At 72.3% G+C, this 230,686-nt stretch carries 178 protein-coding genes, 2 pseudogenes and 1 riboswitch (2 of these 181 cut by a window edge); of the genes and pseudogenes, 112 read left to right on the top strand and 68 right to left on the bottom strand.

Annotation, left to right across the window (positions count from 1 at the left end; translation table 11 throughout):
* Together J8403_RS12910 and J8403_RS12905 are read left to right on the top strand one after the other, a co-directional pair.
* On the top strand, nt 1-182 hold the 3' portion of the coding sequence (locus tag J8403_RS12910) for a DUF485 domain-containing protein (protein WP_211128221.1). 265 nt of this gene lie to the left of the window's left edge; 182 of the gene's 447 nt are visible here — the last part of the coding sequence; the start codon falls outside the window, past its left edge; it ends in the stop codon at nt 180-182.
* On the top strand, nt 179-1,786 hold the full coding sequence (locus J8403_RS12905) for a solute symporter family protein (RefSeq protein ID WP_211123328.1): 1,608 nt from the start codon (nt 179-181) through the stop codon (nt 1,784-1,786). Before J8403_RS12910 ends, J8403_RS12905 begins: the two co-directional genes overlap by 4 nt.
* 36 nt (nt 1,787-1,822) lie before the next feature.
* Here J8403_RS12905 and J8403_RS12900 read toward each other — a convergent pair whose 3' ends face one another.
* The 3 genes from J8403_RS12900 to J8403_RS12890 all read right to left on the bottom strand — a co-directional run bounded on the left by J8403_RS12900 (nt 1,823) and on the right by J8403_RS12890 (nt 5,350).
* Complete coding sequence (locus J8403_RS12900; protein ID WP_211123327.1) at nt 1,823-2,524, bottom strand: response regulator; 702 nt, start codon at nt 2,522-2,524, stop codon at nt 1,823-1,825.
* A complete protein-coding gene (locus tag J8403_RS12895) occupies nt 2,521-4,191 on the bottom strand; it encodes an ATP-binding protein (RefSeq protein WP_211123326.1) in 1,671 nt (556 codons plus the stop codon). The genes J8403_RS12900 and J8403_RS12895 overlap by 4 nt, the downstream gene beginning before the upstream one ends.
* 184 nt (nt 4,192-4,375) lie before the next feature.
* The gene (locus J8403_RS12890) at nt 4,376-5,350 is read right to left on the bottom strand and encodes a ferredoxin family protein (protein WP_211123325.1); all 975 of its coding nucleotides are present in this window, start codon (nt 5,348-5,350) and stop codon (nt 4,376-4,378) included.
* A 293-nt stretch (nt 5,351-5,643) separates the two neighbouring features.
* Between J8403_RS12890 and J8403_RS12885 the strand changes: the two genes are divergently transcribed.
* Complete coding sequence (locus tag J8403_RS12885) at nt 5,644-5,967, top strand: tetratricopeptide repeat protein (RefSeq protein WP_246585825.1); 324 nt, start codon at nt 5,644-5,646, stop codon at nt 5,965-5,967.
* Between the two features lie 376 nt (nt 5,968-6,343).
* Here the strand turns inward: J8403_RS12885 and J8403_RS12880 are convergent, their stop codons facing one another.
* Nucleotides 6,344-8,797 (bottom strand): DNA gyrase/topoisomerase IV subunit A, encoded by a 2,454-nt coding sequence (locus J8403_RS12880; protein WP_211123323.1) that lies wholly within the window; start codon nt 8,795-8,797, stop codon nt 6,344-6,346.
* Nucleotides 8,798-9,110: 313 nt separating this feature from the next.
* Between J8403_RS12880 and J8403_RS12875 the strand changes: the two genes are divergently transcribed.
* The 4 genes from J8403_RS12875 to J8403_RS12860 all read left to right on the top strand — a co-directional run bounded on the left by J8403_RS12875 (nt 9,111) and on the right by J8403_RS12860 (nt 14,153).
* The gene (locus tag J8403_RS12875; RefSeq protein ID WP_211123322.1) at nt 9,111-10,472 is read left to right on the top strand and encodes a M16 family metallopeptidase; all 1,362 of its coding nucleotides are present in this window, start codon (nt 9,111-9,113) and stop codon (nt 10,470-10,472) included.
* A gap of 20 nt (nt 10,473-10,492) precedes the next feature.
* On the top strand, nt 10,493-11,875 hold the full coding sequence (locus J8403_RS12870; RefSeq protein ID WP_211128220.1) for a M16 family metallopeptidase: 1,383 nt from the start codon (nt 10,493-10,495) through the stop codon (nt 11,873-11,875).
* Between the two features lie 313 nt (nt 11,876-12,188).
* Nucleotides 12,189-12,352: riboswitch (cyclic di-AMP (ydaO/yuaA leader) on the top strand.
* A 14-nt stretch (nt 12,353-12,366) separates the two neighbouring features.
* On the top strand, nt 12,367-13,161 hold the full coding sequence (locus J8403_RS12865; protein ID WP_211123321.1) for a M23 family metallopeptidase: 795 nt from the start codon (nt 12,367-12,369) through the stop codon (nt 13,159-13,161).
* A 224-nt stretch (nt 13,162-13,385) separates the two neighbouring features.
* Nucleotides 13,386-14,153, top strand: a complete 768-nt coding sequence (locus tag J8403_RS12860; protein ID WP_246585824.1) for a GntR family transcriptional regulator — start codon at nt 13,386-13,388, stop codon at nt 14,151-14,153.
* Nucleotides 14,154-14,348: 195 nt separating this feature from the next.
* On the opposite strand, the gene J8403_RS12855 is transcribed toward J8403_RS12860, so the two are convergent.
* Nucleotides 14,349-14,630 carry an HPr family phosphocarrier protein gene (locus J8403_RS12855; RefSeq protein WP_020867963.1) on the bottom strand — a complete coding sequence of 94 codons (282 nt, stop codon included), beginning with the start codon at nt 14,628-14,630 and terminating at the stop codon, nt 14,349-14,351.
* Nucleotides 14,631-14,820: 190 nt separating this feature from the next.
* On the opposite strand from J8403_RS12855, the gene J8403_RS12850 reads away from it, so the two are divergent.
* The 4 genes from J8403_RS12850 (at nt 14,821) to J8403_RS12835 (ending at nt 20,351) form a co-directional block, all read left to right on the top strand.
* Entirely contained in the window at nt 14,821-17,763 is a 2,943-nt protein-coding gene (locus J8403_RS12850; protein WP_211123319.1) for a bifunctional acetate--CoA ligase family protein/GNAT family N-acetyltransferase, read from the top strand.
* A 62-nt stretch (nt 17,764-17,825) separates the two neighbouring features.
* Complete coding sequence (locus J8403_RS12845) at nt 17,826-18,422, top strand: DUF5998 family protein (protein ID WP_211123318.1); 597 nt, start codon at nt 17,826-17,828, stop codon at nt 18,420-18,422.
* Nucleotides 18,422-19,663: an alkaline phosphatase family protein gene (locus J8403_RS12840; RefSeq protein ID WP_211123317.1), complete on the top strand. Its 1,242-nt coding sequence runs from the start codon at nt 18,422-18,424 to the stop codon at nt 19,661-19,663. The genes J8403_RS12845 and J8403_RS12840 overlap by 1 nt, the downstream gene beginning before the upstream one ends.
* A 43-nt stretch (nt 19,664-19,706) precedes the next feature.
* The gene (locus J8403_RS12835; RefSeq protein ID WP_211123316.1) at nt 19,707-20,351 is read left to right on the top strand and encodes a thymidine kinase; all 645 of its coding nucleotides are present in this window, start codon (nt 19,707-19,709) and stop codon (nt 20,349-20,351) included.
* Nucleotides 20,352-20,406: 55 nt separating this feature from the next.
* On the opposite strand, the gene J8403_RS12830 is transcribed toward J8403_RS12835, so the two are convergent.
* Nucleotides 20,407-21,180 carry a VOC family protein gene (locus J8403_RS12830; RefSeq protein ID WP_211123315.1) on the bottom strand — a complete coding sequence of 258 codons (774 nt, stop codon included), beginning with the start codon at nt 21,178-21,180 and terminating at the stop codon, nt 20,407-20,409.
* 287 nt (nt 21,181-21,467) lie between these two features.
* Between J8403_RS12830 and J8403_RS12825 the strand changes: the two genes are divergently transcribed.
* Entirely contained in the window at nt 21,468-22,304 is an 837-nt protein-coding gene (locus tag J8403_RS12825; protein WP_211123314.1) for a sulfurtransferase, read from the top strand.
* A 90-nt stretch (nt 22,305-22,394) separates the two neighbouring features.
* Here J8403_RS12825 and sepH read toward each other — a convergent pair whose 3' ends face one another.
* The gene (gene sepH / locus J8403_RS12820; RefSeq protein WP_211123313.1) at nt 22,395-23,477 is read right to left on the bottom strand and encodes a septation protein SepH; all 1,083 of its coding nucleotides are present in this window, start codon (nt 23,475-23,477) and stop codon (nt 22,395-22,397) included.
* Between the two features lie 356 nt (nt 23,478-23,833).
* Between sepH and J8403_RS12815 the strand changes: the two genes are divergently transcribed.
* Nucleotides 23,834-24,655: a hypothetical protein gene (locus tag J8403_RS12815; protein ID WP_211123312.1), complete on the top strand. Its 822-nt coding sequence runs from the start codon at nt 23,834-23,836 to the stop codon at nt 24,653-24,655.
* Between the two features lie 4 nt (nt 24,656-24,659).
* On the opposite strand, the gene J8403_RS12810 is transcribed toward J8403_RS12815, so the two are convergent.
* Nucleotides 24,660-25,985, bottom strand: coding sequence for a D-arabinono-1,4-lactone oxidase (locus J8403_RS12810; protein ID WP_211123311.1), 1,326 nt, complete (start codon nt 25,983-25,985; stop codon nt 24,660-24,662).
* Entirely contained in the window at nt 25,939-27,195 is a 1,257-nt protein-coding gene (locus J8403_RS12805) for an MFS transporter (RefSeq protein WP_211123310.1), read from the bottom strand. Before J8403_RS12805 ends, J8403_RS12810 begins: the two co-directional genes overlap by 47 nt.
* Nucleotides 27,196-27,313: 118 nt before the next feature.
* On the opposite strand from J8403_RS12805, the gene J8403_RS12800 reads away from it, so the two are divergent.
* Together J8403_RS12800 and J8403_RS12795 are read left to right on the top strand one after the other, a co-directional pair.
* Entirely contained in the window at nt 27,314-28,465 is a 1,152-nt protein-coding gene (locus J8403_RS12800) for a ferrochelatase (protein ID WP_211123309.1), read from the top strand.
* A gap of 55 nt (nt 28,466-28,520) precedes the next feature.
* Nucleotides 28,521-29,321: an inositol monophosphatase family protein gene (locus J8403_RS12795; protein ID WP_211123308.1), complete on the top strand. Its 801-nt coding sequence runs from the start codon at nt 28,521-28,523 to the stop codon at nt 29,319-29,321.
* Between the two features lie 191 nt (nt 29,322-29,512).
* Here the strand turns inward: J8403_RS12795 and J8403_RS12790 are convergent, their stop codons facing one another.
* Nucleotides 29,513-29,686: a hypothetical protein gene (locus J8403_RS12790; protein WP_014055412.1), complete on the bottom strand. Its 174-nt coding sequence runs from the start codon at nt 29,684-29,686 to the stop codon at nt 29,513-29,515.
* Nucleotides 29,687-30,044: 358 nt separating this feature from the next.
* Between J8403_RS12790 and J8403_RS12785 the strand changes: the two genes are divergently transcribed.
* The 4 genes from J8403_RS12785 (at nt 30,045) to J8403_RS12770 (ending at nt 33,376) form a co-directional block, all read left to right on the top strand.
* Nucleotides 30,045-30,698, top strand: a complete 654-nt coding sequence (locus tag J8403_RS12785) for a response regulator transcription factor (protein ID WP_014055413.1) — start codon at nt 30,045-30,047, stop codon at nt 30,696-30,698.
* 6 nt (nt 30,699-30,704) lie between these two features.
* Nucleotides 30,705-31,952: a sensor histidine kinase gene (locus J8403_RS12780; RefSeq protein WP_093465211.1), complete on the top strand. Its 1,248-nt coding sequence runs from the start codon at nt 30,705-30,707 to the stop codon at nt 31,950-31,952.
* 405 nt (nt 31,953-32,357) lie between these two features.
* Nucleotides 32,358-32,660 (top strand): DUF4193 domain-containing protein, encoded by a 303-nt coding sequence (locus tag J8403_RS12775; RefSeq protein ID WP_009714537.1) that lies wholly within the window; start codon nt 32,358-32,360, stop codon nt 32,658-32,660.
* Nucleotides 32,661-32,674: 14 nt separating this feature from the next.
* The gene (locus J8403_RS12770) at nt 32,675-33,376 is read left to right on the top strand and encodes a hypothetical protein (RefSeq protein ID WP_211123307.1); all 702 of its coding nucleotides are present in this window, start codon (nt 32,675-32,677) and stop codon (nt 33,374-33,376) included.
* 18 nt (nt 33,377-33,394) lie between these two features.
* On the opposite strand, the gene J8403_RS12765 is transcribed toward J8403_RS12770, so the two are convergent.
* The gene (locus tag J8403_RS12765; RefSeq protein ID WP_211123306.1) at nt 33,395-33,841 is read right to left on the bottom strand and encodes a DUF3093 domain-containing protein; all 447 of its coding nucleotides are present in this window, start codon (nt 33,839-33,841) and stop codon (nt 33,395-33,397) included.
* A 59-nt stretch (nt 33,842-33,900) separates the two neighbouring features.
* Between J8403_RS12765 and J8403_RS12760 the strand changes: the two genes are divergently transcribed.
* The 8 genes from J8403_RS12760 (at nt 33,901) to J8403_RS12725 (ending at nt 41,826) form a co-directional block, all read left to right on the top strand.
* A complete protein-coding gene (locus J8403_RS12760; RefSeq protein ID WP_211123305.1) occupies nt 33,901-34,482 on the top strand; it encodes a PaaI family thioesterase in 582 nt (193 codons plus the stop codon).
* A complete protein-coding gene (dut, locus tag J8403_RS12755; protein WP_059141651.1) occupies nt 34,479-35,006 on the top strand; it encodes a dUTP diphosphatase in 528 nt (175 codons plus the stop codon). Before J8403_RS12760 ends, dut begins: the two co-directional genes overlap by 4 nt.
* 1 nt (nt 35,007) lies before the next feature.
* Complete coding sequence (locus J8403_RS12750; RefSeq protein WP_093465219.1) at nt 35,008-35,793, top strand: DUF3710 domain-containing protein; 786 nt, start codon at nt 35,008-35,010, stop codon at nt 35,791-35,793.
* Between the two features lie 229 nt (nt 35,794-36,022).
* Nucleotides 36,023-36,943, top strand: coding sequence for a hypothetical protein (locus J8403_RS12745; RefSeq protein ID WP_211123304.1), 921 nt, complete (start codon nt 36,023-36,025; stop codon nt 36,941-36,943).
* A 263-nt stretch (nt 36,944-37,206) separates the two neighbouring features.
* A complete protein-coding gene (locus tag J8403_RS12740; protein ID WP_211123303.1) occupies nt 37,207-39,819 on the top strand; it encodes a sensor histidine kinase in 2,613 nt (870 codons plus the stop codon).
* Complete coding sequence (locus J8403_RS12735) at nt 39,816-40,499, top strand: response regulator (RefSeq protein WP_211123302.1); 684 nt, start codon at nt 39,816-39,818, stop codon at nt 40,497-40,499. Before J8403_RS12740 ends, J8403_RS12735 begins: the two co-directional genes overlap by 4 nt.
* 64 nt (nt 40,500-40,563) lie before the next feature.
* Nucleotides 40,564-40,992 (top strand): OB-fold nucleic acid binding domain-containing protein, encoded by a 429-nt coding sequence (locus J8403_RS12730; RefSeq protein ID WP_211123301.1) that lies wholly within the window; start codon nt 40,564-40,566, stop codon nt 40,990-40,992.
* Nucleotides 40,993-40,995: 3 nt separating this feature from the next.
* On the top strand, nt 40,996-41,826 hold the full coding sequence (locus tag J8403_RS12725) for a DUF3159 domain-containing protein (protein WP_211123300.1): 831 nt from the start codon (nt 40,996-40,998) through the stop codon (nt 41,824-41,826).
* 82 nt (nt 41,827-41,908) lie between these two features.
* On the opposite strand, the gene J8403_RS12720 is transcribed toward J8403_RS12725, so the two are convergent.
* On the bottom strand, nt 41,909-42,586 hold the full coding sequence (locus J8403_RS12720; protein WP_059141661.1) for a potassium channel family protein: 678 nt from the start codon (nt 42,584-42,586) through the stop codon (nt 41,909-41,911).
* The gene (locus tag J8403_RS12715; RefSeq protein WP_059141662.1) at nt 42,583-43,251 is read right to left on the bottom strand and encodes a potassium channel family protein; all 669 of its coding nucleotides are present in this window, start codon (nt 43,249-43,251) and stop codon (nt 42,583-42,585) included. The genes J8403_RS12720 and J8403_RS12715 overlap by 4 nt, the downstream gene beginning before the upstream one ends.
* 623 nt (nt 43,252-43,874) lie before the next feature.
* Between J8403_RS12715 and J8403_RS12710 the strand changes: the two genes are divergently transcribed.
* The 8 genes from J8403_RS12710 to J8403_RS12680 all read left to right on the top strand — a co-directional run bounded on the left by J8403_RS12710 (nt 43,875) and on the right by J8403_RS12680 (nt 52,936).
* The gene (locus J8403_RS12710) at nt 43,875-45,368 is read left to right on the top strand and encodes an ATP-binding protein (protein WP_211123299.1); all 1,494 of its coding nucleotides are present in this window, start codon (nt 43,875-43,877) and stop codon (nt 45,366-45,368) included.
* Entirely contained in the window at nt 45,365-45,793 is a 429-nt protein-coding gene (locus J8403_RS12705; RefSeq protein ID WP_211123298.1) for a roadblock/LC7 domain-containing protein, read from the top strand. The genes J8403_RS12710 and J8403_RS12705 overlap by 4 nt, the downstream gene beginning before the upstream one ends.
* Complete coding sequence (locus tag J8403_RS12700) at nt 45,790-46,146, top strand: DUF742 domain-containing protein (RefSeq protein ID WP_059141665.1); 357 nt, start codon at nt 45,790-45,792, stop codon at nt 46,144-46,146. Before J8403_RS12705 ends, J8403_RS12700 begins: the two co-directional genes overlap by 4 nt.
* On the top strand, nt 46,124-46,738 hold the full coding sequence (locus J8403_RS12695) for a GTP-binding protein (protein ID WP_211123297.1): 615 nt from the start codon (nt 46,124-46,126) through the stop codon (nt 46,736-46,738). The genes J8403_RS12700 and J8403_RS12695 overlap by 23 nt, the downstream gene beginning before the upstream one ends.
* Nucleotides 46,735-48,207, top strand: a complete 1,473-nt coding sequence (locus tag J8403_RS43590; RefSeq protein ID WP_246585823.1) for a cytochrome P450 — start codon at nt 46,735-46,737, stop codon at nt 48,205-48,207. The genes J8403_RS12695 and J8403_RS43590 overlap by 4 nt, the downstream gene beginning before the upstream one ends.
* The gene (locus J8403_RS12690; protein ID WP_246585822.1) at nt 48,189-49,304 is read left to right on the top strand and encodes a cytochrome P450 family protein; all 1,116 of its coding nucleotides are present in this window, start codon (nt 48,189-48,191) and stop codon (nt 49,302-49,304) included. The genes J8403_RS43590 and J8403_RS12690 overlap by 19 nt, the downstream gene beginning before the upstream one ends.
* Nucleotides 49,305-49,392: 88 nt before the next feature.
* A complete protein-coding gene (locus J8403_RS12685) occupies nt 49,393-51,483 on the top strand; it encodes an APC family permease (protein ID WP_211123295.1) in 2,091 nt (696 codons plus the stop codon).
* A 109-nt stretch (nt 51,484-51,592) separates the two neighbouring features.
* The gene (locus J8403_RS12680; RefSeq protein WP_211123294.1) at nt 51,593-52,936 is read left to right on the top strand and encodes a class I SAM-dependent RNA methyltransferase; all 1,344 of its coding nucleotides are present in this window, start codon (nt 51,593-51,595) and stop codon (nt 52,934-52,936) included.
* 36 nt (nt 52,937-52,972) lie between these two features.
* On the opposite strand, the gene J8403_RS12675 is transcribed toward J8403_RS12680, so the two are convergent.
* Nucleotides 52,973-53,914: a hypothetical protein gene (locus J8403_RS12675; protein WP_211123293.1), complete on the bottom strand. Its 942-nt coding sequence runs from the start codon at nt 53,912-53,914 to the stop codon at nt 52,973-52,975.
* A 676-nt stretch (nt 53,915-54,590) separates the two neighbouring features.
* Here J8403_RS12675 and J8403_RS12670 point away from each other — a divergent pair.
* Together J8403_RS12670 and J8403_RS12665 are read left to right on the top strand one after the other, a co-directional pair.
* Entirely contained in the window at nt 54,591-55,382 is a 792-nt protein-coding gene (locus J8403_RS12670; RefSeq protein ID WP_237511853.1) for a helix-turn-helix domain-containing protein, read from the top strand.
* Between the two features lie 87 nt (nt 55,383-55,469).
* The gene (locus J8403_RS12665) at nt 55,470-56,258 is read left to right on the top strand and encodes a helix-turn-helix domain-containing protein (RefSeq protein WP_211123292.1); all 789 of its coding nucleotides are present in this window, start codon (nt 55,470-55,472) and stop codon (nt 56,256-56,258) included.
* A gap of 81 nt (nt 56,259-56,339) precedes the next feature.
* On the opposite strand, the gene J8403_RS12660 is transcribed toward J8403_RS12665, so the two are convergent.
* Complete coding sequence (locus J8403_RS12660) at nt 56,340-56,498, bottom strand: hypothetical protein (protein ID WP_159037864.1); 159 nt, start codon at nt 56,496-56,498, stop codon at nt 56,340-56,342.
* Between J8403_RS12660 and J8403_RS12655 the strand changes: the two genes are divergently transcribed.
* Nucleotides 56,490-57,350: an IclR family transcriptional regulator gene (locus J8403_RS12655; protein ID WP_425519781.1), complete on the top strand. Its 861-nt coding sequence runs from the start codon at nt 56,490-56,492 to the stop codon at nt 57,348-57,350. The genes J8403_RS12660 and J8403_RS12655 overlap by 9 nt on opposite strands.
* Before the next feature lie 32 nt (nt 57,351-57,382).
* Here J8403_RS12655 and J8403_RS12650 read toward each other — a convergent pair whose 3' ends face one another.
* Nucleotides 57,383-57,832, bottom strand: a complete 450-nt coding sequence (locus J8403_RS12650; protein ID WP_211123291.1) for a DUF6269 family protein — start codon at nt 57,830-57,832, stop codon at nt 57,383-57,385.
* A 420-nt stretch (nt 57,833-58,252) separates the two neighbouring features.
* Here J8403_RS12650 and J8403_RS12645 point away from each other — a divergent pair, with 420 nt between their 5' ends.
* From J8403_RS12645 to J8403_RS12500, 30 genes and pseudogenes are all read left to right on the top strand, one after another.
* The gene (locus tag J8403_RS12645) at nt 58,253-59,026 is read left to right on the top strand and encodes a thioesterase II family protein (protein ID WP_211123290.1); all 774 of its coding nucleotides are present in this window, start codon (nt 58,253-58,255) and stop codon (nt 59,024-59,026) included.
* Between the two features lie 116 nt (nt 59,027-59,142).
* A complete protein-coding gene (locus tag J8403_RS12640) occupies nt 59,143-59,394 on the top strand; it encodes an acyl carrier protein (RefSeq protein WP_211123289.1) in 252 nt (83 codons plus the stop codon).
* A gap of 40 nt (nt 59,395-59,434) precedes the next feature.
* Nucleotides 59,435-60,685, top strand: coding sequence for a beta-ketoacyl-[acyl-carrier-protein] synthase family protein (locus J8403_RS12635; RefSeq protein ID WP_078644277.1), 1,251 nt, complete (start codon nt 59,435-59,437; stop codon nt 60,683-60,685).
* Complete coding sequence (locus J8403_RS12630; protein WP_211123288.1) at nt 60,682-61,815, top strand: beta-ketoacyl synthase N-terminal-like domain-containing protein; 1,134 nt, start codon at nt 60,682-60,684, stop codon at nt 61,813-61,815. The genes J8403_RS12635 and J8403_RS12630 overlap by 4 nt, the downstream gene beginning before the upstream one ends.
* Complete coding sequence (locus J8403_RS12625; RefSeq protein ID WP_211123287.1) at nt 61,812-62,762, top strand: beta-ketoacyl synthase N-terminal-like domain-containing protein; 951 nt, start codon at nt 61,812-61,814, stop codon at nt 62,760-62,762. Before J8403_RS12630 ends, J8403_RS12625 begins: the two co-directional genes overlap by 4 nt.
* Complete coding sequence (locus J8403_RS12620; RefSeq protein ID WP_211123286.1) at nt 62,762-63,613, top strand: alpha/beta fold hydrolase; 852 nt, start codon at nt 62,762-62,764, stop codon at nt 63,611-63,613. The genes J8403_RS12625 and J8403_RS12620 overlap by 1 nt, the downstream gene beginning before the upstream one ends.
* The gene (locus J8403_RS12615) at nt 63,613-64,608 is read left to right on the top strand and encodes an acyl-CoA thioesterase family protein (RefSeq protein ID WP_211123285.1); all 996 of its coding nucleotides are present in this window, start codon (nt 63,613-63,615) and stop codon (nt 64,606-64,608) included. The genes J8403_RS12620 and J8403_RS12615 overlap by 1 nt, the downstream gene beginning before the upstream one ends.
* A 5-nt stretch (nt 64,609-64,613) precedes the next feature.
* The gene (locus J8403_RS12610; RefSeq protein ID WP_211128217.1) at nt 64,614-65,699 is read left to right on the top strand and encodes a beta-ketoacyl synthase N-terminal-like domain-containing protein; all 1,086 of its coding nucleotides are present in this window, start codon (nt 64,614-64,616) and stop codon (nt 65,697-65,699) included.
* 30 nt (nt 65,700-65,729) lie between these two features.
* Nucleotides 65,730-66,005, top strand: coding sequence for an acyl carrier protein (locus J8403_RS12605; protein WP_211123284.1), 276 nt, complete (start codon nt 65,730-65,732; stop codon nt 66,003-66,005).
* A complete protein-coding gene (locus J8403_RS12600) occupies nt 66,002-66,412 on the top strand; it encodes a 3-hydroxyacyl-ACP dehydratase FabZ family protein (protein WP_211123283.1) in 411 nt (136 codons plus the stop codon). Before J8403_RS12605 ends, J8403_RS12600 begins: the two co-directional genes overlap by 4 nt.
* Nucleotides 66,409-66,918 (top strand): 3-hydroxyacyl-ACP dehydratase FabZ family protein, encoded by a 510-nt coding sequence (locus J8403_RS12595; protein WP_211123282.1) that lies wholly within the window; start codon nt 66,409-66,411, stop codon nt 66,916-66,918. Before J8403_RS12600 ends, J8403_RS12595 begins: the two co-directional genes overlap by 4 nt.
* A 55-nt stretch (nt 66,919-66,973) precedes the next feature.
* Entirely contained in the window at nt 66,974-67,720 is a 747-nt protein-coding gene (gene fabG / locus J8403_RS12590; protein ID WP_211123281.1) for a 3-oxoacyl-[acyl-carrier-protein] reductase, read from the top strand.
* A gap of 60 nt (nt 67,721-67,780) precedes the next feature.
* Nucleotides 67,781-68,497 (top strand): 2-hydroxychromene-2-carboxylate isomerase, encoded by a 717-nt coding sequence (locus tag J8403_RS12585; protein WP_211123280.1) that lies wholly within the window; start codon nt 67,781-67,783, stop codon nt 68,495-68,497.
* A gap of 201 nt (nt 68,498-68,698) precedes the next feature.
* Nucleotides 68,699-75,157, top strand: a pseudogene (locus J8403_RS12580) (amino acid adenylation domain-containing protein); the annotation flags it as partial.
* Nucleotides 75,154-83,040, top strand: coding sequence for a non-ribosomal peptide synthetase (locus tag J8403_RS12575; RefSeq protein ID WP_211123278.1), 7,887 nt, complete (start codon nt 75,154-75,156; stop codon nt 83,038-83,040). The pseudogene J8403_RS12580 and the gene J8403_RS12575, both read left to right, overlap by 4 nt.
* Complete coding sequence (locus tag J8403_RS12570; protein WP_211123277.1) at nt 83,037-90,149, top strand: amino acid adenylation domain-containing protein; 7,113 nt, start codon at nt 83,037-83,039, stop codon at nt 90,147-90,149. Before J8403_RS12575 ends, J8403_RS12570 begins: the two co-directional genes overlap by 4 nt.
* A gap of 75 nt (nt 90,150-90,224) precedes the next feature.
* Nucleotides 90,225-90,437 carry an MbtH family protein gene (locus J8403_RS12565; protein WP_211123276.1) on the top strand — a complete coding sequence of 71 codons (213 nt, stop codon included), beginning with the start codon at nt 90,225-90,227 and terminating at the stop codon, nt 90,435-90,437.
* Between the two features lie 150 nt (nt 90,438-90,587).
* Nucleotides 90,588-94,562 (top strand): non-ribosomal peptide synthetase, encoded by a 3,975-nt coding sequence (locus tag J8403_RS12560; protein ID WP_211123275.1) that lies wholly within the window; start codon nt 90,588-90,590, stop codon nt 94,560-94,562.
* Nucleotides 94,563-94,602: 40 nt separating this feature from the next.
* Complete coding sequence (locus J8403_RS12555) at nt 94,603-95,793, top strand: cytochrome P450 (protein ID WP_211123274.1); 1,191 nt, start codon at nt 94,603-94,605, stop codon at nt 95,791-95,793.
* Between the two features lie 13 nt (nt 95,794-95,806).
* Nucleotides 95,807-96,997, top strand: a pseudogene (locus tag J8403_RS12550) (macrolide family glycosyltransferase); the annotation flags it as partial.
* Nucleotides 96,998-97,112: 115 nt separating this feature from the next.
* On the top strand, nt 97,113-97,475 hold the full coding sequence (locus J8403_RS12545) for a DsrE family protein (RefSeq protein ID WP_211123272.1): 363 nt from the start codon (nt 97,113-97,115) through the stop codon (nt 97,473-97,475).
* A 1-nt stretch (nt 97,476) separates the two neighbouring features.
* Nucleotides 97,477-97,890 carry a hypothetical protein gene (locus tag J8403_RS12540; protein WP_211123271.1) on the top strand — a complete coding sequence of 138 codons (414 nt, stop codon included), beginning with the start codon at nt 97,477-97,479 and terminating at the stop codon, nt 97,888-97,890.
* A complete protein-coding gene (locus tag J8403_RS12535; RefSeq protein ID WP_119991761.1) occupies nt 97,887-98,291 on the top strand; it encodes a hypothetical protein in 405 nt (134 codons plus the stop codon). Before J8403_RS12540 ends, J8403_RS12535 begins: the two co-directional genes overlap by 4 nt.
* 69 nt (nt 98,292-98,360) lie before the next feature.
* On the top strand, nt 98,361-99,464 hold the full coding sequence (locus J8403_RS12530; protein ID WP_211128216.1) for a beta-ketoacyl synthase N-terminal-like domain-containing protein: 1,104 nt from the start codon (nt 98,361-98,363) through the stop codon (nt 99,462-99,464).
* A gap of 148 nt (nt 99,465-99,612) precedes the next feature.
* Nucleotides 99,613-101,292 carry a phytoene desaturase family protein gene (locus J8403_RS12525; protein WP_211123270.1) on the top strand — a complete coding sequence of 560 codons (1,680 nt, stop codon included), beginning with the start codon at nt 99,613-99,615 and terminating at the stop codon, nt 101,290-101,292.
* Nucleotides 101,293-101,341: 49 nt separating this feature from the next.
* Complete coding sequence (locus tag J8403_RS12520; RefSeq protein WP_211123269.1) at nt 101,342-102,319, top strand: ATP-binding cassette domain-containing protein; 978 nt, start codon at nt 101,342-101,344, stop codon at nt 102,317-102,319.
* Nucleotides 102,316-103,104 carry an ABC transporter permease gene (locus J8403_RS12515; protein ID WP_211123268.1) on the top strand — a complete coding sequence of 263 codons (789 nt, stop codon included), beginning with the start codon at nt 102,316-102,318 and terminating at the stop codon, nt 103,102-103,104. Before J8403_RS12520 ends, J8403_RS12515 begins: the two co-directional genes overlap by 4 nt.
* Nucleotides 103,105-103,125: 21 nt before the next feature.
* Nucleotides 103,126-105,081: an ABC1 kinase family protein gene (locus tag J8403_RS12510; RefSeq protein ID WP_211123267.1), complete on the top strand. Its 1,956-nt coding sequence runs from the start codon at nt 103,126-103,128 to the stop codon at nt 105,079-105,081.
* 143 nt (nt 105,082-105,224) lie between these two features.
* Entirely contained in the window at nt 105,225-106,955 is a 1,731-nt protein-coding gene (locus tag J8403_RS12505) for a fatty acyl-AMP ligase (RefSeq protein WP_246585820.1), read from the top strand.
* The gene (locus J8403_RS12500) at nt 106,952-107,941 is read left to right on the top strand and encodes a beta-ketoacyl-ACP synthase 3 (RefSeq protein ID WP_211123265.1); all 990 of its coding nucleotides are present in this window, start codon (nt 106,952-106,954) and stop codon (nt 107,939-107,941) included. The genes J8403_RS12505 and J8403_RS12500 overlap by 4 nt, the downstream gene beginning before the upstream one ends.
* Here J8403_RS12500 and J8403_RS12495 read toward each other — a convergent pair.
* Together J8403_RS12495 and J8403_RS12490 are read right to left on the bottom strand one after the other, a co-directional pair.
* Nucleotides 107,928-108,482, bottom strand: coding sequence for a DUF3995 domain-containing protein (locus J8403_RS12495; RefSeq protein ID WP_211123264.1), 555 nt, complete (start codon nt 108,480-108,482; stop codon nt 107,928-107,930). The genes J8403_RS12500 and J8403_RS12495 overlap by 14 nt on opposite strands.
* The gene (locus tag J8403_RS12490; RefSeq protein ID WP_211123263.1) at nt 108,479-109,735 is read right to left on the bottom strand and encodes a macrolide family glycosyltransferase; all 1,257 of its coding nucleotides are present in this window, start codon (nt 109,733-109,735) and stop codon (nt 108,479-108,481) included. The genes J8403_RS12495 and J8403_RS12490 overlap by 4 nt, the downstream gene beginning before the upstream one ends.
* A 230-nt stretch (nt 109,736-109,965) precedes the next feature.
* Between J8403_RS12490 and J8403_RS12485 the strand changes: the two genes are divergently transcribed.
* Together J8403_RS12485 and J8403_RS12480 are read left to right on the top strand one after the other, a co-directional pair.
* A complete protein-coding gene (locus tag J8403_RS12485) occupies nt 109,966-111,711 on the top strand; it encodes a bifunctional UDP-N-acetylglucosamine diphosphorylase/glucosamine-1-phosphate N-acetyltransferase GlmU (protein WP_211123262.1) in 1,746 nt (581 codons plus the stop codon).
* Entirely contained in the window at nt 111,711-112,478 is a 768-nt protein-coding gene (locus J8403_RS12480) for a PIG-L deacetylase family protein (RefSeq protein ID WP_211123261.1), read from the top strand. The genes J8403_RS12485 and J8403_RS12480 overlap by 1 nt, the downstream gene beginning before the upstream one ends.
* Nucleotides 112,479-112,563: 85 nt before the next feature.
* Here the strand turns inward: J8403_RS12480 and J8403_RS12475 are convergent, their stop codons facing one another.
* Nucleotides 112,564-114,732, bottom strand: coding sequence for an MMPL family transporter (locus J8403_RS12475; protein ID WP_211123260.1), 2,169 nt, complete (start codon nt 114,730-114,732; stop codon nt 112,564-112,566).
* A gap of 346 nt (nt 114,733-115,078) precedes the next feature.
* Nucleotides 115,079-115,612 (bottom strand): hypothetical protein, encoded by a 534-nt coding sequence (locus tag J8403_RS12470; RefSeq protein WP_211123259.1) that lies wholly within the window; start codon nt 115,610-115,612, stop codon nt 115,079-115,081.
* 146 nt (nt 115,613-115,758) lie between these two features.
* Between J8403_RS12470 and J8403_RS12465 the strand changes: the two genes are divergently transcribed.
* The 7 genes from J8403_RS12465 to J8403_RS12435 all read left to right on the top strand — a co-directional run bounded on the left by J8403_RS12465 (nt 115,759) and on the right by J8403_RS12435 (nt 124,363).
* Nucleotides 115,759-116,916, top strand: a complete 1,158-nt coding sequence (locus tag J8403_RS12465) for an AAA family ATPase (protein WP_211123258.1) — start codon at nt 115,759-115,761, stop codon at nt 116,914-116,916.
* A 46-nt stretch (nt 116,917-116,962) separates the two neighbouring features.
* Nucleotides 116,963-117,286: a nucleotide pyrophosphohydrolase gene (locus J8403_RS12460; RefSeq protein WP_228054172.1), complete on the top strand. Its 324-nt coding sequence runs from the start codon at nt 116,963-116,965 to the stop codon at nt 117,284-117,286.
* 359 nt (nt 117,287-117,645) lie between these two features.
* Nucleotides 117,646-118,131 (top strand): DUF6099 family protein, encoded by a 486-nt coding sequence (locus tag J8403_RS12455; RefSeq protein ID WP_211123257.1) that lies wholly within the window; start codon nt 117,646-117,648, stop codon nt 118,129-118,131.
* A gap of 18 nt (nt 118,132-118,149) precedes the next feature.
* A complete protein-coding gene (locus tag J8403_RS12450) occupies nt 118,150-119,073 on the top strand; it encodes an LLM class F420-dependent oxidoreductase (RefSeq protein WP_059141674.1) in 924 nt (307 codons plus the stop codon).
* Nucleotides 119,074-119,096: 23 nt separating this feature from the next.
* Complete coding sequence (gene mmuM / locus J8403_RS12445) at nt 119,097-120,056, top strand: homocysteine S-methyltransferase (RefSeq protein WP_211123256.1); 960 nt, start codon at nt 119,097-119,099, stop codon at nt 120,054-120,056.
* Between the two features lie 33 nt (nt 120,057-120,089).
* Nucleotides 120,090-121,742: a 3' terminal RNA ribose 2'-O-methyltransferase Hen1 gene (locus tag J8403_RS12440; protein ID WP_211123255.1), complete on the top strand. Its 1,653-nt coding sequence runs from the start codon at nt 120,090-120,092 to the stop codon at nt 121,740-121,742.
* Nucleotides 121,739-124,363, top strand: a complete 2,625-nt coding sequence (locus J8403_RS12435) for a polynucleotide kinase-phosphatase (RefSeq protein WP_211123254.1) — start codon at nt 121,739-121,741, stop codon at nt 124,361-124,363. The genes J8403_RS12440 and J8403_RS12435 overlap by 4 nt, the downstream gene beginning before the upstream one ends.
* 182 nt (nt 124,364-124,545) lie before the next feature.
* Here J8403_RS12435 and J8403_RS12430 read toward each other — a convergent pair whose 3' ends face one another.
* Nucleotides 124,546-125,628 carry a GlxA family transcriptional regulator gene (locus tag J8403_RS12430; RefSeq protein WP_246585819.1) on the bottom strand — a complete coding sequence of 361 codons (1,083 nt, stop codon included), beginning with the start codon at nt 125,626-125,628 and terminating at the stop codon, nt 124,546-124,548.
* 54 nt (nt 125,629-125,682) lie between these two features.
* Here J8403_RS12430 and J8403_RS12425 point away from each other — a divergent pair, with 54 nt between their 5' ends.
* The 6 genes from J8403_RS12425 (at nt 125,683) to argF (ending at nt 134,303) form a co-directional block, all read left to right on the top strand.
* Nucleotides 125,683-127,212, top strand: a complete 1,530-nt coding sequence (locus J8403_RS12425; protein WP_211123253.1) for an MFS transporter — start codon at nt 125,683-125,685, stop codon at nt 127,210-127,212.
* Nucleotides 127,213-127,297: 85 nt separating this feature from the next.
* A complete protein-coding gene (locus J8403_RS12420; RefSeq protein ID WP_211123252.1) occupies nt 127,298-128,029 on the top strand; it encodes a Crp/Fnr family transcriptional regulator in 732 nt (243 codons plus the stop codon).
* Nucleotides 128,030-128,454: 425 nt separating this feature from the next.
* The gene (locus J8403_RS12415) at nt 128,455-130,761 is read left to right on the top strand and encodes a hypothetical protein (RefSeq protein WP_211123251.1); all 2,307 of its coding nucleotides are present in this window, start codon (nt 128,455-128,457) and stop codon (nt 130,759-130,761) included.
* Between the two features lie 14 nt (nt 130,762-130,775).
* Nucleotides 130,776-131,564, top strand: a complete 789-nt coding sequence (locus J8403_RS12410) for a hypothetical protein (protein ID WP_211123250.1) — start codon at nt 130,776-130,778, stop codon at nt 131,562-131,564.
* Nucleotides 131,565-131,808: 244 nt separating this feature from the next.
* On the top strand, nt 131,809-133,038 hold the full coding sequence (locus tag J8403_RS12405) for an arginine deiminase (RefSeq protein WP_211123249.1): 1,230 nt from the start codon (nt 131,809-131,811) through the stop codon (nt 133,036-133,038).
* Nucleotides 133,039-133,298: 260 nt separating this feature from the next.
* On the top strand, nt 133,299-134,303 hold the full coding sequence (gene argF, locus J8403_RS12400; protein ID WP_211123248.1) for an ornithine carbamoyltransferase: 1,005 nt from the start codon (nt 133,299-133,301) through the stop codon (nt 134,301-134,303).
* Here argF and J8403_RS12395 read toward each other — a convergent pair.
* On the bottom strand, nt 134,290-134,766 hold the full coding sequence (locus J8403_RS12395; RefSeq protein WP_211123247.1) for an ATP-binding protein: 477 nt from the start codon (nt 134,764-134,766) through the stop codon (nt 134,290-134,292). The genes argF and J8403_RS12395 overlap by 14 nt on opposite strands.
* Nucleotides 134,767-135,070: 304 nt before the next feature.
* Here J8403_RS12395 and J8403_RS12390 point away from each other — a divergent pair, with 304 nt between their 5' ends.
* The gene (locus tag J8403_RS12390; protein WP_211123246.1) at nt 135,071-136,510 is read left to right on the top strand and encodes a hypothetical protein; all 1,440 of its coding nucleotides are present in this window, start codon (nt 135,071-135,073) and stop codon (nt 136,508-136,510) included.
* Here the strand turns inward: J8403_RS12390 and J8403_RS12385 are convergent.
* The 13 genes from J8403_RS12385 to J8403_RS12325 all read right to left on the bottom strand — a co-directional run bounded on the left by J8403_RS12385 (nt 136,500) and on the right by J8403_RS12325 (nt 151,350).
* Nucleotides 136,500-137,525: a sugar kinase gene (locus J8403_RS12385; protein WP_211123245.1), complete on the bottom strand. Its 1,026-nt coding sequence runs from the start codon at nt 137,523-137,525 to the stop codon at nt 136,500-136,502. The two genes, J8403_RS12390 and J8403_RS12385, sit on opposite strands and share 11 nt — an antisense overlap.
* A complete protein-coding gene (locus J8403_RS12380) occupies nt 137,522-138,424 on the bottom strand; it encodes an SMP-30/gluconolactonase/LRE family protein (RefSeq protein WP_211128215.1) in 903 nt (300 codons plus the stop codon). The genes J8403_RS12385 and J8403_RS12380 overlap by 4 nt, the downstream gene beginning before the upstream one ends.
* A gap of 26 nt (nt 138,425-138,450) precedes the next feature.
* On the bottom strand, nt 138,451-139,083 hold the full coding sequence (locus J8403_RS12375; RefSeq protein WP_211123244.1) for a bifunctional 4-hydroxy-2-oxoglutarate aldolase/2-dehydro-3-deoxy-phosphogluconate aldolase: 633 nt from the start codon (nt 139,081-139,083) through the stop codon (nt 138,451-138,453).
* A 66-nt stretch (nt 139,084-139,149) separates the two neighbouring features.
* Nucleotides 139,150-139,968 (bottom strand): hypothetical protein, encoded by an 819-nt coding sequence (locus J8403_RS12370; RefSeq protein WP_211123243.1) that lies wholly within the window; start codon nt 139,966-139,968, stop codon nt 139,150-139,152.
* Nucleotides 139,965-141,110, bottom strand: coding sequence for a galactonate dehydratase (gene dgoD / locus J8403_RS12365; RefSeq protein ID WP_211123242.1), 1,146 nt, complete (start codon nt 141,108-141,110; stop codon nt 139,965-139,967). The genes J8403_RS12370 and dgoD overlap by 4 nt, the downstream gene beginning before the upstream one ends.
* Nucleotides 141,107-141,847 (bottom strand): FadR/GntR family transcriptional regulator, encoded by a 741-nt coding sequence (locus J8403_RS12360; protein WP_211123241.1) that lies wholly within the window; start codon nt 141,845-141,847, stop codon nt 141,107-141,109. The genes dgoD and J8403_RS12360 overlap by 4 nt, the downstream gene beginning before the upstream one ends.
* A gap of 37 nt (nt 141,848-141,884) precedes the next feature.
* The gene (locus J8403_RS12355) at nt 141,885-142,655 is read right to left on the bottom strand and encodes an SDR family NAD(P)-dependent oxidoreductase (protein WP_211123240.1); all 771 of its coding nucleotides are present in this window, start codon (nt 142,653-142,655) and stop codon (nt 141,885-141,887) included.
* 60 nt (nt 142,656-142,715) lie between these two features.
* Nucleotides 142,716-144,806, bottom strand: coding sequence for an alpha-galactosidase (locus tag J8403_RS12350; protein WP_211123239.1), 2,091 nt, complete (start codon nt 144,804-144,806; stop codon nt 142,716-142,718).
* Complete coding sequence (locus J8403_RS12345; protein ID WP_211123238.1) at nt 144,803-145,651, bottom strand: carbohydrate ABC transporter permease; 849 nt, start codon at nt 145,649-145,651, stop codon at nt 144,803-144,805. Before J8403_RS12345 ends, J8403_RS12350 begins: the two co-directional genes overlap by 4 nt.
* Nucleotides 145,651-146,586 (bottom strand): carbohydrate ABC transporter permease, encoded by a 936-nt coding sequence (locus J8403_RS12340; protein WP_211123237.1) that lies wholly within the window; start codon nt 146,584-146,586, stop codon nt 145,651-145,653. Before J8403_RS12340 ends, J8403_RS12345 begins: the two co-directional genes overlap by 1 nt.
* Before the next feature lies 1 nt (nt 146,587).
* A complete protein-coding gene (locus tag J8403_RS12335; RefSeq protein WP_211123236.1) occupies nt 146,588-147,877 on the bottom strand; it encodes an ABC transporter substrate-binding protein in 1,290 nt (429 codons plus the stop codon).
* Nucleotides 147,878-147,994: 117 nt separating this feature from the next.
* A complete protein-coding gene (locus J8403_RS12330; protein WP_211123235.1) occupies nt 147,995-150,124 on the bottom strand; it encodes a DUF8189 domain-containing protein in 2,130 nt (709 codons plus the stop codon).
* 269 nt (nt 150,125-150,393) lie between these two features.
* Nucleotides 150,394-151,350, bottom strand: a complete 957-nt coding sequence (locus tag J8403_RS12325) for an alpha/beta hydrolase family protein (RefSeq protein WP_246585818.1) — start codon at nt 151,348-151,350, stop codon at nt 150,394-150,396.
* A gap of 172 nt (nt 151,351-151,522) precedes the next feature.
* On the opposite strand from J8403_RS12325, the gene J8403_RS12320 reads away from it, so the two are divergent.
* Nucleotides 151,523-152,113 carry a TetR/AcrR family transcriptional regulator gene (locus J8403_RS12320; RefSeq protein ID WP_425519780.1) on the top strand — a complete coding sequence of 197 codons (591 nt, stop codon included), beginning with the start codon at nt 151,523-151,525 and terminating at the stop codon, nt 152,111-152,113.
* An 89-nt stretch (nt 152,114-152,202) separates the two neighbouring features.
* Here J8403_RS12320 and J8403_RS12315 read toward each other — a convergent pair whose 3' ends face one another.
* Entirely contained in the window at nt 152,203-153,084 is an 882-nt protein-coding gene (locus tag J8403_RS12315; protein ID WP_211123233.1) for an SDR family oxidoreductase, read from the bottom strand.
* 86 nt (nt 153,085-153,170) lie between these two features.
* Between J8403_RS12315 and J8403_RS12310 the strand changes: the two genes are divergently transcribed.
* Complete coding sequence (locus J8403_RS12310) at nt 153,171-153,749, top strand: TetR/AcrR family transcriptional regulator (protein WP_211123232.1); 579 nt, start codon at nt 153,171-153,173, stop codon at nt 153,747-153,749.
* A gap of 339 nt (nt 153,750-154,088) precedes the next feature.
* On the opposite strand, the gene J8403_RS12305 is transcribed toward J8403_RS12310, so the two are convergent.
* The 4 genes from J8403_RS12305 to J8403_RS12290 form a co-directional block, all read right to left on the bottom strand.
* A complete protein-coding gene (locus tag J8403_RS12305; RefSeq protein ID WP_211123231.1) occupies nt 154,089-155,618 on the bottom strand; it encodes a helix-turn-helix domain-containing protein in 1,530 nt (509 codons plus the stop codon).
* Nucleotides 155,619-155,754: 136 nt separating this feature from the next.
* Nucleotides 155,755-156,324, bottom strand: coding sequence for a Uma2 family endonuclease (locus J8403_RS12300; protein ID WP_211123230.1), 570 nt, complete (start codon nt 156,322-156,324; stop codon nt 155,755-155,757).
* A gap of 90 nt (nt 156,325-156,414) precedes the next feature.
* Nucleotides 156,415-157,314 carry a LysR family transcriptional regulator gene (locus tag J8403_RS12295; protein WP_211123229.1) on the bottom strand — a complete coding sequence of 300 codons (900 nt, stop codon included), beginning with the start codon at nt 157,312-157,314 and terminating at the stop codon, nt 156,415-156,417.
* A gap of 283 nt (nt 157,315-157,597) precedes the next feature.
* On the bottom strand, nt 157,598-158,473 hold the full coding sequence (locus J8403_RS12290) for an aminoglycoside phosphotransferase family protein (RefSeq protein ID WP_211128213.1): 876 nt from the start codon (nt 158,471-158,473) through the stop codon (nt 157,598-157,600).
* Nucleotides 158,474-158,763: 290 nt separating this feature from the next.
* Here J8403_RS12290 and acnA point away from each other — a divergent pair, with 290 nt between their 5' ends.
* Complete coding sequence (gene acnA / locus J8403_RS12285) at nt 158,764-161,481, top strand: aconitate hydratase AcnA (RefSeq protein ID WP_281427917.1); 2,718 nt, start codon at nt 158,764-158,766, stop codon at nt 161,479-161,481.
* 116 nt (nt 161,482-161,597) lie between these two features.
* Here acnA and J8403_RS12280 read toward each other — a convergent pair whose 3' ends face one another.
* The gene (locus tag J8403_RS12280) at nt 161,598-162,479 is read right to left on the bottom strand and encodes a GNAT family N-acetyltransferase (protein WP_211123227.1); all 882 of its coding nucleotides are present in this window, start codon (nt 162,477-162,479) and stop codon (nt 161,598-161,600) included.
* A 231-nt stretch (nt 162,480-162,710) separates the two neighbouring features.
* On the opposite strand from J8403_RS12280, the gene J8403_RS12275 reads away from it, so the two are divergent.
* The 3 genes from J8403_RS12275 to J8403_RS12265 all read left to right on the top strand — a co-directional run bounded on the left by J8403_RS12275 (nt 162,711) and on the right by J8403_RS12265 (nt 167,195).
* Nucleotides 162,711-165,989 carry a GH92 family glycosyl hydrolase gene (locus J8403_RS12275; protein ID WP_211123226.1) on the top strand — a complete coding sequence of 1,093 codons (3,279 nt, stop codon included), beginning with the start codon at nt 162,711-162,713 and terminating at the stop codon, nt 165,987-165,989.
* Nucleotides 165,990-166,080: 91 nt separating this feature from the next.
* Entirely contained in the window at nt 166,081-166,950 is an 870-nt protein-coding gene (locus J8403_RS12270; protein ID WP_211123225.1) for a hypothetical protein, read from the top strand.
* Nucleotides 166,950-167,195 (top strand): hypothetical protein, encoded by a 246-nt coding sequence (locus J8403_RS12265; protein ID WP_211123224.1) that lies wholly within the window; start codon nt 166,950-166,952, stop codon nt 167,193-167,195. The genes J8403_RS12270 and J8403_RS12265 overlap by 1 nt, the downstream gene beginning before the upstream one ends.
* Nucleotides 167,196-167,289: 94 nt before the next feature.
* Here the strand turns inward: J8403_RS12265 and J8403_RS12260 are convergent, their stop codons facing one another.
* Nucleotides 167,290-168,135, bottom strand: coding sequence for an NAD(P)H-binding protein (locus J8403_RS12260; RefSeq protein WP_211123223.1), 846 nt, complete (start codon nt 168,133-168,135; stop codon nt 167,290-167,292).
* Between the two features lie 96 nt (nt 168,136-168,231).
* Here J8403_RS12260 and J8403_RS12255 point away from each other — a divergent pair, with 96 nt between their 5' ends.
* On the top strand, nt 168,232-168,609 hold the full coding sequence (locus J8403_RS12255) for a winged helix-turn-helix transcriptional regulator (protein WP_211123222.1): 378 nt from the start codon (nt 168,232-168,234) through the stop codon (nt 168,607-168,609).
* Here J8403_RS12255 and J8403_RS12250 read toward each other — a convergent pair.
* From J8403_RS12250 to J8403_RS12240, 3 genes are all read right to left on the bottom strand, one after another.
* Nucleotides 168,570-169,163 (bottom strand): isochorismatase family protein, encoded by a 594-nt coding sequence (locus J8403_RS12250; protein ID WP_211123221.1) that lies wholly within the window; start codon nt 169,161-169,163, stop codon nt 168,570-168,572. The two genes, J8403_RS12255 and J8403_RS12250, sit on opposite strands and share 40 nt — an antisense overlap.
* Nucleotides 169,164-169,281: 118 nt before the next feature.
* Nucleotides 169,282-173,142, bottom strand: a complete 3,861-nt coding sequence (locus tag J8403_RS12245; protein WP_211123220.1) for a GH92 family glycosyl hydrolase — start codon at nt 173,140-173,142, stop codon at nt 169,282-169,284.
* 322 nt (nt 173,143-173,464) lie between these two features.
* Complete coding sequence (locus J8403_RS12240) at nt 173,465-173,986, bottom strand: PT domain-containing protein (protein ID WP_246585817.1); 522 nt, start codon at nt 173,984-173,986, stop codon at nt 173,465-173,467.
* 341 nt (nt 173,987-174,327) lie between these two features.
* Here J8403_RS12240 and ngcE point away from each other — a divergent pair, with 341 nt between their 5' ends.
* The 9 genes from ngcE (at nt 174,328) to J8403_RS12195 (ending at nt 186,789) form a co-directional block, all read left to right on the top strand.
* Nucleotides 174,328-175,764, top strand: a complete 1,437-nt coding sequence (ngcE, locus tag J8403_RS12235) for an N-acetylglucosamine/diacetylchitobiose ABC transporter substrate-binding protein (protein WP_211123218.1) — start codon at nt 174,328-174,330, stop codon at nt 175,762-175,764.
* A 58-nt stretch (nt 175,765-175,822) separates the two neighbouring features.
* On the top strand, nt 175,823-176,740 hold the full coding sequence (locus J8403_RS12230; protein ID WP_211123217.1) for a carbohydrate ABC transporter permease: 918 nt from the start codon (nt 175,823-175,825) through the stop codon (nt 176,738-176,740).
* A 61-nt stretch (nt 176,741-176,801) separates the two neighbouring features.
* The gene (locus J8403_RS12225) at nt 176,802-177,749 is read left to right on the top strand and encodes a carbohydrate ABC transporter permease (protein WP_137967795.1); all 948 of its coding nucleotides are present in this window, start codon (nt 176,802-176,804) and stop codon (nt 177,747-177,749) included.
* 395 nt (nt 177,750-178,144) lie between these two features.
* Nucleotides 178,145-179,344 (top strand): ROK family transcriptional regulator, encoded by a 1,200-nt coding sequence (locus J8403_RS12220; RefSeq protein ID WP_093470552.1) that lies wholly within the window; start codon nt 178,145-178,147, stop codon nt 179,342-179,344.
* A 216-nt stretch (nt 179,345-179,560) separates the two neighbouring features.
* On the top strand, nt 179,561-180,661 hold the full coding sequence (locus J8403_RS12215; RefSeq protein ID WP_211123216.1) for a substrate-binding domain-containing protein: 1,101 nt from the start codon (nt 179,561-179,563) through the stop codon (nt 180,659-180,661).
* Nucleotides 180,662-180,792: 131 nt separating this feature from the next.
* Nucleotides 180,793-181,572 carry an ATP-binding cassette domain-containing protein gene (locus J8403_RS12210; RefSeq protein WP_079059090.1) on the top strand — a complete coding sequence of 260 codons (780 nt, stop codon included), beginning with the start codon at nt 180,793-180,795 and terminating at the stop codon, nt 181,570-181,572.
* Nucleotides 181,569-182,885 carry a sugar ABC transporter permease gene (locus tag J8403_RS12205; protein ID WP_211123215.1) on the top strand — a complete coding sequence of 439 codons (1,317 nt, stop codon included), beginning with the start codon at nt 181,569-181,571 and terminating at the stop codon, nt 182,883-182,885. Before J8403_RS12210 ends, J8403_RS12205 begins: the two co-directional genes overlap by 4 nt.
* Before the next feature lie 171 nt (nt 182,886-183,056).
* Nucleotides 183,057-185,021 carry a 1-deoxy-D-xylulose-5-phosphate synthase gene (gene dxs / locus J8403_RS12200; protein ID WP_211123214.1) on the top strand — a complete coding sequence of 655 codons (1,965 nt, stop codon included), beginning with the start codon at nt 183,057-183,059 and terminating at the stop codon, nt 185,019-185,021.
* A gap of 274 nt (nt 185,022-185,295) precedes the next feature.
* Nucleotides 185,296-186,789: an amino acid permease gene (locus tag J8403_RS12195; RefSeq protein WP_211128212.1), complete on the top strand. Its 1,494-nt coding sequence runs from the start codon at nt 185,296-185,298 to the stop codon at nt 186,787-186,789.
* Nucleotides 186,790-186,804: 15 nt separating this feature from the next.
* Here J8403_RS12195 and J8403_RS12190 read toward each other — a convergent pair whose 3' ends face one another.
* Nucleotides 186,805-187,212, bottom strand: a complete 408-nt coding sequence (locus tag J8403_RS12190) for an NTP pyrophosphohydrolase (RefSeq protein ID WP_211123213.1) — start codon at nt 187,210-187,212, stop codon at nt 186,805-186,807.
* A 69-nt stretch (nt 187,213-187,281) separates the two neighbouring features.
* Here J8403_RS12190 and J8403_RS12185 point away from each other — a divergent pair, with 69 nt between their 5' ends.
* Entirely contained in the window at nt 187,282-188,328 is a 1,047-nt protein-coding gene (locus J8403_RS12185) for a PLL family lectin (RefSeq protein ID WP_211123212.1), read from the top strand.
* A gap of 97 nt (nt 188,329-188,425) precedes the next feature.
* Here J8403_RS12185 and J8403_RS12180 read toward each other — a convergent pair whose 3' ends face one another.
* From J8403_RS12180 to J8403_RS12160, 5 genes are all read right to left on the bottom strand, one after another.
* Nucleotides 188,426-190,564, bottom strand: coding sequence for a 3-hydroxyacyl-CoA dehydrogenase NAD-binding domain-containing protein (locus J8403_RS12180; RefSeq protein WP_211123211.1), 2,139 nt, complete (start codon nt 190,562-190,564; stop codon nt 188,426-188,428).
* On the bottom strand, nt 190,561-191,778 hold the full coding sequence (locus J8403_RS12175; RefSeq protein ID WP_093465335.1) for a thiolase family protein: 1,218 nt from the start codon (nt 191,776-191,778) through the stop codon (nt 190,561-190,563). The genes J8403_RS12180 and J8403_RS12175 overlap by 4 nt, the downstream gene beginning before the upstream one ends.
* A 168-nt stretch (nt 191,779-191,946) precedes the next feature.
* Nucleotides 191,947-193,224, bottom strand: a complete 1,278-nt coding sequence (locus tag J8403_RS12170; protein WP_211123210.1) for an HRDC domain-containing protein — start codon at nt 193,222-193,224, stop codon at nt 191,947-191,949.
* Between the two features lie 113 nt (nt 193,225-193,337).
* On the bottom strand, nt 193,338-193,997 hold the full coding sequence (locus J8403_RS12165) for a response regulator transcription factor (RefSeq protein ID WP_014055528.1): 660 nt from the start codon (nt 193,995-193,997) through the stop codon (nt 193,338-193,340).
* A gap of 327 nt (nt 193,998-194,324) precedes the next feature.
* Nucleotides 194,325-195,053 carry a DUF3000 domain-containing protein gene (locus J8403_RS12160; protein WP_211123209.1) on the bottom strand — a complete coding sequence of 243 codons (729 nt, stop codon included), beginning with the start codon at nt 195,051-195,053 and terminating at the stop codon, nt 194,325-194,327.
* Between the two features lie 91 nt (nt 195,054-195,144).
* Between J8403_RS12160 and hemE the strand changes: the two genes are divergently transcribed.
* Together hemE and J8403_RS12150 are read left to right on the top strand one after the other, a co-directional pair.
* Entirely contained in the window at nt 195,145-196,251 is a 1,107-nt protein-coding gene (gene hemE / locus J8403_RS12155; RefSeq protein WP_211123208.1) for a uroporphyrinogen decarboxylase, read from the top strand.
* Nucleotides 196,252-196,294: 43 nt separating this feature from the next.
* A complete protein-coding gene (locus tag J8403_RS12150; protein WP_246585816.1) occupies nt 196,295-197,881 on the top strand; it encodes a hypothetical protein in 1,587 nt (528 codons plus the stop codon).
* Nucleotides 197,882-198,019: 138 nt separating this feature from the next.
* Here J8403_RS12150 and J8403_RS12145 read toward each other — a convergent pair whose 3' ends face one another.
* From J8403_RS12145 to J8403_RS12130, 4 genes are all read right to left on the bottom strand, one after another.
* Nucleotides 198,020-199,417 (bottom strand): FAD-dependent oxidoreductase, encoded by a 1,398-nt coding sequence (locus tag J8403_RS12145; RefSeq protein ID WP_211123207.1) that lies wholly within the window; start codon nt 199,415-199,417, stop codon nt 198,020-198,022.
* Between the two features lie 43 nt (nt 199,418-199,460).
* Complete coding sequence (locus J8403_RS12140; RefSeq protein ID WP_211123206.1) at nt 199,461-200,912, bottom strand: MFS transporter; 1,452 nt, start codon at nt 200,910-200,912, stop codon at nt 199,461-199,463.
* 107 nt (nt 200,913-201,019) lie between these two features.
* Entirely contained in the window at nt 201,020-201,832 is an 813-nt protein-coding gene (locus J8403_RS12135; protein WP_211123205.1) for an IclR family transcriptional regulator, read from the bottom strand.
* 23 nt (nt 201,833-201,855) lie between these two features.
* Complete coding sequence (locus J8403_RS12130; RefSeq protein WP_211123204.1) at nt 201,856-203,037, bottom strand: 4-hydroxybenzoate 3-monooxygenase; 1,182 nt, start codon at nt 203,035-203,037, stop codon at nt 201,856-201,858.
* A gap of 80 nt (nt 203,038-203,117) precedes the next feature.
* On the opposite strand from J8403_RS12130, the gene J8403_RS12125 reads away from it, so the two are divergent.
* The 3 genes from J8403_RS12125 to hemQ are packed head-to-tail and all read left to right on the top strand — an operon-like array spanning nt 203,118 to nt 207,065.
* Complete coding sequence (locus tag J8403_RS12125; RefSeq protein ID WP_211123203.1) at nt 203,118-204,875, top strand: IclR family transcriptional regulator domain-containing protein; 1,758 nt, start codon at nt 203,118-203,120, stop codon at nt 204,873-204,875.
* Nucleotides 204,872-206,344 (top strand): protoporphyrinogen oxidase, encoded by a 1,473-nt coding sequence (gene hemG / locus J8403_RS12120; protein ID WP_211123202.1) that lies wholly within the window; start codon nt 204,872-204,874, stop codon nt 206,342-206,344. The genes J8403_RS12125 and hemG overlap by 4 nt, the downstream gene beginning before the upstream one ends.
* 4 nt (nt 206,345-206,348) lie before the next feature.
* Nucleotides 206,349-207,065 (top strand): hydrogen peroxide-dependent heme synthase, encoded by a 717-nt coding sequence (gene hemQ / locus J8403_RS12115; protein WP_211123201.1) that lies wholly within the window; start codon nt 206,349-206,351, stop codon nt 207,063-207,065.
* A gap of 213 nt (nt 207,066-207,278) precedes the next feature.
* On the opposite strand, the gene J8403_RS12110 is transcribed toward hemQ, so the two are convergent.
* The 4 genes from J8403_RS12110 to J8403_RS12095 form a co-directional block, all read right to left on the bottom strand.
* A complete protein-coding gene (locus tag J8403_RS12110) occupies nt 207,279-209,141 on the bottom strand; it encodes an alpha/beta hydrolase (protein ID WP_211123200.1) in 1,863 nt (620 codons plus the stop codon).
* 97 nt (nt 209,142-209,238) lie between these two features.
* Nucleotides 209,239-210,045 (bottom strand): TIGR04222 domain-containing membrane protein, encoded by an 807-nt coding sequence (locus tag J8403_RS12105; RefSeq protein WP_211123199.1) that lies wholly within the window; start codon nt 210,043-210,045, stop codon nt 209,239-209,241.
* A gap of 138 nt (nt 210,046-210,183) precedes the next feature.
* Nucleotides 210,184-211,065, bottom strand: coding sequence for a TIGR04222 domain-containing membrane protein (locus J8403_RS12100; protein ID WP_246585815.1), 882 nt, complete (start codon nt 211,063-211,065; stop codon nt 210,184-210,186).
* 97 nt (nt 211,066-211,162) lie between these two features.
* Nucleotides 211,163-212,470, bottom strand: coding sequence for an MbnB/TglH/ChrH family RiPP precursor modification enzyme (locus tag J8403_RS12095; RefSeq protein WP_211123198.1), 1,308 nt, complete (start codon nt 212,468-212,470; stop codon nt 211,163-211,165).
* Nucleotides 212,471-212,895: 425 nt separating this feature from the next.
* Here J8403_RS12095 and J8403_RS12090 point away from each other — a divergent pair, with 425 nt between their 5' ends.
* On the top strand, nt 212,896-214,875 hold the full coding sequence (locus J8403_RS12090) for a transglycosylase domain-containing protein (protein WP_211128210.1): 1,980 nt from the start codon (nt 212,896-212,898) through the stop codon (nt 214,873-214,875).
* Between the two features lie 98 nt (nt 214,876-214,973).
* Here J8403_RS12090 and J8403_RS12085 read toward each other — a convergent pair whose 3' ends face one another.
* Both J8403_RS12085 and J8403_RS12080 read right to left on the bottom strand, forming a co-directional pair.
* Complete coding sequence (locus J8403_RS12085) at nt 214,974-216,230, bottom strand: polysaccharide deacetylase family protein (RefSeq protein WP_425519894.1); 1,257 nt, start codon at nt 216,228-216,230, stop codon at nt 214,974-214,976.
* A gap of 142 nt (nt 216,231-216,372) precedes the next feature.
* Nucleotides 216,373-217,770 (bottom strand): hypothetical protein, encoded by a 1,398-nt coding sequence (locus J8403_RS12080; RefSeq protein ID WP_211123196.1) that lies wholly within the window; start codon nt 217,768-217,770, stop codon nt 216,373-216,375.
* 153 nt (nt 217,771-217,923) lie between these two features.
* Here J8403_RS12080 and J8403_RS12075 point away from each other — a divergent pair, with 153 nt between their 5' ends.
* On the top strand, nt 217,924-219,216 hold the full coding sequence (locus tag J8403_RS12075) for a molybdopterin-dependent oxidoreductase (RefSeq protein WP_211123195.1): 1,293 nt from the start codon (nt 217,924-217,926) through the stop codon (nt 219,214-219,216).
* Nucleotides 219,217-219,726: 510 nt separating this feature from the next.
* Here the strand turns inward: J8403_RS12075 and J8403_RS12065 are convergent.
* From J8403_RS12065 to J8403_RS12050, 4 genes are all read right to left on the bottom strand, one after another.
* Complete coding sequence (locus J8403_RS12065; protein ID WP_211128209.1) at nt 219,727-221,364, bottom strand: glycosyltransferase 87 family protein; 1,638 nt, start codon at nt 221,362-221,364, stop codon at nt 219,727-219,729.
* Between the two features lie 201 nt (nt 221,365-221,565).
* Complete coding sequence (locus J8403_RS12060; RefSeq protein WP_246585814.1) at nt 221,566-222,354, bottom strand: methyltransferase domain-containing protein; 789 nt, start codon at nt 222,352-222,354, stop codon at nt 221,566-221,568.
* A complete protein-coding gene (locus tag J8403_RS12055; RefSeq protein WP_211128208.1) occupies nt 222,351-223,022 on the bottom strand; it encodes a TIGR04282 family arsenosugar biosynthesis glycosyltransferase in 672 nt (223 codons plus the stop codon). Before J8403_RS12055 ends, J8403_RS12060 begins: the two co-directional genes overlap by 4 nt.
* 104 nt (nt 223,023-223,126) lie before the next feature.
* Complete coding sequence (locus J8403_RS12050; RefSeq protein ID WP_211123193.1) at nt 223,127-223,849, bottom strand: glycosyltransferase family 2 protein; 723 nt, start codon at nt 223,847-223,849, stop codon at nt 223,127-223,129.
* A gap of 116 nt (nt 223,850-223,965) precedes the next feature.
* On the opposite strand from J8403_RS12050, the gene J8403_RS12045 reads away from it, so the two are divergent.
* Together J8403_RS12045 and J8403_RS12040 are read left to right on the top strand one after the other, a co-directional pair.
* Nucleotides 223,966-224,829 (top strand): response regulator transcription factor, encoded by an 864-nt coding sequence (locus J8403_RS12045; protein ID WP_211123192.1) that lies wholly within the window; start codon nt 223,966-223,968, stop codon nt 224,827-224,829.
* Nucleotides 224,822-225,934, top strand: a complete 1,113-nt coding sequence (locus J8403_RS12040) for a sensor histidine kinase (protein ID WP_093465363.1) — start codon at nt 224,822-224,824, stop codon at nt 225,932-225,934. Before J8403_RS12045 ends, J8403_RS12040 begins: the two co-directional genes overlap by 8 nt.
* 219 nt (nt 225,935-226,153) lie before the next feature.
* Here J8403_RS12040 and J8403_RS12035 read toward each other — a convergent pair whose 3' ends face one another.
* Nucleotides 226,154-227,206 (bottom strand): NAD-dependent epimerase/dehydratase family protein, encoded by a 1,053-nt coding sequence (locus J8403_RS12035; RefSeq protein WP_211123191.1) that lies wholly within the window; start codon nt 227,204-227,206, stop codon nt 226,154-226,156.
* Between the two features lie 258 nt (nt 227,207-227,464).
* Here J8403_RS12035 and J8403_RS12030 point away from each other — a divergent pair, with 258 nt between their 5' ends.
* Nucleotides 227,465-228,391 (top strand): class I SAM-dependent methyltransferase, encoded by a 927-nt coding sequence (locus J8403_RS12030; protein WP_211123190.1) that lies wholly within the window; start codon nt 227,465-227,467, stop codon nt 228,389-228,391.
* A 162-nt stretch (nt 228,392-228,553) separates the two neighbouring features.
* Here J8403_RS12030 and J8403_RS12025 read toward each other — a convergent pair whose 3' ends face one another.
* Both J8403_RS12025 and J8403_RS12020 read right to left on the bottom strand, forming a co-directional pair.
* Nucleotides 228,554-229,099 (bottom strand): MepB family protein, encoded by a 546-nt coding sequence (locus tag J8403_RS12025; protein ID WP_211123189.1) that lies wholly within the window; start codon nt 229,097-229,099, stop codon nt 228,554-228,556.
* Nucleotides 229,100-229,219: 120 nt separating this feature from the next.
* Nucleotides 229,220-230,074: a peptidyl-tRNA hydrolase gene (locus J8403_RS12020; protein ID WP_425519779.1), complete on the bottom strand. Its 855-nt coding sequence runs from the start codon at nt 230,072-230,074 to the stop codon at nt 229,220-229,222.
* Between the two features lie 67 nt (nt 230,075-230,141).
* On the opposite strand from J8403_RS12020, the gene J8403_RS44570 reads away from it, so the two are divergent.
* On the top strand, nt 230,142-230,686 hold the start of the coding sequence (locus tag J8403_RS44570) for an ABC transporter ATP-binding protein (protein WP_211123188.1). It continues 571 nt past the right edge of the window; 545 of the gene's 1,116 nt are visible here — the first part of the coding sequence; it begins with the start codon at nt 230,142-230,144; the stop codon falls past the right edge of the window.

The raw sequence follows: 230,686 nt of genomic DNA, 5'->3' as shown, positions 1-230,686 counted from the left end.
GTCTGATGGCCCGCCCGGTCGTGGGCACCCTGAATGTGGCGATGGTCGCGGGGCTCGGGCAGTTCGCCACCACCTTCCTGCTGACGTGGGCGTACGCCCGGCACGCACGGCTGCGCCGGGACCGGGTCGCGCTCGAACTGCGCTGGGTGACGCAGGAGATGATGCGGGGGCGCGGCCGGTGACGGGTGATCAGCGGAGCCTGGCGCTGCTGCTCTTCGGCGTCTTCGTGGCGGCCACCCTGGGGATCACCACCTGGGCGGGGCGCCGACGGCACGGCTCGCCGGAGGAGTTCTACGCGGGCGGTCGGCTGTTCTCCCCGATGGAGAACGGGTTCGCCATCGCGGGTGACTACCTGTCCGCCGCGTCCTTCCTCGGCATCTCCGGACTCATCGCGCTCTTCGGCTACGACGGGGTGCTCTACTGCGTGGGCTTCTTCGTGGCCTGGCTGGTGGTCCTGCTGCTGGTGGCCGAACTCGTCCGCAACTGCGGCCGGTTCACCCTGGCCGATGTGCTGGCCGCCCGGATGCGGGAGCGCCCGGTGCGGATCGCCGCGGGCATCTCCTCGGTCACGGTCTGTGTGCTCTATCTCGTGGCCCAGATGGTCGGCGCCGGCAGTCTGGTCGCCCTGCTGATCGGGGAGACGGGCGGCCGCGCCCGCGCCTGGACGGTGATCGGCGTAGGCACCCTGATGGTGGTCTTCGTGGCGCTGGGCGGGATGCGGGCCACGACCTGGATCCAGATCGTGAAGGCCGTGCTGCTGATGGGCGGGGCGATCGCGCTGACCACCCTGGTCCTCGTCCGCTTCCGCGGCGATCTCGACGCCCTGCTCAGCACCGCGGCGCACAACAGCGGGCATGGCGTGGACTTCCTCGCCCCCGGCCTCAGCTACGGCGGAGGCTGGACCGCCCGGCTGGACTTCGTGAGCCTCGGCCTGGCCCTGGTGCTGGGCACCGCCGGACTGCCGCACATCCTCTCGCGCTTCTACACCGTGCCCACCGCCCGCGCCGCCCGCCGCTCGGTGATCTGGGCGATCGGGCTGGTCGGCGGCTTCTACCTGATGACGATCGTGCTCGGTTTCGGCGCCGCGGCCGTGCTGGGCACCGATGCCGTACGGGCCTCCAACGCGGCCGGGAACACGGCCGTTCCGCTGCTGGCACTCGACCTCGGCGGCGGCGCCGGATCGACCGGGGGCACGGTGCTGTTCGCGGTCGTCGCGGCCATCGCCTTCGCCACCATCCTCGCCGTCGTCGCCGGGATCACCCTCGCCTCCTCGGCCTCCGTCGCCCATGACCTGTATGGCTCGCTGAGCCGGCGGGCGGGCCGCACCCCGCGCGGCGAGGTGGTGGTCGCGCGGATCGCCGCGGTGGGGATCGGGGCGGCCGCGATCGGGCTCGGGCTGCTCGCCGACGACCTCAATGTGGCGTTCCTGGTGGGGCTCGCGTTCGCCGCCGCCGCGTCGGCGAACCTCCCGGTGCTGCTGTACTCGCTGTTCTGGCGGCGGTTCACCGCCCGCGGCGCGGTGTGGTCGGTCTACGGGGGGCTGCTGCCGGCGGTGGTGCTGGTGGTGCTCTCCCCGGTGGTCTCCGGTGACCCGGACGCGATCTTCTCGGGGGTGGACTTCCACCTCTTCCCGCTGCAGAACCCGGGCCTGGTCTCGGTGCCCCTCGGGTTCCTCGCGGGCTGGCTCGGGACGGTCACCTCATCCGCGCCCGCCGACGTCCCCGGCCATGCCGCCCAGCACGCCGAAACGGAGGTGCGGGCCCTCACGGGGGCGGGCGCGGCCTGACGGGCAGGGCTCGAGGGTGGGTTTCAAGGGCGGGGTTCAGACCCACACATACCGATGCTCGGGGCGGCCGGTCTCGCCGTATTTCAGACTGAGCCGCACCCGACCCGTGCGCTCCAGCAGCTTCAGATAGCGCTGTGCGGTCTGGCGGCTCAGCGAGGAGCGCTCGGCCACCTCCTGTGCCGACAGCGGGCCCTCGGCGCCCCGCAGCACCTCCCGTACGAGATCGGCGGTGAGCGCCGAGTGGCCCTTGGGCAGCTCCGCGGGGCCGGCCGATGCGCCTCCCAGGGCGCCGAAGATCCGGTCCACCTGGTCCTGTCCGGCCTCGCCGTCGCCCTCCAGCGCACGGCGCAGCGCCGCGTACCCCTCCAACTTGGCGCGCAGCCCCGCGAAGGTGAAGGGCTTGACCAGGTACTGCAGCGCGCCATGGCGCATCGCCGCCTGGACGGTCGCGATATCGCGGGCCGCGGTCACCATGATGATGTCGGTGTGGTGGCCGAGCTGCCGCAGCCGCCGCACCAGGGACAGCCCCGTCTCATCCGGCAGATAGTGGTCGAGCAGTACCAGGTCGACGGGGGTGGTCTCCAGGACGGCCAGCGCCTCGGCGGCGGAGTGCGCCTGCCCCGCAATGCGGAAACCGGCCACCTTCCCGACGTATGCGGCATTCACCCGGGCCACCCGGACGTCGTCGTCCACGACCAGCACCTCCAGGAGCCCGCCCGGTCCGGATCCAAGGGTCATCGTGGCTCTCCTGTCGCGGTCAGCGGCGCCCCGGCGGGCTGTTCGGCCAGTGCCTCGGGGAGGACGACGGTGAACTCCGCGCCCCCGCCCTCGCGGTCGGACACCCGTACGCTGCCACCCTGGCGTTCGGCGAGGCGGCGGACCAGCGCGAGCCCTATGCCGCGCTTGCCGTGCGCGGGCGGCTCCTTGGTCGACCAGCCCTCGGTGAAGACCACATCGCGCCGGTCGGCGGGGATCCCGGGGCCGGTGTCGGAGACCCGCAGCAGCACCGTACGGTCGTCCGCGCACAGCTCCACCTCGACGTGCGGCTCCCGCGAACCGACCGCCGCGTCCAGGGCGTTGTCGATGAGATTGCCGACGATCGTCACCAGCCCCGGCGGGTCCACCAGCCGGTTGGGCAGCAGGCTGTCCTCGGCGACGGACAGCGAGACGCCGCGCTCGGTGGCCACCGCGGCCTTGCCGACCAGCAGGGAGGCCAGCAGCGGATCGTGCACCCGCTCGGTGACCTGCTCGGCGGTGGCCCGGTGCACCCCGATCGCCTCGGTGATGAACTCCATGGCCTCGTCGTGCAGTTCGAGTTCGAGCAGCCCCAGGAGGGTGTGCATCCGGTTGGCGTGCTCATGGTCCTGTGCCCGCAGGGCGTCGATCAGCCCCCGGGTGCCGTCCAGCTCGCGGCCCAGCCGCTCCAGTTCGGTGCGGTCGCGGAGCGTGACCACCGCACCGCCGTCGTCCGTCGGCATCCGGTTGGCGACCAGCACCCGGCCGCCGCTGACGGTCAGCAGATCGGCGCCGGTGACCCGGCCGGACAGCACATCGGTCGTACGGCCCGGGGCGAGCACCGCCTCCAGGGGGCGGCCGGTGTCCTCGGGGCTCAGATCCAGCAGCCGCTGCGCCTCGTCGTTGATCAGCCGGATGCGGCCGTGGGCATCGAGGGCGACGACCCCTTCCCGGATGCCGTGCAGCATCGCCTCGCGCTCCGCGAGCAGCGCGGAGATATCGGAGAAGGCCAGGTCATGGGTGCGTCGCTGGAGCCGGCGGGCGACCACATACGCCGCCAGGGCGCCGACGGCGAGCGCGCCGCCCGCGTAGGCGAGCATCTCCGGGACCGAGGCGACGAGCCGGGCGCGCACGCTCTCGTAGGAGATGCCCACCGAGACGGCGCCCACGATACGGCCGCTCTCGGCGCGCAGCGGCACCTTGCCGCGGGCCGAGCGGCCGAGGGTGCCCTCGTCGATCTCCATGATCTCCCGGCCCTCGATGGCGTCGGTGGGGTCGGTGGAGACATGCTTGCCGATCTCGTCCGGTGAGGTGTGCGACCAGCGCACTCCCCGCCGATCCATGATCACGACATACTCGGCGCCGGTCGCCCGGCGGATGCGCTCCGCTTCGGTCTGCACGGGACCGTCGGCGGTGGGCCGGGTGTGCTGGAGCGCCTCGGCCAGCCGGGGCTCGGCGGCCGTGGTCTGGGCGATGGCGAGGGCGCGGCGCATGGCCTGGTCGTCGAGGTGGTCGCTGAGCGGCGCGAGGAAGAGGCCGGTCGCGAGCACGGTGATACCCGTGGCGATGGCCAGCTGCATCAGCAGGACCTGGGAGAAGACGCGTCGGGGCCAGCCGATGCGCCACCTTGTGGCCGTGGCTGCCTGCCCCGGCGGTATCGCGGCGCTCATGGCAACGAAGGGTAACCAAGGGCGGGCCGGAGGGACCGCGTCAGGACCCGGGGGAGGGGGCCGGGAGCGGCGATCCCGGGGCGACGGGGCGGGGCGTGGTCGGGGGCCACGGGGCGGGGCGCGGGCTCGGAGAGGGGCCCGGGAGCGGCGATCCCGGCGTGCCGCGCGGCCGCGGGGCCTGCGCTCAGAGGCGCCCGGCGGCCATCGCGCGTACGCCGGGTGCGGGCCGCTGGGCGGCCCGGATCCCGACGACCTTCATGCGGGCCGGGGAGCCCAGGGGCGAACCGCAGCTCTCGGGCCGCGGCGGCGCCGCGGCCACCTGCGCGACGCTCACCCGCCAGGCCCGGCCGTCGCGGTGCGCGACGGTCACCGACCAGACCGGCGCCTCGCCCTCGGTCCCCGCGACGGTCAGCGCCTCGACCCCGTCCTCGCCGGTCAGCTCGCGGACGGCCAGCTCCGCCGCCTGGGCGGGGCGTCCCCAGGCGGAGCGGCCGCGGCAGCCCTCGGTGACGACCCGGCCCTGCCGCAGTGCTTCGATGACATCCTTGACGCCTTGCGCGGTGGCACGGCCGTAGGTGTAGCCGTGCGGCAGCACGACAAGGGTGGGGGAGAAGCGGTGGCCGCCGATATGGGTGATCTCCCAGGTGCCGTGGACACCGGAGGCGGCCAGCTCACCGGCGAGCGGGCGGCCGAGGAGGGCGCAGCAGCGGTCGCGCTTGCCGTTGGTGCACACCAGCACCAGCGGATCGCCGGTGTACTCCTCCCAGGCGGCGGGGTCGTGGGGGCGCAGGGTGAGCCCACCGGGGTCGCCCGCGCCCAGCGCGGCGAAGTCCAGCCCGAGCAGCCGTGCGGGATCGTCCAGGGCGGTGGTGCGGATCCAGGAGCGGCCGGGCCGGGTGTGGGCCACGAAGACCCGGTGCCGGGCGCCGGTGTGCAGATCGGCGTGACGGCCGGGGCGGCGGATCAGCGCGACCCGTACGCCGGTGCCCTCGGCGGCGTGCTCCAGCGCGCGTCCGACGGCCCTGTCGAGGCGGCTGGCGGTAAGGGCCTCGGTGCCCCAGGGCCCGGGCTGTTCCACCAACAGCCAGGTGGAGGCGGTGGCCGCCGTCCCGGCGAGCGGCTCGGACAGGTCGCGGGAAGCGGTCGCGCACGTGCTCACGAAGGTAAGCCTAACCTCTCTTGATCGATAGTGCGCGCCGGAGCCGTGCGTGCGCCGCCGGAGCCCTGATGGAACGCGCGGTGGGAGCCGTATGGGCGCCTTACGGCCCGCATGCGGCGGAGGACGGCAGTCCGCATCCCGTCGCGTGCCTGCCGTTCCATGGGGTGGGAACCAGGCGCGACAATGGCGCTCCGGGGGTGGAGGGGGCGGATATGGGTGGTTTATGGGCGCGGTGGCGCAGGCGCCGGGGGAGACGCGGGGCACGCGCGCTGGACCCCGGGCTGAGGGCGAGGGTGCGGGCGGCCTACGACGAGGGGCGGCCGATCCCCGAATCGCTCGCCCGTAAGGCGGCCGAGGCCGGTGATCCGCGGGGAATGACCGTCTACGGCATCGGGCTGGGCGAGCGGGGCGCGTACGCCGAAGCGGTCCACTGGCTGGGGAAGGCCGCCGCGACGGGTGACCTCTCGGCCATGGTGGTGCTCGGCACGGTCCATCTGGACCACGGTGAGCTGCGCGAGGCGGAGCGGCACTTCCGGCGGGCGGCGGACCGCGGCCACGCCGGTGCGCGCCTCGCCCTCCGGCAGCTGCGCGCCCGGCGCAACGGCAGCGGCCACTGACAGCTGTGGCGTGGCCCTCCGCCGTCCACGGGGGCCGGGCCTTCCGCCGTCCACGAGGGTCGGGCCTTCCGCCGTCCACGGGGGTCGGGCCTTCCGCCGTCCACGAGGGTCGGGCCTTCCGCCGCCGCCGTCCCGGGGGCGCCGGAGCCAGGAGAGCGAACGCCGCGGCAGCCCATGAACGCCGCGGGGCGCGAGTGAACGGCGAGGGCGCCCGTGAATACCGCGGGCACCCGTGAACGCCACGGGGCCCATGAACGCCACCAGGGCTGGTGAACGCCACGAGGGCCCTGAACGCCCCGGCCCCCGTGAACGGCGACGGGCGCGGCACCCTCGTGGTGCCGCGCCCCTGCCGCGTGCTCGTCCTGCTCGTGCCGGGCTACACCGGCCCGGCCACCACCGCCACCGGCTTGGCGAGCGGCTCACCCGAGCCGTCCCGGCGCGGGTCGATGTCCGGCAGTGCCGCCGGCGTTCCGTTCGCCCCCGCCGCGCGGGCCGGGGTCGCGCCCGCCCAGGCCAGGACCAGGATGTCCTCGCCCTTCAGGAACCGCTGGCAGCGCACCCCGCCCGTGGCCCGGCCCTTGCGCGGGTACTGGTCGAAGGGGGTGAGCTTGGCCGACTGCTGCACCGAGTCATCGAGCGTGCCGCTCGAGCCCGCGATCGTGAAGACCACCGCGTCGCTCGCCGGGTCGACGGCCGTGAACGAGATCACCTTCGCGCCGGAGGCGAGCTTGACGCCCGCCATACCGCCCGCGGCGCGGCCCTGTGGCCGCACCTGGCTCGCCGCGTAGCGCAGCAGCTGGGCGTCGTCGGTGATGAAGACCAGATCCTCCTCGCCGGTGCGCAGCTCCACCGCGCCCACGATCCGGTCGCCCTCCTTGAGGCCGATGACTTCCAACTCGTCCTTGTTGGCGGGGTAGTCGGGGACCACGCGCTTGACAACGCCCTGCTCCGTGCCGATCGCGAGCCCCGGTGAGGACTCGTCCAGGGTGGTGAGGCAGATCAGTTCCTCGCCCTCCTCCAGGGAGAGGAACTCGGCGATGGGCGCTCCACCCGCCAGGTTGGGCGGCCCGGCCGACTCCGGGAGCATCGGGAGGTCGATCACCGTGAGCCGCAGCAGCCGCCCGGTCGAGGTCACCGCCCCCACGGATCCCCGGGCCGTCGCCGGGACCGCCGAGAGGATCACATCGTGCTTGGCGCGCTTGGCCTTCCCCTCGACCGGGAACGGCTCGCCGTCGGCGGTACGGGCCAGCAGCCCGGTGGAGGACAGCAGCACCCGGCAGGGGTCGTCCGCGACCTCGAGCGGCACCGCGGTCACCGGTGCGTTCGACGACTCCAGCAGCACCGTGCGGCGCGGGGTGCCGAACTTCTTGGCCACCGCGGCCAGTTCGCCGGAGACCAGCTTGCGCAGCTCCGCGTCGGAGTCGAGGATCCGGGTCAGCTCCTCGATCTCGGTGTTGAGCCGGTCGCGCTCCGACTCCAGCTCCAGCCGGTCGAACTTGGTCAGCCGGCGCAGCGGAGTGTCCAGGATGTACTGCGTCTGGACCTCGGAGAGGCCGAAGCGCTCGATGAGGGACCGCTTGGCCTCGGCCGCGTTGTCGCTCTGCCGGATGAGGCGGATGACCTCGTCGATGTCGAGGAGGGCCACCAGCAGACCCTCGACCAGGTGCAGCCGGTTGCGCCGCTTGGTGCGGCGGAACTCGCTGCGCCGCCGGACCACGTTGAAGCGGTGGTCGAGATAGACCTCCAGCAGCTCCTTGAGCCCCAGCGTGAGCGGCTGGCCGTCCACCAGCGCCACGTTGTTGATGCCGAAGGACTCCTCCATCGGCGTGAGCTTGTAGAGCTGCTCCAGCACGGCCTCGGGGTTGAAGCCGTTCTTGACCTCGATGACCAGCCGCAGCCCGTGCTCGCGGTCGGTGAGGTCCTTGACGTCCGCGATGCCCTGCAGCTTCTTCGCGCCGACCAGGTCCTTGATCTTGGAGATGACCTTCTCGGGCCCCACGGCGAAGGGCAGCTCGGTGACGACGAGGCCCTTACGGCGGGCCGTCACGTCCTCCACGGCCACCGTGGCGCGGATCTTGAAGGTGCCGCGCCCGGTCTCGTACGCGTCCCGGATGCCGCTCATGCCCACGATCCGGCCGCCGGTGGGCAGGTCGGGGCCCGGCACATGGCGCATCAGGGTGTCGAGGTCCGCGCCCGGGTGCCGGATCAGATGGCGGGCGGCGGCGATGACCTCGCCCAGGTTGTGCGGCGGCATATTGGTCGCCATGCCGACCGCGATCCCGGACGTGCCGTTGACCAGCAGGTTCGGATAGGCGGCGGGGAGGGTGACCGGCTCCTGCTCACTGCCGTCGTAGTTCGGTGAGAAATCGACCGTTTCCTCGTCGATCGACTCCGTCATCAGCGACGTCGCCGACGCCATCCGGCACTCGGTGTACCGCATCGCGGCGGGTGGGTCGTCGTTGCCCAGCGAGCCGAAGTTCCCGTGGCCGTCGACCATCGGCAGGCGCATGGAGAACGGCTGCGCCATGCGCACCAGCGCGTCGTAGATCGACGCGTCGCCGTGCGGATGGAGCTTTCCCATCACCTCACCGACGACGCGGGCGCACTTGACGAAGCCGCGCTCGGGGCGCAGCCCCATCTCGTTCATCTGGTAGAGGATGCGGCGGTGCACGGGCTTGAGCCCGTCACGGGCGTCGGGCAGCGCGCGCGAGTAGATGACCGAGTAGGCGTACTCGAGGTAGGAGCCCTGCATCTCGTCGACGACGTCGATGTCGAGGATGCGCTCCTCGAAGTCGTCCGGCGGCGGGGTCTTCGTGCGGCGGCGGACCATCGCGCTTGCGGCTCCTTCAACTGCCGATACGGGATCTGACGCGGACCATTGTGGCCCGGGCCGCCGACAAGTGTGGAACGGGCCGGGGCGACGAGGGCCGGAGCGGGCCCCGAAACCGGGTGCGGCGGCCCCGTGTGACGGCCTCTCGAAGGGCGAGGTCCGGCGCCCGAGAGGCCGCCGAAACGGTTCGGGGCAGCTCGGGCGGACGGGAACGGACCGGAACTTCGCCAGATGTCCGTCCCCTTGCATACAGTGACAGAAGCGCTGCGCATGCGGCTGGCACGCGCTCCATCACGCGATCGAAGGGACGTACATGCCCATGGGTCACACGGCCACGCAGCAGGCCGGCTCCGGCGGCCTGAAAGCGACCGAGCACCGCCTGGCCAATGGCCTGCGCGTGGTGCTCTCCGAGGACCATCTGACCCCGGTCGCCGCGGTCTGTCTGTGGTACGACGTCGGATCGCGCCATGAGGTCAAGGGGCGCACCGGCCTGGCTCACCTCTTCGAGCACCTGATGTTCCAGGGCTCCGCGCAGGTGACCGGCAACGGCCACTTCGAGCTGGTGCAGGGGGCCGGCGGCTCGCTCAACGGCACGACCAGCTTCGAGCGCACCAATTACTTCGAGACCATGCCCGCCCACCAGGTCGAGCTCGCCCTGTGGCTGGAGGCCGACCGGATGGGGTCCCTCCTGACCGCGCTGGACGAGGAGAGCCTGGAGAACCAGCGCGACGTCGTCAAGAACGAGCGCCGCCAGCGGTACGACAACGTCCCGTACGGCACCGCCTTCGAGAAGCTCGTCTCCATGGCGTACCCCGAGGGCCACCCGTACCACCACACCCCGATCGGCTCCATGGCCGACCTGGACGCGGCCTCCCTGGAGGACGCGCGGGAGTTCTTCCGCACCTACTACGCGCCGAACAACGCCGTGCTGTCGATCGTCGGCGACATCGACCCCGAGCAGACGCTCGCCTGGGTCGAGAAGTACTTCGGCTCCATCCCCTCCCACGACGGCAAGCGGCCGCCCCGCGACGGCACGCTCCCGGAGGTGATCGGCGGCCAGCTGCGCGAGGTCGTGGAGGAGGAGGTCCCGGCCCGCGCCCTGATGGCCGCCTACCGGCTGCCGCACGACGGCACCCGGGAGGCCGACGCCGCCGATCTGGCGCTGACCGTCCTCGGCGGCGGGGAGTCCTCCCGGCTCCACAACCGCCTGGTGCGCCGCGACCGCACCGCCGTGGCCGCCGGATTCGGCCTGCTGCGGCTGTCCGGCGCCCCCTCGCTGGGCTGGCTGGACGTGAAGACCTCCGGCGGTGTCGAGGTGCCGGCCATCGAGACCGCCGTCGACGAGGAGCTGGCCCGCTTCGCCGAGGAGGGGCCGACCCCGCAGGAGATGGAGCGGGCGCAGGCCCAGATCGAGCGCGAGTGGCTGGACCGGCTGGCCACGGTCGGCGGCCGGGCCGACGAGCTCTGCCGGTACGCCGTGCTCTTCGGCGACCCGCAGCTGGCGCTGACCGCCGTGGAGCGGGTGCTCGACATCACCGCCGAGGAGGTGCGGGCCGTGGCCGCGGCGCGGCTGCGCCCCGACAACCGCGCCGTGCTGGTCTACGAGCCCGTCCAGGGCGACGAGGACGCAGCCGACACCGCCGAGACCGACGCAGAAGGGGAGGCGGCCCAGTGAGCGACGCCGTCACCGCGACCATGACCTTCCACCCGCAGCCCAAGGGCGGCGCGCCCAAGCCGTGGGCGTTCCCGGCCCCCGAGCGCGGTGAGCTGGCCAACGGCCTGACCGTGCTGCGCTGCCACCGCCCCGGCCAGCAGGTCGTCGCCGTCGAGATCAATCTGGAGGCGCCGCTGGACGCCGAGCCGGCCGGGCTCGAAGGCGTCGCCACGATCATGGCGCGCGCCCTGTCGGAGGGCACCGACAAGCACGACGCCGAGGAGTTCGCCGCCGAGCTCGAGCGCTGCGGCGCCACGCTGGACGCGCATGCCGACCACCCCGGCGTCCGCGTCTCCCTGGAGGTCCCGGTCTCCCGGCTGCCCAAGGCGCTCGGTCTGCTGGCCGACGCCCTGCGCGCCCCCGCCTTCCCGGACGGCGAGGTCGAGCGGCTGGTGCGCAACCGGCTGGACGAGATCCCCCACGAGCTGGCCAATCCGGCCCGCCGCGCCTCGATGGCCCTCTCCGCGGCCCTCTTCCCGGCCGAGTCGCGGATGTCCCGGCCGCGCCAGGGCACCCAGGAGACCATCGAGGGCATCGACGCCGCGGCCGTGCGGGCCTTCTACGAGGCGCATGTCCGCCCCTCCACGGCCACCGCCGTGATCGTGGGCGACCTCACCGGGGTCGACCTCGACGGGGCGCTCGCCGACACCCTGGGCGCCTGGACGGGCGGGGCGGGCGCGCCGCGCGCGGTTCCCCCGATCGTCGCGGACGACCTCGGCCGTGTGGTGATCGTCGACCGGCCGGGCGCGGTGCAGACCCAGCTGCTCATCGGGCGCGTCGGCGCCGACCGCCATGACCGGATCTGGCCCGCGCAGGTGCTCGGCACGTACTGCCTCGGTGGCACCCTCACCTCCCGCCTCGACCGTGTGCTGCGCGAGGAGAAGGGCTACACCTACGGGGTGCGCGCCTTCGGCCAGGTGCTGCGCTCCGCGCCCCCTGCGCCCTCGGGCGGCTCCGCGGGCGCCGCCATGCTGGCGATCAGCGGCTCGGTGGCCACCGAAGTCACCGGGCCCGCGCTGGAGGACCTCTGGAAGGTGCTGCGCACGCTGAAGGAGGAGGGGCTCACCGACGAGGAGCGCGATGTCGCGGTGCAGAACCTGGTGGGCGTCGCCCCGCTGAAGTACGAGACGGCGGCGGCCGTCGCGGGCACTCTCGCCGACCAGGTCGAGCAGCATCTTCCGGACGATTTCCAGGCGCAGTTGTACGCCCGCCTCGCGGAGACCGGCACGGTGGAGGCGACCGCCGCGGTGGTGAGCGCCTTCCCGGCGGACCGGCTGGTCACGGTGCTGGTCGGGGACGCCTCGGCGATCGAGGAGCCGGTCCGGGCGCTGGGCATCGGCGAGGTGCGCGTCATCTCCGGCTGAACCGCCCGGAGTTGGCCGATTGGCCGGATCCGGCCGAGGAGCCGACGACCAGGCGGGCTCACTGACGATCCGGTCCGCTGACGATCCGGGTCCGCTGACGATCCGGCAGGCGGTCCGGTCAACGGGCTCACAACGGAAGGACCCTGGCCCCGTAAGGGTGTCGGGGTCCTTCCTTCATGCCCGATTTGCGGGAGTGACAGCTTGTTTGGTTTGTGGGGAGAGCAACAAAAAACCGGAACCGTTTGGTGATCGAAAGCGGGCCCGTTTAGCGTCAGTCCGGCTGTTCGCCAGCAACCCGCCGCACCCGCGGCACGGACAGTCATCGCCGAGTCCCCGTACGGCGCGAGCCAGGGGAGCCGGGGACCCACACGTCCCCAGGGGTGAATCGGGCCCCTTCCCCGGCCGGGGGAGGAGTCCGTAGGAGACCTTCCTGCTCCGAACCCGTCAGCTAACCCGGTAGGCGAGAAGGAAGGAAAGGAGTGCGCCTCAGCATGGCGTCCACCCGCACTGCCACCGGGAAACACCGCCGCACCACCAAGGTCAACGTCCGCACCGGCGCGAACGTCGTGGGCATCACCACCGTCGCCTCGGGTGTGGTCGCCGGGCTCACCGGACAGGCGTTCGCGGCCGACACGGCCCCCAGTCCCCGGCAGACCGGTCTGACCCAGGCGATCGTGATCGGCGACGGGATCGCGGACCACATCGAGGACCAGGCGCAGGCCCAGGAGACCGCCGCCGAGCAGGCCGCCGCCAAGGCCAAGGCGGAGGCGATCGCCCGCCAGGAGGCCGCCAGAAAGGCGGAGGCCGCGGCGAAGAAGGCCAAGGCCGAGCGCGAGGCCAAGGAGCGCGCGGCGCGCGAGGCCGAGCGCAAGCGGCTCAACACCTTCGAGACGCCGATCAGCGGCTCCTACGTCTCCACCGGCTACCACGCAGCCAGCGGACTGTGGTCCTCCGGCAGCCACACCGGCATCGACTTCCACGCCTCCTCCGGCACCTCGGTGCACTCCGTGGGCATGGGCGAGATCGTCGAGGCGGGCTGGGGCGGCTCCTACGGCAACAACGTCGTCATCAAGATGAACGACGGCACCTACACCCAGTACGGCCACCTGTCGTCGATCAGCGTCTCGGTCGGTCAGAAGGTCACCCCCGGCCAGCAGATCGGCCTGTCGGGCGCCACCGGCAACGTCACCGGGCCGCATCTGCACTTCGAGGCCCGCACCAGCCCGGACTACGGCTCGGACATCGACCCCCTGGCGTATCTGCGCTCGCACGGCGTCAACGTCTGACCCCGCGAGGCTGGGCGCACACCCGCGGTCCCGCGAGACTTCCGAGAAGGCCCCGTCCACCGGACGGGGCCTTCGGCGTGCCGCCGCCCGCCGGCCAAAAAATATCCATGAAATGCACTCCGCCATCGGAAAAGACGTCCGATGGGAATAGAGTCGTTCAACGCGCGTTCCATGGATGCGTTTCGCGGGCATTAAGGCGGAGGTTCGACAATGTGGGACCGGAAGTGAGCGGGGATACGACCGCGGTCCAGGGCGGTCGCCGGATTTCGGCGCATGCGGTGTGCACGGCGATTCGCGACGACATCGTCTCCGGCACCTATCGGCCCGGCAGCCGGCTCACCGAGGAACTTCTCGCCCGGCGTTACGGCGTCTCGCGGGTGCCGGTCCGCGAGGCCCTGCGCACCCTGGAGTCCGAGGGCTTCGTGACGACCCGGCGGCACGCGGGGGCCTGCGTCGCCCAGCCCTCCGAGCGCGAGGCGGCCGATCTGCTGGACATCCGGGCGCTGCTGGAGCCGCTGGGCGCCGCGCGGGCCGCACAGCGCCGCACCGAGGCCCATCTGAAGGTACTGCGCGGGCTGGTCCGGCTCGGCCGGGAGCGGGCCGGGCACGGCCGTCTCGGCGAGCTGCGGCCGCTGGGTGACTGGTTCCACGAGACGCTCGCCCAGGCGTCCGGCAGCCCGAGCCTGGCCGCGATGCTCGTCCAGCTCCGCCGCAAGACCGCGTGGGTGTACGCGGCCGCCCCCGCGCCGCAGCCCGCACCGCCCGGGGGCGTCCGGCGCCCCGACCCGGCCCCCGACCCGGCCGCGCGGGCCGTGGAGACCTGGGCGGAGCACGGTGCGCTGGTGGACGCGGTGGCGCGCGGCGACGCCGACCGGGCGCGGGCGCTCGCCGCCGCGCACACCGAGCGCGCGCTGGCGGAATACCGGTCGCGCCGCCCCATCCCGGTGAGGGCTTCGAAACATTCCGTAAACACGGCGAGCGGCCGGAATTAACAGCGATCCCGTAGACAAGGCTCGGGAATTCTCCGCGTTTGTTTCGCGGCGCCCGGTTCCCGGTCCGCCGAGTCCGGATGGAAACGGAAAAACAGCGGGGCCGCGGTGGCCGTAATGGTCACCGCGGCCCCGCCGTGCCGAACCCTTGAATCACACGGGAATCACTCAGGAATCACCGGTGAATCGGGCGGTGGATCAGACGGTCTCGGGAAGCTCCTCGAGGCCCTCCGCCACCAGCTTCGCCAGCCGGTCGAGCGCGACCTCGGCATCGTCCGCGTCGGAGGCGAGGACGACCTCCTCGCCGCCCTGGGCGCCCAGGCCCAGCACGGCCAGCATGGAGGCGGCGTTGACCGGGGTGCCGTCGCCCTTGGCGATCGTGATGGGGACGCCGGCGGCGGTGGCCGCCCGGACGAAGATCGACGCAGGGCGGGCGTGCAGGCCCTCGGCCCAGCCGATGGTGACGCGGCGCTCAGCCATGGTGTTGCCCTTCAGGTGTGACGGGTGCTGTTGTCTAGACCAAAATCATACGGTGTCCGGATTCACCCGGTCGATGTCCGAGTGAGCCCGGGCATGCCCGGACTGGCCCGATACGGACCTTCCCCCGACACTCGGCCCCGACGCAAGGGTGTCCACCATCCGGACCGGGTGGGCCCGTACCCTGGGCCCCATGCGGAGCCCGTCGGACCATCACGCCTACCCGACCCACTGGGAAGCCGATGTGGTGCTCCGGGACGGCGGCACGGCCCAGATCCGTCCCATCACCCCTGATGACGCCCAGCGGCTGGTCAGCTTCTACGAACGGGTGTCGGACGAGTCGAAGTACTACCGCTTCTTCGCGCCCTACCCCCGCCTGTCCGACCGCGACGTCCACCGCTTCACCCACCACGACTACGTCGACCGGGTGGGCCTGGCGGCCATCGTGGGGGATGAGTTCATCGCCACCGTGCGCTACGACCGCATCGACGGACGGGGGATGCCGGCCGCGGCCCCCGCCGACGAGGCCGAGGTCGCCTTCCTCGTCCAGGACGCCCACCAGGGCCGCGGAGTGGCCTCCGCGCTCCTCGAACACATCGCCGCGGTCGCGCGCGAGCGGGACATCCGCCGGTTCGCCGCCGAGGTGCTGCCCGCCAACACCAAGATGATCAAGGTGTTCACGGACGCGGGCTACACCCAGAAGCGCAGCTTCGAGGACGGCGTCGTCCGCCTCGAATTCGACCTCGAACCCACCGACCGCTCCCTGGCCGTCATGCGCGCCCGCGAGCAGCGGGCCGAGGCCCGCTCCGTCCAGCGGCTGCTCGCGCCCGGCTCCGTCGCCGTCATCGGCACCAGCCGCACGCCCGGCGGCGTCGGCCGCACCGTGCTGCGCAACCTCCTGGACGGCGGCTTCACGGGGCGCGTCCACGCCGTCAACCACGCCTTCCCCGACGACATGGCGCATCTCGCGCCCGAGGGCGTCCCGGCCCACCGCTCGCTGCGCGCCATAGAGGAGCCCGTGGACCTGGCCGTCGTCGCCGTCCCCGCCGAGCGGGTGCCCGCCGTCGTGGCCGAATGCGGCGAACACGGCGTCCAGGGCCTCGTCGTGCTCTCCGCCGGATACGCCGAGAGCGGGAGCGAGGGCCGCGACCGGCAGCGCGACCTCGTCCGCCAGGCCCGGTCCTACGGCATGCGCGTCATCGGCCCCAACGCCTTCGGCATCAGCAACACCGCCGAGGGCGTCCGGCTGAACGCCTCGCTGTCCCCGCAGCTGCCCAACCCCGGCCGGCTGGGCCTGTTCACCCAGTCCGGGGCGATCGGCATCGCGCTGCTGTCCGGGCTGCACCGGCGCGGCGCCGGGCTGGCGAGCCTCGCCGGGATCGCGGGGATATCGACCTTCGTATCCGCCGGGAACCGCGCCGACGTCTCGGGCAACGACCTCCTCCAGTACTGGTACGACGATCCGCGCACCGACGTCGTCCTCATGTACCTGGAGTCGATCGGCAACCCCCGCAAGTTCACCCGGCTCGCCCGGCGCACCGCCGCCGTCAAGCCGGTGGTCGTCGTCAAGGGCGCCCGCCACACCGGCAGCGCCCCCACCGGCCATGCCGTGCCCACCACCCAGATCCCGGACGCCACCGTCTCCGATCTGCTGCGGCAGGCGGGCGTCATCCGGGTCGACACCGTCACCGAACTCGCCGACACCGGGGTGCTGCTCGCCTCCCAGCCGCTGCCCGCCGGTCCGCGCGTCGCCATCCTCGGCAACTCCGAGTCGCTCGGCCTGATCACCTACGACGCCTGCCTGACCGAGGGGCTCCGCCCGCTGCCGCCCCGCGACCTGACCACGGCCGCCGCCCCGGACGACTTCCGGCGCGCCCTGGCCGAGGCCCTTACCGACGACGCCTGCGACGCCGTCGTCGTCACCGCCATCCCCTCGGTCGGCGACGGAAACGCGGGCACCGGGGACGGCGAGGGCAGCGCGGAGGCCCTCGCGACGGCCGTGAGGGAGGCGGCCCACGCTTCCGGGCCCGGTCCGGCCAAGCCGGTGGCCGTGGTCCACCTGGAGATCCAGGAGCTCGCGGAGGCCCTGGCCGGCACCGGCGGTGAGCCCGCCCCGGGCACCCGCCGGATCCCCGCCTATCCCGCCGCCGAGCGGGCCGTGCGCGCGCTCGCCGAGGCCGTGCGGTACGCGCGCTGGCGGCAGGAGGCCGCCGAGCCCGGGCGGGTCCCCGAGTACGACGACATCGACGAGGCGGGTGCGGCCGCCGACATCCAGGTGCTGCTCGCCCCGGCCGACGGCACCCCGGGCGACGGCACTCCGGCCGACGGCACTCCGGCCGACGGCACGGGCGGCGGGACCGGCGACGGCAAGCGCGAAGCCACAAGAGGCGGGCCCGGCGACGGTAAGGCCGACGGCGCGGGCCTCGGGCCCGCCGACGACGCGGGCCTCGGCGTCGAGCTGTCCGCCGCCGACACCCAGCGCCTCCTGGCCCGCTACGGCGTCAGCGTGCTGCCCGCCCTCCCCGCGCCCGACCCCGACGCCGCCGTGCGGGCCGCCGAGCGGCTCGGCTTCCCGGTCGCGCTCAAGCCCACCGCCGCCCATCTGCGCCACCGCGCCGACCTGGGCGGGGTACGTCTTGAGCTGGGCAGCGAGACGGAACTGCGCCGGGCCTACGCCGAGTTGACCGACTACCTGGGCCGGCCCGAGGAACTGGGGCTGGTCGTGCAGCGGATGGCGCCCCGCGGCGTGGACACCGTCGTACGGGCCGCCATCGACCCCGCCGCCGGGGCCGTGCTCTCCTTCGGGCTCGCCGGGGCCCCCTCCGAACTGCTCGGCGACACCGCCCACGGCCTCGTCCCGGTCACCGGCCGGGACGCCGCGGAGCTGATCCGGTCCATCCGGACCGCGCCCCTGCTGTTCGGCTGGCGCGGCTCCAAGCCGGTGGACACCGCGGCCCTGGAGGAGCTGGTGCTGCGGGTGTCCCGCCTGGTGGACGACCATCCCGAGATGGTCGCCGTCGATCTCGAACCCGTCGTCGTCGCCCAGCAGGGCCTCTCCGTGCTCGGCGCCTCGGCGCGACTCGCCCCGCCGCCCCCGCGCACCGACCTGGGTCCCCGCCATATGCCCGCCTACTGAGCCCCCCGGCGCCTTGGCGGGCACCGGCGCCGGTGTCGGCGCGGCCCCGTAGGATGGTGCACATGGCGAAGACCGGTACGACGACCCAGGGGCTGCGCGCGGCGATCGAGCGCAGCGGCTATTACCCGGCACTCGTGGCCGAAGCGGTGGAGGCCGCCGTGGGCGGTGAGCCCATCGTGTCGTACCTGGTCCACCAGGAGACCACCTTCGACGCCAACGAGGTCCGCCGCCATGTCACGGTGCTGGTCCTCACCGGCAACCGCTTCATCGTCAGCCACACCGACGAGCAGGCCGCGGACGGCACCTCCCCGTCGCCGTACGCCACCACCTCCACCGAGTCGGTGAAGCTCCAGCGGATCTCCTCGGTCGTGCTCAGCCGGGTCGTCGCCAACCCCGAGTCGTACACACCGGGCACACTGCCCCGCGAGGTCGTGCTGACCATCGGCTGGGGGGCCGTCAGCCGCCTCGACCTGGAGCCCGCCGCCTGCGGCGACCCCAACTGCGAGGCCGACCACGGCTACACCGGCTCCTCCACCGCCGACGACCTCAGCCTGCGCGTCAGCGAGGCGGGGGACGGCCCCGACACCGTCCGCCAGACGCTCGCCTTCGCCCAGGCGCTCTCCGAGGCCACCGCGGCCACGCCGGACGCCGGCCGCTGATGTCCGGCTCCACCACCGGCCCGCCGCCCTCCGCCGCCTCCCTCTGGCCCGAGCCCACCCCGCTCGACCCGCGCTCCGCCCCGCTGCCGAAGTACGGCACCGGCTCGCTCGCCGATCTGCTGCCCGCCGTCGCCGCGGGCCAGGAGGTCCCCGGGCTCTCCTCCGGCCTGGCACTCGCGCCCGCCGACCGCGTCTGCGTCTTCCTTGTCGACGGCCTCGGCTGGGAGCTGCTGCGCGCCCACCCCGGCGAGGCGCCCTTCCTGACCTCGCTGCTGCCCAGTTCGCTGGGCGGCTCAGGGCAGCCGCTCACCGCGGGCTTCCCGTCCACCACCGCGACCTCGCTCGCCTCGGTGGGCACCGGACTGCCGCCCGGAGCCCACGGCCTGCCCGGCTATACGGTGCGGGACCCCGCCACCGGCCAGCTGATGAACCAGCTGCGCTGGCAGCCCTGGACCGATCCGCACGCCTGGCAGCCGTATCCGACCGTCTTCCAGCTCGCCGACGCCGCGGGGGTGCACACCTGCCAGGTCTCCGCGCCGACCTTCGCCGAGACCCCGCTCACCAAGATCGCGCTGAGCGGCGGCACCTTCCACGGGCGGCTCACCGGTGAGGACCGGATGGACCTCGCGGCCGAGCAACTCGGCGCCGCGGGCCGCTCGCTCGTCTACACGTACTACAGCGAGGTGGACGGCAAGGGGCACCGCTTCGGTGTGGACTCGCCCGAGTGGCGTGATCAGCTCCGCTATGTCGACGGGCTCGCCCAGCGCCTCGCCGAACAGCTCCCGCCCCGCTCGGCGCTCTATGTCACCGCCGACCACGGCATGATCGACATCCCCTTCGACCCGGAGTCGCGCATCGACTTCGACGAGGACTGGGAGCTGCGCGCGGGCGTCTCGCTGCTGGGCGGCGAGGGCCGCGCCCGCCATGTGTACGCCGTGCCCGGCGCCGCGGGCGATGTGCTGGCCGTCTGGCGCGAGGTGCTGGGGGAGCGGATGTGGGTGGCCGGTCGTGACGAGGCCATCGAGGCGGGCTGGTTCGGCGGGCCCGGCGGTGCCGACGGCGGCGACAAGGGCGTCGACGACCGGGTCTACCCGCGGATCGGCGACATCGTGGCCGCCGCCCGCGACGACGTCGCGATCGTCGCCTCGCACACCGAGCCGAAGGAGTCCGCCATGGTCGGGCTGCACGGTTCGATGACCCCCGTGGAGCAGCTGGTGCCGCTCCTCGAAGTACGCTCCTGAGCAACCCCGTTCACCCCCGCCCTACGAAAGGCTCCGCCTCCCCATGCCCGAGCTGGTGTTCTTTTCCGGAACGATGGACTGCGGAAAGAGCACCCTCGCTCTGCAGATCCAGCACAACCGCTCGGCGCGAGGGCTCCAGGGGATGATCTACACCCGGGACGACCGGGCGGGCGAGGGCAAGCTCTCCTCACGGCTGGGGCTGGCCACCGAGGCGGTCGAGGTCGCCGACGACCTGGACTTCTACGACCATGTGGTCCAGGCGCTGACCGCCGGGGGCCGGGTCGACTACGTCATCGTGGACGAGGCGCAGTTCCTGACCCCGCCCCAGATCGACCAACTCGCGCGGGTGGTCGACGATCTGGAGCTGGACGTCTTCGCCTTCGGCATCACCACCGACTTCCGCAGCAAGCTCTTCCCCGGCTCCCAGCGCCTGGTGGAGCTCGCCGACCGGGTGGAGGTGCTGCAGGTGGAGGCGCTGTGCTGGTGCGGCGCCCGGGCGACGCACAACGCCCGTACCGTCGGCGGCGAGATGGTCGTCGAGGGCGCCCAGGTCGTCGTGGGCGACGTCAACCGGCCGGAGAGCGAGGTCGGTTACGAGGTGCTGTGCCGACGCCACCACCGGCGCCGGATGACGGCCGCCGGAGCGCGCGTCGCCGCCCTGTCGCCGGATGTGCTGCCCGTCGACTGAGGGGCGTCCCGTGGATTGGCCCCTCGGCCCCCGGCCCTCCGGCCGGCGCTCCCGCCTATCCCTCGGCGCGCCGTACGACGGTGAAGGCGGCCCCTTCCGGGTCCCGCACCGTGGCCCGGTGGCCGGTGGCTCCTCGCGACGGCGGCCGCACCACCTGGCCGCCCAGCTCGGTCACCCGGCGCACCGTGTCGTCCACGTCCTCCACCGCGAAGTGCGTCATCCAGTACGGGCCCCGGTCGCGGGGCAGGGCATCGCCCACGCTCTGGATCGCGCAGACCGGCCGGCCGTCCAGGTGCAGGGTGCGGCAGCCCGGCTCCTCCCCGGCCGCCGTCTCCGCCTGGTAGCCGAAGACCATCCGGTAGAACTTGTGGACCCCGGTGCCCTCACGGGTCAGCAACTCGTGCCAGACCGGGGTGCCCGGCGCCCCGGTCTCCTCCGCCGCGTACGTGGACTCCTGCCACACCCCGAACACCGCGCCCTCGGGGTCGGCGGCGATCAGCATCCGGCCGGCCTCGTCGGCGTCCAGCGGGCCCACCGCCACGGTGCCGCCGCAGGCGCGGATCATCTCGGCGGTCTCATCGGCGTCGTCGGACGCCAGATAGGTCGTCCAGGCCACGGGCAAATGGCGTTCGGGAGGCAGCTCGCTCAACCCGGCGACGGGCCGGCCGGCCTGGACCGCGCGGACATACGCGCCGAGCTGCTGTGGGCCCGGTGTGAACTCCCAGCCGAACAGGGAGTGGTAGAAGTCCTGTGTCGCGGCAAGGCTGTGCACCATCAGACTCGTCCAGCAGGGCGTGCCCGGTGTGCGCCGAGTCGCTGCCTCGGTCATACGTCATTCTCTCCTCGGACCATCGTGGTGGACATGCGGCCCCGGGCCGGTCGGCGGCGCGGGGCGGTCGTGCGGAGGTGCTGATGCGGGGGGCCCGACCGATGTTTTCACCACCTGTCGCACATGGCGCCCTGGCGGAACCGCAATTCGTCGTGCCCCGCAGCAGAATGTCTGAATTGCTACCGCACGTCCGTTTCGGCTTCATTGCGCTCTGGTGTCACCCAGCCGTACACCGGGTGACCGGGTGGTCCAATCGACGCAGAGATATCTACGCAAGGATGGTTCCTATGCATGCCATCATCACCGCATCCGATCTCATGAGTGAGCTGGCGGAGGAGCAGCCTCCGCTCCTGCTCGATGTGCGCTGGCAGCTCGGTGGGCCGCCCGGCCGCCCCGCATACGAGGCGGGGCATCTGCCGGGTGCCGTCTACGTCGATCTCGACACCGAGCTCGCGGCCCCGCCCGGAAAGACCGGCCGCCACCCCTTGCCCGATCTTTCCGCGTTCGCGGCCGCGATGCGCCGGGCCGGGGTAAGTCAGGACCGGCGCGTAGTGGCGTACGACGGCGGACAGGGGTGGGCGGCGGCGCGCGCGTGGTGGCTGCTGCGCTGGGCGGGACATCCGTCCGTCAGGGTGCTCGACGGAGGTCTGCCCGCCTGGACGGCGGTCGGCGGCGCCCTGTCCACCGATGAACCGGCCGGGCCCGAGGGCGACTTCGTCCCGCGGCCCGGGGCCCTGCCGCTGCTGGAGGCCGACGACGCGGCGGCGCTCGCGCGGCGCGGGGTGCTGCTGGACGCGCGTGCGGCCGAGCGCTACCGGGGCGAGGTCGAGCCCATCGACCCGGTCGGCGGCCACATCCCCGGCGCGGTCTCCGCTCCCACGGTGGAGAACGTCACCGCCGACGGTCACTTCCTGCCCGCCGACCGGCTGGCCGAGCGGTTCGCGGCCCTGGGTGCCACCGAGGACGCCGAGGTCGGGGTGTACTGCGGCTCCGGGGTCTCGGCCGCGCACCAGGTCCTGGCGCTGGCCGTCGCGGGCGTACCGGCGGCGCTGTACGTCGGCTCCTGGAGCGAATGGTCCTCGGACGGCGGCCGTCCGGTGGCCACGGGCCCCGAGCGGGGCTGAACACGCCGACGGGCCCCGCCACCGGCATACGGTGGCGGGGCCCGGATCGGCCGCCGCCGGCCGTGGTGCGGCCGGCGGCTTCCTTCGCCGCTACTCCTGCTTCTTGCGGCGGGTGCCGAAGACGATCTCGTCCCAGCTCGGCACCGCGGCCCGGCGGCCCGGGCGGACGCCGTCCGCCTCCGCCTGCCGGTCCGTCGTACCGGTCAGCCGGTCGCGGTGGCCCGCCACCGAACGCGGCATCAGCACATCCGCGTACGCCGAACCCGCGCTCGCCGCGGAGGCGGGCGGCTCGACGGCCTCCGGCTCCTCGTCGGGCTCCTCCGGCGGGGCGGCCGAGGCGACGGGCGCCTCCGGCACGACCATGTCGCCCCGGAAGTTGGGCACGGCCTCCAGCAGGCTGGTGAGCGAGTCCCGCTCACCGAGACCGTCGTCCAGCGAGGCGGACGCGGGCGTGGCCGCCGGGGAGTCGTCGTCGATGCGCTCGGACGACGGCCGGTCGCGGTCCCGATCCCGGTCGCGCGGCAGCCGGGCGATCCGCGGCACGAACGGGAAGCTGGGCTCGGGCGTGTCGTCGGCCTCGCCGATCAGCGCCCGCGCCTCGTCGTCCACCGCCTGGACCAGCCGCCGGGGCGGGTCGTAGGTCCAGCTCGCCGAGTGCGGCTCACCGGCGACCCGGTAGACCAGCAGCACCTCCCAGGTGCCGTCGTCGCGCCGCCAGGAGTCCCACTGCGTGGTGTCCTTCTCGGCGCCGCGCAGCAGCAGCCGCTCCGCTACGGCCTCGCCGAGCTGCGGTCCGGTGTTCTCGCCGGGGCGGCGCACGGGAGTCTTACGGGCGCGCTCGGCCATGAAGGCGCGCTCCGCCAGCACCGGGCCCTCGAAGCGCCGCACGCGGTCGACGGGGATGCCCGCCATCTGCGCGACCTCTTCGGCGGTGGCGCCGGCACGTATACGGGCCTGGATGTCACGGGGCCGCAGATGGCTCTCGACCTCGATCTCGATCTGGCCGAGCCGAGCGCGGTCATTGCGCACCGCGGCGCGCAGTCGCTCGTCGATGGGAAGCGTGTACTCCGTGCTGTCCGCAGCCTTGAGCACCAGCCGTGTGCCGTCGTTGCTGACGGCCACGACACGCAGTTCGGGCATGGGGACCTCCCGGGTGGTGCCTGCCGACGTCACGGTTGCGTCGCTGCTCTCCCGCTAGACGAGTGTGGCCTGCCCGGGTGCAGCCTGCCACAACTTTGCCGAGTTGCCCGGGCCGGTTGGTTGCCGCCCTCTGACCCCTCCCGTTGGGTCCGGGCGGCCGGACGGGAAAGCGGGGCCAGGGCTCGCCACAGTACTCCATTCGGGCCGCTCGGGTGGAGCGGCACGCCAGCCGAGTTCATGGCGGGAAGGGGGATCGGAGCCTGAATCCTTCGAAGTGAGGCCCAATTTGGGTGGCAAGTTTCACAGAATCGACAGAATCGGAACGATCTGCTTCGTTTATCGGTCACTTCTCCCTGCAGGCTGGAACGAATGTCCAAGCGAGGCGGTAGATGCACGGCAAGGCCGACGGCGACGGACAACTCAAGAGCGGACGGATCGAGCTGAGCGTGGCCCATGTGGCCGGCAGCGCGCTGGCGGCCATCGCCGCCGCGGTCCTCGCCTCCAAACTCGGCGTCTACGGGACGATCCTGGGTGCCGGTGTGATGAGCGTGGTGGCGACCGCGGGCGGCACGGTCTTCCAGCATCTGTTCCACCGCACCGGTGAGCAGATCAAGGAGGTGCGGGTCCAGTCGGTGCCCCGGCGGCCCGCCGGGCCCGTCACGCTCCGGCGGAAGGGCGCGGACGGCGAGTACGGCGAGCCGACCACCCACGGCACCCGGCTGCGCGGCCGGCGGCGCCACGTCCTCGGGGCGCTGGCGGTCTTCGTGCTCGCCATGAGCGTCATCACGGGGATCGAGATGTTCTCCGGAGGCCCGGTGTCCAACGTCTGGGGGGAGAGCCGGAGCGGAACCACCGTCAGCGACAGCGTCGACGGCTCCTCCGGGTCGCGTTCCACCCCCGGCCCCGGGCGCCGCGGCCCGGCCGCGCCGTCCCGGAGCCCCGGCACCTCCCGGGGCGGTGGCGATCCGGCACCGTCCCCGCGCACCTCCCGCGAGGGCGGCACGGCCGACGTGTCGACCGTACCGACGCCCGGTTCGTCCGGATCATCCGAGTCCGGCAAGGGCTCCGGCACCGGGGGCACAACGGCCCCCGGCACCTCCGCGCCCGCCACCCCCGGCGCGTCCCGGACCCCGTCCGGCGGTGCCACGGAGGACGGAACGGATGGTTCCGGGGACGCCACGCCCCCGCCCGGCGCCACCGGCGGGCCGTGACGCGTCAGTCGCCCAGCACCCGCCGCAGATAGTCGTTGGTGAACAGCCGGTCCGGGTCCAGCCGGTCGCGTACCGCCGTGAACTCCCCGAACCGCGGATAGACCCCGGACAGGTAGCCGGCGTCGCGGCTGTGCAGCTTGCCCCAGTGCGGGCGGCCACCGTGGGCGATCATGATCTGCTCGGCCGCCGTGAAGTACGCCCGGTGCGGGGTGCCCCGGTACAGATGGACGGCGATGTACGCGGTCTCGCGCCCGGAGGCGGTGGACAGCGGGATGTCGTCGGCGGGCGCGGTGCGCACCTCCACCGGGAAGCTGACCCGCAGTCCGGACCGCTCGACGGTCGCCTTGAGCTCGCGCAGCACGGTGACCGCGGCCTCGCGCGGCACGGCGTACTCCATCTCCAGGAAGCGCACGCGGCGCGGAGAGGTGAAGACTTTGTAAGGGATGTCCGTGTAGGTCCGGGCGGACAGGGCGCGGCTGGAGATCTTGGCGATTCCGGGGATGGTGGCGGGGACCGCCCGGCCCACCGAACAGGCCACCTGGAAGATGCCGTTGGACAGCAGCTCGTCGTCCACCCAGCCGCTGACCCGGCCCACCGGGGCGGCGGGGCCGGTGCTGCGGTTGTTGCGCTTGGTGTTGCAGTTGCCGGTGTGCGGGAACCAGTAGAACTCGAAGTGCTCGTTCTCGGCCACGAGCCTGTCGAAATCGGCCATCACACGGTCGAAGGGCATCGGCTCCTCGCGTGCGGTGAGCAGGAACTCCGGTTCCACGGCGAAGGTGATCGCGCTGACCACGCCGAGCGAGCCGAGCCCGATCCGGGCGGCCGCGAAGATCTCCGGGTGCTCCGTCGCCGAGCAGCGCAGCACCGAACCGTCCGCCGTCACCAGCTCCAGGCCCTTGATCTGGGCGGCGATCGAGGCGCTGTCCCGGCCGGTGCCATGGGTGCCGGTGGCGGTCGCCCCGGCCACGGTCTGCTCCATGATGTCGCCCATATTGGCGAGCGACAGCCCATGGGCCGTCAGCGTCTCGTTGAGCTGCCGGAGCGGGGTGCCGGCCGCGACGGTCACGGTCCCCGCCTCGCGGTCCAGCCCGCGCACGCCCGCCATGCGGTCGGGGCGTATGAGGAGCCCGTCGGTGGCGGCCGCGGTGGTGAAGGAGTGCCCGGAGCCCACCGCCTTCACCTTCAGCCCCTCCGCCGCGGCCCGGCGGACCACCTCGGCCAGCTCCTGAGTGGACGACGGCGCGACGCTCCGCACCGGGCGGGCCGTCACATTCCCCGCCCAGTTACGCCACACGCTGCTCCGTACGGTCTTCATGGTCTTGACGGCCATCCGTACCCGACCCCTCCCGCTGTGGCGCCGGCCGGAGCCGGCGGTACCCGAGGAACGCCACCGCCGCCGCGAACGCCCCGGCCACGGCCGGCACCGCGTACCCCGCCCGGGCGCCGGCCGCGTCCACCACCCATCCGGCGGCCGACGAGCCGAGCGCCACCCCGACCGCGAGCCCGGTGCTCACCCAGGTCATCCCCTCGGTCAGATGCGCGCGTGGTACGTGGCGTTCGACGAGGGCCATGGTGGTGACCATCGTGGGTGCGATGGCCAGGCCCGCGACGAAGAGCGCCACGGCCAGGAACGGCAGGTTCCCGACCAGTTGGAGCGGGATCATACTCACGGCGATCGCACAAATACCCCACAACCAACGACGGGACACCGATCCGCTCAGCCGCAGCAGCCCGAAGACCGCGCCCGCGAGACAGGAGCCCAGCGCGTACACCGCCAGTACCAGGCTCGCCGCGCCCTTGTGGCCCTCGTCCTCGGCGAAGGCCACCGTCACCACGTCGATCGCCCCGAAGATCGCGCCGGTCGCCACGAAGGTGACCACCAGCACCTGGAGCCCGCGCGAGCGCAGCGCCGAACGGCCGGTGTGCTGCCCGCGCGGATGCGGTACGGGCTCGGTGGCCCGCTGCGCGGTCAGCGAGAAGACCCCGGCCGCCAGGAAGCAGGCGGCCAGCAGCGGGCCCGCCTCCGGGAACCAGGTGGTGGACAGCCCGATCGAGATGACGGGCCCGAGGATGAAGCAGACCTCGTCGACGATGGACTCCCAGGCGTACGCGGCGTGCAGCTCGCGCGGGGAGTCCCCGTAGATCGCCGCCCAGCGGGCCCGCACCATGGAGCCCACGCTGGGCACACAGCCGGCCCCGGCGGCGAAGACGAACAGCGTCCAGTCCGGCCAGCCCCGGTGCGCGCTCAGCAGCAGCCCGCAGACGGCGGTGAGTGCCACGAGGGTCGCCGGGCGCAGTACCCGGCGCTGGCCGTGCCGGTCGACCAGCCGGGAGATCTGCGGGCCGATGGAGGCGGCGGAGAGCGCCAGCGTGGCCGACAGGGCGCCCGCGAGCCCGTACCGGCCGGTGAGTTCGGACACCATGGTGACCACGCTGATGCCCGCCATGGACAGCGTCATCCGCCCGAGGAAGCCGGCCGCGGAGAACTCCTTGGCGCCGGGGGCGGCGAAGATCGCACGATAGGGGCTGGTACTGGGCAAGGCAGGCTCCGCCGTGAGCAGGGTAAGGATCGTACGAGCTGATACAGATTACGGGCAGGTCCCTGGTTCGCGCAGGGCCGTTTCCCGCCTGTCAGCGGCTGGTGGCAGGATCGGAAGCATGCCGGATCAGTCAGTACAGCCTTCTCCCGACCCCTATGACGCACTGCTGTTGCTCTCCTTCGGCGGGCCGGAGGGCCCCGAGGACGTCGTGCCGTTCCTGGAGAACGTCACGCGCGGGCGGGGCATCCCCCGAGAGCGGCTGAAGGAGGTCGGCCGGCATTACTTCCTCTTCGGCGGGGTCAGCCCGATCAACGCGCAGAACCGCGAGCTGCTGCACGCGCTGCGCAAGGACTTCGCCGAGCACGGCCTGGACCTGCCGGTCTACTGGGGCAATCGCAACTGGGCGCCGTATCTGACCGACACCCTGCGCGAGATGACCGCCGACGGCCACCGCCGCATCCTGGTGCTGGCCACCAGCGCCTACGCCTCGTACTCCGGCTGCCGCCAGTACCGCGAGAACCTCGCGGACGCCCTGGCCGCCCTGGAGGGCGAGGGGCTGCCGCTGCCGCGCGTCGACAAGCTGCGGCACTACTTCAACCACCCCGGCTTCGTGCGGCCCATGGTGGACGCCACGCTGGCCGCCCTCGCCGAGCTGCCCGAGGAGCGCCGCGCCGGGGCCCACCTCGCCTTCACCACGCACTCCATCCCGACCGCCGCCGCCGACACCTCGGGCCCGGTGGAGGCCCACACGGAGGACGGGGAGGGGGGCGCGTATGTCGCCGAGCACCTCGATGTGGCCCGGCTGATCGCCGACGCGGTGCGCGAGGAGACCGGCGCCCCGCACCCCTGGCGGCTGGTCTACCAGTCGCGCAGCGGCGCGCCGCACATCCCCTGGCTGGAGCCGGACATCTGCGATCACCTCGAGGAGCTGCACGGCGAGGGCGTGCCCGCCGTCGTCATGGTCCCGATCGGCTTCGTCTCGGACCATATGGAGGTCAAGTACGACCTCGACACCGAGGCCACGGCCAAGGCCGCCGAGCTCGGTCTGCCGGTCTCCCGCGCCTCGACCGTCGGCGCCGATCCGCGGTTCGCCGCGGGCGTGCGCGATCTGGTGCTGGAGCGCGCGGCCACCGAGCGCTTCGCCGAGGACCGGGTCGCGGCCGCCCCGGAGCGCTGCGCCCTGGGCGCCCTCGGCCCGAGCCATGACGTGTGCCCGGTGGGCTGCTGTCCGGCCCGCGCGCCCCGCCCCGCCGCCGCGGGCTCGGACTGAGCGTCCCCGCCCCGCCACCGCCGCTGCCCGTCCGGGCCATCCGCTAAGGAGCACGATGACCGACCCGCTCATGACCGAACTCCTCGAGACGGCGCTGGAGGCCGCCCGTGGCGCGGGGGACCTGCTGCGCGACGGCCGCCCGGCCGACCTCGGGGTGGCGGCCACCAAGACCAGCCCGATCGACGTCGTCACCGAGATGGACATCGCCGCCGAGAAGCTGATCACCGACCTCCTCGCGCGCCGCCGCCCGCAGGACGGGGTGCTCGGGGAGGAGGGCGCCGACACCGAGGGCAGCAGCGGGGTGCGCTGGGTGATCGACCCGCTCGACGGCACGGTGAACTACCTCTACGGGCTGCCGTCGTGGGCGGTCAGCATCGCCGCCGAGAAGGACGGCGAGACGGTCGTCGGGGTGGTGACCGCCCCGATGCGCGGCGAGACCTTCCAGGCGGTCCTGGGCCGGGGCGCCCGGCTGAACGGGGAGCCGGTGCACTGCCGCCCCGCGGCCCCGCTGGAGGAATCGCTGATCGGCACGGGCTTCGGGTACGTGCGCGAGCGCCGCATCGGGCAGGCCAGGGTGCTCAACGATCTGTTGCCGCGGGTGCGGGACATCCGGCGCGGCGGATCGGCCGCCATCGACCTGTCCGATGTGGCCTGCGGCCGGCTCAACGGCTACTACGAGCGCGGGCTCAACCCCTGGGACTTCGCGGCCGGTGCGCTCATAGCGCGCGAGGCGGGCGCGCTCACCGGAGGGCGGCCCGGCGTCCCTGCCTCCACGGAGCTGACCATCGCCGCCGCCCCCGGCCTTTTCGAGCCGCTGAGGGGGCTTCTGGACGACCTGGGCGCCTGGCACGACTGATCCCGCCCCCCGCGGCCACGCGCCCCCGGTCCGCACCCCCGCCCGCACACGGAAACGCCCCGGCGTCACGAGGACACCGGGGCGCTTCGGCGTGGTTACCGGATGTTTTCTGGATCACCATCCGGAGGTGAATGGGAATCGGCTACAAGGAGGGAATCCGGATCTGGATCGGGTCCGGAATCCACAAGGGATCAAGCAAACGAGGCGCTTACTTCGACACCGTGCTCGGCGGCGAGGCGACGGAGGTCTTCCAGCTCCGACTGCTCCACGTCCACAAGAAAGTCGTCGCCCGTCTCACGGGCGCGAATGAGATCGGTCTTGGTGTTCTCTATGCGCTGCAGAATGCCTGCGGTGAACGCGTCCATGTGCGCCCCCTCGTCGTGGGTCGGTGGCACGGGGGTGTGCCGACGGCGGGACGATCACGTGCGTGGCCCTTGCCGTCGGCAATGACAGTCAGAGATGCCGGAGACAAGGCGTGATCGCGGGTGTGCAGTCGTCCTCCCCACCCCGTCCTGGGCGGAAACCTCGGGCCCCGAAAGAATCTGAATTCGGCGTTCCAGCCGCTGCCGCCCCCGCCGCCGCGTCCATGATCGGTCCTCGGGATCCCGGGGCGATCCCTCTTACCGCCGGTTTATGAGACTTCGAGGCAGGATGGAGGCGCCGAACAATCATCGAGTTTGGCGAGATCATGCCCAGTGCGGCAATCAAGGAAGGAACAACGACGTGCGCGTACTCGTCGTCGAGGACGAGCAGTTGCTCGCCGATGCGGTGGCCACCGGACTGCGCCGGGAGGCCATGGCCGTCGACGTCGTGTATGACGGAGCCGCCGCCTTGGAGCGCATCGCCGTCAACGACTACGACGTCGTCGTCCTCGACCGGGACCTGCCCCTCGTGCACGGCGATGACGTCTGCCGCAAGATCGTCGAACTCGGCATCCCCACCCGGGTCCTGATGCTCACCGCCTCCGGCGACGTCAGCGACCGCGTGGAGGGCCTGGAGATCGGCGCGGACGACTATCTGCCCAAGCCCTTCGCCTTCAGCGAACTGATCGCGCGGGTGCGTGCGCTCGGCCGCCGGACGACCGTGGCCCTGCCGCCCGTCCTGGAGCGCGCCGGGATCAAGTTGGACCCCAACCGCCGCGAGGTGTTCCGGGACGGCAAGGAGATCCAGCTGGCGCCGAAGGAGTTCGCGGTCCTGGAGGTGCTCATGCGCAGTGAGGGCGCCGTGGTCTCCGCGGAGCAGCTGCTGGAGAAGGCCTGGGACGAGAACACCGATCCGTTCACCAACGTGGTGCGGGTGACCGTGATGACCCTGCGCCGCAAGCTGGGCGAGCCCGCGGTGATCGTCACCGTCCCCGGCTCGGGTTACCGGATCTGATCAGGCATGGCGACGACTCCGACCCCGCTGCCGCCCACGGCACCGCCCAAGCCCAGCTGGGACCCCCAGGGCGCCTCGCGCCCCAACCCCTGGCTGCGCCCCACGATCCGGATACGGCTCACCCTGCTGTACGGCGGGATGTTCCTGATCGCCGGGGTGGTACTGCTGACGATCATCTACCTGCTGGCCGCGCAGGCCCTGCACGTCGGCAACGAGCTGCCGTTCAAACTGGTCGGCGGCAGTGTCCAGCCGACCAACAACACCTGCCCCGAGATCATCGGCCAGAGCAGCCCGGACCAGTTCAACGCGGTCCTGAACACCTGCATGAAGGAGCAGCGCCAGCTGGCCCTGGACGGGCTGCTGCGCCGCTCCCTGATAGCCCTCCTGGGCCTGTCCGTGATCGCCTTCGCCTTCGGCTACGCGATGGCCGGACGGGTGCTCTCGCCGCTCGGCCGGATCACCCGCACCGCGCGCCAGGTGGCGGGCTCGGACCTGTCCCGCCGGATCGAGCTGGACGGCCCGGACGACGAGCTCAAGGAGCTCGCCGACACCTTCGACGAGATGCTGGAGCGCCTGGACCGGGCGTTCACCGCCCAGCAGCGGTTCGTCGCCAACGCCTCGCACGAGCTGCGCACCCCGCTGGCGATCAACCGCACCCTGCTGGAGGTGCAGCTCTCGGACCCGCAGGCGTCCCCGGAGCTGGTCCAGCTGGGCAAGACCCTGCTGGCCACCAACGAGCGCAGCGAGCAGCTGGTGGAGGGCCTGCTGCTGCTGGCCCGCAGCGACAACGAGATCGTCGACCGCAAGCCGGTGGATCTCGCCGAGGTGGCCTCCCAGGCGCTGGAGCAGGTCCGGGCGGAGGCCGAGGGCAAGGGCGTGGAGCTGCGCGGACAGCGCGCTCCGGCGGTGGTCCAGGGCAATGGAGTGCTGCTCGAGCGGATCGCGCTGAACCTCGTCCAGAACGCGGTGCGGTACAACATCGCGGAGGACGGCTGGGTCGAGGTCACCACCGAGAGCCGGCCGGGCCAGGCCGTGCTGGTGGTGGCGAACACCGGTCCGGTGGTCCCCGCCTACGAGATGGACAACATTTTCGAACCCTTCCGCAGGCTCCGCACCGAGCGCACCGGCAGCGACAAGGGCGTCGGACTCGGACTGTCGATCGCGCGGTCGGTGGCGCGCGCCCACGGCGGCAGGATCGCGGCGGAGCCGCGTGAGGGAGGAGGCCTGGTGATGCGGGTGGTGCTCCCGGTCTGACGCCGGGAAACCCGAGGCCGGGGCCTGCCCGGGAGATGTTCGCTTTGGGCGGAATTTTCGTGATCCGCCCACCCGAGGTAGGCTGTGTGATCGATCACATGGGCGATTTTCCGGCCATATACTCTGCGTGATCGTCGCGGTTGACGGAAAGCCGGGAAAATCCGGGTTTTCGGGGACCGTGATCACGGGAAGTACACGTCATGGCGCGTGCGAGTGCGACATTCGGACCGTGTACGGTCCCGATGGCCATCCAACCCGATCACCTCTTCAGGGGCGCGGTTGGGTGTCGATTGAGTAACAGACCTTGATGTGAGGCAAAATCTCCGCCTCGGGTCGGGCACAAGTCCGGCCTCTCACGCGTTACGTGCGCTGAGACACCACAGACACCCAGAGGGGGAGAGCGACATGGCAACGGATTACGACACCCCACGCAAGACCGACGATGACGTCAACGAGGACAGCATCGAGGAACTGAAGGCCCGGCGGAACGACAAGTCGGCGTCCACCGTCGACGTCGACGAGTTCGAGCAGGCCGAGGGACTCGAGCTGCCCGGTGCGGACCTCTCCAATGAGGAGTTGTCCGTCCGGGTGCTGCCTCGTCAGGCGGACGAGTTCACCTGCATGAGCTGCTTCCTCGTGCACCACCGCAGCCAGCTGGCCGCCGAGACCAAGAACGGCCAGCCGATCTGCCGCGACTGCGCGGCCTGAGCCGCGGGGTCGGCGTGGAGGCGGAGCACGACGACGTGGACGAGGCCGAGCGAGGCCGGATGGCCTCGCTCGCGACCACCCTCGGCCGCGGTGTGCGAAGAGGCGGTGAGCGCGCGAGAGCGGGGGTCTACGCGGTCGCCGACCGGATCATCGCCAACGCTCCACGCATCCCGGTCCGCGATCTCGAAGCGCTGCGCGAGCAGTTCCCGGGGCTGGGCCCCGAAGAGCTCGCGGACAAACTGGTGGCCGGTGCCGCGGGCGGCACCGCCACAGTGGGTGCGGGCGTCGGTGCCGCGGCGATGCTGCCCACCCCGCCCGCCATGCCCACCGAGCTGGCCGCCGAGATCGTCGGCGTGGCCGCCATAGAGTTCAAGCTGATCGCCGAGCTGCACGAGGTCTACGGCGTGCGGGCGCCCGGCACGGTGCGGCAGCGCGCCATCGCCTATCTCGGCTGCTGGGCCGAGGAGCGCGGTATCGACGTCGCCCAGCCGGCGAGCGTCAACGCGGCCCTGGGCGTCCAGATGAAGCGCGAGCTGCGGCAGCAGGTGCTCAAGCGCAGCTTCCGGAACATGCCGGTCCTGACGCCCTTCATGGTCGGCGCGGCCGTCGGAGCCGCGATGAACCGGCGCGACACCAAGAAGCTCGCGCGCAAGGTCCGCAAGGATCTGCGGGCCGAGCAGGTCCCCTGGGACCTCCCGCTGCCCCTGGAGGGATGAGCCCCTCGCGCGCCCCGCTCAGGCGGATCGCACGGCCGTGAGCGCGGCGGCCAGCGCCTCCGGATTCCGGGTGGACACATACACGTACGGTGTCGGGTCCTCCGGATCGGTGACATCCACCCGCAGCGCGGTCGGGATGTAGCTGCGCAGCAGCATGAACGCCCGCGGATCGGCCTTGTAGGTCCGCCAGGCGGCCGCCTCATCGGCGTCCAGCACCTGCGGGGTGCCCAGGGCCGACACCGGGATCCGCGCCTCGCCGGCCACCAGTGAGTCCGCCACCACGCGCACCCGGGCCGACCCGTAGGAACTCACCGCGACGCAGGCCAGCGCCGCACCGCCGATCAGCCCGCCGAGCATCGGCAGCGTGCCGAACGGCAGCATGATCAACCCCACGGAGACCCCGATCAGAACGGCGATGAACCACCAGGAACGGGGCGCGCTGAGGCGTTCTTCGTAAGGCTGCATGCGTATCAGCTTGGCATGGCCGCCGAACCGGACTGTTCTCGCGGGTAAGGTCAGCCGTTGTGAGTGGACGAACGACAGGGCTGACGCCGCCGGAGGGCGCCAAGGGACCCGTGCGCCACCCCGACGCGCCCGCGCCCGGGGAGCCTCTCGGCGCGCACTACGACCAGTGCTTCGGCTGCGGCCATCAGCCGGGCGGTCTGGGGCTGATCGCGCGGGCGGGCGAGGACGTGAGCGTCACCGCCGAGTTCACGGTGCGCAGCGGCCATCAGGGCGCGCCGGGCCTGGCCCACGGCGGGGTGCTGGCCGCGGCGCTGGACGAGACGCTCGGGTCGCTCAACTGGCTGCAGCGGACGATCACGGTGACCGGGCGGCTGGAGACCGACTTCGTACGGCCCGTGCCGGTCGGCACCGAGCTGCATCTGGAGGCACAGGTGACCGCCGTGCACGGCCGGAAGGTCTACTGCTCGGCCACGGGCCGGATCGGCGCTCCGGACGGCCCCGTCGCGGTGCGGGCGCAGGCCCTCTTCATAGAGGTGCGGGTCGACCACTTCATCGAGAACGGCCGGGCGGAGGAGATCGACGCGGCGCTCACCGATCCGGATCAGGTGAAGGTCGCGCGCGCTTTCGAGGTGAACCCATGAGTCCGCTGCCCGTCGACGTGCCGATCCGCAGGGTGGACCCCGAGGTGCCCATCCCCGGGTACGCCCACCCCGGCGACGCGGGGGCCGACCTGGTCACCACCGAGGCGGCCGAGCTGGCTCCGGGGGAGCGCGCGGTTCTGCCCACCGGAGTGTCTATCGCGCTCCCGGAGGGGTATGCCGCCTTCGTGCATCCACGGTCCGGACTTGCCGCGCGCTGCGGCGTAGCCATGGTGAATGCCCCGGGGACCATCGATGCCGGGTACCGTGGAGAGATCAAGGTGATCGTGGTCAATCTGGACCCGCGCGAGAGCGTGCGGTTCGAGCGCTTCGACCGGATCGCCCAATTGGTCGTCCAGCAGGTCGAGAAGGTGCGCTTCCAGGAGGTGGCGGAGCTTCCCGGGTCGGCGCGGGCCGAAGGGGGCTTCGGGTCCACCGGCGGTCATGCCGCCGTGGACGGCACAACGGGTAGGGCAACGGGCGGGAATAGGTACGCTTCGGTCGGTTCCGACCGGGAAGGACGATGACGTGTTCGGACGTCGCCGCAAGCGCAGCAAGGAGGACGTCGAGTCGCTCGACGTGACCTCCGACGAGTTGGCCGAGGACGCGGAGGACGCGGACGGCGCTGAGGACACCGCCGCACCCGTGGAGGCCGGCCGGGTGAGCCTGCCGCCGGCCCCGCGTCCCGAGGGCCCCTGGGACGTATCCGAGGTGCGCGAGCCCGGCGAGGGCCGGGTGGACCTCGGTGGTCTGTTCGTACCCGGCGTCGAGGGCATGGAGCTGCGGGTGGAGGTCGCGGGAGACGCGATCGTCGCCGCGACCGTGGTGCTGCGGGACAGCGCCGTGCAGCTCCAGGGCTTCGCAGCGCCCAAGAAGGAAGGCATCTGGGGCGAGGTGCGCGACGAGATCGCCACCGGCATCACCCAGCAGGGCGGGGTCGTCGACGAGGTCGAGGGCCCGCTCGGCTGGGAGCTGCGCGCCCAGGTCCCGGTGCAGCTCCCGGACGGCAAGAACGGCGTACAGGTGGTCCGCTTCGTCGGCGTGGACGGGCCCCGCTGGTTCCTGCGCGGTGTGATCTCCGGGCAGGGCGCGGTGCAGCCCGAGACCGGCAGCCTCCTGGAGGCGATCTTCCGGGACACGGTCGTGGTGCGCGGTGAGGGCCCGATGGCCCCGCGCGACCCGATCGTCCTCAAGCTGCCGGACGACGCCCAGATGGTGCCCGACGGGGTGCAGCAGGACGAGGCGCAGGGCTCGCGGTTCGCGGGCGGCGCCGACCGGCTCCAGCGCGGTCCGGAGATCTCCGAGGTCCGCTGAGCCGCCGTCCCGCACGGCGAAGGACAAGGCCCGAAGGGGCCCGGGGCCACCAGGCCCCGGGCCCCTTCGGCGTTTTCCGGAAGGCCGCTTCGGGGATTTCGCGCGACACGGTGAACACACCCGCCACCCCGGCCGTACTCATGGGCGCGAGACCTTGTGACGCTCCGAGGGGGAGAGGGCGCGTCGCGAGACACACCCCCTGTCCGACCTCAACGAGGTGAGTGATCAGATGTCGCGTGGCCTTCCGTTACTGCACCGCCGGAGAATTCTCGTCTCCGGCGCGATCGGCGGTATCACCTGTGCGGCCGTCGTGGTGGGAGCCGCCATGGCCGGTCAGGACGACGGCGGCGGCGACGCCGATGCGTCGACCAAGGCCGCCCAGACCATCAGCTGCCCCGCCGTCGCCGGTTCCCTCCCGGAGATCCCGGCGGAGGCCCGGGCCGAGGTGGACCGCAACCTCGCCCTGCTGGACACGCAGCTGGCGGAGGCCAACAAGCGGCTCAGCACGAGTCAGGGCGAGGGCGGCCCCAACTTCGTGCGGAACGCCATCCTCGGCCCGCTGGCGGACAAGCGGAAGTCCACCCTGGACCGCATCGCGATCTCCATCGGGCGGCGCGCCGAGAAGCCGACGGGGCTGGACGCGCTCGCCGAGTGCACCCTCTCGGGCGGGGACGCGGGAGCGGGCACCGGCGCCGGCGCGGGCGGCGAGGCGGACAGCGGCGCGACCCCCACAGCGGCCGCGTCCGAGCCCGCGGGCGGCGGGGCCGAGCAGGGCGGCGGGGCCGAGCAGGGCGGTGGAGCCGAGCAGGGCGGTGGGGCCGACGCGGGCTCCGGGGCCGACGCGGGCTCCGCTCAGACGATCAGCTGCCCGGATGTCGCCTCGAAGATCAGCGGCGTGCCGGCCGCCGCCCAGGCCGAGGTGGACCGCAATATCGCGCTGCTCCAGACCCAGCTCGACGAGGCCAACAAGCGGCTGGCGTCCTCCGCGGGCGAGGGCGGCCCCAACTTCGTGCAGAACGCCATCCTGGGCCCGCTGAAGGACAAGCGGGCCTCGACGATCGACCGCATCGAACTCTCCTTCTCCCGCCAGGGCTCGACCGCCCCCTCCGGTCTCGACGCCCTGGCGGGCTGCTCGCTCACCTCCGGCTGAGCCGACGGCGTAAGGCCCGGCCCGAGGTGAGCGTCTGCCGGTGGGCCGTACTCTTCTCTGCGGAGTACGGCCCACCGGCTTTTCGCATGGGGTTTCCCCGGGTGGGGCGGCCGGGCGTCAAAGGCGCGTCAAGACGGCGCCGACGGCCGTAAGGGAGCCGTCAAGGAAGGGCCGGCCCGGCCGGGGACGGGGTTTGCTCCAAAGCATCGCCCGCTGGCAGCTCGCCATGAGCTCAGGCGCCGTCCAACAGGGAAAATAGGGGTATGGGGCGCGGAAAGTTGCGGATCTACCTCGGTGCGGCACCGGGCGTCGGCAAGACGTACGCGATGCTGTCCGAGGGGCATCGCCGGGTCGAGCGGGGCGCGGACCTCGTGGTCGGCTTCGTGGAGCACCACGGCCGTCGCCGTACCCAGGTGATGATGCACGGGCTGGAGGAGGTGCCCCGCCGGGAGGTGGAGTACCGGGGGAGCACCTTCACCGAGATGGACGTGGACGCGGTGCTGGCCCGCCGCCCCGCCATCGCGCTCGTGGACGAGCTCGCCCACACCAACGTCCCCGGCTCCCGGAACGAAAAGCGCTGGCAGGACGTCGAGGAGCTGCTGCGCGCGGGCATCGACGTGGTCTCCACGGTCAACATCCAGCACCTGGAGTCGCTGGGGGACGTGGTGGAGTCGATCACGGGGGTGCGCCAGCGGGAGACCCTCCCGGACGAGGTGGTGCGCCGGGCCGACCAGATCGAGCTGGTCGACATGTCGCCCCAGGCGCTGCGCCGCCGCATGGCCCACGGCAACATCTACGCGCCCGACAAGGTGGACGCCGCGCTGTCGAACTACTTCCGGCCCGGTAACCTGACCGCGCTGCGCGAGCTGGCCCTGCTGTGGACCGCCGACCGGGTCGACGAATACCTCCAGCAGTACCGCGACGAGCACTCCATCCGCTCCACCTGGCAGGCGCGCGAGCGCATCGTCGTCGGGCTGACCGGCGGCCCGGAGGGGCGGACGCTGATCCGCCGGGCCGCCCGGATGGCGGCCAAGGGCTCCGGCAGCGAGATCCTCGCCGTCTACATCGCCCGCAGCGACGGCCTGACCTCGGCCTCCCCCAAGGAGCTGGCGGTCCAGCGCACCCTCGTGGAGGACCTCGGGGGCACCTTCCACCACGTCATAGGGGAGGACATCCCGGGGGCGCTGCTGGAGTTCGCCCGCGGTGTCAACGCGACCCAGATCGTGCTCGGCTCCAGCCGCCGCAAGACCTGGCAGTACATCTTCGGACCCGGCGTGGGCACCACCGTCGCCCGTGATTCGGGGCCCGATCTGGACGTCCACATCGTCACCCATGACGAGGTCGCCAAGGGCCGCGGGCTGCCGGTGGCGCGCGGCGCCCGGCTCGGCCGCTCCCGGCTGATCGCGGGCTGGGTGGTCGGGGTGGCCGGACCGGCCCTGCTCACGCTGCTGCTCACCGGCACCGGCGCCACCCTCGCCTCCGAGGCCGGGCCCGGCTTCGCCAACGAGGTGCTGCTCTTCCTGTTCCTCAATGTGCTGGCGGCCCTGCTGGGCGGCATGGTGCCCGCCCTCGCCTCGGCGGCCGTCGGATCGCTGCTGCTCAACTACTACTTCACCCCGCCCACCCACACCCTGACCATCGCCGACCCCGAGAACATCGTCGCCATAGCGATCTTCGTGGCGGTCGCCGTCTGTGTGGCCTCGGTGGTCGACCTCGCCGCCCGCCGCACCCATCAGGCCGCCCGGCTGCGGGCCGAGTCCGAGATACTGTCGTTCCTCGCGGGCAGCGTGCTGCGCGGCGAGACCAGCCTGGAGGCGCTGCTGGAGCGGGTCCGCGAGACGTTCGCCATGGACTCGGTGGCGCTGCTGGAGCGGGAGAGCGACGTCGCCCCCTGGACCTGCGCGGGCAGCGTCGGCAGCCACGACGGCACCCCGGCGCCCGAACGGCCCGAGGACGCGGAGGTGGACATGCCGGTCGGCGACCATATGGCGCTCGCGCTCTCCGGCCGGGTCCTGCCCGCCGAGGACCGCCGGGTGCTCGCCGCCTTCGCCGCCCAGGCCGCCGTCGTCCTGGACCGGCAGCGACTGGCCCAGCAGGCCGGGCAGGCCCGTGAGCTGGCCGAGGGGAACCGCATCCGCACCGCGCTGCTCGCCGCCGTCAGCCACGATCTGCGCACCCCGCTCGCGGCCATCAAGGCGGCCGTGAGCTCCCTGCGCTCCGATGACGTCGCCTGGTCGGAGGAGGACGAGGCCGAGCTGCTGGAGGGCATCGAGGACGGCGCAGACCGGCTGGACCACCTGGTGGGCAACCTCCTGGACATGTCCCGGCTGCAGACCGGCACCGTCACCCCGCTCATCCGGGAGATCGACCTGGACGAGGTGGTGCCGATGGCGCTCGTCGGCGTCCCCATGGCCAAGGTCGCCCTCGACATCCCCGAGGAGCTGCCGATGGTCGCGGTCGACCCCGGGCTGCTGGAGCGCGGCGTCGCCAACATCGTGGAGAACGCGGTGAAGTACAGCCCGCAGGACCGCCCCGTGCTGGTCTCCGCGAGCGCCCTCGGCGACCGTGTGGAGCTGCGGGTGGCCGACGGCGGCCCGGGCGTGCCGGACAGGGAGAAGGACCGTATCTTCGAGCCCTTCCAGCGCTACGGGGACGCCCCGCGCGGCGCCGGGGTCGGCCTCGGGCTCGCCGTCGCCCGCGGCTTCGCCGAGGCCATGGGCGGCCGGCTGACCGCCGAGGACACCCCCGGCGGCGGTATGACCATGGTGCTCACGCTGCGTGTCGCCGCCGGCCGCCCGCCGGCCGACCCCGGCCTCCCGGTCCAGGTCGGCTCCACGTCAGCCACAACGACACGGAAAGGCAGGCCCGCCACATGAACCGGGTGCTCGTGGTCGACGACGAGCCGCAGATCGTACGCGCCCTCGTGATCAACCTGAAGGCGCGCAAGTACGAGGTCGACGCCGCCGGGGACGGCGCCACCGCGCTCCGGCTGGCCGCCGCCCGCCATCCCGATGTGATCGTGCTCGACCTCGGCCTGCCCGATATGGACGGGGTCGAGGTGATCAAGGGGCTCCGGGGCTGGACCCGGGTGCCGATCCTGGTGCTCTCCGCCCGTCAGACCTCGGACGAGAAGGTCGAGGCCCTGGACGCGGGGGCGGACGACTACGTCACCAAGCCGTTCGGCATGGACGAGCTGCTCGCCCGGCTGCGCGCGGCCGTCCGCCGCGCCGAGCCCGCCGGGCAGCCGGACGACTCGGTGGTGGTGGAGACCGATGCGTTCACCGTCGACCTGGCGGCCAAGAAGGCCCATCGCGACGGCCGCGATGTGCGGCTGACCCCCACCGAATGGCATCTGCTGGAGGTCCTGGTGCGCAACGCCGGCCGCCTGGTCAGCCAGAAGCAGCTGCTGCAGGAGGTCTGGGGGCCCTCGTACGGCACCGAGAGCAACTACCTGCGGGTCTATATGGCGCAGCTGCGCCGCAAGCTGGAGGCCGACCCCTCGCATCCGCGCCACTTCGTCACCGAGCCGGGGATGGGCTACCGGTTCGAGCGATGAGCGGGGGCGGGGCGATCAGTGCGGGGACGGCGTTTCGGCGTCGGCGCACCGGTACGCTGGCCGTATGAGTTCCGTACCCCACCCCTCCGACGGGGCCGCCAGGGGAGACAGGTCCGGCAAACAGGTCGGCCGGTTCCGGCGGATGCTGGACCGGCTGTCGAGCTCCCAGGAGGAGCTGCACTCCGCCGAGCTCCAGCAGGACGCGGAGGCCGCGGGCTGCACCAAGATCGGCGACTGCGGCGACCGTCAGATCGTCAAGGTGACGGGCACGCTGCGCACGGTGACGCTCAGACCGCGGGCCGGAGTGCCCGCGCTGGAGGCGGAGCTCTTCGACGGCACCGCCGCGCTGGACGTGGTGTGGCTGGGCCGTCGCTCCATCATCGGGATAGAACCGGGGCGCAAGCTGATCGCCTCGGGCCGGATCTCCATGAGCCATGGACGCCGGGTGCTGTTCAATCCGAAGTACGAACTCCGACCGCTCGGACAGGAGTAGCCGGTGACGCCAGACGACAAGACGACCCCGACCGGGCACCGAAGCGCCGCCGCCGACAGCAGGGCGGCGGCGGACACCGCGCTCCTGGAGGCGTTCGGCGGGGTGCGGGGCATGGTGGACACCACCGTCCCCGGTCTGGTCTTCGTCCTGCTGTACACGATCAACCGCGACATCCATCTCGCCGCGATCGCCGCGCTCGGTCTCACCGTGCTGCTGGCGCTCACCCGGCTGGTGCGCAAGGAGACCCTGAAGCACGCCTTCAGCGGGGTCTTCGGGGTCGCGTTCGGCGCGATCTTCGCGATGATGTCCGGCGACGCGAAGAACTTCTATCTGCCGGGCATGCTCTACACCCTGGGGCTGGCGATCGCCTACATTCTCTCGGCGATCTTCCGCTTCCCGCTGATCGGGGTGTTGCTCGGGCCGATGCTGAAGGAGAACCTCTCCTGGCGCACCCGTAACCCCGGCCGGTTCCGCGCCTACACCCGCTCCACCTGGGCGTGGGGGCTGATTCTGCTGGCCAAGTCGGCGGTGCTGTTCCCGCTCTACTGGTGGGGGGACGCCACCCAGCTCGGCTGGGTCAAGGTCGCGCTCGGCATTCCGCCGTTCCTGCTCTGTGTCTATCTGACCTGGATCTTCCTCGCCAAGGCCCCGCCGCCGATCGACGTGATCGCGGAGATGGAGGCCGAGGAGAAGGCCGAGCGGGAGCGGAAGTCCCAGGCCGACAAGGCCGCCAAGGCCGACCAGGTCGCCGATCCGCTGCTCTCGGAGTGGACCGGCCAGATCGTGTCCGAGGCCCGTACCGAATCGGCCGACCGGCAGCCGCCCCGGCACTGAGGCCACAGAGGTCACACGGACCGCGGCCCGGGCTCACCGCAAGGGGAGCCCGGGCCGCGGTCTTTTGCCCGTGGCGTGCGTCCTAGCCCGTGGCGTCCTGGCGCTGGACGGACAGCAGCTGCTCGAGCTGCTCCTCGCGCGCCTGTGCCGCGACGAACAGCAGCTCGTCACCGGCCTCCAGCACATCGTCCTTGTTCGGGGTCAGCACGCGGGTGCCGCGGATGATGGTGACCAGCGTGGTGTCCTCCGGCCACTCCACATCGCCGACCCGGGTGCCCACCAGCGCCGCCTCCGGCGGCAGCGTCAGCTCCACCAGGTTGGCGTCGCCGTGGCTGAAGCGGAGCAGCCGCACCAGATCGCCGACGCTCACCGCCTCCTCGACCAGCGCCGACATCAGACGCGGGGTGGAGACGGCGACATCGACGCCCCACGCCTCGTTGAACAGCCACTCGTTCTTGGGGTTGTTGACCCGGGCGACCACCCGGGGCACCCCGTACTCGGTCTTGGCGAGCAGCGAGACGACCAGGTTGACCTTGTCGTCACCGGTGGCCGCGATGACCACGTTGCAGCGCTGCAGCGCCGCCTCGTCCAGCGAGGTGATCTCGCACGCGTCGGCCAGCAGCCACTCGGCCTGCGGCACCCGCTCCACCGAGATGGCGGTCGGCGCCTTGTCGATGAGGAGCACCTCGTGCCCGTTCTCCAGCAGCTCGCTCGCGATGGAACGCCCCACGGCGCCCGCACCCGCAATGGCAACCCTCATCGGTTCGCCTCCTCAGGCCCCTTTTCGAAGGCTGCCTCGACCTTCTCCACCTCATCGGTGCGCATCATCACATGCACCAGGTCGCCCTCCTGCAGCACCGTCCCGGAGGTCGGCAGCATCGCCTCGCCGAGCCGGGTGAGGAACGCGACCCGCACGCCGGTCTCCTCCTGGAGCACGCTGACCTTGTGGCCCACCCACGAGGGGGAGATGTGCACCTCGGCCAGCTGCACCCCGCCGCTGGGGTCCCGCCAGTGCGGCTCCGCGCCGGACGGCAGCAGCCTGCGCAGCATCTGGTCGGCGGTCCAGCGCACCGTGGCCACGGTCGGGATGCCGAGGCGCTGGTAGACCTCCGCGCGGCGGGGGTCGTAGATACGGGCCGCCACGTTCTCCACCCCGAACATCTCGCGGGCCACCCGGGCCGCGATGATGTTGGAGTTGTCGCCGCTGCTCACCGCAGCGAAGGCCCCGGCCTCCTCGATGCCCGCCTCGCGGAGGGTGTCCTGGTCGAAGCCGACACCGGTCACCCGGCGCCCGCCGAAGCCCGCACCCAGGCGGCGGAAGGCGGTGGGGTCCTGGTCGACGACCGCGACCGTGTGCCCCTGTTGCTCCAAGGTCTGGGCGAGGGCCGCGCCCACCCGGCCACAGCCCATGATCACGATATGCATGCGTCTTACCCCGCACTCCAGATGACCGTGCCGACCTGCGCAAACACCCTGCTCACATCTTCCTTCCAGGACCTACGGGGCGACAGCGGGGCGGGACCCCGATGCCGGTGCCCGGGGACGACCGGAGTCGGCCGCGGTGGCACCTGTCCCCACCGTATCCGTACCGGCGGCCCGCTCTCCCGTCCGCGCGCGAGGGCCGGGAGATGAACCTGGTGACGTACGACATAGCGGGAAAGTTCCCGTGATGATTGGCGATGGGAGGAGGCGGTCGGAGGTGATCGCAGAAGCGACGGGAACGAACTGGACAGGGAAGGGCAACGATCATTTCCGGTTGCGGACGCGGGGTGAAAAGGCTGTTGGCGATCAGCCTCGACCACTACGGTGGGCCCGGGTTACGGCGCTCCAACGGTGGTCGCAACCCTTCATCTTTGCCTGAAATCCCGGATCTTCACCGAAACCACATGACAAATGCCGAGCGATTGCCGCTGGTTCGAACTTTGTCGCGGGCGTCGGATACTAGGTCACGACATGGCTAAGATGATCGCCGTATTCCGTTTCCGGACGGGACATCAGGGCTCTGAATCGTTCCTTCCGCGCCCGCGTTCTTCTGCACGAGGTTCCTGATGACTGATCACATATCGGAGGCGGTGAGCTGGTGTCTGGCCGCCGCGCTTCTCGTCGTCCTGGTGCTTCTGATCCGCCAGCGGCAGATCACCGCCGGAGTCCGCAGGCGCAACGCCACTCTCGAGGACAGCCTGCGCTCCCGTGACGAGGAGGTGCAGCACCTCGTCGACGTACGCCTCCCCTCGATCGCCGATGTGCTGAGCCAGCCCGGCCCGCTGCCGGGCCTGCGGGACGAGAAACTGGCCGGTACGGCCTTCGCCCAGAGCCTGCACGCCGTCATGGAACAGTTCACCCGTGCGGTGGACAAGGCCCAGACGCGGGCCGACGCCTCCGCCAAGGCGGCGCTCAAGGCGTCCATGCGAGCCGTCCAGGGACTCGCCAACGAACAGCAGGTGTCGATCTCCGAGATGCAGGAGCGGCACGACAACCCCGATGTGCTGCGGGACCTGCTGGAGATCGACCACGCCAACGCCCAGTTCGGCCGCCGCGCCCAGGCCATCGCCGTGCTCTGCGGTTCCTGGCCCGGCCGTCAGCGGCTGGCCTCCTCGCTGACCGATGTGGTCCGCGGCTCCAAGTCGCGCATCCGCGACTACCAGCGGGTGCAGGTGCACGCCCTGATCGACGTCGCCGTGGTGAGCCGGGCCGTGGAGCCCGTCGTGCTCGCGGTGGCCGAGCTGCTGGACAACGCGGCCCGCCACTCGCAGCCCAACACCTCCGTGGAGGTCAGCCTCCAGCCGGTGCACAACGGGGCCTGCATCGTGATCGACGACGCCGGTGTGGGCATGGACGGCCTGGAGGTCCAGCGGGCCGCCACCCTGCTCTCCGGCCAGCGCGCCGTGGACGTCTCCCGGCTCGGCGACCCGCCGCAGTTCGGCTTCGCCGTGGTGGGCCTGCTGGCCTCGCGGTACGGCTTCAGCGTCTCGGTGGACACCCGGTCCCCGTACGGCGGTGTGCGCGCCGTGCTGTTCCTCCCGAGCGAGCTGCTCACCCATATCGACCCCGACGGACGGTCGGCCACCTCGGCGCAGGACCCCGAGGGCGCCGAGCCGCTGCACACCCTGCCCTCCCGCCGCACCCGCGCCCCCCGAAGGGCGCGACAGGCGCAGGCCGCTCCGGCCGAGCCCCAGGCCATGCCCCAGGCACAGCCTCCGGCGCCCGCCCCCGCCCCCGCCGCCGCGCCCGCCCCGGCACCCGCCGCGGCGCCCCAGCCGTCCCTGGGCGACGACGAGGCCACGCGCGTGTACGGCACCACGCAGGGCGGTCTGCCCAAGCGCCGCCGCCGGCAGGCCGCCGCCACCCCGCCGAGCGCCGACTGGTCCATGGGGACCGGGCGGGCCGGCGCCGCCGCATCCGACGACACCGGCGCGCACCGCGCGCGTTCGGCGGAGGAAACCGCCTCGCGGTTGGGCGCGTTCGCGCGCGGCACCCGCTCCGGCCGTGCCGACACCCAGGACTCCGCCCCTCACCATGACGAAGGGAATCGCCAGGCATGAACGACCATCTCAACAACGAGCTCGGCTGGATGCTCGACGAGGTCGTCAAGATGCCGGAGGCACGGCACGCGATCCTGCTCTCCGCGGACGGGATGCTGCGGGCGTACTCCGAGGGCATCGCCCGCGACGAGGCCGAGCGCCAGGCCGCCGCACTCTCCGGGCTGCAGTCGATCAGCCGCTCCACCTCCGAGTTCTGTGATCCGCACGAGACGCCCTGGCAGCAGACGCTGGTCGAGTTCGTCGGCGGGTACGTCTTCCTGATCGCCGCCGGACCCGGCGCGTATCTGGCGGTCTCGGCCACCGAGGCCGTGGACATGGAGGCGGTGAGCTACCGGATGCAGAAGCTGGTCGACCGGCTCGGCAAGGAGCTCACCAGCCCGCCGCGGCAGGGCCTCCCGCGGCAGGGGATCGGCAGCCACGCATGAGTCCGGGGCGGCGCGAACGAGGGTTGGTGCGGCCGTATGTGGTCACCGACGGCCGTGCCTACCCGACTCGCAACACCTTCGACCTGGTGACCCTGGTCATGGCCCACCCCGACCGGCCGCTCACCGGGCTCAGCCCCGAGAAGCGGCGGGTCATGGAGCTGTGCCTGGGCGGCGCGCTCTCGGTGGCCGAGGTCTCCGGGTACCTGGAGCTGCCCGTCAGCGTCACCAAGGTCCTGCTCGGCGACCTCGTGGACAGCGGCCACGTCTCCACCCGGTCCCCGATCCCCGCCGCCGACCTCCCCGACACCCAGCTCCTGCAGGAGGTGCTCGATGGACTCCGCGCTCGCCTCTGACGACAAGGCGGTCTACCTGCCCCATACGGTGCGGGTGGCGGCGAAGATCCTCGTCGTCGGACACTTCGCCGTCGGCAAGACCACCTACGTGGGTTCGCTGTCCGAGATCCGGCCGCTGCGTACCGAGGAGACGATGACGCAGGCCGGTGCGCTCACCGACGACCTGCGGGGCACCGAGGACAAGACGACCACCACCGTCGCCATGGACTTCGGCCGGCTCACCCTCAGCGAGTCCCTGGTGCTCTATCTGTTCGGCGCGCCCGGACAGCAGCGCTTCACCCGGCTGTGGCGGGACATGACGAACGGGGCGCTGGGCGCGCTCGTCCTGGCCGACACCCGGCGGCTGGAGCAGTCCTTCCCGGTGATGGCCGTCCTGGAGGAGCACGGACTGCCGTACGCCGTCGCCGTCAACCAGTTCGAGGGCTCTCCCCGCTTCGCGGAGCCGGAGGTCAGGGAGGCCCTCGATCTGCTTCCGGAAACCCCGCTGGTGACCTGCGACGCCCGGGACCGGCTCTCCTCCACCCACGCACTGATCGCCCTCGTCCAGTACCTACAGGCCCGCCAGACCCGTAGCTCCCAGGAGATTGTGTGACCAACCGTCCAGCCGCCGGCCCCGTCCCCCCACCGGGCTGCCCCGCGCACGCGGGCCCCACCGAGGCCGTGGGCGACACCGGGCACAGCGCGGCCGTACCGATGTACGGTCCCGAGTTCGCCGCCGACCCGCACGGCACCTACGCGCGGATGCGCGCCACCCATGGGCCGATCGCGCCGGTCGAGCTGACGCCGGGGGTGTACGCCTCACTGGTCACCAGCTACCCGCTCGGCCTGGAGATCCTGCGTGACACCGAGCGGTTCGCCAAGGACCCGCGCGGCTGGCGGGCGATGCGGGACGGAAGCGTGGGGCCGGACAACCCGGTCGCCCCGATGATGATGTACCGGCCGAACGCGCTGTTCTGCGACGGGGAGGCCCACGCCCGGCTGCGCGGGGCGATCACCGACAGCCTGGACCGGGTGGATCCGCACGCCCTCAGCGAGTACGTCGAGCGCAGCGCCGAGACGCTGATCGACGCCTTCGCCTCCCGGGGCGAGGCCGACCTGATCATCGAGTACGCGTCGGTGCTCCCGCTGCTGGTCTTCAACCAGCTCTTCGGCGCGCGCCCCGCGGACGGGCCGAAGCTGGTCGAGACGATGATGAAGCTCTTCGACAGCGGCGAGGAGGCGGCGGCGGCCAACGACGCGCTGCTCCACTGGATCTCCGGCCTGCTGGCGGACAAGCGCCGGCAGCTCTCCGCCGACGTCACCTCCTGGCTGATCGCGCATCCCTCGCAGCTCACCGACGACGAGCTGATGCAGCAGATGATCCTGTTGATGGCGGCCGGTACCGACCCCCAGCAGAACCTGATCGCCAACGCGCTGCGCCTGCTGCTGTCGGACGACCGCTTCGCCGGTGAGCTGTCCGGCGGCAGCATGCCCGTCGAGGACGCCCTGGACGAGGTCCTGTGGAACGACCCGCCGATGGCCAACTACGGCACCCGGTTCCCCCGGTACGACTGCGAGGTGGCGGGCGTACGGCTGCGCAAGGGCGAACCGGTGCTCATCAGCTACGCCGCGGCCAACCACGAGGCGGCCATGGCCTCCGACCGCCGGTCCGGCAACCGGGCCCATCTGGCCTGGAGCGCGGGCGCCCACCGCTGCCCCGCCGAGCGGCCCGCCCGGGTGATCGCCACCGTGGCCATCGAGCGGCTCCTGGACCGCCTCCCGGACATGGAGCTGGCGGTCCCCGTCGAGCGGCTGACCTGGCGGACCGGGCCCTTCGCCCGCGCCCTGGCCGCCCTGCCGGTGCGCTTCCCCGCCCAAGCGGTCGCCGCGCACGAGCCGTTCGCGGCGCCCGTGTCCGAGCCGGTCCGATTCGACGAGACCTCTGGAGTCAGCCAATGGAACCCCGTCCCATCGTCCTCGACCCCGCCGGCCGCGACATCGCCGGAGAGGCAGCCCGAGTCGCCGCAGGCGGCGAGGCGACGCTTGTTGAGCTTCCTGACGGCGTGGTGGCGTGGGCAATAACCCGCCAGCGGACCCTCAAGGAGCTGCTGACCGACCCCCGCGTCTCCAAGGACCCCCGGCAGCACTGGCCCGCGTGGAACAACGGTGAGATCTCGCCGGAGTGGCCGCTGATCACCTGGGTCGCCGTGGAGAACATGTTCACCGCCTACGGCGGTGAACACCGGCGGCTGCGCACCCTGGTCTCCAAGGCGTTCACCGCCCGGCGCACCGCCGCCCTGCGGCCGCGCATCGAGGAGATCTGCACCACGCTCCTGGACGACCTGGCCGCCGCGCCGGACGAGGTGGTCGACCTGCGCGAGGCGTACGCGTACCCGCTGCCGATCCAGGTGATCTCCGAGCTGTTCGGGCTCGACGACGAGAACCTGCGCGAGCGGATGCGCCGGGTCGTGGACAGCATCTTCCACACCTCCGCCACCCCGGAGGAGGTCACCGCCACCTTCAACGAGATGTACGCCGTCCTCGGCGAGCTGGTGGCCACCAAGCGCGAGCGGCCCGGCGACGACCTGACCAGCGGGCTGATCGCGGTGCGGGACGAGGAGAGCGGCTCCAAGCTCAGCGAGAAGGAGCTGACCGACACCCTCGCGCTGTTCCTCTCGGCCGGCCATGAGACCACGGTCAACCTGCTGGACAACGCCATCCACGCGCTGCTCACCCGGCCCGAGCAGCTCGAGCACGTCCGGGCCGGGCGGGCCACCTGGGAGGATGTGATCGAGGAGACGCTGCGGCACTCCGCCCCGGTCGCCAACCTGCCGCTGCGCTACGCCGTGGAGGACATCGAGCTGGACAGCGGTGTGGTGCTGCACAAGGGCGACGCGATCCTGGCCGCCTACGCGGCCGCCGGACGCGACCCGGAGGTGCACGGCGAGGACGCGGACCGCTTCGACGTCACCCGGCAGCTCAAGAACCACCTGGCGTTCGGCCACGGCGTCCATCTGTGCGTCGGCGCCCCGCTGGGCCGGCTGGAGGCCGCGATCGCGCTCCCGGCGCTCTTCGACCGCTTCCCCGGGCTCACGCTCGCGTCCGGGCAGGAGCCGCTGGAGCCGGTGGAGTCCTTCATCTCCAACGGCCACCGCACCCTGCCCGCGCGTCTGTCCTGATCCCCTTCGGCGCCCCGCTCCCGCCCGCCCCCTTTCCCGGGGGTGGGCGGGTGGGCGGGGGCCCGCGCTACCCCTTACGATCCTCTGCGTGTCCAAACTGACCGACCTCCCGAAACGGATCCTGATCGGGCGGGCCCTGCGCAGCGACAAGCTGGGGGAAACTCTCCTCCCCAAGCGCATCGCGCTCCCCGTCTTCGCCTCCGACCCCCTGTCCTCCGTCGCGTATGCGCCGGGGCAGGTGATGATCGTTCTGTCCGTGGCGGGTGCGTCGGCCTACCACTACAGCCCGTGGATCACGATCGCCATCATCGTGCTGATGTTCACGGTGGTGGCCTCGTACCGCCAGAACGTGCACGCGTACCCCAGCGGGGGTGGTGACTACGAGGTCGCCACCACCAACCTCGGCCCCAAGGCGGGTCTGACGGTCGCCAGCGCCCTGCTGGTCGACTACGTCCTCACGGTGGCGGTGTCGATCTCCTCCGGTGTGGAGAACCTCGGTTCGGCCGTCCCCTTCATCGTCGAGAACAAGACGCTGTGCGCGGTCGGGATCATCCTGCTGCTGACGCTCATGAACCTGCGGGGCGTACGGGAGTCGGGCAAGCTCTTCGCGATCCCCACCTATGTCTTCGTCGGCGGCGTCTTCGTGATGATCCTGTGGGGCGCCTACCGCGGGCTGGTCCTGGGTGACGACATGAAGGCCCCCACCGCGGGCTTCGAGGTCCACGCCGAGCAGACCGGGCTGGCCGGCTTCGCGCTGATCTTCCTGCTGCTGCGCGCGTTCTCCGACGGCTGCGCCGCCCTGACCGGTGTCGAGGCGATCAGCAACGGCGTGCCCGCCTTCCGCAAGCCCAAGAGCCGTAACGCGGCGACGACGCTGGCGCTGATGGGCGGCCTCGCCGTGACCATGTTCGTCGGCATCATCACGCTGGCCCTGGTGACCAACGTCAAGATGGCCGAGAACCCCGCGCACGACCTGCTGAAGAACGGCACCCCGCTCGGCGCCGACTACACCCAGAACCCGGTGATCTCGCAGGTCGCGGCCGCCGTCTTCGGCGACGGCTCGTTCCTCTTCGTAGTGCTGGCCGCGGCCACCGCGCTGGTGCTCTTCCTGGCCGCCAACACCGCGTACAACGGCTTCCCGCTGCTCGGCTCGATCCTGGCCCAGGACCGCTATCTGCCCCGTCAGCTGCACACCCGCGGCGACCGGCTCGCCTTCTCCAACGGCATCGTGCTGCTGGCCTCGGCCGCCGCCGTCCTGGTCTACCTCTACGGAGCCGACTCCACCCGGCTGATCCAGCTCTACATCGTCGGCGTCTTCGTCTCCTTCACCCTCAGCCAGACCGGCATGGTGCGGCACTGGAACCGCCATCTGGCCACCGAGCGGGACCCGAACGCCCGCCGCCGGATGGTCCGCGCCCGCGCGATCAACACCTTCGGGGCCTTCTTCACCGGCCTGGTGCTGGTCGTGGTGCTGCTGACGAAGTTCACCCACGGCGCCTGGGTCGCCCTGCTCGGCATGGTCATCTTCTACGTCACCATGACAGCCATCAGGCGCCACTACGACGGCGTCTCCGAGGAACTCGCGGCGGCCACCGAACAGCTCGACGAGGAGGAGGTGCGCCCCTCCCGGGTGCACTCCCTGGTGCTGGTCTCCAAGGTCCACAAGCCGACGCTGCGCGCCCTGGCCTACGCCAAGCTGATGCGCTCGCACCGGCTGGAGGCGCTGAGCATCAACGTCGACCCCGCCGAGACCAAGGCGCTGCAGCGGGTGTGGCAGGAGCGCGGCATCGATGTGCCGCTGAAGATCCTCGACTCGCCCTACCGCGAGATCACCCGGCCGGTCATCGACTACGTCAAGAGCCTGCGCCGGGAGAGCCCGCGCGATGTGGTCTCCGTCTTCATCCCCGAGTACGTGGTCGGCCACTGGTACGAGCATCTGCTGCACAACCAGAGCGCGCTGCGGCTCAAGGGGCGGCTGCTGTTCACCCCGGGCGTCATGGTGACCTCCGTGCCGTGGCAGCTGGACTCCTCCGAACTGGCCCGGAAGCGGGCGCGCAAGCGGGCCGAGTGGAACGCCCCGGGGGCGGTGCGGCGCGGTCCGGTGATCCCGGCCAAGCGGGAGAAGGGCGAGAAGGGGTCCAAGGGCGAGAAGCCGGGCGTCACCTCGCAGGTTCCCTGACGGCGGCCCCGGGGCATCGGGGCGTGACGGGGTGGGCGCGGGCGCGACGTAGACTGGTGGGCTGTTGTCCCACCGCGCCCCCTCACCCCCTCTGGAGCCTGAACCCGCCATGCAAAGTGAACCCAAGGCATCGCTGGTCGGCGAGGAGTACGAGGTCGAGGTCGGCCCGGTGGCGCACGGCGGCCACTGCATCGCCCGGACCGGCGAGGGCCAGGTGCTCTTCGTCCGGCACGCGCTGCCCGGTGAGCGGGTCGTCGCCCGGGTGACCGAGGGCGAGGAGGGCGCGCGCTTCCTGCGCGCCGACGCGGTGCGGGTGCTGGACGCCTCCAAGGACCGGGTCGAGGCGCCGTGCCCGTTCGCCGGCCCCGGCAAATGCGGCGGCTGCGACTGGCAGCACGCGGCCCCCGGCGCCCAGCGCAGGCTGAAGGCCGAGGTGATCACCGAGCAGCTGGCCCGGCTGGCGGGGCTCACCCCCGCGGAGGCGGGCTGGGACGGCACGGTCGAGCCCGCGCCCGGCGACAAGGTGGCCCGCGGCGAGGTCCCGGCCTGGCGCACCCGGGTGCAGTACGCGGTGGACGAGCAGGGCCGGCCCGGACTGCGCCGCCACCGCTCGCACGAGGTCGAGCCGATCGACCACTGCCTGATCGCCGCCCCCGGCGTCACCGAACTCGGCGTCGAGAAGCGGGAATGGCCGCAGATCGCCGGCGTGGAGGCCATCGCCGCCACCGGCTCCTCCGACCGTCAGGTCGTCCTCACCCCGCGCCCCGGCGGCCGGTTGCCGATCGTCGAGCTGGACCGGCCGGTCTCGGTGCTGCGGGTCAGCGAGTCCCGCGGCCGTGAGCGGACCCGTCTGGTGCACCGCGTCCACGGCCGCCCCTTCGTCCGCGAGCGCGCGGCGGGCCGCACCTGGCGGGTCGGCGAGGCCGGCTTCTGGCAGGTTCACCCCAAGGCGGCGGACGTCCTGGTCGAGGCCGTCATGCAGGGCCTGATGCCCCGCCAGGGCGAGACGGCCCTCGACCTGTACTGCGGGGTGGGCCTTTTCGCGGGTGCGATCGCCGAGCGGGTGGGGGAGCGCGGCGCGGTCCTGGGCATCGAGTCGAGCAAGCGCGCGGTCGAGGACGCCCGGCACAACCTCCAGGACCTGGACCGCGTCCGCGTCGAGCACGGCAAGGTCGAGCAGGTGCTGCCCCGCACCGGCATCACCGAGGCCGACCTCATCGTCCTGGACCCGCCCCGCGCGGGCGCGGGCAAGGAGACGGTGACCCGCCTCGCGGCCCTGGGCGCCCGCCGCATCGTCTACGTCGCCTGCGACCCGGCGGCACTCGCCCGCGACCTGAAGTACTTCCGCGAGGAGGGCTACTCCCCGCGCCGCACGCGGGCCTTCGACCTCTTCCCGGTGACGCACCATGTGGAGTGCGTCGTGGTGCTGGAGCCCGTGCGCGAGGGGCGCTGAGGCGCGAGGCGCCGGCCTCGGCGCGCCCGCGCGGTGTCAGCCGGGCGGGGCGGTGGCCACTTCGGGGTGGGTCCGGGACGGGCCCCGGGTGAGCGTCCACATCATCGCGCCGCCCGCCGCGACGGCGCACAGGTGCAGGGCGATCGCGAGGCCCAACTGCTCGGGGAGCGTGACGTCCGGGGGTGCCGCGATCGCGACGTACAGCGTGAAGGGCAGCTTCCAGCCGCTCCACGCGAAGAGTGATCCCGAGCCGAGCCAGCCGAGGACCGACGGCAGCCAGCCGGGGAGCCGTCCGGGTCCTTCGCGGCCCGGTCGCGCCACGGCGAACGCGGCGACCAGCGCCCAGGTGCCGCAGATCCCGCACAGCAGGCGCCAGGTGGCGCGGCCCTCGTCGGGGTGGGCGAGCCCGGCGGTGCCGCCCGCCGCCCAGTACAGCCACATCAGCCCGACGGCGGCACCGAGGACCACGGCCGCCCGGCCGAGCGGTGAGGGCCCGCCGCCCCGGCCGGCGAACGCCTCCGGCCAGCGCCTGCGCAGATAGGCGGGGAGTGCGAGGGTGAGGCCCAGGCCCATGCCGATGAAGCCGAACTGGATCAGGGCCGCCTCCCAGCCGGGCATCTTGGGGTCGTTGTCGCCCCCGGTGGTGTCCGGCTCCGACAGCAGCGAGTCGGCCAGCGCGTACGGCAGCATCGACACCAGGAACCCCGCGCCGACCCAGGCGCAGAACACCAGCGGCACTCCGGGCAGCCGCATCCCCCAGGGCCGGGCCAGCGCCAGCCCGAGAGTGATCCCGACGACCGCCATGCCGACCGTCACGGTGTTGAGCACCACCCACTCGGCGAGTCCGAACCCGGCCCCGACCGGCGCCAGTCCGAGCAGTGAGCCCACCACCCATGACACCTTGATCACGGCATACGGGGCCATGGCGGCGGCGCCCCCGTACGCGGCCAGCCGCCCCATCCGGTCCCACCGGTCCATCGAGGTCTCCTTCTGTGCGTTGCGATCATCTTCGCGCTCGGCGTCGGGGACCGCCTCCCTCTCCGGGACCATCCGGCTCCGCCGCACGGGGGAGCCGGATTCGTTCCCCGGCAGGACGGGGCGGGGAACGGAAAGCACGGCCGAATTCATTCCGTCTGCGCGGCTGATTTCTTCATCGCTCAACAAAAAGGGGTTCAATTCATGGCGCTTTTCGGCCGGTGTCGCCGACCGAAAATGCCTGGCGTTGATGTGGTCATTGCTGCCTACTGTGGCGTAAGGTGCTCGATCGGCCCCTGGGGCTGTGCCATCACGTGATCACCGTAGGCAACAAGGTGCCTGTGAGGGGGCGGCGTTGGCCTCAAGAGGACACTGGTGTGGCGAAGGGTGACGGTGTGTGTGCGGTGCGGTGCGAAAGAGAGGGGGAGCCGTTCCGCTTAGGGGGTCGGTGCGCAGCAACCTGACAGCGACGGCGCATCGGTGCACGCTTTCGCGGAAAACGGTCGTTTACTTGTTCTTTGGCTGGTGAGCGCCTTGACCTGCTTACGGTTGACCCAATCTGTTCGCTCAATCTAGTGTCCAATACACTGCTGCGCACGGCGTCATTCCGCTCGGCCGAATTCTCAGGGCTCGGCGGGTGATGATGAGCCGGTGCATGCCAATCGACGGGGGAGTCGGGATGGGTGTGGCAATTGATCCACGTGGTATTGATCCACGTGGTGCCGACGAGAAGGTGGAGCGGGCCGACGAGTCGGCCTCTCATCTGGAACAGGCGCTGTTGCAGGCGCGCAAGCTGATCGAGTCCACGGTCCTGCTGCACTCGCGCAGGCTGACGACGCCGTCCCCGGTGGTGCGCACCGACGGTGCCCGGCTCGGCGACTCGCTCGCCCAGCTCATCGCCGGGGCCCGGTACTCGGTGTCCGTGACCCTCACCGGCGCGGGCGTCTTCGAGAGCGCCGTGACCGAGGAGCTGGACCGCACTCCGAGCCGGGCGGTGGTCCGGGTGCTGTGCAATGTGCCGGCCGCGGAGGGAGTGGCCGAGCGGCTGCGTCCGCTCACCCGGGTCCGTCCCGAAGTGCGCGTCTCGCAGAGCGAGTTACGCGGCATCGTGGTGGTCGACGGCGCCTCGGCACTGGTGCAGACGCAGGTCCAGGAGCCGGAGGGGCAGGTCGCCGTCGTCAACGACCTGGGCGCGGTACGGGCCTTGGAGCTCCTCTTCGCCGGCGCCTGGTCCCGGGGTCGGAAGCTGGCGGATCACCTCGGGCTCGCGCCGAGGCTGCGCACGGAGTTCGCCCGGACCGTGCTGGAGGCCCTGCGCGCCGGTCACACCGATGAGACCGCGGCGCGGGGGATCAATGTGTCGCTGCGCACCTATCGTCGGCATGTCGCGGAGATCATGCGGGAGCTGGACGCCAGCTCGCGCTTCCAGGCCGGGGCGCGCGCGGTCGAGCTCGGCCTGCTCGCCGACTGAGGGCGAACGACACAACGCTGTCGGGACCGGGCCGTCACGGGGGACCCCGGCGGCCCGCTGATCCACATCTTCAGGGGGATGGTTGGCATGTCCGGTTGGCGCGAGGACGAACTCGAAAAGGCCCTGTTGGAAGCGAAGGCGCGCATCGAGTCGATGGTTGCGCTGCACCGGGACCGCAGCTCCCAGGAGCAGCTCATCACCGTGGTCGACAACGCCTATGACGTCGTGCTGGAGACGGCCGCGGGCCTCGTCAAGGAGGCGACGAGCAGCATCGACATCATCCACGCGCGACGGCCGTCCAGGGCCGACCGGATCCAGCGGCGCAGCGATCAGGACGAGCGGGACCTGCTCTACGGCGCCCAGGAGGGCGTGGCGATCCGGCTGCTGACCACGCCCACGCTGCTGGACGACGACTTCGTCCGCGAACAGCTGGGCCGGGAGCGGCCCGTGGCCATCCGGGTGGCCCATATGCCGCCGCTCCAGGCGCTCGTCGTGGACGACAGTGTCGCGCTCGTCGTGGCCGAGTCGGCGGCCGGCCGGCGGACCTCGGTGATCCGGGTGGCGGAACTGCTGCACTCGCTGCGCATGCTCTTCGACAGCATCTGGAAGGACGCCTTCCGGGCCGGGGAGCGGTTTGTCTTCGGGGACCGCACCCGGGCGGCGTTCGCCCGCCGCATCCTGAGATACCTCCAGGCCGGGGTCACCGACGAGGTCGCGGCCCGCGAACTCACCGTTTCGGTGCGCACCTACCGGCGCTACGTCGCCGACATCATGTCCCAGCTCGGTGCCAACTCCCGCTTCCAGGCCGGGGTTCGTGCCGCTGAGCTGGGGCTTCTTCCGCCCACGCCCGGGGCGGAGCCGGGCGGCCGGGGCTAGGGCCGATCGGCCCGGGCGCCCTGGCAGTTTCCTGTCTCCGGCGTTGCCCGGCTCCCGGGCCGTCCGATTTGATGGGGCGTATCAGAGCGGGGGACCGGCGAGCGGCAGCTCCCGCCCCGTCCCGGCGGCCGGTTGCCACTTCTGCGAGCCGTCGGTGTGCGGGATTCCGGCGCCGCGCGGCCCCGGAGCCTCGCGCCATCCGGTGTCCGCCGTGCGGAAGGCGAGTCCTCCATGAGTCACATGCCGATCGGTCCGGTATATCGGCGCGCCGACGCCGACGGGGCGGGAGCGATGGGCGTCGCGTCGCGGCCGCTGCCCCTGAGCGGCGTCGGTGTGCTCGACAAAGCGTCCATGATTCTCAGCGTGGTTGAGCAGCGCCCCGCCAGCCTCGCCCAGGTGGTGGCGATCAGTGGGCTGCCGCGCCCCACCGTCTACCGGATCGCCACCGCCCTGGAACGGCTCGAACTGCTGAGCCGGGACGCGCACGGCCGGTTCCTGCCCGGTGCCAGGATCGGCCACGCCGGGGCCGGGCAACCGCGCGACCGGCTGGAGCACATCGCGGAGGGCGTGCTGGCCGAACTGCACGCGCTCACCGGCCTCAACGCCCGGGTGCACCGCCGCCGCGACGCCGTGCACATCTGCGTGGCCAGCTCGGCCGACCCGGTCACCGGACAGGACGCGGTCCCGCTGGGCACGGCCCGCCCCGTCAAGTCCGGTCCCGTCGCCCAGGTGCTCCTCGCCTGGGAGGACCCGGACGAGCTGTACGCGGGGCTGCGCGGAGCACGCTTCAACGCGGCACAGCTGGCGCTGGTGCGGCAGCGCGGCTGGGCGCACGGGCCCGATGTGATGGTGCTGGACGAGCATGTGCTCGCCGTCCCGGTCCGGGACGGCGATGGCCGGGTCTCCGCCGCGCTCGTGCTGTCCGGTCCGCGGTCGAGGATGGCGAAGCTCCCCGAACGCGGGGTGCGGAACACGGTCATCGACGCCGCCGCCGGGCTGACCGAGACGCTGCCGCGGCAGTCCGCCCGCCCCCGACTGCGGAGCGTGCCGCCCCGGTCCGTCGGCACCACGGGGGGCTGGGCCGCCCGGTGACGGGCTGACCGCACCGGACCCCGGAACCACCCTCACGGGCCCCCGGCGGGGGCGTCACTCCCCGGCCCCGATCCGCCCGGCCCCGGTCCGTCCGGCCCCGGTCCGTCCGGCCCCGGTCCGTCCGGCCCCGATCCGTCCGGCCCCGGTCCGTCCGGCCCCGGTCCGTCCGGCCCCGGTCCGTCCGGCCCCGATCCGTCCGGCCCCGGTCCGTCCGGCGCGCCTGGCCCGTCCGGCGCGCCCGGCCCGTCCGGCCCCGGACCGCCCGCCGCCTGGCCGTCGGTGGCCTTCCCCTCGGCCGGGGCTTCCGTCCCCGGGCACGGCTGCCCCGTCAGGGCGTCGACGAATCGCTCCAGCAGCTCGTCCCAGGGCGCCCCGCAGTCGCGCAGACACGTCTCCTGGTCGCGGGCGATCTGCTCCTCCAGACGGGCCAGGAACGCCCAGGGAGGCTCGGCCGCGGCCGGAGAGGTCGGGTCGTGAGTCATCGGGCGGCTCGCTGGGTGGTGGGGACGGGGACGATGCAGAGGATCTCCTGCGCATCCTGCCCTGCCCGGGCGCCCGTGATCCATCGTGACACCGCCTGCGCCGCGCACTGGCAACAAGCTGTTATGCCGCGCCCGCGAGGCCCCTCCGGCCGCTCCGGGCCCGCTTCCGGAGCCCTCCCTGGCACCTTCCTGAAGGGGACGTTGAGGCGCGCGGTGGGCCTGGTTAGAAAGGTGTCCCGGGTCCTACGGCCCGCCGCACCGCGGGCGGCGTAGTCGACCCGGCGGTGGGGCCCTTCCCCGCGACCCGCCGCCGAACACCTCATGGGGCACCGGCAGCGAGCCCACCGGGAGCGTGTCCGCTCCCGGGAGGCGGGCCGGCCGCCGCCCCGGCAGCGGGAGACAGCCATGAGGAGAGCGACGATGACATCGTCCGGCAGTGCCCGAACCACCCGGTGGTTCCGGCGGTACCCGGCGGCCGGACAGCCGCGGGCGCGGCTGGTCTGTCTGCCCCACGCGGGCGGGGCCGCGACGTTCTTCCACACCTGGGGCGGCGCGCTGGGCCCCGGCGTCGAGGTGCTGGCCACCCGGTATCCGGGCCGCCAGGAGCGGATCGCCGAACCGTGTGCCACCAGCATGGCCGAGCTCGCCGACCCGCTGGCCGCGGAGCTGCTTCCCCTCCTCGACGTCCCGGTGGCCTTCTTCGGCCACAGCATGGGAGCGTCGCTCGCCTATGAACTGGCCCTGCGTCTCCAGCCGGAGCACGCGGACCGCCTGGCCGGCCTCTTCGTCTCGTCCCGCGAGGCGCCCCATCTGGTCACCCCCAAGGAGATCCACCTCGGCACGGACGACGAGCTGATCGCCGAGGTGGCGCGGCTCGGGGGCGCGGACGCCGCGCTGCTGGCCGACCCCGGGATCCGGGACATCGTGCTGCCGTCCGTACGGGCCGACTTCCGGATCGCGGGCACCTACCGGGCCGCGGCCCCGCGGCCCGTCGGCTGTCCGGTCGTGGCCTATGCCGGAGACCGGGACCCGGGTGCCGGGGAGAACGAGATGAGGCACTGGTCCGAGGTCGCCGGACATTCCTTCGACATGCGTGTCCTGCCCGGTGGCCATTTCTACCTGAATGCCGAGCGGGATTCCCTGACGAACGACATCAGAAGGCGCCTGGACGAAGCAGTGTTGGCACCTTCCTGACGCAAGGCGTGCACATCACATTCCCGTACTGCGATGGTTTCGAGTGCGGGAACGCAATAGGAGCGCCGAACGGGGGGATTCCGCCCGGCGGCAATGACCGAGAGGTTGAATTCATCATGCCTACCCTTACCGAAGAGCGCGCTGAGAAGATCAAGGAAATCGTCTGCGAGATCCTCGAGCTCGAAGAGGACGAGGTCACCGAGACCAGCCTCTTCCGCGAGGACCACGACGCCGACTCGCTGCGCGCCATCGAGATCCTCGCCTCGCTGGAGAAGGAGTTCAAGGTCGTCATCGACCAGTCCGAGCTCGCCCGCATGGTCAACCTCAAGGGTGTCAACGAGGTCGTCGCCGAGTCAGCCGGCTGGTAATCCCTTCCGCTGTTCAAGCCGAGACTGGTTGGAGGTTTCGATGACTGCTCCCGCGCGCGACGGTTCCGCCGTCGCGACTCACAGAGTGGTTCTTACCGGGTTTGGCGTCTTCTCCAGCATCGGAGTGGGCGCCGCCGAGTTCGCCGAGGGGCTTCGCTCCGGCCGCAGCGGAGCGAAGCCGATCACCGCCTTCGACACCGAGGGGTTCGCCCACGCCAAAGGCTGCGAAATTGTCGACTTCGAACCGGAGAAGTGGATACGCAATCTGGATGTGGCGGAACTCGGCCGGGCCAGTCAGTTCTCGGCCGCCGCGGCCCGCATGGCCGTCGAGGACGCGAATCTCGACCTCGACGTACTGAGAGAGCAGCGCGGTCTCATCTCGATAGGCACCACCGATGGGGAGTCCTTCGATCTGGACCAGCTCGTGGAAAGCCAGATCGCCCACGGTCCGGAGAAGATGGACTCCACCATCGCGCGCCGCGTGCGGGCCGGCCGCCTCTCCGCGGCCGTCGCCCATGAACTCGGGCTGACGGACGTCGAAGCGGTGACGATCCCGACGGCCTGCGCCGCGGGCAACTACGCGATCGGCTACGGCTTCGACGCCGTACGCACCGGTGAGGTGGACTTCGCCCTCTGTGGCGGCGCCGACGCCATGTGCCGCAAGACCTTCGCCGGCTTCTACCGGCTCGGCACCATCGCTCCCGAGCTGTGCCAGCCGTTCGACGTCGACCGCAAGGGCATCCTCACCGGCGAGGGGGCGGGCGTGCTCGTCCTGGAGAGCCTGGAGTCCGCCCTGGCCCGGGGCGCCCGCATCTACGCGGAGGTCCTCGGCTACGGCCTGAACTGCGACGCCTACCACCAGGTCGCCCCCAACCAGAGCAGCGTCGCCCGCTGCATGGCGCTCGCCCTGGACAACGCGGGCGTCAAGCCCGGCGAGGTCGACCTGGTCTCCGCGCACGGCACCGGAACCAAGGCCAACGACGTCACCGAGGCCCGCGCCATCCGCGAGGTGTACGGCGCCGCCCCGCCGCGGACCATCTCCATCAAGTCGATGCTCGGCCACACCATGGGCGCCGCCAGCGCCCTCGCCGCGATCGCCTGCTCGCTGGCGATCGTGCACCGCTTCATCCCGCCGACCATCAACCACACCGCCACCGACCCCGAATGCGAGGTCGACTGCGTGCCCAACGAGGCGGTCGAGGCGGACCTGCGGATCGTGCAGAACAACGGTCTCGCCTTCGGCGGCAACAACGCGGTCGTCATCCTGGGCAAGTACGAGGAGCACCGATGAGCCGCTGGCCCATCACCGGAGTCGGAGCCGTCGCCAGCGTCGGAGCCGACCCGGCGCAGATTTTCGACAACCTCTGCCAGGGGCGGAGCGGGCTGCACAGCCTGCGCGGCTTCAACCGCGACTGGTACAACGCGGACCTGCTGTACGAGGTGGACGACCGGCCCGCACCGGGCACCGATGTCGCCGGCCGGGCCACCGCCCTGCTGACCACGGCGGTCGGGCAGGCGCTGGACGACGCCGGGCTGCCCCGGGACCTGCGCGGGGTGCCCGTGCTCATCGGCACCGGGCTGCGCGAGCTGCGCTCACTGGAGCTGTGGTGGCGCGACGGACAGGACTTCGACGCCGGACGCATGCACTTCGGCACCGCGCTGCGGGAACGGTTCGGCGCCGATGACACCACCACCATCTCCAACGCCTGCTCCGCCTCCCTGTACTCGCTGGCCCTCGGCGTGGACCTGCTGGAGTACCAGGGAGCCGACACCGTCGTGGTGGCGGGCGTCGACGTGATCACCGAGAGCATGTTCGGCCTCTCCGACCGGCTCCAGCTCGATCCGCCGGACGCGCTGCGCCCGTTCGACCGGGACCGCAAGGGCACCGTGATGGGCGAGGGCGCCGCCGCGATCGTGCTGCGCCGCGACGACGTCGGCGGCGGGCACGGCTGGGTGCGCGGCGTGGGCATCAACTGCGACGCCTACCACGCCACCGCGCCCGACGCCGGTGGGATCGCCCTGGCCATCAAGGACGCCCACAGCCGGGCGGGCGTCAAACCCGAGGACGTGGAACTGGTGATGGTGCACGGCACGGGCACCCCGCTCAACGACGCCGCCGAGGCCACCGCACTGCGGGAGGTGTACGGCGACCAGCTGGGCCGCCCCGTGATGACCGGGGTCAAGTCGATGACCGGGCACACCTCCGGCGCCTCCGGGGTGCTCAGCCTCATCGTCGCCCTGCGCGCCATGCGGGAAGGCCGCGTGCCCCCGATCACCGGGCTCGATCATCCGGCCCCGGAGACCGAGGGATTCCGGATCGTCCGCGGCACCGCCCGGCAGGCCGATGTCTCCCTCGCCCAGATCGACGCCTTCGGCTTCGGCGGCATCAACGCCGTGGCGGTAGTGGAGGCGGCCCGATGAACGCCGTTCTGACCGGAGTCGGGCTCGCCATGCCCGGCGTCGCCACCCCGAAGGACCTGCTGGCCCCCGTCCCCGACGGCGCGGAACCGGTGGACCCCGCCGCCCGTATCGGCAAGAAGGGGCTGCGCTTCAAGGACCGCGCCACCCAGCTCGCGCTGGCCTGCGCCAACGAGGCGCTGACGGACGCGGGACTGCTCGGCCCCGAGGGGCTCACGGTCCCCGGGGAGACCGTCGCCGTCCTCGTGGCCTCCAACTACGGCAATGTGGACACCGTCTGCTCGGTCGTGGACACCATCGCGGCCGACGGGGCCACCGGCGGCGTCAGCCCCATGGACACCCCCAACGCGTCCAGCAACGTGATCGCCTCGACCCTCGCCATCAAGTACGGGCTGCGCGGCCCCAACCTGATGGTCTGCAACGGCGCCACCTCCGGCCTGGACGCGGTCCGCTGGGCCGCCGCCCTCGTCGGCGCGCGCCGCGCCGACCGGGCGCTGGTCCTGGCCGTCGAACCGGACAACGAGATGGTCCGCCGCCTCACCGGGGCCGACCGGATCGTGGACGGCGCCGCCGCCGTCGTCGTGGAGCGCCGGGCGGCCGCCGCCGTCCGCGGCGCCGAGGTCCGGGCCCAGGTCAGCTCCGCGGTCCGCGCCGGAAGCGTCGAGGCGTGCCTGGAACAGCTGGCCGGGGACGGTCGCACCCCGCCCGCCGCCTGGTTCGGCCCCGGCGACGGGCAGGGACTCACCTCCCCCGTACTGCCGTCCGGCACCGTCCACCATGCGCTGGCCGACGCCTTCGGCGAGGCATCGGCGGTTCTCGGGGTCCTCCAGTGCGCCGGAACCATCGGCTGGTACGCCGACGGTGGCGCCGGGCCCGTCTACGCCCTCGCCGGCGGCGACGGCGACGACGCCACGGCCGGACTCGCCCTCCTGGCACCGGGCCGGTCCTGATGGGTCAGGGTGAGACCGGCGCGGCCGGGGTCCGGGTTCCGGCGGGGCAGCCCTTGCTGCTGCGCCACGGCCCCGCGCGGGACGGGACCCGGCTGCGCGCCCTGTTCCTGCACGGTCTGGCCAGCAGCGGGGCGGTCTGGGACGGGCTGGCCCCGTATCTGCCGCCGGACCTGGAGACCTGGACCGCCGACCTGCCCTGGCGCGCCGACCACGTCCAGCCGTGGAGCCGCCGGCCGGAGCGGACCGACTGGATCGTCACGGCCCTGGAGCGGCTGCCGGATCCGCCCGATGTCGTGGTCGCCCACTCGTTCTCGGCGAACCAACTGCTCGATCTGCTCCACCGGGAGGCCGAGGCCGGCAACGACCCGCGCGAGCGGTACGGGATCCGGGGCGTCGTCCTCGTCTCACCGTTCTACCGGCGCTCACCGGACGACTTCGCCTGGGACTCCGTCTCGAGCATGCAGCGGGACTTCCTCCACATCATGGAGGAGGGGCTGCGCACCCACTCCTCCCGCCGGATCACCCCGGCGGTCCGGCGGCACATGGCGGAGCGGGTCTGCGAACGGGTCGGCCCCTACGGCTGGGTGCGGTTCTTCGAGCACTATCTGCGCACCCCCTGGCTCCGCACCGAACTGATCACCGTGCCCGCCCTGGTCGTGACCGGCCAGGACGACTTCGCCGCCGCCGAGAGCGCCCTGCTCGCGGCCGACCTCCCCGAGGCCGAGCTGCGTGCGGTGCCCGGGTGCGGTCACTACCCGATGTCCGAGCACGCGGAGTCGTTCTCCGCCCTGGTCGGCTCGTTCCTCCGGCGGCTCTCGGACCGGGCCGCCCCACACCTCACGGAGAAGTGATGTCGCAAGCCGTCAAGACGCTGCTGAACGAGTCGACCACGGTCGTCCTCAGCCCGGGATACGAGGGTGCCAACATCGGCACCATCATCGGTTTCAAGCACGTCAACTACCTGGTCGAGAAGGCCGTCATCGCCCACTTCCGGCGCAGCGGGCTCCCGGTCGGCAGGCTCTACGAGGAGCACGGCCTCGGATTCGACATCGTCGACATCGACTCCCGCCTCCAGACCGCGCTCATCGTCGATGACGAGGCGTCGGTCGAGGTGACCCCCGTGACCAAGGACGACGCCACCGAGCTGGCGTTCAAGGTCGCCATCACCGTCGAGCGTGACGGCGCACCCAAGAAGGCCGTGGCCTCCAAGGTCAAGGCCGTGCTGCGCCACGACGAGAACGATGTGCGGATGCTGCGCAGGCTGCCCGTGCCCGAGGGCCTGGAGCGGTTCGTCACCGCGCGCATCGGCGGCGCCGAGCCGGGACCGGCCGCGCCCGCGGTCACCGAGCAGCTGATCTCCGGCGCCTGCGCCGAGACCGACGCCGTGCTCGAACAGCTCCTGGCCGGAAAGAACGCGTACGGCTGGAAGTTCCGCATTCCCTACCCGTTCGTGCACTTCTTCGAGCGCCTCCAGATGTCGGGCTATCTGCGCCTGATGGAGGAGGCCAAGCACCGCTTCGTGGACGCGCGCGGCATCTCCATCCGGGCGCTGCTGGAGGAGAAGAACTGGATCCCCGCCGTCACCCACTCCCGGGTGACGCTGCTGGACGAGGCGCTCCTCGAAGAGGACCTCTACGTCGTCTACACCGTCGACAACGTCTTCAAGAACCTGCTCTACACCTCGCGCCTGGACACCTATGTGGTCCGTAACGGCCGCCTGGTGCAGACCTCCACCGGCACCATCACGCACGCCTACGGGGTGGTCGAGAACGGCAAGGAGGGCCGCCTGGTCACCTTCGACGAGCGGGTCCTGGACGCCTTCGGCGACGGCCGGAACCAGCCGTGACCGCGATGGCCACCGCGACACGCGGTCCCGTCATCGCGGGATGGTCGGCGGTGTCGCCGTACGGCATCGGCCGGGACGCCTTCGTCGAGGGCGCCCGGTCGGGCCGCGGGACGGCCACCGCGTCGGAGCCCGGCGGCGAGCCGGTCCCCGACGAACGGGTGTGCCTGGCCCGGGACCTGGTCATCAAGGAGGTGCTGGGCCGCAAGGGGACCCGGTCCATGGACCGGGTCACCGGGCTGGCCGTGGCGACCGTACGGGAACTGGTCACGGGAGCCGACGGTGCGACCGAGAGCGGCGCCGATGTCGCCCTCGTCCTGGGCACGACCACCGGAAGCGCCCAGAGCATGATGGACATCACCCGCGACACCCTCATCCACGAGAAGCCCTTCTACATCGACCCCTCGCACATCCCGAACGCCATCATGAACTGCCCCGCCGGGCAGTGCGCCATCTGGTACGGGCTGAAGGGGCCGAACACCACGGTCGCCGCCGGGCGTTCCTCCGGGCTGATCGCCCTCAACTACGCCCGGCGGCTGCTCGCTTCCGGACGCGCCATGACCGTCCTGTGCGGCGCCGTCGAGGAGTACTCCCCGGCCCGCGCCTGGCTCGAATGGCACACCCGGGGCGACGACGAGACCGGTGTCGTCCTCGGTGAGGGCTGTGCGGTGCTGCGGCTGCGGCCCGCCGAGGCCGTGGCCGACGGCGAGGGGCTCGCCGAGGTGCTCGCGGTCGAGGCCGGGGTGGCGGGCCCCGACGGGGCGGGCCCCGCCCTGGAGTCCGCCGTACGGCGCGCGCTGCGCCGGGCCGGGGCAGCGCGCGAGGACGTCTGGGCCGTATCCCCCTCGGGCCCGGCCGGCCTCCTCGGCGAGCAGGAACGGACCGCGCTGCGGGCCGGGTTCGCCGGTCACGAGGTGCGCTGGATCCCGCAGCCGGACACGATCGGCGACACCGCCGCCGCGACCGCCGCCTTCCAGATCGTCTCCGTGCTGACGGCGGCCCAGGACGACGACCGGGCCGCGGGCCGGCTGGCGGTGGTCACGTCCGTGGACCGTGACGGCGCGCTCGCCTGCGCACTCCTGCGCCTCCTGTGATCCCCCTTCCCGCTGTGTGAAAGGAACCCCATGTCCGTCACCTACTCCGACCCGGCCGGCGCGGCCCCGCTCGACATGGACGAACTGCGCGGCATCGTCGCCGACATCCTGGAGGTCGACGCCACCGACGTGGCCGACGACGCCGACTTCATGGAGGACCTGGAGGTCGACTCCCTGATGGCGCTCGAGGTCATCGTGGTCCTGGAGAAGAAGTACGGCGTCAAGTTCGCGGAGGCGGAGCTGCGCCAGGTGGTGTCGCTGCGCCAGGCGCACGATCTGCTGACACAGAAGCTGTACACCCGGTGACCGCCACGTCCACCAACAGCCCGGTGCGGGCCGAACCCGAGGTCGTGCGGCGGGCTTCGGAGGACGCCGGGAAGCCGGGGCTGAGCAGCGAGGTCCGGTTCCGCATCGAACCGGAGGAACCGGTCTTCGCCGGCCACTACCCGGACTTCCCGATCTTTCCCGGGGTGTGCGTGGTCGAGTGCGCCCACCGGGCGGCCCTCGCCACGGCCCCCGGGACCGCGGCCATCTCGCTGCGGTCCCTGGAATCCGCCCGCTTCATCGGCCCGGTCTTCCCCGGCGACGTCCTGACCGTCCGCGCCGATTGGAAGGCGGCCGACGGCGGCTGGACATACACGGCGACGGCCGCCACCGAGCGCGGTCCGTCCGCCAAGGTGCGGCTGGGCTTTCGTACGGAGGTCAGACCATGATCGACGCGGCCGGTATCAAGCGCCTGCTGCCGCATCGCCATCCGATGCTGCTGATCGACCGGGTGGTGGAGCTCGTCCCCGGTGACCGGCTGGTCGCGCTCAAGGCCATCACCTGCAACGAGCCCTGGTACCGCCACCTCGGCGAGGACGCGGCCCCGGAACGGTTCGCCTATCCGCAGACCCTGCTGGTCGAGTCCTGGGGCCAGGCCGCCGGGCTGCTCGCGGTGTGCGGCGCCGAGGCGACCGGCGGCCCGACCGCCCAGGTCATGCTGGCCGGCGCGATGTCCGGGGTGGAGTTCCACCGCCCGGTCCACCCCGGGGACGTGCTGGAGCACCGGGTGCGGCTCTTCCGGGCGCTCACCGACACCGTGATCTTCGAAGGCGAGACGCTGGTCGGCGGCGAGATCGCGCTGACCTTCTCCCGCATGGTGATGGCGTTCCGCCCCGGGGACCAGCTGCGCCCGCCGGCCGACGCCGACCAGGTCGCGGCCCCCGCCGTTTCATAGCCCCGGCCCGCGGCCGATCAGCGGGGCCCGCGGCCAACCAGGAGAGGGAACAGTCGTGCACAACAGTGAGTCCAGGGTCGCCCTCGTCAGTGGCGGATCCCGCGGCATCGGGCGGGAGGTGGTCCTGCGCCTGGCCCGGGACGGCTTCGACGTCGCCTACTGCTACCGGTCCGACGAGGCCGCGGCGAACGTCCTGGAGAAGGAGGTCCGGGAGCTCGGCGTCAAGGCGCTGGCCGTCCGCGCCGACGTCTCCGACATGGAGTCGGTCCGGTCGTTCGTCACCCGCACCGAGCAGACCCTCGGCCCGGTCGACGCCGCGGTCACCTCCGCCGGCATCACCCGGGACAACCCCCTGCTGATGATGGCCGACGAGGAGTGGAAGCAGGTCATCGGCACCAACCTCGACGGCGTCTACCACGTCTGCCGCGCCGTCATCTTCGAGATGATGAAGCGGAAGTCGGGCTCCATCGTGAACCTCTCGTCGGTGGCGGGGGTGTACGGCAACCCCACCCAGTCCAACTACTCGGCCTCCAAGGCGGGCATCATCGGCTTCTCCCGGTCGCTCGCCAAGGAGGTCGGCCGGTACGGCATCCGCACCAATGTGGTCGCCCCCGGCTTCATCGAGACCGACATGACGGCGGAACTGAGCGAGCAGGTGCGCAAGAAGGCCCTGCAGCAGATCCCGCTGAAGCGGCTTGGCCGGCCGGAAGAGGTCGCCGACCTCGTCTCCTACCTGGTCTCCGACCGGTCCGCCTACATCACCGGCGCCGTCTTCCAGATCGACGGCGGCATCACCATCTGACACCCCGACCGGTCCACGACCGGCCCCTGACCGACCGCTACCGGAAGGCGGAGCATCACCGTGCCCAAGCCCAAGAAGCCACCGAGGTGGTTCTTCTCGCTGCGCAGCCCGTACTCCTGGTTCGCCTACCTGGACCTGACCGAGCGCTACCCCGACGTGGCCGACGGAATGGACTGGATTCCGTTCTGGGAGCCCGACGCCATCACCCAGCAGATGCTGGACGAGGCCGATGTGGAGCTGCCCATCGTCGCCATGTCCCGGGCGAAGAACTTCTACATCCTCCAGGACCTCTCGCGGATCTCCAAGGCGCGCGGACTGCAGATGACCGTGCCGATCGACAAGGACCCCAACTGGGAGGTCTCCCACCTGGCCTACCTCGCCGCCCAGGAGGAGGGCCACGGCCGCCGCTTCATCGAGCTCACCTACCGGGCGCGCTGGCAGGAGGGCCGGGACATCACCCGGCGCGAGACGATGGCCGAGATCGCCGTGGAGCTGGGGCTGCCGGCCGAGCAGCTGGCGGACGCGTCGGACGACCCCGGGCTGCGCAAGCGGGGACTGGATTGCCTGGTCCAGTCGTATCAGGACGGCCTGTTCGGCGTTCCGTTCTTCGTCTACGGACGGGAGAAGTTCTGGGGCGCGGACCGGCTGACGTCCTTTGTCGCGGCCTTCCGCGGCCAACCTCTCCAGGAGGTCGAGAAAGGCTGGCAGCATCATGACGAGCTGCCCCAGTTTGCCGCTCCCGGTGGAGATACTGGACACGCAGGAGGCTGCGGCTAGACCGCTCGGTCACCACACCCGCCGAGAGAATTCGAGGCCGGGGCGGACGGGTCTCCCGCGGATTGTCCGAGCCGTAGGGGAGGGACCCTCCACCCCGGCCTTCGCTGTGCCGTGAATTCCGTATCTCGTTCGTCGAATCCTCCACTGGCCACGCTCTTTTCGAGGGGTTCAGCAATGTCCGATCGCGTTCAGACCGCCACGCTTCCCGAGCTGTTCGAGGCACGGGTGCGGGTTTCGGCGGAAAGTGTCGCCGTGGTCTGTGGCGAGGAGTCGTTGACGTATGGGGAGGTGAATGCGCGGGCGAATCGGCTGGCGCGGTTGCTGATGGCGCGCGGGGTGGGTGTTGAGGACCGGGTGGGACTGGTATTGCCCCGGTCGGTGGATCTGGTGGTGGGGATTCTCGCGGTGCTGAAGGCCGGGGCGGTGTATGTGCCGGTGGATCCGGGTTATCCGGCCGACCGGGTGGCGTATGTGTGGGAGGACGCGGGGCCCTCGCTGGTGGTGACGGAGGCGGGTGTGGGAGTCCAGGTGCCGGCGGGGGTTCCGCTGGTGGCGCTGGACGACGCCGAGGTCGTCGCGGAGTTGGCGGGGCTGGACGGGTCGGATGTGGGAGTGCGGGTGTCGCCGGAGACGGCGGCCTATGTGATTTACACGTCCGGGTCGACGGGGCGGCCCAAGGGCGTTGTGGTGTCGCACGGGAATGTGGTGCGGCTTTTCGAGGCGACGCATGGGTGGTTCGGGTTCGGTGCGGATGATGTGTGGACGCTGTTCCATTCGTTTGCGTTCGACTTCTCGGTGTGGGAGTTGTGGGGTGCGTTGTTGCGGGGTGGGCGGTTGGTGGTGGTGCCGTTCGAGGTGAGTCGTTCGCCGGGGGAGTTTTTGCGGTTGCTGGCGGATGAGGGGGTGACGGTGCTGAATCAGACGCCGTCGGCCTTCTATCAGCTGATGCAGGCCGATCGTGAGGCGCCGGAGACCGGTGCCCGGTTGAAGCTGCGGTGGGTGGTGTTCGGCGGCGAGGCGCTGGATCTGTGGCGTCTCGAGGAATGGTTCGACCGGCACGGTGACACCGGTCCCGTGCTGGTGAACATGTACGGGATCACCGAGACGACGGTGCATGTGAGTTATGCGGCGCTGGGTTCCCGTATCGCGAAATCCGGTGCGGGGAGCGTCATCGGGGTCGGCATTCCCGACCTTCGGGTCTATGTGCTCGATGAAGACTTGCGGCCCGTGCCGATCGGTGTCTCCGGAGAGATGTATGTCGGGGGCGCCGGGGTGGCGCGTGGCTATTGGAACCGTCCCGGTTTGACGGCCGGGCGTTTCGTGGCGGACCCGTTCGGTCCGGCGGGTGCCCGGATGTACCGCACCGGAGACGTGGCGCGGTGGACCGATGGGGGCGTGCTGGAGTTCGTCGGGCGGGCGGATGACCAGGTGAAGGTGCGGGGTTTCCGTATCGAGCTGGGGGAGATCGAGTCGGTTCTGGGTGAGTGTGCGGGGGTGGGCCAGGCGGTGGTGGTGGTCCGTGAGGACCGTCCCGGTGATAAGCGGCTGGTCGCGTATGTGGTCCCGGACGCGGGCGCCGAGGTGGAGGCGAGGGTGCTGCGGGAGCATGCGGCGGGGCTGTTGCCGGAGCATATGGTGCCGTCTGCTTTTGTGGTGCTGGAGCGGTTGCCGTTGACGGTGAACGGCAAGCTGGACCGTAAGGCGCTGCCCGCGCCGGAGGCGCCGGTCAGTGCCGGGGGCCGGGCGCCGCGGACGCCGCGCGAGGAGATCCTGTGCGGGCTGTTCGCGGAGATCCTCGACGCGCCCCGGGTGGGCGCGGACGACAACTTCTTCGACCTCGGCGGGCATTCCCTCCTGGCCACGCGCCTGGTGTCCCGGATCCGCTCGGAGCTGGGCGCCGAGCTGACCGTCGGTGAGCTTTTCGAGGCCGCCACGCCCGCCGGCGTCGCCGAAGCCCTCACCTCGGCGGCCGTGGCCCGGGACGGCGTGCGCCGCTACGAACGCCCCGAGGTGCTGCCCCTGTCCCACGCCCAGCAGCGCCTGTGGTTCCTCGACCGGCTCGAGGACGGCGGCGCCACCTACAACCTGGCCTTCGAGATCACCCTCTCCGGTGAGTTGGACCGGGTGGCGTTGCGGGCGGCGTTGGGTGATGTGGTGGCGCGGCACGAGAGTCTGCGGACGGTGTTCGTGGAGGTGGATGGGGTGCCGCGGCAGGTGGTGCGGGCTTCGGTGGAGGTGCCGTTCACCGAGTCCGAGGTGGCGCGGGAGGGGTTGGCGGAGGCGCTGAGCGCCGCGGTGGCGCGGCCGTTCGACCTGGCGGCCGACGTCCTGCTGCGGGCCGACCTGTTCGCCCTGTCCGGGACCGAGCACGTCCTGTTGCTCACCATGCACCACATCGTCGCCGACGGCTGGTCGCTGATACCGCTGTCGACCGACCTCACCACGGCCTACCGCGCCCGCACCGCCGACGAGGCCCCGCAGTGGGCGGAATTGCCGGTGCAGTATGCGGACTTCGCGTTGTGGCAGCGTGAGGTGCTGGGTGGGGAGGGTGTCGAGGGGAGTGTGTTCGGCCGTCAGGTGGGTTTCTGGCGGGAGCGGTTGGCGGGGTTGCCGGAGGAGTTGGCGTTGCCGGTGGACCGGGCGCGTCCGGCGGTGCTGAGTGGGCGTGGTGGTGTGGTGGAGTTCGGGCTGTCGGCGCAGGTGCACCGGGGGTTGGTGCGGTTGGCGCGGGAGTCGCGGGCGAGTGTGTTCATGGTGGTGCAGGCGGCGTTGGCCGGGTTGTTGTCGCGGTTGGGTGCCGGGCAGGACATCGCGGTGGGCACGGCGGTCGCGGGCCGCACCGATGTGGCGTTGGACGACTTGGTCGGCTTCTTCGTGAACACGCTGGTGCTGCGCACCGACGTATCGGGTGACCCGTCCTTCCGTGAACTGGTGGACCGGGTGCGGGAGTCGGATCTGTCGGCGTTCGCGCATCAGGATGTGCCGTTCGAGCGGCTGGTCGAGCTGGTCAATCCGCAGCGGTCGGCCGCCCGCCACCCGCTGTTCCAGGTGATGCTCGCCCTCCAGAACAACCCGGACCCCGAGCTCGACCTGCCGGGCATCGACACGCGGATCCGCCAACTGCGCACCTCCACCGCCAAGTTCGACCTCACGCTGGACCTGGTCGAGCGCCATCAGGACCAGGACACACCCGCCGGGATCGAGGGTGTCGTCGAGTACAGCGTGGATCTGTTCGACCGGGAGACGGTCGAGGGGATGGTGGCGCGGTTTGTGCGGTTGCTGGAGGCGGTGGTCGCGGATCCGGAGGTGCGGCTGGGCCGGGTGGAGATCCTTTCCGGTCAGGAGCGCTCGCGGCTGTTGACGGAGTGGAACGGGCCGGTGCTGGAGGTGCCGGTGCGGTCGCTTCCGGCGCTGGTGGAGGCCCAGGTCGGGCGCACGCCGGAGGCGGTGGCGCTGGTCGAGGGCGAGGTGTCCTTGTCCTACCGGGAGTTGAACGCGCGGGCGAACCGGCTGGCGCGGCTGCTGGTGGGGATGGGTGTGGGTCCGGAGCAGATGGTGGCGCTGGCGTTGCCGCGTTCGGCTTCGCAGGTGGTGGCGTTGCTGGCGGTGGTCAAGGCCGGTGGTGCGTATCTGCCGGTGGATCCGGATTACCCGGCCGAGCGGATCTCGTACATGTTGGGTGATGCCGCTCCGGCGTTGCTGCTGACGGACCGGGCCACGGCTGCCGGGCTGCCGGAGGCACCCGGTCTGGCGCGGGTGGTGCTGGACGAGGAGGAGACCCGGGCGCGGGTCGATGCTCTGGCGGAGACGGATCTGGGCGATGGGGAGCGGTTGGTGCCGCTGTCGGTGGATCACCCGGCGTATGTCATCTACACCTCCGGCTCCACCGGCCGTCCCAAGGGCGTCGTCGTCACCCACCGCGGCCTGGCCTCGTTCTGCGGGACGGAGGCGGAGCGGTTCTTCGTCACCCCCGACAGCCGGGTGCTGCAGTTCGCCTCGCCCAGCTTCGACGCGGCGGTGCTGGAGGTGTGCATGGCCCTCCCGCACGGTGCGGCGCTGGTCGTCCCGCCGCCCGGGCCGCTCGTCGGGGACGCCCTCACCGAGGTGCTGGGAGGGCAGCGGATCACCCACGCGCTCATTCCGCCCGCCGCCCTCGCCGGGGTGACCCCCACGGGCCTGACCGACTTCCGCACCCTCATCGTCGGTGGCGAGGCATGCCCCGCCGAACTGGTGGAGCGCTGGTCGCCCGGGCGCCGGATGGTCAATGCCTACGGCCCGACGGAATCCACCGTCGCCGCCACCACCAGCGGCCCCCTCATCCCCGGGGCCGGGGCCCCGCCGATCGGCCGCCCGGTGTGGAACACCAGCGCCCTCGTCCTCGACGAGCGGCTGCGGCTCGCTCCCGTGGGCGTCGTCGGCGAGCTGTACATCGCGGGCGAGGGGCTCGCTCGCGGCTATCTCGGCCGCCCCGGGCTCACCGCCGAGCGGTTCGTGGCCCACCCGTATGGGCCACCGGGCACCCGGATGTACCGCACCGGCGACCTCGTCCGCCGGCGCGCCAATGGCGAGCTGGAGTACGTCGGCCGCGCCGACGACCAGGTCAAGCTGCGCGGCTTCCGCATCGAGCTCGGCGAGATCGAGACCGTGCTCGCCGGCCACCCGGACGTGGAACGCGCCGTGGTCGTCGTCCGCGAGGACCGCCCGGGCCATCGGCAGCTCGTCGGCTACATCGTGCCCGAGCCCGGTGCCGCCCCGCCCGATCAGCAGATCCTGCGCAAGCATGTGGCCGCCGCGCTCCCCGAGTACATGGTGCCGAGCGCGACCGTGGCACTCGGCCATCTGCCGCTGACCCCCAACGGCAAGCTGGACCAGAAGGCCCTGCCCGCCCCCGAACGCACCGCCGCCGCCCCGGGCCGCGCGCCCACCACGGCCCACGAGGAAACCCTGTGCCGGCTGTTCGCGGAGGTGCTCGGGGTGACCGAGGTGGGCGTCGACGAGAGCTTCTTCGATCTCGGCGGCGACAGCATCGTCTCCATCCAGCTCGTCAGCGGGGCCCGCAAGGCGGGGCTCGTCATCACCCCGCGCGACGTCTTCCGGCACCGCACGGTCGAGGCGCTCGCGGCCGTCGCCCGCGAGACCGGCGGGACGAGCCGCCCCGCGGCCGCGGACAGCGGCGTCGGCCCGGTCCGGGAGACGCCGATCATCACCTGGCAGCGCGAACGGGGCGGCCCGGTCGACCGGTTCAGCCAGACCATGCTGCTGCGGGTCCCGGCGGACCTGGGGCTCGGCCGGCTGCGGGAGGCCCTGCAGACCGTGCTGGACCACCACGACGTGCTCCGGATGCGCCTGACACGGCAGACGCCCGACGAGGCCTGGGCCATGGAGGTCCCCGAGCCCGGCGCCGTCCCGGCCGCCCCCCGGGTCACCCGGGTCGAGGTGGCGGGACTGGACGGCGACGCCCTGTCCGACCGCGTCACCGCCGAGTCGGCGCGCGCGCTGGACCGTCTCGCCCCCGCGACCGGCGGCATGGTCGAGGCGGTCTGGTTCGACGCCGGACCGGACCGGCCGGGACGGCTGCTGCTGGTCCTGCACCACCTCGTGGTGGACGGCGTCTCCTGGCGGATCCTGGTGCCCGATCTGACCGCTGCCTGGCAGGCCGCGGCGGCGGACCGGCCGGCCCGGCTCGAGCCCGTGGGCACGTCGTTCCGGACGTGGGCGGAACGCCTCGCCGAGGAGGCCCACAGCCCCCGGCGCACCGCCGAACTCCCGCTGTGGGAGCGGATGACCGCCGCTCCAGAACGCACCCTCGGCCGGCGCCCCCTCGACCCGGCCCGGGACACCGTCGGCACCGCCCGGTCCCTCACGCTGACCATGGACCCCGGACGCACCACCGCGGTGCTGACCGAGGTGCCCGCCGCCCTGAGCGCCTCGGTCAACGAGGTCCTGCTGACCGCCCTGGCCCTGGCGGTCACCGGCTGGCGCCGCGGACGCGAAGGCGGCGACAACACGGCCGTCCTCATCGACCTGGAGGGGCACGGCCGCGAGGAGTTCGCCCCGGACATCGACCTCTCCCGCACGGTCGGCTGGTTCACCAGCCTCTACCCCGTGCGGCTGGACCCCGGCCGCCCGGACCCGCGACAGGACCAGGGAAGGGCCGCCCTGAAGCGCGTCAAGGAGCAGCTGCGCGCCCTGCCGGACAACGGACTGGGCTACGGACTGCTGCGGCACCTCAACCCGCACACCGCGCGGGCCCTCACGACGCGCCCCGTACCGCAGATCTCGTTCAACTACCTGGGACGCTTCGCCGCCCCCTCCGAGGCCGGAGGAACGGACGCGGAGTGGACCGCCGACCCCCTGACGGACGTGCTGGGCGCCGGGGCCGACCCCGCCCTGCCGCTCGCACACTGCCTGGAAATCAATGTGCTGACACAAGACGGCGTGGACGGGCCCCGGCTGGCCGCCACCTGGTCGTGGCCGGACGGCGTGCTGTCCGAGCCCGAGGTGCGCGACCTCGCCGAGAGCTGGTTCACGGCACTGGACGCGCTGTCGGACCGGTCCGACCGGTCCGTGAGCAGTGGCTGGACTCCCTCGGACCTTCCGTTGGTGTCGTTGTCGCAGGCGGAGATCGACCTTTTGGAATCCGAGTGGAGGAACTCATGACCAAGCCGGGACTTGCCGACGTTCTGCCCCTGTCGCCCCTGCAGGAGGGCATGCTCTTCCTCGCCCTCTACGACGAGCGGTCGGTGGACGCCTACACCGTGCAGCTCGGCTTCGACCTCGAAGGCCGGGTCGACCCGGAGGGCCTGCGGGCCGCCGGGGCCGCGCTGCTGCGCCGCCACCCCAATCTGCGGGCCGGGTTCCGGCACGAGAAGCTCAGCCGGCCCGTCCAGGTCATTCCGCACGAGGTGGAACTGCCCTGGCAGGAGGCCGATCTGCGGGACGGCTCGGACGAGACGCGGCAGACGGCACTCGCCGAGCTGGTCGAGCGGGACCGCACCCGCCGCTTCGACCTCGCGGCACCGCCGCTGATCCGCTTCACCCTCGCCCGGCTCGCCGACGAGCGGTACCGCCTGGTGGTCACCCTGCACCACATCCTGCTGGACGGCTGGTCCTTCCCGCTGCTGGTCGATGACCTCTTCGAGCTGTACGCGCGGCGTGGCGACGAGAGCGGCCGGCCCAAGGTCACCCCGTACCGCGACTACCTCGCCTGGCTGTCCCGCCAGGACCGGGACGCCGCGGCCAAGGCGTGGCGCACCGCCCTCGACGGCGTCACCGAACCGACCCTCCTCGTACCGGGCGCCGGGCAGCGCGTGGACCGGATGCCCGAGGAGTTCAGCCTGGAGCTCCCCGCCGAGCTGACGGAGGGGCTGACGGCGCTGGCGCGGTCGCGGGGCTGGACGCTGAACACGGTGGTGCAGGGTGCGTGGGGTCTGCTGCTGGCGTCGCTGACCGGGCGTGACGATGTGGTGTTCGGCACCACGGTCTCGGGTCGGCCTCCGGAGGTTCCGGGGGTGGAGACGATGGTGGGGCTGTTCATCAACACCCTTCCGGTGCGGGTGCGGCTGGATCCGGCCGAGACGCTGGCGCAGCTCCTGGGGCGGCTCCAGGACCAGCACACCGAGCTGATGGACCACCAGCACCTCGGACTCACCCAGATCCAGCGGGAGCTGGGCACCGGTGCGCTCTTCGACACCCTCGCCGTCTTCGAGAACTACCCCTTCGACCCGTCCGGCCTCGACCGGACGGTGGACGGAGTGCGGGTCTCCGGCTTCTCCGGCGCGGAGGCCACCCACTACCCGCTGAGCCTCATCGCCTACCCGGGCGAGCGCATCCGGCTGCGCATCGGCCACCGCCCCGAGCTCGTCGGCCGCGCCGCGGCCGAGACCGCCGCGGAGCGGCTCACCCGCGTCCTGGCGGCCGTCGCCGCCGACCCCGACCAGCGGGTGGCCGCCGTCGACGCCCTGGCGGCCGACGAGCGCGAGAACGTGCTGGTCCGGTGGAACGCGACCGCGCGCGACGTGCGGCCCGACACGCTCCCGCGGCTCTTCGAGGCCCGCGCGGCGGCCGTGCGGAACCACCCGGCCGTGGCCTTCGACGGCACCGAGGTCTCCTACGCCGACCTCAACGCCCGGGCCAACCGGCTCGCCCGCCACCTCATCGCCCAGGGGGCCGGCCCCGAGCGGACCGTGGCCCTGGCCGTACCGCGCTCGGTGGACCTGATCGTCGCCCTGCTCGCCGTCACCAAGACCGGCGCCGCCTACCTCCCGGTGGACCCCGACCACCCCCGGGACCGCACCTCCTACGTCCTCTCCCAGGCCCGGCCCGCCCTGGTGCTCACCACCGCGGCCACCGTCCGGGACCTGCCCACGACGGCCGCGCCCGTCCTGGTCCTGGACGCGCCCGAGCAGGCCGCGGCGCTGGCGGGCTACGCGGACACCGACGTCCAGGACGCGGAGCGCACCGCGCCGCTGACCCCGGACCACCCCGCCTACGTCATCTACACCTCGGGCTCCACCGGCCGCCCCAAGGGCGTCGTCGTACCGCACCGGGGCATCGTCAACCGGCTCGCCTGGATGCAGGGGCAGTACGGGCTGGCCGCGGACGACCGGGTGCTGCAGAAGACCCCCGCCGGCTTCGACGTGTCGGTGTGGGAGTTCTTCTGGACCCTCACCGAGGGCGCCACGCTCGTCGTCGCCCGCCCCGGAGGCCACAAGGACCCGGCGTACCTCGCCGACCTGGTGTGCGCCCAGGGCGTCACCACGCTCCACTTCGTCCCGTCGATGCTGCGGGAGTTCCTCCAGGAGCCGGCCGCCGAACGGTGCACCGGACTGCGCCGCGTCATCTGCAGCGGGGAGGCGCTCCCCGACGCGCTGCGCGAGCGGTTCTTCTCCGTGCTGACGGCGGACCTGCACAACCTGTACGGCCCCACCGAGGCGTCCGTGGACGTCACGTACTGGCAGTGCGAGGCCGCTCACGCACCCGGCCCGGTGCCCATCGGCCGCCCGGTCTGGAACACCCGGACCCTGGTCCTGGACGCCATGCTGCGCCCGGTCGCCCCCGGTGTCGCCGGCGACCTCTACCTCGCGGGCGCGCAGCTGGCCCGTGGCTACCTCGACCGGCCCGACCTGACGGCCGAGCGTTTCGTCGCCGATCCGTTCGGCCCCGCGGGCAGCCGGATGTACCGCACCGGCGATGTGGCCCGCTGGACGGACCAGGGGGTCCTGGAGTTCCTCGGCCGCGCCGACGACCAGGTCAAGCTGCGCGGCTTCCGCATCGAACTCGGCGAGATCGAGGCGGCCCTGACCGGCCATCCGCGGATCGCCGCGGCGGCCGTCGTGGTCCGGGAGGACCGGCCCGGTGACCAGCGCCTGGTCGCCTACGCGGTCGCGGCGGACCCGGCGGACGCCCCCGACCTCGCGGACCTGCGCGCCCACCTGGCCACGGCGGTGCCCGAGTACATGGTGCCGTCGGCCTTCGTGGCCCTGGACCGGCTACCGGTGTCCGCCAACGGCAAGCTGGACCGCAAGGCCCTGCCCGCCCCCGACGCCGTGACCGGCGGAGCGGGACGCGCGCCGCGTACGCCCCGCGAGGAGATCCTGTGCGGGCTGTTCGCCGAGGTGCTCGGCGTCGAGCGGGTCGGCCCCGACGACGACTTCTTCGCGCTGGGCGGCCACTCGTTGCTGGCCACGCGCCTGGTGTCGCGGATCCGCTCCGCGCTGGGCGTGGAGCTGGCGGTGGGCGCGCTCTTCGAGGCGCCCACCGCGGCCCGGCTGGAGACCGAGCTCGCCCACGCCGGCGACGCGCGCCCGGGAGTGCGGCCGTACGTGCGCCCCGAGGTGCTGCCGCTGTCCCACGCCCAGCACGGCCAATGGGTGGTCAGCCGCATCGAGGAAGGGTCCTCGGCCTACCACATCCCCTACGCCACGCGTCTGTCCGGTGAGCTGGACCGGGTGGCGTTGCGGGCGGCGTTGGGTGATGTGGTGGCGCGGCACGAGAGTCTGCGGACGGTGTTCGTGGAGGTGGACGGGGTGCCGCGGCAGGTGGTGCGGGCTTCGGTGGAGGTGCCGTTCACCGAGTCCGAGGTGGCGCGGGAGGGGTTGGCGGAGGCGCTGAGCGCCGCGGTGGCGCGGCCGTTCGACCTGGCGGCCGATGTGCTGCTGCGGGCCGACCTGTTCGCCCTGTCCGGGACCGAGCACGTCCTGCTGCTCACCATGCACCACATCGGCTCGGACGGCTGGTCGCTCAGCCCCCTCGCCCGCGATCTGTCCGCCGCCTACACGGCCCGGCGCCAGGGCCGTGCGCCCGTGTGGTCCCAGCTGCCGGTGCAGTATGCGGACTTCGCGTTGTGGCAGCGTGAGGTGCTGGGTGGGGAGGGTGTCGAGGGGAGTGTGTTCGGCCGTCAGGTGGGTTTCTGGCGGGAGCGGTTGGCGGGGTTGCCGGAGGAGTTGGCGTTGCCGGTGGACCGGGCGCGTCCGGCGGTGCTGAGCGGGCGTGGTGGTGTGGTGGAGTTCGGGCTGTCGGCGCAGGTGCACCGGGGGTTGGTGCGGTTGGCGCGGGAGTCGCGGGCGAGTGTGTTCATGGTGGTGCAGGCGGCGTTGGCCGGGTTGTTGTCGCGGTTGGGTGCCGGGCAGGACATCGCGGTGGGCACGGCGGTCGCGGGCCGCACCGATGTGGCGTTGGACGACTTGGTCGGCTTCTTCGTGAACACGCTGGTGCTGCGCACCGACGTATCGGGTGACCCGTCCTTCCGTGAGTTGCTGGAGCGGGTGCGGGAGTCGGATCTGTCGGCGTTCGCGCATCAGGATGTGCCGTTCGAGCGGCTGGTCGAGGCGATCAACCCGCAGCGGTCGGCCGCCCGCCACCCGCTGTTCCAGGTGATGCTCAACCTCCAGAACAACCCCGAGCCGCAGCTGGCGCTCGACGGCGTCACGGTCGAGCCGCAGCCCGTCGACGTCGCCGTCAGCAAGTTCGACCTCAGCGTCGACCTGACCGAGCACCACGGCGGCGACGGCGCCGCCGGTGGTGTGCACGGCGAGATCCGCTACAGCGTGGATCTGTTCGACCGGGAGACGGTCGAGGGGATGGTGGCGCGGTTTGTGCGGTTGCTGGAGGCGGTGGTCGCGGATCCGGAGGTGCGGCTGGGCCGGGTGGAGATCCTTTCCGGTCAGGAGCGCTCGCGGCTGTTGACGGAGTGGAACGGGCCGGTGCTGGAGGTGCCGGTGCGGTCGCTTCCGGCGCTGGTGGAGGCGCAGGTGGCGCGGACGCCGGAGGCGGTGGCGCTGGTCGAGGGCGAGGTGTCCTTGTCCTACCGGGAGTTGAACGCGCGGGCGAACCGGCTGGCGCGGCTGCTGGTGGGGATGGGTGTGGGTCCGGAGCGGATGGTGGCGCTGGCGTTGCCGCGTTCGGCTTCGCAGGTGGTGGCGTTGCTGGCGGTGGTCAAGGCCGGTGGTGCGTATCTGCCGGTGGATCCGGATTACCCGGCCGAGCGGATCTCGTACATGTTGGGTGATGCCGCTCCGGCGTTGTTGCTGACGGACCGGGCCACGGCTGCCGGGCTGCCGGAGGCACCCGGTCTGGCGCGGGTGGTGCTGGACGAGGAGGAGACCCGGGCGCGGGTCGATGCTCTGGCGGAGACGGATCTGGGCGATGGGGAGCGGTTGGTGCCGCTGTCGGTGGATCACCCGGCGTATGTCATCTACACCTCCGGCTCCACCGGCCGTCCCAAGGGCGTCGTCGTCACCCACCGCTCCCTGTCCGACTACCTGGACTGGACGAGCCGGTCCTACCCGAGCGCGGCCGGCGCCGCGCTGCTGCACTCGCCGGTCTCCTTCGACCTCTCGGTGACCGCGCTCTACACCCCCCTCGTCGTCGGCGGCGCGGTGCACCTCGCGGCGCTGGAGGAGGACCCCACGGCCGAGCGGGCCCTGGCCGGGCGCCCGGTGACCTTCCTGAAGGCCACCCCCAGCCATCTGCCGCTGCTGGCGGCCCTCCCCGACGCCTTCTCGCCCGGCAATGAACTCCTGCTGGGCGGCGAGGCCCTCTTCGGCGAGGCGCTGCGGGACTGGCGCCGCCGTCACCCCGGGGCCACCGTGCTGAACGTGTACGGGCCCACCGAAGGGACCGTCAACGTCGCGGAGTTCCGCATCGAGCCCGGTGACGAGGTGCCGTCCGGTCCCGTGCCGATCGGCCTCCCGCAGGGCAACGCGCGCCTCTACGTCCTCGACGAGGGGCTGCGGCTCGCCCCGCCCGGAGTGGCGGGCGAGCTGTACATCGCGGGAACCGCCCTGGCCCGCGGCTACCTCAACCGTGCCGCGCTGACGGCGGAGCGCTTCGTCGCCGACCCGTACGGCGCGCCGGGCGCCCGGATGTACCGCACCGGCGACCTCGCCCGCCGCCGCGCCGACGGCAACCTCGAGTACGTCGGCCGCGCCGACGACCAGGTCAAGGTGCGCGGCTTCCGCATCGAGCTCGGCGAGATCGAGACCGTGCTCGCCGGTCACCCGGACGTGGAACGCGCCGTGGTCGTCGTCCGCGAGGACCAGCCGGGCGAGCGGCGCCTGATCGGCTACGCCGTGCCCGCCGCGGGAGCCCGCCCCGACCCGGCGGCGCTCCGGGCCCGGGTCGCGGACGCGGTGCCGGACTACATGGTGCCCGCCGCGGTCGTCCTGCTGGACGCGCTGCCGCTGACCGCGCACGGCAAGCTGGACCGGGCGGCGCTGCCCGCGCCGGACTTCGCCACCACGGTCACCAAGCAGGGGCCGCGCACCTCGCAGGAGGAGATCCTCTGCGAGATCTTCGCGGATCTGCTCGACCTGTCCGAAGTCGGTGTGCACGACAGCTTCTTCGACCTCGGCGGCGACAGCATCATCTCCATCCAGCTGGTCAGCCGGGCCCGCAAGGCCGGGCTCTCGCTCACCCCCCGGGCCGTCTTCCAGCACAAGACGGTCGAGGCGCTGGCGTCCCACGCGGGCACCGTCGGCAAGCGCGTCGGCAAGGGGACCGACACCGGGGTCGGCTCGGTGCCGCTCACCCCGATCATCCACCGGCTGCGCGACCGCGGCGGCCCGATCGGCAAGTACGCCCAGTCGGTGCTGCTGCAGGTCCCCGCCGACCTCGGGGAGGGCCCGCTGGAGACCACGGTGCAGACCGTGCTCGACCACCATGACGCCCTGCGCATGCGGCTGACCCGTCCGGAGGGCGGTGGCGAGTGGTCGCTGGAGGTGCCGCCGCGCGGCACCGTGCGCGCGGCCGAGTCCCTCACCCGGGTCGACGTCGCGGGGCTGAGCGCGGACGCGCTGCGGGCCGTCATCGAGACCGAGGGGGAGAGCGCGTGGGCGCGGCTCTCGCCCGAGCAGGGGCGGATGCTCCAGGCGGTCTGGTTCGACGCGGGCCCCGAGGCCTCCGGCCGGCTCCTGGTGATCATCCACCACCTGGTCGTGGACGGCGTCTCCTGGCGCATCCTGGAGACCGACCTTGAGGCGGCCTGGCAGGCGGCCAAGGAGGGCCGCCCGGCCGAACTCCAGCCGGTCGGGACCTCGTTCCGGCGCTGGGCCGAGCACCTGGTCGCCTCCGCGTACGCCGCCGAGCGGGTCAAGGAGGCGGAGCTGTGGTCCAGCACCCTGGACGTGCCGGACCCGCTGCTCAGCGAGCGGCCCCTGGACCCGTCGCAGGACATGAACCACACCATGGGCGGGCTGTGGCAGATCCTGCCGCCCGAGCTGACCGGGCCCGTCCTCACCAAGGTCCCGGCGGCGTTCAACGCCGGCATCAACGACGTGCTGCTCACCGCGCTCGCCCTGGCGGTCGCCCAGTGGCGGCACTCCCGCGGCGGTGAGGACCACCCGGCCGTCCTCGTCGACCTGGAGGGACACGGCCGCGAGGAGTTCACCGACGGTGTCGACCTGTCCCGGACGGTCGGCTGGTTCTCCAGCATCTACCCGGTGCGCCTGGACCCCGGCCGGCTCGACTGGCGCGAGGTCCTGGCCGGCGGCCCGGCCGTCGGGGACGCGCTCAAGCGCGTGAAGGAGCAGCTGCGCGCCACCCCCGACAACGGCCTCGGCTTCGGGCTGCTGCGCCACCTCAACCTGGACACCAAGCCCGTCCTGGCCGGCTTCCTGCCCCGCCAGATCGGCTTCAACTACCTGGGCCGGTTCGACATGGCGGGCCGCGCCGAGTACGCCGACTGGGCGGCGGCGCCGGAGAAGGCCCCCGGGTTCTCCGACCAGGACGCCCCGATGATGTACGCCCTGTCCCTCAACGCGGTCACCGAGGACCACGCCGACGGCCCCCGGCTGCGGGTCGCCTGGGCCTTCCCCGGCGCCCTGTTCCGCGAGCCCGAGGTCAAGGAGCTCAGCGAGATCTGGGCCCAGGTGCTCCAGGCCCTGGTCACCCATGTCGAGGGCGGCGGCGCCTCCGGCGGCCACACGCCCTCGGACCTGCCACTGGTGTCGCTGAGCCAGCAGGAGATCGACGAACTCGAAGACGAGTTGGACGACGAGTCGGACGAAGACGAGCTCGACGAGGAGTGGGGGATCACCCGGTGAAGCAATCCCGGATCGAGGATGTACTGCCCCTGGGGCCGTTGCAGGAGGGACTGCTGTTCCACGCCCTGTACGACACCGAGGGAATCGACCCCTACACCGTGCAGAGCGTGTTCCACCTCGAGGGCGACATCGACACCGACGCCCTCAGGGCCGCCGGCCGCGCCCTGCTCAAGCGGCACGCCGTGCTGCGCGCCGGGTTCCGGCACAAGGGCGGGGAACGCCCGATGCAGGTCATCCGGCGCGAGGTGCCCCTGCCCTGGCAGGAGCACGACCTCGGCGGCATCGAGGACGAGGAGCGCCGCGAGGAGGCCGCGCAGCGCATCGTGGACGAGGACCGCACCCGCCGGTTCGACATGGCCAGACCGCCGCTGATGCGGTTCACCCTGGTCAGGATGGGCCCGAAGGACCACCGGCTGCTGCTGACCAAGCACCACATCCTCATGGACGGCTGGTCCTCGCCGATCGTGGCGGGGGAGTTCTTCGAGCTGTACGCCCGCGGCGGGGACGCCTCCGGCCTGCCGCCGGTCACCCCGTACCGCGACTACCTCGCCTGGCTGGCGAAGCAGGACACCACCGCCGCCGAGGCGGCCTGGCGCACCGCGCTGGCGGGTCTGGCCGAGCCGACCCTGCTCGCGCCGCGGGCCACGGGCCACGCCGATGTGGTCCCCGACGAGCTGAGCGCCTCGCTGTCCGCCGAGCTGACGGAGGGGCTGACGGCGCTGGCGCGGTCGCGGGGCTGGACGCTGAACACGGTGGTGCAGGGTGCGTGGGGTCTGCTGCTGGCGTCGCTGACCGGGCGTGACGATGTGGTGTTCGGCACCACGGTCTCGGGTCGGCCTCCGGAGGTTCCGGGGGTGGAGACGATGGTGGGGCTGTTCATCAACACCCTTCCGGTGCGGGTGCGGCTGGATCCGGCCGAGACGCTGGCGCAGCTCCTGGGGCGGCTCCAGGACCAGCACACCGAGCTGATGGACCACCAGCACCTCGGACTCACCCGGATCCAGGGCCTGGCCGGTGTCGGCACCCTCTTCGACACCCTCGTCCTCTTCGAGAACTACCGGGTGGACTCCGGGACGGTCGAGTCCTCCCTCTCCGGCGCCCGGGTCACCGGCGGCTCCGGCCGGGACGCCACCCACTACCCGCTGAGCCTCGCCATGGCCCCCGGGCCCACGATGCTGCTCAAGGTGGGCTACCGCCCCGATGTGTTCGACCGCGCGACGGTCGCCTCCCTGGTCGACCGGCTCACCCGGTTCTTCGAGGCCGTGGTCGAGGACCCCGGGCAGCTCGTCGGGCGGGTGGACGCGCTCGACCCGGCCGTCCGCCGCCAGGTGCTGGTGGACTGGAACGACACCGCGCGCGAGGTGCCCGCCACGACGCTGCCCGCGATGTTCCAGGAGCAGGTGGCGCGCACCCCGGACCACCTCGCGGTGGTGCACGGCGACACCCGCCTCGGCTACGCCGAGCTCAACGAGCGGGCCAACCGGCTCGCCCACCACCTGATCTCCCTGGGCGCGGGCCCGGAGAAGCTGGTGGCGCTGTCGCTGCCCCGCAACGACCGCACCCTGGTGGCGGTCCTCGCGGTGCTCAAGTCGGGCGCCGGATATCTGCCCATCGACCCCAAGTACCCGGCCGACCGCATCGCGTACATCGTCCAGGACGCCGCGCCGGCGCTGGTGCTCACCGAGTCGGGAGTCGACGCGGCCCTGCCCGCGACCGGCCACCGGGTGGTCGTCCTCGACGACCCCGAGGTGGAGCGGGCCCTGGAGCACAGCCCGGCGACCGATCCGGCCGACGGCGACCGCCTCCACCCGCTGCACCCCGCCTCGCCCGCGTACGTCATCTACACCTCGGGCTCCACCGGCCGCCCCAAGGGCGTCGCCGTGCCGCACCGCGCGGTGGTCAACCTCGCGGCCTGGGCGCGCACCGCCCTGGGCGCCGAGCGGCTGGCCCGGGTGCTGTTCACCACGTCGCTGAGCTTCGACGTCTCCGTCTTCGAGATGTTCGGGACGCTGATGTCCGGCGGCACCCTCGAGGTCCTGGACGACCTCCTCGCGCTCGCCGAACGGCAGAGCGCGCAGCTGCCCGGCACCGTGGTCAGCGCCGTGCCCTCGGCGCTGGCCCAGCTGGTCGGCCAGGGGGATGTGCGGCTCACCGCCGACACGGTGCTGCTGTGCGGCGAGCGGCTGGGCACCCAGGCCGCCGTGGACATCCAGAAGACCCTGTCGGCCGGCCGGCTGTCCAATGTGTACGGCCCCACCGAGGCCACGGTCTACGCCACGGCGTGGGACACCGACGCCCCGGTGGAGTCGGCGCCGCCCATCGGCCGTCCGCTGCACAACTACCGGGCACTGGTCCTGGACCGCTGGCTGCGGCCGGTCGCCCCCGGTACCGACGGCGAGCTGTACCTCGCCGGGGAGGGCGTGGCCCGGGGCTATCTGAACCGGCCCGGCCTCACGGCGGAGCGCTTCGTCGCCGACCCGTACGGACCCGCGGGCAGCCGGATGTACCGCACCGGGGACCGCGCCCGGTGGAGCCCCGACGGGCTCCTGGAATGCCTCGGCCGCACCGACGACCAGGTCAAGCTGCGCGGCTTCCGCATCGAACTCGGCGAGATCGAGTCGGTCATGGCCGCTCACCCCGGCGTGGGCCACGCGGCCGCGGTCGTCCGGGAGGACCAGGAGGGTGACCGGCGCCTGGTCGGCTACGTGGTCGCCGACCCCGGGAGCCGGCCCGACCTGGCCGCCCTGCGCACCCGGCTCGCGGCCACCCTGGCCGAGTACATGGTGCCGTCGGCGTTCGTCACGCTGCCCGAGCTGCCCATGACCGCCAACGGGAAGCTGGACCGCAAGGCGCTGCCCGCCCCCGAGGTGGCCGGCGCCTCGGCGCGCCCGCCGCGCTCCCCGCAGGAGGAGATCCTGTGCGGCCTGTTCGCCGAGGTCCTCGGCGTCGAACGGGTCGGTGTGGACGACAACTTCTTCGACCTGGGCGGGCATTCGCTGCTCGCCACCCGACTGGTGTCCAGGGTCCGCTCCGCGCTGGGCGTGGAGCTGGCCATCCGCTCCCTGTTCGAGGCCGCCACTCCGGCCCGGCTCGCGGGCCTGGTGGCCGGGGCCGGAACGGCCCGCACCCCGCTGACCGCACAGCCGCGGCCCGCGGAGCTCCCGCTGTCCTTCGCCCAGCGGCGGCTGTGGTTCCTCGACCGCCTCGGCGACGACCGCGGCGCCTACAACATCCCCACCGCGATGCGGCTCGCGGGCCAGGTGGACCGGGCCGCCCTCGAGACCGCCCTCCGCGATGTCGTGGCCCGGCACGAAAGCCTGCGGACGGTGTTCCACGAGCGGGACGGGGTGCCCCGGCAGGTCGTCCTGGACTCCGCCGAGATCTCCCTCCCCCACTCCGAGGTGCGCGAGGAGGACCTGCCCGACGCCCTCAACGCGGAGGTCACCGCCCACTTCGACCTGGCCGCGGCGATCCCCGTACGGGCCCGTCTGTTCTCCCTCGGCGACACCGACCATGTGCTGCTGGTGACCATCCACCACATCGCCTCGGACGGCTGGTCCATGGGCCCGCTCGCCCGCGACCTGTCCACGGCCTATGTGGCACGGCTGGGCGGCGACACCCCCGACTGGGCCGAACTCCCCGTGCACTACGCGGACTTCACCCTCTGGCAGCGCGAGATGCTGGGCGAGGAGGGCGATCCGGACAGCCCGATCGCAGGACAGCTCGCCTACTGGAAGGAGAACCTGGACCGGCTCCCCGAAGAGCTGCCGCTGCCCGCCGACCGGCCGCGGCCCGCCGTCGCCTCCGGCCGCGGCGGTGCCGTGCTCTTCCGGATCGACCCCGAACTGCACGCCTCGCTCGGCCAGCTGGCGCGGTCCGGCCGGGCCACGCTGTTCATGGTCCTCCAGGCCGGCCTGGCCACCCTGCTCACCCGGCTCGGCGGCGGCACCGACATCCCCGTCGGCACCCCGGTCGCCGGCCGCACCGACGAGGCGCTGGACGATCTCATCGGCTTCTTCGTCAACACGCTCGTCCTGCGCACCGACACCTCGGGGGCGCCGACCTTCAAGGAGCTGATCGAGCGGGTCCGGGAGCGGGACCTGAGCGCCTTCGCGCACCAGGACGTCCCGTTCGAGCGGCTGGTGGAGGTCCTCAACCCGGAGCGCTCCCAGGCCCGCCACCCACTGTTCCAGGTGCTGCTCACCCTGCAGAACACCGCGGACACGGAGGTGGCGCTGCCCGGCCTGAACGCCACGCCCCAGCCGGTGTCGCTGGACATCAGCAAATTCGACCTGAGCCTGGAGCTCAGCGAGGAACTGCTGGCCGACGGCGCCGCCGACGGCATCGACGGCGCCCTGCGCTACAGCACGGACCTCTTCGACCACGACACCGCCGAGGCGCTCGCCCAGCGGCTGATCCGCGTGCTGCGGACCATGGCCGCCGCACCCGACACCTCCATCGCCGACGTCGACGTACTGACCCCGGACGAGCGCGAGCGGGTCCTGCGGGGCTGGAACGACACCGCCCACCAGGTGCCCGCCGCCACCCTGCCCGCGCTGTTCGAGGCGCAGGCGGCCCGCACTCCCGACCGGCCGGCGCTGGTCTTCGAGGGGGCCACCCTCGGCTACGCGGAGCTCAACGCGCGGGCCAACCGCCTCGCGCGGCTGCTCATCGAGCGCGGAGTGGGCCCCGAGGGCTGCGTGGCCATCGCCGTGCCGCGCTCCCCGGAACTGGTCGTGGCGCTGCTCGCGGTGGTCAAGACCGGCGCGGCCTATCTGCCGGTGGACCCCGACTACCCGGCGGACCGCATCCGCCTCATGCTGGAGGACGCGGCCCCGGCGCTGCTGCTGACGACCACGGAGACGGCCACCGGACTGCCCGTCGAGGCGTCCGTACCGGTCCTGGCGCTGGACGCGCCCGGCACCCTGGACACCCTCGCCGGGCTCCCGGCCGGCGACGTCCCCGACGGCGAGCGGCGCGCACCGCTGCACCCCGCCGCGCCCGCCTACGTCATCTACACCTCCGGCTCCACCGGCCGCCCCAAGGGCGTGATGGTGCCGCACTCGGGCATCGTCAACCGGCTCGCCTGGATGCAGGCGCGCTACGGCCTCACCGCAGAGGACCGTGTGCTGCAGAAGACGCCCGCCGGGTTCGACGTCTCCGTCTGGGAGTTCTTCTGGCCGCTGCTCGAAGGCGCGGCGCTCGTCGTCGCCCGGCCCGAGGGCCACAAGGACCCCGCCTATCTGGCCGAGCTGATCCAGGCCGAGCGCGTCACCACGGTCCACTTCGTGCCCTCGATGCTCCAGGTGTTCCTCCAGGAGCCGGGCGCCGCCCGGTGCACCGGACTGCGCCGCGTGCTGTGCAGCGGTGAGGCGCTGCCGCGGGAGCTGCAGGACGAGTTCCTGCGCACCCTGGACGCCGAACTGCACAACCTGTACGGCCCGACCGAGGCATCGGTGGACGTCACCTCCTGGGAGTGCGAGCGCACGGCGCCGCCGGGCCCGGTGCCCATCGGCCGGCCGGTGTGGAACACCCGGCTGTACGTGCTCGACGAGGCGCTGCGGCCGGTGCCGCCCGGGGTGCCCGGCGATCTGTACCTGGCGGGCGTCCAGCTCGCCCGGGGCTATCTGGGCCGCCCCGGCCTGTCGGCCGAACGGTTCGTCGCCGACCCCTTCTCCGCCGACGGCGGCCGGATGTACCGCACGGGGGACATCGCCCGGTGGCGGCCCGACGGCGCCCTGGACTTCCTCGGCCGCGCCGACGACCAGGTGAAGCTGCGCGGCGTCCGGATCGAACTGGGCGAGATCGAGGCGGTGCTGGCCCGCCACGCGGAGGTGGCGCACAGCGCGGTCGTCGTCCGGGAGGACCAGCCCGGCGACCGGCGCCTGGTGGCGTACGTCGTCGCCCGGGCCGCCGGCGGCGAACCGAGGCCGGCGGCCCTGCGCGACCACCTGGCGGCCGAGGTGCCCGAGTACATGGTGCCGTCCGCCTTCGTGACGCTGCCCGAGCTGCCGCTGACCCCCAACGGCAAGCTGGACCGCAAGGCGCTGCCCGCCCCCGGGGCACCCGCCGGCGTCGCGGGCCGCGCCCCGCGCAATCTGCGCGAGCAGTTGCTGTGCGGGGTGTTCGCCGAGGTGCTGGGGCTGCCCCGGGTCGGGATCGACGACAACTTCTTCGAGCTGGGCGGCCATTCGCTGCTCATGGTGCGGCTCGCCAACCAGGTGCGGCTGGCCTTCGGCGTCGACCTGACGATCCGGACCGTCCTCAACACCCCGACCGTCGCGGGCCTCGCCGAGCGGCTGTACGAGCTGGACCACGGCGACGACCTGGACGTACTGCTGCCCCTGCGGCGGCAGGGCTCCCTGCCCCCGCTGTTCTGCATCCACCCCGGCACGGGCGTCGGCTGGCCCTACACCCGGCTCATCCCCGAGGTCGACCGCGACCGTCCCATCTACACCTTCCAGGCCAGGGGGCTCCGGGACCTCGCCGAACTGCCCGAGACCATCGAGGAGGTCATCGAGGACTACCTCGGCCAGATCCGGGAGATCCAGCCGCACGGCCCCTACCACCTGCTCGGCTGGTCCCTCGGCGCGGCCCTCGCCCAGGGCATCGCCACCCGCCTCCAGGCGTCCGGCGAGGAGGTCGCCCTGCTGATGAGCCTGGACGGCTATCCGATGGACGCGGCGCCGGTCAACACCGAGCCATGGAGCCGGCAGCAGTTCCTGCTGGAACTCCTGGAGGTCGCCGGCATCGACCTCGGCCACGACGGCCCGCTGGACCGCGACGAGGTGATGGAGGCCATCCGCAAGGAGGGCTCGCCGTTCGCCACGCTCAGCGCGGCGCAGTCGGAGAACATGTTCCGGATCTACCGGAACTTCGCCGTGGTGAGCGAGGCGTTCACCCCCGACCGCTTCACCGGGGACATGGTCATCTTCCGGGCCGCCCGCTCCAGCGAGGAGCTCGGGCTGGAGCCGCACGCCTGGGACCGGTACGTGGACGGCCGGGTCGAGGTCCATGACATCGACTGCGTCCACGGCGAGATGACCCAGCCGGTGGCCATGCGGGTCATCGGGCCGATCCTGCGGGACCGGCTCCGCGCCGGCGACTGACCCGGCGCCTTCCGCCCCGGGGGCCTCCCGGGGCACCGAGAAACCTTCGGGAACCGAAACAAGGAGAGAAACGACATGAGCAACCCGTTCGAGAACGCCGAGGGCCGCTTCTTCGTCCTGGTCAACGAGGAGCGGCAGTACTCCCTCTGGCCGGCGTTCGCCGAGGTCCCGGCCGGCTGGACGGTCGTCCACGGCGAGGACACCCGCGACGCGTGCCTCGACCACATCAACCAGAACTGGACCGACATGCGGCCCAAGAGCCTGGTCGACGCGATGAGCGCCGCCTGACCCCACCGCCCCACCACGCCAGGCCCGGGAACGGCCGCACCCACCCGTGCGGCCGTCCCCGGGCCGGGGCCCGCCCGCCGTCGACACCGCCGCCGCGCGAGAGCGCGCCACCGATACGCGAGTCTCACTGCGACCGAGGATGAACGAGACATGCCTGACGCCCGGATCACCCGGCTCCCCCTGACCGCCGCCCAGTCGGGAATGTGGTACGCCCAGCGGCTGGACCCCGACAACCCGATCTACAACGGCGCCCAGTACCTGGAGATCCAGGGGCTGCTCGACCCCGACCTCCTGGAGGAGGCGCTGCGCCGGGTCGTCCGGGAGACCGACGCGCTGCGCACCCGCTTCGCCGAGGACGCCGAGGGCGTATGGCAGTTGGTCGACCCGGACGGCACGGGAACGGTCCACTACATCGACGTCAGCCACGAGGACGACCCGCAGGCCGCGGCCGAGGCATGGATGAGCGCCGACTTCCGGCGCCCGCTGGACCTCCTCGGCGACGAACTGGTCCGCTTCGCCGTCATCGAGACCGCCCCCGACCGCTTCCTGTGGTACCACCGCTGCCACCACATCGTGCTGGACGGCTTCAGCGGCGCCCTGATCTCGCGGCGGGTCGCCGAGATCTACACCGCCCTGACGGCCGGGAACCCGGTGCCCGAGAGCGGATTCGGACCGCTGTCGGGCCTGGTGGCCGCCGACGAGAGCTACCGTGCCTCGGAGGACTTCGCCAAGGACAAGGCGCACTGGAACACCCTGCTCGCCGACCGCCCCAAGCCGCCCAGCCTGACGGCCGCGGACCCCACCATGCCGACCCGCCTGCGGCGCGGCACCACCTGGCTGTCCGCCGAGTCCACCCGTGCGCTGCGGGAGGCCGGAGACCGGGCCGGCGTCCCCTGGCCGCCCGTGGTGACGGCCGTCCTCGCCGCCTATCTGCAGAGCCTGGCCGGAGGCGATGACATCGTCGTCGGCCTGCCGGTGACCGGCCGGGTCGGCAAGGTCGCCCGGGCCACCCCGGGCATGGTCTCCAACGTCCTGCCGCTGCGGCTGTCCGTGCGGCCCGAGTCGACCTTCGGGGAACTGCTCACCCAGGTCGCCGGATCGATGCGGCGGGTCCTGCGGCACCAGCGCTACCGCTACGAGGACCTGCGCCGCGACCTCGGCCTGCTCGGCGGCGACCAGCGCCTGGTCGGACCGCAGATCAACATCATGATGTTCGGCCACGGGCTGACCTTCGGCGAACTGCCCGCGATCCCGCACACCCTCAACCTGGGCCCGGTGGAGGATCTGTCGGTCGTCGTCCACGACCTGGGCGAGGGCCAGGGGCTGCGCATCGACTTCGAAGGCAACCCCGAGCTCTACAGCGACCAGGATCTCGCCCTCCACCAGCGCAGATTCGGCCGGCTGATGGAGTCCCTCGCGGACGCCGGAGCGGACCGCGCCCTGGGCACCGTGGACATCCTGCTGCCCGACGAGCGGGCCCGTCTGCTGCCGCCGGCGGACGACACCCCGGCCGCGCCACCGGAGACCACCCTCACCGAGCTGTTCGAGGCGCGGGCGAGGGAGTCCGCGCAGAGCGTGGCGGTGGTGTGCGGCGAGGAGTCGCTGTCCTACGGAGAGCTGAACGCGCGGGCGAATCGGCTGGCGCGGTTGCTGGTGGCGCGCGGGGTGGCGGTCGAGGACCGGGTGGGCCTGGTGCTGCCCCGGTCACTGGACCTGGTGGTGGCGGTCCTCGCGGTGCTGAAGGCCGGGGCGGTGTATGTGCCGGTGGACCCGGGCTATCCGGCCGACCGGGTGGCGTATGTGTGGGAGGACGCGGGGCCCTCGCTGGTGGTGACGGAGGCGGGTGTGGGAGTCCAGGTGCCGGCAGGGGTTCCGCTGGTGGCACTGGACGACGCCGAGGTCGTCGCGGAGTTGGCGAGGCTGAATGGGTCGGATGTGGGGATCCGCGTCGCGCCGGAGACGGCCGCGTATGTGATCTACACATCGGGTTCCACGGGACGGCCCAAGGGCGTCGTGGTGCCGCACGGAAATGTGGTGCGGCTTTTCGAGGCGACGGATCAGTGGTTCGGATTCGGCCCGGATGACGTATGGACGCTGTTCCATTCGTTTGCGTTCGACTTCTCGGTGTGGGAGTTGTGGGGTGCGTTGTTGCGGGGTGGGCGGTTGGTGGTGGTGCCGTTCGAGGTGAGTCGTTCGCCGGGGGAGTTTTTGCGGTTGCTGGCGGATGAGGGGGTGACGGTGCTGAATCAGACGCCGTCGGCCTTCTATCAGCTGATGCAGGCCGATCGTGAGGCGCCGGAGACCGGCGCCCGGTTGAAGCTGCGGCGGGTGGTGTTCGGCGGCGAGGCGCTGGATCTGTGGCGTCTCGAGGAATGGTTCGACCGGCACGGCGACACCGGTCCCGTGCTGGTGAACATGTACGGGATCACCGAGACAACCGTCCACGTCAGCTATGCGGCGCTGGATTCCCGTATCGCGAAATCCGGTGCGGGGAGCGTCATCGGCGTCGGCATTCCCGACCTTCGGGTCTATGTCCTCGACGGCGGTCTGCGGCCGGTGCCCGTCGGCGTGGCGGGGGAGATGTATGTCGGCGGCGCCGGGGTGGCGCGTGGCTATTGGAACCGTCCCGGTTTGACGGCCGGGCGTTTCGTGGCGGACCCGTTCGGCCCGGCGGGTGCCCGGATGTACCGCACCGGAGACGTGGCGCGGTGGACCGATGGGGGCGTGCTGGAGTTCGTCGGGCGGGCGGATGACCAGGTGAAGGTGCGGGGTTTCCGTATCGAGCTGGGGGAGATCGAGTCGGTCCTGGGTGAGTGTGCGGGGGTGGGCCAGGCGGTGGTGGTGGTCCGTGAGGACCGTCCCGGTGATAAGCGGCTGGTCGCGTATGTGGTCCCGGACGCGGGCGCCGAGGTGGAGGCGAGGGTGCTGCGGGAGCATGCGGCGGGGCTGTTGCCGGAGCATATGGTGCCGTCTGCTTTTGTGGTGCTGGAGCGGTTGCCGTTGACGGTGAACGGCAAGCTGGACCGTAAGGCGCTGCCCGCGCCGGAGGCGCCGGTGAGCACCGGGGGCCGGGCGCCGCGGACGCCGCGCGAGGAGATCCTGTGCGGGCTCTTCGCGGAGATCCTGGACGCGCCCCGGGTGGGCGTGGACGACAACTTCTTCGACCTCGGCGGACAGTCGCTGCTGGCGACCCGGCTGCTCAAGCGCATCCACGCCACGTTCGGCGTCGAACTGACCATCCGCAGCCTCTTCGAGGCCCCGACACCCGCCGAACTCGCGGTTCACCTCGACGACGAGGACCGGGGACAGCCGCTGGACGTGCTGCTGCCGCTGCGGCCGCACGGCACCCGCCCCCCGGTCTTCTGCGTCCACCCGGCGGGCGGCCTGAGCTGGTGCTACTCCGGGCTGATCAAGCACCTGGGCCAGGACTATCCCGTCTACGGCCTGCAGGCGCGCGGGCTCGACGACGACGGCGAGCAACTGCCCAAGACGATCGCCGAGATGGCCGACGACTATGTGCGGCAGATCCGCACCGTCCAGCCCTCGGGCCCCTACCGGCTGGTCGGCTACTCGGCGGGCGGGGTCATCGCCCACGCCATGGCCACCCGTCTGGAGGCGCTGGGCGAGGAGACCGACCTGCTGGGCGTGCTGGACACCTACCCGAACCAGAAGATGCCGCCCATCGACGAACAGGACGTGCTGGCCGACCTGTTGCGGTGGGTCGGCTACGACCGGCGCTACCTCGGCGGCGGGCCGCTCACCCATGAGCGGGTGACCGAGGTGCTGCAGCGCCTCGGCAGCGCCATGGCCACCCTCGAGGGCCGCCACATCGAGGCCATCACCAGGATCTACGCCAACAACAGCGATCTGTTCAACACCCATCTGCCGGACAAGTTCGGCGGCGACATCCTGCTGGTCGTCGCCACGCTCGACAAGATCGACATCTCCCCGACCCCGGACACCTGGGGCCCCTATGTCGGCGGGCGGATCGAGACCCGGGAAGTCGACCGGCAGCACACGGACCTCATGAAGCCCGGCCCGCTGGCGGAGATCGGGCGCATTCTGGCCGCGAAACTCGAGGACATGGACGGCCCCGGACCGGACGCCCACGGTACGGCGCGGTAAATCCCCCCGAACTTGAGACATTCCAAGGAGCGCAAACGCGATGACCACCAGTGACGCCGTGCGTGACCGGCAGACCGCCGAAGCGAACGCACACTTCTTCGCCTGGCTGGAGAAGATGCGGAAGGAAGACCCGGTCAGCTACAACGAGCAGTCCTTCCAGTGGTCGGTGTTCCGGCACGAAGATGTCACGCACATCATGGCCAACACCGATGTCTTCGTTAACGACATGTCCGATATCACGCCGCCCCAGGAGGACTACGACGTCTTCTTCAAGGGGAACATCGCCGCGATGGACGAGCCCCGGCACCGGAAATTCCGGATGCTGGTCAGCAAGGCCTTCAGCGCCCGCTATATAGCCGGTCTGGAGCCGAAGCTCCTCGAGATCGCCACCGGGCTGCTCGACGCGGTGGCCGACAAGGAGCGGTTCGACATCGCGGAGGACTTCGCGTTCCCGTTCCCCGTGGCCGTCATCGCCGATATCCTAGGCGCCCCCCGCGAGGACGCCCACCTCTTCGCGGAGTGGGCCAATCTGCTGCACGCCAGCAATCAGGGCGTCGAGGGGCACCGGGCGACCGCGATGCGGCTGAAGTCCCTCAACACCTATATGTTCGAGCAGATCCGCAGGCGCCGCGCCGAGCCGCGCGACGACCTGATCACCACGCTGGTGCAGGCCGAGATGGACGGCCGGACGCTCGACGACGAGGAGATCGTGGGCTTCGCCGGCGTGCTGCTGATGGGCGGGATCACCACCACCGCGGCCCTGATCAGCAACATCATCCTGACCTTCGACCGCTTCCCCGAGCTGTACACCGAGGTGCGTGCCGACCGCTCCCTGGTGCCCCAGGCCATCGAGGAGGTCGTCCGTATCCGGCCCTCGTTCAGCAACTTCGTCCGGATGACGGCCGAGGACGTGGAGCTCGGCGGGCAGATCATCCCGGCCGGGGAACTCGTCCATGTGTGGATCTCCTCCGCCAACCGCGACACAAGCGCCTTCACGGACCCCGACCGGTTCGACATCCACCGGGAGAACAACCGGCACGTGGGCTTCGGACAGGGCATCCACTACTGCATCGGTGCCCCGCTCGCCCGTCTGGAGAGCAGGATCGCCTTCAACCTGCTGCTGGACCGCTACCGCTCCATCCATGTCGTGCCGGACGCGGACATCGAGTTCCTCGACACGTCGGACATGATCGGCGCCTCGCGGCTCCCCGTCGTCGTCACCAGAGACTGAGCCGGAGCACGCCATGGAGAGCCACAGACGGACATCCCATATCGCGTTGTTCAACATCCCGGCCCACGGCCATGTGACCCCCACGCTCGGCACGGTGGCCGAGCTGGTGCGGCGTGGACACCGGGTGAGCTATGCCGTGACGGCCGAATTCGGCCCGCAGGTGCGGGCCGCCGGGGCCACCCTGGTGCCGTACGAGACGACCCTGCCCGCCTCGGACCGGGTCGAGGACTGGCCCTCCGACGATCCGGTCGCCATGTCCCGCCTCGCCCTCGACGAGGCGATCGCCATCCTTCCGGGGCAGCTGCGGGCGTTCGAGACGGACCGGCCCGACCTGGTGCTGCACGACTTCGGCGCGCTCACCGGCCGGCTGCTCGCACACCGCTGGCAGGTGCCGGTCATCTGCCTCGCCTCCACCCATGTGTCCGCGGCGGGCCCGGAGGAACGCCGGGCCCGCCGGGAGATGTTCGAGGAGTACTTCGCGGACGACCCGCGCTGGTCGGAGTACCGGCGCGGATTCCGGCAGTTCCTGGACGACGCCGGCATCGCCCTGTCCATCGACGACTACACCGGGCTGCCCGAGCGCTGTCTGGTGCCGATGCCCCGGGAGTTCCAGATCGACGGGGACGCCGTGGACAGGCGCTATGCCTTCGTCGGCCCCTGTCTCGGGAAACGGGAGCACCAGGGCGAGTGGCGGGCCCCCGAGGACGGGCGACCGGTGCTGCTGGTGGCCCTGGGGTCCGCGGGCAGCGGCCAGCTGGCCTTCTACCGGGAAGTGGTGGCGGCCTTCACCGACACGCCCTGGCATGTGGTGCTCGCGACCGGCACCCTCGACCCCGCGCTGCTCGGCCCGCTGCCGCCCCATGTCGAACAGCACCGCTCCGTACCCCAGTTGGCCGTGCTGGAGCGGGCTTCCGCCTTCATCACCCACGGCGGTATGGGCTCGGTGCTCGAGGCCATGCACCACGGGGTCCCCATGGTCGCCGTCCCGCAGGTCAACGACCAGCACATCAACGCCGAGCGCCTGGTCGACCTGGGGCTCGGGCGGCACATCCCCCTGGACAAGGCGACTGCGTCGCGGCTGCGGGATGCCGTGTCCTTCGTCGCCTCCGACCCCGAGATCGCGGCGCGGACCGCCGCCATGCGCAAGCGGATGCGGCAGCTGGACGGCGCGGTCACCTCGGCCGACCTGATCGAATTCGTGCTCCACGGGCAGCGGGAGCACTGGCAGGATCATGTCGCCCGCCTGGAACACCGCGTCGGCCCTGGCGATGCTGGCGAAGCCGTGAACGGTACGACGGTCGGCTGAAGGCATGGGAATCATGACGCGAGAAGACGCACCGGTCCTTAACTCTCCCCATCTGCTCATCGAGAGCCGTGGCCCCTGGGCGGGCCCCGCCTGTGGCGCGTTCGTCCGGGACGGCCGCACCCTGGCCCTCTCCGGCCATCCCGTGCAGCTGGTCCTCGTGCAGGACGCCGTCACCGCCGCCGTGCGCGGCACGGAGGAGGACTCGGCGGAGGTACGGGCCCTTGCGGAGGCCGGCGGTGAGGTGTGGGTGGACGACTTCTCCCTCGCCCAGCGCGGCCTCGCCGCGGACCGGCTGATCCCCGAGGCCCGGGTGGTGGGCATGCCGGAGGTCTCCGCCCGGGTGCTGGCCCCCGGCGTCAGGGTGGTGTGGCACTGAGATGGCCAGGACCACGACGGTTCCGCGCTCCGACGTCCTGCTGACGGTCATGGGCGCGCCCTACGAGAGCGACCTGCTCACCAGCGCGCTGCGGCTGTCGCAGGCCATGCTGGACGGCGGGGCCACGGTGCAGATCTGGGCCTGCGGCTACGCCACCATGCTCACCCAGCGGGGGCTGGGCGACAGCAAGCCCCGCAACCTCGCCGAATGGTCCGTGGACTATCCGTCGACGAGCCTGCTCGTGCGGGAGATGCTCCTCGCCTTCCCCGACCGGCTGCGCTGGTACGCCTGCCGCTTCTGCAGCGACGACCGCGGCGCGGTGGACCACATTCCGGAGGTCCCGGTGCGGGCCCCGGCGAGGTTCGCCGAGCATGTGGCCGCCGCGGACAAGACGCTCTACCTGGGAGTGATGTGACCGTGGCGGCCGAGGAGCGGCGCGCGCTCGCCATCGTCGAGCGCGCCTACCGGGGCGCGGTGGAGACCCAGTTCTCCGACGGCCTCTACTGCGCGTATCTCTTCCACCGCCACCTGGGCGGACTGGACGTGCTGCTGCGCGGCCCGGCGGTCGGCTATGCCGTCCGGGCCGCGCGGACGCCCGTACCGCGCCTGGGGAAGCGGGAGCTGACCACGGTCAACACCCCGGGCAAGGGCCTGGACGTGCTGCTGGCGGCCGGGGTCGGCGTCTGGATCGAGGAGCAGGACCTGCGGGCGTACGGCCCGGACGCGACGTCCGGTCTGCTGCCCGGCGTACGCACGGTACCGGCCGGGGCCATGGCGGCCCGCTGGCCCGGATACCGCGCGGTCTTCTATCTGTGAGCGGGCTCCCGGGGCGCGGCCGCCGGGACCCGCGACGATTCCCCAAGGAGTGGATCGGTTGTGACGGCCATGGTTGCCGCGGTGCGCGGTCCCGTGATCTCGGGCTGGTCGGCGGTGTCGCCGTACGGGATCGGGCGCCACGCCTTCGTCGAGGGGCTGCGGTCCGGGCGGAGAACGGCAGTGGAACTCGACCCGGCCGAGTGGTCGGGACCTGGTGAACAAGCCTGTCTGGTACCGGGCTTCGTCATCCGTGAGGTGCTGGGACGCAAGGGAACCCGGTCCATGGACCGGGTGACCGGACTGGCCGTCACGGCCGTGGACCGGCTGCTGCGGGAGGTCACGGGCACCGAGCCCGGCCCCGCGTCGGGCGGCGAGGACGTCGCGCTGGTGCTCGGCACGAACACCGGCAGCGCGCAGAGCATGATGGACCTGACCCGCGACACCTTCGTGCAGGAAAAGCCGTTCTACGTCGACCCCTCGCACTTCCCCAACACGGTGATGAACTGCGCCTCCGGGCAGTGCGCCATCCGGTACGGGCTGCGCGGGCCCAACGCCACCGTGGCCGCGGGCCGCGCCTCCGGGCTGCAGGCGCTGCACTACGGACGGCGTCTGCTGACATCGGGCCGGGCGGGCAGCGTGCTGGTGGGCGCGGTGGAGGAGCACTCGGCCGCCCGCGCCTGGCTGGAGCACCACACCCGGGGCGAGGACGAGCGGGCCGACGGTGTGCTGCTCGGCGAGGGCTGTGCGGTGCTGCGGCTGGTCCCCGCCGGCGCGCCGGACGCGGCGGCGGGCCTGGCCGAAGTGGTGCTCGTGGAGTCCGGGGTGGCCGGCCCGGAGGGCACGGAACCGGCTCTGACCCGGTGCGTGGAGCGCGCGCTGCGGCGTTCCGGGGTGACCCCGGCCGAGGTGTGGGCGGTCTCGCCGTCCGCGCCGGCCGGGACCGCCGGAGTGGCGGAACGGGGCGTGCTGGAGGCGCTGTTCGGCGAGGCCGAGCCCCGCTGGGTGCCGCACCCCGAACCGATCGGGGACACCTCCGCGGCCGCCGCGGCCTTCCAGGTGGTCGCGGTCCTCGCCACCGCCGAGGACGCCCCGGAGGCCTCCGGCAAGGTCGCGGTGATCACCTCGGTGGACCGCGACGGGGCGGTCGCCTGCGCATTGCTGCGGCTGCGGTGAAGACGAGCGAACGGGGGCAGCGGACCCACCCGATCCCGGGCGTCGCACGGGAGAAAGGTGTGGGTGGCAGCTTCCGGTCACGGCCCGGGACCGCGGCCCCGATTGCTGCGACGGTTACGGCGATTGAGACACAGATGGGATCCCCAGCATGACGAACCGGGATGATTGGGATGCGATAGTCGTCGGCTCCGGCATCGGCGGCCTGGTCTGCGCCGCCTATCTGGCGGTGACCGGGCGGCGGGTCCTGGTACTGGAGCAGCATGACGTCGCGGGCGGCAACAGCCATGTGTTCCGCCGCCGCCGCGCCTACGAGTTCGACGTCGGCGTCCACTACCTCGGCGACTGCGGGCCCGGTGGGGTGCTGCCCGCGATCCTCGGCGGCCTCGGCCTGGACAAGCGGATCACCTACCGCGAGATGGACCAGGACGGCTTCGACGAGATCGTGCTGCCGAGCACCTCCATGTTCATGCCCGCCGGCTGGGACCGGTACCGGCGGCGCCTGAAGGAGACGCTGCCGCAGGACGCCGAGGGCCTGGACACCTTCCTCGACATCTGCGAGACCCTGGGGGCCGAGATGCGCTCGGCCCTGCTGTCCGGGGAGGACCTGACCGTCGCCGACCTGGTCGCGCGCACCCCGGTCACCCTCAAATGGGGCCGCCATCCGCTCTCCCGGCTCTTCGACCACTGCGGGCTCTCGGCGCGGGCCAGGACCATCCTGGCCGCCCAGTCGCCCAACTACGGCATGGGGCCCGAGCAGGCGACCGTCTCGATGCACGCGACCGTCACCGACCACTACGTGCGGGGCGCCTACTACCCCGAGGGCGGCGGCCAGATGCTGGCCGCGGGCCTGGTGGAGAGCCTGGAGGCGCACGGCGGGGCCCTGCTCACCCGGGCCCATGTGACGCGCATCCTCGTCGACGACGGCAAGGTCACCGGGGTGGGGCTGGCCGACGGACGGCGGTTCTCCGCCCCGCTGGTGGTCTCGAACGCCGACTACCGCCGCACCGTGCTCGACCTCGTGGGCGCCGAGCACTTCCCCGCCAAGCTGGTGACCAAGACCCAGGACGCGGCCATGGGCCTGCCGTTCGCCACGCTGTACGTGGCCCTGGACCGGCCGCTGCCCGAGCGGCGCAACGCCAATCTGTGGTGGTACGCCGACGACGACATCGACACCTACTACCGGCGGCTCGCCGAGGGCGACATCGACCCGATCTCCTTCCTCTTCCTGTCCTTCGCGTCGCAGAAGGACCCCCAGGGGCGCACCGTGTGCCCGCCGGGCCACAGCAACTTCCAGGTGATGACGCTGTGCCCGCCCGAGTACGACCGCTGGGGGGTGACCACGGGGCCCGCCGACGGCACCCGTTACCGCCGCAACGGCGCCTACCGGCAGAGCAAGGAAGAGTTCACCCAGGCCATGCTCACCGCCGCCGAGCGGGCGATCGGCCCCTTCCGGGACCACATCACGCACCTGGAGGCGGCGACCCCGCTGACCCATGAGCGCTACACCCTGTCCACCGGGGGCACCCCCTTCGGCCTCGCGGACTGGGGCGGCGTGGGCGTGCGTCCCGACACCCGCACCCAGGTCGAGGGGTTGCACGTGGTGGGCGCCAACACCCGCTACGGCAGCGGCATCACCGGTGTCGCCGTGGGCGGCATCGCCTGCGCCTCCGCCATCGTCGGCCGCCGGCTGATGCACGAGGTGCACGACGGGGCCGTGCTGGGCGACGCGGACCTGCTGCCCGAGCGCGACGAGCGCTGGGACCCGCTCGCCGTCTCCCGGGGAACCGACCGTCGCCACGCCCGCGGTCTCGCGGGCATCGACCGATGACGGCACCGCCCGGATCACGCACACACCGGCGACCTTTCCAGGAGAGAACATGGACGTGGCGATCGAGGCCGAGGGCCTGAGCAAACGGTACGGCGACAACGAGGTGCTGAAGGGCGTCGACCTCACGGTGCCCGCCGGGTCCGTGCTCGGCCTCCTCGGACCGAACGGAGCCGGGAAGACCACCACGGTACGGATCCTGGCCACCCTGCTGCCGGCCGACGGCGGCCGCGCGGTGGTGGCCGGCCACGACATCGGCACCGCGCCCCTGGAGGTCCGCAGGCGCATCGGCCTGGCGGGACAGTACGCGGCCGTGGACGAGCGCCTGACCGGCCGGGAGAACCTCGTCCTCATCGGCAGGCTCTACCGACTCGGCCGCGCCAACGCCAAGCGGCGGGCCGAGGAACTGCTGGAGCGCTTCGACCTCACGGGCGCCGCCGACCGGGAGACGAAGACCTACTCGGGCGGTATGCGGCGCCGGCTGGACCTGGCCGCCAGCCTGCTGGCCGACCCCGGCGTGCTGTTCCTGGACGAGCCGACCACCGGCCTGGACCTCACCAGCCGCATGACCCTGTGGGCCATGGTCCGCGAACAGGTCGAGGCGGGCGTCACGGTCCTGCTCACCACCCAGTACCTGGAGGAGGCGGACCAGCTCGCCGACCGCATCGCGGTCATCGACAAGGGGCTGCTCATCGCCGATGGCACCCCCGACGAGCTCAAGCGCAAGGTCGGCGGGGAGCGCCTCGAGGTCGGCCTCGCCGACCCGGGCGCCGTCCCGGATGTCACCGCGCTGCTGGAGCGCGTCGCGGTCGGCGAACCCGTGGTGGGGGACCAGGGCCGCAGCGTATCGGTGCCGGTGGGCTCCGGCATCGACTCCATCGCCGACGCGGCCGCCGCGCTGCGCGGCAAGGGAATCGAGGTGACGGACTTCGCCATGCGCAGACCGTCCATGGACGACGTGTTCCTCGCGCTGACCGGGCGCAGCAGCGCCGGGGAGCCCGACGAGGACGAGGGGAAGACGGCAGCATGAGAGAACTGGCAACCGACACCTGGATCCTGGCCGGGCGTCATATGAAGCACATCGCCCGGGTACCGGAGAAGCTGATCGGGGTGACCATCGCGCCCGTCGTGATGGTGCTGGTCTTCGGCTATCTCTTCGGCAGCGCGATGTCCGTGCCCGGCGGCAACTACCGCGAGTACATCATGGCGGGCATCTTCACCCAGGTGATGTTCTCCGCGGTGGGCACGAGCGCCGCCGGCGTCGCGGACGACCTCAAGAACGGTCTGGTGGACCGCTTCCGGTCGCTGCCGATGTCCCGCTACGCGGTGCTGCTCGGCCGGACCGTCTCGGACATGGCGATGACGGCGCTCAGCTGCCTGGTCATGGCGCTGGTCGGCCTGCTCATCGGCTGGAAGGCGCACCACGGCCTGGTCAAGACCGTCGCGGGCTTCGGCCTGCTGCTCCTCCTGGGCTTCACCATGTGCTGGATCGGCGCGCTGATCGGCCTGGTGGTGCGCAGCCCGGAGGCGGTCAACACCATCTCCTCGCTGATGGTCCTGCCGTTCGCGCTGCTGTCCAACTCCTTCGTGCCGCTGGACGGGCTGCCGCGCTGGATGCAGATCATCGGCGAGTGGAACCCCATCAGTTCGGTGGTGAGTGCCTGCCGGGACCTGTGGGGCAACCCCTCCACGGTGGTGAGCGACGCCCTGCCGGCCCAGCACCCGCTGGCCGCGGGCACCCTGATCCTGTGCGCCCTGCTGATCGTGGTGGCCCCGATGGCCGCCCGCGCCTACCACAGGGCCGCCGCACGCTGACCCGAAGGACCCCGCGCAGTGATGAAGCTGGCCCAGTTCCTCCTGGCCCTCCTGGTGATGACCGCGTTCATCATGGCCTTCGTGTTCAGCGCCCGGAGGCTGCTGGGCCTGCGCATCGGGATCGTGCGGTCCCTGCTGGCCGGGCTGGTCAGCGTGGTGGGCCTGGCCGTCTTCAGCCTGCTGATGCAGCGCCCCGAGCAGCGCGGCATCCTCACCGGGGTGCAGTTCGGGTCCACGCTCGTGGTGACCACCGGCTTCCTGGCCGTCCTCGAAGTGGTCCTGCCCAGCGGCTCGGTGGGCGGGCCGCGCGGCTGGGTGCGGTCGGCGCGGTCCCGGGTCACCCGCACCCGCCGCTACTGGCACATCGTGTCCATCGCCATGCGCCACGGTCTGCGCCCCGGCCGCTATGGCGCGGTCCCCACCGGGGGCCGGGGGCTGGGCTCCGGGCGCATGGCCAGGCCGCTGCGGCTGGCGCTGGAGGAGGGCGGCGCCACCTTCGTCAAGCTGGGCCAGGTGCTGTCCACCCGCCGGGACCTGCTCCCGCCCGCCTTCATCGCCGAACTGGGGCGGCTGCACCACCAGGTCTCACCGGAGCCCTGGCAGGTGGTGGGGGAGGCCCTGGAGCGGGAGCTGGGCATGCCGCTGACGGAGGCGTTCGCCCACTTCGACCACGAGCCGCTGGCGGCGGCCTCCATAGCGCAGGTCCACGCGGCACGGCTGCACTCCGGCGAGGAGGTCGTGGTCAAGGTGCGCCGCCCGGGCGTCCGGGAGGTCGCCGAATGCGATCTGCAGATCATCCTGCGGTTCGCCAGAACGCTGGAGCGGCGCGCCGGCTGGGCCCGCGCCCTGGGGGTGGTGGACCTGGCCGACGGGTTCGCCACCTCGGTCCGTGAGGAGCTGGACTTCCGGATCGAAGCGGCCAACATCGCCACCGTGAGCACGGCCTGGACCCTGCGCTCGGAGGGCACCGGCATCCGGCTGCCGAGGGTGTACGAGGAGTGGTCGGGCGAGCAGGTGCTCGTCATGGAGCGCCTGACCGGCACCCCCATCGGCTCGGCCGCCGCGGTCCTCAAGGGCACCGAGGAGGAACGCCTGGCGCTCGCCAGGAAGGTGATGGTCAACATGTTCCACCAGGTGATGATCGACGGCACCTTCCACGCCGATCCGCACCCCGGGAACATCCTGCTGCTGGACGACGGCGCCATCGGTGTCATCGACTTCGGCTCGGTCGGCCGGGTCGACGCCCAGGTCCGCTCCGGTCTGCGGTCCCTGCTCTTCGCGCTCAACAGCCAGGACTCGGCCGCCCTGTGCGACGCGCTGCTGGAAGTGGTCACCCGGCCCGAGGAGATCGACGAGCAGCGGCTGCAGCGGGAGCTCGGCCGCTTCCTGTCACGCTACTTCGCGCCCGGCTCCACCCCCAGCGTGCAGATCTTCACCGACCTCTTCCGGCTGGTCCAGCGCCATGGGCTGACCATCCCGCCCGAGGTCGCGGCCGTCTTCCGGGCCCTGGGCACCCTCGAGGGCACCCTGATGCTCATCGCCCCGGGCTTCGTCATGGTGGAGGAGGCCCGGACCTTCGCCGACGGGGGCTTCGCCCGGGCCGGCGGCGATCCGCTGAGCCAGCTGATCAGCCCGACGGACGTGATGGCGGCCTGGGAACTGCTGCGCAGGCTGCCCCGGCGGCTGGACCGGGTCACCAGCGCGCTCGAACAGGGCCGCCTCGGCGTCGGCGTGCGGCTCTTCGCCAACGCCCGCGACCGTACGTACATCAGGTCGCTGGTGCACGAGATCCTGCTGACCTTCATCGCCGCCACCAGCGGGGTCATGTCGGTGATCCTGCTCAGCATCGACGGCGGTCCGCTGGTCGTTCCCGGAATAGGACTCTTCCAACTACTGGGCTATCACCTGCTGGTGATCTCCGGAGTGATCGGCCTGAAAGTACTTTTCCTCATTTCGCGCGGCAGCGGGCGGAACTGATGCGGCATTGAATGGTCATGGAATGGACGCCGGGAATTGTTACCGGGCGGTATTCCGTGATATTGGCAGCATGGTGATATCGCCCTTGAGGGGCCCGGGACCCCTGGCTATACAGGAGCCATCCACCGCTGAAAAGGATGGACATGACTTCTGTCGGCCATGCCCCCGAAAAGCTGATATCCCTGCCGGCCCTGCTCGCCCGGCGCGCCGCCGAAACCCCCGACGCCCTCGCCTACTGCTACCTCCGCAACGGCGAGGACCCGGACGAACGGGCCACCTACGCGGAACTCCAGCGCCAGGCCCTCGCGCGCGCGGCCGAACTCCGCCGCCGGGACATGCGCGGCCAAAGCGCCGTTCTGCTGTATCCCACCGGCCTCGAATTCGTCCGCGCCTGGCTCGGATGCGCCGCCGCCGGGGTCATGGGAGCGCCCGTACAGGTCCCCAGGAACGGCCAGGCGCTGCGCCGGCTGCGCTCCGTCGCCGACGACTCGGGCACCAACCTGGTCCTCACCACCGCGGAGACCCGCGACCGGCTGCTGGCGGACTTCCCGGACGCGCCCGAGCTGCGCGGCCTGGAACTGCTGGCCACCGACGCGTACCCGCAGGCGGCGACGGCCGGGGAGGCCCTGCCCGCCCCCGGACTCGACGACGTGGCGCTGCTCCAGTACACCTCCGGCTCCACCGGCACGCCCAAGGGCGTGATGGTCACCCACCGCAACTTCTGGCACAACGCGGCCGAGACCGACGCCCTGTGGCCCACCCGGGGCGGCACCGTCGTCTCCTGGCTCCCGCTCTTCCACGACATGGGGCTGCTGTTCGGCGTCGTCCTGCCCCTGTGGGCCGGCATCCCGTCCTACCTCATGGCCCCCGAGGCGTTCGTCCGCCGCCCGGCCCGCTGGCTGGAGGCCCTCTCCCGGTTCGGCGGCACCCACGCGGCGGCCCCCAACTTCGCCTACGACCTGTGCGTACGGGAGGCACGCCCCGCGCCGGGCTGCGACCTGTCCGCCTGGCGGGCGGCCGTCAACGGCGCCGAGCCGGTGCGGCTCCACACCATCCGGGCGTTCACCGAGGCGTTCACCCCCTACGGCCTGGACCCCCACGCGGTCTCGCCGGGATACGGACTCGCCGAACACACCCTCAAGATCAGCGGCAGCGGCCCCGGCGAACTGCCGCGGGCCCTCACCCTCGCGCCCGCCGATCTCGGCGAGGGACGGGTCACGGTGACCACGGACGCCGCCGCGATACCCGTGGTCAGCTGCGGCCGCACCATCGGCGACACCCGCGTGCGCATCGTGGACCCCGCCACCCACCGCGCGGCCGCCCCCGGCCGGGTGGGCGAGATCTGGGCCGCCGGCCCCTGCGTCGCGGCCGGGTACGCGGGCCGCGAGCGGGAGAGCGAGGAGACCTTCCGGGCCCGGATCGCCGGCGACGCCGACACCGGGGCGTTCCTGCGCACCGGCGACATCGGCTTCGTCCGCGACGGCGAGCTCTATGTCACCGGACGGCTCAAGGACCTCCTCGTCGTCAAGGGCCGCAACCACTACCCGCAGGATCTGGAGTACTCCGCCGAACGCAGCCACCCCGCGCTGCGCCCCGCCTCCGCGGCCGCCTTCGCCGTCGACAGGGGCGACCGGGAGGCCCTGGTCGTGGTGATCGAGGCGGACGGCCGGGCGCTGCGCGCGGCCGGTCACGACGTGCTCGTCAGCGCCGTGCGCGAGCGGGTGCGCAGCGACCACCGGCTGGAGGCCGAGGACGTCGTCGTCATCCGCCGCGGCACCCTCCCCAAGACGACCAGCGGAAAGGTGCGCCGCGGCACCTGCCGCCAGCAGTACGTGGACGGCACCCTCGTGCGCGTGGGCGGAGGTCCGTCATGACCGGACGTCAGGGGCGGGCGGGCGCGCGCATCCTGGGACTGGGCGGCTACCGCCCCGCCCGCACCGTGCCCAACGAGGAGCTGTGCGCGCGCCTGGACTCCTCCGACACCTGGATACGGCGCCGGTCGGGCATCGTCAGCCGGCGCTACGCCGGGCCGGACGAGACGGTGATCGCCATGGCCGCGCACGCCGGGGGCAAGGCGCTGGCCGACGCGGGCGTGGCCCCGGCCGACGTCGACACCGTGCTGCTGGCCTCGATGTCGTACCTGTACCAGAGCCCGGCGGCGGCGCCCCAGGTGGCCGCGGCCGTCGGCGCGCGGTCCGCCGCCGCCTTCGATGTGCACGTGGCCTGCGCGGGCTTCTGCTACGCCCTGGCCGTGGCGGACGGGCTCGTCCGCGCGGGCACCTCCCGCCGGGTGCTGGTGATCGGCTCCGAGCGGATGACCGACATCGTCGACCCGGACGACCGGGGGGCCGCCTTCCTCTTCGCGGACGGCGCGGGCGCGGTGCTGGTCGGCCCCGCCGACGAACCCGGGATCAGGTCCGTGGCCTGGGGGTCCGACGGGGACCGGCACGACCTCATCGCCCACCAGGAGCCCTGGACCGCCGCCCGGGACGCGGACCACCCCTGGCCGTACATGCGGATGGCCGGGTCCGAGGTGTTCCGCTGGGCGATCAGGGAGGTGCCGCGCACGGCGGCCGCCGCCCTGGGCCGGGCGGGCGTCACGGCGGAGCAGCTGGCCGCCTTCATCCCGCACCAGGCGAACCTGCGCATCACCGAGGCGGTGGCCAAGGCCCTGGACCTGCCGCCGCATGTCGTGGTCGCCGACGACATCACCTCCGCCGGAAACACCTCCGCCGCGTCCGTCCCGCTCGCCATGGAGGCCCTCAGGGACCGCGGGGCGCTGCCCTCGGGGGGACTGGCCCTGCTGGCGGGGTTCGGCGCGGGGCTCGCGCACGCCGCGCTGGTGGTCACTCTGCCGTGACGGGCCGCCCGGGCCGGGCCCCGCGGCCCAGCCACAGGGCGGTCAGGCCGTACAGGATCCCGCCGAGCACGAAGTAGGCGTCGACGCCGACCCCGGACCAGATGGTGTACGCGGAAGGGTGGGCGTCGCCGGTGATCTGCTCGTACGTCAGGCCGGTCAGACCGTGCGGCGCCAGCCCGGTGCCGCGCAGCGCCGTGTCCAGCAGCCCGGCGCCGCCGCGCACCGCCACCAGCGCGCAGCCGGTCCACAGGCAGCACAGCGCCGCCCACCGCGGGATCCGCCGCCCCCACGGCCGGGTCAGCGCCAGGGGCAGCACGATCCCCACCGCGAACATGACGGTGATGACCGCGCCCTGGATCCGGTCGCTGGTGCTGGTGGCGCGCGGCACCACCTCGGGAGCGTCGCCGAGCCCGAACCGGCCCCCGGCGAACCAGTACACATGCATCGCGGTGAAGACGACCGCCCAGACGAAGGCGGCCAGGGCGGCCCGGCGCGTCTGCCGCGCCGGCCCCGCCCCGGCGGCCGTTCCCGATCCGCTCACACGCCGGCCCGCGCGCGCCGCAGTACGCCCTCGACCGCGTCGGCCGCCCCGGAGGCGCCGCCCTCCGCGAGGATCTGCGCGCGCAGTTCCGCCAGCCGCCGGGGCACCTCGGGGTCGGCGGACACCCGCTCCACCGCCTCGCGCAGCTCCTCGCCGGTGACCCCTTCGAAGGGCACCCGTACGCCGATGCCCAGTTCCTCCGTCAGCCGGGCGTTCTCCAGCTGGTCGAACGCCATGGGCACCGCCACCAGGGGAACGCCGTACTGGATCGCCTCCATGGTGGAGCCCATGCCCGCATGCGTGATGAACGCCGCGGCCTCGGCCAGGACCTGGAGCTGGGGGACGTCCGGGTCCAGCTCGATGTGCGGGGGCAGCGGTCCGAAGTCCGCCGGGTCCAGATGCTTGCCGATCGACATCACCACATGCCACGGCGAGTCGGCGAACGCCTCCGCGCACTCGAAGAAGACCCGCTGCACCTGCGGGACCTCGGGCGCGATCGAGCCGAAGGCGATCAGCAGCACCGGCCGGCCGTCCGCGGGCCGCCGCCAGGGAACCTGGTGGTCCTGGTCGCGCACCACCGGGCCCACGAACGTGTAGGCGTCGCCGAGTTCGTCCGCGTCGGCCTGGAAGGCGCGCGGGATGGTGACCACATAGTGGTCGGCCCGTCCGACGTAGAGGAACTCCTCGATGGTCAGCTCCATCCCGCCCTCGTCCAGGAAGCGCTGGAACTCCGCCCGGTAGGCCAGCCACGCCGGGTCGTCCGCCACCGAGGCGTAGAACGGGGCCAGATCCCGCTCGTAGGTGTTGCTGGACACCCGGGTCGGGGAGAGCCGCACCGCCGGGACGCCCCAGCGCCTGGCCAGGATCTGGGCCGACAGCGCGGCGTAGTCGTAGAGGACGATATCGGGGCGGTCGTCCTCGAAGGCGGCGATCTGCTGCGGCAGCACCGCGACCGCCTCCCGCAGGAAGAGCGAGGACATCGCGATCACATCATGGATGGGGAACCGCTCGCCGCGGCTCGCGTCCGGGAAGGTCGACCGGTAGACGACCGGCTCGGCCCCGGTGGCCCGCACCGCCGCGGCACGCCCCTCGTCGATGGAGAAGCTGACCCGGTGGCCCCGCTTGACCAATTCCGTACAGAGCGCGAGATTCGGATTCACATGACCGTCCGCCGGGATGTTGAACATGGCGATGTGCAGCGGTCGCGCATTCTCCGGAATTCCCTCCGGAAGGCCCGGGCTGGAGACGTTCACGGATAACTCCTCTTCCGCCATCCGGACGCTTCAGATGGCCGGTTGACGTCATGTGGTGAATTCGATGCTAGGAAGGCCGGGCAGCACGGTCGAGCGTGCAGACAGCTTCCTGCCAAGGGCTCAGCGCATCCCTTGCGGGCCTGTCTGCTTCGCCCTTGTCTGAGACCTGCATCACGCTGTCCAAAAGGGAGTCCGGGCGGCCTGAGCAACCTCAGGAGGGGCTGATTGAGATGATTTCCCAGAAGATACTCGACGGTACAGAAGAATTGACTTCCGGGCCGGGGGAGGACCGGGAGGAGAACGCCCGGGAGCTGGCCGCCGTGGTGCTCGCCGCGGGGAACGGGGAGCGCATGGGACCCGGCCCGCAGAAGGTGCTGCGCGAGGTCGGCGGCCGGGCCATGCTCGGCCATGTCCTCGACGCCGTGGCCGAACTCGCGCCGCGGCGCACGGTCGTGGTCACCGGACACCAGCGCGCGGCCGTCGAGGAATACCTCGCCGCCCATGGCACGGGCGCCGCGGCAGCGCCGGAGACCGCCGTCCAGGAGCATCAGGGCGGCTACGGCCAGGCCCTGCTCGCCGCCGTGGACCGCCTCCCGGACTTCACCGGGACCATCCTGGTGAGCTGCGGGGACGCGCCGCTGCTCACCGGGCCCACGCTGGCCCGGCTGGTCGCCGACCACGAGAAGGCGGGCAACGCCATGACCCTGCTGTCCGGCCGCCTGCCGGACACCGTCGGCTACAGCCTGGTACTGCGGTCCGAGGTGGGGGAGTACGAGGCGCTGCTGCCGCCGGACCGGGGCGACCGCCGTGAACCCGGCGACGGACCGGCCGGCGGACGGCTGCGCGAAGTGGGGGCGGGGGTCTACGCGTTCGAGGCCACGGCCCTGCGCGCGGCCTTCGACGACCTGCTGGCCGGCGGGCACACCACCGGCGAGTACCTGGCCACCGTGCTCGACTACTTCACCGCGCACGACCTGCGCATCGGCATCACCGTCGCGGAGGACCCGGACGACATCCTGGGCGCCAACGACCAGGTCCAGCTGGCCCGGGTGCGGGCCGTCCTGCGCGACCGGATCAACCGCTGGTGGCTGGCGGCCGGGGTCGACATCGCCGACCCGGGGACGGCCTGGATCGACGTCGGCGCCAGGCTGGCGGCCGGGGCGGTGGTGCTCACCAACACCCGGGTGCTCGGCGCCAGTTCGGTGGCGGCCGGTGCGGTGATCGGCCCGGACAGCGAGGTGCGGGACTCCGCCGTGGGCGAGGGGGCGCTGGTGGAGCGGTCCACCGTGACCGGCTCGGACCTCGGCGCGGGCGCCCGGGTGCGGGCCTACTCGACCGTGTTCCGGTCCGAGGTCGGTGCCGACGCCCAGGTCAACAGCTCGGTGCTGGAGAAGGCGGTCCTGGGGGCGTCGGCGCAGGTCGGTCCGTACGCCTATGTGCGCCCCGACACCCGGCTCGACAAGGGCGCCAAGGTCGGCACGTTCGTGGAGATCAAGAACTCCACGCTGGGCGCCGGGGCCAAGGTCCCGCATCTGTCGTACATCGGCGACGCGGACATCGGCGAGGGGAGCAACATCGGCGGCCTGTCCGGCTTCGCCAACTACGACGGCCGGAAGAAGTACCGCTCCGTCGTGGGCCGCAACGTCCGCATCGGTGGCCAGAACGGGCTCATCGCACCGGTCACTGTGGGCGACGGGGTCTATTCGGGGGCCCGCGCGCTGATCGCCGAGGACGTCCCGCCGGGCGCGCTCGTCATCTCCGAGGGGTCCCTCAAACAACGCAACATCCCCGGCTGGGTGCAGAAGAACCGGCCCGGCTCCGCGTCGGCGATCGCCGCCGCCCTGGCCCAGGGCGAGACCGGGGAGCTGGAGACGGCCGACGGCGCCCGTCAGCAGGTCCCCCGTACCCCGCAGGCGCCGGAGTCCCCCGCCGCGAACGAACCGTCCACCACCGATGACGAACGGTCCACGTCCTGATGCCCTCCCACATCCTCGTCGTCTCCCCGCACCTGGACGACGCCGTGCTGTCCGCCGGCAGCCGCATCCACCACCTGGCCTCCGAAGGCGCGCAGGTCACGGTCTTCACCCTGTTCGCGGGCATCCCGCCGCTGCCGTACTCACCCATCGCCGAGTACTTCCACTACACCTGGGGCCTGGAGACCGAGCCGATGGAGCACCGGCGGGAGGAGGACCGCAAGGCCCTGGCCCGGCTGGGCGCCACCCCCGTCCACGGCGAGTTCCTCGACGCCGTCTACCGGCGGCTGCCCGACGGCGGCTGGCTCATCGACGTCGACGGCCCGATGGTGCAGGGCAGCGACGCCGCCGAACCCCAGCTCTGTGACCTGCTCACGCGCACCGTGGCCGAGCTGGCCGAGCGGACCCGGCCCGAACTGGTGCTGACCAGCGCGGCGGTCGGCAACCACATCGACCACCGGCGCACCCGCGACGCGGTGGTCACCGCGCTCGCCGGGAAGGTCCCGGTGCGGTGCTGGGAGGACCTTCCGTACGGACTGCGGGGCAGTGACATCCCGCCGCTCCCGGACGAGCGGGCCCTGCTGGACCCGGTGGGCGAGACCGCCGGGGACGCCTCCTGGTCCGCCAAGTACGAGGCGATCGAGAGCTACCGCTCGCAGCACTCCATGCTCTGGCCGCCGGACGCGGACTTCCGGGACCTGTTCGATGCCCATGCGAAGGGCCACGGCGGCGGGGACCCGGCCGAGTTGTTCTGGCCGGTCGGCCCCTGATCCGCCGCACCCCCCACCGGTGGCCCTCCGCGACGATGTCGCGAAGGGCCACCGGGCCGTTCGGGCGTCCGAGGGGACCGTCAGGTCACACCCGTACGGTCTCGCCCGCCGCATCGGGCTCCTCGGCCCGCCCGGGGCCGGAGACGCCGGGCGTGTCGGGGGAGTCGTAGCGGTGGTTGGGCCACCACGCCTTGGAGCCGAGCATCGAGGTCACCGTCGGCACCAGCAGCAGCGCCATGATGAACGCGGTGAGCAGGATGCCGAAGGCCACGGCGAAGCCCATCTGCTGGAGCATGGTGTTGCTGGCCAGCATCAGCACACCGAAGGTGCCCGCCAGGATGATGGCGGCCGAACCGATCGTCGGCGCCGACTGGGCCACCGCGAGCCGGGCCGCCTCGGCCGGTGTCTTGCCCTTGCGGACCTCCTCCCGCAGCCGGGCCACCATGAGGATGTTGTAGTCCGTGCCGATCGCCACCACGAAGAGATAGACGATGATCGGCAGCATGAAGAGCAGACCGTGCTCGCCCCGGACGTTCTGGAACAGCCAGACCGTGGAACCCAGGGTCGCGGCGAAGCCGAGGCCGACGGCGAGCATCAGATACAGCGGCGCCACCACGCTGCGCAGCAGCAGGCCGAGGATCACCATGATGGCCAGGCCCGCGACCGGGAACACCAGCCGGTAGTCGTGGTTGACCGCGTCCTCGATATCGGCCAGCACCGCGGTCGACCCGCCCACCAGGGCCTTGGAGCCCTCGGGCGCGGAGCCGTGCGCGGTGTCCCGCAGCTCCCCGGCCACCAGCTCGATGGCCTTCTCGGAGGCGGGCCGGTACTCGAGCACCACGCTGAACTGGGCCACGTCGCCCTTGGGGTTGAGCACGGCGGGGGAGACCTCGCCGACGCCCTCGACCGCCTTCAGCTTCTGCCGGAACCCGGTCAGCGCCGCGGGGTCCAGCTTGTCCCCGCCGCCGGACTGGACGTACACCAGGCTCGGGTCGGACTCGCCGGCCGAGAAGCTCTTCTGCAGCTCCGCCATGGCCTGGACGGACTCCAGGTCCTTGGGGAGCGAACTGTCGGTGTCGAATTCGGCCTTGAAGCCGAGTGCGCCCACCGCGAGGGCGGCCAGCACACCGGCGGACACCGCGGCGATCAGCCCGGGACGGCGCGACACCATGGAGCCGACGCCGTTGGCGAGCCGGTTGCGGGGGGCCTTCTTCCACGCCTTGGACGGCCAGAACGCCTTCGTTCCCAGCAGCGAGAACACCGCGGGCACCAGGGTGAGGGCCGCCACGAGCGTCACCGCCACGGAGATCGCCAGCGAGGGCCCCATGGCGCGCATGCTGCCCATCGTCGACAGCACCAGGGCGAGGAAGGCCACGATGACCGCGCCGGCCGCCGAGGCGATGGTCTCGCCGACCCGGGAGACCGCGTCGACCAGGGCCTCCTTGGGCTGCTGGCCCTGGCGGAGGTGTTCGCGGTAGCGGAACAGCAGGAACAGCATGTAGTCCGTGCCGACGCCGAACAGCACCACGATCAGGATCGCGGAGACGCCGCTGTCGGCCTCGAGTCCGAACCAGTCGCTGGCGGTGGCGATCAGACCCTGGGCCATGATGAACATCACCAGGATCATCAGCACGGGCATCAGCGCGATGAGCGGACTGCGGAAGATGGCGCCGAGCAACACGATGATCAGGACCAAGGTGGCCATCATGATCATGGCGTCGGTGTCACCCTCGGACTCGGTGGCATCGAGGCCGGAAGCCGCCGGACCGGTCACATCGACCTTCAGCGAGGTGCCCTGCAGCAGCTTGTCGCGGTCCGCGCGCAGGTCCTTGATCGACTGCTGGGTGCCCTCGTCGTAGAGGTCCTTCTTGGTCGAGTAGATGTTGGCCAGCGCCATCTTGCCGTCCTTGGAGACGGCCTCGGGCGTGGTCACCACGGACTTGAAGGTCTTGTACTTCTTGTCCTGGAACCCCGTGGTCGCCTTGGTGACGGCGGCCTTGTCGGCCGCGGAGAGCTTTCCGCCGTCCGACCGCTGGTAGACCAGGATGGCGGCCGCGCTCTCCTGCTGCGGGAACGCCTGCTCCTGGATCTTGGAGACCCGCACCGATTCGTAGTGCGACGGGAGGAAGTCGGCCTGGTCGGTGCTGGACTTCAGCGGTGGGGCCAGGATGGCCAGGCCGACCGCCGCGATGACCCACAACGCGACGACCAGCCATGGACGGTGGACGGAAAACCGTCCTATTCGCCCGAACATGACGCTCCTTAGGGATTTAAGGTTCCAGTAAAGGGCACGCTAGGACAGCTGTTCAGGCCGCGCCATGTGTCCCCGTGGAAATCGGCCTGGGGGCTGAGGGCGGCTCCGCCAAAGGGTTTAGGGGAGCGGCCCGCGTATCAGCATCCGTGCTGATGGCGCCTCTCGGGCCCCGGGCCGACGGCCACCGTCCGAGTCTCCGGTGCGGGTGTGCGGTCGGGCCGTGAAGTGGTGCGGACTGACATGTTGCTGACAAAATTGCGCTGCGCGGCGGCCCGGCCCGGCCACCCCGCCTCCCACGCCGACCGCTTCCTGACAAGCCCCCGCCGCGTCCCGTCGAGGCGCCGCGCTACGCCTCGTGGAGGGCCGTCTTCGCGGCCTCGACGAAGTCCGTGAGGGCCTGCCAGAACGGGCGGAAGGCGTCGTGGAAGCGCTGCGGCGCCTCCGGCTCGCCGGAGCGCATCGCGCCCAGGGCGCGGTGGAACGGGCCGGTGGCCTTCTGCAGCGCGTTCGCGGCGGCGGCCGCGGCGGCCGGGCCCTCCAGCTCGACCACGCGCACACAGCGGCGCAGCTTGCCGTACTCGTCGCGTTCGCGCTCGGCGAGTTCGTCCAACTCCTCCTGGAGGGCGGGGCGGCGTCCCGCCTCGGCGGCTCGCTGGACTGCGGCGATCTCCCAGTACAACTCGCCGATGCTGTGGGTCTGTTCGATCAGATCGAGATACGCGCTGCGCCTGCTGTCGCGCAGCCGCTCGGCGCGCTGGGCGAGCACCGCGGTGTCCGCCTGGATCCGGGCGGCCCGGGTGTTGCCGCGGCTGGTGACCCAGCTGGCCAGGACGGCGGTGCCGCCGGTGAGGGCCGCGATCCAGAAGGTGCTGTCAGCCATGGCCCCCCATCCCGTCCTCAACTCCCCGAACTCCGGCCATCCGCCGCCCCTTGGTCATCATGGACCACCGCGGCTATCCCCCGATGGTAGGAAGATACGGAAGGCGTAACGGTTCAGCGGTATGTGCCAGAGATATGTTCCGCAGCATGAGCGCATCCGGGCTCCTGCCCGCCAGGACCGAACTGCGGCCCGTGGTCTCCGAGTTGAGGCTGTCGGCCTTCAAGACCCACCGCCGCGCCGCCTTCTCGCTGGGCCCGCTGACCCTGATCTCCGGTCCCAGCGGCAGCGGTAAGTCCGGGGTGCTGGAGGCGTACGCGGCGCTCGCGCGGCTCGCGGGCGGCGCCCGGCTCGCGGAGGTGTTCCGCGATCCGGCCGCGTACATCCCGCGCCGGGCGCGGCCGGACCGGCAGGGGCGGCGCGGGTTCCGGATCGGCTGCACCGTGGACGGCCCGGTCGGGCCCGTACAGCTCGACGTCGCCGTGCAGGCCGAGCCCGAACTGCGCATCGTGGGCGAGCGGATGACGGGGGCGGGGGAGACGCTGCTGGAGACGGCGCTGCGCGACCCGGGGCGGCGCTGTGTGCAGGCCGCGTGGCATACGGCGGGAGCGGTCGCGGTGACCCGCGCCCCGCTGCCCGACGACCGGCTGGCGACCTCGCTGCTGCCGCTGCGGGTCGCGGGCACGACGGAGGGGCAGCGGCTCGCGCTGGCCGCCGCCGAGCAGGTGGTCATCGCGCTGCGCTCGGTCTTCCCCTGCGATCCGCGGCCGGAGCGGATGCGCGCGCCGGCGGTGCCGAGGGACGGGCGGCTGCGCGGCTGCTGCGAGAACCTGGCGGCGGTGCTGCGGCGGACCAGCCGGGAGTGCGGCACGCGCCATGCGGCGCTGGTCGCGGCGGTCCGCGCGGGGTGCGTCGGACCGGTGGAGGGCCTGGTCACCGAGGGGCACGCGGACGGGGTGGTGCGGGCCCTGGTCGAGCAGGGGGAGCTCGGCGCGATGCCCGTGGAGCGGCTGGGCGACGGCGAGCTGCGGTATCTCGCGCTCGCGCTGGTGCTGCTGACCGGGCCCGGTGTGCTGGCCGTGGACCCGGCGGCCGATGTGCTCCCCGCGCGGCAGGTTCTCACCGTGCTGGCCGACGGCTTCGACCGGTGTCTGGACCGGCGGCAGGCGCGGGAGCTCCTGGGGGTGGCGGCCCGGATGTGCGCACGGGGGCACATCCGGCTCGTGGGGACGGTGGGGGACGTGACGGGGGCGGTCGGAGGCGCCCCCGTCACGGTGGTAGACCTGGGGCGTGAGCGAGTCCTATGAGAGCGAGCGACGAGCGGGCGGCCGCACCGGCGGCCGGACCGACGGCCTGGATGTGGCGGCGCTGCAGCGCAGGCTGGCCGCCTTCGCGGCGGCGCGCGACTGGCAGCAGTACCACACCCCCAAGAACCTCGCGGCGGCCCTGAGCGTCGAGGCGTCGGAGCTGGTGGAGATCTTCCAGTGGCTGACGCCGGAGCAGTCGGCGCGGGTGATGGAGGACGAGGGCAAGGCGGCCCGGGTCGAGGACGAGGTCGCCGATGTGCTGGCGTATCTGCTCCAGTTCTGCGAGGTACTGGGGATCGACGCGCTCGCGGCGCTCTCGGCGAAGATCGACCGGAACGAGGGGCGGTTTCCGGTGAACGGAGGGCGCTGACCGCGGGCGGGGCTGGCCGCGAACGGGGGCGCTGATCGTGGACGGGCGCTGGGCCGCGAACGGGTGCTGATCGTGGACGGGCGCCGGTCGCGAACGGGTGCTTTGGCGGTGAATGGGGGGTCTGGCGGTGAACGGGGGACTATGACGGTGAACGGGCGCTCTGGCGGTGAACCGTTGTCTCGGATGGCCCGCGGGCCCTTCAACCCTCCCCTTCGTCACTCTCCGTAGTGAAAAAGTTATCCACACCGCAACTGTTGTCAACAGATTCCTGAATTCCCCTAGCTTTTCGGCCTGTTAGTTATCACTCTGGGTAGTGGAGGAGTGACGGGCTCGGAAGTCCGTTGAGAGGGGTGCGGGGAATGGACGCGATGCGGCTGATCGGTGTCACCCGGCACGCCCTGGCGAAGGCCGGGGGCGTGCACGACATCGTGGCCGAGGCCTGGCAGGTTCAAGCGCTGGCCGAGGCGGTCGGCGGATATTTCGTGGTGAGTGGCCCGGCGGCCGCGCGAGCGGAGGCGCGCGGTCTGTGCGAGGCGGGCGGGCGGGCGCGCGGCGCCCTGTTCCACCCGGCGCTGCACCACCCCACGCTGCGCGGCGGCGGTTTACGGGCCGCTCAGCTCTCGGAGGTGCGCGATCCGAGAGAGGTGCTGATGGCGCTGGGGGATCTGCTCGCGGAGGCGGGGTTCGCGCTGGTCGGCGTCGCCTCCAATACGGAGGAGGAGGCGCTGTACTGGCAGTGCGTGGAGGCGATCGACGCGGCGGACGAGGCCCGGGACCGGGTGCATGGGATGCTCCGGCATCTCACGTTCCGCGAGTGGGGCGGAGAGTGGGGTGGTGCCGCATGAAGAGGCAGGATGGGTGCCATGGATCTTCGCATCTTCACCGAGCCCCAGCAGGGCGCGACCTACGACACCCTGCTCACCGTCGCCAAGGCCACCGAGGACCTGGGCTTCGACGCCTTTTTCCGGTCCGACCACTATCTGCGCATGGGAAGCGGGGACGGCCTCCCGGGCCCCTCCGACGCCTGGATCACCCTGGCCGGGCTGGCCCGCGAGACCCGGCGGATCCGGCTGGGCACGCTGATGACCGCCGCCACCTTCCGGCTGCCCGGCGTGCTGGCGATCCAGGTCGCGCAGGTCGACCAGATGTCGGGTGGACGAGTCGAGCTGGGCCTGGGCGCGGGCTGGTTCGAGGAGGAGCACCGGGCCTATGGGATCCCCTTCCCCAAGGAAAAGTTCGCCCGGCTGGAGGAGCAGCTGGCCATCGTCACCGGGCTGTGGCAGACCCCGGTCGGCGAGACCTTCGGCTATGACGGTGCCCACTACCAGCTGGTGGACTCCCCGGCGCTGCCCAAGCCGGCCCAGAGCAAGGTGCCGGTGCTGATCGGCGGCCAGGGGGCGACCCGCACGCCGCGGCTGGCCGCCCAGTACGCGGACGAGTTCAATATGCCGTTCGCCTCGGTCGAGGACAGTGAGCGCCAGTTCGGCCGGGTGCGGGACGCGGCCGAGGCCGCCGGCCGCAAGGGCGACGACCTGGTGTACTCCAACGCGCTGGTGGCGTGTGTGGGCAAGGACGACGCCGAGGTCGCCCGGCGGGCCGCGGCGATCGGCCGTGAGGTCGAGGAGCTGAAGGAGAACGGGCTGGCGGGCTCCCCGGCCGAGGTGGTCGACAAGATCGGCCGCTATGCGCAGGCGGGCGCCTCCCGGATGTACCTCCAGATGCTGGACCTCCAGGACCTCGACCACCTGGAGCTGATTTCCTCACAGGTCCAGGCCCAGCTGGGCTGAGCGCACCACCAGGAGCACCCGTGATGTCCGTATCCCGCACGCCCTTGGCCACCGCGTTGGAGCGCGGACCGCTCGTCCTCGACGGCGGGCTGTCCAACCAGCTGGAGGCACAGGGCTGCGACCTCTCCGACGAGCTGTGGTCGGCCCGGCTGCTGGCCGATGACCCGGAGCGGATCGAGGCGGCCCACACTGCCTACGCACGGGCGGGCGCACGGGTGCTCATCACCAGCAGCTATCAGGCCACCTACGAGGGCTTCGCACACCGGGGCGTGGGCCACGAGGAGGCCACGGCGCTGCTCAGGCGCAGTGTCGAGCTGGCGCGCTCGGGGGCCGAGCGGGCGGCCGCCGAGCGTGCGACGGCGGGCGACCGGGCCATGGGCGGTGACCGGGCACCGGAGCCGGTGTGGGTCGCCGCCTCCGTCGGGCCCTACGGGGCGATGCTGGCGGACGGCAGCGAGTACCGCGGGCGGTACGGACTGAGCGTGGCCGAGCTGACGCGGTTCCACCGGCCGAGGATCGAGGCGCTGGCCGCGGCCGGGCCCGACGCGCTGGCGCTGGAGACGGTGCCGGACGCCGATGAGGCCGCGGCGCTGCTGAGTGCCGTCGAGGGATGCGGGGTGCCGGTATGGCTCTCCTACAGCATCGCGGGGGAGACCACCCGGGCCGGGCAGCCCCTGAGGGACGCGTTCGCCCTGGCCGCGGGGGTCGACCAGGTGATCGCGGTGGGCGTCAACTGCTGTGAGCCGGGCGACGCGGACCGTGCCGTGGAGATCGCGGCCGACACCACCGGCAAGCCGGTGGTGGTCTATCCGAACAGCGGAGAGGAGTGGGATGCCACGGCACGGAGCTGGCGCGGCCGGGCGACCTTCGACCCGGGGCGGGTGCGGGCATGGCGGGACGCGGGGGCGCGGCTCATCGGCGGCTGCTGCCGGGTGGGCCCGGAGCGGATCGCGGAGCTGGCCGCCGTGGTGAGAAACCATTAGGTGAGAAACGGGCACCGGGCGATACTCGGACGGGTGTTCTTGACGATAACCACCACCGGCACCGCCGAGCGCCCCGCGACCGACCTCGGGTTTCTGCTGCACAAGCACCCCGACAAGGCGCAGCGGTTCTCGACCTCCTACGGCACGGCGCATGGTCTCTATCCCGAGGCGAACGCCGAACGCTGCACCGCGGCGCTGCTGTTGGAAGTGGATCCCGTGGCGCTGGTGCGGCGGGGCCGCGGCAAGGGACGGGGCGGCGCCCCCGACTCGGCGCTCGCGCAGTACGTCAACGACCGTCCGTATGCCGCCTCCTCACTGCTGGCGGTCGCGCTGAGCGCGGTCTTCTCCAGTGCGCTCAGGGGCCAGTGCAAGGCCCGGCCCGAGCTGCCGGAGCGGGCGCTGCCACTGCGGATCGAGGTGCCCGCGCTGCCCGCCCGCGGCGGCGCCGCCCTGGTCGAGCGGCTCTTCGCACCGCTGGGCTGGGCGGTGACGGCCGAGCCGGTGGCGCTGGACGAGGAGTTCCCGCGCTGGGGCGATTCGCGGTACGTACGGCTGGTGCTGGAGGGCGAGCTGCGGCTGGCGGACGCCCTGCGCCATCTGTATGTGCTGCTGCCCGTGCTCGACGACGCCAAGCACTACTGGGTCGCCCCGGACGAGGTGGAAAAGCTGCTGCGCTCCGGTGAGGGCTGGCTGGAGCGCCACCCCGAACAGCGGCTGATCACCAATCGCTATCTGGCCCGGCGCTGGTCGCTGACGCGCAGTGCGCTGGAGCGGCTGGAGCTGGCACGGCTCGCCGAGGCCGACGACACCGAGGCGGAGGAGATCGACAACGCCATCGACAGCGCCGCCGACAGCGCCATCGGTGAACCGGCGGCCGAGCCGCTGGAGGAGGGCGACGGCGAGGAGGGTTCCGGGCAGCGGCCGGTGCCGCTGGCGGTACGGCGGCGGGAGGCGATACTCGACGCCCTGCGCGGGGCCGGGGCCGCCAGGGTGCTCGATCTGGGCTGTGGCCAGGGCCAGTTGCTGGGCGCGCTGCTGAAGGAGACGCGGTTCACCGAGATCGTGGGTGTCGATGTGTCGATGCGCGCGCTCAACGAGGCGGCCCGGAGGCTGCGGCTGGACCGTCCGGGGCCGGACCGTCCGGGACTGGATCGTCCGGGACTGGACCGTCCGGGACTGGACACCGGCTCGGCCGGGCGCCAGTCGTCGGCCCGGCTGAAGCTCACCCAGGGTGCGCTCACCTACACCGACTCCCGGCTCGCCGGATATGACGCGGCGGTGCTCAGCGAGGTGATCGAGCATGTGGATCCGCCCCGGCTGCCCGCCCTGGAACACGCGGTGTTCGGCGCCGCACGGCCCAAGGCCGTCGTGGTGACCACGCCCAACGTGGAGTACAACGTGCGCTGGGAGACCCTGCCCGCCGGGCGGATGCGCCACGGCGACCACCGCTTCGAGTGGACGCGCGAGGAGTTCCGGGCCTGGGCGGAACAGGTCGCCGAGCGGCATGGCTACGCGGTGGAGTTCCGCCCCGTCGGCCCCGAGGACCCCGAGGTCGGCCCGCCCACCCAGCTCGCGCTCTTCCGCCTGGCCGCCGAGGGCGGCGACGACGGCACGGACAGCCGGCGCGGCGACACCACCGCGATCACGACGAACGCGAAGAACACGACGAAGGAGGCAGCGGCATGACCGAGGAGAAGCGCCCGATCGGCGTGCCCGACCTGTCCCTCGTGGTGCTCGTCGGCACCACCGGATCCGGCAAGTCCACCTTCGCCCGTCACCACTTCCTGCCCACCCAGATCGTCTCCTCCGACGTCTGCCGCGGGCTGGTCGCCGACGACGAGAACGACCAGAGCGCCACTCCCGACGCCTTCGACGTGCTGCACTACATCGTGGGCAAGCGGCTGGCCGCCGGGCGGCTGACCGTCGTCGACGCCACCAACGTCCGCGGCGAGTCCCGCCGCAGTCTGATCGCGCTCGCCCGCGAGCATGACGTCCTGCCCGTGGCGATCGTCCTCGACGTCCCCGAGGGCGAGTGCGCCCGGCGCAACGCCCGGCGGCCCGTCCGCGCCGGAATGCCCGACCATGTCATCCCCCGCCAGCGCCGTGAGCTGCGCCGCTCCCTGAAGTCCCTGGAGCGCGAGGGGTTCCGCAAGGTGCATCTCCTGCGCGGTGTCGAGGAGGTGGAGGCCGCGGAGGTCGTCACCGAGCGCCGCTACAACGATCTGCGCCACCTCACCGGCCCGTTCGACATCATCGGCGACATCCACGGCTGCCGCTCCGAGCTGGAGACCCTGCTGGGCAAGCTGGGTTACGCCCTGCGCCGCGACGAGTCCGGCCGCCCGGTCCACGCCGCCCACCCCGAAGGCCGTACGGCGGTCTTCGTGGGCGACCTCGTCGACCGCGGCCCCGACAGCCCCGGGGTGCTGCGCCTGGTGATGGGCATGGTCGCCTCCGGCGCGGCCCTGTGCGTGCCCGGCAACCACGAGAACAAGCTCGGCCGCTATCTCAAGGGCCGCAAGGTGCGGGTCACCCATGGCCTGGCCGAGACCGTGGAGCAGCTGGACCGGGAACACACCGCGGACCCGGACTTCGTCGAGCGGGTGCGGGCGTTCATCGAGTCGCTGGTCAGCCACTACGTACTGGACGGCGGGGCGCTGGTGGTGTGTCACGCCGGGCTGCCCGAGAAGTACCACGGCCGCACCTCCGGCCGGGTCCGTTCGCACGCGCTCTACGGGGAGACGACCGGGGAGACCGATGAGTTCGGGCTGCCGGTGCGCTATCCCTGGGCCGAGGACTACCGCGGCCGGGCCGCCGTCGTCTACGGCCACACCCCCACCCCCCGCGCCTCCTGGCTCAACAACACCATCTGCCTCGACACCGGCTGTGTCTTCGGCGGCCGGATGACCGCGCTGCGCTGGCCGGAGCGCGAGCTGGTGGACGTCCCGGCCGAGCGGATCTGGTACGAACCGGTCAAACCGCTGACCACCGAGGCCTCCGGGGGCGCCGACGGCCGCCCGCTCGACCTGGCCGATGTGCGGGGCCGCCGTATCGTCGAGACCCGCCATATGGGCCGGATCGCGGTCAAGGAGGAGAACGCGGCGGCCGCGCTGGAGGTCATGAGCCGGTTCGCGGTCGACCCCCGGCTGCTCGGCTATCTCCCGCCCACCATGGCGCCGACCGCCACCTCCAAGGAGGGGACCGGCGGCGGAGCGGCCGACGGAGGCTTCCTCGAACACCCGGCGGAGGCGTTCGCCGCCTACCGCGCGGACGGGGTGCGCCAGGTGATCTGCGAGGAGAAGCACATGGGCTCCCGCGCGGTGGCGCTGGTCTGTCGCGACGCGGACCTCGCACGGGAGCGCTTCGGCGCGCCGGACGGCGCCTCCGGCACGATCCACACCCGCACCGGACGGCCGTTCTTCGACGACGTCCAGCTCACCGAGACCGTGCTGCGCGCGCTGCGCCGCTCCATCGACGGCGCCGGGCTGTGGCAGGAGCTGGACGCCGACTGGCTGTTGCTGGACGCCGAGTTGATGCCGTGGTCGCTCAAGGCCGAGGGGCTGCTGCGCAACCAGTACGCGGCGGTGGGCGCCGCCTCCCGTGCCGTCTTCCCCGGCGTGCTCGCGGCGCTGGAGGGGGCGGAGGCGCGCGGTGTCGAGGTGGCTGCCCTCCTCGGCAAGCAGCGGGAACGGGCGTCGGACGCGGCCGCGTTCACCGACGCCTACCGGCGCTACTGCTGGCCGGTCGACGGGCCGGACGGCATCCGCATGGCGCCGTTCCAGATCCTGGCCGTCCAGGGCCGAAACCTCGCCACCGCGCTGCCCCATGATCAGCAGCTCGCGCTGATCGACCGGATGATCGAGGCCGAGAAGCCGGCCGCCGACGGCCACGGCGCCCGGCTGCTGGCCCCCACCCGGCGGTTGATCGTCGACACCGAGGACGAGGCGTCGGTCGCCGAGGGCGTGCGGTGGTGGCTGGACCTGACCGCGGCCGGCGGCGAGGGCATGGTGGTCAAGCCCCTCCAGGGCTTCGTCCGCAAGGGCGACGGCCGGCTGGTCCAGCCGGGCGTGAAGTGCCGGGGCCGCGAGTATCTGCGGATCATCTACGGCCCGGAGTACACCCGCCCGGAGAACCTGGACCGGCTGCGGGTGCGCCATCTCGGCCACAAGCGCTCGCTGGCCCTGCGGGAGTACGCGCTCGGGCTGGAGGCGCTGGACCGGCTGGCGGAGGGGGAGCCGCTGTGGCGGGTCCATGAGGCGGTGTTCGCGGTGCTGGCGTTGGAGTCGGAGCCGGTGGATCCGCGGTTGTAGCGACCGGGACCGGGACCGGGGCCGGGGCCGGGACCGGGGCCGGGGCCGGGACCGGGGCCGGGGTCGGGGGCCGGGGGGACCGGGGGCCGGGGGCGGGTGAGCGGTGGGTCGTGACGCCTGCGGCGGGCTCTTCCCCGCCCCGCCCCTTCCCTCAACTGGGGCTCCGCCCCAGACCCCGCTCCTCAATCGCCGGAGGGGCTGGAAGGTGGCCGCTGGAGGGGCTGGAAGGTGGCCGCCGGAGGGGGCTGGGAGGTGGCCGTCGGAGGGGCTGGAAGGTAGGTCTCCCGGGCCCGGAACGCGCGGCGGTAGTCGTGCGGTGGCACCCCCACCGCCCGGGTGAAGTGGCGGCGCAGATTGGCCGCCGTGCCAAGACCGCACAGCTCCGCGATCCGGTCCACCGGCAGATCGCCGCCCTCCAGCAGCTCCCGGGCGCGCGCGATCCGCTGGCCCTGCAGCCATCGCAGCGGCGTCGTGCCCGTGGCGGCGTGGAAGCGGCGGACCAGGGTGCGCGGGCTGGTGTGGGCGCGGCGGGCGAGGTCGGCGACGGCCAGCGGTTCGTGCAGCCGCTCGGCGGCCCAGTGCAGCAGCGGGGCGAGCGAGTCGTCGGTGCGCTCCGGCAGCGGCGCCTCGATGTACTGGGCCTGGCCGCCGGGCCGATGGGCGGGCGCGACGAGCTGCCGGGCCAGGGTGTTGGCCGCCTCGGTGCCGTAGTCCTCGCGCACCAGATGCAGACAGACGTCGATGCAGGCCGTGGAGCCCGCCCCGGTCAGCACATCGCCGTGGTCGACGTAGAGCACGGACGGATCGAGCCGTACGGCCGGATAGCGCTCGGCGAACAGCGCGGCGTACATCCAGTGGGTGGCCGCCGTACGGCCGTCGAGAAGTCCGGTCGCGGCGAGGGTGAACGCGCCCGAGCACAGCGACACGATGCGGGCGCCGCGCCCATGGGCCTCACGCAGCGCGGCGATCAGCTCCTCGGGGGGATCGCCGCGCACATCGGCCGAGGCCGGGACGATCACCGTGTCCGCGGCGATCAGTTCCTCGGTGCCGTACGGGGTGTGGGCGGCGAACCATGAGCGGGTGGCGACCGGGTCGCCGGCCTCCGCACCGCCCGGTCCGATCGCACAGACCCGCAGCTCGTACCAGGGGTCGGGGAGCCCGGGGCGATCGGTGCCGAAGACATGGCAGGGCACCGCCAGGTCGAAGATCGGCATGCCGGGGGTGACGGCGAGGGCTATGGACCGCATGGCAGAAATGTAGCGCATGCTGTCACTCCTGCCACTCGCTCCGTCGTGCCCCGGGGCCGAGGCTGGATGGGCATGACGACCCCTTCCTCGAAGGCCCAGGGGAGCGGTGTGCCCGCGGCCGCCCCCGATGCGGCCCCCGCCACCGCCCCCGGCCGCCGGCGCTGGCTGATCCTCGCCGTCGCGTCGGCGGCCCAGTTCCTCGCCGTGCTCGACATGATCGCGGTCAACATCGCCTTCCCCGCGATCGGCGCGGACTTCCGCTCGGCGTCCACCGCCGAGCTGTCCTGGGTGCTCAACGCCTACACCATCGTGCTCGCGGCGCTGCTGGTCCCGGCCGGCCGGCTGGCCGACGCGATCGGCGGGCGGCGCTCGTTCCTGACCGGCATCGCGCTGTTCGGGTTCGCCTCGGTCGCCTGTGGCGCCGCCCCCGGGCTCGGCACGCTGATCGCGGCGCGTGTGGTGCAGGGCGTGGCGGCGGCCGTGCTGGTGCCCACCTCCCTCTCGCTCGCCCTGCCCGCCTTCCCGCCGCGCGAACGGGCCACGGCGGTCGGTGTCTGGACGGCGGTGAGCGCGGTCGCGGCGAGTGCGGGGCCGGTGGCGGGCGGGCTGCTGGCCGCCTTCGACTGGCGCTGGATCTTCCTCGTCAATCCGCCCGTGGTGCTCCTGGCGTGGGTGGCCGGGCTGCGGCTGCTGCCGCGCACCGGCCCCGTCCGCACCGGCCCCGTCCGCACCGGCCCCGTCCGCACCGGCCCCGGCCCCGGTGAGCGCCGCCGCCTCGATCCGCTGGGCACGCTGCTCGTCCTGCTCGGCACCGGGTCCCTCACCACCGCCTGCGTCGAGGCCGCGGACTGGGGCTACGGCGCCCCGGCCACCCTCGGCTTCCTCGCCGTCGGCCTGGTCATGGGCGCGCTGGCCGTGGCGCACGTACGCCGTCATCCGGATCCGGTGGTGGACCCCGCGATGTTCCGGACCCGTGCCTTCACCGCCGCCACGCTCGGGCTGCTCAGCTACTTCCTCGCCTACGCCGCCTCGATCCTCGCCGCGACCCTGCTGTTCACCGGGGCATGGGGCTGGTCCTCGGCCCGGGCGGGCCTTGCCGTCACACCCTGGCCGCTCACCGTCCTGGTGGTGTCGATGCTGTCGGGACGGATCGTCAAGACGCTGGGGGAGCGCACCACGGCCGTCGTCGGCGGGCTGTGCTTCGCCGCGGGGCCGGTGTGGTGGCTGCTCCTCGCGGGCGGCGACGGTGCGCACTACGCCGTGCAGTTCATGCCCGGGCTGGTGCTCACCGGGATCGGCGCGGGGCTCTACCAGCCGGTGATGTTCTCGGCCGCCGGACTGCTTCCGGCCCGTCAGCTGTCCCTCGGCTCCGGGGTGCTCATGATGTCCCGGCAGGGCGGCTCGGCCCTGGGCGTCGCGGCGCTGGTCATGATCACCGGCGGCGCCGCGCGGCCGGGGCTGGACGCGTTGCGCGCCGGATGGGTCTTCACGGCGGTGACCGCCGCGCTCGCGGCCGTCGCGGGTGCCGCTGTGCGTACGGGAGTTCGGGCCGATCCCGGGGAGAACGGCGGATCCGGCACCGACCCGCTACGGCACCATTGACGTGCCCGTGCCAGCTGCCTAGCGTGCTGACCGGTCCCTGGGTTCTCCGCAGGCCTGACGACGACGAGCTGAGCGGGGAGGGCGGATGAGTCTTTTCGAGGACGGACGGCCCTTCCTGCACGCGCTCCCGGCCGAGGACCGGCGCGCACTGCTCGCCCTCGGCACCCCCCGGGTCTACGCCCCCGGCGAGGTCGTGCTGCGCGAACACGACCGTACGACCTTCGTCGTCGCGATCACCTCCGGCTGGGCCACCATCTCGGTGGAGACCGAGCGCGGCGTGCGGCTGATCCTCGCGCTGCGCGGAGCGGGCGAGGTCGTGGGCGACCAGGCCGCGGTGGACCACGGCTCGCGCAGCGCCACCGTCACCGCGCTCGGCCGGATGGAGGCGGTGGTGGTCTCCGGCGACCGGTTCCGGGCCTATCTGGCGGCGCGTCCCATCGCGACCGTGCTGATCATGCGTCAGTTCAGCTCCCGGCTGCGCAGCTCCGACGGGGAGCGGCGCTCACTCGCCTCGGAGAAGGTGCTGCAGCGGCTGGCGGCCCGGCTCGTCGAACTCGCCGAGCGCACCGGCCACCCCGCCGCCGACGGGGCGATCACCGTCGACCTGCCGCTGCCCCAGCACGACATCGCGGCCGCGGTGGGCTCGACCCGGGAGGCGGTCGCCAAGGCGCTGCGGCTGCTGCGCGGCCAGGGCGTCGTCCGGACCGCCTCGCGCCGCTTCGTGGTGATGGACATCGGACTGCTGCGGCTGCTGGCCGAGGGACGGGCGACCGGGGAGCACATCCCGGCGCGCCCTGCGGCCGACCCTCGCGACTGAGTCCGCGGGGAACACGTCCCGGCGCGCCCTGCGGCCGACCCTCGCGACTGAGTCCGCGGGGAACACGTCCCGGCGCGCCCTGCGGCCGACCCTCGCGACTGAGTCCGCGGGGAACACGTCCCGGCGCGCCCCGCGACCGACCCCCGCGACTGAGCCCACGACCGAGCGCGGGCGCGCACTTCCCACGCGTTCTCCGCGACTGTGTAAACGGCTACAGCCGCCCCGCCGTTCCCCGGCGACCCTGGAGTGGCACAAAGGGCGCGGGACCGTGAGCGACGGGGGTGCGCACGGCCCAGTGCCCCGCACCGGAGAAGGGCGGCGGGGCGGGCAGGGGGAGAAACCCCGCCGCCCGCTTCGGGCATTCACCGGCACTCCCTCACCACCACGGCGGGGATCGGGGGCCATGGCATGAAGGACGGCGGGCGATGAGCGCAGCGGAAGACGTCGGCGCCCCGGCGGAGTCGCGGGGACGACGGCTGGACATCCCCAAGAGCGACCCGCTGGACGGGGCGGGCCAGCCGGGCGGCGCCCGCACGGCGCGCGAGGCGCGCGCCCATCTGCATATCCCCGTCGGGCCCGCCCGGCTGTGCGCCGAACCGGCGCCGTATCCCCTCCCCGAAGGCCCGGTGCCCCGCGAGGAGTTGGACCGGCTGCGGCGGCTCTACCGGGCCGTCCCCGGCTATGCGGCGATGCGCGACCATCTGCGGCGCACCGGCCTGCTGGCGCTGTGCGGCGAACCCGGCACCGGCCGCGCCTGGACCGGGCTCGCCCTCCTCGCCGAGCTGTCCGAGCTGGCCGACGGCGGGGTCTCCCGACTGGGGGCTGGCGTCCCGCATGGGCTCGGCATCCCGTACGGTGCCGGGCTCTCGTACGGGCTCGGCATCCCGTACGGGCCTGGCACCCTGCTCGGGGCCGGCATCCCGTACGGATCCGGCGCCACGCATGAGTCCGGTATCCCGTACGGATCCGGCGCCACGCATGAGTCCGGCAACCCGCTCGGTCCCGCCATCCCACACAGCCCCGGCATCCCGTACGGGCTCGGCACCCCCCATGACCCCATCCTCCCGCTCGCGTCCGGCATCCCCCACGGGACCTCCGGCGTGGAGAAGACCGAGCGGGGCCACGGCTATCTCCTCGAACTCCCCGCCGACCAGGCGGACTTCGCGGTCGAAGCGCTGCTCGACCGGCTGCGCGCCCACTTCGCCGGGCATGAGGCGTTCTGCGTCGTCCTGGTCGCGGGCGGCCCGGCCGCCGACCGGCTGCTGCGCGGCCGCCGCCACGCCGTGCCGTACGAGCCCCCGGCCGCCGCCGACGTCCTCGACCGCCACCTCACCGAGTTGCTCGCCGACCGCCCCACCGGGCTGCTGGAGACGGCCCACGCCACCGCCCGGCGCCCCGAACTGGTCGAGGCGCTCGGGCTGGACGAGCCGCGGCCCGGCGAGGCCGCCCGGCTCGCGGACCTGCTGGCCGCGCACGCCGAGGGCAGGCTGTCCGAGGAGCGGCTGCTGGAGCACTGCCGGTCGTTCGCCCCGGACCAGGCCCGTGCGTGGTTCCTGGAGGCCGGGCGCCCCGGCACCCTGCCCACCGCGCTGCCCGCGCTGCGCGCCGCCGCGCTGCGGATCGCGCTCGCCGTCTTCAACGGCTCGGCGCACAGCCTCATGGCGGAGGCCGCCGAACTGCTGGCCTGGGAACTGGCCGTCACGCTCGATCCGCAGTACGCGCCGGGCCGCCCCCTGTTCACCGCCCGCCCCGGGGCCTCGCTCGCCACGGCGCGCGCGGTCCACGGCGACGGGGTGGAGGACCTCGGGGAGGCGTCGGTGCCGGTGCGCGCGGTGTGGTTCGAAGGGCGGCGGCTGGCGCCCGCCGTGCTCCATGAGTCCTGGGACGCCCACCACAACCTCCGCGGCCCGATGGCCCGTTGGCTGCGCGGGCTGTGCGACGATCCGCGCCCTCAGGTGTGGGTGCGCGCGGCGGTCGCCGCGGGCGTGCTGTGCGCCCGCGACTACCTCTACGGCCTGGTCGAGCTGGCGCTGCCGCTGGCCCGTACCGACAGCCCGGTGCAGCGGATGGCGGCGGCCACCGCACTCGCCGAGGCGTCCCGCGCCCCGGAGGTGCGCCCCGCCGTGAACGGGCTGCTGCGGGACTGGGCGCGCGGCGACGACGAGCGGGAGCGCGAGACCGCCGCGCTCGCCCACGGCTACGGCCTGGCGGCGGGCTCCGTCGTGGCGTCCCTGGAGGAACTGGGCCGGATCGCCTGCGCCGACGAGGGCCGCACCACCTCCTACGGCGTGCTGCGGCTGCTGGCCGGGACCGAGCCGGAGACCGTACTGACCGCGCTCACCCGCTGGCTGCGCGACACCCGGCGGCCCCGCCGGGACCTGGCGCTGCTCACGGTGTTGCGCGCGGTCACCACCCGCACCTCGCATCTGTGGGGCCTGTGCGAGGTGCCGGAGCTGGAGCCGTACGCCGCCTGGCCGCTGGCCACGGCGGTGCTGGCGGCCCATCCGGAGTGCGCGCCGCGGCTGGCCGAGCTGCTGCGGGCCGCGCTGACCTGGGCCAGATCGGCCGGGGCGGCCGAGGACGCGCTGGTCGGCTGGATCCGGCGGGCGGCCGGCGACGAGCGGCAACTGACGGTGTTGTGCGGCTTTCTGCCCCGGCTGGCGCAGGACGGCGACGAGCCGCTGGACGCCGCGGCGGCCACGCGGATACGGGAGGTGCTGGAGGCGCTGTGAGGAGAGGGACATCGATGGTGAAAGAGACAGAGGACCCGACAGGCACGGAGATCACGGACGACACCACGGCGGAGCGGGCGAGGACGGCGGGCGCGGGGGTTCGCCGAGTCTCGGTCACCGGGGCGCGGATGCTGCGCGAGGCCCTGCGCCATGGCGGGGACGATCTGCCCGCGGCGCTGCGGGGGGCCGATGACGGCCTGCTGCTGAGCGCGCTGGACGAGGGGCTGCCCGCCGAGCGGGCCAGCCGTGTCGTGGTCGAGCTGGTGCGCCGCGCGCCCGAGCGCGGACCGGAGCTGGCCGACGCGGTCTGCGAGAAGGTGCTGCTCGCCCAGCTCTATCTCGACCCGCCGCCCCGCGCCCAGGGCGGTGCGGACGGACCGGCCGCGGACCCCGGCCGCCGGCTGCGGGTGCGCAACGCGCTGATGCTGTACGAGGGGCTGGTCCGCCCGTACGCGCAGCGCGGCGCGGTGCCGGAGCTGATGGCATGCGTCCTGCCCGGCCTGTGGACGGCCGCCGACGGCGCGGGCCGTGAGGTGGTGCGCCGGATCGCCGGCACCCGGCAGATGACGGGGTTCGGCGAGAAGGGCTGGAAGGCGCTGTTCGGCGGGGTGGCCGAGGAGTGCCGGGAGCACGAGGAGGCTGCGGCCCGCGCCACCCGGCGCGAGGCACGGCGACGGTGGCGGCGCGGCGGCGACGACGACGGCGGCGGGCTCGAGCTGAAGCCCGGCCAGCTGTGGGTCTCCGCCCTGCTGGGGTTCATCGCGGTCGCCCTGGTGCTGATCGTGGTGATCGCGGCCGGATAGCCCCCCCGCGGCCGGATAGCCCCCCCGCGGTCGGATCGCCGCCCCCACGGCCGGATAGCCGTCCCCCGCGGCATAGCCGCCCCCTCCCGCGGCCGGATAGCCGCCCGCCGCCGATGGCGAAAACCGCCCCGCGCGGCGGAACCAGGGCGGAACCGCGGCGGAACCAGGGCTGCCATCGCGATCAGCGCGAGTGATCCGTGTCGCCGGGCGTTCACAACGGCCCGCGAGCGGCGAAGATGGGGACATGGGATTCCATGTCGACTCCGAGGCCGGGCGGCTGCGCCGCGTCATACTGCACCGCCCCGACCTGGAGCTCAAGCGGCTCACACCCACCAATAAGGACGCCCTCCTCTTCGACGACGTCCTGTGGGTGCGCCGCGCCCGCCAGGAGCACGACGGTTTCGCCGACGTCCTGCGCGACCGCGGGGTCGAGGTCCATCTCTTCGGGGATCTGCTCACCGAGAGCCTGGGCCTGCCGGACGCGCGGGCGCTGGTGCTGGACCGGGTCTTCGACGAGAAGGAGTACGGGCCCCTGGCCACGGACCATCTGCGCGCCGCGTTCGACGAGCTGAGCGCTCCCGAGCTGACCGAGGCGCTGATCGGCGGGATGACCAAGCGGGAGTATCTGGGGCGGTACCCGGAGCCGGTCTCCGTCCGCTTCCACGCCATGGAGCCCGATGACTTCCTGGTCAACCCGCTGCCGAACCACCTCTTCACCCGGGACGCCTCCGCGTGGGTGTACGACGGGGTGTCGATCAACGCGATGCGCTGGCCCGCCCGCTGGCACGAGACGGTCCACTACGAGGCCGTCTACCGCCATCACCCCCTCTTCGCGAAGGAGGACTTCCACGTCTGGTCGGAGGGGCAGGCCGCCTATCCCTCGACCATCGAGGGCGGTGATGTGCTGGTGCTCGGCAAGGGCGCGGTGCTGATCGGGATGAGCGAGCGGACCACTCCGCAGGCGGTGGAGATGATCGCGCACCGGCTCTTCGAGGCCGGTTCGGCCCAAACGATCGTGGCGCTCGACATGCCCAAGGGGCGGGCGTTCATGCACCTGGACACCGTGATGACCATGGTGGACGGGGACACCTTCACGCAGTACGCGGGGCTGGGGATGCTCCGCTCGTACACCATCGAGCCGGGCGCGGGCAGTAAGGACCTCAAGGTCACCGACCATCCGCCGGAGCATATGCACCGCGCGATAGCCGCGGCCCTCGGCCTGGACTCCATCCGCGTGCTCACGGCGACCCAGGACGTCCACGCGGCGGAGCGCGAGCAGTGGGACGACGGCTGCAATGTGCTGGCGGTCGAGCCGGGCGTGGTGGTCGCCTACGAGCGGAACGCGACGACCAACACCCATCTGCGCAAGTGCGGGATCGAGGTCATCGACATCCCGGGCAGCGAGCTGGGCCGGGGCCGGGGCGGGCCGCGGTGCATGAGCTGCCCGGTCGAGCGGGACCCGGTCGAGCCGTAAGCGAGCCCGTGGAGCCGTGGAGCCGTGGGCGAGCCCGTGGACGCGTCACACGAGCCCGTGGACGCGTCACACGAGCCCGCAGAGCCGGCACACGAGCCCGCAGAGCCGGCACACGAGCCCGCGGACCCGTAATGCCAGGGTTCACCCCCTGGTCTCCGTATATATGCAGAGCATCGTATATGCTTCCATGGTTCCTGGCCGCGGCGCCCCCGCCGTAGCCCCTGATCCGCCGTGTTCGCCGTGACCTAGGAGCCACCCTTATGGCGATTGACCTCACCGGCCGCCACTTCCTCAAGGAGCTGGACTTCACCGCCGACGAGTTCCGCCGCCTGATCGAGCTCGCCGCCGAGCTGAAGGCGGCCAAGCGCGCGGGCACCGAGGAGCGGCGGCTGCGGGGCAAGAACATCGCCCTGGTCTTCGAGAAGACCTCCACCCGCACCCGCTGCGCCTTCGAGGTCGCGGCCGCCGACCAGGGCGCCTCCACGACCTATCTCGATCCGGTCGGCTCGCAGATCGGCCACAAGGAGTCGGTCAAGGACACGGCGCGGGTGCTCGGCCGGATGTACGACGCGATCGAGTACCGGGGCCACGGCCAGGGCGTCGTCGAGGAGCTCGCCGCACACGCCGGGGTGCCCGTCTACAACGGCCTCACCGACGAGTGGCACCCCACCCAGATGCTCGCCGACGTGCTGACCATGAGCGAGCACAGCGACAAGCCGCTGGGCCAGGTCGCCTACGCCTACCTCGGCGACGCCCGGTACAACATGGGCAACTCCTACCTCGTCACCGGCGCCCTGCTGGGCATGGACGTCCGTATCGTCGCGCCCAGCCTGCTGTGGCCCGACAACACCATCGTGGAGCTGGCGCGCCAGCTCGCCGCGGCCACCGGCGCCCGGATCTCGCTCACCGAGAACGTCGAGGAGGGGGTGCGCGGCGCGGACTTCGTGGCCACCGATGTGTGGGTGTCCATGGGCGAGCCCAAGGAGGTGTGGGACGAGCGGATAGCGCTGCTGGGGCCGTACGCGGTGACGATGGACGTGCTGCGCGCGACGGGCAACGACGACGTGAAGTTCCTGCACTGCCTGCCGGCCTTCCACGACCTGGGCACCGACGTCGGCCGGGAGATCCACGAGCGGCACGGGCTGACCGAGCTGGAGGTCACCGACGAGGTCTTCGAATCCGAGCACTCGGTCGTCTTCGACGAGGCGGAGAACCGGATGCACACGATCAAGGCGGTGCTGGTCGCGACCCTCAGCGCTCCGTAGGGCGTTCCGTGGGGGGCTCCGCGGCCGCGGAGTCATCCGTGGGCGGAAGGATGAACCAGACGGCCTTGCCGTAGGGGGTCGGCCGGTAGCCCGCGTCCGCGCTGAGGGTCCGGATCAGCAGCAGACCGCGTCCGCCCTCGGCGAGGCCGTCGGGTCTCTTGGGCCCTTCGGGGCGGCCCAGCCCGTCCAGCCCGCCGGGCGGATTCGGGTCCTGGTCGTGCACCTCGACCTGCCAGCCCCCGGTCGGCACCAGCTCCACCACCAGCTCTATCGGCTCGTCGCCGTCCGTGTGCCGCACCGCGTTGGCCACCAGCTCCGCCGTCAGCAGCTCCGCCGTGTCGCCGTCCACGGGTGCCCCGATGTCGGCCAGGGTGTTCCGGATCAGCGCGCGCGCCAGCGGTACGGCGGCCGTCGTGTGCGGCAGGGCGAAGCGCCAGGTGGCGGCGTGGGAGGGATCGGGCACGGAAGGGGTCCAGTCGGTCGGCGTGAAACGGAATACCGCAGCCCTTGACGGTATGAAGCGGACGATAGTGCCGGAAGGGGCCGTGGACCACTCTTGGCGGGACCTAGGGCCTGGTGGGGGCGTTTGCTCCATATCGGTCGTTTCCGCAGAAAACATCTGATCTCACTGCCCCGCTTTCTTCCCGGGAGCGGCGGCGTCCCCGCCCCATGAACCGCCCGCGCCGATCTCCTCGGGAGGGGTCCCAGGGGGCGCGGTGAACCATGGAGCGCCCTGCGCACCCACGCCGTGACGGGAAGAGATCAGGATGGATGAATCGCCCCTCGCCGTGCCGGAGCCCGCGCCTCCCGCACCCCGGCCGCACGACCCGTTGGCCGTCGCCCTCGGCAACGCCTCCCTGCTCGGCGCCGGCTATCTGCTGCTGCGGCGGCGCGGGCTCGCCGTCCTCGCCGTAGCCGTCACCGTCGTGCTCGTCTCCCGGCTGGTCTCGACCGCCGATCCGGCGTACGAGGTCGCCGTGCTCTTGTGGTGGGCGGCCGCCATCGCCCACGGCTGGTTCCTGGCGCGCGGAGAGGCGGGCCGGGACGGCGGCCGGGGCGCGGTGCGCCGTCAGCGACTGGTCGCGCTCGGCGTCACACTGCCGGTGCTGCTGGCGGTGGGGCTCCTGCGGTTCGACGCCTCCAGGGTCGGTGACAGCGTCGCCGGGGCCCGTGAACGCGGCGACTGCGCAAAGGTGATGAGCGCCCAGGACGGGGTGTGGTTCGGGCACCGCATGGCCGACGCGCCGCTGGCGGCCCGGGGCGATGAGTTCGTCGAGGACTGCCGTCGGCTGGAGACGGCCGGTGGTCAGCTCACCACCGGGCTGACCGGTGACACCGCCTCCCTCAAGGGGGGCTTCGACACCCTCGCCTCGATCCTCGCCCAGCCCGGCAACGAGAAGACGGTCGAGACGACCCTGACCCGCTTCCTCCGCGGCCTGCCCGCCAAGGACCCCTGCGCCACCGTCGCCGTCACGGACTGGCTCCGCGAGCGGAAGCGGAGCCATGACGTACTGGACCGGTCCGCCGCCACGGCCCGGCGAACCGCGCCCGCCGCGCTCGTCGCCTGCGGTGACGACTTCATGGAACGCAGCGACTGGACGTCGGCCCAGGCCCACTACCGGCGGCTGCTCGACCGGTACCCCGACGACGGCCTCGCGGCCAAGGCCCGGGCGGGCGCCAAGAAGGCCACCCTCAGCATCGAACTGGCCAACGTCCGCGACCTGCTCGCGCCGGGCACCGGCGCCCAGCCCGCGTACTGCTCCAAGCCCGCGAAGTACAGCGGGGCCAAGCCCCTGCGCAAGGGCATCAACCGCGCCCTCTTCTACGGCGGGGAGACATACGGCGACGACCACTCGGACAAACTCCCCGGCTCCTGGAAGGCCGCGGGCGCCACCGACGCCGTCCTGGTGGTCTGCATGGGCGAGGACACCTTCGGCAACTCCGTCCAGACCTGCCCGTACCGGCCCAGGGGCTCCGGCTCCACCACCTATGTGACGTTCCGTAAGGTCGCGGTCCCGGTGAAGGTCTACGAGCTGCGCACCGGCAAGCTCGTGTCCCACCGCACCCTGCAGATCGGCGGCGGCAGCTGCCCGGCGGTCATCACCTACTTCTCCGGCAGCTCCGGCCCGGGCCCGGCGATGAACAGGTACGTCAGCGCCTCCACCTCCGATGTGCGGAGCGCCTTCCGGCCTCTGGTCAACCGGTGAGCGGCGGCGAGGACGGCGTATGCCCCGCGCGCTCGAAGGTGTTCAGCTCCGCCCAGGCCCGTTCGGTGAGCCCGAGCAGCCGCTCGACCGTCCCGGATTCCGGCAGCGGGCCGTGGTCCCCGATCACCCTGAGCGCGGACGCGGCCGTGATGTGGCCGAGTCGCAGCGCCGAGATCAGGTCGCCGTCGCGCAGCAGCCCCGCCAGGAAACCGGCGGCGAAGGCGTCCCCCGCGCCGACCGGCTCCACCACCTCCGTGCGCAGCGCCTCCACCGTGACCTGTGTCCCGTCGCCGAAGGCGGTCGCCGCCCGTCCGCCGTCCTTGACGACGAGCAGGCGCGGATGCGGCAGCAGCGTGCGGACGCCGCCCGCCTCGAGGTCCGCGCCCCACAGGCGCTGCGCCTCGTCCAGGCCGACGAAGACGATGTCGGCGCGGTCGGCCAGGTCGCGGAGGACCGTGGCCGCCGTGCCCTCCGGCCACAGCGCCGGGCGGTGGTTGACGTCGAAGCTGATGGCGTACGGGCGGTCGGCCGCGGGGGTGGCGAGCGCCCGTTCCACCAGGGCGGCGCAGGACGGGGAGAGCGCGGGGGTCACGCCCGTGAGGTGGAGGAGCGCCGCCGACCCGAGCCGCGGATCGTCCAGGACGCCGGGCCCCAGCGCCGAGGCCGCCGAACCGCGCCGGTAGTAGTGGACGCGGGTGCCGGAGGGCCCCGGCTCCTTCACGAGCAGGCCCGTCGGCCGGTCCGGGTCGGACCGTACGCCCGAGACGTCGACGCCCGCCGCGGCGACGGCGGCCCGCACCCGCCGGCCGAACGGGTCGTCGCCGAGGGCCGAGAGCCATACGGCGGCAAGGCCCAGGTCCGCGAGGTACATCGCCACGTTGGACTCCGCGCCCGCCACGGACAGCCGCAGGCTCTCGCCGGTTTCCACGGAGTCGGGCGGTTCGGGGGCCAGCGCGGTCATCGTCTCGCCGACGCAGACCACCGGTCCGGCCGCCGGGGGCCATGGGGCGTTCATGCGCCCGCCTCCGCCGGTGCCGGCCCGGGCCGCCCGGCACCGGGGTGCGGGCGGTAGACGGCCGCCGGTGGGCCCGGTACCTCGACCCGGACCGCGAACAGGGCACCGTCGTCGGGGCCCGGCCGGGTGAGGCCGACCCGGGCCGTGGTGATGTGCAGGACATCGCCCTGGAGGCAGACCCCGGCGGGCTGGGCGGCGGGCAGCCGCAGGGTGCGGTCGAGTGCGCCGTCCTGCCGGTACCGGCGCACCGTCCCGGTGCCCCAGACGGCCATCCACACGCCGCCCTCGTCGTCGACGGCCATGCCGTCGGGGCTGCCGCCGTCCATGGTGACGAAGGTCGTCGGGGTGCCGAGGCCGCCTGTCGCCGGGTCGACGGGGTAGCGCCGGACGACGCCCCGGGCGCTCTCGGCCAGGTACATCGCGCGTCCGTCGGCCGTGAACGCGGGCCCGTTCGGCACCGTGATGCCGTCGAGGACCCGGGTCACCGTGCCGTCGTGGTCCACCCGGTAGAGGGAGCCCGCGTCCTCGTCGGCGTCGTAGCCCATGCTGCCCGCCCAGAATCGGCCGGACGGGTCGGCGGTGCCGTCGTTCATGCGCCGGGCGGGGTGGGCAGCCGCCTCGGGCCGCGCCAGCCAGGTGGTGGCGCCGTCGGGGCCGAGCAGGCAGATCCCGGTGCCCGCGGCGGCGATCCAGGTGCCGGGCCGGTCCGCGACGGGGGCCACCGCGCCCAGGGGGACGGGCAGTTCGGCCAGCGTCCGCAGGGGTGCGGTGGGGTCCTGGGGCGCCGTCAGCAGGCGGCCTTCGAGGATGTCGACGAGGACGAGGGCGTCGCCGGTCCAGCGGATGCCCTCGCCGAGTTCGAGGCGGTCGGGGCGGGTCGGGCGCGGGTCCTCGGTCACGGGGCGGGGCGGGCGCGGGTCCTCGGTCACGCTGTGGCCTCCCGGACGGCGGTGCGGAAGGCGCGGGCGCGTTCGCGCAGGGCGGCCGTGCTGCCGCCGTCGGCGGCGTCACCGACGAGCGGCGAGCCGATACCGACCGCGGTCGCCCCGGCGGCCAGATAGGCGCGGGCCGCGGCTTCGTCCACGCCGCCGACCGGTACGAACGGCTCGTGCGGGAACGGCCCCCGCAGGGCCTTGAGATAGCCGGGACCGCCCGCCTGCGCGGCCGGGAAGATCTTCAGCGCCTCGGCGCCGAGCGCACGGGCGGCGATGACCTCGGTCGGCGTCATGACCCCGGCCAGGACCGGCAGGCCCAGTTCGCGGGCGGTGGACATCCCCGCGCCCAGACCGGGGGTGACGGCGAAGTCGGCGCCCGCCCGGTGGACGGCGTGGGCGTCCTCGGCGGTGAGCACGGTGCCCGCGCCGAGCGGACGGTCGGGGCCCAGCGCCTCGCGGGCCCGCTCGATGACGGACAGGGCGTCCGTGCCGGACAGCGACACCTCGATCAGCTCGATGCCCTCGTCGGCCAGGGCCAGTACGGTGCGCAGCGCGGCCTCGGGGTCGTCGCCGCGTACGACGGCGACCAGCCGATGGGCGGCCAGGGCGGCTCGCAGGTCCACAGGGGGAACTCCTCGAACTCCTCGTAGAAACAGGCGGAACAGGCGGAACAGGCGGAACAGGCGGATTCAGGGGCAGCGGCAGGCCGCACCGAGCGTCAGCCGCCAGCGCACCTCGCCCGACGCGGGGACGCGCGCGGCATCGCCGGGACCCGCGTCGGCGAGGTCGAAGACACCGCCGAGCATCGGCTCGACTCCTGTGCTGCGATAGGGCTGTTCGGCGGGGAAGCCGCCGAGGTTGCGCCATACGGCGATGGACAGCGGCTGCCCGTCGGCCTCCAGCGCCAAGGCCAGGCGGTCCGTGCCGTCGTGGACGCAGGCGCGCGCGTCGTCCACGACCGCGCCGACCGCGGTGCCGTCCTCCGGTCCGAACCGGTCCAGGGGCAGGCCGAGGGGCGCGGGCCAGTCACCCTCCACCCACGGCGCCCCGGCCGGCCAGGGCCGGTCCAGCAGCGGTGCGGCCTCCGGGAAGAGCCGGGCGCGTGCCCCGTCGCGCAGGCGCAGGGACGCGCCGGGGGACAGATCGAGCAGCGCGTGGGCGGCCCAGACGAAGGCGAAGCCCGGGTCGGCCTCGAGGACGTAGCCGGCCTCCGCGCCGTCGGCCGTCCCGCGGATGGTGCGCGCCAGCGCGAACCGCTCGCACCGGACGGTGTCCGTGTCCCCTTCGCGCTTCCAGGGACGTGACCAGGCGTCGCCGTGGTCGGGGGTGCCGCGGACGGTGGGGACGCACTCCTCCAGGCCGCCCGCGTCCACGAAGGCGTCCCCGGGGGAGACCCGGTCCCGGCCGGCCGCCGTGCCGTGCCACAGCCATTCGCGGTCCCCGGCGCGCAGCGAGGTCCAGCGGCCGCCGTGCGCGGGGTCGGTGACGATCTCCAGCACCGTCGTCACCACTCCGCGAAGGAGCCGTCGGGGTGCCGCCAGACCGGGTTGCGCCAGGTGTGACCGGTGCGGTCGGCCGCGCGTACGGCCGCCTCGTCGATGGTGATGCCAAGGCCCGGGGCGTCGCCGCGGGGCGCATGGCCGTCCACGAAGCGGAACGGCTCGGTGTCGACGAGGTAGGACAGCAGATCGGCGTCCTTGTTGTAGTGGATGCCGCGGCTCTGCTCCTGGATCAGGAAGTTCGGTGTCGCGAACGCGACCTGGAGGCTGGCCGCCAGCGCGATGGGGCCGAGCGGGCAGTGCGGGGCGAGCTGGGCGCCGTAGGTATCGGCGAGCGAGGCGATGCGGTGCACCTCGGAGATGCCGCCCGCGTGGGACAGATCGGGCTGCGCGACGGCGATACCGGCGGCGAGGACGGGCAGGAACTCCGTGCGTCCGTAGAGCCGTTCGCCGGTGGCCAGGGGCACCGGGGTCGCGGCGACCAGGCCGGGCAGCAGATGGCCGTGCTCGGGGACGACGGGTTCCTCCACGAACAGCGGGTGGAGGGGGCCCAGTTCGGCCAGGACGCGGCGGGAGCTCGCGGCCGTGAAGCGTCCGTGGAAGTCGACGGCCACGTCCCGGTCCGGTCCGAGGACCTCGCGGGCCGCGGCCACCCGGTCGACGACCGCGGCGGTCTCGGCGGCGGTGGCCACCGGGGAGGTCGCCCCGGCGCCGTTCATCTTCACCGCCGTGAAGCCCGCCTCGACCTGCGCGGTGATCTGCTCGGTCAGCTCGGCGGGCTCGTCGCCGCCGACCCAGGCGTACACCCGGACCCGGTCGCGCACGGGACCGCCCAGCAGGGCGTGCACCGGGGCGCCGTAGGTCTTGCCGGCGATGTCCCACAGGGCCTGGTCGAGGCCGGCGACGGCGCTGGAGAGCACGGGTCCGCCGCGGTAGAAGCCGCCCTTGGTGAGCACCTGCCAGTGGTCCTGTATGCGCAGTGGATCCTTGCCGATCAGGTATTCGGCGAGGACGTCGACGGCGGCGCGGACCACTTCGGCGCGCCCCTCGACGACGGGCTCGCCCCAGCCGACCACGCCGTCGTCGGTCTCGACGCGGCAGAACAGCCAGCGCGGCGGCACGGCGAAGGTCTCGATACGGGTGATCTTCACTGGCCAGAGGGCCTTTCCATGTCGTTGTCGGAGCCGCCGACCCGGTCCAGGTCGCGGCCTGCCTGGTCGAGCAGGTCCCGCATGGCGGCCTCGGCGGCGTGCGGGTCCCGGGCGCGCACGGCGTCCAGGACGGCGCGGTGGGCGGGTACGGGGTCCTGGCTGTGGGGGGAGCTGTGCACGATGCGGTCGCGGTGGGCGAGGCCCGACTCGATCACCATCTCCATGCGTTCGAGGAGTTCGTTGTGGGTGGCGACGAGCAGGGCCCGGTGGAAGGCGAGGTCGGCCTCCACCGCGTGGGCGGCGTCGGAGCCGCCCGCCCCCATCGCGTCCACGGCGGCGTCCAGGGCGGCGAGGTCGGCGTCGGTGCGCCGCTCGGCGGCCAGGCGCACGGCCGCCGGTTCGATGATGGAGCGCACCTCGGCCAGGTTGCGCAGCAGCGCGCGGTCGGCGTCGGTGGTGCGGTCGCTGTGGAACTGCCAGCGCAGCACGTCGGCGTCGAGCAGATTCCAGTCCGAGCGGTTCCGTACGAAGGTGCCGCGCTTCTGGCGGGCGTCGACCATCCCCTTGGCGGCCAGTACCTTCAGCGACTCGCGCAGGGCGGTGAGGCTGACGTCCAGTTCGCTCTGCAGGGCGACCAGGTCCAGGGTGGCCCCTTCGGGGATCTCGCCGCCCAGGATGCGGCGGGCGAGAGCCTCCACGGTCTGGCCGTGCACGCCGCGACGGGCGTAGGGCGTCATGTCGTAGTGCCTTTCTGCTGCGAGCTGTTCGCGGTGGTCATGCGGAGGACTTGACGACGCTCCAGCCGCCGTCCACGACAAGACTCGCACCGGTGATGTAGGTGGCCTCGGGGGAGCCCAGGAAGGCGATGGCCGCGGCCACCTCCTCCGGGGTGCCGAAACGGCCCGCCGCGGTTTCGGCGACGCTGCGCGCGCGGTCCTCGGGGGACACCCGGTCCCAGGCCGCCGTCAGGATCGGGCCGGGCAGCACGGCGTTGACCCGCACCTCGGGCCCGTACTCGACGGCGAGCTGCCCGCACAGGGACAGCAGCGCCCCCTTGGAGGCCGCGTAGGCGGGGTGGCCGGGGATGCCCTTGTGGGCGTGGACGGACGAGGTCAGGACGACGGCTCCGCGGCGGGCGCGCAGATCGTCCAGCACGGCCTTGAACCCCAGGAAGGCGCCGGTGAGGTTGACGGACAGCTGCCGCTGCCAGGAGCCCAGGGACATGTCATGGGCGGGGGTGACGTCGACCGTGTAGGCATTGCTGACCAGCACGTCGACCGGGCCGAAGCCGCGGGCGGCGGCCGCGATCCGCTCCCAGTCCTCCTCCGCGGAGACATCGGCGGCCACGAAGCGGGCGCGGCCGCCGCCCGCACCGATCCGCTCGGCGACCGCCGCGCCGCGCTCCTCGGCGATGTCGGCGAGCACGACGGCGGCGCCCTCCTGGGCGAGGCGTTCGGCGGTGGCCGCACCGATGCCGGAGGCGGCTCCGGTGACCACGGCCGTGCGGGCGGTGAAGCGGTCACCGTACCGGCGGGACTGTTCCATCGGGGGTTCGGGCTCCTTCGCTGTTCTGCGGGCGGGGGCGGACATGGGCCGGTCGGCGGTCTACTGCCGTGTCAGCACCACCAGTTCCGCGTCGTGGTCGGCGCTCCAGGTGAACGGCAGCCCGTAGTGGAGCAGATGGGCGCCGCTGTACGTGGTCTCCGACGCGGCGTCCCGGTAGCGGGCGGCCGGGTCGAGGCCGCGCAGCCGGAGCCGGGCCGGACGTCCCGGGACGAGCGGGGAGCCGTCCAGGCGGCCGGTGCCGAGCGCGGCCACCACGGTACGCGCGTCCGGGCCGTCGTACTGGACGCCGCAGGTGGCCTCCAGCGGGCTGCCCAGGAGCCGGGCCTCGCCGAGGTGGACGACATCGCGCACTTCCTTGTAGCGGGCGATCCACTCGGCGGCCTCGGCGCGCTGCCCCGCGTCCCACCGGCGCAGATCGGCGCCGATGCCGAGCACTCCGCACATGGCATTGACGAAGCGGAAGGCGAGGCTGCGCGGACGGGGGTCGAAGACGCCGGGGGCGTCGGTGACCCAGGAGCTCATCACATGCGGGGCATGGGCGTGCAGGAAGCCGTGCTGGATGGCCAGCCGGTCCAGCGGCGCGGTGTTGTCGCTGGGCCAGACCACGTCGGCGCGGGCGAGGGTCGCGTGGTCGATGCGCCCGCCGCCGCCCGCGCACCCCTCGACGGTGACCCGGGGGTGGGCGGTGCGCAGATGGTCCAGGACGCGCAGATAGCCGGCGACGTGCTGGGCGTCCAGGTCGAGACGGTCGGCGGGACCTGCGCCGGGGCGGCCGCGCTCGGTCGGCGGCCGGTTCATGTCCCATTTGAGATAGCTGATGTCATGGCCGGTCAGCAGCCGGTCGAGGGTCGCGATGACGAAGTCCTGGACATCGGTCCGGCCCAGGTCGAGCAGGAGCTGGTTGCGCACCAGGCGGGCGGGGCGGCCGTCGATCCGGTACACCCAGTCCGGGTGGTCGGCGTACAGCCTGCTGCCGGGGCTGACGGCCTCCGGCTCGATCCACAGACCGAAGTCCAGGCCCAGCGCGCGTACGTCGGCCACGAACGTGTCGAAGCCGGACGGGAACGCCGCCGGGTCCGGGTACCAGTCGCCCAGCCCCCCGGTGTCGTCGGCGCGGCCGGTGAACCATCCGTCGTCCACGACGAACAGCTCGGCCCCGATGTCCGCGGCCGTCTTCGCCAGTTCGAGCTGCGCCGCCGCGTCGACGTCGAAGGTGGTGGCCTCCCAGGAGTTGTAGAGGACCTTGCGGGGGCGGTGCAGCCGCTCACCGGTCAGATGGCGTTCGTAGCGGTGCCAGACGCGGGACAGCCCGTCGAGCCCTTCGGCGCTGAAGGCGCAGGCGAGGCGCGGTGTGGTGAGGGTGTCGCCGGGCGCAAGCCGCACCACGCCCTCGTGCGGTACGCGGCCGGAGCGCACCCGCACGGCGCCGCCCGGTTCGGCCTCCGCGGTGATGTGCCAGTTGCCGGGCCACTCCAGGGCCACGCCATAGGCGGGCGGGTCCCCGGGGTCCGCGGCATCCTGGACCGCGAGCCACGGCGCGTAGGCGTGCCCGGGCACGCCCTGGCTGCTGCCCATGGTGAACGCGCCCCTGGTCAGAGTGAGTTGGGTGCGCTGGAATTCCTGCGACCACTGGCCGGTGAGGTAGGTCAGCCGGGCGCCGCCGGTGACGGGGACGTTCACGGCGGCCGAGTCGAACCGCTCCAGCCGCAGCTCCTCGTCGCCGGTGCAGGTGTGCTCGGTCCAGCGGTGGATCACATCGGTGCCGGGCACCGTGGCGTAGCACAGGACCGTACGCAGACCGAGCAGACCGTCGGTGAAGGTGAGCCGCAGGGTCCCCGGCCCCTCCTCGGCGCCCTCGAACTCCCACCATGCTCCCCGCTCCGCGCCCGGGCGCCCCGCCACCAGGTCGGCCCCGGTGAACGGCCGCAGCCCGGACGGCAGATACTCGGCGGGCGCCGCGTCGGCGGGCGTGATGAAGTGGGTGCGCCTGGACCAGTCCAGCGCGGACGGTCCGGTCTCGACACCGGGCGGCCCCCAGGCGTCGAGCTCGGCCCACGGGCCGTCGGGGGAGAGGCGGACGGTGTAGCAGCTGTGCTCGGTGCGCAGGGTCCAGCGCCGGTACGAGGTCATTTCACCGCTCCGAGGTTGAGTCCGGCCACGAAGTGGCGCTGGAAGCGGAGGAAGACGGCCACGGTGGGGGCCGCGGCGATGACGGATCCGGCCGCGATTACGTTCCACATCGAGACGAACTGGCCCTGCAGCCCGATCAGGGCGCCGGTGATGGGCATCTTGGCGTCGCTGCGCAGCACGGTGATCGCCCACAGCAGATCGTTGAAGATCCAGGTGAAGGACAGCGCGCTGAGCGCGGCCAGCGCCGGGCGGGTGAGCGGCAGGATGATCCGCCAGAAGACCTGCCAGGGACCGGCGCCGTCGATGACGGCGGCCTGCTGGATCTCGACCGGGATCGCCCGCATGAACCCGTGCAGGACGAAGACGTAGAAGCCGACGCCGAAGCCGATCTGCACCCCGATGAGCGCGGGGAGCGTGTCGTAGACGCCCATCAGCTCGCTCAGCTTGGAGACGGGGATGAGCAGGATCTGCGGGGGGAGCAGGTTGCCGCCGAGCATGAGCAGCAGCAGGGAGCGGCGGAAGGGCACCTCGTAGCGGCTGAGGGCGAACGCGGCCATGGCGGCCAGGGTCAGCGTCACCAGCACGCACGGAATGGTGACGACCAGGCTGTTGATCAGGGCGCGCTGCTGGCCGCCGTCGACCCAGGCCTGACGGAAGTTGTCGAGGGTGAAGGAGCGGGGCCAACTCCCCAGGCCATGGACGGCGATGTCGTCGAAGGAGCGCAGGCTGGTCACCAGGACCAGCGCGATGGGCAGCAGCCACAGGACGGCCAGCGCACCGGCGCCCAGGTGGAATCCGGCGGTCGCGGCGCGCTTGCGGCGCACGGCGGTGGAGTTGGCGGACATCAGTCGGCCTCCCGGAAGGCGCGCACGAGGTAGGAGGCGATGACGCCGAAGGCCAGGACGAAGATCACGACCGCCAGCGCGGAGCCGTATCCCAGCCGCAGGGACTGGAAAGCGGTGGAGTACATGTAGGTGCTCAGCAGCTCGGACGAGTGGTAGGGACCGCCCCGGGTCAGCGACCACACGACGTCGAAGGAGCGCAGCGAGTCGATGATGATCACGGACAGGACGACCGCGTTGACACCGCGCAGCTGCGGCAGCGTCACATGGCGGAAGCGCTGCCAGGGTCCGGCGCCGTCGACCTTGGCCGCCTCGTACAGGGCTGGGTCGACGCCCTTGAGCCCGGCGAGGTACAGCACCATCACATAGCCGACCTGGCGCCACAGCGCGGGCACGATCACCGCGTACAGGGCGGTGTCCTGGTCGGCGAGCCAGGCGTGGCGCAGGCTGTCGAGGCCGACCGATTCCAGGAGCTGGTTCAGGACGCCGTCGGGCTGGTAGATGGCCTGCCAGACCAGCGCGGTGGCGACCAGGGAGAAGACGACCGGCAGGAAGAGGGCGGCGCGGTAGAAGCCGACGCCGCGGCGCTCCTGCTGGAGGAGGAGGGCCGCGCCGAGGCCGAGCAGCGCGGACAGGCCGCCGAACAGCACCAGCCACAGCACGGTGTCGACGGCGGCGGTACGGAAGACCTCGTCATGGGCCATCTCGCGGAAGTTGCCGAGGCCCACGAACTCGGGCGCCGACACGCCGTCCCAGTTGGTCAGGGCGAGGTAGAAGCCCTGGAGCGCGGGCCAGAAGACCCAGACGGCCTCGGCGAGCAGCGGGACCAGGAGGAAGGCGAGTACCAGCGGGGGTGTGCGCCCAGGGCCCCGGGCCCGCCTGCCGTGGGGCGGCGGCGGGGCCGGGGAGGTGCGTTCGGGAGCGGTGAGGACGGCCACGTCAGGCCCGCCAGATCTTCTCGGCGTCGCGCTGCCAGTTGGTGAGGATCGATCCGACGCTCTTCGGCTTGGCGATGAACTTGGTCAGCGCGGTGTCCGTCGCGGGCTGGAGCGCGTCACTGGAGTCGCGGTTGAAGAACTGGGTGATCTCCGCGGCCTCCTCGATGTGCTTGCGCCCCTTCTTCACCAGTGCCGTCCCGGAGTCCTTGGCATCAGGGTGGCAGGGCAGGGCGGTGCCCGAGGAACCCTTGATGTAGATCTCCTGCGCCTCGGCCGTGGCGAGGTAGCGCAGCAGGTCGAAGACCTCGTCCCGGCGTCCGGTGCGGGCGCTGGCGAAGTACCCGTCGGTGGGCGCCTCCTCGGCGAGCGGGACCTTGGGGTCGATGACCGGGAAGCGGAAGAAGTCGACGTCGTCGAGGGCGTTCTTCGGCACCGCGTCGGCGAAGAAGGTACCGATGAGCATCATGCCGCTGCGGCCGTTGAGCAGGGCGGTCGAGGCGTCCTGGAAGGCCACGGCGGTCCCGTTGGGGTCGAAGTACGGCAGCACCTCCCGCCAGCGGTCGAAGACCTTGTGCACCTCGGGGTCGTCGAAGCGGTGCTTCCCGGCCAGCAGCTCGCGGTGGTAGGGGGCGCCGTTGATCCGTATGTTCAGGTAGTCGAACCAGGCGGACGCCACCCAGGCGGTGTTGCCGCCCGCGCCCAGCCCGATCGGGGCGACGCCCTTGGACTTGAGCTTGTCGCACAGGTCGAGGAAGTCGTCCCAGCTCTTGGGCTCGCTCACGCCCCATTTGGCGAAGTTGGACTTCCGGTAGAACATGCCCCACCAGTAGTAGGTGGTGGGGACGAAGACCTTCTTGCCGGAGGCCGCGGTGCACAGCTTGTTCAGCGCCGTGGAGTAACTCTTGAGATCGGGGGAGTCCCACACCTCGCCGAGGTCGAGCAGCAGGTTCTTCTTCGCGTAGGCCTCCGCCACCGAGCCGGGGTACCAGGTGAGCACGTCCGGCGGATTGGCCGAGGTCAGATACGTCGGCAGCTGGGTGCGGAAGGTCTCGGCGGCGACCGTGTTGAGGCTCGCGCGCCCGGAGCCCTGCTTGGCGTAGGCGGCGGCGAGGTCCTCCATGGCCGCCTTCGCCTGCGGGGCGGAGAGGTTGGACTGGAGGGTCACCGCGCCGCCCCCGGAGGAGCCCTTGCCGGAGGAACTGGCGGTGACACAGCCGCTGAGCAGCGCGGTCGTCCCGGCGGCGCCGAGGCCGGCCAGAAGCAGTCGTCGGCTGGGGTGTTGGTTCGTCATGGAGCGCTCCTTGTGGATCCACCCGCCGGGCCCGGCTGCTTGCTGCCCGCCGGGCCCCCGCTCGTGGCGGATCCAGGTTCGCGTGGCGCTCGCGCCACGTCAAGATTAATACCTAATTTATTTGAATTGGGTCCGGTGTACGGAACCGTCGACCCCGCGGTACACGGCGTCGATCGCGCCGTCCCGGCCCGCGACCGCCCCGAGCGCACCGTCGAACGCGGCGCTGGGGAACTCCTCCCGCTTGCTCCAGCTCTGCCAGGCGCCGTTCTCGTACCGCCGCTGCCAGAGCGTGTAGTCGCCGCCCCGCGCGAACAGCACCACCGCGTCGCCGACGGCGACCAGCGTCGGACTGCCGCTGACGGTCCCGCCGAGCGAACTCCACGCCGACCACTGCCCGGAGGCATCCCGCGACCGCGTCCACACCTCGTCGTCGGCGGTGCGTACGGCCAGCTGAACGCGGCCCTGCGCGTCCACGACCGCCGACGGCCTGCCGTACGTCGGCCGGTCGCCCGGCGCGCCGAGCGACGACCAGCCGGCCGACGGCCCCCGCTGCGCGATCCGCCCATCGGCGCCGCGCGCGAACAGCGTCCAGTGGTCGGGGTCGGTGAACGCCACCGACGGGGCGTCGGTCAGCGTTCCGCCGAGGTCCTGCCAGCCGCCCCAGCGCCCGTGCGAGAACACCCGCCGGTACGCCCGGGAGTCGACACCCCGCACGAAGACGTCGATCCGCCCGTCCGCCGAGGCGTACGCGGCGGGCTGGCCGAGGATCTTCCCGCGCGCCGGGCCGCCGAGGTCCCGCGTCCCGCCGTCCGCCTGCTGGCCGAGCGAGCCGCCCGGCCCCCGGAAGAACGTGGTCAGCGCCTCGCCGTCCCGTACGACGGCCGGGCTCGCCGTGGCCTTCGCGCCCAGGTCGGCACCGGGGAGGGCGTCCTCGCCGGTGAGCCCGAGGAACGCGGTGCCATGCGCCGGCACCTCGACGGTGTACGACCCGGTGTGCGTCCCGCGGTCGGCACGCGCCCGCAGATCACGGACCGCGACCGCGCCGCCCAGTGCCACATCGGAGAAGTGCACGGTGCGCTCGACGGGCCGGTCCGAGCGGTTGAGCAGGACGACCGCACGCCGGCCGTGGCCCGAGAGGACCTTGCTGTAGACATCGCCGACGGAGTCGGTGGCCACCCTCACGCCCTGGACGGCCAGCGGGTCCTGGTCGACCGCGATGATCTCCGGGTTGCGCAGCGTCCGGAGCATCGAGTCGGACAGGGTGCGGGGGTCGGAGCCCAGCACGAGCGGCGAGCCCATCTCCGCCCACATCACCAACTGCGTGGTGGACTCCTCCTCCGACAGCTCGTACGACCCGTCGGTCATCCGGCGCATCGGGATCAGATAGTCCGGGTCGTTGTAGTGGCCGGGCCCCTGGGCCTCGGGGTGCCAGGCGTTGGCGTCCATGTTGCGCAGCACATTGGGCCACTGGCCGGGGCTCGGGGTGCCCCAGGCGATATCGGTGCCGGTGCGCCAGGAGTCCGCGGCCGTCGGGGCGTAGGCGTAGGTGTTGTGCGCGTCCTGCTCGGGGGTGTGCGGCAGGCCCCAGTCATCGGTGAGCGGGTTGCACAGATTCAGCAGCATCCGGCGTCCGGACTTCGCGACCGCGTCGCCGAACTCCTTGAACGCCGGGCCCGGGTCGAGCTTCTCGCCGATGCCGCACAGGAAGTCGACCTTGATCGCGTCGATCTTCCACTGGGCGAACTGCCGCGCGTCCTCGGTGTAGTGGCCACGGCTGCCGAGGCCGCAGCTCTTGCCGCCGTCGTAGGTGCCCGCGTCGGTGTAGATCCCGGCCCGCAGACCGCGTTGATGCAGGTAGGAGACGAGAGCCGGGATGCCGGAGGGGAACCGGTCCGGGTGGGCCGCCAACCGTCCCCGCGCGTCCCGGGGCTCGTCGGCCTGCCAGCCGCCGTCCAGCCACACGATGTCGTACCCGCTGTCGCGCAGCCCGCTGCTGACGAGCCGGTCCGCGACCGCGCGCACCTCCTTCTCGGTGGGCGCCCCCAGTCCGTAGTAGGTGTTCCACCCCATATAGGGCGTCGGGGCGAGCCCGCTGTCGTAGTAGTCGGGCGCCCCCTGGTCCACCGCGGGGGCGGCCATGGCCATGGGGCCCGCGGTCGTGGCCAGGACCAGGGCGATCGCGGTCGCGACGGCGCCGCGGGTCAGCGTTCGGTGGCGGGGTCTGTGCGCGGGCGGGTGTGAAGTCACGTGCCTCTCCGGAGGGTTGGGAAGCAGGAGGAGACATGACGCGGCCGCCCTCGGACGGGCGTCGGCGGCGTCACGGCGATGACTGTGTCCTGCGGCCGAAACCCTGTCAAGAATTATTCCTAATTTATTTAGACAGCCTTCCGGCGCGCCTCGGCCTTCCGGGAGCCGCCGCCGCGCCCGCACGCCTCGCCAGGCCAGGCAGATCGCGAAGGCCGCCGCACAGGTCATCCCGTGCGGCGGCCTTCGTCGAGGGTGGGTCTCCTCGCGGTCTACTTGTCGTCCTGCTTGTCGTCGATGCGCCCGATCGGGTCGGCGGCCTCCGCGAGTTCGGTCCGCACCTGCTTCCAGTCCCTGTCGTCGATCCCGAGGGCGCTGCGGAGGTAGGCCCACGAAGCCTTCTGGATCAGCGCGACGCGCTCGGGGCTCTCGTCCGTGGTGTCCTTGGCGCCGTAGGCGTGGATCCCGCCGAGCGAATGCTCGGCCCCGAAGAGGGTGAGCAGGCTCTGGGCACCGGGGCTGTACCTGTACACGTCGGTGAACCAGTCGGGGCCGCGCGTCGAGAGCAGGGACTGGTCGTGGTCGCCCGCGATCACGAGTGCCGGCGTGGTCAGGCGGTCGAAGTCGGGGCTCATGAAGGAGAAGTTCTCCACCGCGAACGGCGTCAAGGCGTCGCCGCCGATACCGGTCGTGGCGAGGAGCACGCCGGCTTTCACTCGGGTATCGGTCTTGTCGGGGCCGGGCTGCCCGTCCGCGCCGATCACGCGGGCGCCGAGCAGCATGCTGACGGTCTGCCCGCCCCAGGAGTGTCCGGCGACGGCGATGCGCTCGCTGTCGACGCGGTCACCGAGGCCGGGGACCGCGGCGACGACGTGGTCGAGTTCGTCGAGTACGCGCTCGACGTCCTGGACCCGGATGCGCCAGATGTCGGCGTACCGCGGGTCGGCGGGAGTGATGCCGAGGGTCAGCGAATCGAGGAAGGTGGGCTGCAGGACGACGAAGCCGTTGGCGGCCCAGAAGTCGACCAGCGGGTCGTACGAGGACATCGACAGGCCGAAGCCATGAGCGAGTACGACGATCGGGAGGCCGCTGCCGGAGGCGGGCGCCGACACGCGCACCCGCAGGTCCTCGCCACGCTCCGGTGCGGGCAGGACGACCGGCTTGACGCTGATGATCGCGGTGGTCGAGGCGGGAACGGCGCGCGGGGCGGCCGTGTCGGGTGCGGGCATGCGGAGCTGCCTTTCGGTTGCGATGGGAGCCGTGTCCATGGGGGAATACATGCGTCGCCGGTGTAGGTCCGACGACATGAGCCACCGGACACGCGGTTAAGCGGAGCGACGTTCCGAATATACGGAGCGGCGTTCCGCTTGGCAAGCGCGGTCGTAGGACAGGAGCGCCCCCGTGAGTGAAGGCGACAAGCCGATGCCGGCCACCCCGGGCACGGCCAAGCGCGCGGACGCCCGGCGGAACGAGAAGGCCCTGCTCGACGCCGCGGCGTCGGTGTTCGTCACGGATGGAGTGGACGCGCCGGTGCGCCGGATCGCCGCCGCGGCGGGCGTCGGCATGGGCACGATCTACCGGCACTTCCCCACCCGCGCGGACCTCGTCGTGGCCGTGTATCGGCACCAGGTCGACACCTGTGCCGAAGCGGGGCCCACCCTGCTCGCGACGGCGACGTCACCGTTCGCCGCCCTGCGTCAATGGGTGGAGCTCTTCGTGGACTTCCTGGCGACCAAGCACGGGCTCGCCGCCGCCATGCGCAACGATCCCGACGGCTTCACCGCCCTGCACGCGCTGTTCATCGAGCGCCTCGTGCCGGCGCTCGCCGAGATCCTCGATGCCGCCCGGGGCGCGGGCGAGGTCACGGCCGACGTCGCCCCCTACCAGCTGATCCGCGCGATCGGCGACATCTGCGCCGGCGGGGAGAGGACCGATCCGCAGTACGACGTGCGCCTCACCATTCGGCTGCTGCTCGACGGATGCCGGCGGTAGGGGCCGGGTCACCTGGCTCCGAAGGCGAGGGTCTTCCGCTGCCGGCGTGAGCGCCGGCAGCGGGCGTGGCCGGTCCTCCCGGCCGCCGGTCAGGGCTGGATGTTCTCCAGGTCCTCCAGGAGGGACGGGTGCTTCGGCTCCCAGCCGAGCGCCTCTCGGGTGTGGGTGCTGGACGAGGGCTGGTCGGTCACGAAGACCGGGCCGAGGGGGCCGTAGGTCTCCGATGACACCGACTCGACCGGCACGTCCAGCCGTCGGCCGATGACCGCGGCGATGTCCCGCACCTTGTCCCCCTCGTCGGCCACGGCGTGCCAGACGCTGCCGGCCTCCGCCCGCTCCAGGGCGAGCCGGAAGAGGACCGCCGTGTCGAGCGCGTGCACGGCGGGCCAGCGCTGTGCGCCGTCTCCTGCGTAGCCGGATATGCCGGTCCGGCGTGCGATGTCGGTCAGCAGACCGGCGAACCCGCCGCTGCCCTGGTTGTGCACCGTGCGCGGCAGGCGTACGGCCGTGCTCCGGACCCCGCGCGAGGCCAGGCCCAGGGCCGCCGTGACCGCGCGACCGCGCCCACCGACCGGCCCATCGGTCATGGCGGGGTCGGCCTCGGTGGAGGCGCGACCCGGCACATGGGGCGTACCCGAGACGATGACGAAGGGGCGGTCGCTGCCGACGAGTTCCTCCCCGAGGGCCGCGATGGCGGCGCTTTCCTCGGCGACCGCCTTCCCGAGGGCGTCGGGGCTGCTGAAGTCGTTGGCGAAGGCGAGGTGGATCACCCCGTCGGTCTGCGCGGCGCCGGTGCGAAGGACGTCCAGGTCGGCGAGGGCTCCTCGGAGCGGCTCGGCGCCCGCCGTCTTGGCGGCCAGTGCGGACGCGTCGGAGCGGGCGAGTGCGAGGACGGTGTGGCCATTGCCGAGCAGTTCGGCGACGACGGCGGACCCGATCAGGCCGGTGCCACCGGTGACGAAGACGCGCATGGGTATTCTCCCGCAAGTGATGGGACTCTTGTCCCATCACTATAGCCGAGTGATGGGACAAGAGTCCCGTCACCTATGATGGGCCCATGGGCAGATGGGAACCAGGGGCGCGCGAACGCCTCGTCGTGGCTGCCGTCGACCTGTTCACCGAGCAGGGGTACGACGCCACGACGGTCGCGCAGATCGCCGAGCGCGCCGGGGTCACCAAAAGCACGTTCTTCCGGCACTTCCCCGACAAGCGCGAGCTGCTGGTGGCCGGACAGGAGACGCTGAGCCGGCTGCTGGCCGAGGGGATCGCCGAGGCGCCCGAGGGCGCCAGCCCGCTCGAGGCGGTCGCTTCCGGTCTCGAGCGCGCCTCGACCGCGATGGGCCCCGTCAATCGGGACTTCGCCCCCCGTCTGAAGGCGGCTGTCGCCTCCAGCGCCGAGCTTCAGGAGCGTGACGCCCTCAAGAGCGTCAGCCTGGCGGCCGCGATGACGACCGCTCTGGTCGCCCGCGGCGTACCCGATCCGACCGCGGCCCTCGCGGGCGAGCTGGGTCTCCTCGCCTTCAAGCGGGGATACGCCGAATGGTCGGAGGGTGACCGTGACGGCAAGGACGAGCTCGCCGGGTACGCCTTGGCGGCCCTGGACGAACTGCGTGCGGCGAGCGCGTCGCTGGGCTGACCGGACGGACAGCCTCACGGTGTTGCCCGTGGACCGGATGGTGTGCGGGCTGCCCGCCGGCCATCCGCCGGCCCGGCAACCGGCCGTACGCCTTGAGGATCTTGGCGGGGCGCCGCTCGTTCACCTCGTACCGGACAACGGCCTCAGCGCCACGGCGTGGGTGTGCCGCGCGGTGTGCGGACTCAGCTCGCGGAGGGTGGCGCGTCGGCCGGGGCCCTCCTGGCCATCGCGGCGCGACCGACCCCGGCAGGCGAGATCTCTCCGGCGAGAAGGTCCCACGGCGGCCGCCGCAACCCTCCCTCACTTGCGAGGCAGGGGTGCGGCGACAGACGTGTGGCCTCAGATGTCGCGGAAGGTCTCGATCTGGGCGCCGATCGAGTTCAGCCGCTCGGCCAGGTCCTCGTAACCCCGGTTGATGACGTACACGTTGCGCAGGACCGAGGTGCCCGGCGCGGCCATCATCGCCAGCAGCACGACCACGGCGGGGCGCAGGGCGGGCGGGCACATCATCTCGGCGGAGCGCCAGCGGGTCGGGCCCTCGACCAGGACGCGGTGCGGGTCGAGCAGTTTGACGTGGGCGCCGAGCCGGTTGAGCTCGGTGAGATAGATCGCGCGGTTGTCGTAGACCCAGTCGTGGATCAGCGTCGAACCCTGGGCGACGGCCGCGATCGCCGCGAAGAAGGGCACGTTGTCGATGTTGATGCCGGGGAACGGCATCGGGTGGATCTTGTCGATGGGGGCCTGCAGCTTCGACGGCCGCACGGTCAGGTCGACCAGCCGGGTGCGGCCGTTGTCCGCCGCGTACTCCCGGCCGCGCTCGTGGTCCAGCCCCATCTCCTCCAGGACGGCCAGCTCGATCTCCAGGAACTCCACCGGCACCCGGCGGATCGTCAGCTCCGACTCGGTGATCACGGCGGCGGCCAGCAGGCTCATCGCCTCGACCGGGTCCTCGGAGGGCGAGTAGTCCACATCGCGGTCGATATGGGCGACGCCGTGGACGGTCAGCGTCGTGGTGCCCACGCCCTCGACCTTGACGCCCAACTCCTCCAGGAAGAAGCAGAGATCCTGGACCATGTAGTTGGACGAGGCGTTGCGGATCACCGTGACACCGTCGTGCCGGGCGGCCGCCAGCAGGGCGTTCTCGGTGACGGTGTCGCCCCGTTCGGTCAGCACGATGGCGCGGGTGGGGGCGACCGAGCGGTCGACCGCGGAGTGGTACATCCCGTCGGTGGCGGTCACTTCGAGGCCGAAGTGGCGCAAGGCGGTCATATGCGGCTGAACGGTACGGGTGCCGAGGTCACAACCGCCCGCGTAGGGAATCCGGAAGTGGTTCATCCGGTGCAGCAGCGGACCGAGGAACATGATGACGCTGCGCGTCCGGCGGGCGGCCTCGGTGTCCATGGTCTCGAGGTTCAACTCGGCGGGCGGCACGATCTCCAGATCGGCGCCGTCGTTGATCCAGCGGGTGCGTACGCCGATGCTGCCCAGGACCTCGAGGATGCGGTAGACCTCCTCGATCCTGGCGACTCTCCGCAGTGTCGTACGGCCCGCGTTGAGAAGCGTGGCGCACAGCAGCGCCACACACGCGTTCTTGCTCGTCTTGACGTCGATGGCACCGGACAGCCGTCGGCCGCCGACCACCCGAAGGTGCATCGGGCCCGCGTAGCCGAGGGAGACGATCTCACTGTCCAGGGCCTCACCGATCCTGGCGATCATCTCAAGGCTGATGTTCTGGTTTCCCCGCTCAATGCGGTTGACCGCACTCTGGCTTGTCCCGAGCGCCTCCGCGAGCTGGGACTGGGTCCAGCCTCGGTGTTGGCGGGCGTCACGGATGAGCTTGCCGATACGTGAGAGGTAGTCGTCAGTCATGCAGAAGAGGCTATCTCACATATGAGATGCGCACGCGACCGGAGGGGCGAAGGAGTGACGGCCGTTCGGGTGGGTTCCGCTCGGTGCTTGAGTGCCGTTCCGGTCAGCCGCCCGCCTCGCGGGCGACTGAGGGTCATCACAATGCGGAGGTGTCCAGCTCCAGGTCGAACGGCTCCGGGAGCGCGAGGGGAGTGCCGAAGGGGTGGGGGCCGTCCACCTTGGTGTAGCCGAGGCTGCCGGGCGCCGCATAGAGCGTGCAGGTGCGCTGCTGCCGGTCGACCAGGAGATACAGCGGAGCGCCGTACTCCGCATAGCGGCGCCGCTTGACGATCCGGTCGGTGTCTCCGTTCGAGTCGGACGTTACCTCGACGACCAGCAGGGTTTGATCAGGGAGCAGGGCTCCTCCGCCTTTGGCGAGCTCCCGCGGTACAACCGCCAGGTCGGGTACGTACCAATTGCTGGAGCCCGGCAAATCCAGATTTCCCGACCCCGCTCTGCAGTCGAGCTTGCGCATGACCGGTCCGATCTGTTCGCGGATCTCGTCGGCTGCGTTCTCGTGGTCCCATGTCGGTGACAACTGCTCGATGACCCCCTCCACGATCTGCACCCGGTCATCCCCCCGGATGTGCTGGATCGCGTACTTCAATGCGGTTTCGGGGTCGTCGGCCATATACGAAGCCGTTTCCGAATGGGGTTGCGCGCTCATCGGTCCTCCACCAGGCGGCGTAGCTGCAGCATGACGACTGAGCAAGGTCTATCGCAATCCTCCACGGGCCTGGGCAAATGTGCCCACCAATCACCCGTACCGGTGACGATCCCCCGTCACCACCGCCGCCAGCGTCCGCGCCGGGCCGTCGACCGCGGGGCCGTGGAGGAGTTCGGTGCGGTGGACGAGGCGCGGGGCGATCAGGGGGGCGGTGACGATGCCGGGGGCGCCCTTGGTGGCCGGGTGGGGGAGGAGGGCCAGGCCGTGGCCCGCGGCGGTGAGGGCGACGAGGCCGCGTACATCGGTGCCCTCGTACGTCAGCGAGGCGCGGAAGCCGCCGCTCCGGCTCATCGCGCGCAGCTGCGCCAGCGGCATCGCCGCGTCCGGGGCGTCCAGCCACTGGGCCTCGGCGAGGTCGGCCAGCCGCAGGCCGAGCCGGCGGGCCAGCGGATGGCCGGTGGGCAGGGCCACCACCAGCGGGGCCTCCGCGACCGTGACGGAGGTGAGCGGACCCACCTCGGGCAGCGGCAGGGCGTCGGCGGGGGTGGTGGGGCCGTCGACCAGCCCCAGGTCCAGCGCCCCGGACGCCACCGCCGCCGGGATCTCCCGGCGGCCGAGGATCCGCAGCGAGGCCCGGATGGCCGGATGCGCCTGGCGCACCCGGTCCAGCGCCGCGGCGATTCGCGGGGTCATCGCCAGCGGCGAGGCCCCCACCACCAGCCGGGCGGCCCCGGCCCCCGACAGCCGCTCGACATCGGCCCGCGCCGCGTCCAGCCGCAGCAGCAGCGGACCGGCGTGTTCCAGCAGCCGTGCGCCCGCGCTGGTGAGCATGACCGGCCGCCGGGTCAGCAGTGACGTGCGCAGATCCGCTTCGAGGGACGCGATGTGCTCGGAGACCGCCGCCGGGGTGAAGCCCAGCTCATGGGCGGCGTCGGAGAAGGATCCGCAGCGGGCCACGGAGACGAACGTGCGGAGCAGGTGCGGGTCCATGGCAGCAGTATCGCGGGGGCCGGGGCGGCTCAGTTCCGAACTCGGAGGTGACCGGGGCCGGTTCGGGCCCGGCCGTCGTCCGTTCCGGGGCCGTCGGTCACGTCCGCGCACATGCTCATGGCCTCAGGTCTAACGCGGAACGCCGCCTTCCGGGGCCCGTACGGCCAGCGCTCACCCTTACCGGTGAACGCCGGTGAGCACCCATGAACCGCCCCGGGGGCGCGCTCGCACCCGGGCCGGTGTCCTGTCTCACCGAAGGCTGAGCGATCTCATCCAGGTGTGCTCACCGGGCCAAGGCGAGCAGTTCATCGATCACCGGCTCCTCACCGCCGTTGCCGAGGTGGGCGATGGCCGCGAACGGGGCGATCACCTGGCTCCAGGCGTGGAGCCGGTCGCCGTCGAGCCCGCAGGCCGCCGCCACGCGCGCGCAGCGGGTCTCGACGCCCTCCAGACCGGCGCCGGCCACGACGTAGTCCACGGCGTCGAAGCAGGGATCACCCACACATGCCTTCGGATCGATGGCCATCAGACCGCGCTCCGCGCCACCGTCGAGCACATTGCCCAGGTGCAGGTCGCCGTGGAGCAACACGGTTGTCGCTTCCGTGTCCAGCAGCCGCTCACATCGCCGGATGGCCCTGTCCCACGCGATGGCATCCATACGCGCACTGATCGCAGGCTCGGACAGCCGCCTGCCGACCCGGGCGAAGGCCTCCTCGCACCGGCCGCGCAGCACACGCGGCGGCCGCGGAGGCGGAGCGACCCCGTGCAACGCGGCGAGCAGCTCCGACCACTGCCCGGGAAGCGAAGCGGCGGGCAAGTCCTCCGCCGGCGTTCCGGGCACGACCTCTTCCAGCACCATCGCGCCCGCGTCCTCGTCGACGGCCAGCACGGCGGGCACCCGGCCCGAGGCGGCGAACCACCCCAGCATTCCGGCCTGCTCGACCAGAAGGGCACGATCCGGGCTGAGCTTCAGCACGGCGGGCGGGCCGCCCGGCCATTGGCACCGCAACGTGACCGACGAGGCACCATCCGGGAGGGATTCACCGGGGGAAAGGCCCCAACGGGACGCCAACCGTGCGATCAGGTTCGGTGTGTCGGCGCACCATTCGGCGACCTGTGGACCGAATCGACGAACCAGCCGCGTCGTGACGCTGTCCACATCCACCGATAGTCGTTTCACGCGGGCCAGTCTGCCGCTCCCGGCCGCCGCGCCGAGCGCGCCGTCGCCATACCCGCGTCCCCGGGGGCGCGCTCGCGCCAGGGCAGGGCATGACCGCGCGAGGGCGATGTATTAGAGTTATCTCGACATCGAGATATCTGCTGGAAGGCGCATCGCCGCCCCGTGTCGGTAAGGCTTGCCTAACTTAGCCATACCTTAGCGGATCGGCGCGGGCATGTGACGGCAGCATTGCGGTGGTACGCGCGAAATCATGCATGAAGGAGACTGTCGTGTCGGCGAACAGCTTCGACGCCCGCAGCACCCTGCAGGTGGGCGACGAATCGTACGAGATCTTCAGGCTGGACAAGGTCGAGGGGTCGGCCCGGCTTCCATACAGCCTGAAGGTGCTGCTGGAGAACCTGCTCCGCACCGAGGACGGCGCGAACATCACCGCCGACCACATCCGCGCCCTGGGCAGCTGGGACCCGCAGGCCCAGCCAAGCCAGGAGATCCAGTTCACGCCGGCCCGCGTGATCATGCAGGACTTCACCGGTGTGCCGTGTGTGGTGGACCTCGCCACCATGCGTGAGGCCGTCAAGGAGCTCGGCGGCGACCCGGCGAAGATCAACCCGCTGGCCCCGGCCGAGCTGGTCATCGACCACTCGGTGATCGCCGACGTCTTCGGCGCGCCCGACGCGTTCACGAAGAACGTGGAGCTGGAGTACGGCCGCAACAAGGAGCGCTACCAGTTCCTGCGCTGGGGCCAGACCGCCTTCGACGAGTTCAAGGTCGTCCCGCCCGGCACCGGCATCGTCCACCAGGTCAACATCGAGCACCTGGCCCGCACCGTCATGGTCCGCGGCGGCCAGGCGTACCCGGACACCCTGGTCGGCACCGACTCCCACACCACCATGGTCAACGGCCTCGGCGTGCTCGGCTGGGGCGTCGGCGGCATCGAGGCCGAGGCCGCGATGCTGGGCCAGCCGGTCTCCATGCTGATCCCGCGCGTCGTCGGCTTCAAGCTCACCGGCTCGCTGCCGACCGGCACCACCGCCACCGACCTCGTGCTCACCATCACCGAGATGCTGCGCAAGCACGGTGTGGTCGGCAAGTTCGTCGAGTTCTACGGCGAGGGCGTCTCCTCCATCCCGCTGGCCAACCGCGCGACCATCGGCAACATGTCGCCGGAGTTCGGCTCCACCGCCGCGATCTTCCCCATCGACGGCGAGACCATCAACTACCTCAAGCTCACCGGCCGCAGCGAGCAGCAGCTCGCGCTCGTCGAGGCGTACGCCAAGGAGCAGGGCCTGTGGCTGGACCCGGCCGCCGAGCCGGAGTTCTCCGAGAAGCTGGAGCTGGACCTGGCGACGGTCGTCCCGTCGATCGCCGGCCCCAAGCGCCCGCAGGACCGCATCATCCTGTCCGAGGCCGCCGAGAAGTTCGCCCAGGACGTCCGCGTCTACGCCCCGGTGGCCGACCTGGACGAGGCGGGTGTCGAGTCCTTCCCGGCCTCCGACGCCCCGGCCGTCTCCAACGGCGTGCCCACCAAGCCGACCCCGGTGATCGCCCCCGACGGCTCGCAGTACGAGATCGACCACGGCGCCGTCACCGTCGCCGCGATCACCTCCTGCACCAACACCTCGAACCCGTACGTCATGGTCGCGGCCGCCCTCGTGGCCAAGAAGGCCGTCGAGAAGGGCCTCACCCGCAAGCCGTGGGTCAAGACCACCCTGGCCCCCGGGTCCAAGGTCGTCATGGACTACTACGACCGCGCCGGGCTCACCCCGTACCTCGACAAGCTGGGCTTCAACCTCGTCGGCTACGGCTGCACCACCTGCATCGGCAACTCCGGCCCGCTGCCGGAGGAGGTCTCCAAGGCGGTCAACGACGCCGACCTGGCGGTCACCTCGGTGCTCTCCGGCAACCGTAACTTCGAGGGCCGGATCAACCCCGACGTCAAGATGAACTACCTGGCGTCCCCGCCGCTGGTCGTCGCCTACGCCATCGCCGGCTCCATGAAGGTGGACATCACCAAGGACGCCCTCGGCATCGACCAGGACGGCAACCCGGTCCACCTGAAGGACATCTGGCCCTCCGAGAAGGAGGTCGAGGAGGTCGTGGCCTCCTCGATCGGCCAGGAGATGTTCAACACCAGCTACGCCGACGTCTTCGCCGGTGACGCCCAGTGGCAGGCGCTTCCGGTGCCCACCGGCAACACCTTCGAGTGGGACCCGCAGTCCACCTACGTCCGCAAGCCTCCGTACTTCGAGGGCCTGACGATGGACCCGGCCCCGGTCGAGGACATCGCCGCCGCCCGGGTGCTGGCCAAGCTGGGCGACTCGGTCACCACCGACCACATCTCCCCGGCCGGTGCGATCAAGGCCGACACCCCGGCCGGCAAGTACCTCACCGAGCACGGTGTCGAGCGTCGTGACTTCAACTCCTACGGCTCCCGCCGCGGCAACCACGAGGTCATGATCCGCGGCACCTTCGCCAACATCCGGCTGCGCAACCAGATCGCGCCGGGCACCGAGGGCGGCTTCACCCGCGACTTCACCCAGGATGGCGGGCCCGTCTCCTTCATCTACGACGCGTCGCAGAACTACCAGGCCGCCGGGACCCCACTGGTCATCCTGGCGGGCAAGGAGTACGGCTCCGGCTCGTCCCGCGACTGGGCCGCGAAGGGCACCGCGCTGCTCGGCGTCAAGGCCGTCATCGCCGAGTCGTACGAGCGCATCCACCGCTCGAACCTCATCGGCATGGGCGTCCTGCCGCTCCAGTTCCCCGAGGGCGCCACGGCCGAGACGCTGGGCCTGACCGGCGAGGAGACCTTCGACATCACCGGCGTCACCGCGCTCAACGAGGGCGGCATCCCCGAGACGGTCAAGGTCAAGGCCGGCGAGGTGCAGTTCGACGCCAAGGTGCGCATCGACACCCCCGGCGAGGCGGACTACTACCGCAACGGCGGCATCATGCAGTACGTGCTGCGTTCGCTGATCCGCAAGTAAGCACGGCGTACGGCGGCTTACGGCAGCGCCTTACGGGCCTTACGGCAGCGGCGACGGGCCGCACCCCCGATGTGGGGTGCGGCCCGTCCGTCCGCATGCGCGGTCGGCGGCGGTGGTCAGAGGAACGTCCCGGAGGGGATGTACGGCGTCGGCGGCGGCATCCCCCGCAGACACACATAGCCGCTGGTGGACAGCTCGAGCCCGGCCTCGAGCCCCACGTCCACCGCCCACTGCTGCTCGGCCGTCAGCCCCGTGACCCGGGCGTCGGTGCCCTCCGGAAGGCACAGCAGCGCCGCCGTCAGCAGCCGTTTCGCCAGCCGCCGCGAGGTCGCGGCCAGCAGCTCGACCTTGCCGTCCTCGGCGACGTAGCAGTAGCCGCTGCCCGCCAGGTCGTCCACGACCAGCAGCCGCCGCTGGCGCACGAGCAGTTCATGGTCGGCGCCGTGCGCGCCGCCCCGGGTGCGGCGGTCCACCGAGTCCAGCAGGTCCCGGTGGCGGGCCACGCCCTCGTGGACGGCGCCGTCGGGCGGGGACAGCCGCTCCTTGGTCTCCGGTCCGACGGTGCCGCGCAGCCGCATAGCCGGATGCAGCGCGAATCCCGCCCGCCGGTAGGTGCTCGCCGCGCGCGGATCCTCCGAGCCGCAGATGATGCCGCGCAGACAGCCCCGTCCGTACAGCAGCGCCGCGGCCAGCAACTCCCGGCCCACGCCCTGCCGTTGGGCACGCGGCAGCACCGCGAGCAGCGCGAGCCCCCAGGTGCCCTCGCGCCGTGCGGACAGCGCCACGCCGAGCGGCATCCCGGCGTCGTCCAGGGCGATCCAGCAGCCGCCCGGGTCGGTACGGGCGAGATGCCGGTGCCGGTCGTGGATCTCGGTGACGTACCCCGGCGGCAGTCCGTCCTTGCCCGCGAGGGCGGCGGCGTCCCCGAAGGCGGCGGCCACCACCTCCCAGGCGGCCTCGGCGTCCTCGTCGGTGTCGCGTAGCTGGCGGAGGATCATGAGCCCATGATGGCGCGTCCGGTGAGGGGATTGTCGGTACGCGGAAGCGGCTTGTTCGACCGGCGAACGCGACAACGTTGTCAGCATGACTTTAACGATCAGTACGCCGCCTACCCGGTGTCCCTGTCAAGACCGTTCGCGCACTCTTACGGCCGACGGCCCCCGTGCGGTACGGTCCCCACGGCTTGTTCGACCCGGCGAGCGCGGCCCTTCCGACAAGGTGGGACCGCCATGCCCTCAAGACCCCTGGCCGCCCTGGCGGCCGCGGCCCTGACCGCGGGGCTCCTCGCCACCGCGGCCACCGCGCCCGCCTCGGCCGCCCCGCCGCCGACGCTGGTCAAGGACCCCGCGGCGTACGTCGATCCGCTGATCGGCAGCTCGGCCGGCGGCAACACCTTCCCCGGCGCCGTCGCCCCCTTCGGCATGCTGTCGTGGAGCCCGGAGAACACCCGCGGCGACGCCACCCGCACCGCCGCGCCCGGCGGCTACCACTACGACGCCACCCGCGTCCGCGGCTTCAGCCTCACCCATATGTCCGGCACCGGCTGTGCGGGCGGCGCGGGGGACATCCCCTTCTTCCCCCATGTGGGCCAGGTCACCTCCTCACCCGCCGCCGACACCAAGGACCAGGTCTACGCCTCGGACTTCAGCCACTCCGACGAGACCGCCGAACCCGGCCGCTACAAGGTCTCCCTCGCCTCCGGCGCCGGCGCGGAGCTGACCGCCACCGCCCGTACCGGCTCGGCCCGCTTCAGCTACCCCGCCGGCAAGACCGCCTCCCTGCTGATCCGCGCCTCCTCCTCCGAGGTCGGCAGCAGCGCCGCCGATCTCACCATCGACCCGGCGCACCGCACCGTCTCCGGCTCGGTGACCGGCGGCAACTTCTGCGGCTATCTCGACCCCGAGGGGCGCCGCAGCTACTACACGCTGCACTTCACCGCGGTCTTCGACACCGCGTTCACCGCCCAGGGCACCTGGCAGGACGGCACGCTGCGGCCCGGCACCACCAGCGCCGAGGGCGGCTCCGGCTATGGCACCGACGGCCGCCCGGTGGCCGGGAAGGGCTCCGGCGGCTATCTCCAATTCGCCCCGGGCACCCGGCAGGTGGGCGTCAAGGTCGGCATCAGCTACGTCGACGACAAGGGCGCCCGGGCCAACCTCGCCGCCGAGAACCCACCGCGGCGCGGCTTCGACCAGGTGCGCACCGCCGCGTACGACGCCTGGCGGCGGCAGCTGGCCGCCATCCGGGTCGGCGGCGGCACGGACGCGGACCGCACCGCCTTCTACACCGCGCTCTACCACTCCCTGCTGCACCCCAACGTCATCAGCGACACCGACGGCCGCTACCGGGGCAGCGACGGTGAGGTGCACCGGGTGAGCCGGGGCCACCGCGCCCAGTACGGCACCTTCTCCGGCTGGGACATCTACCGCTCCCAGCTCCAGCTGCTCACCCTGCTGGAGCCGGACAAGGGCTCCGACATCGCCCAGTCCCTGCTGAACCTCGCCGAGCAGAACGGCGGCGTCTGGGACCGCTGGCTGCAGGGCGCCTCGGGGACCCATGTGATGAACGGCGATCCGGCGGCCGCCGCCCTCGCCGGGATCCGGGCCTTCGGCGGCGGCGACTTCGACCTCGACGCCGCCCTCGACTCGCTTCTCAAGGCGGCCACCGCGCCGACGGAGAAGGACCTCAGCCCGGCGGGCAAGCCCATCATGTCGGTCGGCCAGCGGCCCTCCCTCGACAAGTACCTGAAGCTGCACTACATGCCGTCCGTCTCCAACGCGTGGGGCGGCGCGGCCGAGACCCTGGAGATGTCCGGCGCGGACTTCGCCCTCTCCCAGCTGGCGCGGGCCGCGGGCCGCAAGGACACCGCCGACACCTTCGCGCACCGCGCCCAGTGGTGGCAGAACAACTTCAACGCCGCCGCGGATCCGGCCACCGGCGGCTACATCGCCAACCGCAAGGCCGACGGCAGCTGGGTCACCGGCTTCACCCCGGCCACCGGCAACGGCTTCGTCGAGGGCACCAGCGCCCAGTACACCTGGATGGTCCCGCACAACCCCGCCGGTCTCTTCGCCGCGATGGGCGGTAAGGATGCCGCGATCAAGCGCCTGGACGCCTTCTTCCACGACGCCGACGGGGGCTGGGCGCTCACCGGTAAGGGGGGCGAGAAGTCCGAGCTGGACAACGAGCCGTCGATCAACGTCCCCTACCTCTACGCGTACGCCGGGCAGCCGTACAAGACCCAGGAGACCGTGCGCGCCGCGATGCGTCAGCTGTGGACCACCAAGCCCGATGGCATCCCCGGCAACGACGACCTCGGCGAGATGTCCTCGTGGTACGTCTTCTCCGCCCTCGGCATGTACCCGCAGGTGCCCTCGCGCGCCGAACTCGTCCTGGCCTCGCCCCTCTTCCCGCGGATCGAGATCGACCGCGGCGCCCGGGACATCTCCATCCGCGCCCCGCAGGCCGCGCCCGACGCGCCGTACGTCCACTCGCTGAAGGTCAACGGGCGGGCGAGCGACCGCCCCTGGCTGCCGGAGTCCTTCGCCCGGCACGGCGGCACGCTGGACTACACCCTGTCCGACGCCCCCGACCGCGCCTGGGGCGCTTCCCCGGCCGACGCCCCGCCCTCCTTCCGCGACGGCGAGCAGCCGTACCAGATCGGGGTCGGGCCGACCACGGGCACGCTCGCCCCGGGCGAGAGCCTGACCGTGAAGGTGGCCGCCGTCCCGGTCGGCGAGGGCGACCGCCCCGAGGTGCGCTTCACCACCGACGCCCCCGACGGACTCACCGCCTCACCCGCCTCCGGGACGGTGGGCCCGGACGGCACGGCGGAGATCTCCCTGCGCGCGGGGAAGGACACGGCCGAGGGCTTCTATGACGCGAAGGTGACGGTGACCAGCGAGGACACCAAGGTCGTCCAGCCGATCACACTGACCGTCGCCGCCCCCGGCACCCTGCTCGCCGCGTACAACAACACCGGCGCGACCGATGACGACGGCGAGCACGACGAGGGCGACTACGACGGCGGCGGCTGGAGCTACTCCCGCCAGGCCCTCGCCGCCGCCGGCCTCGAACCGGGCGCCAAGGGGACCACCCAGGGCCTGGACTACACCTGGCCCGCCTCCCCGCCCGGCCGCCCCGACAACGCCTCCGCCACCGGCCAGACCATCGCCCTGCCCCCGTCCACCGCCCTCTCCTTCATCGGCAGCGCCGTCAACGGCAACCAGCAGGCCACCGCCAAGGTCACCTACACGGATGGCAGCTCGGACGAGGCGGACCTGTCCTTCACCGACTGGACGGTGGGAGGCGGCGGCGGAACGGTCCAGTACGGAAACCTGACCCTCGCCAAGACCGGCTACCGCAACATCAGCGGCGGCGACAAGGACGTGGTGGACGCGTACATCTTCGCCACAAAGGCGTTCCGGGCGCCCGAGGGCAAGACGGTCAAGAGCGTCACCCTGCCCGACAACGCGGATCTCCACGTCTTCGCGGTCGCCCGCGGCTGAGTGAGTCAACGCGAAGAGTCGCGACCTACGATCGAGTGAGGCGAGGGCAAGTGCCACCGGCACTTGCCCTCGCCTCATTAGTTTTCGACGCATGGTCAGTTCTTCACATGAGGCCCTCCATCGGATTTTCCAGGAGGACACCGGGGCCATCGTACGAGCGCTCAGACAACTGCTCGGCGTCCCCTTCCCCGAGACGGGCAAGGCGTTCGTCGTCAGTCCCGACCTCACCGAGATCGCACCGGTCGAACGACGCGTGGACACGCTGCTCCAGGTCGAGACGGAGGCCGACGGCACGTATCTGTTCGCCATCGAGTCCCAGAGCAGAAGAGATCCGCAGAAGCCCGCGGCCTGGGCCTACTACCTCTCGTACATGCACGCGAAATTCGGCCACCAGCCAGTGCTGATCGTGCTCTGCCCGGACGAGACGACGGCCCGATGGGCCGCCCGCCCGATCACGCTCGGCATCCCTGCTCATCCATCCCTGACGGTTCGCCCGCTGGTTCTGGGACCCGGTAACACTCCCGTCGTCACCGACGCGAAGGACGTGCTCCGAGACCTCCCGATCGCCATCTTCTCGGCGATTACGCATAGTAAGAGCGAAAACGCCGATGCCATACTGAAGACACTGGCGACCGCGCTCAACACCCTCGACCCCGATCAGGCAACGATCTACGCCGAGCTCGTCGAAGCGGGACTCGGCAACACCCCGGCACGAAAGATCTGGAGCGACCTGATGTCCGCGTTGCTGAACTTCTTCCGTTCCGAGCACGCCCAGCGGGCTTTTGCGGAGGTTCGGGCTGAAAGGGATGCCCAGAACATCCTGCGGATCCTCAAGGCTCGCGGGCTCGAGGTCACTGCCGAGACGCGTGAGCGCATTGAGTCGTGCCAGGACATGGAGGTTCTCGGCACCTGGCTGGACCGAGCCGCGACCGCCTCCCGCATCGAAGATCTGTTCACCTGATGTCCGCGTTGCTGAACTTCTTCCGTTCCGAGCACGCCCAGCGGGCTTTTGCGGAGGTTCGGGCCGAAGCCCGGGCCGAGGTCCGCGCTGAGAGCGTCTTGCGGGTCCTCAATACTCGGGGGCTCGAGGTCACTGCCGAGGTCCGCGAGCGCGTCCGCGCGTGCAAGGATCTGGACCTCCTCGACACCTGGCTGGACCGGGCCGTGACCGCCTCCCGAGTCGAGGAGCTGTTCATCGACGGTTAGCGCTGCGGGGGCCGGGAGGGGGGAGAGGTCGATGAACCACTCCCGGCCCCCGCAGTAGCGGTGGTGGCCATCCGCCCATCCGGGCGTTCGCGGATCAGCGGAAGGCCGCGATGTTGCGCATTGCCCAATCGGCGAAGGCGCGCGGCGGACGGCCCAGGACCCGCTCGATATCGGGGCTCACCCGCTGTTCGTCGGCCGTCGGCTCGCCCAGGATGTCGAGCGTGCCGTCCGCGACGGGCTCCGGCATGAACCGCAGCATCTTCGCACGCGCCTGTGCCCGGCTCAGCTCGGTGAACCGTACGGGTTCGCCCAGCGCATCCCCGATCGTCTGCGCCTGCTCGCGTGGGGAGACCGGCGCCGGGCCGGTGAGTTCGTACGTACGCCCGGCGTGGCCCTGCCCCCGTAGCGTCGTCGCCGCGACCTCGGCGATGTCCGCCGGGTCCACGACCGGGAGCCCCACATCGCCGAACGGCGCCGCGACCGTTCGCCGGGTACGGACCGACTCGGCCCAGGCGAACGCGTTGGAAGCGAAGCCTCCCGGTCGCAGGACTGTCCAGTCCAGCCCCGACGCCCGCACGGCCTCTTCGAGGGCCCGCATGGGGGCGTGGGACACCGCGTCCGGACGCGTCCCGGCGGCCTGGGACGAGAGCAGGACCACGCGCCGTACGCCGGCCGACCGCGCGACGTCCAGAAGTTCGCCGGTCCGTGCGGTTCCGGCCAGCAACTCGCCCGCGAAGAGCAGGAACAGCGCGTCGGCCCCGTCCAGCGCGGGTCGCAGGCTCCCTGGGTCGGCCAGATCGGCCTCATGGTGACGTACTCCTTGCGGCAACTCCCGGTCGGCGGGCCGGCGCGACACGGCCGTCACCTGCTCGCCGATCGCCGCGAGCACCTCCACCAGTGGCCGACCGACATTCCCGGTCGCTCCGGTTACCACGATCATGTGCGACTCCCCGTTCCGTAGTGACAGACCTTGTCCTCGCCGCGGCACGGTGAAGCTAGCATCGTGGGGATACTAGGTACCTAGAGGAAAGTGACTATGTCGAAGGAACCGGAACAGGCGTGTCCGATCGCCCCCGTGGTCGACATCGTCTTCAGCCGCTGGACCACGCCCATCCTCTGGACGCTGCATGAACACGGCCGTCAGCGCTTCGTGGAGCTGCAGCGCCGCATCGGCACGATCACGCCCAAGGTGCTGACCCAGCGGCTGCGGCAACTGGAGCGCGACGGGCTGGTGCTGCGCACGTATCACCCGGAGGTCCCGCCCCGGGTGGAGTACGAGATCAGTGGGCTGGGCCGCAGCCTGGCACCGCTGTTCGCGTCGCTCGCGACCTGGTCGGCCGAGAACCTGGCCAAGGTCGAGCGGGCTCGGCTGGATTACGACGGTGAGGAGACGGCCCCTGCCGCTCCTCGGTGAGGACAGCGCTGGGCGGTGACGAAATCCACTTCGGCCGCGGGCACTACGCGGATGCGGCGCCCCGGAAAGTCGATGTGCCGGAAGATCGCGTTGTGATGGGCGATCGACCGCTCCGGTGAGGCGAAATCGCCGGTGTCGGGTCGCTCGGACGTGGTGTGCCCGTCGGCGACCAGCACGACGTCGTACTGGTGGCTCAGCGCCTGCCGGGTCGTGGTGTCCACGCAGATCTCGGTCGCGAACCCGGTGACGATCACCTCGGTGACGCCCAGCGCTTTGAGGGTCTTGTCGAGATCCGTGTGCAGGAAGCTGTCCGCACTGGTCTTGTGGACGACCGTCTCGTCAGCGGAGGGCGTGAGCTCGGGCACGATCCGCCAGCCGTCCGTATCAGCCTCCAACTCACCGCCCCGGTGCTGAATCGTCACGACCGGTACACCCGCGGCTTTGGCGCGTTCGCGCAGCCCCGCGATCACGGCGACGGTCTCGGCGGCCCGGTACGAGATCGCCGCCAGGGCGTTCTGCATATCGATGACGAGGAGCGCGGAGGCATGTGACATGGACTTACCGTAACGGGCTGCCCAGGCTCGGCCGCTCGTGAGCCGCGTGGGCGCTCCGCGGGGCCGGGCGGGCCGGACGGGCCGGGTCCGTGGGTACGGACCCGGCCCGCCCAGCGGCTCAGCCGAGCAGTTCGACCTCCGCCAGTGTCGACTTGCCGTCCGGCACCAGGCGGTAGTGCTCGTACGTACCGGGCGTGCGCACCGAGAAGACGCGGGTCTGCTTGTCCCAGGTGAAGGACTCGCCCGACCTGCGGTCCAGGTCCCGCCACTGCTTGCCGTCCGCGGAGCCCTGGAGCACCCATCCCGTCGGGGCCTTGCCGCGGTCCGACGAGGTCAGGGTGTACTGCACCGCGCGGCCCGCCGCCGTGACCGGGAGGTCCACCGACTCGAAGGTGGCCTCGGTGGTCGAGGTGTTGTCCAGGAGGGCCGTGCCACCGCTCGGCACCGTCAGGTCGTGGCGCGGGGTGGGCACCTTGTCGTCCTTGGTGATGGAGGACGGCGCGGCGTTCTTGCCGGTGCCCCAGGCCGACGGCTTGGCGCCCATCGCGAACTCCAGCGTGCCGCCCTTGGCGATCACCGAGTGCGGCAGCGCGGTGGAGTTCCACGCCTTGCCGTTGACCTTCAGGCCCTGGACGTACACATTCCGCGCGCTGTTGCGCGGGGCCTTGATCACCAGATCGCGGCCGTTCTCCAGATGCACCGTGGCCTTGGTGAACTGCGGCGATCCGACCGCGTACTCCGAGCCGCCCATCACCAGCGGATAGAAGCCCAGTGAGCTGAAGAGGTACCAGGCGGACTGCTCGCCGTTGTCCTCGTCGCCGTGGTAGCCCTGGCCGATCTCGCTGCCGGTGTAGAGGCGGGAGAGCACCTCGCGCACCTTCTCCTGGGTCTTCCACGGCCGGCCCGCCGCGTCGTACATGTACGTCACATGGTGGGCGACCTGGTTGCTGTGGCCGTAGTTGCCCATGCGGACGTCGCGCGCCTCGGTCATCTCATGGATGACGCCGCCGTAGGAACCGGCGAACTCGGGGGAGGCGGTCTCCGGGGTGGAGAAATAGGTGTCCAGCTTCTTGGCCAGGCCCGCCCGGCCGCCGTAGAGGTTGGCCAGGCCCCGGCTGTCCTGGGGCGCGGTGAAGGCGTAGCCCCAGCCGTTGGTCTCGGTGTAGTCGTAGCCCCAGATCCGGGGGTCGTACTTGTCAGAGGGGACGCGCCACTTCCCCGCCGCGTCCTTGCCCTGGAAGAAGCCGGCCTTGTCGTCGAAGAGCGAGACATAGCCCTGGGCGCGGTGCAGGAAGTACTCGGACTCCTCCTTGTAGCGGGCCTTCTTCGTCTTCGCGTAGAGCGCCTTGCCCATATTGGCGAGGCCGAAGTCGTTGAGATAGCCCTCCAGCGCCCAGGACAGCCCCTCATGGGTCTCGGTGCTCGTGTAGCCGAGGAAGGGCGAGCTGGCCATGCCCTTACGGCCGACGCCGGATGAGGGCGGCACGGCGGTGGCGTTCTTCAGCGCCGCCTCGTACGCCGCCTCGGCGTCGAACCGTACGCCCTTGAGGTACGCGTCGGCGAAGGCCACGTCCGAGCTGGTGCCGGTCATCAGATCGGCGTAGCCCGGCGAGGACCAGCGGGAGATCCAGCCGCCGTCCTTGTACTGCTGTACGAAGCCGTCGACCATCGTGCCCGCCCGCTTGGGGGTGAGCAGTGAGTAGGCCGGCCAGGTGGTGCGGTAGGTGTCCCAGAAGCCGTTGTTGACGTACACCTTGCCGTCGACGATCTTCGCGCCGGTGTGGGTCGGGGTGTTCTCCCCGGTGCCCGGCGAGAAGGCGCTCGCGTACTGGTGACGGGGCTTGGCCGCCGTCCCCGTGTTCTCGAAAGCGGAATTGGGATAGAGGTACAGCCGGTAGAGGCTGGAGTAGAGCGTGGTGAGCTGGCCGCGGTCCGCGCCCTCGACCTCGATCCGGCCCAGGATGTTGTCCCACTCCGTCTGTGCGGCCCGCTTGACCTGCTCGAACGACCTCCACGCGGGCAGCTCCCGGTCGAGGTTGGCCTTCGCCTGGTCGACGCCTATCAGCGAGGTGGCGAGCCGGAGCGTGACCGTGCGGTCCTTCCCCGGCTTGAAGCGGAAGTAGCCGGTGACATCCTTGCCGCCGTCTCCGTCCAGCTTGCCGCTCGCGCTCACCGGGGTGTCGAAGACGCCGTAGACGAACATCCGGGTGGCGCCGGTGGACAGTCCGCTCTTGACGTCGGAGTAGCCGGTGACGACGCCGTGCTCGGCGTCGAGGGTCAGCCCGCCGTCGCCCGTGACGTTGTCGAAGAGGACGCTCGCGTCCTCACCCGGATAGGTGAAGCGCATCGCCGCGGCGTGATCGGTCGGCGCCATCTCCGCCGTGAGACCGTTCTCGAAGGTCACCCCGTAGTAATACGGCCGGGCGGTCTCCTTCTCATGGCGGAAGGGGAGCGCGCGGGAGGTGCGCCCGGCGTCGGGGGTGCCGGCCGCGCCGGACGGCATCACCTGGAAGGTCTGCCGGTCGCCCATCCAGGGGCTGGGCTCATGGCTCGCGCTGAACGCCTGGATGGTGGGGAGGTTGTCGGCGTTGTTGGCACGGGCGTACTGGTAGAGCCAGTCGGTGGAGCCCGCGTTGGTCACCGGCGTCCAGAAGTTGAAGCCGTTGGGGACGGCGGTGGCCGGGAAGTTGTTGCCGCGCGAGAAGCTGCCGCTGGAGTTGGTGCCGCGGGTGGTCAGCGCGTAGTCCGACAGGTGCTTCAGCGGCTTCTCGGGCGCCTTGGGGGCGATCGAGACGTCGTCCAGCCAGCCGCGGAACTTCGCGGGGCCCTTGGGGGAGTCGTACGCCACGAGTATCCGGTCGACCGTCTTGCCCGCGGCGACCGCGCCGATCCGCGACTCCTTGTTGTTCCACTGGTTGACGTAGAGCGTCTTGGAGTCGGCCTGGCCCTGCGGGCTCATCCGGGCGCCGTGCTGGTCGACCGCGCCGGGCAGATCACTCAGATAGGTGCCGTCGGTGAAGGCGAGATCGACCGAGACATGGGTGGCCGGGTAGTTGAGATCGGTCTCGGGCATCGACGGGAAGATCCGGTAGGACAGCTGGGTGTCCCGGGTGACGGCCGTGTCGACGTCGAAGACCTTGTTGTACGAGTACGCCCGGCCGTCCGGCTTGTGGGTGCCCGCGTAGCGCAGGGCATGGGTGCCGGTGAAGCCCGCGTTGGCCTTGGCGGTGGGGGAGCCGGTCGGGCCGCGGTCGATCTGGGTGCGCATGTCGGTGGGCGCGGGCGGCGTGGTGTCGCCGGTCGCGAACTGCACCTCGGCGAGCTGGATGAGGTTGTCCCCGGCGTTGCGGGTGATCTCCAGCCGGAAGTGCTGGTACGCCGTGGCGCCGTCGAAGGAGAACTCCCGCGTCTGCTGGCGCGAGGGGAACGTCTCGTCCTTACGGGTGTCCAGCGTCGTCCAGTCGGACCCGTTGGCCGAGCCCTTGAGGGTCCAGTCCTTCGGGTCCCGGCCGGGGGCGTCATTGGCGGAGGTGAGGGCGTAGCGGACGGCCTTCACCGGCTCGCTCAGATCGAACTCGAGCCAGGCGGTGGTGGTGTCGAAGGCCAGCCACTTGCTGGTGAGCTCGCCGTCGACGAGGTTCTCCTTGACCTCCCCGCCTTCGGTGTTCTCCCCGCTCGCCCGGACCTCGGTGACCTTGTCGGTCACATTGCCGGGGATCCCGGAGGAGTAGCCTCCGTCCACGCCGGACGCCTTCTTCTTGCCATCGGGTCCGGTCTCGACCGTGTTGAGCCAGTCGGGCTGGGGGTCGCCCGACTCGAAGGACGAGGCGAAGGTGCGGTCGGCGTGGTGCGCGGAGGCCGGGCCGGCGGGGGCGGCGACCGCACCGCCCTGGGCCGTCACCGCCAGCAGGACGGCCGCCACCAGGGGGGCCGTCCGTCCGATCCCACGCCATCGTCTCTGTGGTCGTCTCTGTCGCATACGCAGCCTCTCAACGAGTCTGACAACGTTGTCCTCAGGGTCGGGCAGAGATAAGTAGGGAGGCAGGGGGAGGGTGGTGTCAAGGATGCGGACAACCGCCAATTGGGCTGCGCCCGGCGGGTGGTACGACACGGGCCGTACCGCCATCGGTGGTACGGCCCGCGTCCATGGGGGCGTTTCGGCGCGCCCGCTGGGGGTGTGTCTGGTACGGCGTCAGCCGCGGCTGTGGGACTCGGCCGGCGCTGTGGGAGTCAGCCGCCGCTGCCGGACTCGGCCCGCGTGGGCGGCCCCAGTCGCCGCCGTCGGCTCAGTCGCCGTCGGCTCAGTCGGAGCTGTCGGACTTGGTGGCGAGCGAGAGCCGGCACTTCTTGGCGGTGTGGGAGCTGTCCGCCTTGAGCCCGGTGACCTTGATGGTCTTGTCGGCGCCGCCCGCCACGGCAGCGTCGGACTCCACCCCGGTGGTCACGGCCTTGCCGGAGCTGTCGACGAAGCCGACCAGCAGCGAGTAGTAGGCGGTGCTGGAGCCGGAGTTGCTGATCTTCACATTGGCGTAGGGCTTGCCGTCCGAACCCCATCCGCACGTCCCCATCTTGGCGTCCGGGGTGATCAGGCCGGAGCCGCCGGTGGGGGAGTCCGACGGCTCGTCATACGGGTCGTCGGTGGGCTCCTCGGTCGGCGCCTGGGTGGGCTCCACCGGCAGTTGGGCCATGCCCTTGCCTATCGCCGCGCCGCCCTTGCTGTCCCCGGCCGCCGAGCCCCCTTTGTCGGAGCCGCACCCCGCGGTGATCGCGAGTGTCGCGGTCACGACAATGCTGGTGGCGAGGGTGAGCTGCTTCCGGGACACGGGAACCGCCTTTCGGGGAGCGCGCACGGCGGCGTGCCGCACGGACTGTCTCCGCCTACGGTATGTCGGGCAGGTCTCAACTCGGGAAAGACTGATACCCGATGACCTCTCGATCTTGCCCATATGAGGCCCAGTGGACTATACCTGTCGCCCCAGGGGGAAGGCCGCACCGCGGCCCATATCGGAGGGCCTCGGCGGGTCCTCCGCACTCCCCGGCGTACACCCAGCAATACTCCGCTTGACGCTTCAACTGACCCGCGGTGTCGGGCCCCTCGCCGGAGGCGAGTACGTACGGGAAACCGTTACACCGCCTGAGTCCTGACGAAGGCGAGGACTTGAGCATGGGATCCACCTCAGATGTCGGCCGTCGCGATCTGATCAAGCGCTCGGCGGCGCTCGGATTGATCTCCGTGCCCGCGATGAGCGCGCTGTCCGCCTGTGCCAGTGGCGGTGACGACGACGCCAAGAAGGTCGACAAGGGCAAGAAGAGCGCCAAGAACCCGCTCGCGGTCAATGAGAGCGCCGCGCTCGACGTCGTCATCTTCGACGGCGGCTTCGGGCAGCAGTACGCCAAGGACGCCGAGGCGGAGTACGCCGCGGCCTTCCCGAAGACCAAGGGCAAGGTCAAGCACGCGGCCACCCAGAAGATCCAGACCGTGCTCCAGCCGCGCTTCAACGGCGGCACCCCGCCGGACCTCGTCGACAACTCCGGCGCCGAGCAGATGGACATGGGCACCCTGGTCGGCAAGAACCAGCTGACCGACCTCACCCCGCTGCTGGACGCGCCCTCCCTCGACGACCCCAACAAGACGGTGCGCGAGACCCTGCGCCCGGGTGTCGTGGAGATGGGCCAGTTCGACGGCAAGCCGGTGTGGATCCTCTACTACGCCTACACCGTCTACGGCGTCTGGTACTCCAAGAGCAATCTCGCCAAGCTCGACATGGAGTACCCCGAGACCTGGGACGACATGCTCAAGGTCTGCGAGGCGGCGAAGAAGAAGGGGATCGCGGGCTGGACCTACCCCGGCAAGTACCCCTACTACCTGCCGTTCAGCCTCTACCCCTTCATCGCCAAGATCGGCGGCCGGGACGTCCTGGACTCGATCGACAACCTGGAGCCGAACGCCTGGAAGCACCCGGCCGTCAAGGCCGCCTTCGAGGCGTACTACGAGCTCTACAAGAAGGGCTACATCCTCAAGGGCACCCCCGGTCTGACCCACATCGAGTCCCAGACCGCGTGGAACCAGGGCAAGGCGCTGTTCATCCCCAACGGCTCCTGGGTGGAGAACGAGGCGAAGAAGACCACGCCCAAGGACTTCCAGATGGCGGTGGCCGCGCCCTCCAGCCTCGACAAGAGCGACAAGCTGCCGTTCGGCACCCTCTGGGCCTCCGGCGGTGAGCCCTTCATCGTCCCGAAGGCGGCCAAGAACCCCCAGGGCGGCATGGAGCTGCTGCGGATCATGCTCGGTGAGAAGTCCACCAAGAACTTCATCAAGCAGGTCTCCTCGCTCTCCTCGCTCAACGGCGGCACCGAGGGCCTCAGCCTGCCGCCGGGCCTGGCCTCGGCGCAGGAGGCGCTGACCAAGGCGGGCAAGAACGTGGTCAACCCGCGGCTCCAGGACTGGTACGTGACGCTGCAGAAGCAGCAGATCGGCGTCGGCGCGCTCGGCGAGATGATGGCGGGCCGGATGACCCCCGCCGAGACGATCAAGAAGTGCCAGAAGTTCGCCGATGACACGGCCAAGGACGACGCCGTCAAGAAGTACAAGCACGTCTGATGCGGCGCGACGCGTCACCGGCGGCATTATCCGTAGGGGAAGACCGAGGTCGGTAGAAATGCAGCATGGGAAGTACCGGTTCATCGCGGGGTTCCTGGCCCTGCCGGTGATCCTTTACGCGGTCTTCGTGATCTCGCCATTCGTCCAGGCCATCTACTACTCGTTCACGGACTGGACCGGGCTGAGCTCCGACTTCAAGATGGTCGGGTTCAAGAACTACAACTGGCTGCTGCACGACGACCTCTTCTGGAAAGCGGTCGGGCACAATGTCGTGCTGCTGCTGGTGGTGCCGCTGGTGACGCTCGGCCTCGGGCTCTTCTTCGCCTTCATGCTCAATGTGGGCGGCCGGGGGAGGAAGAACTCGGCGATCTCCGGAGTGCGCGGGTCGAGCCTGTACAAGGTGATCTACTTCTTTCCGCAGGTGCTGTCGATCGCGATCGTCGCCCTGCTGTTCCAGTTCACCTACAACCCGCGCAACGGCGCGATCAACGCCTTCCTCGGCGGAATCGGCCTGGAATCGCTGCAGCAGCAGTGGCTGGCCGATCCGAAGCTGGCGCTGTGGTGCCTGATGGCGGTGATGGTCTGGAGCAACGTCGGCTTCTACGTCGTCCTCTTCTCCGCCGGGATGAGCTCCATCCCGAAGGACTTCTACGAGGCGGCGCTGCTCGACGGGGCCAACCGGATCAAGACCTTCTTCAAGATCACCCTGCCGCTGCTCTGGGACACGGTCCAGACCGGCTGGATCTATATGGGCATCATCGCGCTCGACGCGTTCGCCGTGGTGCAGATCATGACCGTGGGGCCGGGCGGCCCCGCCGACTCCACGCAGGTCATGGGCTACTACGTCTACACCAAGACCTTCCACGACGGGCAGGCCGGACGGGCCACCACGATCGGCGTCGCGATGCTCATCGTCACCCTGATCTTCGCGGTCGTCGTGACCAGGCTCGGCCGGCGCGAGCGGCTGGAGTACTGATGCCGATCACACCGACCGCACCCGGCCACCGCCGCCCGACCGCCGATCTGGGGGTACCACAGTGACCTCGCACGCAGAGCCCTCGGAACTCCCGGGCGTCACCAAGGAGGACGAGGCGCCGCCCGCCGGGCCCGTCCGCAAGCAGCCCCCGCCGGGCTTCACCCCCGAGGGCCGGCTCGGCAGCGAGGGCAAGGTCCTCAACGTCTTCTCGCACGGCATCCTGGTGGTCTGGGGGCTGCTCGTCACCCTGCCGCTGCTGTGGGCGGTGATGAGCTCCCTCAAGACCGACAAGCAGATCTTCACCTCGCCCTGGGGACTGCCCTCGGCCCTGCACTTCGACAACTGGAGCCGGGCCTGGAGCAAGTCGAACATCGGCGACTTCTTCCTCAATACGATCCTGGTCGTGGGCTGCTCCCTGATCGGCACGATGCTGCTGGGCTCGATGGCGGCATACATCCTGGCTCGCTTTGAATTCCCGGGAAAGCGATTCATCTATTTCATGTTCGTCGGCGGGATGAGCTTTCCCATCATCCTGGCGCTGGTGCCGCTGTTCTTCGTGATGAAGAACATGAGCCTGCTCAACACCTTCCATGGGCTCATTCTGGTCTATATCGCCTATTCGCTGCCGTTCACGGTCTTCTTCCTCACCTCGTTCTTCAAGACGCTGCCGTCCTCGGTCGCGGAGGCGGCCCTGATCGACGGGGCCTCCCATACCCGTACGTTCTTCCAGGTCATGCTGCCGATGGCGAAGCCCGGCCTGATCAGCGTCGGGATCTTCAACTTCCTCGGCCAGTGGAACCAGTACATGCTGCCCACGGTGCTCAACACCGATGAGGACAAGCGGGTGCTCACCCAGGGGCTTGTGCAGCTCGCGGCCAGCCAGCAGTACAAGGGCGACTGGTCCGCGCTTTTCGCCGGTCTGGTGCTGGCGATGCTTCCGGTGCTGGGTGTCTACATCCTCTTCCAGCGGCAGGTCCAGGCGGGCCTGACCGCGGGCGCGCTCAAATAGGGGCAGCCGGAGAGCGCTTTTCGCGGCCCCGTCCTTTCCGTCGCGCGGAAAGGACGGGGCCGTGTGCTGTGGGCCGCCCCGGGGGATTCGTTTCGCCGCGCCGGTCGTACGCTGGCGGGGATATCGCCGCGCCGCCGCGGACCCGCCGGGAGCCGGGCGGGAGGTGTCCGGAGGTGCCCGGGAGCTATCCGGAGCCGGGCGGGAGATACCAGGAGGCGGACCGGAGATATCAGAAGGTGCCGCCGGGCGTCCCGCGACGGTCAGGGACTTGACGTGGGACAACCGTGGCGGCTCAGCTTAGAGTTCACATGTTGGAGACACCGCTGGGCCTCACTGCTGCGGCCCGGCCGGCGGAGCGGCCGTCGTGCCGCCCGCGAAGGCGGGAGTGGATGGGCGTGGAGACTCCGGGATCGCAGTCGTCGCTGCACCGGGCCAATCTCGAGCGGGTGGTCCGTGCAGTGCGGATGGCGGGCTCGCTGACCCAGGCGGAGATCGCCCGGTCCACCGGGCTGTCCGCCGCCACCGTCTCCAACATCGTGCGTGAGCTCAAGGACGGCGGAACGGTCGAGGTCACCCCCACCTCGGCGGGCGGCCGCCGGGCGCGCAGCGTCTCGCTCAGCGGCGACGCGGGCATCGTCGTAGGGGTGGATTTCGGCCATACGCATCTGCGTGTCGCCATCGGCAATCTCGCCCATCAGGTACTGGCCGAGGAGGCCGAGCCGCTGGATGTGGACGCCTCCTCCTCCCAGGGGCTGGACCGGGCGGAGCAGCTGGTCAGCAGGCTGATCACGGCCAGCGGGCTCAGCCAGGACAAGGTGGTCGGCGTCGGCCTCGGCGTGCCCGCCCCGATCGATGTGGAGACCGGCACGCTGGGCTCGACCGCGATCCTGCCGGGCTGGGCGGGCACCAATCCGCGCGACGACCTGGCCCAGCGGCTCGGGGTGCCGGTGCACGTGGACAACGACGCCAACCTCGGCGCGCTCGGCGAGCTGGTGTGGGGCTCCGGCCGCGGGGTCGCCGACCTCGCGTACATCAAGGTCGCCGACGGTGTCGGCGCGGGGCTGGTGATCAGCGGGAAGATCTACCGCGGCCCCGGCGGCACGGCGGGCGAGATCGGCCATATCACCCTCGACGAGTCGGGCCCGGTGTGCCGCTGCGGCAACCGCGGCTGTCTGGAGACCTTCACCGCGGCCCGCTATGTGCTGCCGCTGCTGCAATCCAGCCATGGCGCGGACCTCACCGTGGAGCGCATGGTGCAGCTGGCCCGCGAGGGCGACCCCGGCTGCCGGCGGGTGATCGGGGATGTCGGCCGGCACATCGGCAGCGGGGTGGCCAACCTCTGCAATCTGATCAATCCGAGCCGGATGGTGCTGGGCGGTCAGCTCGCCGAGGCGGGGGAGCTGGTGCTGGGCCCGATCCGGGAGTCGGTCGCGCGGTACGCGATCCCCAGCGCGGCCCATCAGCTGTCGGTGATGCCCGGGGCGCTCGGCGGCCGGGCCGAGGTGCTGGGCGCGCTGGCGCTGGTGCTCAGCGAGATGGGAGATTCGACGCTGCTGGACGGTGCGCTCTCGGCGGGGGCTCCGGCCCTCACCTGACCGCCGGATCGCGGCCGTTGGCCCCGGTCTTGCCTGAGCGGCTTTGTCCGGTCACGCTCCGTCTATCCGGCCTGTCCGGCTGCGTTCACTCAGATAACGAATGGCACCGTTGCCATCTCGTTAAGGATTTACTTCTTGACGCCATGCGGGCGGCCGAGTTGACTTCCAGCCACCTCGGCCGCAATGACGCGGCCTCGTCAGGGAGGTCACCCCCAAATGAACGCAACGATGCGTCGCGTCGCTCTTGCTGCTTCTGTCGTGTCGATGACCGTAGCCCTCGCCGCCTGTGGTTCGGCGAAGGAGGCCGACAGCGACAAGAAGGACGAGAAGAAGAAGACCGGTCCGCTCACGATCGGGCTCTTGCTGCCCGAGGACCAGACGGCCAGATACGAGAACTTCGACCGGCCGTACATCACCAAGAAGGTCAAGGCGCTCTGCGCGGAGTGCAAGATCCTGTACGTCAACGCCAAGTCGGACACGTCGGTTCAGCAGCAGCAGGTCGACTCGATGATCACCAAGAAGGTCGACGCGCTCATCCTCGACTCGGTGGACTCCAAGTCCATAGCCTCCTCGGTCAGGAAGGCCGACGAGGCCGGGATCCCGGTCGTCGCCTACGACCGGCTGGCCGAGGGCCCGGTCTCCGCGTACACCTCGTTCGACAACGAGACGGTCGGCAAGGTCCAGGGCCAGGCGCTGCTCGAGGCGCTGGGCGACAAGGCCAAGAGCGGCAAGATCGTGATGCTCAACGGCTGGGAGGCCGACCCCAACGCCGCCCTGTTCAAGAAGGGCGCGATGTCCGTCCTCCAGGGCAAGGTGAACGTCGGCAAGTCGTACGACATCGACCGCTGGCTCGCGGACAAGGCCAACGAGGCCATGACGGGCGCCATCTCCTCCCTCGGCAAGAAGAACATCATCGGCGTCTACTCGGCCAACGACAGCATGGCGGGCGGCGCGATCACCGCGCTCAAGAGCGGCGGCTTCAACCCGCTGCCCCCGGTCACCGGCCAGGACGCCGAACTCGAGGGTGTGCGCCGGGTCGTCACCGGCGAGCAGTACATGAGCGTCTACAAGTCCTACCTGGACGAGGCCGCCGCCGCCGCGGAGATGGCCATCGCGCTCGGCCGCGGCGACAAGGTCAACGAGTCCAACACGGTCGACAGCCCGACCAACAAGGACATCCCGGCCACGCTGATCACCCCGATCTCGCTGACCAAGAAGAACATCAAGGACACCGTCGTCAAGGACGGGAACTACACGGTTGCCCAGATCTGCACCGCCAAGTACAAGGCGGCGTGCGACGAGGCCGGTCTGAAGTAGCGGCGCGGGGCCGTCCGTCCCTTGCGGACGGCCCGCCCGCCCCCTGACACACCCCCCAACCCGAGGGGAGAGCGCGCTCTCCCCTCCGTCACACAGCAGGGATCTCCCTGCCCGGAACGGAGCTGGCCATCGTGCCGAACGGACCCGTGTTGGCGTTGCGCGGGATCTCCAAGCGGTTCGGCGCCGTCCAGGCGCTCACCGACATCGATCTGGAGGTCCACGCCGGTGAAGTCGTCGCCCTGGTGGGCGACAACGGCGCCGGCAAGTCGACCCTCGTCAAGACCATCGCCGGAGTCGGCCCCGCCGACGAAGGCGTCATCGAGTGGCAGGGCAAGTCCGTCCAGGTCACCCGGCCGCACGACGCCCAGGGACTGGGCATCGCGACCGTCTACCAGGACCTCGCCCTCTGCGACAACATCGACGTCGTCGGCAACCTCTTCCTCGGCCGCGAGATCCTGCGCGCCGGGGTGCTCGACGAGGTCGAGATGGAGCGGCGCTCCCGTGAGCTGCTGCAGACCCTGTCGATCCGCATCCCCAGTGTGCGGATCCCGATCGCCTCGCTCTCGGGTGGCCAGCGGCAGACCGTCGCCATCGCCCGTTCGATGCTCGGCGAGCCCAAGCTGGTGATCCTGGACGAGCCGACCGCCGCCCTCGGTGTCGAGCAGACCGCGCAGGTCCTCGACCTGGTCGAGCGGCTGCGCGACCGCGGCCTGGCCGTCATCCTCATCAGCCACAACATGGCCGACGTCAAGGCCGTCGCGGACCGCGTCGCGGTGCTGCGGCTGGGCCGGAACAACGGCATCTTCGATGTGAAGACCACCTCTCAGGAAGAGATCATTTCCGCCATCACCGGCGCCACGGACAACGCCGTGACCCGCCGCAAGGCGCGTAGCGGGGAGGTCGCGAAGTGACCACGAACGTCGACAAGACCAACGGCGGTCCGTCGAACGGCGGCAACAAGGCGAGCGGCCCGGCCGACGTCAACCCCGTGGCCAAGGACGCGGTCACCGTGGTCGACCCCCGGCTGCTGGTCCGTCAGGAGGGCTTCAAGGGCTATCTGACGGAGTTCGGCCGGAAGATGCGCAGCGGCGACCTGGGCGCGGTCCCGGTCATCGTCGGCATCGCCATCATCTGGGCGGTCTTCCAGGCGAAGGACAGCGCCTTCCTCTCGCCCAAGAACCTCTCCGACCTCTCGATCCTGCTCGGCGGCACCGGCATGATCTCGGTCGGGATCGTCTTCGTGCTGCTGCTCGGTGAGATCGACCTGTCCGTCGGCTCGCTCAGCGGTCTGGCGGCGGCCACGTTGGCGGTGCTCAACGTCAACCACGGGGTGCCCGAGGGGATCGCGGTGCTCGCCGCGCTCGCCAGCGGCGCGGTGCTCGGCGCGCTGCACGGCTTCTTCTTCGCCAAGATAGGCGTCCCGGCCTTCGTGGTGACCCTGGCCGGTCTGCTGGCCTGGAACGGTCTGATGCTCCAGGTGCTCGGCACCACCGGCACCATCAGCATCGCGGACGACAGCTTCGTGCGGGATCTCACCGCCCACTACTTCAGCCAGCTCATCGCCGCGTACGGGGTGGCCGCGCTCGCGACGGCGGGCTTCTTCCTCGCCCAGTTCCTGGACAGCAGGCGCCGTAAGGCGGTCGGTGTGCCCTCGCGGCCGCTGAGCGAGATCCTGGTCCGCACCGGCGTGCTCGCGGTGATCACCTTCACCGCGGCCTGGCGGCTGAACGAGTACAAGGGGCTGCCCCTCGCCCTGGTGATCTTCGTGGCGGTCCTGGTGATCCTGGACTTCGTGGTCCGGCGCACCTCCTACGGGCGCAAGGTGATCGCCCTGGGCGGCAGCGTCGAGGCGGCCCGTCGCGCGGGCATCAACGTCGTCGCGATCCGGATCTCGGTCTATTCGCTGGCCGGGCTGATGGCCGCCTTCGGCGGCATCATGATCGCCTCCCGGATCGGCTCCGCCAGCCAGCAGGCCGGCACCGGCAACCTGCTGATGGAGGCCATCGCGGCCGCGGTCATCGGCGGCACCAGCCTCTTCGGTGGCCGGGGCTCGGTCTGGTCGGCGCTGCTCGGCATGCTGGTCATCGGCTCGATCTCGTCGGGGATGAATCTGCTGGGCGTCGCGAACTCCGTCCAGTACATGATCACCGGTGGCGTGCTGCTGGCCGCCGTCGTCATCGACTCGGTGTCGCGCAGGACACAACGGTCCGCGGGTCGCGGCTGACCCGCAGGTCTCACCCGGCTGCCCGGTGCCTCCACGGAGGTGCCGGGCAGCTGTCTGAAAAGAACACGCGTGACGGACATCGCATGGGGGGAGGTCTGCGCCGGAGGGCGGAACATTAGACTCGGGCGGACCGGCAAGCTCCATGGAGACGCTCGAAGCAAGGAGGCACGGGTGCTGCTGACCCGCATCACGGGACCGCGCGATCTGGACCGGCTCACTCCGGAGGAGCTGGACCAGCTGGCCGCGGAGATCCGCTCCTTCCTCGTCGACGCCGTCTCCAAGACCGGTGGCCATCTCGGCCCCAATCTCGGCGTGGTGGAGCTGACCATCGCCCTGCACCGGGTCTTCGAGTCGCCCCGGGACAAGGTGTTGCTGGACACCGGGCACCAGTCCTACGTCCACAAGCTGCTCACCGGCCGCCAGGACTTCTCCAAGCTCAAGAGCAAGGGGGGTTTGTCCGGTTATCCCTCGCGGGCCGAGTCCGAGCACGACGTCATCGAGAACAGCCACGCCTCGACCGTCCTCGGCTGGGCCGAGGGGCTCGCCAAGGCCAATGAGCTGCTCGGCAAGCAGGACCATGTGGTCGCCGTCATCGGCGACGGCGCGCTGACCGGCGGTATGGCCTGGGAGGCGCTCAACAACATCGCCGCGGCCAAGAACCGGCCGCTGGTCATCGTCGTCAACGACAACGAGCGCTCCTACGGCCCGACCATCGGCGGCCTGGCCAACCACCTGGCCACCCTGCGCACCACCGACGGCTATGAGCGCTTCCTGGCCCGCGGCAAGGACCTGCTGGAGCGCACCCCGGTGGTCGGCAGGCCGCTGTACGAGACGCTGCACGGGGCCAAGAAGGGGCTGAAGGACTTCATCACCCCGCAGGGCATGTTCGAGGACCTGGGGCTGAAGTACGTCGGCCCGATCAACGGCCATGACATCGAGGCGCTGGAGTCGGCGCTGCAGCGGGCGAAGCGTTTCGGCGGCCCGGTCATCGTGCACTGCCTCACCGAGAAGGGCCGCGGCTACCAACCCGCCCTGCAGGACGAGGCGGACCGCTTCCACGCCGTCGGCAAGATCCACCCGGACACCGGGCTGCCGATCTCGGCCTCCGGCGCCGACTGGACCTCGGTCTTCGGCGAGGAGATGGTCAAGCTCGGCGAGGAGCGCGAGGACATCGTCGCGATCACGGCGGCCATGCTCCACCCGGTGGGACTCACCGAGTTCGCCAAGCGCTTCCCGGAGCGGGTCTACGACGTGGGCATCGCCGAGCAGCACGCGGCCGTCTCGGCGGCGGGGCTCGCCACCGGCGGGCTCCACCCGGTCTTCGCCGTCTACGCCACCTTCCTCAACCGCGCCTTCGACCAGGTCCTGATGGATGTGGCCCTGCACAAGTGCGGGGTGACCTTCGTACTGGACCGCGCCGGTATCACCGGCACCGACGGGGCCTCGCACAACGGCATGTGGGACATGTCGCTGCTGCAGGTCGTCCCGGGCCTGCGGATCGCCGCCCCGCGCGACGCCGACCAGGTCCGCGCCCAGCTGCGCGAGGCCGTGGAGGTGGAGGACGCGCCGACCGTGGTGCGCTACTCCAAGGGCGCGGTGGGCCCGGCGGTCGCGGCCGTCGGCAGGATCGGCGGCATGGACGTGCTGCGGGAGCCCGCGGCGGCCGACCGCGAGCGGCCCGATGTGCTGCTGGTCTCGGTGGGCGCGCTGGCCCCGATGTGTCTGGAGATCGCCGACCTTCTCGACAAACAGGGCATTTCCGCTACGGTGGTCGACCCCCGCTGGGTCAAGCCGGTCGACGAGGAGCTGCCCGCCCTCGCCGAGCGCCACCGCGTCGTCGTCACCGTCGAGGACAACAGCCGGGTCGGCGGTGTGGGCTCCGCCGTGGCCCAGGCGCTGCGCGACTCGGGCGTCGACATGCCGGTGCGCGACTTCGGCATCCCGCCGCGCTTCCTCGACCATGCCTCCCGTAAGGAGGTCATGGCCGAGATCGGGCTGACCGCACCGGACATCGCCCGCCAGGTCACCGGGCTGGTCTCCAGGATCGGCGGCCGCTACGGGAGCGAGTCCGCCGACGCGGGCTCCCGGAGCGCCGATGTGACCCGGTCGACGACGGCCGAGCCGGTGCGCGACTGAGCCACCGGTCCGCCGCCCCCCTTTCCGCCGCCTGGGCCGGCCGGAGCCTCCTGCTCCGACCGGCCCAGCGTGCGTCCCCCGGGCCCGCCCCCATCGGGTGAATCGGCCGGGGCTTCGGGGGTGCGCACCTCCCTCCCGCCCGGTTGGCAGAACCATGGGCGCCCACGGGGCACGGGCAGGCGTGGAGGTGGCATCGGTGAGCGAGCGGGAACCCGAGGGCCGCTCCGGCGGCGGCACTGGTGGCGATGGCAGCCGTAAGGCTCGGCCGGACTATCTGCGGACGAAGTCGATCGAACAGTCCATCGAGGACACCGAGGAGCCCGAGCACGCCCTGACCCGGTCGCTGTCCGCCCTGGACCTCACCGTCTTCGGCGTCGGCGTGATCATCGGGACCGGTATCTTCGTCCTCACCGGGGCCGTCGCCAAGGAGCAGGCGGGCCCCGCGACCGCCCTCGCCTTCGTCGTCGCGGGCATCGTCTGCGCACTGGCCGCGCTCTGCTACGCCGAGTTCGCCTCGACCGTGCCGGTGGCCGGATCCGCGTACACCTTCTCGTACGCCTCGCTGGGCGAGCTGCCCGCCTGGACCATCGGCTGGGACCTGGTGCTGGAGTTCGCGCTCGGCACCGCCGTGGTCGCGGTCGGCTGGGCCGGCTACGTCCGCTCGCTGCTGGCCAACGCCGGCTGGGAGCTGCCCGCCGCCCTGTCCGGGCCCGACGCGGCGCACGGCTTCTCCTTCGACGTGCTCGCCGCCGTGCTGGTGCTGGTGCTCACCGTGATCCTGGTCCTCGGGATGAAGCTGTCGGCGCGGGTCACCTCGGTGGTGGTCGCGGTGAAGGTGGCCGTGGTGCTGCTGGTCATCATCGCGGGCGCCTTCTTCGTCGACCCGGCCAACTACCGCCCCTTCATCCCCGAGGCCAAGGGCACGATCTCGGGCTCGGGACTCACCGCCCCGCTGATCCAGCTGATGTTCGGCTACCAGCCGACGACCTTCGGCGTCGAGGGCATCTTCACCGCCGCCGCCGTGGTCTTCTTCGCCTTCATCGGCTTCGACGTGGTGGCGACCGCGGCGGAGGAGACCAGGAACCCCCAACGGGACATGCCCCGGGGCATCCTCGGCTCGCTCCTCATCTGCACCGTGCTCTACGTCGCCGTGTCGATCGTGGTCACCGGGATGCAGAAGTACACCCGGCTGACGGTGGACGCCCCGCTCGCCGACGCCTTCAAGGCCACCGGACACCCCTTCTACGCGGGCGTCATCAGCTTCGGCGCCGCGGTCGGGCTCACCACGGTGTGCATGATCCTGCTGCTCGGCCAGAGCCGGGTGTTCTTCGCGATGAGCCGGGACGGGCTGCTGCCCAGGGTCTTCTCCCGGGTGCACCCGCGCTTCGGCACGCCCTACCGCTCGACGATCCTGCTCGGCACGCTCATCGCCGTCGTCGCCGGGTTCACCAGCATCTCCCAGCTGGCCGCCCTGGTGAACATCGGCACCCTCTTCGCCTTCGTCGTCGTCGCGCTCGGCGTGCTGATCCTCCGCCGCACCCGGCCCGATCTGCCCCGCGCCTTCCGTACGCCCTGGGTGCCGGTGCTGCCGATCGTGTCCGTGGCCGCCTCGCTGTGGCTGATGCTCAATCTGCCCGCCGAGACCTGGGTGCGGTTCGCGGTGTGGATGGCCATCGGCTTCGTCGTCTACTTCCTGTACGGGCGCCGCCACAGCCGGGTGACCGAGGCGGGGACGCGCACGGAGCAGGGCCCGCGCGGAGCCGCCTGAGCGGGTCCTGCCGTCCTAGGACGAGCCGTCAGGGCGGACCGACCGGGGGCCCGTCACCTGCGCGCCCAGCGCCCTGACCCGTGCCCGCAGCCCCTGGTCCGCCGTCACCACCAGGCAGGGGCGGCCTTCGTCGCGGGCCGCCACCACCCGCACGATGTGGTCGTCGCCGCTGCCCGGCGCGTTCTCCACTCGTACGCCCTCCACCGGCTCCACACCCCGCGCCGCGCCCTCGACCACCATCACGATGTCCACCGGAGGCCGGGTGGCCCAGTCGGGCACACCAGGGCGGTCGGGGAGCCCGGTCCTGGCGAGGACGGCCAGCCGGTCGCGGAGCCGCTCGGCGGCGCCGCGGCGGTCACGCCACCAGCCGTCGGGGACCGAACCGATCACGTTGGCGGCATCGACCACCACAAGTCCATCCATAGTCCAGGCAAATTACTATGGACATCGTTCGATCAGGTGGACCAACTCGGGGAAGGTTGGCAGCGGGCCATGGCGTTGCGGTTGCTCCGCGGCAAGGACGACAGGCTCACAGCCTATGCACTGGTGGCGGGCGGTGTGGCGCGCTGGACGGAAGACCGGCCCGGAGGGCCGGAGTGGACGGGCCCCTGGCTGATCGAGGCCGTCGGCCTGGTCAGCCTGACCGTCGCTCAGAGCGCGGAGGGGTACGCGCATCTGGTGGGGCTTCGGCGCCGCCCGGGCGGCGCGGGCGAGCCGGCGCGCGTGGACGTCGTCCACGCCACCCAGTTCCAGACCGGCCGCCCGCTGACCGCGTGGCATTCGCTGGGCACTCCGCATCCGAAAGACGCCCGTAAGGCCGAGCGGACCGGCGCGCCCGCCATGGCGGTGGACTCCTCCGGCGCCCTGCGCGTCTTCGTCCGCAACGCCGGGGGCGGGGTGAGCGCGCGGCGGCAGGACCCCAAGGGCACCTGGGAGCGCTGGACCGACTGGAAGGGCACCCATGTGCTGGGCGGCCTGTCGGCGACCGCCACCGCCGACGGCCGGCTCGAACTGCTCGCACCGGCCGAGAAGGGCGCCGCCCTGCGCTGGTACCAGCCGGGGCCCGGCGCCGCCCCGAAGCGGGGCGAGGACGTCCCGGCCGACGCCCGGCCGGATTCGGCGGCCGTGGTGGAGACCAGCCCCGGCACCCTCACCCACTACTGGCGCGACGCCGGCAGCGGTGAGCTCATGGCCTGGCGGCCGGACTCCCCGGCCCCCGCGCCGCTGGGCGGGGCGACGGGCACCGGCCCGGTCGCCGCGGTGCGCGCCGTGGTGGACGGTCACGACTGCACCGTCCTGGCCCACCAGGACGCCGGGCGGCTGGCGGTCGCCGCCCACCCCAGCGAGGACGAGGCGGCGGGCGTGTGGTGGACGCCCTCGGGCGAGCAGGGCGCCCACACCCCGGCGCTGGCGCTGGACGGACAGGGCCGGGTGGTGCTGGCCGCGCTGGGACTGGACGGACGGCTCCTGGTGGCCCGTCAGAAGACCGACGAGGCCGGGCTGGCCCTGCGGGCCTGGAACCGCGTGGGAAGCGGCTGAGCGGCCCGCCAGACCCGCTCAAGGGCTGAACACGGCGCGAGCGCCGGGCGGGACCGATTCCTCGGCCCGCCCGGCGCTCGGCCGGACCACTGTCGCGTTACGCCGGGACGCTCGCCACACCCTGAGCCAGGAACGTCTTCCCGTTCACCCGCTCCGAGACGCCCTCGCGGTCCAGGTACGGCGTGATGCCGCCCAGGTGGAAGGGCCAGCCCGCACCGGTGATCAGACACAGGTCGATGTCCTGCGCCTCGGCCACGATGCCCTCCTCGAGCATCAGGCCGATCTCCTGCGCGACGGCGTCCAGCACCCGGGTGCGCACCTGCTCCTCGGTGAGGACGGTGTCGCCCTGCTGGAGCAGCGCGGCGACCTCCGGGTCCAGCTCCGGCTTGGCCGAATTGCCGTCGGCACGGACGTAGAAGCCGCGCTTGCCCGCCTCGACCACGCGCCGGAGGTTCTCCGAGACCGTGAACCGCTCCGGGAACGCACCGTGCAGCGTCTCGGAGACGTGCAGGCCGATCGCCGGGCCGACCAGCTCCAGCAGCACCAGCGGGGACATCGGCAGGCCCAGCGGCTCGATGGCGCGCTCGGCGGTGTCGACCGGGGTGCCCTCGTCGATGACGTTCTGGATCTCGCCCATGAAGCGGGTCAGGATCCGGTTGACCACGAACGCCGGGGCGTCCTTGACCAGGACGGCGGTCTTCTTCAGCTTCTTGGCCACGCCGAAGGCGGTGGCCAGCGCCGCGTCATCGGTCTTCTCACCGCGGACGATCTCCAGCAGCGGCAGGATCGCGACCGGGTTGAAGAAGTGGAAGCCCACGACCCGCTCGGGGTGCCTGAGCTGGGACGCCATCTCGGACACCGACAGCGAGGAGGTGTTGGTGGCGAGGATGGCGTGCTCCGGCACGACCGCCTCGACCTCGGCGAACACCTTCTGCTTGACGCCCATCTCCTCGAAGACGGCCTCGATGACGAAGTCCGCGTCGCCGAAGGCGGCGGCCTTGTCCAGCGAACCGGTCACCGCGGCCTTGAGACGATTGGCCTTGTCCTTGTTGATCCGGCCCTTGAGCAGCAGCTTGTCGATCTCGCCGTGGACGTAGCCCACGCCCTTGTCGACCCGCTCCTGGTCGATGTCGGTCAGGACGACCGGCACCTCCAGCCGCCGGACGAACAGCAGCGCCAGCTGCGAGGCCATCAGACCCGCGCCCACGACGCCCACCTTGGAGACCGGGCGCGCCAGCGACTTGTCCGGGGCACCGGCCGGGCGCTTGCCGCGCTTCTGCACCAGGTTGAAGGCGTAGATGCCGCTGCGCAGCTCACTGCCCATGATCAGGTCGGCGAGCGCCTTCTCCTCGGCCTCGTAACCACGGGCGAGGTCGCCGTTGCGCGCGGCGTCGATGATCTCCAGCGCGCGGTAGGCGGCCGGGGCCGCCCCGTGCACCTTGCCGTCGGCGATGGCGCGGCCGCGCACCACGGCCTCGTGCCAGGCGTCGCCGCGGTCGATCTCGGGCCGTGCGACCTCGATCTCGCCCTTGAGGACGGAGGCGGTCCAGATCAGCGACTGCTCCAGGAAGTCCGCGCCCTCGAAGATCGCGTCCGCGATCCCGAGGTCATAGACCTGCTCGCCCTTGAGCTGCTTGTTCTGGTTGAGCGAGTTCTCGATGATGACCGAGACCGCGCGGTCGGCGCCGATCAGGTTCGGCAGCAGGGTGCAGCCGCCCCAGCCGGGGACCAGGCCCAGGAACACCTCGGGCAGCGAGAAGGCCGGCAGCGCGGCGGAGACGGTGCGGTAGGAGCAGTGCAGCCCGACCTCGACCCCGCCGCCCATCGCCGCGCCGTTGTAGTACGCGAAGGTGGGCACGGCGAGTGCGGAGAGCCGCTTGAAGACGTCATGGCCGCCCTTGCCGATGGCCAGCGCGTCCTCATGGCGCTTCAGCAGCTCCACGCCCTTGAGGTCGGCGCCCACGGCGAAGATGAACGGCTTGCCGGTGATGCCGACACCGGTGATCTCGCCGTCCGCCGCCTCCTTCTCGACCTGGTCGATCGCGGTGTTGAGGTTGGCGAGCGAGGCCGGGCCGAAGGTGGTGGGCTTGGTGTGGTCCAGGCCGTTGTCCAGCGTGATGAGCGCGAAGCGGCCCGCGCCCAGGGGGAGATCGAGGTGGCGGACGTGCGCCTGCGTCACGACCTCGCCCGGGAACAGCTCTGCCGCCCCCTTGAGAAGCTCTGCGGTGTTGGTCACTTGTTCCCCTCGAAGTGCGGGTTCTCCCAGATCACGGTGCCACCCATGCCGAAGCCGATGCACATCGTGGTGATGCCGTAGCGGACCTCCGGCTGCTCCTCGAACTGCCGGGCCAGCTGCGTCATCAGCCGGACACCGGAGGAGGCCAGCGGATGGCCGAAGGCGATGGCGCCGCCGTACTGGTTGACGCGCTCATCGTCGTCCGCGATGCCGTAGTGGTCCAGGAACGACAGGACCTGGACGGCGAACGCCTCGTTGATCTCGAACAGGCCGATGTCCTCGATCGACAGACCGGCCTTGGCGAGCGCCTTCTTGGTCGCCGGGACCGGGCCGTAGCCCATCACCTCGGGCTCGACGCCCGCGAAGGCGAAGGAGACCAGGCGCATCCGTACCGGCAGGCCCAGCTCCCGGGCGAAGTCCTCGGAGGCGACCAGCGAGGCGGTGGCGCCGTCGTTGAGCCCCGCGGAGTTACCGGCGGTGATCCGGCCGTGCGGGCGGAACGGGGTCTTCAGCGAGGCCAGGCCCTCCAGCGTGGTGCCCGGGCGCATCGGCTCGTCGGCGGTGGCCAGGCCCCAGCCCAGCTCGCCGCCCTCGGGGGAGGTGCGGCGCACCGAGACCGGCACCAGGTCCTGCTGGATCTTGCCGTTGGCGTACGCCTTGGCGGCCTTCTCCTGGCTGCGCACCGCGAACTCGTCGGCGCGCGCCTTGGTGATGTGCGGCAGCCGGTCGTGGAGGTTCTCCGCCGTCATGCCCATGAACAGGGCCGACTCGTCGACCAGCTTCTCCGAGACGAAGCGGGGGTTGGGGTCGACGGCCTCGCCCATGGGGTGGCGGCCCATGTGCTCGACGCCGCCCGCGATGACGGCGTCATAGGCGCCGAAGGCGATGGATCCCGCCGTGGTCGTCACGGCCGTCATCGCACCGGCACACATCCGGTCGATCGCGTAGCCGGGGACCGACTGGGGCAGCCCGGCCAGGATGCCCGCGGTGCGGCCGATGGTGAGGCCCTGGTCGCCGATCTGCGTCGTCGCGGCGATGGCCACCTCGTCGATGCGCTCCGGCGGCAGATCCGGGTTGCGGCGCAGCAGCTCCCGGATGCACTTGACGACCATGTCGTCGGCGCGGGTCTCATGGTAGATGCCCTTCGGGCCCGCCTTGCCGAATGGGGTCCGGACGCCGTCGACGAAGACGACGTCCCTAGCGGTACGAGGCACGTTGGCTCTCCTCCAGGTGCGGGATGGCACTGCTGCGGGCACGCCCGGGGCGCGCCTCACCACCTCATGCTACTTATGAGTAACCAAGCTGCCCAGTCCTCACGACCGGAGGGTTGAAGGTCACAGCCGCGGGCCGGCGGCAACCGCCGCCGGTCCACGCGCGTCACATCAGGCCGGCGTCGCCAGCAAGGCGGCCGCCAGCACCGGGGTCACCTGGTCGATCTGCCAGGGACGGGCGCCGTGACCTGCGAGAACGGAAGCGACCGCATCCGTCGTCGGCTCGGCGGGCGGTTCCCAGCACAGCCGCCGGACGGTGTCCGGGGCGATCAGGTTCTCCTGCGGAAGATTCAGCCCTTCGGCCAGTTGGGTGACGGCCGCACGCGCCGCGGAGAGCCGCGCCGCCGCGGCCGGGTCCTTGTCGGCCCACGCCCGCGGCGGGGGCGGACCGGCCACCGGTTGGCCCGGCTGCGGGAGGTCGGCCTCCGGCAGTTCCCGCGCCCGGTCCACCGCGGCCTGCCACTGCTCCAGCTGGCGCCGGTTCATCCGGTGGCCGAAACCGCTCAGCGCGGCCAGCGCCCGCACGTTCGCGGGCAGGGCCAGCGCGGCCTCGACGATGGCCGCGTCGCCCAGCACCTTGCCCGGCGAGACATCGCGGCGCTGGGCGATCCGGTCCCGGGCCGTCCACAGCTCGCGCACCACGGCCATCTGCCGGCGTCGCCGGACCTTGTGCATCCCCGACGTCCGCCGCCAGGGGTCCTTGCGCGGCGGGGCGGGCGGGGCCGCGGCGATGGCCGCGAACTCCTGATGCGCCCACTCCAGCTTGCCCTGCCGCGCCAGCTCCTCCTCCAGCGCGTCGCGGAGGTCGACCAGCAGCTCGACATCGAGCGCGGCGTAGTGCAGCCAGGGGTCGGGCAGTGGGCGGGTGGACCAGTCGACGGCGGAGTGGCCCTTCTCCAGGGCGTATCCGAGGATGTTCTCGACCATGGCGCCGAGCCCCACCCGGGCGAATCCGGCCAGCCGGCCCGCGAGTTCGGTGTCGAAGATCCGGGCGGGGATCATGCCTATGTCACGCAGACAGGGCAGATCCTGGGTCGCGGCGTGGAGGACCCATTCGGCGTCGGCGATCGCGGCGCCCAGACCGGAGAGGTCGGGGCAGCCGACGGGGTCGATCAGTGCGGTCCCCGCTCCGGCCCGGCGCAGCTGGACCAGATAGGCCCGCTGCCCGTAGCGGTAGCCGGAGGCGCGCTCGGCGTCGACGGCCACCGGGCCGTGGCCCGCGGCGAAGGTCGCGATGACCTCGGCGAGCGCGTCCGCGTCGGCGGTGACGGGCGGGATGCCCTCGCGCGGCTCCAGCAAGGGGACCGGCGCCGGGGGGAGGTCGTCCGGAGGAGCGCCCCCGGTGGTTCGCAGTGTCGTCTCTGCTGCGGTCTCTTGGGCGTCGGTCACCTGTCAAGGGTAGCTGTGTGCGGCGAGTACGCAGGGCGCCCGTCGACGGAACGTTCCGTCGACGGGCGCGGGGGCGGTGGGGAGAGGCACGACGGCCGGGCGGGCGATACGGCTCAGTGGATGATTCCGGTACGCAGTGCGACCGCGACCATGCCGGCCCGGTCCCCGGTGCCCAGCTTGCGGGCGATCCGGGCGAGGTGACTCTTGACGGTCAGGGCGGACAGGCCCATCGAGACGCCGATGGCCTTGTTGGACTGGCCCTCCGCAACCAGCCTCAGCACCTCGACCTCGCGGCCCGACAGCTCCCGGTAGCCGCCGGGGTGGCCGGGGGCGCCCGGCGGGCGGCGGTGCATCCGGGCGGCGGCGCCGAGCGGGGCGGTGCCGGGACGGCCCGGGATGCCGAGGTTGGTGCGGGTGCCGGTGACGACGTAGCCCTTGACGCCGCCGGCCAGCGCGTTCCGTACGGCGCCGATGTCGTCGGCGGCGGACAGGGCCAGCCCATTGGGCCAGCCCGCGGCGCGGGTCTCGGAGAGCAGGGTGAGGCCGGAGCCGTCGGGAAGGTGGACATCGGCGACGCAGATGTCGCGCGGATTGCCGATGCGGGGACGGGCCTCGGCGATGGACGACGCCTCGATGACGTCGCGCACCCCGAGGGCCCAGAGGTGGCGGGTGACGGTGGAACGTACGCGGGGGTCGGCGACGACGACCATGGCCGTCGGCTTGTTCGGGCGGTAGGCGACCAGGCTGGACGGTTGCTCGAGGAGAACAGACACCAGGCCTCCTGGGGAGTTGTGGGACGGGTCACCACGTCCTTCGGCACCGATACGGCCTGGCTTTAGGGAATGATCACGATTTGGTGAGTAACAATTCGGGCAATTAGGACGACTGATCGATCACGGCTGCGCTTTTTAGGGGCTCGGTTCGCCTCCGGGGCGCAAAAGCCTCCCCCAGCTACCGCTGGGAGGTGCCCCCGGCGGAAGACCCAAGGAGCCGGATACGTTGCGGTGCCCGTCGGCTTACTCGGTTGCCGCAGGGAGGTGGCCCGGGTCGGAAGACCCGGGCCACCTTGTGCGCTGCGGGGCTGGTTGCCCTTTAACGGATCAGCGGGCCTGGGGGCCCCGCCGTTGGGGCAGCGATACGACCCCCGCCTCCGCCGCGCCCACCGGGGGCAAGCCCGCGATCTGGCACAGGAGGTCGCACCAGGCCGCCAGATGTCCCGCGGTGTCCGGCACGCCCGGCGGTTCCGCCGCGCCCGCTTCCGCGGGCTCCGGGCGCCGTGGGCCGGGGCGGGCCGGTTCGGGGGCCGGGTGGGCGGCCGGGGTCCACGAGGCGCGGATCTCGATCCGGGTCGACGGCTCCCGTTCGCCCATCGCGCCGAAGTAGTGCGAGCTCGCCCGGGTGACCGTACCGCTGGGCTCCCCGTAGGGCAGACCGCGTGCCTCCAGCGCGCCGGTGAGCCAGGACCAGCACACCTCCGGCAGCAGCGGATCCGCCGCGATCTCCGGCTCCAGGTCCGCGTGGACCAGGGTGACCAGGCGGAAGGTGCCGTGCCAGGAGTCGTGTCCGGCCGGGTCGTGCAGCAGGATCAGCCGCCCCTCGGCCAGCTCCTCGTCGTCCGACGCGCCGGTGACCACCGCCTCCAGCGCGTACGAGTAGGGTGCGAGCCGACGCGGGGGTGGGGTCGGATCGAGCTCCACCTCGGGCCGTACCCGCACACCGCGCAGCGCGGCGACGGCATGCCGGAAGGCGGGAGGGGTGTCCTCACCGCCTGCTTCCGTGCCGTCAGGGCCGTCAGCACCGTTCGAGAGGTGTCCTTGAACCGCTGCCATGCCCGGAAGACTAGGCGCAGTGAGGGCCCTAACCGGGGAGGAACACCCGGGTTGGCGGGTCACTCGTTCGGCCCGTGCGAAGATTTGGGGCATGAGCGCCAATGAGCGGCCCTCGGGCCAGCAGCAGACCGGCCGCGCCGCGGCTCGTGCCACAGCCGATTCGGCCTTTCTGCGGGCCTGCCGCCGGGAGCCGGTGCCTCATACGCCGGTGTGGTTCATGCGGCAGGCGGGGCGCTCGCTTCCGGAGTACCGCAAGCTGCGCGAGGGCACCGCGATGCTCGAGTCCTGCATGCGGCCCGACCTGGTCACCGAGATCACGCTGCAGCCGGTGCGGCGCCACCGGGTGGACGCGGCCATCTACTTCAGCGACATCGTCGTGCCGCTCAAGGCCATCGGCATCGACCTCGACATCAAGCCCGGGGTCGGGCCCGTCGTCGAGCGGCCCATCCGCACCCGCGCCGATCTGGAGCGGCTGCGTCCGCTCGATCCGGACGATGTGAAGTACGTCACCGAGGCCATCGGGTCGCTCGTCGGCGAGCTCGGCGCGACCCCGCTCATCGGCTTCGCGGGCGCCCCCTTCACGCTCGCCAGCTATCTGGTCGAGGGCGGCCCCTCGCGCAACCACGAGCACACCAAGGCGCTCATGTACGGCGACCCGGCGCTGTGGGCCGCGTTGCTCGACCGGCTCGCCGACATCACCGCCGCCTTCCTCGAGGTCCAGATCGAGGCGGGCGCCTCGGCCATCCAGCTCTTCGACTCCTGGGTGGGCGCCCTCGCCCCCGCCGACTACCGCCGCAGCGTGCTGCCCGCCTCCAAGAAGGTCTTCGACGCCGTCGCCGGATACGGAGTGCCGCGCATCCACTTCGGCGTGGGCACCGGCGAGTTGCTCGGGCTGCTCGGCGAGGCGGGCGCGGACGTCGTGGGCGTCGACTGGCGGGTGCCGTTGAACGAGGCCGCCCGGCGGGTCGGCCCCGGCAAGGCGCTCCAGGGCAATCTCGACCCCGCCGTGCTCTTCGCCCCGCGTACGGCCGTCGAGGCCAAGGCGGAGGAGGTGCTGGAGGCCGCCCAGGGGCTGGAGGGGCACATCTTCAACCTCGGCCACGGCGTGCTGCCCAGCACCGACCCGGACGCGCTGACCCGCCTGGTGGAGTATGTGCACACGAGGAGCGCATCGCGCGCACCTTCTGTGAAGGTCTGAACCAAGCGGGAACCCGCGTGCCTCCCGTGGCGTCGTGAGGGGCATGACCGACATGCCCGCCACCGCGCTGTCAGATTCGCCAGAGTGTGTCCATTTCGTCGACGACTGGGACGGCATCCTCCACGAGACCTATGGCGGCGACGCGGACCGGGCCGTCCTGGACTGTGCCAGGCGGCTGGCGGCCGATCCCGCGGGCGAGGAGGCGTACTCCTGGACGCTCGGGCTGGTCATGATGGCCGCGCATATCGGCCGGTTCTCCCGTAAGGACGTCGCGGCGGCGGCCCTGGAGGCCCTCCACGCCACCGACCGGCGGCTGCGTGACCTGCCCTGTGCCCACCGGACGCATCCTTACGAGAGCGATCTGGACGACCGGATCGACCACTTCGTGGACGATCTGCCGCTGCTCACCAACGGGTTGGCCGAGGACGAGGACCCCGACTGGGAGGACGACGCGACCAAGGAGCAGTGGCTGTGCCCGCGCGACATCGCCGGGTACGCGCGGGTCGCCGTGGACATCATCGCCCCCGGCAGCGTGGGCGGCATCCCGCCCCGGCTCCCGGCCCGCGACGCGCGCCGCGCCGAGGATCTGCGCTCGATCGTCTGGGACTACCCGAGCGCGGCCGTCGACCCCGGCCAGGAGCTGTCCGCCTACGCCAGGAACCTGGTCGCCAACCCCCTGGGCTATCACCGCGCCGGGCTCGTGGTCGTCCTGCACGCCGCCTGCTGGTACGCCGCCAGCGGCCGGATCCGCGACCGGCGGGTCCTGGACACCATGGTGGACGCCCTGGAGGCGGTGCTGCCCGGCCTCGGCGACGCGTCCTGCGCGCACGGCGAGGGCGAGCACCCCGAGGTCGGCCGGGACACCGCGGAGCAGGCCACCGTGGGTATCCATCTGCTCAGCCCCGGCGGCCGGGGCGTCTACCGCCACTGGCACCGGGAGGAGCTGGAGACGGCGCCGCTCGAGGCGTGGCTGTGCCCGGTCTTCCTCGCCGCGATCGCCCGCGAGGCGCTGGACCATCTGCGGACCGGGCGGGAGCGGCTGTTCGGCCTCCGGGACACCGCCCATCTGGACGAGGTGCTCGTACGTCCGGATGGACGGCTCGACGTCGAACGGCTCACCCACGCGGTGCGCTTCCGCTGCCGGGACGGACAGGCCGCGGAGGACGCCGGGCTGTGGGCCGCGCGGCGGTTCGCGGCGGGCCCGGCCGATCCGCGCGAGCGGCTGGTGCTGCTGCTGGTCGCCTGCTGGTCGGTGACCTCGGGCGAGGAGCCGCCGCCCGAGGCCGTCCACCGGGATCTGCGGGTGATTCTCGGCGGGGTGCGGAGCGCCTTGGCGGGTGCCTCGGTGGGTGCCGCGTCGGGTGCCTCGGTGGGTGCCTCGGTGGATGTCCCGGCGGGTGAGACCTGCGCGCATGGGGATGCGCACCCCTGGGACGTGCTGACCGAGCTGGTCGGGCGTCGTCACTTCGGCTTCCATGAGGACCCTTACGGTGCTCATCTCAACCATCTGTACGCGCCCGGGGAGTACGAGACGCCCGAGCGGCCCTTTGAGGTCGAGGCGTGGGGGTGCCCGCGGCATGTGGGGGAGCGGGTGGGGGGTGCGCTGCGGGTCATCGACGGCGCGAACTGAGCGGTGACCAGGCGTCTTTCCCCTACCCGCCCTTTCCCGCAACCGGGGCTCCGCCCCGGGCCCCGCTCCTCAAGCGCCGGAGGGGCTGGGTTTGGCGGAGGAGCTGGGTTTTCGGCGGAGGGGCGGGTTGTCCGCTCCTCAAGCGCCGGACGGGCTGCTCTTCACCGTTCCCGCCGCCTTGCGTGCCGCTACCAGGATCGGGTCCCACACCGGGGAGAACGGCGGGGCGTAGCCCAGGTCCAGGGCCGTCATCTGCTCCACCGTCATCCCGGCGGTCAGTGCGACCGCCGCAATGTCGACTCGCTTGCCCGCGCCCTCGCGGCCGACGATCTGGGTGCCGAGCAGCCGTCCCGTGCGTTGCTCGGCGAGCATCTTCACCGTCATCGGGCGGCTGTCCGGGTAGTACCCGGCCCGGCTGGTCGACTCGATGGTGACCGCCTCGAACTTCAGCCCCACGGCGTGGGCTTCGGCCTCCAGCAGTCCGGTGCGGGCGATCTCCAGATCGCAGACCTTGCTGACCGCCGTGCCGACGACGCCGGGGAAGGTCGCGTAGTCGCCGCCCACGTTGGCGCCGATGACCTGCCCGTGCTTGTTGGCGTGGGTGCCCAGCGGAATGTGCCGGGTGCGGCCGGAGACCAGGTCGAGGACCTCCACACAGTCGCCGCCCGCCCAGATGTTGTCGTAACCGCGCACGCGCATGGCCAGATCGGTCAGCAGGCCGCCGTAAGGGCCCACCGGCAGCCCGGCCTCCTGGGCGAGCGTGGTCTCGGGGGCCACGCCGAGGCCCAGGACCACGAGGTCGGCGGGGTATTCGCTGACCTTGGTGGCCACGGCCCGCACCCGGCCGTCCTCGCCGGTGATCACCTCGGTGACCTCCGCGCCGGTCACGGTGTCGATGCCGAGCCCCGACATCGCGTCGCGCACCAGCCGTCCCATGTCCGGGTCGAGCGTGGACATCGGCTGCTCACCGCGCTCCAGGACGGTGACCTGGCAGCCGCGCTGGATGAGCGCCTCGGCCATCTCCACCCCGATGTAGCCGGCGCCGATCACGACCGCGCGTTCGACCCGGGTTGCCTCCAGGGTCTCCAGCAGGGCCCGCCCGTGCTCCAGGGTCTGCACCCCGTGGACGCCGGGGGCGTCGATCCCGGGCATGTCGGGGCGGCGCGGCCGGGCGCCGGTCGCGATGACCAGGTCGTCGAAGCCGTGCCAGTGCTCGTCGCCCTTGCCGTGCGGGTCGACGTCCCGCGCCAGGACGCGCTGCCCGGCGAGGTCGATCTCGACGACCTCGGTGTGCGTCCGTACGTCGATCCCGCGGCCCTGGTGGGTCTCGGGCGTACGGGCGATCAGCTCGTCGGGGCCGTCCACCACCCCGCCGACCCAGTAGGGGATGCCGCAGGCCGAGTACGAGGTGAACTCGCCGCGCTCCAAGGCGAGGATCTCCAGCTCGCTCCGGCTCTTGAGCCTGCGGGCCCGTGACGCGGCGGACATGCCCGCCGCGTCGCCCCCGATGACCACCATGCGTCGTGCCGCCGCCATGTATGCCCCTCCGCCACTGGATGTCCGGCTATTGGGGACCAACCTATGCGGGCGAGGTGTTCTCCCGGATCAGCACATACAGCCCGGCGCTGGCGAGCATCAGCGCGCCGTCGATGTAGACCGCGTGCGTCCAGCTGCCGTAGTGGTCGAAGAGGGTGCCGCTGAGGGCCGGGCTGACCACCGCGCCGATCTCCCCGACCAGGTTGAACAGGCCGAAGGCCGCGCCGCGTTCGGCCCCGTCGACCACATCGTTGAGCAGCGCGTGCGCCATCGGCTGGAGGGCGTTGAAGAACAGGCTGGTCACGAAGAGCAGGATGGACATCACCCAGAGGGAGGGCTTCTCATTGGCCTGCAGATAGGCGGCGAACACCAGCACCAGCACGCCCTGGACCACGGTGAACGCGATCAGCAGCGGCCGCCGCCCCCAGCCCCGGGCCTTCGCCCGGTCCGAGAGCCGGCCCCCGGCCGGGAAGCCGAGGATGCCCGCGCCCGCGTTGAAGGTGGCCACCAGTGCGGCGTTCTGGAACGAGCTGTGGGCGGCGTCCGCGACGATCGACACCGACCAGAAGCTGAAGAACCACAGATTCCACATGACCGCGATGAAGGCGAAGCTGAGCAGCAGCACATTGCGGTTCCGGGAGACCGAGCCCAGGTTGCTGCTCCGCCGGGCGAAGATCGCCCCGATGAGCAGGAACGCCAGCACGCACTCCAGGACGGCCACGCCCCAGCTCGGCATCCCCGCCCCGTCGGCGATCAGATAGACCGCCATGACCGCGGCGCACAGCACCGCCGAGATGCCCAGCAGCCGCAGGGTGGAACCGGTGGCCTTGAGCGGACCGCCGATGCGGCGCATATAGACCGCCGTGACCCAGCCGAACGCCAGCGTCGCACCGCCCAGCACCAGGAACGGCATCCGCCAGGCGTCCTCCTCGCCGAGCACCTCCCCGCCCCAGTCGATCAGGTACGGCGCGCTGATGGTCGCGATCGTCAGCCCGATGGCCAGTCCCGTGATCGCGACGCCCATGCCGAGACCGGCCTTGGCGGGCGGGGTGCGCTGGGCGATCAGCGAGCGGTCGTTGGAGTAGAAGACGCCCTCGCCGAGGCCGGTCAGCACCCGCAGCACGACGAAGGCGATCAGCCCGGTCATCAGGCCGCTGGCGAGGGTCGCGACCCCCGCCCACAGCAGCGAGACCGCGAGCATGGTGCGGTGCCCGAAGCGGTCGCCGAGGTAGCCGCCGGGGAACTGGGTCAGCATGTAGCCCGCGAAGAAGAGGCTGCCGATCAGGCCGCCGAGCGCGTGCGGATGGCTGGCGGAGCCCAGCATGGCGTGGTCGTGCTCGATCAGCCAGGTGACGACCGGGCCGGTGATGGTGCGGTCGGCGTACGAGAAGAGCCAGCCGCCCAGCAGCATGGCCCACAGGGTGTGGTACGGCTGCCAGCCGCCCCGGGGCGCCTCCCGCCCCTGCGCGGTGGGCTCTGCGGTCACTTCGGGCATGTCTCCATGTCCCCCTTCGGGCCTGGGCGTTCGGACTCGGCGGCTCGGTATGTGCCAGACAGAATGTGGCCGGATATCGGCCTCGGCAAGGCGCGCTCATGGGTCTTTCACCGACCGGAAGCCTCCGCGACGGGCTCTTGCCCCAGGGCGGCGGCGAGGGTACGGGAGATGCCGTGTGCGGCGACCCGCACGGCCGGGACCAGCCCGGGCGCCCGCCCCTCCGCGGCCGGCACCACCACCGACAGCGAGGCCACCACCTCCCCGCGCGGTCCGCGCACCGGGGCGGCGATGGACAGCCCGTCCATGGTGATCTGCCGGTCGCTGACCGCGATCCCGGTGCGCCGCACCTCGGCGAGGGTGGCCCGCAGCCGGTGCGGGTCCTGGATGGTCAGGTCGGTGTAGCGGCGCAGCGGGCGGGCGCACACCCGCTCGTACAGCCGTGGCGGCCCGTACGCGAGCAGTACGAGACCGACGCCGGTCGCGTGCAGCGGCCAGCGGCTGCCGACCCGGGTGCGCACCTGGACCGCGGAGTGTCCGGAGATCAGCTCGACATAGACCACTTCCAGGCCGTCCCGCACGGCGAGCTGGACGTTCTCGTGGGTGGCCTCGTACAGGTCCTCCATGAACGGCAGCGCCGCCTCGCGCACCCCGACCCCGCGCGGCGAGAGCGTCGCCACTTCCCACAGCCGCAGCCCGATGTGGTACGCCCCGGTGGCGTCGCGCTCCAGGGCGCCCCAGCGGGTGAGCGAGGCGACCAGCCGGTGCGCGGTGGCCAGCGGCAGCCCGGCGCGCCGGGCGAGGGCGGTGAGGGACAGCGAGCGGTGCGAGGCGTCGAACGCGTCGAGGACCGCCAGCATCCGGCCCGCGACCGAGCGGCTCGCGTCCGGGCCGACGGGGGCGCTGGAGCCCGGTGGGCTCATGGGGGTGAGCGGGCCCGGGGCCGTCATGACAGCGGGAGGCCGACGTAGTTCTCGGCGAGCTCGGCGGAGGCGGTGGGGGAGGAGGCGATCCGCTCCAGCCGCGCGAGCCGCACCCGGTCCTCGAACGGGCTCTCGTCCGGGCGGCGGTGGAGCGTGTCCGTCATGAAGTACGAGAACCGCTCGGCCTGCCACACCCGGCGCAGACAGGTCCGCGAATAGCCGTCCAGCAGCTCGGGGGAGCCGGTCTCCTGGTGGTGGATCAGGGCGCGGGCCAGCGTGATCACGTCGGTGACGGCCAGATTGAGCCCCTTGGCGCCGGTGGGCGGCACGATATGCGCCGCGTCGCCGGCCAGGAAGAGCCGCCCGTGGCGCATCGGCTCCTGGACGAAGCTGCGCATCGGGGTGAGCGAGGTGGCGGTGATCGGGCCGCGCTCCAGCGTCCAGTCCCCGTCGAGCGCGAAGCGGGCCGACAGCTCGTCCCAGATCCGCTCGTGGGACCAGTCGCCCGGATCGGTGTGGTTGGGCACCTGGAGGTAGAGCCGGGAGACCTGGGGGGAGCGCATGCTGTGCAGGGCGAAGCCGCGCCGATGGCGGGCGTAGATCAGCTCATCGCAGGACGGCGCCACATCGGCCAGCACACCGAGCCAGGAGTAGGGGTAGGTGTGCTCGAAGGTGCGGACCCGGTCGGCGGGGAGCGCCCGCCGGGCGATGCCGTGGAAGCCGTCGCAGCCCGCCACGTAGTCGCAGGTCAGGGTCTGCTCGCGGCCTCGGTGGCGGAAGCGGATCACGGGGGCGGCGGAGTCCGGCTTCTCGATGGCCAGCGCCTCGGCCTCGAACAGCAGCGGGGGACCGCCCGGCTCCTCCAGCTGGAGCGCGATCAGGTCCTTGACGATCTCGGTCTGGGCGTAGACCATCACCGACTTGCCGCCGGTGGCGGAGGGGAAGTCCACGCGGTGACCGCGGCCCTCGAAGCGCAGCTCGATGCCCTGGTGGGGCAGTCCCTCGCGGTCCAGGCGCCCGCCCGCGCCGCACTCCCGCAGCACATCCACGGTGCCCTGCTCCAGGATCCCGGCCCGCTGGCGCCGCTCGGCATACGCCCGGTCCCGGCTCTCCAGCACCACGCAGTCGATCCCGGCGCGGTGCAGCAGACGGGCGAGCAGCAGTCCGGCGGGCCCGCCGCCGATGATGCCGACGGTCGTGCGCATCACATCGTCCCCTCGCTGTGGTGGTCCAAGCGACTCGGCACTTGTTCGCTGAGTGAAACTTCGTTCATAATCTGCTGGTGATGAGTTTCAGCCCGGTGCCACCACCTGTCAATGGCCCCGTCGGGCCTCTCGAGCGCGGCCTCGCCGTGCTGCGCGAGCTGTCCCGGCTGGCCGCGCACGAGGGGCGGACGACGGTCCGCCCCGGCGATCTCGTCCGCGGCACGGGGCTCGCCCGGTCCGTGGTCGACCGCGTGGTGGGCACCCTCGAACAGCTCGGATACGTGACGCTCGACGGGCGCGACATCGGCCTGTCGGTCCGGCTGATGGAGCTGGGCAACGCGTATCTGTCAGCGAGCGGACTGCCCGCCGCGCTCGGCCCGTTCGCCCAGCGGCTCGCGGACGGGCTCGACGAGTCGGTCTCGGTCGCCGTCCCCGACGGCGACGGGGTGCGCTTCGTCGTCCAGATGACCCGCCGCCGCACCATGTCCCTCGCCTTCCGCATCGGCGATCTGCTGCCCGCCGAGCGCTGTTCCCCCGGCGCGCTCTTCGCCGCGGAGTGGTCCGGGGCCGACTGGGCCGCCTGGCGCGCCCGCCGCGCCGAGGACCCCCTGGACACCTCCTTCCCCGCCGTCCCGCCGCGCCACCGGCCCGCCTCCGACGGCGACTTCGAGGCCCGCGTCAAGGAGGCCGCCCACGACGGCTGGGCCGCCGACGACCAGCTGATCGAGCCGGGCCTGGTGGCGGTCTCCGTTCCGGTACGGGACGCCTCGGGCCGTATCGCCTGCACGGTCAACGTGGTCAGCCACACCAGCCGCCATGACGTGGACTCGCTGCGGGCGGCGGTGCTGGGGCCGCTGGGTGCGGAAGTCCCGGCGATGGAGGCGGCGTTGGCGGCCCGGCGGCCACGCCCGGCCGCCGACCGCGTGTGGGGCACCCCGGACGGGGCGCCGGCGGCCCTGGGCGAGGACCCCGCGCGGATGGCCAAGCGGGAACTGGGGGCGGGGTTCCTGCAGTCGCTCGCGCGCGGACTGGCCGTCCTGCGGGCACTGGGCGGGGCGGAGGGCGCGGGCCGGGGCGAGGCCGCCACGGCGGCCGGCGGCCGGGGCGGAGGAATGACGCTCAGCGCCGTCGCGGAGGCCACCGGGCTGGCGCGGGCCACCGCCCGGCGCTCGCTGCTCACCCTCGTCGAGCTGGGGTACGTGGAGGCCGACGGCAGGGCCTTCCGCCCGCTGCCGCGCGTGCTGGAGCTCGGCTACGCCCCCCTCGCCGAGCTCGGCTTCACCGACATCGCCCAGCCACATCTGCGCGAACTGGTCCGCACCGTCCATGAGTCGGCCTCGCTGGCCGTCCTCGACGGCGGCGACATCCGCTATATCGCGCGTGTCCCCACCGTCCGCATCATGAGCGTCAACATCACCATCGGCACCCACTTCCCCGCCTACGCGACCTCCATGGGCCGGGTGCTGCTCGCGGGCCTGGACGCCGACGCCCGGGCCGCCCATCTCGCCGGGGTGCGGCCCAGGCCGCTGACCCGGCACACCGTGACCGACGTGGCCGAGCTGGCGCGCGTCGTGGAGCGCGCGGCGGCGGAGGGACACGCCCTGGTCGACCAGGAGCTGGAGGAGGGGCTGCGCTCGCTCGCCGTGCCCGTACGGGACGCGCGCGGACGCGTGATCGCCGCGCTCAACGTGGCGACCCACGCCGGCCGCGGCACCGCCGAGAGCGCCCGCCGCGAACTCCTCCCGGCGCTGCGCGTCACCGCGGCCCGGATCGAGGCCGACCTGGCGACGGCCTCGGCACATCACGCCCTGGGGGCGGGTGAGAGAGTGGGGGCATGAGAGCGGCGAACACCCCGGGGCCGGGACGCAGCGGCCATGTCGTGGTCATCGGCGGCGGAATCGCGGGCCTCGCGGCCGCTCACCGACTGCTGGACGGCGGGGCGCGGGTGACGCTCCTGGAGGCATCGGAACGGCTCGGCGGCAAGCTGCGCGCGGGGGAGATCGAGGGCGTACCGGTCGACCTCGGGGCCGAGTCGATGCTCGCCCGCCGCCCGGAAGGCGTCGAGCTGGCGCGCGCCGTGGGCCTCGGCGACCGGCTGCAGCCGCCCGCGACCGCGACCGCCTCCCTCTGGACGCGCGGCGGGCTGCGCCCGATGCCCAAGGGCCATGTGATGGGCGTCCCCGGCGATCTGGCGCCGCTGGCCGCCTCCGGGGTGATCTCGGAGGAGGGGCTGGCCCGGATCGCCCGCGACCGGGAGCTGCCGCCCACACCGGTCGGCGAGGACGTGGCGCTCGGCGAGTACCTCGCGGCGCGGCTCGGCCGCGAGGTGGTGGACCGGCTGGTCGAACCGCTGCTGGGCGGGGTCTACGCGGGCGATGTGTACCGCACCTCGATGCGCGCCTCGGTCCCCACCCTCTTCGACGTGGCCCGTTCCGGAGGCCCGCTGACCGAGGGCGTCCGGGAGCTGGCCGAGCGCGCCGCCCGGCGGCAGGACGGCGCGGTGTTCATGGGCATCGACGGCGGGATCGGCCGGCTGCCGCTCGCGGTCGCCGACGCCGTACGGGCCGCGGGCGGCGAGATCCGCACCGGGGCGCCCGTACGGGAGCTGCGGCGCACCGCCGACGGCTGGACCCTCGCCGTGGACGGCACGGACGGCCCGCCCGTGGTGACGGCCGACGCCGTGGTGCTGGCAGTCCCCGCGCCCGCCGCCGCCCGGCTGCTGGCCGCCGAGGCCCCGGCCGCCTCCACCGAGCTGGCCACCGTCGACTACGCCTCGATGGCGCTGGTCACCATGGCCTTCCGGCGCGACGCGCTCACCGGCGTGGACGCGCTCGCCGAACGCAGCGGCTTCCTGGTGCCGCCGGTCGACGGCCGGACGATCAAGGCGGCGACCTTCTCCAGCCGCAAATGGGGCTGGCTGCGGGACGCCGGGCCCGATCTCTTCGTGCTGCGTACCTCGATCGGGCGGTTTGACGACGAGGCGGATCTGAAGCGGGACGACGCCGACCTGGTAAGGATGTCGCTCGCCGACCTCGACGAGGCCGTCGGCCTGACGGCCCGGCCCGTCGCGAGCCGGGTGGACCGCTGGGACGGCGGACTGCCGCAGTACCCGGTGGGCCATCTCGACCGGGTGGCCCGCATCCGCGCCGAGGTCGCCAAGGTGCCGGGGCTGGGGGTGTGCGGCGCGCTCTACGACGGGGTGGGCATCCCGGCGTGCGTCGGCAGCGCCCGTAAGGCGGCCGAAGAACTGCTGGGCGCCCCGGCGGCCACCCTGGAGCCGGGCTCCGGAGCCGGAGAGCGAGAATAGGGCCATGACTGCTGCACCTGAGAAGACTCCCAACGCCGGTAAGAAGGCCAAGGACCTCAACGAGGTCATCCGCTACACCCTGTGGTCGGTGTTCCGGCTGCGCGATGTGCTGCCGGAGGACCGCACCGGCTACGCCGACGAGGTCGAGGAGCTCTTCTCCCAGCTCGCCGCCAAGGACGTCACCGTGCGCGGCACCTACGACGTGTCCGGGCTGCGCGCCGACGCGGACGTCATGATCTGGTGGCACTCGGAGACCTCCGACGCCCTCCAGGAGGCGTACAACCTCTTCCGCCGCACCCGGCTGGGGCGCGCCCTGGAGCCGGTGTGGTCCAACATGGCGCTGCACCGCCCGGCCGAGTTCAACAAGGCCCACATCCCGGCGTTCCTCGCCGACGAGAACCCGCGCGAGTACGTCAGCGTCTACCCGTTCGTCCGCTCCTACGACTGGTACCTGCTGCCCGACGAGGACCGCCGCCGGATGCTCGCGGACCACGGCAAGATGGCGCGCGGCTACCCCGATGTGCGCGCCAACACGGTCGCGTCCTTCTCGCTCGGCGACTACGAGTGGATCCTGGCCTTCGAGGCGGACGAGCTGCACCGGATCGTCGACCTGATGCGCCATCTGCGCGCCTCCGAGGCGCGCCGCCATGTGCGCGAGGAGGTGCCGTTCTACACCGGGCGGCGCAAGGCGGTCTCCGAACTCGTCGCCGGTCTGGCCTGACGCTCTTACGGGGTTGTCCGGCGGACTCCGCCGCGTGGCAGGGGCTCCGCCCCTGGATCCCGGGGCGAGGAGCCGACCGTCGTCGCGGTCGGCTGACCGGCCGGGGCGCCGATCGCGCCACGTGCGACGCGCCCGGGGTCCGGGGCGGAGCCCCGGTTTCGGGAAGGGGCGGGGAGGGGAAAGCAGCCCGCCGCAGGCGTCACCGGGACCCTCCTACGGCGTGCCCGGGATCGCGGCCGGCTGCTTGCCCGACTCGGGCAGCGGGGCCGGTGCCGGAAGCGGTACGGGTTCCGGGCGCGGGGCGCAGGAGGCGGACCGGCCCGGCGTCCTCCCGGTCAGCAGATACGTGTCCACATGGCGGTTGACGCACGTGTTCGGCCCGCCCCACACCCCGTGGGTGCCCGCCTTCCGCTCGGTCACCAGCGAGGAGCCGGGCAGCCGGTGCCACAGCTCCTTCGCCCCCGCGTACGGGGTGGCCGCGTCCCGCTCCGCCGAGAGCAGCAGCACCGGCGGCAGTGCGACCCGCCCCGTCCGGGGGCCCACGGCCTCCAAGTGCCCCACGTCGAGGGGGCGGCCGGGCTTCAGCGGCCAGAAGGCGCACGGCAGGTTCATCGCCACGTTGTCCCAGGTCTCGAAGGGCGCGCGGCGGGCGAGGGCGGTGTTGTCGCGGTTCCAGGTGGCCCAGGTGCGCGGCCAGGGCGCGTCGTTGCACTCCACGGCGGTGTAGACGGCGTTGCCGTTCTCGTCGTCGGCCGCCTGCGCCGGATCGGGCGCGGCGAGCGCGATCAGCGGCTCGGGGTCCCGGTGCAGATAGGCGGCCAGCGCCCGGGCGGCCGGATCCCAGTAGGCGTCGTTGTAGCCGGTCCGCAGGAACGCGCTCTGGAGCTGGGCGGTGCCCACGACCCCGCCCGCCGGCTTGTGCCCCAGCCGCCGCCGCGCCTTCTCGTACGAGGCGAGCACCCGGGCATCGGTGGTGCCCAGGTGGTAGACGGCGTGGTGCCGGGCGACCCAGCGGCGCCAGTCCCGCCAGCGCCGCTCGAAGGCCACCGACTGGTCGAGGTTGTCGCGGTACCAGATCCGCCAGGGGGCCGGGTTGACCACACTGTCGAAGACCATCCGGCGCACCCGCCCCGGGAAGAGCGTGGCGTACACGGCCCCGTAGTACGTGCCGTACGAGGCGCCCACGAAGGTGAGCCGCCGCTGGCCCAGTGCCGCGCGCAGCACCTCCAGATCGCGGGCGTTGTTCAGGGTGGTGTAGTGCGCGAGCGCGCGGCCCGCGCGGCGCACACAGCCCCGGACGTAGGCGCGCGCCCGCGCCACCAGCCGCCGTTTGAAGGCGGCGGTGGGGTGCGGCGGGGAGCTGGTCGGCGCCTTGGCGTAGGCCGACGGCCGCTGGCAGGACAGCGGCGCGGAACGGCCGACGCCCCGTGGGGCGTAGCCGACGAAGTCGTAGGCGGCGGCCAGGCGGCGGAAGGCTCCCTCGGCCGCGTACTCGGGGAACGCCATACCGGAGGCGCCCGGTCCGCCGGGGTTGTAGACCAGGGCCCCCTGACGCCTCGCCTTGGGGCCGGTGGCCCGGATCCGGCTGACGGTCAGGCTGATGTGCTTGCCGCGGGGACGGGCGTAGTCGAGCGGGACGGAGACCTTTCCGCAGGTGATGGGGGCGGCCAGGGCCTCGGCGCGGGGGCAGTGGCGGAAGGCGATACCGCGCTCGGCCGCGCGCCGGGCGGCGAGCGTCACCCCGCGCGCCGCGGCCGCGTCACCGGGCGGGACCGCGGCCGTGGTGGCGGTGGCGGGCGAGCCGGACCAGGAGCTCCAGGCGGGCGCGGCGGGGACGGCGGAGGCCGAACGGGTCGTGGGGGAGGCCGGGCCCCTGAGCGGGGCGCCCGCCGCACCGGCCGGGGCCGTGGCGGACGGGGTGGACGGGGTGGACGGGAGGGACGCGGCGGCCGGCGTGGCGGCGCGGGCGGTGGACGCGGCGAGCGGGCGGCCGGTGGCGGGGGTCGCGAGCAGCGCGCTCATGGCCAGCGACAGGGACAGCGGGCCGAGGATGCCGTACAGCGCTGCTGTTCTCACTGGCCATCCCTTCGGGCATCGCGTCGTGCATCGCGCAATGAAAGGGATATTTGGCGCGGCGGATGACCATGTAAAGCACCGGGATGCGGTGTCGGGGTCAATGACCCCAATGCCCCTTCAGCGCCGCGCGCAGCGCCCGGTCGGGGAGGGCGGCGGTGCCGTGCACCGCGAGCGCGGTGAGCACCTCGCCGTCGTCGTCATCGCCGTCCGGGCCGCCGCCGGAGCGCTGGGCGAGGGTCCGCCGCGGGGGCACGTCGATCCGGCCCAGCAGCAGCTGACCGGCGGGGGAGGCCCACCGCGAGTACGGATGCGCCTCGACCCGGGCGATCAGCAGACAGCTCACCGTCAGCAGCAGGGGCAGCATGAACCACGAGGCCACCGGACCGCGCCCCGCCGCGGGCGGCACCAGCAGCAGCGCGGCGACCGCCATCGCCAGCACCAGCGCGCAGGCCGCCCGCACGTGCCGCACCGCGACCGCCACATTCGTACGCGCCGAGGCGGGCACCGCGAGCCCCGCCGCCACCAGCCGGTCGCCCAGCGCCCGTACGGGGTCGGCGGTGGCGAGCGCGGTCCGCACCGGCCGCACCGGGGACTGGCCCTCCGGCCCTATCGCGGTGATCACGGACCGCTCCAGCTCGTCCCGCCCGTCCGGGACCACGACGGTGACCCAGCCGGTGTGGGCCAGCAGCAGTCGGCGTTCGCGGTACATCGTGACGAGGACCAGATCGCCCACCCGCCGCGGACCGCCGGACAGGAACGCCGCCTCGTACAGGTTCAGACCCTTCGCGTCCGCCACCGGATCGGGGTCCAGCGGCTGGGCGGCGGCGACGGCCGCCAGGCACAGACGTGTGCAGCTGACAACCGCCGCGCCCCACGCGACGAGCAGGAAAAGGACCCACAACATGGCCGAGTTCTACTGGACCCGACCGCCCTTGCGCCATTGTTTTCACGATATGAACGACTCGCCCGGGGCTGCGGCTCGCGCGCCGACCTCCCGGACCTTCCGGTGTTCCCGGGGGCAACCGGCCCGTCGTAAGGCGGCTCAGCCGCCCCCGCCGCATCCTCCGCCCCCGCCGCAGCTCGACCCCGACGAGCCGCCGCACGACGACCCCCCGCCCCCGCCGCAGGACGAGCCGCCGCACGAGGAGCCTCCGCAGCCGGAGCCGCCCCCTCCGCACCACGATCCACCGCCGGAGTCCGAGGTGCCCGACGACCCCGAGTCGGTCGACGACCCCGAACCGGCCGGCACCTTCTGCGCGTCCAGCAGTTGCTTCCGCAGCAGCGGATCGTCCGTCAGGGCGGCCGCCCCGGTCAGCGCGACGACCACCGTGACGGGGACCGTCGCCGGATGGCCGACGGACAGGGCGTGCCGCCGTTCGCCGACCCCCGACTCCCTTCGGTACGCCGCCAGCGCCCGCTTCCCGGCGGCGGTCAGCCGCCCTTTGGCCGCACCCGCGCAGATTCCGCCGATGAGGAAGCCGGTGAAGAGCGCGGGGGCGATCGCGAAGATCAGCGGAACTCCGCCGTCGGTCGTGGAGCCGACGCTCATCATGATGCCCAGGAAGATGCCCACCGCGCAGAGTGTGTTCTGCGTCCGTGCCGCGCGCCGCCAGCCCCGGAGGGCGCCCGGCCGCACCATCAGCCCGCGCCCCGCCAGCCGGTCGCCGATCGCCTGCACCGCCGGACTGCGCATCAGCTCCCGGCGCAGCCACTTCAGGCCGCCGTGCGGGGCGATGGCACACAGCCGCAGCAGGTCCTCCTCGACCGGGCCGCGCGCGATCGGCTGCCGCACCGAGACCACTCCGGGGTCGCCGATCGCCAGCCGCCCGTCCGCGTACATCGCGCTGATCACGGTGTCCGCCATCCGGCCCGGCCCGCCCGCCAGGAACGCGGCCTCCAGCAGGTCATACGCCCGGCCGTCCACCGGCCCCACGGCCCCCCGCGCCGGGCCCGGACCGTGCCGGTGATGAGCACCGCCGACGACAGGGCGACGGCCGCGTAGACCAGGATCACCGCCGCGCTCATGCCGCTCGCCGCCCGCTCAGCGCGAGCCGGACCCGGCGGGCCAGCCGCGCCGCCGGATGGGACGCCAGGGGCGCGGGCCCGGACCGTTCCTGCCACCAGAGCGTCAGGCGGCGCCGGGCCGCCTGGTCCTCTGGCCCTCCGTCCGCCAGCAGATGCTCGGCGAACGCCAGCGCGTCGCGGCGGTAGCCGCCGGTCATCGGGCGGCCGTCGGCGTACCGCGCGAACGCCGGGCGGTAGCCGGTGCCCAGGATCTCCGGCAGCTCCGGGGCCACCTTGGCTACCACGGACGCCCGCTTGGCCGTCAGCGCCGCGCTCTGCACCCGCAGCCGCCGCCGGTCGAAGCCCTCGGGCGGCGGGGTGCCCCCGACCAGCGCGGACAGCAGCGAGGTCTGAGCGAGCGCCAGCCGCTCCCGGACGGCGTCCGGGACGGGGGCCTCGGGCGCGGCGGAGGCCCTCACCGGAACGCCGGCCGCCCCCGCAACCCCCGCCGCCATCACCCCGCGGATCGCGTCCAGCTCGCCCGCCAGCTCCCCGGCCGCCGGGAAGTCCTCGTCGCGCTCCAGCAGTACGCCGGGCGGTGCCGTACGGGCGCACAGTTCGGCGAGGACGTCGAGCACCGGCTGGGTCACCGGATGGGCGTGGCTGTCGTGCCACACCCCGTCCTTCTCCACCCCGCCCGCCACATGGACGTAGGCGATCGCCGACGTGGGCAGCTCGTCCAGCGCCTTGGCCGGGTCCTCGCCCCGGTTGACGTGGTTGGTGTGCAGATTGGCCACGTCGATGAGCAGCCGCACCCCCGTGCGCTCCACGAGCTCGGCCAGGAACTGGCCCTCGGTCATCTCCTCGCCGGGCCAGGAGATCAGCGCCGCGATGTTCTCCACCGCGAGCGGCACCGGCAGCGCGTCCTGTGCGATGCGCACGTTCTCGCACAGCACGTCCAGCGCGTCACGGGTCCGCGGCACCGGCAGCAGATGCCCGGCCTCGATGGCCGGTGACGCGGTCAGCGGGCCCCCGGCCCTGACGAACGCGATGTGCTCGGTGACCAGCGGCGAGCCCAGCGCCTCGGCCCGTTCGGCCAGCGCCTCGAGGCGGCCGGGGTCGGGCCGCTCGGCTCCGCCGAGGCCGAGCGACACCCCGTGCGGGACCACCGTGGTCCCGCGCTCGCGCAGCCGCTGGAGCGCGTCCGGCACATGGTCGGGGCAGATGTTCTCCGCCACCACCTCGACCCAGTCGATGCCGGGCAGTCGCTCGATGTCGTCGGCGATCTCCGGTCGCCAGCCGATTCCGGTACCGAGGCGCACCATGGCTCCCCCTCCTCGTTGCGTACCGCGTCCCCCGCGGTGTTGTTCTCGCGTGCCGGGGTGATGACCCCGTAGAAGGAGGACGAATCCCCTGGGCCCGTGGTTCAGAGCTTCATTTGAGCTTCGCGGCATCGCGCCGGAGGGGCGTACGCGGGGCCGTCGGCGGGGGTGGTCCGGGCGGTGCGAAAGGTCACCGGGTGGGTGGTGTCGCTGAATATGGTCACTGTTACAAAAAATTGGGGCCCTGTGGCGACAGACGTTCAGAGGGGAAAATAGGATCGTCTGGTCCGGGGGGATGGAAGATCACACCTTTGTGCCGCGCCCGCGCGCGGAGCGAGCGTGGGGGAAAACACGTGCTGGGCAGCAGCGACAACGCCATGGGGAAGCACCGCAAGCACCGCCGAAAGCCGTCCTCGGGGAGCCGGGGGATGCGGCTGCGCCGCTGGGCGGCCGCGCGGGTCCGGCTGGACTACCCCCGGGCGGGCCGGCGTGGTGTGGGGCGCTGGCTGCCGTCGTGGCGTCAGATCACCCTCCTGTTCCTCTTCTGCCTCGGCAGTCTGACCGGTCTGCTGAGCTATCTGTATCTGCAGACCGACATACCCAAGAACCTGAACGACTTCGCCACCCAGCAGGACAACGTCTACTACTGGGCGGACGGCAGCGAGATGGCCCGCACCGGTCCGGTCAACCGGCAGGAGGTGCCGCTGGACAAGGTGCCGCAGGATGTCCAGTGGGCGGTGCTCGCTGCCGAGAACGCCAGTTTCTACTCCGACAGCGGAGTGTCCCCGAGCGGTCTGATGCGCGCCGTGACGCGGATGGTGACGGGCGGTGAGACCCAGGGCGGCTCCACGATCACCCAGCAGTATGTGAAGAATGCCTATCTGAATCAGCGCCAGACATTTTCCCGCAAGCTCACCGAGATGTTCATGGCCATCAAGCTGGACGACCGGATGAGCAAGCGGGAGATCCTGCAGCGCTATCTGAACACCAGCTGGTTCGGGCGCGGCAGTTACGGCATTCAGCGGGCGGCGTACGCGTACTACGGCAAGGACGTCTCGGAACTCAACGCGAGCGAGGGCGCGTTGCTCGCCTCGCTGCTCAAGGGCGCCGGGACATTCGATCCGACGCTCAGCGCCAAGAACCACAAGCGGGCCGTCGACCGCTGGAAGTGGGTGCTGGACCGGATGGTCGACATCGGAAAGCTCTCCCGGTCCGAGCGGGCCCGCTATACGTCGTTCCCCGAGCCCAAGGCGCCGCCCAAGTCGGCCGGGCTCACCGGCCAGGTCGGCTATCTGGTGGAGACGGCCAAGGCGTATGTGAGCTCCCATACCGAGATATCCGACGCCGATTTCGACCTGGGCGGCTATCAGATTCACACCACCTTCGAGAAGCCGAAGGTCCAGGCTCTGGCCAAGGCGGTGAAGAAGACCCGGGACACCCTCGATCCCGAGCATCGCCCCGAGGACCGCCATGTGCGGATCGGCGCCGCCTCGGTGGCCCCCGGCGGCGCGATACGCGCGCTGTACGGCGGCCCCGGCTATCTCGAGCAGGGATTCAACGACGCGAACGCCTCCAACGTCCCGGCCGGCACCTCCTTCACCCCCTTCGTCTACGCGGCCGCGCTGCGCGACGGCGTTCTGCTGAAGCGCAACGGGGAGCGGACGCCCGTGACCCCCTCGACGCTCTACGACGGCGACAACAAGATCGCGGTGCATACGCCCGAGGGGCCGTACTGGGACCGCAGCGGCAAGATCGTGCGGGCCAGCAACGACGGTGACACCTCCTATGGGCAGGTCTCCCTGCGCCAGGCGATCGTGCGGTCCATCAACACCCCGATGATCCAGCTGGGCATGGACGTCGGCCTGGACCGGGTCCGGCAGGCGTCCATCGACGCGGGGATGCTGCCCAGCAGCTTCGGCGCGCGGGTGCCCGCGTTCTCGCTCGGCACCGCGACGCCCAGCTCGATCCGTATGGCCAGCGCCTACGGCACGTTCGCCGCCGAGGGCACCCACTACGCGCCGTACTCGGTGAGCGGGCTCACCCACGGCGGGCAGCGGCTCGAGCTGCGCAAGGACAGCGCCAGGCGGGCCTTCAGCCCGGCGGTCGCGGCGGAGGTGGACGAGGCGCTGCGCGGTGCCGTCCAGAGCCCGGAGGGCGCGGCGCGCGGGGCCGCGGCGGCCGGTGGTGACGTGGCCGGTAAGGCGGGCACGGCGCAGGACGGCAACTCCGCCTGGTTCGTCGGCTACACCAAGAAGCTGTCGACGGCGGTCTCGCTGTCCCGGGTGGACCCCAAGTCGCAGGAGCTGATGCCGCTCAAGGGGATGGGCGGGGAGACCACGGACACCTCGGGCGACAGCTACCCGCTGGACATCTGGAAGAGCTATATGACGGACCGGGCGGCGGAATAGGCCCCGGCGGAACACGCCCCGACGGAACAGGTCCCGACGGAACAGGCCCCGGTGGAACACGCTCCGGGGGAAGCCCGGCAACAGGACTGCCGTCCCGGCTACTTGGTCTTGGTGTACGTGGACCAGTCCGGCGATTCCGCCGGGTCCAGCATCCGCAGCTTCGCCAGGACCTTCGGGTCCTGGGCGTCCAGCCAGTCGGCGAGCTGCTTGAACGACACGCACCGCACCCCGTCGCGGCGGCAGACGCTCCGCATCACGTCCTCGATGGCCTGCATATAGATGCCGCCGTTCCAGGTCTCGAAGTGGTTGCCGATGAACAGCGGCGCCCGGCTGCCGTTGTAGGCCCGCTCGAAGCCGTTCAGATAGCCCTCGCGGGTCAGCCGCTCCCACTCCGTGTACTTGGCCGGATCGCCCTCGGTGCTGTCACCGGACTGGTTGAAGAGGAAGTTGAAGTCCATCGAGAGGACCTGCTTCTCGCTCTCCGGGTACGGCACCAGCTGCAGCGGGAAGTTCCAGATCCCGTCGATCTTGGACGGCCATATCTGGAAGTCGCCCGGGGAGCTCGCGTCATAGCGCCAGCCGAGGGACTTGATGGCCGGAATCAGCGTCTTCTGGCCCTCCAGGCACGGCGCGCGCCCGCCCACCAGCTCCACGTCGTAGTCGAACGGCAGCGGCTTGATGTCGGTGAAGCCGGTGTTGGTCTTCCAGTGCTTCACAAAGGAGTAGGCCTGCTCCGTTTCGCTCTTCCACTCCTGGGGGGACCAGTCCTGTCCGCCCTTGGCGCCGCAGAAGTGGCCGTTGAAGTGCGAGCCGATCTCATTGCCGTCCTGCCAGGCCCCGCTCAGCTGCTCCAGGGTCTCCCTGATGTGCTCGTCGGTCGGGAAGGATATGGCGGCCGAGCCCGGCTTGTGCTGGGGCGGGTGATAGAGGTCGCTCTTCGCCTTGGGCAGCAGATACATGCCGCTCAGGAAGAACGTCATCGTGGCGTCGCTCTCCTTGGCCACCTGGCGGAAGCGGGAGAAGAGGTGGTCGTCGTTCTCCAGCGCGCCGTCCCAGGAGAAGACCACGAACTGCGGGGGCTTCTCACCCGGTTTGAGCTTCTCGGGCTTGAGCTGATGCGGCTGCGGTCCGGTGTAGGACGTGGAGCCGTCCCCGAGCACCTTGACCTTGCCGTCCCAGTGGGCGTACTTGTCCTTCTTCTTGGGCTCCCTGGGGACCCGGTCCGACTTGGGAGAGGCCGCGGCGGCGGGGAGATCCCCGCCCTGTGCGCCGCCCGAGTCCCCCGGCGAGGTGAGGGCTATCAGCAGCGCCACCACGACGGCCACGGCCGTGAGCGCGCCTATGGGCGCGGCCACGCCATAGGCGTTCTTCGCGTTTAAAGCCTTCAACGCTTTCACGATCTTCAGCGCCTTCACGGGTCCCGCCCCCTGGCAACAGTACAGATGTACGTCCCCCTCAGTATCACAGAAGTATCACGTGCCCTTCACATCGGTCTCCTCACCAACCGGTCAAAAGCAGGTGGTTGACGAGCAGTCCGAGACACGCCTGGGCCACAAGCCAGCGGCGGCGATCAACAGCGGGCAGCAGCGCCGCGGTGGGCAGCAGCCAGACCAGGAAGGGAAGCCAGATCCGCTCCGTCTCGGCCTTGCTCATCCCGGACAGATCGGCCACGGCGAGCGCCAGCAGCACGGCGAAGGTCAGCACCACGAGCCCGTCCGGGGCGCCCGGACCGCCCGGCCGCAGCCGCCTTACGGTGTCCGGCACCGCCGACAGCATGCGCCGCACGCCCGCGACACCGGCCGGACCGGCGACCACCGTCGCGACGGCCAGATTGGCCCAGACCCAGTACACGTACGGACGGTCCGAGGCCACGCCCTGGTAGTAGCGCTCGACCAGCAGCGAGTACCCCTCCCACCACTGGAAGCCGGTCAGCGTGAACGCCCCGGCCACCACCGCCGCCCCCATCAGCGCGAAGGGCAGCGGCCGCGCGGTACGGGCGAGCAGGAGCACGGCGACGGCGGGCAGCGCCAGCAGCGTCAGCCCGTACGAGAGATAGGCCGTCAGCCCCAGCAGCAGCCCGGAGCCGAACGCGACCGCCCCGGGCGCCCGGACCGTACGCGTCGCCGCGAGCGCCAGCAGCGCGAGCCCCCAGGCCGCGACGGCCGCGAAATAGCCGTCGGCCGAGGCGCCCACCCAGACCGCCCCGGGCGCCAGGGCCAGGAACGGGGCGGCGGTGCGCGCGGCCCGCTCCTGCCCCAGGGCGCGCAGCGTGACCAGGATCGCCACCGCCGCCGAGCCGCCCACCGTGATGCAGAAGGCCCCCGCCCAGGCGCCGCCGCCCAGGCCCAGCCGGTCCAGGCCCACGAAGGTGAGCACGGCGCCCGGCGGATGGCCCGCGATATGGGCGGGCCAGTGGTCGGGCTGGGTGAGCAGAATGTGGCCGGTGAAGCCGCGCAGGGCCGCGCCGATGTCGTGGAACCGGTCCACGCCGCGCAGATATTCGTGGCGCGCGGTCAGCCGCCCCGCCACCCCCCGCTGCCATCCGTCGACCAGGGCCAGTGACCAGATCCAGGTCATGGACGCCGCCCAGACGGCCCCCAGCAGCCCGCGCCACGGCAGCCGCACCGCGAGCCGGGGGCCGTGGACGACGACCGCCGCGGCGACGGCCAGGGCGGCGGGCGTACCGGGGCCCACATGGGGCAGCCAGTCGGCGTACAGCGGCGCCCAGTCGACGTACAGCGAGTGATCGGCCCGCTGGATCAGGGTGCCGACGACGGCGGCGACGGCGAAGAGCAGGGCGGCGGCAGCGGCGGCGAGCACGTCCCGGCGGCGGCCGGTCCGCTTCTCGTTCTCGACGGCCCGGGTGTCGATGCCGCTGGGGAGAGGGAGTTTCACGACGTCACGCTACGTCGTGAAGCCCGCCTCCGGTCCGCCGCGCCGCGCGATGTCACCGGACCGTCAGATCCTCGCGGCCGGGGCGGCTGACGTCACCGTTTCGTCATGGGCTCAAGGCCCCGGAACGCGGCGCGGCCGCCCTACCGTCATGCCATGAGCCACCCTCCCCGTACCCACCGTGACCGCCGCGCGCTGTGGCGCAGTCCCCTGCGCGGCCCCTGGCTGACGTCCGTCTTCGGCGTGATCCTGCTCTTCGGCCTGCCCGTGCTCTTCGTGACCGGACTGCTCTCGTACGCCGCCTACAACCCCGACCTGTCCCCGGTCAACGACGAGACCCCGGACAAGGGGCTGCTCGGCTTCTATCTCTTCACCTGGCCGACCAACCCCTCCTGGCTCTACCGCGTCAACCAGGGCGTGCACGTCACCCTCGGGATCGTGCTCGTCCCGGTGCTGCTGGCCAAGCTGTGGTCGGTCATCCCCAAGCTGTTCACCTGGCCGCCGGTGCGGTCGGTGGGGCACGGGCTGGAGCGGCTCTCGCTGCTGGCGCTGGTCGGCGGCGGGCTGTTCGAGTTCGCGACCGGGGTGCTCAACGTCCAGCTGGACTACATCTTCCCCGGGTCCTTCTACCCGCTGCACTTCTACGGGGCGTGGATCTTCATCGCCGCCCTCGTGGTCCATGTGGCGCTGCGGTTCCCGGCCATGGTGCGGGCGCTGCGCAGCCGCGACCTGCGGGCCGAGCTGCGCACCCGCGCCCGCGACACCAAGCCGGAGCCGCCGGACGAGACCGGCCTGGTCAGCCCGCAACCGGCCGCGCCCACCATGTCGCGGCGGGGCGCGCTCGCCATGGTCGGCACCGGCTCGTTCGCGCTGCTGGTGGTGACGGCCGGTCAGAGCATCGGCGGCCCGCTGCGCGAGACCGCCGTCCTCGCGCCGCACGGCCGCAACCCGGGGTCGGGGCCCAACGGCTTCCAGATCAACAAGACCGCCATGGCCGTCGGCCTCCGCGCCCGCGACATCGGGCCCGACTGGCGGCTGACGGTGCGCGGTGCGACGGGCCGCGAGACCGTCCTCACCCGGGAGCAGCTGCTGCGGCTGCCGCGCCACGGCGCGGCGCTGCCCATCGCCTGTGTGGAGGGATGGTCCACCACCGACCAGCGGTGGGACGGGGTGCGGCTGGCCGACCTCGCCGCGCTGGTGGGGCATACCGACCGGCCGCCGAGGGTCCTGGTGGAGTCGGTGCAGCGGCACGGCTCCTTCCGCCGCGTCGTGCTGAGCGACGTCCAGGTCCGCGACCCCCGCTCGCTGCTGGCCCTGCGGGTCAACGGCGCGGATCTGTCGCCGGACCACGGCTATCCGGCGCGCGTGATCGTGCCCGGGGCCCCGGGTGTGCACAACACCAAGTGGGTCGGCCGGCTGACCTTCGGAGACTTCGAGGAGAACGCGTGAAGGGGCATGGGGGAGGACGCATGAGGGGGCTTGGGGGAGACCGTATGAGCGGGCTTGGAGGAGACCGTATGAAGGCAGCGCTGCGCCGCTTCGGACCGCGGGCCGCGCTGCGCCGCTTCGGACCGCGGGCCGCGCTGCGCCGCTTCGGGCCGCGGCGGCTGGAGCCGGAGTCGCCGCTGCGGCTGGTGCTGCTGCTGTGCTCGTTCGCGCTGACCGGCTACGCCGGGCTCAAGCTGCTGAGCGGCGACTGGTTCGGGATCCTGCTGTGGATCGTCGGCGCCGCGATCCTCCATGACCTGGTGCTGCTTCCGCTGTACGCGCTCGCCGACCGTGCCGTGGGCACCGTGCTCCCGGCCGCGGCCCGCTGGATCAACCATGTGCGGGTGCCCGTCTTCCTCTCCGGGCTGCTTCTGCTGGTGTGGTTCCCGCTGATCCTCGGCCGCCAGGAGCGCCGCTACGAGAACGCGACCGGGCTGAGCGCCGACGTCTTCTGGCCGCGCTGGCTGCTGATCACCGCGGGACTCTTCGGCGCCTCGGCCGTGTGGCTGGCGATCCGGGTGGCGATCCGGGTGTGGCGGCGTCGCCCGGGGCCTCGGCGTGGGGCTCCGGCGGCGGGGGAGCGGAAGCCGCCCGCCGGGCCCGCACGGCCCAGCCGGCCATGACCGCCGCACCGGCGACCGCGTACCCCAGCGTCCCGACCCACGCGCCGTCGTCGACCGCACGGGCCGTCACATACTGGGCGACTCCCGCGAGCGGCAGGCCGAGCCACTCCCAGCGCCCGTCGAGGGCCACCAGCGCCACCACCAGCAGCGCGTACCAGGGGTAGCCCGGCGTCATCAGCAGGAACGCGGTCCCGGTCACCACCAGCGCGCCGCGCCAGGGCCGCCCGGGATCGCCGCGCAGCAGCACCCACGCGACGACCACGAGCAGGACGGCGGCGACCACCGGCAGGGCCCAGCTCTCCGGATCGGGGTGGAGCAGACGCAGCAGTGCGTAGCGGTTCTTGTCGTCCGCGGCGGTGGAGCCCGTCTCGTACCCCTCCTCGGCCACATAGCCGGTGAGATAGCCGAGCACGGAGGAGCGCGAGAGCAGGATGTACGGGAGGTAGCCGAGCGCGACGACGGCCGCGGCGGGCAGCACGACCGCCGCGGCAGGGCGCACGGCCGCTGCCGCGGGGCGGCGGAGCCGGGCGGTCGGCGAGGCGGGACTCCCGGCGTTTTCAGGGGCCTTGGGGGTTTTGAGGGTGGGGGTCTTGAGGGCCTTGGGTGTCTTGGGGTTCGTGGCGAGGAGGCCGGAGAGCGCGCCCGGCAGGGTCACGGCGGGCAGCAGCTTGGCCGCGATCGCCGCGCCGAGCAGTACGCCGCCCAGGGCGCGGCGGCGGGGGACGGCGACCAGGCCCGCGACGGTCAACAGCACGCCCAGCGCGTCGACGTGGGCGTTGTTCACCGCCTCCACGGGCACGGCCGGGCACCAGGCCCACAGCGCGGCGCGAGCGGTGGCGAGGCGGGGATCGGGGCGGCGGCGTGTCGCGGCCAGCAGCACGGCGGTGGTGGCGACGGACAGCAGCGCGCCGCCGGTCTGCAGCGGGAGGAGAGTGGAACCTGACGGCGCCGAGCGGTGTACAAGAAGGAAATAGCCCTCTGCGACGGGAGGATAGATCGTATGGACCGCGGGGCGGTTGAGGCGGGTGCACTGCGAGTCGGCGGGGCCGGAGGCGCCGGGCGCGGGAGGTTCGGGCGCGGGGCGGACGGGGGCGCGGTCGGGGCCGCGGCAGGCGGAGCCCGTCGGGAAGAGCCAGCGGTCGCGCAGCGGAGCGAGCGCGGGGTCCTCGGGCGCGTGGTCATAGGGGGAGATGCCCGCGGCCTGCACACGTCCGTCCCAGGCGTAGCGGTAGGCGTCGGTGCTGGTGCGCGGCGGCCCGAGCAGGCCCGTGGCGGCGACCGCGGCGCTCCCCACGAGCACGAAGACGGCGGCCTGGCGGGCGCCCAGGCGGCGGACCGTCCACGCCGCCGCGGCGAACAGCACCCAGGCGAGGGCGTACCAGCGGGAGAGCGTGCCGGGCGCGGTGTGGAAGTCGTCCCTGCGGAAGGTCAGGGCGAGCACGGCGACCAGCGAGCCGAGCAGCGCGGCCAGCGCGAGCGGGGATATCCACGGGTGGGCGGTCCGCCCCCGCGCGGCCCGGGTGGGGCGCTCTGCCGGGCGGGGCTCGTCCGCGCTGTCAGGCGGTGGTGCGAGGCGGTCGCGGGCCGGTGGGCGAGGGCCCGGGCCGGAGCGCTGTTCAGGCACCCGGCCGGTCCATCGGGCGAGTCGGCCGGGCCGCGGCAGGCCGCGCGGCGATGCGGGCACGGCTCAGCGCTCCGTGGGGGATCGGGGCAGGGGCGGTGTGCGGCGCAGCGACACAAAGCTCCGGTCCCGGGCGGTCCATTGCTCGACCGGGTTCCAGCCCACCGCGCGCGCGTGGTGCAGCAGTGCCGGGACGCCGACCCGGGCCCAGGGGAAGGCCGTTCCCATGTCGCCCCGGCCGTCGTCCACGCGCACCCGCACCCGCTCGTCCACATCGGCCGCCGCGGCCTCCACCAGCAGCAGCCCGTCGGGGGCTATGAGTTGAGCGACGCGCGCGAGGAGTGCCTGCGGATCGCCGCCGATGCCGATGTTGCCGTCGATCAGCAGTGCCGTGCCCCAGCGTCCCTCGCCGGGCAGCGGTTCGAAGACCGAGCGGCACAGCGCGGGCCCACCCGCACGGACCGTCCGGGCGACCGCGGCCTGGCTGACGTCGATGCCCAGGCAGGGGCGGCCGCGCAGGGCCAGTGCGGCCACCAGCCGACCGGGTCCGCAGCCGATGTCGAGGGCCGGGCCCTGGCAGCGCCGCAGCACCGTCCGGTCGGCCGCGTCGGCGTCCGCACACCAGCGTTCGACATCCAAGGGCAGCATCCAGCCGTCGGCTCGGCGCAGGAACAGCGGGCCTCGGCCCGCGTGCAGCGCCCGGACATAGGGGTCGGCGTGCCAGGGGGCCGCCGCACGGCGAGCGGGAGTCCGCTCACGCACCGATCCGTCACGTACCGATCCGTCGTGTACGGCTCCTTCGCGTACCGATCCGTCGTGTACGACTCCGTCTCGCACCGTCTCCGCCGTGCTCATCGGGCGGTGGTCCGGGACAGCCGGGCGAGGGTCCGGGCGAACTGTCCGCCGGGGGCGTCGGCCGCCACGCGTGCGGCGTCCTCCGCCGTGTCCACGTCGCGCAGCATCGGCAGGTCGCGCACCCGCAGCCCCGCGTCCGTCAGCCGGCGCCGCTGTGCGGCACCGGTGGTGGCGGTGGACATCGGCACGCCCCGCAGCAGACCGGGGTCCGGTTGCGCCAGGCCCAAGGCCCAGAAGCCGCCGTCGGCGGCCGGGCCGAACCAGGCGTCGCAGTCGTGCCAGCCGTTCGGGTTCAGCGCGGGGGCGAGGAGTGCGGGGGTCACCTGGGGGGTGTCCATGCCGATCAGCAGGGCGGCGCCCCGGCAGGCGGCGAAGGCCGCGGCGAGCCGTTCGTCCAGACCGCCGTCGCACTGCGGCACCACCTCGAATCCCGGCGGCAGCCATGGCCCGGGGCGCCCGTCGAGCACCAGCACCCTGCGGCGGGCGGGCATGGCGAGCGCGGCGCGCAGCGTGTCGGCGAGGCACGCCTCGGCGAGCGAGGCGGCCTCGGCGGGGGTGTACGGGGGAGTGAGCCTGGTCTTCACCCGCCCGGGCACCGGTTCCTTGGCGATGACGAGCAGCGTCGTCCCGTCCTCGTGGGCGGGCCGGCAGCCGGTGTCCGCACGGATATCCGCACCGGGGGCGGGCCCGTCGGCGGCACCGGGTCCGGAGCCGGGGCGGGCGGCAGCCGAGGGGGCCTTCGCCGGGTTCGCGTCCTCGCGTGGCGCGGCGCTCACCGCGCGGCCCTCGAGGAGGCGGCCAGGTCGTGGGCCACCGGCGGCTGGCGCAGCACGGCGCGCATATCGCGCACCGCGTGCCAGGTGCCCCGCCAGGTGCCGGTGACCTTCGACTTCCCGGTGCGCGGCCGGTACGGCACCTCGCGCTCCTCGATCCGCCATCCCGCGTCCGCGGCCCGCACGACCATCTGCAGCGGGTAGCCGCTGCGGCGGTCGGTGAGGCCGAGGTCGAGCAGCGGTTCGCGCCGCGCGGCCCGCAGCGGGCCGAGGTCGCCCAGCGTGAGGCCGGTGCGCCGCCGCAGCATGCGGGTCAGCGCGATATTGCCGAGCCGGGCGTGCATCGGCCAGGCCCCCCGCTCCTGGGGACGTCGCCGGCCCAGTACGAGATCGGCGCCGCCTTCCGCGACGGTCCGCACGAAGGCGGTCAGCAGGCCGGGATCGAGCGAGGCGTCGCAGTCGCAGAAGCAGACGATGTCGGCCTCGGCGGCGAGGAGCCCGGCGTGGCAGGCGGCGCCGAAGCCGCGGCGCGGTTCGTGCACGACGGTGGCGCCGTGGGCGCGGGCGATCGTGGCCGAGCCGTCCGTGGAGCCGTTGTCGACGACGATGGCGCGCCAGCCGGCCGGGATGCGGGCCAGCACCCAGGGCAGGGCGGCGGCTTCGTCCAGACAGGGCAGAACGACGTCCGCACAGGGGGTGGTCGAGTTTGTCACCCGCACCACACTACGAAGGAGAAAGCGACATTTCGGGCTTCAGGTTCTTACGAAACACGGACGTCGCCCGGTCCGCGGCCTCCCTGCCGCACCCGGGCGCCGGACCTGGTGTCACGCTGTGGGGCATGCAGCAGACCCCGTCTCCCACCCGCGTGCTCGTCGTGGACGACGATCCGACCGTGGCCGAGGTCGTCGCCGGGTACCTCGGCCGGGCCGGATTCGCCGTGGACCAGGCCGCCGACGGCCCCGGGGCGCTCGCCCGCGCCGCCGCCCGCTGGCCGGACCTGGTCGTCCTCGACCTGATGCTGCCCGGTATGGACGGGCTGGAGGTGTGCCGCGCGCTCCGCGACAAGGGCCCGGTGCCGGTCATCATGCTCACCGCGCGCGGCGACGAGGAGGACCGGATCCTCGGCCTGGAGATCGGCGCGGACGACTACGTCACCAAGCCGTTCAGCCCACGGGAGCTGGTGCTGCGCGTGGAGTCGGTGCTGCGCCGCGGCCGGCCCGGCCCGCAGGCCCCCGGCTCGTCCGCCCCCGCCCCGGGCGGTGTGGCGCACCGCGCCGGGATCACCCTCGATCCCCTGGCCCGGCGCGCCACCCGGCACGGCCGGGAACTCGCACTGACGGTGCGCGAGTTCGACCTGCTGTCCTTTCTGCTGCGCCACCCGGGGGTGGCCTTCACCCGCGAGGAGCTGATGCGCGAGGTGTGGGGCTGGGACTTCGGGGATCTGTCCACCGTCACCGTCCATGTGCGGCGGCTGCGCGGAAAGGTCGAGGACGACGCCGCCGCGCCCCGGCTCATCCAGACCGTCTGGGGCATCGGCTACCGCTTCGACGCCCCGCCCGAGGCCGACGGCGGCCCCCGGGACGAGGGGCCACCGGACGACGAGCGACGGGGCGAGGGGCTACGCGACGACGGCGGACGGGGCGAGGCGCGGCGGTCCGAAGGACGGGACGGCGTCGGGCGGGGGGCGGGTTCCGATGCGTGATGTGCTCCTCATGGCGGCGTTCGCCTTCCTCGGCGCGGCGGCGGCCGGTCTGCTGGGTGCGCTGGCGCTGCGGCTGGTGCGCGGCCGTTCGGTCGCGGTGTCCCTCACTGTCGTCGCCGCGGTCGCGGTCACGGCGATGCTCACCGGGACGCTGGCCGTCGCCTGGGCGATGTTCCTGTCCCCGCACGACCTGACGGTGGTCACCACCGTCTGCGCCATGGCCGCCGTGGTGTCCCTGGCCACCGCGCTGCTGCTGGGCCGCTGGGTGGTGGCGCGCAGCAACGCACTGGCCCTCGCCGCCCGCTCCTTCGGGGACGGCGGGAGCTTCGCCGCCCCCGATGGCCAGGCCACCGCCGAGCTCGCCGCGCTCGGCCGTGAACTGGCCGCCACCAGCGCCAAGCTGGCCGCCTCGCGCGAGCGTGAGCGCGCCCTGGAGTCCTCCCGCCGGGAGCTGGTCGCCTGGATATCCCACGATCTGCGCACCCCGCTGGCGGGGCTGCGCGCGATGTCCGAGGCACTGGAGGACGGGGTGGCCCCGGACCCGGACCGCTATCTCCGCCGGATCCGCACCGAGGTGGAGCGGCTGAACACGATGGTCGGCGATCTCTTCGAGCTCTCCCGCATCCACGCCGGTGCGCTCTCCCTCAGCCCCACCCGGATCTCCGTCTACGACCTGATCGGCGACGCGCTCGCCGGGGTCGATCCGCTCGCCCGCGAGCTGGGCGTCCAGCTGATCGGCGACCGTGTGGACCCCGTTCCGGTGGAGGTCGACGGCAAGGAGATGACCCGTGTGCTCGGAAACCTCCTCGTCAACGCCGTCCGCCGCACCCCGGCGGACGGCACGGTCGCGGTGACCGCCGAGCGGGAGGCGGACACGGTCGTGCTGTCGGTCACCGACGGCTGCGGCGGGATCCCGGAGGAGGACCTTCCGCGCGTCTTCGACACCGGCTGGCGCGGCACCAACGCCCGCACACCCCCGGCGGGCGCCGGTCTGGGCCTCGCCATCGTCCGCGGCATCGTCGAGGCCCACGACGGCCAGGCGGCGGTCCGCAACGTCGACGGCGGCTGCCGCTTCGAGGTGCGCCTTCCCGCCGCCGCCACGTGAGCGACGCGGCCGCTGAGGCCGCCGTCACCTGAGCGACTCGGCCCGTAAGACCGCTTGGACCGCCGTCGCACAGGTGGGTGGCTCCTGCCCACGGGCCGCCGTCACCCCAGGCCCGGCCCCGCACACCCTGGCCAACCCCGCACAGCCTCGGAACCCTCGGCCTCGGACCCCCTCAGCCTCGGACCCCCGCCTCAGCCCCCCCCGCCTCAGCTCCCCGCCTCAGACCCCCGCGCGCTGGGGGGCGCGGGCGAACGCGGTCATGCCCTCCGTGAAGGAGATCGCCGCGCGCCATCCCAGGGCCTCGCGGATCCGCCGCGACGAGGCGGTGATGTGCCGTACGTCGCCCAGCCGGTACCCGCCCGTCACCACGGGCGCCGGGCCGCCGAACGCCGTGGCCAGGGCCCCGGCCATCTCGCCCACCGTATGGGGGTCGTCGCTGCCGGTGTTGTACGCGGTCAGCGTGGACGGGGCCACCACCTCCGGCGCCGCCTCCAGGGCGGCGACATTGGCCGCGGCCACGTCCCGGACATGGACGAAGTCCCGGCGCTGGCCGCCGTCCTCGAAGACCGTGGGCGCCTCGCCGCGCGCCAGGGCGGAGCGGAAGAAGGAGGCCACCCCCGCGTAAGGGGTGTCGCGCGGCATCCCCGGCCCGTACACGTTGTGGTAGCGCAGCGACACCGCGCGGCCGCCCACCGACCGGGCCCAGGCCGCCGCCAGGTGTTCCTGGGCCAGCTTCGTCGTCGCGTACACATTGCGTGGATCGACCGGCGCGTCCTCCTCCACCTTGCCGGGCCGCAGCGATGTGCCGCACTCGGGGCAGCGGGGGTCGAAGCGGCCCGCCGCCAGATCCGCCTCGGCGCGCGGACCGGGACGGACCCGGCCGTGGCGGGGGCAGTCGTAGCGCCCCTCCCCGTAGACGACCATCGACCCGGCCAGCACCAGTTCGCGCACCCCGCGCTCGGCCATCGCCGCCAGCAGCACCGCGGTGCCCAGGTCGTTGCAGCCCACATAGGCCGGGGCGTCCGCGAAGTCCTTGCCGAGACCGACCATCGCCGCCTGGTGGCATACGGCGTCCACGCCGCGCAGCGCGGCGACCACCGCCTCCCGGTCCCGCACATCGGCGTGGATCCACTCCCCGTCCACCGTGGGCGGCGTCGGATGAGCGGCCGGGAGCAGGGCATCGAGGACGACCGGCTCATGGCCGTGATCGATTAGGGCGGTGACGATATGCGAGCCGATGAAGCCCGCACCTCCGGTGACCAGTACACGCATGGGGACGACGCTAGGCCCGAGCGGACGCCGGGGCCCGCCCCCGCGCCGTTCCGTCACCGCTCCGTAAGACCTTCCGGAGGAGGCGTGGTCACAGAATGGTCACAAGGGAGACGGCCCCGCGTTGCCTTTCACTGCGACCGTGGCGCCCACTCGCGTCCCCCGGGACCCCATCCCCGAGGGTCCTTCCCCCAGGGGCTCCCGGACACGATTACCGGACACGTCTCTCCGGACCGCCGCCATCGACGAACAGAGAGCCACATGACGGTCACCACCGCCCCCGCGGCCCAGCGTCCCCGCAGCCTCAATGACGTCAAGGGCTGGTTCCCCAGCCTTGACCAAGTACTGTTCGACCGCTTCCTGACCCGCCAGGAGCGCCTCGGGCAGCACGGGGACCTGATGGAGATGGGCGCCTACATGGGCAAGAGCGCCATCTTCACCGCCGCGTATCTGCGGGCGAACGAGCGGTTCACGGTCTGTGACCTCTTCGACGCGGATGCGCCGGACGAGAAGAACGCGGCGGAGGCACGCAAGTCGTACTCCACGTTGACCCGCACCGCATTCGAGCAGAACTACCTGGCCTTCTGGGACGAGCTCCCGTACGTCATCCAGGGCCCGACCTCCGTCGTGCCCGACCACGTCGGCGCGGACACCTGCCGCTTCATCCACGTGGACGCCTCGCACCTGTACGAGCATGTGGCGGGCGACATCGGCACCGCGCACAACACGCTGGTGCCCGGCGGTCTCGTCGTCCTCGACGACTTCCGCTCCGAGCACACCCCCGGGGTGGCCGCCGCGACCTGGGAGGCGGTGTTCACCCGCGGCCTGCGGCCCATCTGCCTGACCACGCAGAAGCTCTACGGCACCTGGGGCGACCCGGAGCCGATCCAGGACGAGCTGCTCGCGGACGAGGAGTGGCGCAAGGGGATGCACACCAGCGTGCAGGAGATCGCGGGCCGTAGGGTGCTGCGGTTCTCGGGGAAGCCCACGAACCCGACCCCGCCCACCTCCCGTTACGCCGATGACCCGCGCGACCCCGCCCCCGAGCCGCGCTCCGCGCCCACGGCACCGGCGTCCACCGCACCGGCGTCCGCCGCCGCGGCGCGCCGCCCCACCGCGGTCCGGCGGCTCGCCGTCGACGTGCTCCCGCCGGTCGTCACCCGCGCGATCCGCCGCCGCAAGCGGTAGCAGCTGGGAGCGGAAGGCGTCCCAGGCGCGGAAGGCGTCCCCGGCGCGGATTGAGCCCCGGCGTGGATTGAGCCCCGGCGTGGATTGAGCCCCGGCGTGGAATGAGCCCCGGCGCGGCGGGCGGCCTTGTGGCCGCCCGCCGCGGCGCCGGTGGTTCCGGATCTACGCGCGGTAGAGGGCGCGGGCGCGCGCCAGGTCGACGGGCCCGTCCTCGGGCCCGTCCTCGAGCACCTCGCCGAGGTGCAGGAAGTAGTTCACCTGCCACGCCTGGGTGCTGCGCGCCTGGCGATTGGCCGTGGTCACCCACGGCGGGTAGACGCGGAACCCTCGCTTCCCGGCGGAGCCGTTCCGGGACATGATCCCGCGCTCGCACAGCACCTCGCCCGGGAACACGAACTGCCCGAAGTGGCCGCTGTCGCGGCTGCTGATGACGACGAGGTCAACCCCGTCGTCGGCGTCGAAGGGCCGGATCGGCCCCTGGGCGGACCGCTGCCAGACGGTGACGAACTGGCCCACCTTCGTCGGGGTGGTCTTGGCCACACGGAACCTGACCGAGCGCCCGTCGAGCGTGAACCCGTGAGCCGCGTACTCGGCACCCTCCGGCTCGGCCACCGGCCGTGAGCAGGCAAAACCGACCGGGTCATACACCGACGTCCGCGCCGCCAGGAGATCACAGTGGAGCCCCGCCCACGGCTGATTCGTCACCATCCCCTCATCCTGTCATCACGTCCACCGCACACCGTCGGTGACCGTGGTGGCCCATGGTGACCGGGGCGGCGCAAATGGTGGCCCCGGGTAGCCGAGGGGGCAGCGGCTCCGCGGACGGCCTTACGGCCGCCGCAGTGCCGGGTGGTCCGCCACCACCGTGCAGGAGCCTGGCGCGATCTCGGTGAACCCCGCGTCACGCACCACCGGCAGCCCGCTCGTGGTGAGCTCGTCCCACCGCTCGGCCGACGCCGTACGCACCGCCAGCGGGAACCCGGCCGCGCGCCAGGCCGCCCGTGCCGCGTCGTCCAGCTCCCACCAGGCGAGCTGGGCGCCATGCCCGGCCTGGGCCATCGCCTTGCCCGCGGACATCTCCACCTGGGGGCTCAGCCACAGCACCGGACCGGTGAGGTCGGGGGCGGGCGGCGGCTCGGGGTCGTCCAGGTCGGTGCCGGAGACCTGGAGCTTGGCCAGCTCCTTGGGCCAGCCGTCCAGCGGCACCGGCGGGAACACCCGCACCTCGGCGGCCGGCGGCGGCCCGTCCTCGGCAGCGGTCGCGGCGGTCGCGGCGGTCGCGGCGGGCGCCCGGCCCGTGACCGTGATGCCCGGCAGCCCGGCCGCGCGCCGCCACTCCGCGCCGCGCGCCCGCCGGACGACCTTGCGGATCCGGGCGTCCTGCCAGTCCCGTACGGCCTGGGCCCACTCGCCGTCCGCGGCCGTCGCCCGCTCGTCCGACAGCAGCACCAGCACCGCGCGCGCCGCCGTCTCCAGGGCGTCCGTGCGCGCCGGGGGCGCGGCCTTCTCGATCCGGACCACCAGGGGCAGGACGAACTGCGGCGCGGCGTCCCGGTCGATCTCGGAGTGCCGGAAGGGGCTGCTGCTGGCGCCGGATCCGGTGCCGTGGGGAGCGGTTGCCCGGGGGCTGTTCTCGGTGTCGGTCTCGCTGTTGACTTCGGCGCTGGCGTCGGTGCTGGTCACGCGCCCAGTGTGCCAGGAACGCGGCGGCGGCCGCCGGGCCCGGCCGCCGCGCCTATGCTCAACCAGCATGAGACTGCGAGGAGTCGGCCGCCGCTACGGGCTGGGCGGGCCCTGGGTGCTGCGCGGTGTCGATCTCGAGGTGCCGCCGGGTTCGCTGACCCGGGTCGAGGGGCGCAACGGCAGCGGCAAGTCCACGCTGCTGCGGCTGCTCGCCGGGATCGACGCCCCCAGCGCGGGCCGGATCACCGGCCGCCCGGCCACCGCCTACGTCCCCGAGCGGTTCCCGGCCGAGCTGCCGTTCTCCGCCCTCGGCTACCTCACCCACCTGGGCCGGATCCACGGGTTGTCCCGCAAAGCGGCGGCGCGCGGGGCGGGGGAGTGGCTGGAGCGGTTCGGGGCGGACGGATACGCCGGCACCCCGCTCGCCGAGCTGTCCAAGGGCACCAGCCAGAAGATCGCCGTGGCGCAGGCGCTGCTGGCCGCCCCCGGGCTGCTGGTCCTGGACGAGGCGTGGACCGGCCTCGACCAGGCCGCGCGCGGGGTGCTGGACGCGGCGGTCGCCGAGCGCGTGGCCGACGGCGGCGCGGTCGTCTTCGTCGACCACGACCCACG

This window comes from Streptomyces yatensis (genome assembly GCF_018069625.1).
Lineage (GTDB): Bacteria > Actinomycetota > Actinomycetes > Streptomycetales > Streptomycetaceae > Streptomyces > Streptomyces yatensis.
This window is presented reverse-complemented; position numbering and strand designations above follow the sequence as displayed.

Bases quoted from the DNA above. Each gene is read 5' to 3' on its own strand.
- J8403_RS12880 (WP_211123323.1), bottom strand. From the start codon at position 8,797: ATGGTCCGCCGCCGCACGAAGACCCCGCCGCCGGACGACTTCGAGGAG.
- hemQ (WP_211123201.1), top strand. From the start codon at position 206,349: ATGACTGCTGCACCTGAGAAGACTCCCAACGCCGGTAAGAAGGCCAAG.
- J8403_RS12095 (WP_211123198.1), bottom strand. From the start codon at position 212,470: ATGGTGCGCCTCGGTACCGGAATCGGCTGGCGACCGGAGATCGCCGAC.
- J8403_RS12420 (WP_211123252.1), top strand. From the start codon at position 127,298: ATGAGTCTTTTCGAGGACGGACGGCCCTTCCTGCACGCGCTCCCGGCC.
- J8403_RS12310 (WP_211123232.1), top strand. From the start codon at position 153,171: ATGGGCAGATGGGAACCAGGGGCGCGCGAACGCCTCGTCGTGGCTGCC.
- J8403_RS12250 (WP_211123221.1), bottom strand. From the start codon at position 169,163: ATGTCACATGCCTCCGCGCTCCTCGTCATCGATATGCAGAACGCCCTG.
- J8403_RS12345 (WP_211123238.1), bottom strand. From the start codon at position 145,651: ATGTCCGCCAACTCCACCGCCGTGCGCCGCAAGCGCGCCGCGACCGCC.
- J8403_RS12385 (WP_211123245.1), bottom strand. From the start codon at position 137,525: ATGAACGCCCCATGGCCCCCGGCGGCCGGACCGGTGGTCTGCGTCGGC.
- J8403_RS12735 (WP_211123302.1), top strand. From the start codon at position 39,816: ATGAACCGGGTGCTCGTGGTCGACGACGAGCCGCAGATCGTACGCGCC.
- J8403_RS12855 (WP_020867963.1), bottom strand. From the start codon at position 14,630: ATGGCTGAGCGCCGCGTCACCATCGGCTGGGCCGAGGGCCTGCACGCC.
- J8403_RS12215 (WP_211123216.1), top strand. From the start codon at position 179,561: ATGAACGCAACGATGCGTCGCGTCGCTCTTGCTGCTTCTGTCGTGTCG.
- J8403_RS12270 (WP_211123225.1), top strand. From the start codon at position 166,081: ATGGTCAGTTCTTCACATGAGGCCCTCCATCGGATTTTCCAGGAGGAC.
- J8403_RS12845 (WP_211123318.1), top strand. From the start codon at position 17,826: ATGGCGAAGACCGGTACGACGACCCAGGGGCTGCGCGCGGCGATCGAG.
- J8403_RS12640 (WP_211123289.1), top strand. From the start codon at position 59,143: ATGCCTACCCTTACCGAAGAGCGCGCTGAGAAGATCAAGGAAATCGTC.
- J8403_RS12815 (WP_211123312.1), top strand. From the start codon at position 23,834: ATGCACGGCAAGGCCGACGGCGACGGACAACTCAAGAGCGGACGGATC.
- J8403_RS12790 (WP_014055412.1), bottom strand. From the start codon at position 29,686: ATGGACGCGTTCACCGCAGGCATTCTGCAGCGCATAGAGAACACCAAG.
- J8403_RS12265 (WP_211123224.1), top strand. From the start codon at position 166,950: ATGTCCGCGTTGCTGAACTTCTTCCGTTCCGAGCACGCCCAGCGGGCT.
- J8403_RS12675 (WP_211123293.1), bottom strand. From the start codon at position 53,914: ATGGACCGGTGGGACCGGATGGGGCGGCTGGCCGCGTACGGGGGCGCC.
- J8403_RS12135 (WP_211123205.1), bottom strand. From the start codon at position 201,832: ATGAGCCCACCGGGCTCCAGCGCCCCCGTCGGCCCGGACGCGAGCCGC.
- J8403_RS12875 (WP_211123322.1), top strand. From the start codon at position 9,111: ATGCCCATGGGTCACACGGCCACGCAGCAGGCCGGCTCCGGCGGCCTG.
- J8403_RS12610 (WP_211128217.1), top strand. From the start codon at position 64,614: ATGGCCACCGCGACACGCGGTCCCGTCATCGCGGGATGGTCGGCGGTG.
- J8403_RS12415 (WP_211123251.1), top strand. From the start codon at position 128,455: ATGAGCGCAGCGGAAGACGTCGGCGCCCCGGCGGAGTCGCGGGGACGA.
- J8403_RS12700 (WP_059141665.1), top strand. From the start codon at position 45,790: ATGAGTCCGGGGCGGCGCGAACGAGGGTTGGTGCGGCCGTATGTGGTC.
- mmuM (WP_211123256.1), top strand. From the start codon at position 119,097: ATGTCCGTATCCCGCACGCCCTTGGCCACCGCGTTGGAGCGCGGACCG.
- J8403_RS12530 (WP_211128216.1), top strand. From the start codon at position 98,361: ATGGTTGCCGCGGTGCGCGGTCCCGTGATCTCGGGCTGGTCGGCGGTG.
- J8403_RS12450 (WP_059141674.1), top strand. From the start codon at position 118,150: ATGGATCTTCGCATCTTCACCGAGCCCCAGCAGGGCGCGACCTACGAC.
- J8403_RS12045 (WP_211123192.1), top strand. From the start codon at position 223,966: ATGCAGCAGACCCCGTCTCCCACCCGCGTGCTCGTCGTGGACGACGAT.
- J8403_RS12090 (WP_211128210.1), top strand. From the start codon at position 212,896: ATGCGGCTGCGCCGCTGGGCGGCCGCGCGGGTCCGGCTGGACTACCCC.
- J8403_RS12245 (WP_211123220.1), bottom strand. From the start codon at position 173,142: ATGCGACAGAGACGACCACAGAGACGATGGCGTGGGATCGGACGGACG.
- J8403_RS12040 (WP_093465363.1), top strand. From the start codon at position 224,822: ATGCGTGATGTGCTCCTCATGGCGGCGTTCGCCTTCCTCGGCGCGGCG.
- J8403_RS12160 (WP_211123209.1), bottom strand. From the start codon at position 195,053: ATGGCAGCGGTTCAAGGACACCTCTCGAACGGTGCTGACGGCCCTGAC.
- J8403_RS12800 (WP_211123309.1), top strand. From the start codon at position 27,314: ATGCCGGATCAGTCAGTACAGCCTTCTCCCGACCCCTATGACGCACTG.
- J8403_RS12190 (WP_211123213.1), bottom strand. From the start codon at position 187,212: ATGGATGGACTTGTGGTGGTCGATGCCGCCAACGTGATCGGTTCGGTC.
- J8403_RS12695 (WP_211123297.1), top strand. From the start codon at position 46,124: ATGGACTCCGCGCTCGCCTCTGACGACAAGGCGGTCTACCTGCCCCAT.
- J8403_RS12900 (WP_211123327.1), bottom strand. From the start codon at position 2,524: ATGACCCTTGGATCCGGACCGGGCGGGCTCCTGGAGGTGCTGGTCGTG.
- J8403_RS12295 (WP_211123229.1), bottom strand. From the start codon at position 157,314: ATGGACCCGCACCTGCTCCGCACGTTCGTCTCCGTGGCCCGCTGCGGA.
- ngcE (WP_211123218.1), top strand. From the start codon at position 174,328: ATGGGATCCACCTCAGATGTCGGCCGTCGCGATCTGATCAAGCGCTCG.
- J8403_RS12360 (WP_211123241.1), bottom strand. From the start codon at position 141,847: ATGACGCCCTACGCCCGTCGCGGCGTGCACGGCCAGACCGTGGAGGCT.
- J8403_RS12140 (WP_211123206.1), bottom strand. From the start codon at position 200,912: ATGCCCGAAGTGACCGCAGAGCCCACCGCGCAGGGGCGGGAGGCGCCC.
- J8403_RS12560 (WP_211123275.1), top strand. From the start codon at position 90,588: ATGCCTGACGCCCGGATCACCCGGCTCCCCCTGACCGCCGCCCAGTCG.
- J8403_RS12300 (WP_211123230.1), bottom strand. From the start codon at position 156,324: ATGAGCGCGCAACCCCATTCGGAAACGGCTTCGTATATGGCCGACGAC.
- hemE (WP_211123208.1), top strand. From the start codon at position 195,145: ATGAGCGCCAATGAGCGGCCCTCGGGCCAGCAGCAGACCGGCCGCGCC.
- J8403_RS12720 (WP_059141661.1), bottom strand. From the start codon at position 42,586: ATGAGGGTTGCCATTGCGGGTGCGGGCGCCGTGGGGCGTTCCATCGCG.
- J8403_RS12500 (WP_211123265.1), top strand. From the start codon at position 106,952: ATGACCGGACGTCAGGGGCGGGCGGGCGCGCGCATCCTGGGACTGGGC.
- J8403_RS12635 (WP_078644277.1), top strand. From the start codon at position 59,435: ATGACTGCTCCCGCGCGCGACGGTTCCGCCGTCGCGACTCACAGAGTG.
- J8403_RS12745 (WP_211123304.1), top strand. From the start codon at position 36,023: ATGTCGCGTGGCCTTCCGTTACTGCACCGCCGGAGAATTCTCGTCTCC.
- J8403_RS12150 (WP_246585816.1), top strand. From the start codon at position 196,295: ATGACCGACATGCCCGCCACCGCGCTGTCAGATTCGCCAGAGTGTGTC.
- J8403_RS12410 (WP_211123250.1), top strand. From the start codon at position 130,776: ATGGTGAAAGAGACAGAGGACCCGACAGGCACGGAGATCACGGACGAC.
- J8403_RS12830 (WP_211123315.1), bottom strand. From the start codon at position 21,180: ATGACCGAGGCAGCGACTCGGCGCACACCGGGCACGCCCTGCTGGACG.
- J8403_RS12545 (WP_211123272.1), top strand. From the start codon at position 97,113: ATGACGCGAGAAGACGCACCGGTCCTTAACTCTCCCCATCTGCTCATC.
- J8403_RS12565 (WP_211123276.1), top strand. From the start codon at position 90,225: ATGAGCAACCCGTTCGAGAACGCCGAGGGCCGCTTCTTCGTCCTGGTC.
- J8403_RS12730 (WP_211123301.1), top strand. From the start codon at position 40,564: ATGAGTTCCGTACCCCACCCCTCCGACGGGGCCGCCAGGGGAGACAGG.
- J8403_RS12710 (WP_211123299.1), top strand. From the start codon at position 43,875: ATGACTGATCACATATCGGAGGCGGTGAGCTGGTGTCTGGCCGCCGCG.
- J8403_RS12775 (WP_009714537.1), top strand. From the start codon at position 32,358: ATGGCAACGGATTACGACACCCCACGCAAGACCGACGATGACGTCAAC.
- J8403_RS12715 (WP_059141662.1), bottom strand. From the start codon at position 43,251: ATGCATATCGTGATCATGGGCTGTGGCCGGGTGGGCGCGGCCCTCGCC.
- J8403_RS12835 (WP_211123316.1), top strand. From the start codon at position 19,707: ATGCCCGAGCTGGTGTTCTTTTCCGGAACGATGGACTGCGGAAAGAGC.
- J8403_RS12185 (WP_211123212.1), top strand. From the start codon at position 187,282: ATGGCGTTGCGGTTGCTCCGCGGCAAGGACGACAGGCTCACAGCCTAT.
- J8403_RS12665 (WP_211123292.1), top strand. From the start codon at position 55,470: ATGTCCGGTTGGCGCGAGGACGAACTCGAAAAGGCCCTGTTGGAAGCG.
- J8403_RS12025 (WP_211123189.1), bottom strand. From the start codon at position 229,099: ATGGTGACGAATCAGCCGTGGGCGGGGCTCCACTGTGATCTCCTGGCG.
- J8403_RS12705 (WP_211123298.1), top strand. From the start codon at position 45,365: ATGAACGACCATCTCAACAACGAGCTCGGCTGGATGCTCGACGAGGTC.
- J8403_RS12505 (WP_246585820.1), top strand. From the start codon at position 105,225: ATGACTTCTGTCGGCCATGCCCCCGAAAAGCTGATATCCCTGCCGGCC.
- J8403_RS12145 (WP_211123207.1), bottom strand. From the start codon at position 199,417: ATGGCGGCGGCACGACGCATGGTGGTCATCGGGGGCGACGCGGCGGGC.
- J8403_RS12630 (WP_211123288.1), top strand. From the start codon at position 60,682: ATGAGCCGCTGGCCCATCACCGGAGTCGGAGCCGTCGCCAGCGTCGGA.
- J8403_RS12455 (WP_211123257.1), top strand. From the start codon at position 117,646: ATGGACGCGATGCGGCTGATCGGTGTCACCCGGCACGCCCTGGCGAAG.
- J8403_RS12825 (WP_211123314.1), top strand. From the start codon at position 21,468: ATGCATGCCATCATCACCGCATCCGATCTCATGAGTGAGCTGGCGGAG.
- J8403_RS12230 (WP_211123217.1), top strand. From the start codon at position 175,823: ATGCAGCATGGGAAGTACCGGTTCATCGCGGGGTTCCTGGCCCTGCCG.
- J8403_RS12430 (WP_246585819.1), bottom strand. From the start codon at position 125,628: ATGCGCTACATTTCTGCCATGCGGTCCATAGCCCTCGCCGTCACCCCC.
- J8403_RS12555 (WP_211123274.1), top strand. From the start codon at position 94,603: ATGACCACCAGTGACGCCGTGCGTGACCGGCAGACCGCCGAAGCGAAC.
- J8403_RS12280 (WP_211123227.1), bottom strand. From the start codon at position 162,479: ATGATCCTCCGCCAGCTACGCGACACCGACGAGGACGCCGAGGCCGCC.
- J8403_RS12260 (WP_211123223.1), bottom strand. From the start codon at position 168,135: ATGATCGTGGTAACCGGAGCGACCGGGAATGTCGGTCGGCCACTGGTG.
- J8403_RS12850 (WP_211123319.1), top strand. From the start codon at position 14,821: ATGCGGAGCCCGTCGGACCATCACGCCTACCCGACCCACTGGGAAGCC.
- J8403_RS12105 (WP_211123199.1), bottom strand. From the start codon at position 210,045: ATGTTGTGGGTCCTTTTCCTGCTCGTCGCGTGGGGCGCGGCGGTTGTC.
- J8403_RS12060 (WP_246585814.1), bottom strand. From the start codon at position 222,354: ATGAGCACGGCGGAGACGGTGCGAGACGGAGTCGTACACGACGGATCG.
- dut (WP_059141651.1), top strand. From the start codon at position 34,479: ATGAGTCCGCTGCCCGTCGACGTGCCGATCCGCAGGGTGGACCCCGAG.
- J8403_RS12350 (WP_211123239.1), bottom strand. From the start codon at position 144,806: ATGACCTCGTACCGGCGCTGGACCCTGCGCACCGAGCACAGCTGCTAC.
- J8403_RS12255 (WP_211123222.1), top strand. From the start codon at position 168,232: ATGTCGAAGGAACCGGAACAGGCGTGTCCGATCGCCCCCGTGGTCGAC.
- J8403_RS12620 (WP_211123286.1), top strand. From the start codon at position 62,762: ATGGGTCAGGGTGAGACCGGCGCGGCCGGGGTCCGGGTTCCGGCGGGG.
- J8403_RS12130 (WP_211123204.1), bottom strand. From the start codon at position 203,037: ATGCGCACGACCGTCGGCATCATCGGCGGCGGGCCCGCCGGACTGCTG.
- J8403_RS12355 (WP_211123240.1), bottom strand. From the start codon at position 142,655: ATGGAACAGTCCCGCCGGTACGGTGACCGCTTCACCGCCCGCACGGCC.
- J8403_RS12780 (WP_093465211.1), top strand. From the start codon at position 30,705: ATGGCGACGACTCCGACCCCGCTGCCGCCCACGGCACCGCCCAAGCCC.
- J8403_RS12650 (WP_211123291.1), bottom strand. From the start codon at position 57,832: ATGACTCACGACCCGACCTCTCCGGCCGCGGCCGAGCCTCCCTGGGCG.
- J8403_RS12465 (WP_211123258.1), top strand. From the start codon at position 115,759: ATGAGCGCATCCGGGCTCCTGCCCGCCAGGACCGAACTGCGGCCCGTG.
- J8403_RS12870 (WP_211128220.1), top strand. From the start codon at position 10,493: ATGACCTTCCACCCGCAGCCCAAGGGCGGCGCGCCCAAGCCGTGGGCG.
- J8403_RS12625 (WP_211123287.1), top strand. From the start codon at position 61,812: ATGAACGCCGTTCTGACCGGAGTCGGGCTCGCCATGCCCGGCGTCGCC.
- J8403_RS12595 (WP_211123282.1), top strand. From the start codon at position 66,409: ATGATCGACGCGGCCGGTATCAAGCGCCTGCTGCCGCATCGCCATCCG.
- J8403_RS12335 (WP_211123236.1), bottom strand. From the start codon at position 147,877: ATGACGAACCAACACCCCAGCCGACGACTGCTTCTGGCCGGCCTCGGC.
- J8403_RS12865 (WP_211123321.1), top strand. From the start codon at position 12,367: ATGGCGTCCACCCGCACTGCCACCGGGAAACACCGCCGCACCACCAAG.
- J8403_RS12475 (WP_211123260.1), bottom strand. From the start codon at position 114,732: ATGTTCGGGCGAATAGGACGGTTTTCCGTCCACCGTCCATGGCTGGTC.
- J8403_RS12895 (WP_211123326.1), bottom strand. From the start codon at position 4,191: ATGAGCGCCGCGATACCGCCGGGGCAGGCAGCCACGGCCACAAGGTGG.
- J8403_RS12655 (WP_425519781.1), top strand. From the start codon at position 56,490: ATGAGTCACATGCCGATCGGTCCGGTATATCGGCGCGCCGACGCCGAC.
- J8403_RS12075 (WP_211123195.1), top strand. From the start codon at position 217,924: ATGAGCCACCCTCCCCGTACCCACCGTGACCGCCGCGCGCTGTGGCGC.
- J8403_RS12615 (WP_211123285.1), top strand. From the start codon at position 63,613: ATGTCGCAAGCCGTCAAGACGCTGCTGAACGAGTCGACCACGGTCGTC.
- J8403_RS12670 (WP_237511853.1), top strand. From the start codon at position 54,591: ATGGGTGTGGCAATTGATCCACGTGGTATTGATCCACGTGGTGCCGAC.
- J8403_RS12485 (WP_211123262.1), top strand. From the start codon at position 109,966: ATGATTTCCCAGAAGATACTCGACGGTACAGAAGAATTGACTTCCGGG.
- J8403_RS12795 (WP_211123308.1), top strand. From the start codon at position 28,521: ATGACCGACCCGCTCATGACCGAACTCCTCGAGACGGCGCTGGAGGCC.
- J8403_RS12035 (WP_211123191.1), bottom strand. From the start codon at position 227,206: ATGCGTGTACTGGTCACCGGAGGTGCGGGCTTCATCGGCTCGCATATC.
- J8403_RS12575 (WP_211123278.1), top strand. From the start codon at position 75,154: ATGACCAAGCCGGGACTTGCCGACGTTCTGCCCCTGTCGCCCCTGCAG.
- J8403_RS12030 (WP_211123190.1), top strand. From the start codon at position 227,465: ATGACGGTCACCACCGCCCCCGCGGCCCAGCGTCCCCGCAGCCTCAAT.
- J8403_RS12435 (WP_211123254.1), top strand. From the start codon at position 121,739: ATGACCGAGGAGAAGCGCCCGATCGGCGTGCCCGACCTGTCCCTCGTG.
- J8403_RS12605 (WP_211123284.1), top strand. From the start codon at position 65,730: ATGTCCGTCACCTACTCCGACCCGGCCGGCGCGGCCCCGCTCGACATG.
- J8403_RS12305 (WP_211123231.1), bottom strand. From the start codon at position 155,618: ATGACTGACGACTACCTCTCACGTATCGGCAAGCTCATCCGTGACGCC.
- J8403_RS12275 (WP_211123226.1), top strand. From the start codon at position 162,711: ATGCCCTCAAGACCCCTGGCCGCCCTGGCGGCCGCGGCCCTGACCGCG.
- J8403_RS12405 (WP_211123249.1), top strand. From the start codon at position 131,809: ATGGGATTCCATGTCGACTCCGAGGCCGGGCGGCTGCGCCGCGTCATA.
- J8403_RS12510 (WP_211123267.1), top strand. From the start codon at position 103,126: ATGAAGCTGGCCCAGTTCCTCCTGGCCCTCCTGGTGATGACCGCGTTC.
- J8403_RS12680 (WP_211123294.1), top strand. From the start codon at position 51,593: ATGCAAAGTGAACCCAAGGCATCGCTGGTCGGCGAGGAGTACGAGGTC.
- J8403_RS12425 (WP_211123253.1), top strand. From the start codon at position 125,683: ATGACGACCCCTTCCTCGAAGGCCCAGGGGAGCGGTGTGCCCGCGGCC.
- J8403_RS12520 (WP_211123269.1), top strand. From the start codon at position 101,342: ATGGACGTGGCGATCGAGGCCGAGGGCCTGAGCAAACGGTACGGCGAC.
- J8403_RS12480 (WP_211123261.1), top strand. From the start codon at position 111,711: ATGCCCTCCCACATCCTCGTCGTCTCCCCGCACCTGGACGACGCCGTG.
- J8403_RS12470 (WP_211123259.1), bottom strand. From the start codon at position 115,612: ATGGCTGACAGCACCTTCTGGATCGCGGCCCTCACCGGCGGCACCGCC.
- J8403_RS12645 (WP_211123290.1), top strand. From the start codon at position 58,253: ATGACATCGTCCGGCAGTGCCCGAACCACCCGGTGGTTCCGGCGGTAC.
- J8403_RS12325 (WP_246585818.1), bottom strand. From the start codon at position 151,350: ATGCCCGCACCCGACACGGCCGCCCCGCGCGCCGTTCCCGCCTCGACC.
- J8403_RS12540 (WP_211123271.1), top strand. From the start codon at position 97,477: ATGGCCAGGACCACGACGGTTCCGCGCTCCGACGTCCTGCTGACGGTC.
- J8403_RS12525 (WP_211123270.1), top strand. From the start codon at position 99,613: ATGACGAACCGGGATGATTGGGATGCGATAGTCGTCGGCTCCGGCATC.
- J8403_RS12315 (WP_211123233.1), bottom strand. From the start codon at position 153,084: ATGCGCGTCTTCGTCACCGGTGGCACCGGCCTGATCGGGTCCGCCGTC.
- J8403_RS12390 (WP_211123246.1), top strand. From the start codon at position 135,071: ATGGATGAATCGCCCCTCGCCGTGCCGGAGCCCGCGCCTCCCGCACCC.
- hemG (WP_211123202.1), top strand. From the start codon at position 204,872: ATGAGAGCGGCGAACACCCCGGGGCCGGGACGCAGCGGCCATGTCGTG.
- J8403_RS12740 (WP_211123303.1), top strand. From the start codon at position 37,207: ATGGGGCGCGGAAAGTTGCGGATCTACCTCGGTGCGGCACCGGGCGTC.
- J8403_RS12840 (WP_211123317.1), top strand. From the start codon at position 18,422: ATGTCCGGCTCCACCACCGGCCCGCCGCCCTCCGCCGCCTCCCTCTGG.
- argF (WP_211123248.1), top strand. From the start codon at position 133,299: ATGGCGATTGACCTCACCGGCCGCCACTTCCTCAAGGAGCTGGACTTC.
- J8403_RS12765 (WP_211123306.1), bottom strand. From the start codon at position 33,841: ATGCAGCCTTACGAAGAACGCCTCAGCGCGCCCCGTTCCTGGTGGTTC.
- J8403_RS12810 (WP_211123311.1), bottom strand. From the start codon at position 25,985: ATGGCCGTCAAGACCATGAAGACCGTACGGAGCAGCGTGTGGCGTAAC.
- J8403_RS12515 (WP_211123268.1), top strand. From the start codon at position 102,316: ATGAGAGAACTGGCAACCGACACCTGGATCCTGGCCGGGCGTCATATG.
- J8403_RS12125 (WP_211123203.1), top strand. From the start codon at position 203,118: ATGAGTTTCAGCCCGGTGCCACCACCTGTCAATGGCCCCGTCGGGCCT.